This is a genomic window from Paenibacillus turicensis, assembly GCF_017873435.1.
GTDB lineage: Bacteria > Bacillota > Bacilli > Paenibacillales > Paenibacillaceae > Fontibacillus > Fontibacillus turicensis.
Map to the genome: position 1 here is coordinate 1 of NZ_JAGGKG010000010.1, position 175,645 is coordinate 175,645.

Annotated in this window: 176 protein-coding genes and 1 riboswitch; of the genes, 42 read left to right on the forward strand and 134 right to left on the reverse strand. The window is 38.6% G+C overall.

Annotation, left to right across the window (positions count from 1 at the left end; all coding sequences use genetic code 11):
• Positions 1-158 precede the first annotated feature (158 nt).
• The 7 genes from J2Z32_RS11450 to J2Z32_RS11480 form a co-directional block, all read right to left on the reverse strand.
• Complete coding sequence (locus J2Z32_RS11450; protein WP_210089300.1) at positions 159-443, reverse strand: hypothetical protein; 285 nt, start codon at positions 441-443, stop codon at positions 159-161.
• Between the two features lie 342 nt (positions 444-785).
• A complete protein-coding gene (locus tag J2Z32_RS11455; RefSeq protein WP_210089301.1) occupies positions 786-944 on the reverse strand; it encodes a hypothetical protein in 159 nt (52 codons plus the stop codon).
• Positions 883-2,034 (reverse strand): DNA (cytosine-5-)-methyltransferase, encoded by a 1,152-nt coding sequence (dcm, locus tag J2Z32_RS11460; RefSeq protein ID WP_210089302.1) that lies wholly within the window; start codon positions 2,032-2,034, stop codon positions 883-885. Before dcm ends, J2Z32_RS11455 begins: the two co-directional genes overlap by 62 nt.
• A gap of 34 nt (positions 2,035-2,068) precedes the next feature.
• On the reverse strand, positions 2,069-2,326 hold the full coding sequence (locus J2Z32_RS11465) for a DUF7667 family protein (RefSeq protein WP_210089303.1): 258 nt from the start codon (positions 2,324-2,326) through the stop codon (positions 2,069-2,071).
• Between the two features lie 13 nt (positions 2,327-2,339).
• Positions 2,340-2,615 carry a hypothetical protein gene (locus tag J2Z32_RS11470; protein ID WP_210089304.1) on the reverse strand — a complete coding sequence of 92 codons (276 nt, stop codon included), beginning with the start codon at positions 2,613-2,615 and terminating at the stop codon, positions 2,340-2,342.
• A gap of 16 nt (positions 2,616-2,631) precedes the next feature.
• Entirely contained in the window at positions 2,632-2,850 is a 219-nt protein-coding gene (locus J2Z32_RS11475; RefSeq protein ID WP_210089305.1) for a hypothetical protein, read from the reverse strand.
• A gap of 2 nt (positions 2,851-2,852) precedes the next feature.
• On the reverse strand, positions 2,853-3,512 hold the full coding sequence (locus J2Z32_RS11480) for a Rha family transcriptional regulator (protein ID WP_210089306.1): 660 nt from the start codon (positions 3,510-3,512) through the stop codon (positions 2,853-2,855).
• Between the two features lie 56 nt (positions 3,513-3,568).
• Here J2Z32_RS11480 and J2Z32_RS11485 point away from each other — a divergent pair, with 56 nt between their 5' ends.
• Positions 3,569-3,928, forward strand: a complete 360-nt coding sequence (locus J2Z32_RS11485; protein WP_210089307.1) for a hypothetical protein — start codon at positions 3,569-3,571, stop codon at positions 3,926-3,928.
• Here the strand turns inward: J2Z32_RS11485 and J2Z32_RS11490 are convergent.
• Genes J2Z32_RS11490 through J2Z32_RS11505 form a run of 4 tightly spaced genes read right to left on the reverse strand, consistent with a single transcriptional unit; the run spans position 3,907 to position 5,490 of the window.
• Complete coding sequence (locus tag J2Z32_RS11490; protein ID WP_210089308.1) at positions 3,907-4,167, reverse strand: hypothetical protein; 261 nt, start codon at positions 4,165-4,167, stop codon at positions 3,907-3,909. The two genes, J2Z32_RS11485 and J2Z32_RS11490, sit on opposite strands and share 22 nt — an antisense overlap.
• Before the next feature lie 26 nt (positions 4,168-4,193).
• Entirely contained in the window at positions 4,194-4,937 is a 744-nt protein-coding gene (locus J2Z32_RS11495; RefSeq protein WP_210089309.1) for a phage antirepressor KilAC domain-containing protein, read from the reverse strand.
• Between the two features lie 13 nt (positions 4,938-4,950).
• Positions 4,951-5,220 carry a group-specific protein gene (locus J2Z32_RS11500; protein ID WP_210089310.1) on the reverse strand — a complete coding sequence of 90 codons (270 nt, stop codon included), beginning with the start codon at positions 5,218-5,220 and terminating at the stop codon, positions 4,951-4,953.
• Between the two features lie 18 nt (positions 5,221-5,238).
• Positions 5,239-5,490, reverse strand: coding sequence for a helix-turn-helix domain-containing protein (locus tag J2Z32_RS11505; RefSeq protein WP_210089311.1), 252 nt, complete (start codon positions 5,488-5,490; stop codon positions 5,239-5,241).
• A gap of 169 nt (positions 5,491-5,659) precedes the next feature.
• Here J2Z32_RS11505 and J2Z32_RS11510 point away from each other — a divergent pair, with 169 nt between their 5' ends.
• Complete coding sequence (locus J2Z32_RS11510; protein WP_210089312.1) at positions 5,660-6,061, forward strand: helix-turn-helix domain-containing protein; 402 nt, start codon at positions 5,660-5,662, stop codon at positions 6,059-6,061.
• An 82-nt stretch (positions 6,062-6,143) separates the two neighbouring features.
• Positions 6,144-7,283, forward strand: coding sequence for a site-specific integrase (locus J2Z32_RS11515; RefSeq protein ID WP_245251400.1), 1,140 nt, complete (start codon positions 6,144-6,146; stop codon positions 7,281-7,283).
• A gap of 104 nt (positions 7,284-7,387) precedes the next feature.
• Here J2Z32_RS11515 and glnA read toward each other — a convergent pair whose 3' ends face one another.
• The 14 genes from glnA to cotE all read right to left on the reverse strand — a co-directional run bounded on the left by glnA (position 7,388) and on the right by cotE (position 25,293).
• Entirely contained in the window at positions 7,388-8,716 is a 1,329-nt protein-coding gene (gene glnA / locus J2Z32_RS11520) for a type I glutamate--ammonia ligase (RefSeq protein ID WP_210089314.1), read from the reverse strand.
• Positions 8,717-8,742: 26 nt separating this feature from the next.
• Positions 8,743-9,153, reverse strand: coding sequence for a MerR family transcriptional regulator (locus J2Z32_RS11525; RefSeq protein ID WP_210089315.1), 411 nt, complete (start codon positions 9,151-9,153; stop codon positions 8,743-8,745).
• Positions 9,154-9,234: 81 nt separating this feature from the next.
• Complete coding sequence (locus J2Z32_RS11530; protein WP_210089316.1) at positions 9,235-10,488, reverse strand: methionine gamma-lyase family protein; 1,254 nt, start codon at positions 10,486-10,488, stop codon at positions 9,235-9,237.
• A gap of 145 nt (positions 10,489-10,633) precedes the next feature.
• Complete coding sequence (locus J2Z32_RS11535) at positions 10,634-11,632, reverse strand: AAA family ATPase (RefSeq protein ID WP_210089317.1); 999 nt, start codon at positions 11,630-11,632, stop codon at positions 10,634-10,636.
• A 116-nt stretch (positions 11,633-11,748) separates the two neighbouring features.
• Positions 11,749-12,402 carry a YdcF family protein gene (locus J2Z32_RS11540; RefSeq protein ID WP_245251402.1) on the reverse strand — a complete coding sequence of 218 codons (654 nt, stop codon included), beginning with the start codon at positions 12,400-12,402 and terminating at the stop codon, positions 11,749-11,751.
• Between the two features lie 5 nt (positions 12,403-12,407).
• On the reverse strand, positions 12,408-12,968 hold the full coding sequence (locus tag J2Z32_RS11545; protein WP_210089319.1) for a ribonuclease FAU-1 family protein: 561 nt from the start codon (positions 12,966-12,968) through the stop codon (positions 12,408-12,410).
• A gap of 123 nt (positions 12,969-13,091) precedes the next feature.
• Positions 13,092-15,716, reverse strand: coding sequence for a transglycosylase domain-containing protein (locus J2Z32_RS11550; protein ID WP_210089320.1), 2,625 nt, complete (start codon positions 15,714-15,716; stop codon positions 13,092-13,094).
• Positions 15,717-15,880: 164 nt separating this feature from the next.
• Positions 15,881-16,120 carry an RNA chaperone Hfq gene (gene hfq / locus J2Z32_RS11555; protein ID WP_210089321.1) on the reverse strand — a complete coding sequence of 80 codons (240 nt, stop codon included), beginning with the start codon at positions 16,118-16,120 and terminating at the stop codon, positions 15,881-15,883.
• Positions 16,121-16,146: 26 nt separating this feature from the next.
• Positions 16,147-17,121, reverse strand: coding sequence for a tRNA (adenosine(37)-N6)-dimethylallyltransferase MiaA (gene miaA, locus J2Z32_RS11560; protein WP_210089322.1), 975 nt, complete (start codon positions 17,119-17,121; stop codon positions 16,147-16,149).
• Positions 17,111-17,890: a class I SAM-dependent methyltransferase gene (locus tag J2Z32_RS11565; RefSeq protein ID WP_210089323.1), complete on the reverse strand. Its 780-nt coding sequence runs from the start codon at positions 17,888-17,890 to the stop codon at positions 17,111-17,113. The genes miaA and J2Z32_RS11565 overlap by 11 nt, the downstream gene beginning before the upstream one ends.
• Before the next feature lie 72 nt (positions 17,891-17,962).
• On the reverse strand, positions 17,963-19,975 hold the full coding sequence (gene mutL, locus J2Z32_RS11570; RefSeq protein ID WP_210089324.1) for a DNA mismatch repair endonuclease MutL: 2,013 nt from the start codon (positions 19,973-19,975) through the stop codon (positions 17,963-17,965).
• A gap of 257 nt (positions 19,976-20,232) precedes the next feature.
• A complete protein-coding gene (gene mutS / locus J2Z32_RS11575) occupies positions 20,233-23,037 on the reverse strand; it encodes a DNA mismatch repair protein MutS (RefSeq protein WP_210089325.1) in 2,805 nt (934 codons plus the stop codon).
• Between the two features lie 78 nt (positions 23,038-23,115).
• Positions 23,116-24,555, reverse strand: a complete 1,440-nt coding sequence (locus tag J2Z32_RS11580) for a putative amidoligase domain-containing protein (protein ID WP_210089326.1) — start codon at positions 24,553-24,555, stop codon at positions 23,116-23,118.
• Between the two features lie 192 nt (positions 24,556-24,747).
• Positions 24,748-25,293 carry an outer spore coat protein CotE gene (gene cotE, locus J2Z32_RS11585; protein ID WP_210089327.1) on the reverse strand — a complete coding sequence of 182 codons (546 nt, stop codon included), beginning with the start codon at positions 25,291-25,293 and terminating at the stop codon, positions 24,748-24,750.
• 284 nt (positions 25,294-25,577) lie between these two features.
• Between cotE and J2Z32_RS11590 the strand changes: the two genes are divergently transcribed.
• Both J2Z32_RS11590 and J2Z32_RS11595 read left to right on the forward strand, forming a co-directional pair.
• Entirely contained in the window at positions 25,578-25,787 is a 210-nt protein-coding gene (locus J2Z32_RS11590; RefSeq protein ID WP_210089328.1) for a helix-turn-helix transcriptional regulator, read from the forward strand.
• Entirely contained in the window at positions 25,784-26,215 is a 432-nt protein-coding gene (locus J2Z32_RS11595) for a DUF6442 family protein (RefSeq protein WP_210089329.1), read from the forward strand. The genes J2Z32_RS11590 and J2Z32_RS11595 overlap by 4 nt, the downstream gene beginning before the upstream one ends.
• An 84-nt stretch (positions 26,216-26,299) precedes the next feature.
• On the opposite strand, the gene J2Z32_RS11600 is transcribed toward J2Z32_RS11595, so the two are convergent.
• Entirely contained in the window at positions 26,300-27,277 is a 978-nt protein-coding gene (locus J2Z32_RS11600) for an aromatic acid exporter family protein (RefSeq protein ID WP_210089330.1), read from the reverse strand.
• Between the two features lie 232 nt (positions 27,278-27,509).
• Between J2Z32_RS11600 and J2Z32_RS11605 the strand changes: the two genes are divergently transcribed.
• The gene (locus J2Z32_RS11605) at positions 27,510-28,103 is read left to right on the forward strand and encodes a DUF2441 domain-containing protein (protein ID WP_210089331.1); all 594 of its coding nucleotides are present in this window, start codon (positions 27,510-27,512) and stop codon (positions 28,101-28,103) included.
• Positions 28,104-28,123: 20 nt separating this feature from the next.
• On the opposite strand, the gene J2Z32_RS11610 is transcribed toward J2Z32_RS11605, so the two are convergent.
• The 4 genes from J2Z32_RS11610 to J2Z32_RS11625 form a co-directional block, all read right to left on the reverse strand.
• The gene (locus tag J2Z32_RS11610; protein WP_210089467.1) at positions 28,124-28,651 is read right to left on the reverse strand and encodes a GNAT family N-acetyltransferase; all 528 of its coding nucleotides are present in this window, start codon (positions 28,649-28,651) and stop codon (positions 28,124-28,126) included.
• Positions 28,651-28,827, reverse strand: a complete 177-nt coding sequence (locus tag J2Z32_RS11615; RefSeq protein ID WP_210089332.1) for a hypothetical protein — start codon at positions 28,825-28,827, stop codon at positions 28,651-28,653. Before J2Z32_RS11615 ends, J2Z32_RS11610 begins: the two co-directional genes overlap by 1 nt.
• A gap of 67 nt (positions 28,828-28,894) precedes the next feature.
• The gene (locus tag J2Z32_RS11620) at positions 28,895-29,461 is read right to left on the reverse strand and encodes a histidine phosphatase family protein (RefSeq protein WP_210089333.1); all 567 of its coding nucleotides are present in this window, start codon (positions 29,459-29,461) and stop codon (positions 28,895-28,897) included.
• 18 nt (positions 29,462-29,479) lie between these two features.
• Positions 29,480-30,028, reverse strand: a complete 549-nt coding sequence (locus J2Z32_RS11625; RefSeq protein ID WP_210089334.1) for a hypothetical protein — start codon at positions 30,026-30,028, stop codon at positions 29,480-29,482.
• A 221-nt stretch (positions 30,029-30,249) separates the two neighbouring features.
• On the opposite strand from J2Z32_RS11625, the gene J2Z32_RS11630 reads away from it, so the two are divergent.
• Positions 30,250-30,855 carry a DUF2239 family protein gene (locus tag J2Z32_RS11630; protein WP_210089335.1) on the forward strand — a complete coding sequence of 202 codons (606 nt, stop codon included), beginning with the start codon at positions 30,250-30,252 and terminating at the stop codon, positions 30,853-30,855.
• A gap of 50 nt (positions 30,856-30,905) precedes the next feature.
• Complete coding sequence (locus J2Z32_RS11635) at positions 30,906-31,793, forward strand: alpha/beta fold hydrolase (protein WP_210089336.1); 888 nt, start codon at positions 30,906-30,908, stop codon at positions 31,791-31,793.
• Positions 31,794-31,958: 165 nt separating this feature from the next.
• On the opposite strand, the gene J2Z32_RS11640 is transcribed toward J2Z32_RS11635, so the two are convergent.
• Together J2Z32_RS11640 and J2Z32_RS11645 are read right to left on the reverse strand one after the other, a co-directional pair.
• Entirely contained in the window at positions 31,959-32,414 is a 456-nt protein-coding gene (locus tag J2Z32_RS11640; RefSeq protein ID WP_210089337.1) for an NUDIX domain-containing protein, read from the reverse strand.
• 82 nt (positions 32,415-32,496) lie between these two features.
• Positions 32,497-33,468 (reverse strand): phosphotransferase family protein, encoded by a 972-nt coding sequence (locus tag J2Z32_RS11645; RefSeq protein WP_210089338.1) that lies wholly within the window; start codon positions 33,466-33,468, stop codon positions 32,497-32,499.
• A 205-nt stretch (positions 33,469-33,673) separates the two neighbouring features.
• Here J2Z32_RS11645 and J2Z32_RS11650 point away from each other — a divergent pair, with 205 nt between their 5' ends.
• Together J2Z32_RS11650 and J2Z32_RS11655 are read left to right on the forward strand one after the other, a co-directional pair.
• Positions 33,674-34,459 carry a CPBP family intramembrane glutamic endopeptidase gene (locus J2Z32_RS11650; protein WP_210089339.1) on the forward strand — a complete coding sequence of 262 codons (786 nt, stop codon included), beginning with the start codon at positions 33,674-33,676 and terminating at the stop codon, positions 34,457-34,459.
• Positions 34,456-35,814: an alpha/beta hydrolase family protein gene (locus J2Z32_RS11655; protein WP_210089340.1), complete on the forward strand. Its 1,359-nt coding sequence runs from the start codon at positions 34,456-34,458 to the stop codon at positions 35,812-35,814. Before J2Z32_RS11650 ends, J2Z32_RS11655 begins: the two co-directional genes overlap by 4 nt.
• Positions 35,815-35,949: 135 nt before the next feature.
• On the opposite strand, the gene J2Z32_RS11660 is transcribed toward J2Z32_RS11655, so the two are convergent.
• The 7 genes from J2Z32_RS11660 to J2Z32_RS11690 all read right to left on the reverse strand — a co-directional run bounded on the left by J2Z32_RS11660 (position 35,950) and on the right by J2Z32_RS11690 (position 43,507).
• Positions 35,950-36,675, reverse strand: coding sequence for a hypothetical protein (locus J2Z32_RS11660; RefSeq protein ID WP_210089341.1), 726 nt, complete (start codon positions 36,673-36,675; stop codon positions 35,950-35,952).
• Positions 36,676-36,978: 303 nt separating this feature from the next.
• Entirely contained in the window at positions 36,979-37,455 is a 477-nt protein-coding gene (locus J2Z32_RS11665; protein ID WP_210089342.1) for a hypothetical protein, read from the reverse strand.
• A 188-nt stretch (positions 37,456-37,643) separates the two neighbouring features.
• The gene (locus J2Z32_RS11670) at positions 37,644-38,720 is read right to left on the reverse strand and encodes a DUF6414 family protein (RefSeq protein ID WP_210089343.1); all 1,077 of its coding nucleotides are present in this window, start codon (positions 38,718-38,720) and stop codon (positions 37,644-37,646) included.
• A gap of 378 nt (positions 38,721-39,098) precedes the next feature.
• Positions 39,099-39,863 (reverse strand): ABC transporter permease, encoded by a 765-nt coding sequence (locus J2Z32_RS11675; protein ID WP_425342998.1) that lies wholly within the window; start codon positions 39,861-39,863, stop codon positions 39,099-39,101.
• A 74-nt stretch (positions 39,864-39,937) separates the two neighbouring features.
• Positions 39,938-40,720 carry an ABC transporter ATP-binding protein gene (locus tag J2Z32_RS11680; RefSeq protein WP_210089345.1) on the reverse strand — a complete coding sequence of 261 codons (783 nt, stop codon included), beginning with the start codon at positions 40,718-40,720 and terminating at the stop codon, positions 39,938-39,940.
• Between the two features lie 25 nt (positions 40,721-40,745).
• Positions 40,746-41,747 (reverse strand): ABC transporter substrate-binding protein, encoded by a 1,002-nt coding sequence (locus tag J2Z32_RS11685; protein WP_210089346.1) that lies wholly within the window; start codon positions 41,745-41,747, stop codon positions 40,746-40,748.
• 242 nt (positions 41,748-41,989) lie between these two features.
• Positions 41,990-43,507 (reverse strand): carboxypeptidase M32, encoded by a 1,518-nt coding sequence (locus tag J2Z32_RS11690; protein WP_210089347.1) that lies wholly within the window; start codon positions 43,505-43,507, stop codon positions 41,990-41,992.
• 134 nt (positions 43,508-43,641) lie between these two features.
• Here J2Z32_RS11690 and J2Z32_RS11695 point away from each other — a divergent pair, with 134 nt between their 5' ends.
• Together J2Z32_RS11695 and J2Z32_RS11700 are read left to right on the forward strand one after the other, a co-directional pair.
• Positions 43,642-44,205, forward strand: a complete 564-nt coding sequence (locus J2Z32_RS11695) for a beta-class carbonic anhydrase (protein WP_210089348.1) — start codon at positions 43,642-43,644, stop codon at positions 44,203-44,205.
• 265 nt (positions 44,206-44,470) lie between these two features.
• Positions 44,471-45,508: a serine hydrolase domain-containing protein gene (locus tag J2Z32_RS11700; protein ID WP_245251404.1), complete on the forward strand. Its 1,038-nt coding sequence runs from the start codon at positions 44,471-44,473 to the stop codon at positions 45,506-45,508.
• Here the strand turns inward: J2Z32_RS11700 and J2Z32_RS11705 are convergent.
• The gene (locus J2Z32_RS11705) at positions 45,498-46,430 is read right to left on the reverse strand and encodes an ADP-ribosylglycohydrolase family protein (RefSeq protein ID WP_210089349.1); all 933 of its coding nucleotides are present in this window, start codon (positions 46,428-46,430) and stop codon (positions 45,498-45,500) included. The genes J2Z32_RS11700 and J2Z32_RS11705 overlap by 11 nt on opposite strands.
• A gap of 163 nt (positions 46,431-46,593) precedes the next feature.
• On the opposite strand from J2Z32_RS11705, the gene J2Z32_RS11710 reads away from it, so the two are divergent.
• The 3 genes from J2Z32_RS11710 (at position 46,594) to J2Z32_RS11720 (ending at position 49,546) form a co-directional block, all read left to right on the forward strand.
• On the forward strand, positions 46,594-46,968 hold the full coding sequence (locus J2Z32_RS11710; protein WP_210089350.1) for a BlaI/MecI/CopY family transcriptional regulator: 375 nt from the start codon (positions 46,594-46,596) through the stop codon (positions 46,966-46,968).
• Complete coding sequence (locus J2Z32_RS22645) at positions 46,965-48,998, forward strand: M56 family metallopeptidase (protein ID WP_210089351.1); 2,034 nt, start codon at positions 46,965-46,967, stop codon at positions 48,996-48,998. The genes J2Z32_RS11710 and J2Z32_RS22645 overlap by 4 nt, the downstream gene beginning before the upstream one ends.
• Before the next feature lie 80 nt (positions 48,999-49,078).
• Complete coding sequence (locus J2Z32_RS11720; RefSeq protein WP_210089352.1) at positions 49,079-49,546, forward strand: DUF4362 domain-containing protein; 468 nt, start codon at positions 49,079-49,081, stop codon at positions 49,544-49,546.
• Positions 49,547-49,603: 57 nt separating this feature from the next.
• Here the strand turns inward: J2Z32_RS11720 and aguB are convergent, their stop codons facing one another.
• From aguB to J2Z32_RS11760, 8 genes are all read right to left on the reverse strand, one after another.
• Positions 49,604-50,479 carry an N-carbamoylputrescine amidase gene (gene aguB, locus J2Z32_RS11725; protein ID WP_210089353.1) on the reverse strand — a complete coding sequence of 292 codons (876 nt, stop codon included), beginning with the start codon at positions 50,477-50,479 and terminating at the stop codon, positions 49,604-49,606.
• 164 nt (positions 50,480-50,643) lie between these two features.
• Entirely contained in the window at positions 50,644-51,672 is a 1,029-nt protein-coding gene (locus tag J2Z32_RS11730) for an agmatine deiminase family protein (protein ID WP_210089354.1), read from the reverse strand.
• 240 nt (positions 51,673-51,912) lie between these two features.
• Positions 51,913-52,590: an NAD(P)H-dependent oxidoreductase gene (locus J2Z32_RS11735; protein ID WP_210089355.1), complete on the reverse strand. Its 678-nt coding sequence runs from the start codon at positions 52,588-52,590 to the stop codon at positions 51,913-51,915.
• Between the two features lie 24 nt (positions 52,591-52,614).
• On the reverse strand, positions 52,615-53,340 hold the full coding sequence (locus J2Z32_RS11740; protein ID WP_210089356.1) for an ABC transporter permease: 726 nt from the start codon (positions 53,338-53,340) through the stop codon (positions 52,615-52,617).
• The gene (locus J2Z32_RS11745) at positions 53,340-54,086 is read right to left on the reverse strand and encodes an ABC transporter ATP-binding protein (RefSeq protein ID WP_210089357.1); all 747 of its coding nucleotides are present in this window, start codon (positions 54,084-54,086) and stop codon (positions 53,340-53,342) included. Before J2Z32_RS11745 ends, J2Z32_RS11740 begins: the two co-directional genes overlap by 1 nt.
• Positions 54,087-54,323: an AbrB/MazE/SpoVT family DNA-binding domain-containing protein gene (locus J2Z32_RS11750; RefSeq protein WP_245251405.1), complete on the reverse strand. Its 237-nt coding sequence runs from the start codon at positions 54,321-54,323 to the stop codon at positions 54,087-54,089.
• A gap of 277 nt (positions 54,324-54,600) precedes the next feature.
• A complete protein-coding gene (splB, locus tag J2Z32_RS11755; protein WP_210089358.1) occupies positions 54,601-55,629 on the reverse strand; it encodes a spore photoproduct lyase in 1,029 nt (342 codons plus the stop codon).
• A complete protein-coding gene (locus J2Z32_RS11760; RefSeq protein WP_210089359.1) occupies positions 55,626-55,892 on the reverse strand; it encodes a transcriptional regulator SplA domain-containing protein in 267 nt (88 codons plus the stop codon). The genes splB and J2Z32_RS11760 overlap by 4 nt, the downstream gene beginning before the upstream one ends.
• A 221-nt stretch (positions 55,893-56,113) precedes the next feature.
• Here J2Z32_RS11760 and J2Z32_RS11765 point away from each other — a divergent pair, with 221 nt between their 5' ends.
• Positions 56,114-56,890, forward strand: a complete 777-nt coding sequence (locus J2Z32_RS11765) for a Cof-type HAD-IIB family hydrolase (RefSeq protein WP_210089360.1) — start codon at positions 56,114-56,116, stop codon at positions 56,888-56,890.
• Between the two features lie 327 nt (positions 56,891-57,217).
• Here J2Z32_RS11765 and J2Z32_RS11770 read toward each other — a convergent pair whose 3' ends face one another.
• The 6 genes from J2Z32_RS11770 to J2Z32_RS11795 all read right to left on the reverse strand — a co-directional run bounded on the left by J2Z32_RS11770 (position 57,218) and on the right by J2Z32_RS11795 (position 61,494).
• Positions 57,218-58,132: a DMT family transporter gene (locus J2Z32_RS11770; RefSeq protein ID WP_210089361.1), complete on the reverse strand. Its 915-nt coding sequence runs from the start codon at positions 58,130-58,132 to the stop codon at positions 57,218-57,220.
• A 50-nt stretch (positions 58,133-58,182) separates the two neighbouring features.
• The gene (locus J2Z32_RS11775) at positions 58,183-58,995 is read right to left on the reverse strand and encodes an AraC family ligand binding domain-containing protein (RefSeq protein ID WP_210089362.1); all 813 of its coding nucleotides are present in this window, start codon (positions 58,993-58,995) and stop codon (positions 58,183-58,185) included.
• Between the two features lie 110 nt (positions 58,996-59,105).
• The gene (locus tag J2Z32_RS11780; protein ID WP_210089363.1) at positions 59,106-59,579 is read right to left on the reverse strand and encodes a DMT family transporter; all 474 of its coding nucleotides are present in this window, start codon (positions 59,577-59,579) and stop codon (positions 59,106-59,108) included.
• 109 nt (positions 59,580-59,688) lie between these two features.
• The gene (locus tag J2Z32_RS11785; RefSeq protein ID WP_210089364.1) at positions 59,689-60,390 is read right to left on the reverse strand and encodes a Crp/Fnr family transcriptional regulator; all 702 of its coding nucleotides are present in this window, start codon (positions 60,388-60,390) and stop codon (positions 59,689-59,691) included.
• Positions 60,391-60,433: 43 nt separating this feature from the next.
• Complete coding sequence (locus J2Z32_RS11790; RefSeq protein ID WP_342453953.1) at positions 60,434-60,862, reverse strand: DMT family transporter; 429 nt, start codon at positions 60,860-60,862, stop codon at positions 60,434-60,436.
• A gap of 203 nt (positions 60,863-61,065) precedes the next feature.
• Complete coding sequence (locus tag J2Z32_RS11795) at positions 61,066-61,494, reverse strand: DUF3237 family protein (protein ID WP_210089366.1); 429 nt, start codon at positions 61,492-61,494, stop codon at positions 61,066-61,068.
• A gap of 134 nt (positions 61,495-61,628) precedes the next feature.
• Between J2Z32_RS11795 and J2Z32_RS11800 the strand changes: the two genes are divergently transcribed.
• Entirely contained in the window at positions 61,629-62,027 is a 399-nt protein-coding gene (locus tag J2Z32_RS11800) for a hypothetical protein (protein WP_210089367.1), read from the forward strand.
• A 124-nt stretch (positions 62,028-62,151) separates the two neighbouring features.
• Here the strand turns inward: J2Z32_RS11800 and J2Z32_RS11805 are convergent, their stop codons facing one another.
• From J2Z32_RS11805 to J2Z32_RS11845, 9 genes are all read right to left on the reverse strand, one after another.
• Positions 62,152-64,107: an AraC family transcriptional regulator gene (locus J2Z32_RS11805; RefSeq protein WP_210089368.1), complete on the reverse strand. Its 1,956-nt coding sequence runs from the start codon at positions 64,105-64,107 to the stop codon at positions 62,152-62,154.
• Between the two features lie 41 nt (positions 64,108-64,148).
• Complete coding sequence (locus J2Z32_RS11810; RefSeq protein ID WP_210089369.1) at positions 64,149-64,766, reverse strand: CPBP family intramembrane glutamic endopeptidase; 618 nt, start codon at positions 64,764-64,766, stop codon at positions 64,149-64,151.
• 138 nt (positions 64,767-64,904) lie between these two features.
• Positions 64,905-66,227: an ATP-binding protein gene (locus tag J2Z32_RS11815; RefSeq protein ID WP_210089370.1), complete on the reverse strand. Its 1,323-nt coding sequence runs from the start codon at positions 66,225-66,227 to the stop codon at positions 64,905-64,907.
• Positions 66,228-66,953: a LytR/AlgR family response regulator transcription factor gene (locus J2Z32_RS11820; RefSeq protein ID WP_210089371.1), complete on the reverse strand. Its 726-nt coding sequence runs from the start codon at positions 66,951-66,953 to the stop codon at positions 66,228-66,230.
• Positions 66,954-67,123: 170 nt separating this feature from the next.
• Positions 67,124-68,008, reverse strand: a complete 885-nt coding sequence (locus tag J2Z32_RS11825) for a carbohydrate ABC transporter permease (RefSeq protein WP_210089372.1) — start codon at positions 68,006-68,008, stop codon at positions 67,124-67,126.
• A 12-nt stretch (positions 68,009-68,020) separates the two neighbouring features.
• On the reverse strand, positions 68,021-68,902 hold the full coding sequence (locus J2Z32_RS11830) for a carbohydrate ABC transporter permease (RefSeq protein ID WP_210089373.1): 882 nt from the start codon (positions 68,900-68,902) through the stop codon (positions 68,021-68,023).
• 91 nt (positions 68,903-68,993) lie between these two features.
• Positions 68,994-70,316, reverse strand: a complete 1,323-nt coding sequence (locus J2Z32_RS11835) for an extracellular solute-binding protein (RefSeq protein WP_210089374.1) — start codon at positions 70,314-70,316, stop codon at positions 68,994-68,996.
• Between the two features lie 117 nt (positions 70,317-70,433).
• Positions 70,434-71,222: a response regulator transcription factor gene (locus J2Z32_RS11840; protein WP_210089375.1), complete on the reverse strand. Its 789-nt coding sequence runs from the start codon at positions 71,220-71,222 to the stop codon at positions 70,434-70,436.
• Positions 71,223-71,252: 30 nt separating this feature from the next.
• Positions 71,253-72,989, reverse strand: a complete 1,737-nt coding sequence (locus tag J2Z32_RS11845) for a sensor histidine kinase (protein ID WP_342453954.1) — start codon at positions 72,987-72,989, stop codon at positions 71,253-71,255.
• Positions 72,990-73,236: 247 nt separating this feature from the next.
• Here J2Z32_RS11845 and J2Z32_RS11850 point away from each other — a divergent pair, with 247 nt between their 5' ends.
• Positions 73,237-74,844 (forward strand): alpha/beta hydrolase family protein, encoded by a 1,608-nt coding sequence (locus tag J2Z32_RS11850; RefSeq protein ID WP_210089377.1) that lies wholly within the window; start codon positions 73,237-73,239, stop codon positions 74,842-74,844.
• A 48-nt stretch (positions 74,845-74,892) separates the two neighbouring features.
• Here J2Z32_RS11850 and J2Z32_RS11855 read toward each other — a convergent pair whose 3' ends face one another.
• From J2Z32_RS11855 to J2Z32_RS11865, 3 genes are all read right to left on the reverse strand, one after another.
• Positions 74,893-75,732 carry an aminoglycoside phosphotransferase family protein gene (locus J2Z32_RS11855; protein ID WP_210089378.1) on the reverse strand — a complete coding sequence of 280 codons (840 nt, stop codon included), beginning with the start codon at positions 75,730-75,732 and terminating at the stop codon, positions 74,893-74,895.
• A gap of 209 nt (positions 75,733-75,941) precedes the next feature.
• A complete protein-coding gene (locus tag J2Z32_RS11860; RefSeq protein ID WP_210089379.1) occupies positions 75,942-76,466 on the reverse strand; it encodes a hypothetical protein in 525 nt (174 codons plus the stop codon).
• A gap of 44 nt (positions 76,467-76,510) precedes the next feature.
• Complete coding sequence (locus J2Z32_RS11865) at positions 76,511-76,846, reverse strand: cysteine hydrolase family protein (RefSeq protein WP_245251406.1); 336 nt, start codon at positions 76,844-76,846, stop codon at positions 76,511-76,513.
• Between the two features lie 275 nt (positions 76,847-77,121).
• Here J2Z32_RS11865 and J2Z32_RS11870 point away from each other — a divergent pair, with 275 nt between their 5' ends.
• The 3 genes from J2Z32_RS11870 to J2Z32_RS11880 all read left to right on the forward strand — a co-directional run bounded on the left by J2Z32_RS11870 (position 77,122) and on the right by J2Z32_RS11880 (position 79,634).
• Positions 77,122-77,571, forward strand: a complete 450-nt coding sequence (locus J2Z32_RS11870) for a V4R domain-containing protein (RefSeq protein ID WP_210089380.1) — start codon at positions 77,122-77,124, stop codon at positions 77,569-77,571.
• A gap of 109 nt (positions 77,572-77,680) precedes the next feature.
• Positions 77,681-77,814, forward strand: a riboswitch (cyclic di-AMP (ydaO/yuaA leader).
• 7 nt (positions 77,815-77,821) lie between these two features.
• The gene (locus tag J2Z32_RS11875) at positions 77,822-78,526 is read left to right on the forward strand and encodes a CAP domain-containing protein (protein WP_210089381.1); all 705 of its coding nucleotides are present in this window, start codon (positions 77,822-77,824) and stop codon (positions 78,524-78,526) included.
• Positions 78,527-78,719: 193 nt separating this feature from the next.
• Positions 78,720-79,634: a carbohydrate deacetylase gene (locus J2Z32_RS11880; RefSeq protein ID WP_210089382.1), complete on the forward strand. Its 915-nt coding sequence runs from the start codon at positions 78,720-78,722 to the stop codon at positions 79,632-79,634.
• 58 nt (positions 79,635-79,692) lie between these two features.
• On the opposite strand, the gene J2Z32_RS11885 is transcribed toward J2Z32_RS11880, so the two are convergent.
• Positions 79,693-80,424, reverse strand: coding sequence for a protein-glutamine gamma-glutamyltransferase (locus J2Z32_RS11885; protein WP_210089383.1), 732 nt, complete (start codon positions 80,422-80,424; stop codon positions 79,693-79,695).
• 245 nt (positions 80,425-80,669) lie between these two features.
• Between J2Z32_RS11885 and J2Z32_RS11890 the strand changes: the two genes are divergently transcribed.
• Positions 80,670-83,354 carry a YhgE/Pip domain-containing protein gene (locus tag J2Z32_RS11890; RefSeq protein ID WP_210089384.1) on the forward strand — a complete coding sequence of 895 codons (2,685 nt, stop codon included), beginning with the start codon at positions 80,670-80,672 and terminating at the stop codon, positions 83,352-83,354.
• A 139-nt stretch (positions 83,355-83,493) separates the two neighbouring features.
• On the opposite strand, the gene J2Z32_RS11895 is transcribed toward J2Z32_RS11890, so the two are convergent.
• The 28 genes from J2Z32_RS11895 to J2Z32_RS12025 all read right to left on the reverse strand — a co-directional run bounded on the left by J2Z32_RS11895 (position 83,494) and on the right by J2Z32_RS12025 (position 114,562).
• The gene (locus tag J2Z32_RS11895) at positions 83,494-83,769 is read right to left on the reverse strand and encodes a DUF6809 family protein (RefSeq protein ID WP_210089385.1); all 276 of its coding nucleotides are present in this window, start codon (positions 83,767-83,769) and stop codon (positions 83,494-83,496) included.
• Positions 83,770-84,071: 302 nt separating this feature from the next.
• Positions 84,072-86,792, reverse strand: a complete 2,721-nt coding sequence (locus J2Z32_RS11900; RefSeq protein WP_210089386.1) for a DUF4116 domain-containing protein — start codon at positions 86,790-86,792, stop codon at positions 84,072-84,074.
• Positions 86,793-87,661: 869 nt separating this feature from the next.
• The gene (locus J2Z32_RS11905) at positions 87,662-87,859 is read right to left on the reverse strand and encodes a hypothetical protein (RefSeq protein ID WP_210089387.1); all 198 of its coding nucleotides are present in this window, start codon (positions 87,857-87,859) and stop codon (positions 87,662-87,664) included.
• 195 nt (positions 87,860-88,054) lie between these two features.
• Positions 88,055-88,180, reverse strand: a complete 126-nt coding sequence (locus J2Z32_RS22555) for a hypothetical protein (protein WP_280921138.1) — start codon at positions 88,178-88,180, stop codon at positions 88,055-88,057.
• 156 nt (positions 88,181-88,336) lie between these two features.
• On the reverse strand, positions 88,337-88,681 hold the full coding sequence (locus tag J2Z32_RS11910; protein WP_210089388.1) for a hypothetical protein: 345 nt from the start codon (positions 88,679-88,681) through the stop codon (positions 88,337-88,339).
• 670 nt (positions 88,682-89,351) lie between these two features.
• Positions 89,352-89,981: a YfbR-like 5'-deoxynucleotidase gene (locus tag J2Z32_RS11915; RefSeq protein ID WP_210089389.1), complete on the reverse strand. Its 630-nt coding sequence runs from the start codon at positions 89,979-89,981 to the stop codon at positions 89,352-89,354.
• A gap of 902 nt (positions 89,982-90,883) precedes the next feature.
• Entirely contained in the window at positions 90,884-91,492 is a 609-nt protein-coding gene (locus tag J2Z32_RS11920; RefSeq protein ID WP_245251407.1) for a hypothetical protein, read from the reverse strand.
• A 25-nt stretch (positions 91,493-91,517) separates the two neighbouring features.
• Positions 91,518-92,135, reverse strand: coding sequence for an HAD family hydrolase (locus tag J2Z32_RS11925; RefSeq protein WP_210089390.1), 618 nt, complete (start codon positions 92,133-92,135; stop codon positions 91,518-91,520).
• A 99-nt stretch (positions 92,136-92,234) separates the two neighbouring features.
• Complete coding sequence (locus J2Z32_RS11930; protein ID WP_210089391.1) at positions 92,235-93,176, reverse strand: phosphotransferase enzyme family protein; 942 nt, start codon at positions 93,174-93,176, stop codon at positions 92,235-92,237.
• Between the two features lie 665 nt (positions 93,177-93,841).
• A complete protein-coding gene (locus tag J2Z32_RS11935) occupies positions 93,842-94,099 on the reverse strand; it encodes a hypothetical protein (RefSeq protein ID WP_210089392.1) in 258 nt (85 codons plus the stop codon).
• 157 nt (positions 94,100-94,256) lie between these two features.
• A complete protein-coding gene (locus tag J2Z32_RS11940; RefSeq protein ID WP_210089393.1) occupies positions 94,257-95,216 on the reverse strand; it encodes a phosphotransferase enzyme family protein in 960 nt (319 codons plus the stop codon).
• Positions 95,217-95,415: 199 nt separating this feature from the next.
• Entirely contained in the window at positions 95,416-97,221 is a 1,806-nt protein-coding gene (locus tag J2Z32_RS11945) for an AraC family transcriptional regulator (protein WP_210089394.1), read from the reverse strand.
• An 84-nt stretch (positions 97,222-97,305) separates the two neighbouring features.
• A complete protein-coding gene (locus J2Z32_RS11950; protein WP_210089395.1) occupies positions 97,306-98,136 on the reverse strand; it encodes an IucA/IucC family C-terminal-domain containing protein in 831 nt (276 codons plus the stop codon).
• Position 98,137: 1 nt separating this feature from the next.
• Entirely contained in the window at positions 98,138-99,184 is a 1,047-nt protein-coding gene (locus tag J2Z32_RS11955; RefSeq protein WP_210089396.1) for an ABC transporter substrate-binding protein, read from the reverse strand.
• Positions 99,185-99,314: 130 nt separating this feature from the next.
• Positions 99,315-99,671, reverse strand: coding sequence for a hypothetical protein (locus tag J2Z32_RS11960; RefSeq protein ID WP_210089397.1), 357 nt, complete (start codon positions 99,669-99,671; stop codon positions 99,315-99,317).
• A 6-nt stretch (positions 99,672-99,677) separates the two neighbouring features.
• Positions 99,678-100,196, reverse strand: a complete 519-nt coding sequence (locus J2Z32_RS11965; protein WP_210089398.1) for a hypothetical protein — start codon at positions 100,194-100,196, stop codon at positions 99,678-99,680.
• Entirely contained in the window at positions 100,189-100,779 is a 591-nt protein-coding gene (locus J2Z32_RS11970; RefSeq protein WP_210089399.1) for a histidine phosphatase family protein, read from the reverse strand. The genes J2Z32_RS11965 and J2Z32_RS11970 overlap by 8 nt, the downstream gene beginning before the upstream one ends.
• 77 nt (positions 100,780-100,856) lie before the next feature.
• Entirely contained in the window at positions 100,857-101,804 is a 948-nt protein-coding gene (locus tag J2Z32_RS11975; protein ID WP_210089400.1) for an aminoglycoside phosphotransferase family protein, read from the reverse strand.
• A 291-nt stretch (positions 101,805-102,095) separates the two neighbouring features.
• Entirely contained in the window at positions 102,096-102,911 is an 816-nt protein-coding gene (locus J2Z32_RS11980; RefSeq protein WP_210089401.1) for a MerR family transcriptional regulator, read from the reverse strand.
• Between the two features lie 133 nt (positions 102,912-103,044).
• Entirely contained in the window at positions 103,045-103,728 is a 684-nt protein-coding gene (locus tag J2Z32_RS11985) for a DUF1266 domain-containing protein (protein WP_210089402.1), read from the reverse strand.
• Between the two features lie 2 nt (positions 103,729-103,730).
• Positions 103,731-106,364: a J domain-containing protein gene (locus J2Z32_RS22650; RefSeq protein ID WP_210089403.1), complete on the reverse strand. Its 2,634-nt coding sequence runs from the start codon at positions 106,362-106,364 to the stop codon at positions 103,731-103,733.
• 218 nt (positions 106,365-106,582) lie between these two features.
• The gene (locus J2Z32_RS11995) at positions 106,583-107,770 is read right to left on the reverse strand and encodes a MalY/PatB family protein (protein ID WP_210089404.1); all 1,188 of its coding nucleotides are present in this window, start codon (positions 107,768-107,770) and stop codon (positions 106,583-106,585) included.
• 167 nt (positions 107,771-107,937) lie between these two features.
• A complete protein-coding gene (locus J2Z32_RS12000; protein WP_210089405.1) occupies positions 107,938-109,308 on the reverse strand; it encodes a serine hydrolase domain-containing protein in 1,371 nt (456 codons plus the stop codon).
• Positions 109,309-109,336: 28 nt separating this feature from the next.
• The gene (locus J2Z32_RS12005) at positions 109,337-110,116 is read right to left on the reverse strand and encodes a MerR family transcriptional regulator (RefSeq protein WP_210089406.1); all 780 of its coding nucleotides are present in this window, start codon (positions 110,114-110,116) and stop codon (positions 109,337-109,339) included.
• Positions 110,117-110,245: 129 nt separating this feature from the next.
• Positions 110,246-111,349, reverse strand: coding sequence for a glycoside hydrolase family 11 protein (locus J2Z32_RS12010; RefSeq protein ID WP_210089407.1), 1,104 nt, complete (start codon positions 111,347-111,349; stop codon positions 110,246-110,248).
• A 661-nt stretch (positions 111,350-112,010) separates the two neighbouring features.
• The gene (locus J2Z32_RS12015) at positions 112,011-112,904 is read right to left on the reverse strand and encodes a hypothetical protein (RefSeq protein WP_210089408.1); all 894 of its coding nucleotides are present in this window, start codon (positions 112,902-112,904) and stop codon (positions 112,011-112,013) included.
• A gap of 175 nt (positions 112,905-113,079) precedes the next feature.
• Complete coding sequence (locus J2Z32_RS12020; protein ID WP_210089409.1) at positions 113,080-113,667, reverse strand: polymer-forming cytoskeletal protein; 588 nt, start codon at positions 113,665-113,667, stop codon at positions 113,080-113,082.
• Between the two features lie 106 nt (positions 113,668-113,773).
• The gene (locus tag J2Z32_RS12025; RefSeq protein WP_210089410.1) at positions 113,774-114,562 is read right to left on the reverse strand and encodes a hypothetical protein; all 789 of its coding nucleotides are present in this window, start codon (positions 114,560-114,562) and stop codon (positions 113,774-113,776) included.
• Between the two features lie 253 nt (positions 114,563-114,815).
• Here J2Z32_RS12025 and J2Z32_RS12030 point away from each other — a divergent pair, with 253 nt between their 5' ends.
• A complete protein-coding gene (locus tag J2Z32_RS12030) occupies positions 114,816-115,193 on the forward strand; it encodes a VOC family protein (RefSeq protein ID WP_210089411.1) in 378 nt (125 codons plus the stop codon).
• 97 nt (positions 115,194-115,290) lie between these two features.
• On the opposite strand, the gene cobA is transcribed toward J2Z32_RS12030, so the two are convergent.
• The 8 genes from cobA to J2Z32_RS12070 all read right to left on the reverse strand — a co-directional run bounded on the left by cobA (position 115,291) and on the right by J2Z32_RS12070 (position 122,719).
• Positions 115,291-116,376, reverse strand: coding sequence for a uroporphyrinogen-III C-methyltransferase (cobA, locus tag J2Z32_RS12035; RefSeq protein ID WP_210089412.1), 1,086 nt, complete (start codon positions 116,374-116,376; stop codon positions 115,291-115,293).
• Between the two features lie 2 nt (positions 116,377-116,378).
• Positions 116,379-116,690 carry a nitrite reductase small subunit NirD gene (gene nirD / locus J2Z32_RS12040; protein ID WP_210089413.1) on the reverse strand — a complete coding sequence of 104 codons (312 nt, stop codon included), beginning with the start codon at positions 116,688-116,690 and terminating at the stop codon, positions 116,379-116,381.
• 3 nt (positions 116,691-116,693) lie between these two features.
• A complete protein-coding gene (nirB, locus tag J2Z32_RS12045; RefSeq protein WP_210089414.1) occupies positions 116,694-119,096 on the reverse strand; it encodes a nitrite reductase large subunit NirB in 2,403 nt (800 codons plus the stop codon).
• Positions 119,097-119,244: 148 nt separating this feature from the next.
• Positions 119,245-119,730 carry a precorrin-2 dehydrogenase/sirohydrochlorin ferrochelatase family protein gene (locus J2Z32_RS12050; RefSeq protein WP_210089415.1) on the reverse strand — a complete coding sequence of 162 codons (486 nt, stop codon included), beginning with the start codon at positions 119,728-119,730 and terminating at the stop codon, positions 119,245-119,247.
• A 2-nt stretch (positions 119,731-119,732) separates the two neighbouring features.
• Positions 119,733-120,512 carry a sirohydrochlorin chelatase gene (locus J2Z32_RS12055; protein WP_210089416.1) on the reverse strand — a complete coding sequence of 260 codons (780 nt, stop codon included), beginning with the start codon at positions 120,510-120,512 and terminating at the stop codon, positions 119,733-119,735.
• 26 nt (positions 120,513-120,538) lie between these two features.
• Positions 120,539-121,186, reverse strand: coding sequence for a response regulator transcription factor (locus tag J2Z32_RS12060; protein ID WP_210089417.1), 648 nt, complete (start codon positions 121,184-121,186; stop codon positions 120,539-120,541).
• The gene (locus tag J2Z32_RS12065) at positions 121,164-122,225 is read right to left on the reverse strand and encodes a sensor histidine kinase (RefSeq protein ID WP_425342999.1); all 1,062 of its coding nucleotides are present in this window, start codon (positions 122,223-122,225) and stop codon (positions 121,164-121,166) included. Before J2Z32_RS12065 ends, J2Z32_RS12060 begins: the two co-directional genes overlap by 23 nt.
• A gap of 35 nt (positions 122,226-122,260) precedes the next feature.
• Positions 122,261-122,719: a GAF domain-containing protein gene (locus J2Z32_RS12070; protein WP_210089419.1), complete on the reverse strand. Its 459-nt coding sequence runs from the start codon at positions 122,717-122,719 to the stop codon at positions 122,261-122,263.
• Positions 122,720-122,971: 252 nt separating this feature from the next.
• Here J2Z32_RS12070 and J2Z32_RS12075 point away from each other — a divergent pair, with 252 nt between their 5' ends.
• On the forward strand, positions 122,972-123,634 hold the full coding sequence (locus tag J2Z32_RS12075) for an adenylyltransferase (RefSeq protein ID WP_210089420.1): 663 nt from the start codon (positions 122,972-122,974) through the stop codon (positions 123,632-123,634).
• A gap of 100 nt (positions 123,635-123,734) precedes the next feature.
• On the opposite strand, the gene J2Z32_RS12080 is transcribed toward J2Z32_RS12075, so the two are convergent.
• Positions 123,735-124,169 (reverse strand): hypothetical protein, encoded by a 435-nt coding sequence (locus J2Z32_RS12080; protein WP_210089421.1) that lies wholly within the window; start codon positions 124,167-124,169, stop codon positions 123,735-123,737.
• A 141-nt stretch (positions 124,170-124,310) separates the two neighbouring features.
• On the opposite strand from J2Z32_RS12080, the gene J2Z32_RS12085 reads away from it, so the two are divergent.
• Positions 124,311-124,814 carry an SMI1/KNR4 family protein gene (locus tag J2Z32_RS12085; protein ID WP_210089422.1) on the forward strand — a complete coding sequence of 168 codons (504 nt, stop codon included), beginning with the start codon at positions 124,311-124,313 and terminating at the stop codon, positions 124,812-124,814.
• Here the strand turns inward: J2Z32_RS12085 and J2Z32_RS12090 are convergent.
• The 5 genes from J2Z32_RS12090 to J2Z32_RS12110 form a co-directional block, all read right to left on the reverse strand.
• On the reverse strand, positions 124,807-125,163 hold the full coding sequence (locus J2Z32_RS12090) for a hypothetical protein (RefSeq protein WP_210089423.1): 357 nt from the start codon (positions 125,161-125,163) through the stop codon (positions 124,807-124,809). The two genes, J2Z32_RS12085 and J2Z32_RS12090, sit on opposite strands and share 8 nt — an antisense overlap.
• A 64-nt stretch (positions 125,164-125,227) precedes the next feature.
• Positions 125,228-125,695: a GNAT family N-acetyltransferase gene (locus J2Z32_RS12095; protein ID WP_245251409.1), complete on the reverse strand. Its 468-nt coding sequence runs from the start codon at positions 125,693-125,695 to the stop codon at positions 125,228-125,230.
• An 83-nt stretch (positions 125,696-125,778) separates the two neighbouring features.
• Positions 125,779-127,149: an MATE family efflux transporter gene (locus J2Z32_RS12100; protein WP_210089425.1), complete on the reverse strand. Its 1,371-nt coding sequence runs from the start codon at positions 127,147-127,149 to the stop codon at positions 125,779-125,781.
• 98 nt (positions 127,150-127,247) lie between these two features.
• Positions 127,248-127,673 carry a MarR family winged helix-turn-helix transcriptional regulator gene (locus tag J2Z32_RS12105; RefSeq protein ID WP_210089426.1) on the reverse strand — a complete coding sequence of 142 codons (426 nt, stop codon included), beginning with the start codon at positions 127,671-127,673 and terminating at the stop codon, positions 127,248-127,250.
• Positions 127,674-127,753: 80 nt separating this feature from the next.
• Positions 127,754-128,308: a GNAT family N-acetyltransferase gene (locus J2Z32_RS12110; RefSeq protein WP_210089427.1), complete on the reverse strand. Its 555-nt coding sequence runs from the start codon at positions 128,306-128,308 to the stop codon at positions 127,754-127,756.
• Between the two features lie 123 nt (positions 128,309-128,431).
• On the opposite strand from J2Z32_RS12110, the gene J2Z32_RS12115 reads away from it, so the two are divergent.
• A complete protein-coding gene (locus J2Z32_RS12115; protein WP_210089428.1) occupies positions 128,432-128,962 on the forward strand; it encodes a hypothetical protein in 531 nt (176 codons plus the stop codon).
• A gap of 81 nt (positions 128,963-129,043) precedes the next feature.
• Here J2Z32_RS12115 and J2Z32_RS12120 read toward each other — a convergent pair whose 3' ends face one another.
• Positions 129,044-129,391, reverse strand: coding sequence for a hypothetical protein (locus J2Z32_RS12120; RefSeq protein WP_210089429.1), 348 nt, complete (start codon positions 129,389-129,391; stop codon positions 129,044-129,046).
• A gap of 251 nt (positions 129,392-129,642) precedes the next feature.
• Here J2Z32_RS12120 and J2Z32_RS12125 point away from each other — a divergent pair, with 251 nt between their 5' ends.
• Positions 129,643-130,362 (forward strand): TetR/AcrR family transcriptional regulator, encoded by a 720-nt coding sequence (locus tag J2Z32_RS12125; RefSeq protein ID WP_210089430.1) that lies wholly within the window; start codon positions 129,643-129,645, stop codon positions 130,360-130,362.
• A complete protein-coding gene (locus tag J2Z32_RS12130) occupies positions 130,349-131,275 on the forward strand; it encodes an alpha/beta fold hydrolase (RefSeq protein WP_210089431.1) in 927 nt (308 codons plus the stop codon). The genes J2Z32_RS12125 and J2Z32_RS12130 overlap by 14 nt, the downstream gene beginning before the upstream one ends.
• Here J2Z32_RS12130 and J2Z32_RS12135 read toward each other — a convergent pair.
• The 10 genes from J2Z32_RS12135 to J2Z32_RS12180 all read right to left on the reverse strand — a co-directional run bounded on the left by J2Z32_RS12135 (position 131,227) and on the right by J2Z32_RS12180 (position 144,309).
• Positions 131,227-133,284 carry a GTP-binding protein gene (locus J2Z32_RS12135; RefSeq protein WP_210089432.1) on the reverse strand — a complete coding sequence of 686 codons (2,058 nt, stop codon included), beginning with the start codon at positions 133,282-133,284 and terminating at the stop codon, positions 131,227-131,229. The genes J2Z32_RS12130 and J2Z32_RS12135 overlap by 49 nt on opposite strands.
• A gap of 81 nt (positions 133,285-133,365) precedes the next feature.
• The gene (locus J2Z32_RS12140) at positions 133,366-134,052 is read right to left on the reverse strand and encodes an ABC transporter ATP-binding protein (protein WP_210089433.1); all 687 of its coding nucleotides are present in this window, start codon (positions 134,050-134,052) and stop codon (positions 133,366-133,368) included.
• 78 nt (positions 134,053-134,130) lie between these two features.
• Entirely contained in the window at positions 134,131-136,590 is a 2,460-nt protein-coding gene (locus tag J2Z32_RS12145) for an ABC transporter permease (protein WP_210089434.1), read from the reverse strand.
• 238 nt (positions 136,591-136,828) lie between these two features.
• On the reverse strand, positions 136,829-138,250 hold the full coding sequence (locus J2Z32_RS12150) for a sensor histidine kinase (RefSeq protein WP_210089435.1): 1,422 nt from the start codon (positions 138,248-138,250) through the stop codon (positions 136,829-136,831).
• A gap of 1 nt (position 138,251) precedes the next feature.
• Positions 138,252-138,956 carry a response regulator transcription factor gene (locus J2Z32_RS12155; protein WP_210089436.1) on the reverse strand — a complete coding sequence of 235 codons (705 nt, stop codon included), beginning with the start codon at positions 138,954-138,956 and terminating at the stop codon, positions 138,252-138,254.
• A gap of 216 nt (positions 138,957-139,172) precedes the next feature.
• The gene (locus J2Z32_RS12160; RefSeq protein WP_210089437.1) at positions 139,173-140,684 is read right to left on the reverse strand and encodes an RtcB family protein; all 1,512 of its coding nucleotides are present in this window, start codon (positions 140,682-140,684) and stop codon (positions 139,173-139,175) included.
• 111 nt (positions 140,685-140,795) lie between these two features.
• Positions 140,796-141,647 carry a hypothetical protein gene (locus tag J2Z32_RS12165; RefSeq protein ID WP_210089438.1) on the reverse strand — a complete coding sequence of 284 codons (852 nt, stop codon included), beginning with the start codon at positions 141,645-141,647 and terminating at the stop codon, positions 140,796-140,798.
• Between the two features lie 21 nt (positions 141,648-141,668).
• Positions 141,669-142,115, reverse strand: coding sequence for a hypothetical protein (locus tag J2Z32_RS12170; protein WP_210089439.1), 447 nt, complete (start codon positions 142,113-142,115; stop codon positions 141,669-141,671).
• A gap of 140 nt (positions 142,116-142,255) precedes the next feature.
• Positions 142,256-142,873 (reverse strand): hypothetical protein, encoded by a 618-nt coding sequence (locus tag J2Z32_RS12175; protein WP_210089440.1) that lies wholly within the window; start codon positions 142,871-142,873, stop codon positions 142,256-142,258.
• A gap of 44 nt (positions 142,874-142,917) precedes the next feature.
• Positions 142,918-144,309: an MATE family efflux transporter gene (locus tag J2Z32_RS12180; RefSeq protein WP_210089471.1), complete on the reverse strand. Its 1,392-nt coding sequence runs from the start codon at positions 144,307-144,309 to the stop codon at positions 142,918-142,920.
• Positions 144,310-144,559: 250 nt separating this feature from the next.
• On the opposite strand from J2Z32_RS12180, the gene J2Z32_RS12185 reads away from it, so the two are divergent.
• Positions 144,560-145,216 carry a hypothetical protein gene (locus tag J2Z32_RS12185; protein WP_210089441.1) on the forward strand — a complete coding sequence of 219 codons (657 nt, stop codon included), beginning with the start codon at positions 144,560-144,562 and terminating at the stop codon, positions 145,214-145,216.
• A gap of 124 nt (positions 145,217-145,340) precedes the next feature.
• Here J2Z32_RS12185 and gpmA read toward each other — a convergent pair whose 3' ends face one another.
• On the reverse strand, positions 145,341-146,090 hold the full coding sequence (gene gpmA, locus J2Z32_RS12190) for a 2,3-diphosphoglycerate-dependent phosphoglycerate mutase (protein ID WP_210089442.1): 750 nt from the start codon (positions 146,088-146,090) through the stop codon (positions 145,341-145,343).
• A gap of 162 nt (positions 146,091-146,252) precedes the next feature.
• Here gpmA and J2Z32_RS12195 point away from each other — a divergent pair, with 162 nt between their 5' ends.
• Positions 146,253-146,927 carry a tetratricopeptide repeat protein gene (locus tag J2Z32_RS12195; RefSeq protein ID WP_210089443.1) on the forward strand — a complete coding sequence of 225 codons (675 nt, stop codon included), beginning with the start codon at positions 146,253-146,255 and terminating at the stop codon, positions 146,925-146,927.
• A gap of 107 nt (positions 146,928-147,034) precedes the next feature.
• Here the strand turns inward: J2Z32_RS12195 and J2Z32_RS12200 are convergent, their stop codons facing one another.
• Positions 147,035-147,460, reverse strand: coding sequence for a GNAT family N-acetyltransferase (locus J2Z32_RS12200; RefSeq protein ID WP_210089444.1), 426 nt, complete (start codon positions 147,458-147,460; stop codon positions 147,035-147,037).
• Positions 147,461-147,846: 386 nt separating this feature from the next.
• On the opposite strand from J2Z32_RS12200, the gene J2Z32_RS12205 reads away from it, so the two are divergent.
• From J2Z32_RS12205 to J2Z32_RS12215, 3 genes are all read left to right on the forward strand, one after another.
• A complete protein-coding gene (locus tag J2Z32_RS12205; protein ID WP_245251410.1) occupies positions 147,847-149,499 on the forward strand; it encodes an alkaline phosphatase in 1,653 nt (550 codons plus the stop codon).
• Between the two features lie 172 nt (positions 149,500-149,671).
• Positions 149,672-150,067 carry a hypothetical protein gene (locus J2Z32_RS12210; protein WP_210089445.1) on the forward strand — a complete coding sequence of 132 codons (396 nt, stop codon included), beginning with the start codon at positions 149,672-149,674 and terminating at the stop codon, positions 150,065-150,067.
• 80 nt (positions 150,068-150,147) lie between these two features.
• Entirely contained in the window at positions 150,148-150,543 is a 396-nt protein-coding gene (locus tag J2Z32_RS12215) for a GNAT family N-acetyltransferase (protein WP_210089446.1), read from the forward strand.
• A 7-nt stretch (positions 150,544-150,550) separates the two neighbouring features.
• Here J2Z32_RS12215 and J2Z32_RS12220 read toward each other — a convergent pair whose 3' ends face one another.
• Positions 150,551-151,840 carry a glycoside hydrolase family 27 protein gene (locus J2Z32_RS12220; RefSeq protein ID WP_210089447.1) on the reverse strand — a complete coding sequence of 430 codons (1,290 nt, stop codon included), beginning with the start codon at positions 151,838-151,840 and terminating at the stop codon, positions 150,551-150,553.
• 151 nt (positions 151,841-151,991) lie between these two features.
• Here J2Z32_RS12220 and J2Z32_RS12225 point away from each other — a divergent pair, with 151 nt between their 5' ends.
• Positions 151,992-152,900 (forward strand): ArsR/SmtB family transcription factor, encoded by a 909-nt coding sequence (locus J2Z32_RS12225; RefSeq protein WP_210089448.1) that lies wholly within the window; start codon positions 151,992-151,994, stop codon positions 152,898-152,900.
• Positions 152,901-152,956: 56 nt separating this feature from the next.
• On the opposite strand, the gene J2Z32_RS12230 is transcribed toward J2Z32_RS12225, so the two are convergent.
• Both J2Z32_RS12230 and J2Z32_RS12235 read right to left on the reverse strand, forming a co-directional pair.
• Positions 152,957-153,232, reverse strand: a complete 276-nt coding sequence (locus J2Z32_RS12230) for a hypothetical protein (protein WP_210089449.1) — start codon at positions 153,230-153,232, stop codon at positions 152,957-152,959.
• Positions 153,233-153,258: 26 nt separating this feature from the next.
• Positions 153,259-154,788 (reverse strand): alpha-N-arabinofuranosidase, encoded by a 1,530-nt coding sequence (locus J2Z32_RS12235; RefSeq protein WP_210089473.1) that lies wholly within the window; start codon positions 154,786-154,788, stop codon positions 153,259-153,261.
• A gap of 115 nt (positions 154,789-154,903) precedes the next feature.
• On the opposite strand from J2Z32_RS12235, the gene J2Z32_RS12240 reads away from it, so the two are divergent.
• Complete coding sequence (locus J2Z32_RS12240) at positions 154,904-155,887, forward strand: quinone oxidoreductase family protein (protein WP_210089450.1); 984 nt, start codon at positions 154,904-154,906, stop codon at positions 155,885-155,887.
• 55 nt (positions 155,888-155,942) lie between these two features.
• Here the strand turns inward: J2Z32_RS12240 and J2Z32_RS12245 are convergent, their stop codons facing one another.
• The 6 genes from J2Z32_RS12245 to J2Z32_RS12270 form a co-directional block, all read right to left on the reverse strand.
• Complete coding sequence (locus J2Z32_RS12245; protein ID WP_210089451.1) at positions 155,943-157,046, reverse strand: methyl-accepting chemotaxis protein; 1,104 nt, start codon at positions 157,044-157,046, stop codon at positions 155,943-155,945.
• A gap of 454 nt (positions 157,047-157,500) precedes the next feature.
• Positions 157,501-158,175: a ribose-5-phosphate isomerase RpiA gene (rpiA, locus tag J2Z32_RS12250; RefSeq protein WP_210089452.1), complete on the reverse strand. Its 675-nt coding sequence runs from the start codon at positions 158,173-158,175 to the stop codon at positions 157,501-157,503.
• An 89-nt stretch (positions 158,176-158,264) separates the two neighbouring features.
• Positions 158,265-158,777, reverse strand: a complete 513-nt coding sequence (locus tag J2Z32_RS12255) for a DUF4865 family protein (RefSeq protein ID WP_210089453.1) — start codon at positions 158,775-158,777, stop codon at positions 158,265-158,267.
• 146 nt (positions 158,778-158,923) lie between these two features.
• On the reverse strand, positions 158,924-160,210 hold the full coding sequence (bcbE, locus tag J2Z32_RS12260) for a bacillibactin exporter BcbE (RefSeq protein ID WP_210089454.1): 1,287 nt from the start codon (positions 160,208-160,210) through the stop codon (positions 158,924-158,926).
• 211 nt (positions 160,211-160,421) lie between these two features.
• Positions 160,422-162,779: an RNA polymerase recycling motor HelD gene (gene helD, locus J2Z32_RS12265; RefSeq protein WP_210089455.1), complete on the reverse strand. Its 2,358-nt coding sequence runs from the start codon at positions 162,777-162,779 to the stop codon at positions 160,422-160,424.
• A 276-nt stretch (positions 162,780-163,055) separates the two neighbouring features.
• The gene (locus tag J2Z32_RS12270; RefSeq protein WP_210089456.1) at positions 163,056-164,072 is read right to left on the reverse strand and encodes an FUSC family protein; all 1,017 of its coding nucleotides are present in this window, start codon (positions 164,070-164,072) and stop codon (positions 163,056-163,058) included.
• A gap of 123 nt (positions 164,073-164,195) precedes the next feature.
• On the opposite strand from J2Z32_RS12270, the gene J2Z32_RS12275 reads away from it, so the two are divergent.
• Positions 164,196-164,657 carry a hypothetical protein gene (locus J2Z32_RS12275; RefSeq protein ID WP_210089457.1) on the forward strand — a complete coding sequence of 154 codons (462 nt, stop codon included), beginning with the start codon at positions 164,196-164,198 and terminating at the stop codon, positions 164,655-164,657.
• Between the two features lie 92 nt (positions 164,658-164,749).
• Here J2Z32_RS12275 and J2Z32_RS12280 read toward each other — a convergent pair whose 3' ends face one another.
• Together J2Z32_RS12280 and J2Z32_RS12285 are read right to left on the reverse strand one after the other, a co-directional pair.
• Entirely contained in the window at positions 164,750-165,832 is a 1,083-nt protein-coding gene (locus J2Z32_RS12280) for an AI-2E family transporter (RefSeq protein ID WP_210089458.1), read from the reverse strand.
• Between the two features lie 304 nt (positions 165,833-166,136).
• Complete coding sequence (locus J2Z32_RS12285; protein ID WP_210089459.1) at positions 166,137-167,207, reverse strand: lactonase family protein; 1,071 nt, start codon at positions 167,205-167,207, stop codon at positions 166,137-166,139.
• A 167-nt stretch (positions 167,208-167,374) separates the two neighbouring features.
• On the opposite strand from J2Z32_RS12285, the gene J2Z32_RS12290 reads away from it, so the two are divergent.
• A complete protein-coding gene (locus J2Z32_RS12290) occupies positions 167,375-167,701 on the forward strand; it encodes a LytTR family transcriptional regulator DNA-binding domain-containing protein (RefSeq protein ID WP_210089460.1) in 327 nt (108 codons plus the stop codon).
• Positions 167,702-167,806: 105 nt separating this feature from the next.
• Here the strand turns inward: J2Z32_RS12290 and J2Z32_RS12295 are convergent, their stop codons facing one another.
• Positions 167,807-168,799, reverse strand: a complete 993-nt coding sequence (locus J2Z32_RS12295; protein WP_210089461.1) for an aldose 1-epimerase — start codon at positions 168,797-168,799, stop codon at positions 167,807-167,809.
• A gap of 203 nt (positions 168,800-169,002) precedes the next feature.
• On the opposite strand from J2Z32_RS12295, the gene J2Z32_RS12300 reads away from it, so the two are divergent.
• The 5 genes from J2Z32_RS12300 (at position 169,003) to J2Z32_RS12320 (ending at position 175,405) form a co-directional block, all read left to right on the forward strand.
• Entirely contained in the window at positions 169,003-169,908 is a 906-nt protein-coding gene (locus J2Z32_RS12300) for a C40 family peptidase (RefSeq protein ID WP_210089462.1), read from the forward strand.
• Between the two features lie 430 nt (positions 169,909-170,338).
• The gene (locus J2Z32_RS12305) at positions 170,339-171,241 is read left to right on the forward strand and encodes a molecular chaperone DnaJ (protein WP_210089463.1); all 903 of its coding nucleotides are present in this window, start codon (positions 170,339-170,341) and stop codon (positions 171,239-171,241) included.
• Between the two features lie 12 nt (positions 171,242-171,253).
• Complete coding sequence (locus J2Z32_RS12310; RefSeq protein WP_210089464.1) at positions 171,254-171,688, forward strand: hypothetical protein; 435 nt, start codon at positions 171,254-171,256, stop codon at positions 171,686-171,688.
• A gap of 132 nt (positions 171,689-171,820) precedes the next feature.
• On the forward strand, positions 171,821-172,894 hold the full coding sequence (locus J2Z32_RS12315; protein WP_342453955.1) for a LacI family DNA-binding transcriptional regulator: 1,074 nt from the start codon (positions 171,821-171,823) through the stop codon (positions 172,892-172,894).
• Positions 172,895-172,969: 75 nt separating this feature from the next.
• Positions 172,970-175,405: a glycoside hydrolase family 94 protein gene (locus tag J2Z32_RS12320; protein WP_210089466.1), complete on the forward strand. Its 2,436-nt coding sequence runs from the start codon at positions 172,970-172,972 to the stop codon at positions 175,403-175,405.
• Positions 175,406-175,645 lie beyond the last annotated feature (240 nt).

The following is a 175,645-nucleotide window of genomic DNA, read 5'->3' on the forward strand; positions in this document are numbered from 1 at the left end:
TGTTCAATTTCATCAAGCTCATTTTGGTATAAAGGATTAATCATATTTGACAACCTCCTAATATCTGTTATATAGTGTCGTTAATAATTTTGTTTAAGTTTTGATCTCCGCTGTTGGCGCAGCGGTTTTCTTCTATTTGTCGCAAAGTAAGCAAGTTATCATATAGTAAATCTACTTTTTCCGTAAACTTTGTTATAACTGTAAGGCGTTGCGTGTCCGAACCTGTTTGCCCTATCAATGGACTTACTATATCTAGGCATTCCGCTATATATTTTTTCATTCTCTCGCTTCAACTCCCTTCTTTGGCGGTCATATTCATCACTCGTAACCGAACTGGTGAACAAGAAATACTTTCCATCCTTTGATATATCCGCACCTAATTTCTTGGCTAGAAGTATGTCAGCGAATTCTTTACTTATTTTTCTCCTAATGGTTTGGTACATGTCATACCTCCATCCTCAAAGTAATCTATCTTTTTAGCTAAAATTTGCACACTGCATTCCAATGCTTCTTTAAAGCAACTTTCGCAATGTGGTTCTTTGTGTTCGTAGACTTCATACTCTGCTTCCCGTCCACATCCGCATTTCTTCATGGATTCGTCCTAACAAACACATCCAGCGGATAAGCATCAATCAATAAATCTCGTAATCCCACAATGTCAACCAAACTAGTAATTTGTAATTTGGGATAATGACCAACATCGGGAAATACTTGCATTCTGCATTTCTGCTTATCGAGTATGATTGTTTCGCCTTTCTCAGTCTGGATTACAAATGTGCTTAAGCTCATGTTCTCACCGTCCTTAATTCAGTTAGCACCCAATCACGTTCATTTTCTAAGTCCGTTGCGTCTTTACCGTCATATCTGCATACATCAATCATGTTAGTTAGTCGGTTGTACCAATCGTGTAGTTTCTTGCGTTCGGCAAGCCGTTGTAAGGTCATTGTTTAAACTCCCTCCTGGTAAGTGTGATAAGATGTGTGCTATTACATCTACTGTCCAACCGTTGCCTAAACACTTATAGCGTTGTGCGTTGCTGATACCTTGAGTGTAGTCGTCTGGTAATGTTTGCAACCTCTCACACTCAATCGGTGTAAGTTTGCGTATATATCCCTCTATCAAAACACCACGATTATTTTGAGTTGTAAGTGTATAAAACTTGTTGCCATCATTAAATCTTTGGCCGTTTTGTTTTATATCAACTCTATCTAGTGCAATGCATCCAAATAGATACTGGCCCATCTTAGCGGCTCCACCGCCTGCGTCTCCACATAGAGTTACTGCTTTGTCATGGATGTAATAGACTCTATTAGCTTGACTATCTTGTCTAAAATAGCCCACTTTGCCACGCTGCACTTCCTTGTCTAAGATTTGTAAAGTCTGGTCAAATGGGACCATGTATTCGTTGAGCGGAACATGTACTAACTGTCGTCTGCTTTTCTCATAATATTGTTTAGCGTTACCGCCTTTATGATAGTTAGCATCAATGCAGTAGCTTTTTTCTCTATCAACCTCAGAATGCTCATGCACAATGTCTTTTAGCATTATCCCTTTGTCTTCTGGTTGAGATATGTTGGGAATATTAGTCCAGTAAAGACGTTTTCGTCTCTGCGCTGATACCAAGGATGAATTGATTTCAATCGGTAGCACCCCTAAATACTCACTGATAACGTCTTGACACCACTGTTTCATGCTTACATTTTCAAGCAAGAAATATGTCGTTTTTACCTCTTTTAAAATCCTCACATACTCGAAAAATAATTTACTTCTAGGGTCGTCAAAGTTTAATCCCTTCCCTGCTTTTGAAAATCCCTGGCAAGGACTACCGCCTATTAACAAATCTATCTTTGGCAAATCGTCACCTTTTACTTGTTGGACGTCCCCGATCTGTATAGTGTTAGGAAAGTTTTTTTGTGTTACTTGTATTGCGTATTTATCAATTTCACTGGCGTAGTAGTTATCAACTTGTATCCCTGCACGTTGCAAAGCTAGTTGACCACAACTAATTCCATCAAATAGGCTTAATACGTTCAATCTATCACCACCTAATTTTATGTGAATACTTGGTTTAGACCTCAAACAAATCACGTTCTAATGCTTCGATCCTGCTACATATATCATGCTGCCAATCAAAATCATTCAATGTATAGGCTATATAAGATAAGGATTTAAGTTCATCTAGCCGCTGAATCATTTTCAAATTCTGCTTTAATAGTGGTTGCAACATCTGGAGTGCAATGTTATCTATGTTTATTTGTCCGTCTTGATCCATCGACATGTACGCAATCACCGCCATCTTACGGTGTATGGGATGTATGCCGATCAAGGGGATCACTCCTTTAAATGTGTTTTGTTACTTCTTTCCAGAACGCTGTGTCTTTGTAAAAATGAGCTGATGCCAACTTTTTAAGCTCATCCCTTGTGTATTCGATAGCTTCCCACTCAGTTTCATCAAAATCGTAACAACTGCAATGCCAACCTTCTAAAACAATGAATGTGTCATATCCATATTGAAGTAACATTTCCCTTTGCATTTCATAGTCAGGTTCGGAAGTATGGGCAACGACAATGTTATGAGGTTTAATGTCTAGTGACTTCCAATCTATTTTTTTCACTTGTTTTAATCTCCTTTCAATCTTGATCTAATATAGATGCTTCTTTTTTGTAGGCTTCGCTGGCGTTAGTAATCAAAACAGATAGCGTTAGGATGTTGTTAACCTTACGTTCATCCTCTAACCGTCTTGCTCTCGTCATAGCGCTATCTATAGCAAAGGTAGCATCTATTACTTCGTAAAAAGTTAACGTCCGTAAATGCTCAATTAACGCTTGTTCATCTGGTGTTAGGTTCATGGTTATGCTCCTTTCTTAACTGGCTTCCAAGCCGCAATGTAATTTAATACTTCCTGCAATTCTGTTTTTAAGACATCCTTGTAAGACGATACTTGCCAACGATCCTTAATCTCACGATGGATTTGTCTAAATAACTCTCCACGCTCATCTTTATTTGGCTCAATGCTACACACCTTAACTTTAATCGCCTTTTGCAATCTATATTGGCGTCCGCTATCTAAGGTGATTTGTGTATCTACCTTTGTTTCCACTTCTGCAATCTTGCTTTCTAGCTTCTGCACCTTGTTATCAACAATAAAGATGGATTTTAATTCTGGACTTAGGTTGTTAAATGGATTGAGTTGCTGTTCCATTTCTTCAAACTTGGTCACGTATGCGGCGGTAAATAATACGCCTTTTTCACCAGTCATCTTGTTTGCCACCATGTCGCAACCTTTACGAGTAAGCAAGAAACTGTCATACACTTTGTTATTACCATCTACTTTATAAGTGCTAGGGATGAAGAAATCCTGAGAACTCAATTTTGAGTTTTCTAAAATCGCTACGTAACCAGTAATACTTCTGATTAAATTTGAGTGCCTTACCTCAATCATTGTTGCTACCTCTCTGCTATCTGCTAATAACTGTCCGTTGTGATTGATAATTTGTAGTTGTTGGTTCATTTGCTAACCTCCTAATAGGGTTTTTGTCCCTTTTGTCGAATATTTCCTTAAAGGGGGTGATTAAGATAGATAAAAACAAAACAACTATATTACTTAGCTATGTGAATGAGTTATTTGAAAAAACGAATATCTTGTGTAGTGACACTTTAAAATCTCCTGACAAACAAGAATCACTTGTCTCTGTTCAACTCTCAGAAATTTTTGCTTTGTGCGAAAAAGCAAAATTGTATGTTGATTTAAACGAAGAGATAGCTCATCATGAAATAAATTCTCTTTTTACACTCTTTGATAGTGCATACTTTCAATTAAAAAAAGTTATTGAGAAGGATGACAGAAATACTTCTTGGTTATCCTCGACATTTAAAAATTACAAAACTCAACATGAAAATGTTATTCAAATGCTCAAGGGAAGCTGAGTTGTTTTTTTAATAATCTCCCTTGCTTTCTTTGCAAATTGTTCATACGTCAACTGGTGCAGCATCTTTTCGATGTCTGTGCCTTCTTTTTTTGGTTTTCCTAGTTCCCACATTGCAGATTGTAAATCTCCAACTCGTTTTGCCGACTGCATTACAGATTGAAATAACTTTTCTGCTTCTGTTTCAACATAAGAATTTATGACTTGGATAATTTCATCTTGTGTTTGTAGTTGGTTCATTTATTTACTCCTTTCATATGGTTTTGTTATGCAATATCTTCACGTTCAATAGTTGGATATATTCCATGTTGCTTTAATAAATCGTATAAGAACAGTCTGCCTTTTTGTGTCCACTTCGTTGTGATGTTTGATTTATCTGCATCAATAACATGAGTAGATGTTTGTGTATATCCTTTGTCTTGGTACTTAGCGTATAAGAGCCAGATGCTACCCTGTTTATATTGGACCCCTAATTCATTTAGCTTGCGGTTTAGTGATACTGCACTCATTCCGTAGTCCTTTGCAATCTTTGATACAGATAGTAAGGATTTGTTTTGCAGGACCATGTCATAATAAGTGGCTTTGGGTTGTAGCTCATTGTTTTGTTGTAGCAACACCAGATTTTCAGTCGTTAGAGATTCAACTTTCCTCTGTAAAAACTCATGCGCCCTTTTGATTACCATTTCTGGACTGTTCCACTTTTGTTCTAATTCAAGGAAGTACATTCTAGCTTGCCGACCTTTTTCATTACGTTGGATCATACAAAGTTCTTTTGCCATTTCAATTTTGATGTGGTGGTCCGTAATATCGGTAAATGGATTTTTAGGATTATTGGTTGGTCTTTTTTGACTAACCAATATAAAATCCACATTTTCAATAAATCCGTATTCAACCATTCTTTCAAACCATTTTGTATACTGTGTTCCAACTTCCAAAAACTCATGAAGCTCTCTACCACTTACTAATAAATTTCCGTTGTCATTTGAATGAGTCGGTATTAGTTGGTTCATTTATTTACTCCTTTCATCCATTCGTTTGTTCTGATAACCATAGTTCTAAAAATTCTCTTGTTTCTTTAGCTGGAAATAGCCATTTAGTTCCAACTTTGAATTTTTTAAATCGCTTGTCATAAAAGAATGATTTCAATATAAAAGGCCAACTCATGCACGTTTTCTTTTCTAACTCTTTTCTGTCCCAAAAAACAAATTCTCCCTCAACCTCTTTTATTAATTTTGTTATCCTCTCTTTACAAAGATTTCTTACTTCGTCCTCATTAATTTGAATTGATAGCACTTCATCCCCTCCTATCAGTTAAGCTGTAATTTGTTTCGTATTCGAAACTTGAGGACGTAAAAAATACTCATCTGCACTTATTTTATAATGTAAGCAAATCTTTCTTACCTCAGATAGCGAAAAATCTCCACCTGTACCATTGAGATTTTGATTTAATGCTGGCTTTGACTTACCAAGCAAAAGAGCAACGTCACTTTGTTTAACACCGTTCTCGCTCAAAAATGCTTTGAACTTTGTATAAGGGGTGTGTCGTCTGTTTATAACCTTCATCTTATCACCTCCCTTCGTATCGTTTTCGAAACTTCTTGGATTCAGTATATCCTCGCAATGTTTCGAAGTCAATAACTTTTTTCATGTTTTTTTTAGTTTTTATTGCGGTTTCGAAACTGATATAGTATTATGTGCTTAGACGCATCTAAATTGTAAGGGAGAAATGAATGTGTATTCTTTTGGTGAAAAGTTAAAAAATCTAAGAATGAGCAAGGGATTGTCGCAAGGTCAACTTGCTGACAAATTAAATGAAGAATATGGGACATCCATAAATAAAGGTATGATCTCTAAGTGGGAAAATGATAAAGAAGAGCCGAGAATGGAAGCTGTTAGAAATTTAGTATTATTCTTTGGTATTACCTTAGATCATTTAATAGGTGTAACTAACAACGATGAAAACACTAATAACATAGATATAGCAACAGACATGAAAGCACTCTTAAATACACTGGAAGATAAAAGCCAAGTTGTTAAATTTAACGGTATAACCTTGAATGATGATGTTAAATCAACTTTAAAAATTTCGATTGAAAATTTAGTATTACTAACTGAACAACTTTCTAAAAAATAATACATTACATATTGCCTTGAATAACTCCAGTCATTTGACTGTTTATATAGATAATTACACAAATTATATGGAGGAGATAATCTTGGCTACATTCAAAAAGCATAACACAGGATGGGAATATAGATTCGTCTATAAAGACCCATTTACACAGAAAAGGAAAGAAAAGTCACAAAGAGGATTTAGGACTAAAACAGATGCAGCAAACGCTCTGGATGAGTTTAAAAGGCAATTAAAGATCGGACTAGAGGTTGATGATAGTCCTTTAAAGGACTATTTGCAATCATGGTTAATAGAGTATAAAAAAGGGACAATTAGAAAAAACACATTTATATCTCATGAACACAATATAAATTTTCACATCATTCCTTATTTTGGGGATATTATGCTTAAAGAAATAAAACCTATTATGTATCAAAAATTTATAAATTCATTAAGTGGGTACAAAAAAAGCACAGTTGAGATAATCCACAGAACTATGCATTCTGCTTTAGAGAAAGCTGTGATTATAGGGAAAATAGAAAAAAACCCTACTACTGGTGTTACTATTAAGGGAGGGGAAAAGAACTCTAGTAAGTTAATGTTTATTGACTCTAGTGACATACCTTTATTTCTTAAAACATCATATGAATACGGCTATATCTATTGGATTTTCTTTAAGTTGCTAATCGAAACTGGAATGAGGAAAGGTGAAGCAGCAGGACTACAATGGACGGATATAGATTTTAAAAATGGAACTATTCACATAAATAAAACGTTAGATTTTCAAGCAAAAGAAGGAGAACAACTTCTTGGGGATACAAAAACTTATAACTCAATACGAACCATAAAAATAAGTCAGTCTTTATTAAATGATTTAAAGGAACATGCTAAATATCAAAACAGAAACAAACTTAATTTAAATGATCAATATCGTCATGATCTCAATTTGGTATTATGTAGAGATAATGGTGATTTCATGCCAAAATCCACTCTATTCAATGCATTATCCCGCATCCTTAAACGCGCAGGATTACCACAAGTGCCAATTCACGCACTTAGACACACACACGCTGTCTTAATGATGGAGTCTGGTGTTGATTTAAAGTATATACAATCGAGGTTGGGACACGGGAGTATTCGCATTACAGCCGATGTGTATTCTCATGTATCCAATAAAATAGAAGCGATGAACATGGAAAAATATGAAGACAAAATAGAAGCAATACTATCGCAAAAACAATAAAAGTTGGGCATTTGTTGGGAATACTAAATTATTAAGCCTGTTATCATTCGTTTCCCAAAAAAACAAAAACCCCCTACGCCTTACAGCGCAAGGGATTTCGTGTTTTAGTACAATGTCATGTATTGATCTCTTTCCCAAGGGTGAACTTGAGTTCTAAAGATATCCCATTCGATCTCTTTCAGCTCGAAGAAGTGAGTTAAAGCATGGTCACCTAAAGCTTCAGTAATGATTTCATTGCGAAGCAATTCATTTAAGGCTTCTTTTAAGTCAGAAGGCAAGCTCGGAATTCCTTCTTCTACACGCTCTTCTTCAGACATTACGTAGATATTGCGGTCCACAGGATCAACAAGTGGCAATTCCTTCTTAATTCCATCTAGACCTGCCGCAAGCATAACTGCAAGTGCAAGATAAGGGTTAGCCGCAGGGTCTGGGTTACGTACTTCAACACGTGTACTAAGACCACGAGACGCAGGGATACGAATCATTGGGCTACGGTTACTTGAAGACCATGCTACATAACAAGGTGCTTCATAACCAGGCACAAGACGTTTATATGAGTTCACAATTGGATTCGTAATTGCAGCAAAGGAACGTGCGTGCTTAATAATACCTGCCATATAATGACGAGCTTCTTTACTTAAGCCAAGTGAATCACTTTCATCATAAAAAATATTTTCATTGCCTTTAAATAGAGATTGGTTACAGTGCATACCAGAACCATTTACACCAAACAATGGTTTCGGCATAAATGTAGCATGCAAGCCATGATGACGAGCAATCGTCTTAACAACAAGCTTAAACGTTTGAATTTGATCTGCTGCATGAATGGCATCAGCATATTGGAAATCAATTTCATGTTGACCTGGAGCAACCTCATGGTGAGAAGCTTCGATTTTGAAGCCCATTTCTTCCAAGGTTAATACGATTTCACGTCGGCAATTTTCACCTAGATCAGTTGGAGCTAAGTCAAAATAACCGCCTTGGTCATTTAGTTCTGTTGTTGGGTTGCCTTTTTCATCCGTTTTGAACAAGAAAAATTCAGGTTCAGGACCTACCATCATCGAAGTATAGCCCATCGCTTCAGCATCCTTTAATGCACGCTTAAGAATGTAACGCGGGTCACCCTCAAATGGAGTACCATCTGGCATATAAACATCACAAATGAGACGAGCAACACGATCTTCGGTTACCCAAGGGAAAATAACCCACGTATCAAGATCAGGACACAAGTACATATCAGATTCTTCAATACGAACATAACCTTCAATTGAAGAGCCATCAAACATCATTTTGTTATCCAGTGCCTTTGGTAATTGGCTAAGCGGGATTTCAACGTTTTTAATGGTTCCTAATAAGTCTGTAAACTGAAGGCGGATAAAACGAACATTTTCCTCTTTTGCAATACGCAAAATATCTTCTTTTGTATAGCCCACTTAAATCTCTCCCTAGGTAGAATTTTTTATATTTTGAAAAAGCGAGAAAGTTCCCCTTGAATTAAAGAAACTTGACCCGGTCTTTTTCCTGTAACTAGCTGCTGCTTCAACATTCGATACAGTTGAGAATCACTCATTTCCTTACGCTTCTCCTCGGTGTCCTTAGAAATCACTGTTGCTTCTTCCGATTCTCGGTTCATCGGATTCATAACCTGCTTGATGCCCGCGATATTAACGCCTTTATCAATCAAGCCCTTAATCTCTAATAAACGTTCCACATCATTAAACGAAAACAACCTTTGATTGCCTGACGTACGTGCCGGAACAATCAATTCATGCTGTTCATAATAACGAATTTGACGTGCCGTTAAATCCGTAAGCTTCATTACGATACCGATCGGAAACAATGCCATATTTCTGCGAATTTCGTCAGTCATCGCTCTCAACCTTCCACTTATTTTTCATGTTTTTATTCTATGTCAACTATCCTGACATGTCAATAGTTATGTTAGCAAAACTTACAACAGATGGCGATCGACCATGTTCTGTAGTGCTGTTAACAGGCCAAACTTCACATGGGAGTAGGTTAATCCTCCTTGCATGTAAGCAATATACGGTTCTCTAACAGGGGCATCCGCGGATAACTCAAGGCTACCGCCCTGCATAAATGTCCCTGCTGCCATAATGACAGGGTGCTCATACCCCGGCATATCCCAAGGCTCAGGCACAACATGACCATCCACTGCCGCTGCACGCTGAATTCCTTGCACAAAAGCAACGAGCTGCTCTGCATTATCAAAGGAAATCGCTTGAATTAAATCATAACGAGGCTGATCCCATGTGGGCGTGCTTGTAAAGCCTGCACGTTCAAACACTGCTGATGCTAATATACTTCCCTTTACAGCTTGTCCTACTGTCACTGGCGCTAAAAATAACCCCTGATAAATACTACGCGTTGTGCCTAACATCGCACCTACTTCGCCACCAATACCTGGGGCGGTTAGTCGATAAGAGGCTAACTCCACAAGCTCGGCACGTCCACAAATGTAACCCCCTGTTTCCGCAAGTCCTCCACCTGGGTTTTTAATTAGTGAACCTGCCATTAAATCTGCACCAACCTGTGTAGGCTCCATAACCTCTGTAAATTCACCATAGCAATTATCTACAAAAACAAGACAATCTGGCTTTAGCTGCTTTACCTTGGCAACCATTTCACCAATTTGTGCGACACTAAATGAAGAACGCCAATCATAACCACGAGAACGTTGAATGCCAATTACCTTTGTTTTATCCGTGAGCTTCGAGGCTACTCCATCCCAATCCACACTACCATCTTCTGTTAGCTTCACTTCATCATATGTAATGCCAAAATCCTGCAATGAGCCTGTCCCATCGTTTGGCTTACCGATCACTTTATGTAAAGTGTCATACGGCGTACCAGTAATGTATAATAAGCCGTCCCCTGGACGTAGCATTCCAAATAAAGCCGTTGCAATCGTATGCGTGCCAGAAGCAAAATGAGGACGTACCAATGCAGATTCAGCGCCAAATACTTCAGCGTATACTAAATCAAGCACCTCACGTCCACGATCATTGTAGCCATACCCTGTTGAGCCTGCAAAATGAAAATCGCTCACCTGAAACTTCTGGAAGGCCTCAATGACCTTCCATTGATTCAGATCAGCTATACGATCTACTGCACGAAATTGCGATTCTACCTGCACTTCTGCTTTTTCAATCCACTCTACAATTTTTGTATCAAATACAGCCATCTTCCTTCTCTGTCTCCCTTATCTGTATCAAAACAGCATCATTTTATAAATTTCAATTCTATACATTACTGTAATTTCCCAGATCCGACCACTATATTTTTATATCGAAGCTGCGTTTATAGCGAAGTAATCTTTTATCTAGCGATCACGTTTCTAATCTAACGTCCTCTTGCCGAATCGTCATAAGCTCTTGCTTGCCTGGTGATTGATTGCCATAACTAGATAATAACCGAACAGCTTGCTGCCGAATGGAACGTTCGATGACATTTCTAACGTATCTTGCATTACTAAACAAACGTTCATTTTGATTTTTCTCACGCATTAAAAATTGCTTAAGCTTCAAAATTGCTTGTGGCATCAATATATAATCGCGATCCTTTGCCATGCTTTCCGCAATTTGAATTAATTGATCAATGCTATAGTCTGGGAAGTCAAGCTGCAAAGGAAATCTAGAAGGTAATCCTGGGTTACATTGCAGGAAAAAATCCATTTCCTCGGAGTATCCAGCCAAAATTAAAATAAAGTTATTTTTATGATCCTCCATTGCTTTCACCAAGGTATCAATGGCTTCCTTGCCAAAATCCTTTTCGCCACCACGAGACAAGCTATACGCCTCATCAATAAATAAAATACCACCCATCGCTTTTTTAATTAAATCTCGCGTTTTTTGGGCTGTATGACCAATATACTCTCCAACCAAATCCGCTCGTTCTGCTTCAATGAGATGTCCTTTGCTTAATACGCCCATCTTTTGAAACATTTTTGCAACGATACGAGCCACCGTTGTTTTACCTGTGCCTGGATTCCCCTTAAAAACCATATGGTACACCTGCGAGTCTGCAAGTAACCCAATTTGTGAGCGCATGATGGCAACCTGTAGAAGCGCATAAATTTCGTAGGTTAATTCTTTAACATGCTCCAGACCAACAAGCTCATCAAGCTCCTTTTGAATCTCATTAAAAATGCCTTGGGAAGGCTGTTCCTTAAGCGCCGAGGCTGAGGTGGCACGTTCTGCTTCTACGGTAGCTCCAGATACAACAGGAGTCTCAGCTTGACGCAACACAACATTAATTTGTCTAGAGGGTCTATGATCTACTGGTTTATGATCCACAGAACCGTTTTTAGCTACAACACGCCCTGTCATTGTATGAATCACCTTCTTTATTAAGGGTAGAGAGAGACTACTCTTTGAAACCTTCTCTTCCAAGTGTATTCTCTCTCGTCCTTACTTATTAGAAGAATTCATAAACAATAAACAAACTAAATAATTCCGATAAATAATCCTACCTGCTGTAGCTTCCATTTCGTATAGGACAAAATTTCACGAGACGTATGATACCAAGAATTTAACACCTCGGATTTTACAATCGACAAGCTAGGAGAAGTATAATTTAAGCTTTTAGCCATCTCATACGCTCGATTCCCATGATAGTCATGCGTAATAATGAGGGAGGATTGTAAATTCTTCTCCTTCATCAAAGCTTGGCTAAACTTTAAATTTTCATAAGTGCTTGTCGCTTTATTTTCTAAGATAATAAACTCCTTTGATACCCCTTGCTTCTCCAAATAATTTGCCATGCCTTCAGCTTCTGTATACTTGGACTCTGGCGTATCATATCCACCAGTGACTAAAAAGTAAGTGAATTTCCCTGCCTTATAATCTGCTAGTGCCTGATCCAATCTTTCTTTTAAACCAGGGCTAGGCTCATCTTTCCATAGTGAGGCACCCAATACAATTCCAACATCCTTTTTCCCTGTGTTAGAAAATTGCTTCGACCCGTCTCCCATTACACTACCGATTTGAGACAAGGCGTATAACACCCACAAAACACCAATAACAAGTAGAATGATTAACGCACTTAAAATACGCTTGCGTTTGGGACGTTTTTTGACTCCAAATTCAATTGCCCTCATCATCATTAACCTCCTGACTGGAAGGGACCTTCATTCATAAAACCGTTACTGTAATGCTCTAAAGATAAGTCTAAATATGGAAATTTCTTAGCTTTAATCAGGTTAAGTACATGCTTGGCGGTTTCCGTCGCCATGTCATAATCTTTCACTGTAATCATGCCCTTGGTTAAAGCTTCATCCAATTCATCCTCATCCAGCAGAAATACGCTACGATTATTTAACACTATGATATCTAAGTACAAATCATCAAACCAAGGAACGCCTTGATCCGTTACCCCTTGATGCTTACACACATCAATGTACCACTCTACAATTTCTCCTTGGTCGTCAAACATTGAGGTAACAACATAATGCTCCCCCTTAGGATAATATTGTAGCCACGTATAGCCTTTATCAGCGATACGGAAGGTGTGCTCCCCATACGTTTTCCATAATGGATCACGTAGAGAAATAATATGGTAATACGTCACATACCCTGTAAACACATCATTATCAACATACTTAGATCTAAATTGACGCTTCGTTACTCGTCGCCAGTTCGCACGATCTCCAAATTTTCGCTTCATATTTTTAAACCCTTTCAACACAATGTATAACAAGCTTACCATATTTAAAAGCAACTCACAAAATGGAAATTAAAAAAGCATCGGCACCTCCTTATCTCGTAAGGAAATACCGATGCTTCACTTTTAATTACCTGTATTTGTTGTGCCGTCCGTTCCACCCGTAGGTGGATCAGAGTTAGGGTTGTCACCACTCTGTCCAGATTCATTTGGATTATTTCCACGATCCGGAATTGCTGTTCCGTCTGAATTTCCCCCATCAGACTGTCCACCATTTCCATTCCCGTTTCCATTGCCATTCCCTTGTTCTGGCGGTGTTGTACCCCCATTTTGACCATTACCAGGGTTATTTCCATTTCCTTGGTTAGGCGTCCCAGGTGTGGTTGGCGTTCCAGAATTATCAGATCCATTATTTGGGTTACCGTTGTTTGTGTTTGAATCTGGATCTACAGGTGGCTCAGGAACATCAATATCTACTGATATTGTATTCGAAGGCGCACTTTCCGTGTTGGTCACAGGATCATACAAAGTCACATAATACTGATAACTATTGCCTTCTACAATATTTATATCCTCCGCTGCTGGCGTCTTAGACTCTAAATAATTTGTAAATTCTGTTTCACCCGTTGCTTTTCTGAAAATATGGTAGATCACTTCCCCTTCCCCTGCTGGTGTCCATGACAACGCAACAGTAGAAGTATCCGGATTATAGGTTGCAGTCAGATTAGTTGGTGAAGTGTTTTTGGGCTCTTCTTTTGGAGGATCTGGCTCCATATTTTTAGGCACAGGGAATTCCTTCCTTGGCACGCCATCTAACGCTTCCTTCATTACCTTCCCAAATAATGCAGCGGCCTGACCACTACTTCCGTTAAGTAAATGATTTTTGTCAGGCTTATCGTAGCCCATCCAAATGGCTGCAGTCCATTCAGGGGTATACCCAACAAACCAGACATCACGGTTTTTACTGCTACTCAATCCTTTAATACCATGTTGTGTAGTTCCTGTCTTACCAGCAACAGGACGGTCTAGTTTCGCTTTTTTACCTGTACCGTCATTAACTACGTTTTGTAGCATTTTAGTCATTTCATAAGCTGTTTTTTCCTTCAGCACCTGCTTAGGATCGGACTTATGCTTAAATACCTCTTTACCGCTATGATCTACAATAGATTTGACAGAATAAGGCTCATTATATTTCCCCAGATTCGCCATTGTACTAAAGGCGCCTGCCATTTCAAGCGTATTTGTTCCTTTTGTTAACCCACCTAACGCAATTGCCAAGTTGTTATCATTTTTATCAAGATTAATGCCCATTTCTTTTGCATATTTGACACCTGTTTTAACTCCGATTTCATTGAGTAGCCATACCGCAGGAATATTTTCCGATTTCGTAATCGCGGTGGTCATATCAATTGTCTTCGAGTATCCATGTAAATTTCGTGGACAATAGTTACCGAAGCATTGCTTTTCATTGCTAAGCATCGAGCTAGATTGAAATGCTCCAGTGTCCAGTGCTGGTGCATAAGAAACGATTGGCTTAAAGGCTGATCCCGGCTGCCGCTGACTATTAAGGCGGCTAAAGCCCTTACGCTGGTAGTCACGTCCACCTAACAAAGCGACTAAGCTTCCATTTTCGTGATTAATGATCGTAATTGCAGCCTGTACCTGCTGATCATCTTTACTTTTCTCAAAGTTACTGTCCTGATTAAACGCCTTTTCTACCGCTGCCTGCGCTTTAGCATCCATTGTTGTATAAATTTTATAACCGCCACGATTCAGCTCATCCTCTGTTAATCCATATTTTTCTTCGACTTCCTGCACAACATAATCTTTAAATGCAAGATATTTTTCATTTTTAACCGGAGGCACATAGTCATAAACGACAGTCTTAGCCTCATCACGTTGTGCAGCTGTGATATAACCCTCTTGCTGCATCAAATCCAAGACCACGCCTCTACGTTGCTGAGATAGCTCTGGATTTCGAACTGGGTTATATTTCGATGGTCCCTTAGGCATAGCGGCAAGTGTCGCTATTTGCCATAGGTCTAAATCTTTTAGATCAGATTTTCCGAAATATCGAATAGAAGCTGCTTTAATCCCGTAAATAGAACCACCAAAATTAATGCGATTTAAATATAAGGTCAATATTTCATCCTTGGATTTTTGTCGCTCTAGTGCCATCGCAATGGACATCTCTGTCGCCTTACGGAAAAACGTTTTGTCTGAGGTTAAAAAGATATTTTTGGCGAGCTGCTGTGTAATTGTGCTTCCACCCTCAACCATAGCCCGTGCCATAACATCCTTCACCGCTGCCCGCCCTATCGACCATAGGTCTACACCGTTATGCTCATAAAAACGGCGATCCTCTGTGGCAACAAATGCTTTCTTAAGTAAATCAGGAATTTCATCCTCTTTGACGGGTTCACTTTTTTCAACCGATAACTCACCCATCAATGTACCACCACGGTCATAAACCTTAGACGTCTCATATACAAATAACTTGCCTTCATTTTCTTGCAGGTATTTCTCCCCGCTTACCGTAATATACAAATATCCAGCAACTGCACAAAAAATAGCAAAAGCAACAGTAAAAAACATCGTCCATAACACTTTAGCGGTCGTAATCTTCTTCTTTTTCTTTCCAGACTTTCCGCCGCCATTACCGCCACCAGAATTGCCACCTTGTTGTGAGCCACTTCTTTTTTTGTCTGAATGACTATTTCTCTCCACTCTGGAAGGTCTATTTGTAGTCATCGTATCTAACCCCCTTATCGCTTGGACTATCCAAGCAGTACAATACCAGAAAGAAAAGAACAACCACTGCTTCAGGGTTGCTCCTCCTCTTGTATTATACAATTAAACGTGTTACACATCAAAAAAGTTTCAAAATTCTAGCTTATGCCTAGCTCAGTCCAAGCTTAGCCCTCTTGCTGAGAATCCTGCATCAAAGAAACGTTACGTTGTGGCTGGAATGTAGAGATTGCATGCTTGTACACCATTTGTTGACGTCCTTCACTATCAATCACGATCGTAAAGTTATCAAATGCTTTAATGAAACCTCTGATCTGGAAGCCGTTTGTTAAAAAAACGGTAACCGGGATATTTTCTTTACGCAATTGGTTTAAAAACGTATCTTGGATATTAATAGATTTGTTCATTTCGCCGTACCCCCAATAAAAATCAATTAGTGTTTAGAATTATATTCAATATCATTTAGAAACTTTCCTGCTATTATAGCACGAGCAGCATCATAATTCTGTGAGAATTTTTCATGAACGCCCATATCGATCCATGAAATATCCTTCATATGCCTAAACCAAGATAGCTGTCGCTTCGCATAACGGCGTGTATCTCGCTTCAGTTTCTCGACCGCTATATCCAAAGGAACACCGTCCACAAGATGCTCAATGATCTCCTTATAACCTAAGCCTTGCATGGACACTAGACGTCGATCATAGCCTTGTTCAAGTAAAGATTTCACTTCCTTCACTAAACCTTGCTCCATCATTAAGTCAACACGCTGTTCAATACGGTTATATAGCATTTGACGGTCCATTGTCAAACCGATAAAGCATAAGTCATAGGGAGACTCCTTACTTTGCGTGCTTAATTTAGAAGATAAGGTCTCTCCAGTCAAATGAAAAATCTCTAATGCTCGTATGACTCGACGCACATCATTAGGATGTAGCCGCTCTGCGGAAACAGGGTCTACCTGCTGAAGCTTCTCATGCAGGGCAAGCGTTCCGTGTTCATCCGCAAAAGCCTGCTGTGCCTGGCGGAATTCCTCATCTGCGTCTGCCTCGGTGAACTGATATTTATAACATACAGATTCAATATACAGCCCTGTTCCACCAACGATCATCGGCAAATGTCCACGTTCATCAATCGCAGGAATTAACTGCTGACACCAGGATTGGAAGGTAGCAACTGAAAATTCCTCATCAGGATCTAGCACATCAATTAAATGATGAGGAACCCCCTGCATTTCCTCTGGCGTTATTTTGGCTGTTCCGATATCCATCTTGCGATAAACCTGCATCGAGTCCCCAGAAATAATTTCGCAGGACAAGGCCGACGCAAGCTCAATGCTTAATTTTGTTTTACCTACCGCCGTAGGGCCTACTAACACTAGCAACCTAGGCTTATTTCTATTGGTCAACTGCAATCACTCCGTAAACAATATTGGAATGTGGACGAATCTGGACGGCGAAGCCAAGTCGATCAAACTCTCCACATCCCTTTTTCTCCTTTAATACAACCCTTCGTCTAGCAACCCGGCAGGCTTCCGCTACCGCCTCTTCAGACAATGCAGTATGGTTTGCCAAGCTACGCAGAGGAGACAATGAGGAGGACTCCATCACAGGGTGACGGAACATTGGATCAAAATAAACGACGTCCACACTTCGATCAGGCATCTTTTTTAACAAGCTAAGATGATCTTGATGGTGCACTTCAATTCGTGCAAGAGCCTCATCAAACGCAGGTACAGAGGAGGTATATGTAATTAACCCCGTATAGAGCAATGCTGCTAGCTCCTGAGAAGCCTCCACTGCGGTCACCTTTCCTTGCTCCCCAACACCGACGGCAAACATCATACTATCTGCACCAAGACCTGCAGTACAATCTAAAACATGATCACCCGCTTGAATTCCTGCCACTTCGAGCATAACGTCTGGAACTCCTTTGAAATAACGTTTTGCTCTAACAAACGCCATACTGGGATGGAAAAACATCATTTCAGTGTCGGGCTGATATAGACGAATATCCTGCTGTAGCACGACTAATACACTACAACCTCCAGCCTGCTTGGAAACTCCTGCTACAGAGTAGCTTCCTCGTTCTACATACGTAACACCAAGCTTAGCGGCATACTCTCTTGCACGCTGCTGCGTTTCAGGAAGCGGATCACTTCCCGTTGTAATGACCAACTGCTCGTACCCCTTTCCACATTTACAATAATGCCCAATTAAGATTTGTTACATCGCTAATACTTCACTACACTACATAACTCTCTTAAACAGCTTCTCCAAATCGTAGCTAGAAAAGGAAACAACAATGGGTCTACCATGAGGACAAGTATAAGGCTGCTTACATGCCGCAAGGCGCTGAATTAATGTCGTAGCCTCCTCCGTCGTTAGCTTCTGATTTGCTTTAATCGAAGCTTTGCAGGACACCAGCGTTGATGATTTCTCTCTTAATTTGGCCAAATCAATTGCGCGCTCATTAAGCACCCATTCCGCCATTTCCTCAATAATAGAGGCTTCCTCTCCTTGTGGGAACCAATATGGGCAACTAACTACGCGGAAAGTTCCGCCACCAAAATGCTCTAAAATAACGCCCGCTTTTTGGAACCAGGCTAAGCGATCCTTTAGCTTCTCACTTTCTGCACTCGTGAACTCCATCGTAATCGGGATGAGCAATTCTTGCGACGCATCCTCAGGTGCACCAAATTTTTCATAATAATATTCATAGTTTACACGTTCATGCGCCGCGTGCTGATCGATTAAGTATAAACCATCTTCATTTTGAGCAATTAAGTAAGTGCCATGGTGTTGACCAATAAGCGATAGCTCTGGGAAAACAGGCATCTGTGCTTGTTCTTCTGGTGGCATATACAGCATTTCGGACGTTCTAGGATCAATGCTAGCCTCCTGATTCTGAGCTAGAGACTGTGAAAACTGAGTAGATTTACCTACTTGACCTGATTGGCTAGATTGACTTGACGGAGTATACCCAACTGATGAACCTTTATTGCCTTGTGAATTCACAGGATTCACATTGTAGCTTGTAGCTTGATCTCGGACAAAACCTCGATCGGAGTTTGAACTATTTTGTTGTTGCAGAGGTGATTGTCCTGGGCTAGATGCAGTATGTGCAGAATGCTCTGGTGCGTGTGCACTTTGTTTTGTTTCCACATTTGGCATCGTATTTTCTGTAACGTGATTTGCACTAGGAAAATGAAGCTGTTCCTGAATGACAGATGTGCTACGTCCAATTTTTTGATTGACCACCTGTGGAATGAGCACCTGCTTAGATAATACCGCACGCAAGCTTTCTTCAACAAAAAGATTAAGCTCCGCTTCCTTGCTAAATCTTACTTCTAATTTTGCAGGGTGCACATTCACATCTACTAACGTTGGATGCATATTTAAATTAATAACAGCTAGTGGATAACGATGAATAGGCAATAACGTATGATACGCCCTTAGCATCGCGGCATGTACACCTTGATTCCGAATATAACGACCATTAACAATTAAAGAGATGGAGGAACGATTAGAGCGAGTAAGCTCAGGACGTCCAATATATCCTGTTAACGTATAATCCAAATTTTCAGCCTCGACCTTTAACATCCCTTTAGACGCATTCATGCCATAAATTGCAGCGATCACCTGTAATAAATCACCGTTACCAGGGCTATGAAGTAAAGTATTTCCATTATGACGAAAAATAAATGAAATATTTGGATGTGCTAAAGCTTGTCGATACATGACATCTGAAATATGACCTAACTCCGTTTGGATCGTTTTCATATATTTAAGTCTAGCAGGTGTATTGTAAAATAATTCTTTTACCGTAATATCCGTGCCTTGAGGGGCGGCAATATCTTCATTTTGCTTAAGATTGCCACCTTCGACCACAATAATATGTCCTAACCCTGTATCATTACTAGAGGATATAAGCTGTACCTTGGCTACAGATGCTATACTTGGCAAGGCTTCACCACGAAAGCCTAAACTACGAATTTGGAACAAATCCCGTTCATGCGCCATTTTGCTAGTTGCATGTCGTAAAAAGGCTAGCTCACAATCCTCCGGCTCGATGCCAGAGCCGTTATCAACAACACGAATCAGAGTAAGGCCGCCCTCTTCTGTCGTCACTTCGATTTTCGTTGCACCAGCATCTACCGCATTTTCTACAAGCTCCTTGACGACAGAGGCAGGACGCTCAACCACTTCTCCAGCCGCAATTTGATTGGCAATATGTTCATCTAGCACTGCAATTCTAGCCATATATATCCTCCTTACCTACGTTAATCAAATTTACTGAGAATATTCAGGCTCAATCTTGAAATTAGTGCTTGACCGCTAACCCAAACTAGCGAAGAGACAGAGAGATTCTGAAGATTGTCTCTTAAAATTAAATTCCACCCAAAAAAACTTCAATAAAAGGAATATGATTTTAACAACAATCGCAAGAACTCTCTGGATCGTAGCCACCAGTCTCCAGTCGAGTCAAGTACTAATTTCTAATTAGAACCTATATTCAATTAGAAGCTTAAGTGCTGTACCTTTTGCTTCAACTCATTAACAAGCTGCATCGCTTGCAGTGGTGTCATGTTCATGAGGTCTGCATTTTTGACCATCTGTACGAGCTTTTTGTACTCAGCTTCATGCGGATTTGGCTTGTTCTTTTTCGGTGACTCTATTTCATCAAAAATAGAGAGCTGAACCACCTCTTCGCGGGTTTCAGACGTTGCTGTTACTGTTGATCTTTCTTCTGTTAATGTTACTTCTGTTGTAGCTACTGCATCATACTCAAGTTGAGATTCCTTCGCCAAGGATGGCAATTCCCCTCTATCTGCGTTCAGGGCTGTAGCTTCAAGTAGTGTTGGCTCTTTTCCATCTACGACAGCTTCCTTGTTACCTGTAGTCTGTTCTTTAGCCGCTGCCACCTCACTAGTGGCCTGCTCTAAGCTCTGTAACAGGTTATACGCTCGATCAATAATATTTTCAGGCAAGCCCGCAAGTCTTGCACAATAAATACCATAGCTCGTATCTGCCGCGCCAGGGATTAACTTCCGCAAGAAATGCACCTTATCTCCACTTTCCTGAACTGCCATACAAAAGTTGCTAAGCCCTTTTAGACTACTCTCCAAATGCGCAAGCTCATGGAAATGGGTAGAGACTAATGATTTACATCCAATATGGTCATGTACATATTCAATCACAGCTTGGGCAATCGCCATCCCCTCGCTGCTTGAGGTGCCTCTGCCTAGCTCATCTATAATAATCAAGCTACGTTTTGTCGCTTTTTCGGTCATGACTTGAATATCTGCCATTTCCACCATAAACGTACTTTGACCACCGATCAAATCGTCCGCCGCCCCAATACGTGTAAAAATGCGGTCTATCATCGGAATGGTCGCTTGAGTAGCTGGTACAAAGCTACCAATCTGCGCCATAATCGTAATAAGTGCAACCTGACGCATATAGGTGCTTTTCCCCGCCATATTTGGACCTGTAATGAGCAAAATGTTGCCTTCCTCTTGGTTTAAACGGCTGTGGTTCGCAATAAACGCAGCATCCTTCATCACAGCTTCAACAACAGGATGGCGCCCTTGCTCAATGACAAGCTCGTAACCATCAGTCAGCTTAGGCTTCACATAACCATTTGTTGCCGCTACGACCGCAAGGGATCGATAAACATCAATTTCAGCGATTTGCTCTGCCACTTGCTTTAAGCGTGTAATATTACCTGCAATCCATTCTCTAAGCTCTGTGAATAAGGTAAGCTCAAGGTCTACCATTTTTTCTTCTGCTTCTAGGATTAACGTTTCCTTCTCTTTCAGTTCAGGTGTAACAAAACGTTCTGCATTCGCTAAGGTCTGTTTACGCTCGTATCTACCTTCTGGCAACGCTGATAGATTAGATTTAGTTACCTCAATATAATAGCCAAACACTTTGTTATAGCCAATTTTCAGAGACTTAATCCCTGTTGCCGCGCGCTCCCTCGCCTCTAGCTCTGCAATCCAGCGTTTGCCACTTTGACCTGCTTCTCGATATTCATCAAGGCGTGCATGATAACCGTCCTTTATAATCCCACCATCTCGAATAGAGACAGGCGGTTCCTCCATGATTGCCGACTCAATTTTGCCTGCAATGTCCTCACACTCATCCATTACGGAGGCGATAGATTTAAGCGTTGTAGAGGATGAATCTAGTAAAAGCGCACGAATTGCAGGAATTTGTCGTAGTGACAGCTTAAGTGCAACTAGATCACGTCCATTTGCATTACCAAAAGCAATCCGACCAACAAGTCGCTCCAAATCATAAATTTCCTGCAAAGCTAGCTTGAGCTCCTCACGTAGCATAAATGCGTCATAGAGGTGAGCAACCGCCTCCTGCCGTTCTTCGATCAGACTACGCCCCATTAATGGTTTATCGATAAAGCGGCGCAACATACGCGAGCCCATTGACGTTTCTGTATGATCGAGCAGCCAGAGCAAGGTTCCCTTTTTAGCACGTTCACGCACCGTTTCCACTAACTCCAGATTACGACGTGTAAACGGGTCCAAAATCATAAACTGCTCCGGCTCATAGGCAGAAATTTGAGTTAATTGTCCAAGAGAACGCTTTTGCGTTTCGTTCAGATAACCTACAAGCAAGGCAATACAGCCTTTACGTTCCTCTTCAAGTCGAGTCCAAGCCGCTTCACCAAACTGCTGGCGAGCCTGCTCCTCCTTAGGCTTGTCCCATGCTGTGTACACGATCGTTTTGCCTAAAGCGAATTGTTGCTCCTGTAGCCAACCGATAAGCTGTGCATCCCCAATGATTTCAGCAGGATCATATAAACCTACCTCATCCCTTAACCATTCGAGACGGGCAAACGAAGAGGTCACATACAGCTCTCCAGTAGATAAATCACAAGCGGTTAACGCCATCGTCTCCCCTGTCTGCGATACACAAAGGATATAGTTGTTGGCACGCTCACCGACAATTTTGCCTTCCATCACGGTTCCAGGTGTGACCACACGAATAATTTCTCGGCGCACAATCCCTTTTGCCGCAGCAGGGTCCTCCACTTGTTCACAAATGGCAACCTTATAGCCCTTTTCAATCAATCGCTGAATATAGTTTTCAGCAGAATGGTAAGGAACCCCACACATCGGGATTTTCTCAGCAGTGCCACCTTCTCGTCCTGTTAACGTAATATCTAATTCCTTTGCGGCAAGGATCGCATCATCAAAAAACATTTCATAAAAATCACCTAATCGAAAAAAAAGAAAGGCATCTTGTGCCTGTGCCTTTACGCTTAAATATTGTTGAATCATTGGAGTATATGTATTCCCCATCTTATAACCCTCCAAGCTAAAAATCAGAACTTAAATGATACCATAGATCTCTATTATATCAGAAAGATGGGGCTTCTTTTACAAAATAATTTCTAATTTCCAGCTCTGGCGTATATCGGCTTGCTCATCCCACGTTTTCTCAGAGGAAATTGCCTTAAATAATGGGTCAATATATTTCTCATATTGAGAGTAAGAGGATAGAAATTTTATTTGTTTTATAAGCGGGGGGATGACTTTTCTTATTACGGCTTGATCCCCTTGATAAAAAGCATCATACACCACTTCATCTGCTAGTGGACGAAGGTTAAGCTCTTTGTGATGAATCATAATTAATTTTACTAATGCCAACACACCTTTTGTAACAAGTGGAGAAATAAGGAAGCTAGGCAACGTCCGATACTCAAAGCCACCGTAATCCTTAATCCGAAAATCACCTAAAAAACCATAACGGGGTCTTCGTTTCAGACTGCTCCCATCCTCAAGCACAAATACAAGTAATGCTAAGTAGTTATCAAGTACATGAAGTAGCTCGGGGGTAAGTGTCACACCACTAAAATGCAAATGTCCACCAAGGCAAAAGCCCCGTCGTGGCATCCCCCCTGCCTGCCATATCAGCGAACGATCGCTAATCATGTTGTAGGCAGTACGGAAGCTACCTAGGAGATGCTTCATCAATTGTCTAGGCTCCTGCGCTGGCTCAGGTCTTAGCTCTGCCAGTGGAAAACGCAATCTACCTTCAATCCGCACCGAATCACAGCCTGCATTTCCAATCCGATTCAAAAATTTTGCCGCAGGCACCACCTTCCCACGCTTAGGATCAAATAAAATAAACTCGGGATCCATCCCAATTTGCAGGGCAGGCTTGACGCACTCATTATTTTCATTTTCAATGTGACTTAAAACTTTTGATATCGCATTTAAAAATGTAATTGCTGTACTTTCTTCGGTTAAATCAGGATAAGGGATAACATGGTGCACGATACAAGGCTGGTCTTCGGCAATTGAAATCGTCACCTCACCCGTATCCAAACCCAAGGCGTAACAGGCACGTATCGCCGCCATTTCTAGCTTGCTCCAACGTTTGGAATCACGATCGGGTTGATCTAGATTTGTCCAGATTGGTTGTGTTTGTATCTGTTCTCCTTCTTGCTCCTGACCTTGTAATTTTGCTTGTGCAGGGGATAATTTAATGATTTGAATCGCCTTTAATCTAAACAAGCTCACCTTGTAATACTGACAGTAATCGTTGGAATCCCGCACTTCTCCCCAATTGACCGCGACACCACTCTTAGACAATCGGTTTGTAATCTCCGTTTTCCCAACTGAGGCATTAATCCATGCACCACGATTAGTTTCCATCGAGACACCATAGACACCCTTAACCAATTTCTCTAAATTTAAATGCTTAAATGAAAACTGCAATTTGCTTTTGGTAAGCGAGTACACACGTAACTGCGGTGTATGTTGCTGACACAGATGTTGCAGCCTGCTGGCCTCTTGGACAGTTTTTACGTTCAAAATTATTGCAGGTATTTCCACCGACATTGTAATCCCTCACTTTTATGTATTAAGCCATCATCCAAACTTTATTTTCAAAATAAATATACATTTTTCCAAAAAAAGAGGGCGACCGCCCTCGACGACGCCGCCCCTGCCGCATATATTAGACTATAATCACTTAAGCTACACCGCTAAGGGCGGCTGTTACACTTACAACTCATCGTCGAGCAAATCAGGATCTAAGTCCTCATAGTCTCCATCCTCAGAAGCAAAATCAAAGTCCTTATCTTCAAAGTCGCCCCCCGGCACGACGAGGACATTGAGTTTTGTTTCAGCCACCAACTCAACTGCAAACTCTCTTTCAACACGAATGGCTACACGACCATCGCCAGAAATACTAGCTTCTACAGTGCTTGGTTCTTGTGTAGCCTCGGCAGAGACCTCAACCGATGATGAACGGTGTCTGGCGTCCAAGAAATGGAGCGGCACATTTTCTACATACGAAACCGTTTCCTTCGCTACTTCTGTCTGTGAGTTTTTGTCATAAGAGTACCAGATGTTGATATCGTAAGTACCAATAACCTCAATTCCGTCACCTGCCGCAACTGCTTCATATTGGTGATTGATGATCCATGCACCTAATATGCTCGCAGGCTTGTTGGGTGGTGTAACGGTATGTGTTACGGTAGAGAACTTACGACCTCTTCCACAGATCGCTTTCGTAATAATCTCTCTACTTTGATATTTCAATGACATGTTTAGAACCTCCTCCATACGTCTTTCACTTAAGTGTATGCAGGACATGGGCAAATGTTGATTATCTTTACAATAAAATTAAATGTTCTTATTTTTGAGCAGTAATATAACTGCTGGACAAGCTTATTTTTAAGATTGAATCGGCTTTTGAACAGATCCTTCCTATTTATATTATTGAAGAAAATAAAAATAAATGAATTCATGGAAAGTTAGCTTTACATTCGTTTCATTTAAGAGTATGATTTGAGTATGGAAAGCAAACTTTCCATTTAAGGAGGTGTATCGTGAAAAACCGGTTAGAAGAAATACGAAAGCAAAGAGGAATTAAACAGGAGGAGCTTGCAGCTACACTTGAGGTTTCTCGCCAAACGATCGGTTCATTAGAAAATGGTCGTTATAACCCTTCCATTACACTCGCGTTTAAAATTGCTCGATATTTTGGAATGTCAATTGAAGAGATATTTATTTACGAGGAAGAGGAGGATGGAAAATGAGAAAAAGTATAAAAGATTATTTTTTCACAGTATTAGGTCTTGTTATATTAGGCGTTAGTCTGTATTTGATAAAATCAGTTCCAGATCCACAAGGGATTATGCTTAGACTACCTTCTGTTTTAATTGGAATCGGTAGTGGTCTTTTTGGTGTTGGAATAGGTAATGTCATTTCACACAACGTAATGAAAAAAAATCCAAAGCTACAGAAACAGCATACAATTAACCAAAACGATGAACGTAACGTTACTATAAACAATCTTGCGAAAGCTAAAGCATTTGATCTCATGACCTTTATGTTAGGTGCTTTAATGTTGTCCTTTGCTATTATGGGAACAGAGATGACGTCTACCTTACTCTTAGTTGGTGCCTATCTATTTATACATGGCTATAAAATTTACTATATGTACGCATATAACAAACAAATGTAGGGATAACGCAAAAAAACGGAGTAAAGCGTAAGGGACTCCTCCCTATGGCTCTACTCCGCTTTTGTTGTTAACAGCACTTATCCATCAATCATTTAAGGATTGATCCAATTTCAATACCTTTGCAGGCTTTTTATGCTTTTTTGCAATCTGCAAGTACGTATCAAGTTCTCTACATAGTTGTAATAAGGTAGAACGAAGCTCAAATTCCTCTCTCGATGATGGCAGCTCCATTTTCTTAAAATATTGTTCTAGCTCATGTAGCATTTCTTCCGTTTGTCCCGTGTATACCTCATTTAGCACATCTTCACTTAACTGGTCAAATAACATCGCATTGACTTCACCTTGAGGCATCCGCTGATAAACACGAGACAACAATTCCAGCATATACTCTACACGTTCCAACTGTTGGCTACGCATGTAAAAATAAATACTCCACGTCTCATCTGGGTTCATCATCTGGTTTTCCAGTACGCGATGGGCAGTTAATCTTCCTTCCTCCACTCGCTTACTTGCCTCAATTAACTCTTTGCCATCCCACACATGATACGGATCACGTAAAGATGCAGCCATTTGTTTAAAAATGACCGCAAATAACGACTCGATTTCACTGCGTAGCTGTCTGAGCTTACTTTCACTTTTAGGCATATAAATAAAATTAACTAACGTCGCATACCCCAAGCCAATAATTAACAGCTCCACTTGAGTTAGCAAAATATGAAAACTGAGCGCTTCTCCCCCAAACACCCGAAAGACAACAACAGAGCTAGTCACAATGCCATCTTTAAAATGAGCTCTCGATAAAATAGGAAAGGCAATTAATATGTATACCGCTAATACCCAGAAATGAAAGCCAAGAAAATAGAACAAAACAAATGCCATTAGCAGCCCTAATAATGAAGCAAAAAAGCGGGACGACACCGTCATTAAGCTTCGTTTGCGCGTAACATCCACCCCTAAAATCGCCAGCAAGCCAGCGGATAAAGGCGCTTCAATGCCAAGTGCATCTGCTGTAAAAATAGCTAATAAGGTTGCAACAGCTGTTTTTATGACTCTAAACCCCATCTAAACCATCCTTTGATTAATGCTAATTATGGTGTAATGAATATTAACATGGTACTAAATTTAGTGGGGTTAAACAATGGGTTGTTCAAGGAATCTAGAAATACAACGTCGAATAGGAAGTATAGTTACTTCTGTTTCCGTTAACGGGTGCCTTTAAACGTAGGGTTCATTGTTTCTAGTAAGGAATAATTCAAAATTTTTTATAAAATTTTATTGAAATGAGGGAGAAATGTTGGAGGAAAATGAGTTATATGCTTATCACCTAGTTACTAAAAAGAAAATGTCGCTTGGACAGATAATATCCTTTGATGACAATCAAAAAAACACCTTATATCATTTCTTTTTTGAGAAAGAACGACGCAATGCCCAAGGTGAAGATTTTATCCAGATTCTATACGGTCATTATACAGATGAGGGCTTGAAGATGAGCAAAGAAGATGCAGATGTAGCGGTAAGTTATGTCGGACAAACGATTAGGGCGATTAGAGAAGTTATTGTTGAAATGGTTAGGCTGCAAGAATATCCTCAGTACCCTTCTAGATTATCATGCTTATACGCTACCAGAAGTTATGAAGATGCTTTGGAATGGAAAAAGATTTTTGACTCATACCATCGAAAAGTCTTACAGCTTGTTAAATTGCGAGTGATAGGAAGTTATTTTGAAGGAGACGGAGAACTTTTACCTAAGGAAGACGGAGCTTCCTTCTCTGTAAAGATCGAGCAAGCCAGAGAATACTGGAGGGGAAATGTAAAAAATGAGCTTCCTGAGCTATTAATAAACGGTAGAATTGAAGTCATCGAGATTGTTGAAGATTTTACTGACTAGCCAGTAGCCCAATCCCCTCATTATTTGTTATATTCATGCTCTAATAAGGAAAATAAGTAGGAATCATGAAACTTTCCTTTAGCCCATATATGTTCTCTTAAATGACCTTCTTTTTTCATTCCTATTTTACTTAAAACCTGTGCGGATCCAACATTAGCAGGACGACACGTTGCATATACTCTGTGTACTTTAAATTGTTCAAACGCTAACCTTAACAATGCTCTTGATGCTTCACTTGCATAGCCGTTGCCCCAGTATTCTGGATTAAAGCAATAACCGATCTCAGCATTTAAATCTTTCATATAAATTCCACATCCACCTATGAATTGGTTGGTTTCTTTTAATATGACTGCCAATTCAAAATCAGTTCTCTTTGTAGATTGCTGCTTTTTAAGTTGTTGATTCACATACGATTTAGTATCATCTTCATTGTTTGGTCCCCAAAGCATGTACTCTGTTACTTTAGGATTAGATGCATATACATGCACATCTACCCAATCATTTATGATAAGATCACGAATGATTAATCTTGAGGTTTCAATATGTATCATGAGTTCTCCTCTTTTCCTTTTTCAATTGCCTGAATATCTTGATCTGTCAAATAATCGCTCTCATCATCTAATTGGTTTTCAAGTAACCAAGATAAGAAGCTCTTAGCCACAACTTTATTTTTGTCATTAAGATGATTCAAAATTTTTTGAAGTTCGTCATTTGGGATGCTCATTATAGAACCCTCCTCATTATCTAATCAAACTTATTATACTTCAGAGTAATTATTCGTTCCAAAAATTCTATTCCTTCCACAGTCTTGTTACCTCTTTTAGTTCCAAATCCTCAAATTCCATCTTATATATGTCTGGTTTGCTTAATTGATTCAAAAAATCAAAGTCATAATCTTGATCAAAATAATTCATCATTAAAGTCATGACCAGCCCATGGGTCCCAACTGCTATTTTCTTTCCTTTATGCTCATTTAAAATAGATTCCAAAATTGCAATAGCTCTTTTTTGACACTTTGCATTTGACTCTGCACCCGGCAAAAAATAATCAGGGTTTTTAAAGCCCTCTCTTATACTAGCCATTAACTCTTCAAACTCAATCATTTCTGCCCCAAAGTCAAATTCACGAAGATCTTCAAATGTTTCCACCTGTAAGTTTAAATGCATCGCCAATCCCTCAACGCTCAGTATTGCTCTAGCATAGGGACTGGATATAATCTTGTCTATTTTTTCATTTATAAGTAGCCCTGTTACTTTTTCAATATCGGCCTTGCCTTTAGGCGTAAGTCCTCTTGTTCTCTCCGTTCCTTCATCGTACGGTGATTCAGCATGCCTAACCATATAGATGTTTGTTTTCATAAAGCGCCTCCTTTGAGGTCATATGTAATATTTCTCTTCAACTCTTTCAGTTTTATCTCTGAAATCAGTATATTTTTTCTGACCAAGTATAGTTATCCTTCCATCATTAATATAACTAAGCAGTCTCTTTCCTTCCTTTAATATCTCCTGTTTTTCTTGCTTTAAAAAGACTTCTCTGTTCCTCAAATCCTCTAACTGTTCATCGAAATCATAAATAATATATTTAAGAGCTATAATTCTAAAAAAAGAATAACCTTCACTATATTTATCATATATTTGCGAACATGAATGAATAAATTCGTCCTCTTCTGAATATATCAGCGTCGTTAATAGATCCTTAATTCTAAATTCCTCATAGGATTGAAATTCAAGAATTCTGATAAGACAATTTTCCAACTCATCTGTTACAAATTTTGATTTATAGTTGAGGTTTATTAGTGTAAAGTAATCCTCTTTCCCTAAAACATATTCAAGTTCATCTTCGTTGTCATACAGCCATTGCTCAAAGTCTAATATTGATATTTCGTTTCTCAATACCGAAAGTAAGCATTCCCTGATTAGTTTCATAAACATCACCTACACTTCTTCAATTTCCAAAACCTCCTAGCTTCATCCTACTATTATAGGAAATCTATCACCTTTTTCTGTAAAAGTCCATGCCACTTCATATGTAATCATGATCCTTTAAATTTTATCTTATAAGCACAAAATTAGTTTTACACGGGTTTTATTGACTTTATATTTTTACCCCGGTATAATTAATGAAAGATTTATAGGAGGACTGTAGGATGAATAATGACAATACCAGCTTTAACTTTACGGCATTTATGGGAACATCTATGGTTGCAACAGGTTCATTACAGCAAGTTATATCAAGTGTAAAGGATACATTGGAAGAACGTGATTTAATGCAGGTGCTTATTTTTAACGATACAACTGGAAAACAAATTGATGTTGATTTTCGGGGAGACACTGATGCTGTATTAGAAGGATTAAAAGAACATCTTGGTATTTTTCCAGATGCAGTACTAAACGATAATACTCCTCGCCGCCCTGGTCGTCCTAAGCTTGGTGTTGTTTCCGGTGAGGTTACGTTGCTGCCACGTCATTGGGAATGGCTTAAAAGTCAACCAGGTGGTGCTTCGGTAACCATAAGAAAGCTAATTAATGAAGCACAACGAACTGGAGGCACACAAGGAAAAGTAAGAGCAGCGCAAGAAGCAACCCATCACTTCATGACAGCCATGGCTGGAAACTTCCCGCAATATGAAGAAGCTCTTCGCTTTCTCTATGCAGGCGATTCTGATCGTTTTCACCAAAGCATCAAAGCGTGGGCACCAGATATCAGAAACCATATTCATAAAATGGCTGTTGATGCGTTTCCTGAGCAATAAATTTGAATAAAAACAGATAGGGTACCAGAAAAATTGGAGGAATATAGAAGATGAACATCTTAAGAGTGAATAATGTAGAATTGGCCTATGACAGCTTTGGAAACGAAAATAATGAGGCAGTGATTTTAATTGCTGGTCTTGGAACACAGATGATTCGCTGGACTTCTACCTTTTGCTATAGTTTGGCAGAGAAGGGGTTTCGAGTGATTCGATTTGACAATCGTGACGTTGGATACTCAACACATTATAATCAAAAAATAGATTTTGAAGCCTTGGCAGCTACACTCATGTCTGGGCAACAGCCGGAAATTCCTTATACTCTCGATGATATGGCTAGAGACTGTATTGGTCTGCTTGATGCCCTTTCCATTGGTCAGGCGCATGTCGTAGGCAGGTCAATGGGCGGGATGATCGCTCAAATCGTCGCAAGTCAATACCCTAAGCGAGTTTTATCGCTTACCTCAATCATGTCTAGTTCTGGTAATCCAACTCTTCCCCAAGCTTCTGCAGATGTCATGGGGTTGATGACGAAACCAGCACCAAACCCATTTGAGGATGAAGCAGGATTTCTAACACACAGCCTTTCTTTTGCAAAACGAATTTCAGGTACTGGTTATCCATTTGAGGAGGAGCAATACAAAGAACTCATTTTAGAGGAGGTTAAGCGAGCATATGATCCTGGGAGCGTTGGGCGGCAAATTGCTGCGATTGCTGTCTCGGGTGATCGTCGTTCACGGCTGGCTAATGTAAAAGTACCCGCACTGGTCATTCACGGAACCGAAGATCCCTTATTTGTGCCCGCATGTGGGGAGGACACGGCATCCGCTATTCCAGACGCTGAATATATGCAGATTGAAGGAATGGGACACGATCTACCACATCAACTTTACGATGTCGTGATTGAGGCAATTATACGAACGGCTCGTAAGAAACGGTAGGTAAGTTTTGAACATTCAAATCGTAGTTTAAATCCATTTATGAGATAACAATTGGAATGAGAATTAATTCAAGTAATTCAAAAAAGAATTTTTAGAAGACGTTGTTTGCGCAGCGTCTTTTTACTCTCTCCTTGAAATTGAAGATGGTAACAAATATTCTACGCATCAAGTTCTTAATATTGTTTTTATACCATTTTTCAAATCTTCAAATATAGGTTTTTGCACTATATTTATTTCCTCAATATTAATATCTTCTAGGAATTTAAATTCAAGCCTTAAAGATTCATCATTGTCATCATTATAAATAAGTCTGTTACCCTCAAGAACTTGCCCATTTAAATCGGCTTTAGCATTAAATAAAAACATGACAAAAACAACTTCATTCCCATCTGGGTACCTATACTTCATACGAGGACCACTGTATACGGTATATAAATTGTATTCTTTTATTTTTAATCCTGTTTCTTCATATACTTCACGGATCATTGTCTCTTCAATAGATTCACCAGCACCCATTCCTCCACCAGGAAGTCCCCAATCACCATAATCGGATCTTCTTTGAAGCAATATCCTATTTTGTTCGTCTAGTATAATTGCTCCACCCGTTACTATAATTTTCACCTTTTAGTCTCCTAACTGTGCTATAGATAAACATAATTAGTTTGGAACCCTTGTTTACTCAATTGAATCTTATTGTAAAATTTTATTGTATCGTCCCAATAATAAGCCTTCTTACATCTGAGATTTTGTTAGGCATATCTGGAATACAATGATTTAATATATCTAACAAAGCAATGATATCCTCTAGTTTAGAGATCAGTCTCCAATTTTCATTTAAATACCCACCTGAACCCATGTAAGATTGAATAAAATGACGTTCAAACAAGGAGTTACTATTTTCATAACGAAGCATATTTCCAATATCGACATAACGTCTTCCTGCAAATGCAAATTCCCAATCCAATACGGCCGACACTTCAACCCGATTCGAATGATCCAGCATCAATATATTAAGTCCATTAAAGTCAGAATGAACTAGAACTGAAGGCTCATCAACTTCAGACAATAATGAACTATGCTGAAAACAAAATGCTCGAACCTTTTCTGTCACTTCTGTTCCTAACCAACGGCCAGCTGCTCCTTCATCAAGACTTTCTGAAATAAAAGAATTAAACTCATCTGTATCCATAGTAAAAGGATCAACGATTGAAAGATCTCCTGCCAAAGAGCCTGAACATTGAAATGTATGAGCATGTATGCGAGCTAACACACTCCCAACAGCATCTGCAGCTTGCACAATTTGGCGTTCATCCCCTTTTTGCAAAATATCTCGTAACAGCACCCCCTCCTTCCACTCTAGTAAAGACCAATCATAATCTACTATATTTCGTGTTGTATCAAAGTAAACGTAGTCAGCTACAGGTACAATTCCGCTCAATCTATCAGCTATTGCTTTTTCTTTTGATGCAACTTCTACATCACCATTTGAAATTCTTAAAATGAAAGGTGAAGCTATCCCCTCGACTTGCACTTTATAAATACCGCTGCTTAGGCCAGTTTCTGTTCTTTCAATCTTGACGAGTTGTCTATTTTTAAACACCTGATTAATCATAGTTCTGATGCTCTCATCATTAATATTTAGCTTTTTGCTTGATCGTTCCCAAGAATCCTTCATGATGTTTATCTCCTAACTATTTATAATGGGTAATTTATGGTGGTGAATTTTGTTTCTATTAAAGGAAATCTAGCATCTTAATCTTGAAAAGTCCATCTAATGATATCTGATTTAAATATTTGCAAAATAATAAATTTTAAGACTTGCACCTACAGTTACTGGAGGTTTTATAATTTAATTATATTTCAAGAAAGGAAGTGATGTTATGTATTCTTCTTTAGTGGTTGCTTTAATATTATTTGTGCTTTGTCTTCCTGGCATATGGCTAATGAGTAAAAACTCAGTTGCAGACTTTATTGCGCAATCAAAAGGCAGCATTTCTGAAAGGAATTTTTTTATTTTAAACTTTTTGGTCATGACAATTTTTATAAATCTATCCATATCAGCAGGGATTTATTTTGGAAGTAAAATCGGACTTAAAGATTTATTTTTAGAAGGTATCGGTAATGGGAACATCATCCTAATCAATTTGTTACAACAGGTGGGGGTTGGTACTGTCGGTGGGATAATATGTGGATTGGTATGGGTTGTGAGCTATTATAAATTCATTCGAAACCGAATGGATAAGACTTCTGTTCAAGCCTCAGAGCAACTAAGACAACAACTTGGTCTTACGGTACAGATCACTTCAGGTGGGATCGTAGAAGAGATAATATTCCGTTGGGGGTTACTAAGTTTAACCATGTGGGCCGTGCTAAAACTAATTCCCTCTGAAGCTATAGCGTTTTGGGCTTCTATTCTTATCACTGGAATCATATTTGGTTTAGCCCATTTACCTGGATACGTCGAAAAAGGCTTCGTTATATCACCATTTTTAATTTTTGTAATGCTATATGGAAATTTATGGGTTTCCATTGTGTGTGGATACCTTTTCTGGAAATTCGGCATTATTGCCGCTATCCTTGTTCACATGCTATTTCATGTGGTCTGGTATCTATGCGAGCTTAAAAACAAAGGCAAAAATGAAAGGGAGACAATAAATTACTCATGAAGTTAATAGAATATATTTTACTTTGTACTACCATTTTAGGTTGGATCCTCGTGCTTTGGTCAGGTTCTCAGTTACGTCCACTTAGAGCACGTATAATTGTTGCTATTTTACTTGTAACACTGCTTTTACATATATTTATTGAAAACTGGCGTTTGGCTATGATCCCAGTATATCTCTTTTCAATCTCACTCATGATATATAGCTTATTTAAGAAATCTAAATTAACTTCATGTCCTCCAAAACGAATTAAAACAATTTTACTCAGCTTCCTGTCTTTACTTGCTGGAATGCTATGCTGGGGAATAGCGAGTGCACTGCCTCTATTTCAATTCACTAAACCAAGTGGGCCTTATTCTGTAGGTGTTATGGACTACACCTTGACTGACCCTGATCGTAAATTTGCAAATGGGGCCCATCGCCAATTAAATGTACGCATCTGGTATCCTGCTAGTGATGAAGGTACAATTTCTGCTACCTATATTCCACAAGCCGACTTATGGGCGAAGGTAATTAGGCAAGAATATGGAGTATTTTGGTCGCTATTACTCAACAGCTACCGACATCTGGAACTGCCTGCGCAATACGCTGCTCCTTTCTATAAAAAAAGTGGTAGCCTTGATAAGCTTCCTGTCGTTTTCTACTTGCATGGCAATCAACTTGGTGCCGGCTTTACTAGTACTTTCCAAGCACTTGAATTGGCAAGCCAAGGTTATATAGTGATTGCGCTTGAGCATCCTGGTACAGCATTTTTAAGTGTATTTGATGAAAAAAGCTACATTACATTTACGCAAGCATTTAAAGGATTGCCTGATAACTTTAATGCCCATAATACAGCTTCCCTTTCAATCATTAGAGAGATGCAAGCTGATGTTCAATTTGTACTAGATTATTTACAGCATATTGAAGACAATGAGCCAAATTCACCCTTCTCGCGTGTAATGGATTTTAATCGAATTGCATTGATTGGTCATTCCTTCGGAGGGGCAGCGGCAGCACACATACTTACGAATACATCATTTGCAAAAGTCGCTATCAATCTAGATGGCTATCTTTATGGGGAATATCCTGATAAAGCTCTGGAAGAGACTCAACTAAAGCCACTGCTGATTTTAAATGGTGGACTTGAAATTAAAGGTTTAGAAGAAACAATGACAGGCTTGGAGAAAGAGCGGATTATACGCCATCGTCTATTAGGGAAGGAGGGACTTGAGGTTACCCTCCCAGAAGCTGGACATCTAAGCTTCACTGATATTCCCCTCTACTCACCGCTATTAAAGCCACTCGCCCCAGATATTAGAGAGCAACACCGCTTAATTAACGAGCATACGTTAAAATTTCTGGAACAGCATTTATAGCACTGTAGCAATGATAAGAGTAAGTGACTGAACAATGTTTGACAAAAAAGAAGAGCAGGAAAATTCAAAATTGTTTTTCCCTCTCTTCTCTATTAAACTGTTTCCCCCTAAGAAGCCTTTTATGATCCTCGAACTTCAATCCTGGAGACTCGTTATATCCATTTCCTCCATCGCTTGATTGCGATCAAAATCCACATAAATCTTATTAATCTTTTCACTACTTTTTTCTACAATAAAGCGCATCTCATAGTTCTCTATCTTCAAGTTGTAGCTGTCTTCTGCTTCACCATTATAGGTTTGTTCCATATTATCTCCATAGACCTTTTTTAGTTTGTCTAAATGATCTCCAACAGCGATGCCTCTTTTAGTTGGAATATTTTTTAATTCTACAGAGACTATGCGACCAGTTTTAAGTGTTTCATTGTATAAATAATCGAATAGGAAATCTGCTTTATTTTTGTTTGGATAGGAGACTTGTAACCAAATAAAACTGGTATTATTACTTTTGCCTGATATAATATGCTTACTATTTTCAGTTTCTTTCCCAATTGGAATAGAAAGCTTAGCAGACAGTACTTTTAGAGGAGTACGATCATTTAATATGAAACCATTGTAATTTATATCTAGGTCTTCTAGTGAAAATGGGGCTATTTTAGAGTTATCAGTTGGGATGTTTTCAGTTGGATTTTGCTTTGACTCTAATTCTTGTTTAGCTTGTTGATTCACTCCGCTGTTACTGATTGTTTTAGTGTTTGACCTACTTGGATCATTTTTGATTGAATTACTGTTGCAGCCTGACAGTATTATGAGAGTACAAAGAATTAGAACTTTGAAGGATAAAAAAAATCTTTTATTTATCATAGATATATTTCTCCTTCTAATGGTTTTACTGAACAACCTTCATTCATGAAGCTAAACTTAATTAAACCATTAACCACAATGATCTCAAAACTATAGATGTCTTCCTCGCCCTTCCTTAGTATAGATAAATCAATGACTTCCCATTTTATGTCTTTCATTCTATTTTCCTATGTGTACTTTTCTTCTGCTATATAATTAAATTTTAAAGATGTTAACCCGATATCCAATAGTATCTCTTCCTTGATTAATCAATGCATTTTACATAAATATTTTTATATATACCAACTAGATACTCCTTTTATTCTATTCTCTCTTCCATACTACATCTTCATATGAAAGTACTTCACCGGAAATTCCATCTATTGCTAGCATGTTACCTTTAAGTTCTTCTCCACCACGTACTAGCTTAAGCAAGTACGTCCCTAAACTTGTAATGCTCCTAATTGATGACCTGTAAGTCAATATAATATTATTATCAATAATCTCACCAGTGAAGTTCAGCCTTCTTGTTCTAATGTCTTCTGCCTTTAAAGTATTAGTGTATCTTGCGATTATCTCTCCTGAAAGCTTATGTCCCTTTTGTGAAACAAGAATGCTTAACTCACATTTGAAATTTTCTGGTGTCAACTGAACAGTAGATTTCCAACTACCTGCAATGAGGACTCCTTTATATACAATAGATTCAAACCAAGGAGCTATTACATATAAAAACATCTTAACTATTATCCATAATATAAATGATGTCAGAATTCCACTTACAATTCCAATTACAATTTCCACTTTGATATACCTCCAAAGTATTCAATATTTGCATTTGATTTCTGCAAAAGTTCCTTTATTGCTGACGTTCAATTTAGTTAAATGTATGTGATAGGGCGACGATATATTTCGAAGTGTTCCTCTGAACAAGCTTTTGCAGACTGAGGGCTAAATGGTCCGATGCGTGAATGCTATGTTTGCAAAGTAAATTATAACCTATATAGAGCAATTACATTTATTGAAACGTTAGGAAAGACTACCGTAGAGTGAACACCAATTTGACTACTTAGCTGAGTAAACATATCTGTCATACCTTGAACCATCTGGTCTATTTTACCTTCAGCAACCTGCGGAAAACTAACAGAATCTTTTCTTTCTTCTTTTGGAATTTTACAAACCTGTGCCAGTAGTCTCCAATCTTGGTCAGGAGAAAACCCATATTTAAATAATAAATCTTGTTTAGTGTCAATTAAAAACGACTCATTGATTGGCCCAACAAACTTAACATCTTTCTCAGAGGCACACTTAGAACGAGCCATTATATGAAGTGGAATATTGGTCAAACCTCCTCCGACCATCTCTTTCATAAGACTTATTATTGCGTTAATCTCTAATGGATTTGAATCTGCACCAAAAAGTCCTTTCATTGAATCAAGCCCAAACTGGATAGGTGTCTCAGTAATTAATTGTAAAGCTTCATCTGCTGTATGTCCTTCTTTAATAAGAACTCTTACCATTTCAGCAGCTTGAACCTGATTCATCATTTCAATGAACTTTTCCAAAGCGGAAGCCACACTACCCAAGTAAGAAACATCTTCAATTTTTGTTCTACAAGTTAATTCTATAAAATCTCCTGGTTTAAGTGATTCATATAATTTGCCCCTTGGCTTCCAGTCATGTGATTTATAAATATCGAGGTCTTTCAACAACTTATTCTCTTTTAAAGCATCAATAAGAAGTGAAAATTGGTAATGACTTAGTATTTTAGTTTCAGAATTCTCTATATTATTTGAATTAATGCTAAGAAAGTTTGGTGAGGCTTCTCCAGAAAGATTTAACTTTGTCTTGAGAACATTAGCTATCAATGTTTGTATCAATCCGGATGTCTCATCACCGATTGATATTTCCCCGGTTACACCTCCTTTTAAGTTCAAAGCATTTTGATTTGTTTTAGCACTCACTTCTTTCTCAATAATACTGTCAGTAATCCCCCCCATTAACTGAGAACCAATTGACAAAACCCTAGACTGATCAAGATAAATAAAATCTCTCACATCGTTTTTCATTTTATAACCTCTATTCATATAATTGATATTGCCTATTTCCTATTTACGAAGTTTTACATACATCCCATTCAAGTTAAATCTAATATATAATTTCTGTTTATTATCTAAACACTCACTCAGATTAGTACAAATTGTAGTTCACTCGCATCACATCTACCCACTTATGTATAACTCAAATTCTCTATATTTCCTCCACTTTAAAAAAACTATTATACAGCATCCCCCACCCCAGTATACCTGTTTTTCAAATTACAGGAAATAAAAATCCATAAAAAAAGAGCCCTAAGACGGATATCCCATCTTAAAACCCATTTCTTCGCTTTATATTAATTTTTTGTTCACTATCCTCCTTCACAATCTCACTCATCCCCACAACCCCTACGACTGCCTAACCAACTTCTTTTCCACATACACCACCAGCTGGTACATCCCCGTTGCTACGATCGCAATAATGACCAAGCTTGCCATGACAAGCGTAAAATTAAACACCTGAAACCCATAAACGATCAAATAACCAAGTCCGATTTTAGCGACTAAAAATTCCCCAACAATGACGCCTACCCAAGCCATACCGACATTTACTTTAAGCGTAGAGACGATGGTGGGAAATGAGGCTGGCAAGATAACCTTTCTAAATTCCTGCTTGCGTGTTGCGCCAAAGCTACGAACGACCTTTACCAGATTGACATCAACCTCGTTAAAGCTGTTGTAAACCACCAATGTCGTGACAATGACCGTTATCGATAAGGTGGTGATAACAATCGCCGTAAAGCCTGCGCCAAACAACACGATGAAAATCGGACCTAGCGCCACCTTCGGCATACTGTTAAACACAACCATATACGGATCTAACACTTTACATAAAAATGGTGACCACCATATCATCACTGCCAAAATTGTACCTAGCAACGTCCCGAATATAAAGCCAACGGCAACCTCACCTACCGTCATAAATAAATGCGGCCAAAGCTCCCCACTCACAACATCCTTCACAATTTGTCCGCCGATTTTAGAGGGATAACTAAAAATAAGGACATCAATCCATTTTAGCTGACCCGCAATTTCCCATAAGGCAGTAGCAATAAATAATATGGCAAATTGAACCGACCATACGGCATGACGTGTACGTCTTTTTTTCCTCATGTGGGCGTTATATTGCTCATCTAGCCATGCCTGACGCCCATCCGTATCCCGATTTATATCATGATTACCGTCCATCATATGCCCTCCCTCTCATGATCGGCTTCAAGCTCCGCCCATATTTCATGAAATAGCTCATTAAAGCCCTTTTCTTTACGTGCATAAAACGGGGCAATTTGAGCGATATGAGAAGGGATTTTAAAGGATTTTCGGATTTTCCCTGGCTTTGCGCCTAACACAATGACACGATCACTCATCGCAATCGCTTCAGATAAATCATGCGTCACTAAAATGCCGGTTTTTCTTCTTTTTTGCAAAATGTCTACAACAAGATCCTCCAGCTGTAGCTTCGTCTGATAATCTAACGCCGAAAATGGTTCATCCAGCAGTAATAAATCAGGATTGGTTGCTAATGTCCGTACTAAAGCTACTCGCTGACGCATTCCCCCTGACAGTTGATGAGGGTGAAAGGAAGCCGTACCTCCCAGCCCCATTCCATCAAGCAACTCCTGCGTAAAAGCGATGTTCTCAGGTGTTAATCTCCCTGTTAATTCTAGCCCAAGCACGCAATTATCTAAAATCGTTCTCCACGGAAATAAATAATCTTGCTGTAGCATGTATCCAACCTCTGCACAAGGGCCTACTACCTTTCTGCCATGGACCAATACGTCTCCACTGGAAGGAGATATTAATCCGGCAATGAGCGATAACAATGTCGTTTTACCACTGCCGCTAGGCCCAACCAGACTGACAAATTCACCTGGCTCTACCGCTAAATTAATATTTTCCAGCGCCAGAACTGCTTCACGCTGACTGACATATACAAGATCCACATGTCTCATTTCAACAACAGAATTCATCCTGACGTGCTCCTTCCATGACATATTATGGGTGCCTATTTACCGCATTTTTAGCAAAATCATTATTAACGAGCTTTTCCATCGGCACTCGTTCCTTTAGCTCCCCTGCGTTTTCCATAACATCGAGCAAATTGTTCCATGCCTTTTCAGATAACATTGGGGTAGCAGCATAGGATTGCTGTGTTAAATACCGTTTAATTGCACTTGCCAATACAACAGGATCGCTATCCTTAAAGTGTGGGGCAATCACCTTTGCTGTCTCCTCAGGAGAATGAAGTACAATCCATTTCTGAGCTTTTTGAATCGCATTTGTAAATTTCTGAATACTTTCTTTATTTTTATCAATAAAGCTTGCTTTCGCCATATAGACGGTATAAGGCAACTGTCCACTTTCAGTACCAAAGGAGGCAACGACATGTCCTTTTCCTTCTAATTCGAAAATCGAAGCCTGTGGTTCAAACAACTGGACAAAGGCCCCGGTGCCTGATGCAAACGCAGCCGCAATGTTAGCAAAATCGATATTTTGGATGAGCTTCAAATCCTGCTGAGGGTTGATTCCATGCTTCTTTAACGTAAATTCACTCGTCATTTGTGGCATGCCACCCTTGCGTTGCCCTAGGAAATCCTTATTTTTAAGATCCTCCCATGCAAAGTTCGGCATATCTTCTCTAGACACTAAAAATGTACCGTCCGTTTGAGTTAGCTGTGCAAAATTAATGACAGGGTCCTCGGCTCCTTGTTGATATACGTAAATCGATGTCTCTGAACCAACCAGCGCAACATCAATGGCTCCTGACAGCAAAGCAGTCATCGTTTTATCTCCACCCGCTGTCGTTTGCAGCTTTACCTCCAAGCCTTCCTCAGCAAAAAAGCCTTGTTCAAGCGCTACATATTGTGGTGCATAAAATACGGACCTTGTTACCTCCCCTAACCGAATTACGGTTTTACCATTATCTCCCGAACAACCCGCAATTAGCGTAGCAAGCATCGTTATTGCAATCACAATTCCAAACACACCTTTTTTCATTACAATCACCTCCTGTAATCTAGAGTAATCATGATGTATTTCCAATTTAATGCTCCATCATATGCCACGAATCTTAAAAGCGTTATAAGGACAAATACCACGATTTTAAGGACAATATACAGAAAGAGCAAAAACACAAACAAATCCTATGTACAAAAAAAGGATGTACTCCATCCTAGAGATGAAAGCACATCCTTATTTTTAAATTTTAAAAATTAAAATCCACTTAAAGCCCATAAATCTTAAAGCCCATAAATCCCTTTATACTTTTGCTCTAAATAGTCTGCTAAATAAGTAGGGTTTAGGGGTTCACCTGTCACGCCTTCAATGAGTTCGGATGGTGTACGGCTCTTGCCATATTTATAAATTTTATCAATCAACCATTCACGAATAGGTGCGAAGTTGCCCTCTCCTACCCACTTCTCAAACTCAGGTAATTCCTTCATCATCGTATTCGCAAATTGAGCGGAATACATATTCCCTAACGCATAAGAAGGGAAGTATCCAAATAGCCCTGCTGACCAGTGCACATCCTGCAATACGCCAACACCATCGTTTGGCGGCGTTATGCCAAGATAAGCTTGATATTTTTCATTCCACACGCGTGGTAACTCACTTACTGGCAACCCTTCGTTGAAAATCATTTTTTCGATTTCATAACGAATGATGATGTGTAGGTTGTACGTTAATTCATCGGATTGAATCCGGATCAAGGAGTTTTTGACTGCATTAATCGCCTTGAAAAATTGATCCAATGGTACTTCGTTTAATTGCTCAGGGAAGTGCTTCTGCAAATCGCCATAGTACCGTTCCCAGAACGGACGGCTACGTCCAATCATATTTTCCCAGAAGCGAGATTGAGATTCATGAATGCCCATTGAGGTTCCTTGACCAAGTGGTGTACGCGCTAACTCATCACTTACATTTTGCTCATAAAGTGCATGTCCACCTTCATGTAAGGAGCTGAACAACGCATCCACAACATCATCTTCAATGTAATGCGTCGTAATTCTAGCATCCCCTTGATTTAGAGTGGTTTGGAATGGATGCATACTTTCGTCTACACGTCCCGCTTCAAAGTCATAACCGATTTGCTCCAAAAGGAACAAACTAACTTTTTCTTGCTGCTCCTTCGGGAAAATGTTGTGTAAAAACTCTGTATCTGGCTTATGTCCATGCTCACTAATCGCAGTTACAACAGGCACGAGACGGTCACGTAATTGACCAAATACTTGATCGACCTTTTCTACCGTAAGACCAGGCTCATACATATTAAGCAACGTATCATAGCGGGTATCCTTAACACCCCAGTAATCAATAAACTCCTGAAGCTTCGCTACGATCTTGGTCAAATATGGCTCAAAGCCCACAAAATCGCCACTTTCCTTGAAGTCCTCCCACAATGTTTCTGAATTTGCGGTTAGTTCTACATATTCCTTGTACTTCTCTTCAGGAATTTTTACGCTACGATCGTATTCTTCCTTTGCATCCTTCACAATGCGCTGCTGTGTATCACTTAATTGCTTAAATGCATCGTCTTCTAACAACTGGGACAAATACCCACCCATCTCCGCTGACGTTTGCAATTTAAATGCTTCTGTAGATAATAAGCCAATTGTTTCGGAGCGTGGCGCTGCTCCTTTTCTTGGCGCACCTGTTCTTAAATCCCATGCCATTAAAGCAACAGCTTCTTGATAACTACTAATTTTTGACAATAAAGCCGCAAAAGAATCCCATACTGCTATAACATTTATAGCCATATCACGTTTCACTCCTCAAAAAAATTTATGTACCCTACTTGATGATACTGATTACAAACCGTATAATCAAATTTTGAAATGAGTTTTATCACATTTTACTATTTTACTACATCTATTTAGGAGGGGATAGTCCCATGAGCAACCTTAATGAAATCCTGGAATACAATCAGCAGTTTGTACAAAACAAGGAATATGAAAGTTATATGACAGACAAATTTCCGGGTAAAAAGATGGCGATTGTCACCTGTATGGATACCCGCCTAGTAGAACTATTGCCACGGGCAATGAATTTGCGTAATGGTGATGCTAAAATTATTAAAAACGCTGGTGCTGTTATTTCCCAGCCTTTTGGTAGTGTTATGCGAAGTGTTCTTGTTGCAATTTACGAGCTTAAAGCAGAGGAAGTATTTATTGTAGGTCATACAGGCTGTGGTATGGCTGCGCTTGATTCTAACCGAGTGATCTCCTCTATGCGCGAGCGAGGCATCTCTGAGGATACGCTAAGCACATTAGAGAACTCAGGGATTAAGCTACAAAAATGGCTTCATGGCTTTTCTAATGAAAAAGAAGGAATTATTGGCACGGTTAATATTGTGAAAAAACATCCACTTCTACCTGCTGGTATTCCTGTTCACGGGTTGTTAATTGATTCTGCAACTGGTGCGCTTGAGCTTGTTATTGATGGGTATGAGCAATAAGCTAGCCATTTTTAAGATGCCGATTTCGTAAAGCGTATTAGTATGAGAGTAACATAATTTATAACAATAAATCTAAAGTAATTAAAGCTGGAGTAACATAGCAAGCCGTATTGACCTCATCAAACGTATGGGTGTCTTGCGGCTTGCTTTTTATATATAAAATTGGCTAAGCTATAGTTTAACGAATAAAAGTAGTACGGATATGAACATAGATTCTACTATGGCTATACATACAACATAGATTGGAAATGGAGTTGAGCATGAAATGAATTCGAATATGGAGATTACAGCCAAGCTTGAAACAGTAATGAACAGCTTAGTACTTGACCTTACTGAGTTAAAGGTTAGAAGCTGCCTTATTGCATATCAAAACACTTTGCTTATGGAGCATTACAGAGAATCGCAGTTGAAGCAGGAAATTGCTAAAATTAATTCATGTACGAAAAGTATTGTGTCTGCATTAGTTTGCATCGCGATGGATAAAGACTTGCTGCCACCACCTGAAACACCGATCTCCTCCTTCTTCCCACAGCTCCAACATGATCCAGATCCACTAAAAAGGGAGATCACTATCAAACACCTACTCACAATGAGTGCTGGCTTTAGATGGCAGGAATTTAAAGGGATTAACTCCTTTCCTAACATGATCAAAACCGCAAATTGGTTAGATTATACCTTATCACAGCCATTAGCTCACGCACCAGGTACATATATGGAATACAATTCAGGTTGCTCCCAGCTGCTTTCAAGTCTAATTTCACAAGCTGCGGGCTGTACAACAGCAGAGTTTGCAGAACAATATTTATTTGGACCTCTAGGTATCGACAATTACGAATGGGAATATGATCCCCAAGGGCTTCACACAGGTGGTTTTGGCTTAAAGCTAAAGCCAGAGGATATGTTGAAATTTGGACAGTTATTTCTAAATTTAGGGGAGTGGCAAGGCAAGCAGCTCATTAGCGCAGATAAGGTCAAGCGTGCTACCACCCCATTTATAGATACCAATGCCCCAAGAAGAGGACAATATGGGTGGCATTGGTGGGTGGACAGCTATGTACCAGAGGCAGATAAGGTAGTTGATAGGGTCAATAATACGGGGGGCAATTCAGTTCACAGTGGTGAAAATCAACGCACTACCAGTATGACTTTAGATTATTATTATGCTTTAGGCTTTGGTGGACAAAATATTTTTGTGATCCCCTCCCTTGATCTAGTCGTCGTCATTACGCGTGATCAGACAAAACGGGGCAAGCCACCTGTGGATATTTTCCGCCAGTATATTGCCCCAAGGATTAGTATTTGATTACAAACTGATCACATAATGTAGTGAGCTTCTCCCTTTGAGCTAATTTTTGTAACCAAACCTCTGGAATCGCGTTTAGCCCATATTTTAGCCCTGCCATCGTTCCAGCAATAGCGGCAATCGTATCGGTGTCTTCGCCAAGATTGACAGCCTCCAATACGGTCCCTTTATAGCTGTCATGCTTGAAAAAACACCATAACGCCGCTTCAAGCGAATGAACAACATAACCATCTGATTTCACTTGCCCTTCTTCCCAAGTTAAGAAGCTTTGATTAAAGATGGCTTCATAATGATGAAATTCTTTCCCATATTGAGATTCTGTACGTAAATGAGTGTTGCAGAACGAAATTGCCTTCTCTAACGCGTTAATTGGAAGATCATCACGAATTAATCCCATTAGAAACGTGATGTAAAAAATACAGCCAAGATGAGATCGAGCATGACGATGAGTCACCTCACACCACTTCTCAACCATTTGTTTAATTTTAACGGATGAGTCCTCAGCTTGAAGCACGAAAGCTAGCGGTGCAATTCGCATTAATGCACCATTTCCATTGTCACTCTCATGTGATCCCCCACACCGATGAGCAGGTGCACCGTGAGTATATCGAAAGATGGCGTCATCCGTTGCTCTGCCAATATCAAACATTTCACCATAAGGGGTCCAGTAGCCCTGTTCCTTGTAAGCAACAAATTTTTGCATCAACTCATCTTGCCCTTGGTTATGAATTAAATTTTCAATTAAGCACATCGTTAAAGAGGTATCGTCCGACCATGTCCCTGGAGGTTGATTGTATGTACCGTAACCAATCATGTCGTCAACATAGTAGGTTGATCTTGCCCTGAACTCCATAGGCACTCCTAACGCATCTCCGACTATTCCCCCAAATATTGCCGATTTAAATTTAGACTCAAATGACATTTCTATCCCTCCTGAAAGTAATTACCCTAAAAGTGGAATCGAGAATCTTCGCTTTTCAGGTTGACAAATAAGAGTTTACTTTTGTAAACTAACATCAGACTACAGTTGTAAACCGGAATCATTATTAACACAATTAATTATTTTAAGATAGGATGGGGTATTTATGCTTGCGGACAAAATTGCCAATGCGGAACTCGAGGTTATGCGTATATTATGGAAACAGCAAGAACCAGTCTCCTCGTTACATATTCGCAAAGAGCTAGACCAAACAAAGGGCTGGGGTAAATCAACCGTGCTAACACTGCTACGACGCCTCACAGATAAAGAGGTCATTACAGCGCATAAGCGTGAAGTATTATACTATAGCGCAAACATTACAGAGGAAGAATACACTACCTTCCATATGGAAGAAATGGTAGATAAGCTCTATCAAGGCAGCGCTAAAAGTCTTGTTGCTGCTTTAGTGGAGCATGGTAAGCTTAGCGATGAGGACATTAATGAGCTAAGTCAATACTTCAAGATGGAGGGTCCTAAGTGAACAACTTCAGCGATTTATTTATCGTCTGTTTATCGTTATCCCTTGCCGCTACCGTTATTGCGGGATTGATTTATGTCGTGCAAAAAGTAGCTAATAAAAGACTTACCCAAACTTGGAAATATTACATTTGGCTCATTGTACTGTTACGGCTCGTCATTCCAGTTGCACCAGAAGGAAGCATAATTGGGACGTTATTTAGCCCATTGCAAGAGCAAAATTTAGCTTCTGATTCCTTAGTGCCTGTTTTAAATGAAACTAGACAACTACAAGAGGATAAGCACACTTCGGCTTTGGAAATTACAACACCAACACCTGCTACTTCAGGTTCCGCTAGTTCTGTTGGTTCTGTTACTTCTGCTAGTCCAACTAGCTCTGTTACTTCCCCTGCTTCATCCACAACAGGTGTATCCTCCCTCTCATCTACATTATGGATGACACTATCAATAATGTGGCTTGTAGGTGCTGGGTTGTTGTTTAGCTGGAAGATCGTCGGTTATTTACGTTTTAAACGAAAACTAAATACCCAGCAGGTTGCTGTAAAAAATGAGTTCATATTATCCGCCTTAGCGATAGCAAAACAAAAGAAAGGGATTTATCTAGATGTCCCTGTATTTCAAAATCCACTCATCACTTCACCTATGCTGGTTGGATTACAGAAACCGTGCATTGTTTTGCCACAACGTGAATTTACCGAGCAACAGCTAGATTACATTTTTTTACACGAGCTTACCCATCTAAAGCGTGGTGATTTATGGCTCAAATGGATGGCACAGCTTACATTATGCTTACATTGGTTTAATCCAATCATTTATAAGCTAGTAAAGCAGTTTAATCAAGCGTGTGAATTATCTTGTGACGAAGCCGTCATTAAAGGAATGAATGTGCAGCAAAAGCAAGGTTATGGTGAGACACTGATTGCATTAGCGGCTTCTAAGCAAGCTTCTGGCGCTTTTGTAGGCACGATGAGCACCGAAAAAAATAATTTAAAGGATCGATTAACTTCCATTATGCAATCGGAGAATAGTCGTAAACCACGTCTCATTAGCATGTTAGCAATAAGTCTCGTGCTCATTGTTAGTACAATTTTTGTGGGCTCAGCTACACCAAGTATTAAAGCATCCCAAGTGGATTATGATTTTTCCAGACTAAAAATTAATGATATTTCACTGGGGCAAAATGAACAGGACATTCATACAGAGCTGTATACACCTGTATCAAGCAATGCATCATTGAAGTATCAGCATCAATTTGAGGAGTTAAGCTATCAAACAGATTCAGAAGGTCGAATTGTTGCCTTTATGAATACAGTTTATTCAAAGGGAGCTTATATTCCTTATGTTAAAGTTGAGCAAGAAGAACGCTTCTCACCTTTTATCCTGAAGTCGCTTACCGATTTGGAGAGTCTGCTTGGGAAGCAAAAAAGCACATGGTATGATCGAGAGCAGAAGCTTAAAAGTGTCACCTATCAGGACACTATGAATCAGATTCAATTAAGGGCAATATACAGTGATCAAAGTAAGGAGCTTGTATGGTTGCAGGTGGAATATACAACAGAGCATCCAACGAAGCTATACTCAGATTACAATTTAGAATTATTAAGTCAAGCTAAAACACCTTATATTGGGGATGCATCAAAGGTAACTAAAATTGCAGGCTCACTGAACACGCCTTACCCCACTTACATTCAAAATTTTATTGCATTACAAACGACGAAGGAGCCTTATGGTGTAACGGTATTTTATGAACCACGTTCAAATGCAGAGCTTAGCACCTTACCTTCATTTTCGGATGATCGCTTTGAGCAACAGCTACGTAAAAATGCATTAGTATTGCTTAGTATGATTGATAATGCGGGGGAAGTTACCTTTGCGTTTCGTGCTACCCCATCTCCAGAAGGCGTATTGAAAACTGAGGATTATAGTAAAAAAATCACGTTTGAGCGACAAACACTTGAGGCAGAGTTTGGTGCCTTGAAGGAGTTAGGGAACGATCTGGATAAGCTAGATAAACTATTGTTAAACTGGAAATAAAATATATTGCATACCCTTATCGCCGACTAACAAGCAACATTGTTACACTGTAATGCGTCAGATAGACGGAGGTGTTAATAATGATAAAAAAAATGAGATATGTATTCATTATTTTATCGCTTGCTCTAATTACTTCCTGCAATAGCAGCCCACAAGATGACAACTCTCCATTTCCCAAAATCAAAGTGCCCTATAGTGCCGAAAAAGCGGTGCAAAATGGCGATGTTGTTAATTTGTTTGATAATCTTAAAAATATTGAAAAGTGGGATCAGTTTATGAAAAATGTAAAAGATAAGGCTCGTGATCAGGTGCGAATTACGCAATATACGATTGAAGGCGATCCTATTTTTTATGAGCTAATCTACGATGGTAATAACATTACATTTACGTATGACAACTCCTTAGATACTTACGGTCATGATCTAAAAAGACCAAGCTCCTCATGTAAAAAAATTGGAGCAAAACAAAATGAAGATGGTCAAGAATACTATAGCTTAAGTGGCTGTGATAACGAAAATGGAGAGTTTTTTTGGTTTCCGAAGAAATAAAATAAAGACAAAAAAGCTGATCAGAAAACTTTACGTTCTCTGGCCAGCTTTATTTTATTAAAACGTCAAATCACCATCATACGAAGCAATCAAGCGATATAATTCTGGACGGCGGTCGCGGAAAATCCCCCACTCGATACGCTGCGATTCCAACGCATCAAGATCAAATTCACTCACTAATACCGTTTCTTCTTCGCGGTTAGCTTCCGCAATTTTGTTCCCTTGTGGTCCTGCAATAAAGGATGAACCATAGAAGTTGATGCTGGAGTCCTCGTCCTCCTCTTTCCCAATGCGGTTAGACGCAACAACTGGGATCAAGTTAGAGGCAGCATGTCCACGCATACACATTTGCCAATGATCCTTTGAATCGATCGAACCATCTTGTGGCTCAGAACCAATCGCCGTTGGGTAAAACAATAACTCAGCACCCATCAAGGTCATTACGCGAGCTGCTTCAGGATACCATTGATCCCAACAGATACCTACGCCAATCTTCGCATATTTCGTTTGCCACACCTTAAAGCCAGTGTCACCTGGGTTAAAATAAAACTTCTCTTCATAGCCTGGGCCATCTGGAATATGGCTCTTACGGTACTTGCCAAGTACTTCTCCATCCGCATCAATGATGGCAACACTGTTATAACGTGCATAGTTTTTCTTCTCATAAAAACTAATTGGCAATACAACCGCAAGCTCCTTGGCAATGCCTTTAAAGTGATTAATCGCTTGATTTTCCTCAAGCTCTGTTGCATATGGATAATAATCCGCTTTTTCCTTTTGGCAGAAGTACGGGGTTTCAAATAGCTCTTGGAGCAAAATAATTTGTGCGCCTTGTGCAGCCGCTTCACGAACGAGCTTTTCTGCTTTCGCAATGTTAGCACTTATATCATTAGAGCAGCTCATTTGAGTCGCTGCTACTTTTACATTTCTCATGATTTTTCTGTCACCTTCTTTAAAATAGTATTGAGGAAAGGGTAGAGGGTGTTACGACCGCTGTTAAAGTATGATTGTAAGCAAATTTAGTTTGTATAAGGTAACAATCAGACTTTAAATGCGGATGCTTCGCTTCTTCACAATCCCTCTGCCCTCCGTTAGTATTATCTACTAGCAGGCATTTGTTGTGTCGTACAGTGGACGTTTCCGCCCTCTTTAATAACTCCCATTCCGTTCACAGTACGAATACGGCGATCTGGGAATATGGACGCTAATGTGTCCATTGCCATCTGATCTGTTTCTGCAGCAGTTCCCCCAAATACAGGTAAAATAATGCCACCATTTACAAAATAAAAGTTTAAATAGCTAAGCGTCAAGCGGCTACCTTCATAATCTACACGAGGTGGCTGCTGTAGCTTCACGATCTCTAGCTTACGTCCTTTTGCATCCCTCGCTTGCTCCAAAATAGCAAGGTTAGTCTGAGTGATTGCGTAGTTCTCATCCTGAGCATCATCACACACTTGGATAATGACCTTTCCTGGCGCTACAAAACAAGCAATGTTATCAACGTGGCCATCAGTCTCGTCCCCACTTAAACCACGCTCTAGCCAAATGATGACGTCACTGCCTGTAAACTCCTTAACATAAGCTTCGATCTGTTCACGGCTAAGCTCAGGGTTCCGATTTGTATTTAACAAACATTCTTCCGTCGTTAAAATCGTGCCTTCTCCATCGGTATGAATGGAGCCGCCCTCCATCACAAGTGGTGCATCAAACTGCGTAATACCTGCTTGCTTCAAAATTTGTGGAGCCACGGCATCATCTAAGTCCCAAGGTGAATATTTGCCACCCCATGCGTTAAATTTCCAGTTGATCCCTGCAAGCTTACCTTCTGCGTTTTGGATAAAGGTTGGGCCATTATCACGTAGCCACGCGTCATTATGCTGAATCGGCAATAAAGTTACATTCTCTTGCTTCACAAAAGAACGCACAAGCTCCTCATCATCTGGGTTAATTATCACAGTAACAGGCTCAAATTCCGCAATCGCTGTAATAATCTCAGCATAGCTGGCACAAACTACTTCATATTGCTCTGGATAAACCATCGAGGCTTGGATCGGCCAAGAAATAAATGTACGCTCATGCTGAGTCCACTCAGCAGGCATTGTATAGTTTAAAGCTTTTGGATTCATCGTTTAAGTTACCCTTTCACATCCCAAATATAAACTTTAGCGCTTACCCCCAAAGTTCCTCACTCATCATACAATATTTTAAGAAGTCTATCAATTTGAACATGTATCCTTTTCTAGCTATTCTTCATTAAGAATGGATGAGCGTTAACTCATCCCTCTCTATCTACTATTAATTACAATTTGATTTCGTGATATTTATCCCATTCTATTTTCTATTGCCTTAAACGTCAGTCGTGCTCCTCATTCGATCCATGTAACCACTTGCTCGGTGGTTTGTCTTGTTTTTGCATGAGGCTCATTCGCGCGATAACCAAAAGCAGCCATCACAGACACACCATAATGCTCGGGGTCGAGCACCCCTTCTTTAATAAGCAACTCATTGACGGCCTTACGGTTAAAGCCCTCGATTGGACAGGAATCAATCCCAATCAATGCCGCCGCAGTTAACATATTGCTAAGTGCAATATACGTCTGACGACAAGCCCACTCAAACATCACTCTCGGATCGTCCTCAATCGCAAAATTAGTTTTTAAAAATGCATCATAGGTAGCTTCCTTCATCGTTATGATCTCAGGGGTTAATTGCTGAACCTCTTTCATCATGTACTGAATATACTCAGCATTTGCCTTCATATCATGAGGTGATCTTGCCAAAATAACGACAAAATGACTTGCTGTTGGCAGTTGTCTTCTTGCTCCTGTCGCAACCTCTGCTAATTTTGTACGAAGCTCCTTGTTTTGTACCACAACAAATTTCCATGGCTCAAATCCATAAGAGCTTGGTGATAAACGACCTGTTTCTAAAATAAACTTAAAGTCTTCATCACTTATTTTTTTATTAGGATCAAAATCCTTTGTTGCATGTCTAAATTGATAGGCCGCTAAAATAGCTTCTTTGGTAAGTTCAGAATGGTTCAATGTAAGGCACTCCTTTATTTTAACTTATACTTCCTTCATCCGACGCTTAAACACGATAACAGCAGCAACAAAGATAACAAGTGTATACACAAGCACCCACAGCATATGTGGCAAGATTGCACTTAGATTGCCCGCCATTGTCGCACGTGCAACTTCTACTGCGTGAGCAAACGGAAGGGCATTACTAATCGCTTGTACTGCGCCACCAAATAGATTTAAATCAAACCACATGCCACTAGATAAAGCCACAACCTGCACTAATACTGCAAAAATTCCGCCTACTTGCTTGTCTGTAAACAACGCTCCAAATAGTAAGCCAATTCCGATAAACAATAATGAAATGGGAATCAGCATCACAACTGTAAGCATTAGATTACTAGTCACAGGAAGTCCCATAAATACGGCCGCGGTCAAGCAAATGATACTTTGTAAAAATGCCACAAACAGCAGCGGCAATGAATAGCTTAAAATATATTCCTTAGAGGATAATGGGGAAGCAAACAAACGTGTTAAAAAGGAGCTGCTTCGATCCTTTGCCAATAACATGCCTGAAAATAATGAAATAAATGAAAAACTGAATATTGCAATGGATGGTGCAAAGTTCTCCAATTTAAAAACATCCACAGGTACACTTTTTTGTAAAATAGATACAAAATATAATAAAAATATAGGGAGTGCTAAACCAAATACAATGCTTAACGGGTCTCGAAGTAGTTCTTTTTGATTACGGGTCGCAAGTGCTGATAACATTACGCTGGCACCTCACTTTCTTCTTCTGTCAACATGAGGAAGGCATCCTCAAAGCTACTTTGTTTCGTTAGTTGTAGTAATTCGTCCACCGTGCCTAACGCCTGTAGCTTCCCGCCATGCATAATTCCGATGCGATCAGACAAGCTTTCTGCTTCCTCTAAGTAATGTGTTGTCAAAATAATTGTAACCTTCCCTTTAAGACTAGAAATCACCTTCCATAAATCCCGTCTTGCTCTGACATCAAGTCCAAGTGTTGGCTCATCAAGGAAAATGATTTGCGGATTAGTGATAATCGCCATCGCAATACTCAATCTACGCTGCAAGCCTCCAGACAATGTCTTAGCCCGATCCTTCGCTCGCTCTGATAGACCTAACATTGCCATCGCTTCAACTGCCTTCACTTTTGCTTGCTTCTTATCACTTCCATATAAGCGGGCAATCAATTCAAGGTTCTCTTTTACAGATAAATTAGGTGCTACGGCTGTTTCCTGTGGGGATACATTTAGCTTCTTCTTCACTTCGGTTGCATGACGAGTGATACTATCGCCTAGTAAAAAGGCATCTCCACTTGTAGGGGTAAGCAAACAGCTTAGCATTTTAATTGTCGTTGTTTTTCCTGCTCCATTTTGACCCAATAAAGAGAAAAATTCTCCTTGCTTGATTTCTAAATTCAAATCATTTACGGCAACGCGGTGCTTATAGGTTTTTGTTAAATTCACAATTTCAATCCCGTTCACGGCTTTCATTTATTCAGCCTCCTCTGGATTCTCCTGTGCTTGAATAATTTCATTCGCAAATTGCTTAAATAAGTCATTTTTGACGATCGCAATCCCTTGCTTAATATCAGCGAGCAGAAGCAACGTATCTCCCGGCTTAATGTCAAACAAATCACGCGCACCCTTTGGAATGACTATTTGACCTTTTTCTCCTACCTTTACTGTGCTCATAAACTTTCCGTCTTGTGATGTGTTATTTTTAACCATCTACCGATATGCCTCCTTAGTTTTTGATTCATCCATAATATAAAATTCCAATTTAAAGATATAAGTTATACTTTTATCACGAGTCCTACTTTTACAACAAGTTATATTTTTCATACTTTTCGTACTTTTCATACTTATTATACTTCTCAGGAAATAAATTAGCAATAAAAATACTTAATAAAATGAAATACAAAAAAACAGGAGCCAGATTGAACTGCACTCCTGCTTTTATAATTTGAACTATCATTTACTACTCATTTACTACGATCACGTAATTTTAAGTAAAATACTCCAGCTTCGCTTGTGGGAAAAACTTCTTCATACAGCCATGCAGATGTTCCTTCAGTTCCTCTTCTTCTTCCTTCTGATAAATATATTTGCCAATGCCATATTTGCCCCATTTGTATCTACGTTTTTCCTCATCTAGCTCCAGCTTAGTCATCGGATAATTTTTTTCAATCACTCGTTTAGCAGGCTTCGTGAAGCGATGCTGTATAAATTCAAACGTAATGTCATCACGTGCATCTTTGTCTAGCTCATCATCGAGTCGTTCAAACATATGGTAATATCCATCTTTCCAGCCCTCATGTAGATAAATTGGCGCTACAATAAAGCCTAACGGATATCCTGCACGAGCAACCTTACCTGCCGCCTCAATACGTTGTGCTAATGGTGAAGTACCCGGCTCAAAATTTTTAATGACATAATCCGCATTTACACTAAACCGAAATCTTGTTTTTCCATTGTGATTGGCATCTAGCAAATGATCCACATGATGAAACTTGGTCACAAACCGTAGCTTTCCATATTCTGATTGTCCAAAATGTTCAATCGCTCTTTTTAATGTATGCGTCAGGTGGTCAATGCCAACAATATCAGACGTACAGGACGCTTCAAACCTTGTGAATTCTGGTGCCCGCTCCTTCATATAGCTATCTGCTTGCGCTAGAATTTCCTCCACATTAACATAAGTACGAATGTAGGGCTTACTCCCCATCGTCGTCTGCAAATAGCAATAATGACAATGCCCCATACACCCTGTAGCAAAAGGAATGGCAAATTCGGCAGAAGGCTTGGACGTATCAAATTTTAACGTTTTACGCACACCAACCACAAGCGTTGATTTGGCAACCCGGTAGCGCTGTAGATCACTTTCACCAGGCAAATTCCGTACCTGATTATGCGAAGTCGTATACCGAATTTCTGCGTTCAGCTTTTTAAATTTATCATGTAGCTCTACACCAAGCGGGTAATCCAGTGCGTCTGGCTCAAAATAAATGAGTCGTGGCATAAATGGCGCAATCATTGAAAGCTCCCTTCCACGGCACCACCAAAGTAATAGCTATATGCCTCATTTGCTTCAGATTCAGTTGCATACACCGCCATTTCTGCTGTGAGTGGATAATAGGTCTCATATAAAAATACGGCGAGCTCCCCCGGTTTTTCAGGGTGATTAATGACAGCTGCCTGCTGTACATTAGCTACGTCCTGTGTATGCGGATTACGATAAATTACATAAACGACATCGCCTGGGTTGTAGTTTGCATTGGAGTTATTATAAGCTTGCATAAACGGGTCACCTTCTTTTTTTGTCTTTGTAGGGCAAATAAAACATCCATTTGTAATTACCTTTAAATATCCCCAACATATACAAAAATTATATTTACTAAATATGGAAACACATAAAGTAACAGATGAAATTTCATTCCGATAATAGCCGTAATCAGCATGATATCTTCTTCCATGGTAAACTAATATAAACAACTAAAGATTGGAGTTTAACTTAAACTATGAGCTATAAAATTGTCTTTTTTGATATTGATGGCACATTAATTAATGAGCATATGGAAATTCCGCAAGATACAATAGATGCAATTCAACAATTAAAAGCAAATGGCATTGAACCTGTCATTGCTACTGGACGTACACCCTTTAATTTTGAGCCACTACTTCAGAAATTAGATATTCATTCCTTTATTAGTCTAAATGGCACCTATGTCGTTTATAAAGGGAAACCACTGTTCAAGCAAATGTTACCCAAAGAGCATATCAAGAAGCTAATTGAGTATGCGGAACGTAACCAGCATGCGCTTGTTTTTGTGGGAAGTGACGATTACTTTTCCAATTCAAAAGAGCACCCCTTTGTCCTGGAATCACTTAGCTCCCTTCATTTAAAGGAAGCAAGCTTTGACCCGAACTTTTGGCAAAAAACTGATATTTATCAGGTATTTCTTCATTGTAAAGCGGAAGACGAGCCGTTGTATAAGGAGATGGCTGAGGATTTGCGGATGATTCGTTGGCATGAAAAAGCAGTGGATGTCACCATTCAGGGCAGTTCAAAAGCCGAGGGAATTAAAGCGATGTTAGACAAGCTTAACCTCACTACTGCGGATGCTGTTGCTTTTGGTGATGGTTTAAACGATAAAGAAATGTTAGATGAGGTTGGGCTTGGCATTGCGATGGGGAATGCACATCCGGACTTACTACCTTTAGCAGACTATGTCACGGCTTCTGTTGATGAGGGTGGAATTTCACAGGGCTTGCGTTATGCAGGGCTGATAAAATAGGTAATTAAATAGGTTAGAAATTAGTACTTGCCAACGATAAGTGTCTGGCAGCCACGATCCAGACCGTTCTTGCGATTATTGAGCCAAAAATTCATTTAAAAAAACTTGCGGACAAAGGAAGAGCTTAAAAAGCTGCCTATGACTGCAAGTTTTTAATTTTACGTTAGATCTTAATAATGCTGAGTATTATCAATTATAAATTTAAACTTAGAAGATGAAGCTGATCAAGCTTCGTTAGGTCTTTTCATAACAACAACGAAAATCACAAGGTACAAGCGAACAAAGGAGAATTATAGAGCAACTTATTTACAAAGCACATAGCTTTTATTAATTTTGCTTTGCAATAATTGTGTTCGTCATTTTCCCTCTACGCTCTGATACAAATAGTCCAACAAGCGTAAGCAATGTACCTGCAATAGCCATACCTGTCATTTTTTCATGTAAAACAATGATCGAGGTTGCTACCGTGATAACGGGTACTAAGTATATATACAGACTCGTATTAATCGCCCCTACTATTTTTACTGCTAAATTCCACGTCACAAAACAGAGCGCTGATGCGCCTAAGCCTAAAAATAACATATTAAATAAATAGACCGGCTCCAACAGGACTTCAAAGCTTGGCTTAAATTCAAATATAAATAAAGCAGGGATCATACATAGTAGACCATATAAAAAGATTTTGCGAGTACTTTGTATCATATTATAACCAAAGCTACTAATTTTTTTGGTAAATACAGAATATGCGGCCCATACAATTGAAGCTAATATCGCCAAAATATCACCTAGAGGGTTTAACTGTAGCTGAGTACTTCCATTAAAACTAATTAAAAACACGCCAATAGCCGCAATCATAAAACCTCCAAAAAATGAAAAGCTTAATTTCTCCCCCTCTAAAAATAGATGCGCAAATATAGCAGTAAAAAATGGAGCAATACAAATAATAACCCCTACGTTCGAGGCAAAGGTGTAGGTTAACGCAATATTTTCTAGCAAATAATATAAGGTTACACCACATAATCCCGCCGCTACAAAATATAGCTCCTGCTTCTTTTCCTTCACCTTTAGCCTACGGGGATAAATGAGAAATAGAATAACAAAACCAATCACAAACCTCAAAAACAAAATTTCAATTGGAGAAATGACACGTAATAAAACTTTTGTAGAAATAAATGTCGTTCCCCATATCAAGATTGTAATCAGGGCTAGTAAATGTCCTATGGGCTCTTTTTCCTTTTGCATCTCTACTCCTTTCAGTCAAAAAATCTTTATAGGTCTAATCGCTTGAATAGCTACTTAAAAATATTCATATATTGTCTTGGCGTTAATCCAATAAACTTTTTGAAAAAATTTGTGAAATGACTTTGATCCGTAAATCCGGTTTGAAAAGCGACCTCAATTGGCAAAACGCCTTGCTCTAATAGCTTTTTAGCTTTGCTAATCCGTATCGTCTGTAAATAACTGTATGGGGAAATCCCCATTTGCTTCGTAAAAGAACGCATTAAGTAATATTTACTTAATCCTGTTAGCTTACATAAATCATCCAATGTAACTGCTGTTCGATAATTATTTTCTATAAAATCACAAATGGCTTGAATCTGAAGACTGGGCTCGGTATTTCCAGCTCCAATCTGTTGATCTGTATATTCCAAAAGTAATTGCTCAATTAGAAAAAAAAAGCTTTCCTCCTTGTGTAGCTCGTTATCCTCCTGCATGATCATGATATGCAGTTCTCGGAGTAAGCTAACTAATTCAGAGCGAAAGACTACCTGTGTAGTAAACTGTGGTAGTTGATCTTGGCCTGTAATTTCAAATACCGCTTTTCGCATAATGTCAATAGAAATATTAAGACAACGATAATCAAGTGCTTGTTCATCAGTTTGTTCGCAGGCATGATTATCAAAGGGATTAAATAGCAGTAAATCCCCAGGATGGATGGTATACTCTTTATTTTTATACGTTAAATAACGAGTCCCTTTTTCAATAAAACCAATGACATAATAATCATGAAAATGATTGGGGAATTTTTGCATAATACCTTCAAAATGATAGGCTTCTAGCTGTAAATCGCTATCGTATTTCACTGTTCTTTTCTCTTGCTTCATTCTTACCTCCTTAACTGTAATAGCGCTGTAATTTACTTTAGCACGGTTAGGCAGGCCTATTCTTGTATGATGTTGCCCTAACTGACATTGCCCTTCGTGATACGTTAAGGTTAAGCACTTGGTGCTTGATTTTTAATATGATCACGTCTAAAATCACCTAGCTTAAACACCACAATTCCAAGTACAATTATCATCACACCAAGTAGCTTATTCCAGCTAAAGGGGATCTTTTCAAGTCCTAATACGCCAAGTGAATCCCACAACAATGCGGTGCCAAGCTGAGCGGTTACCACGATGGAGATCGCAAAGGTTGGATCAAGATTTTTCATCGCATGAACTAAACAAAAGACGACGCCAACTCCAATTAAACCGCTGAAAATATACCATAGCTTTAATCCCTCTAGATTGAACATGCTACTTCCTTGGGTAATGAAACCAAGCAGAAAGGAGGCTAGAAAACCCATGCCAAGCACAAGCGTAGTTGTAGACCACGAGTTATTGTACACGTTCACTTTACTATTGAACACAGTTTGTACACTGACTAATAATCCCGCTAAGCTTGCTAGTAATATTCCAGTAATCATTTTTAATTTCTCTCCTTAATTTTTAATCTTTCTCCTGTAGTAATGCTTATTAGTCATAAGCAAAGTGTTATATTTGTAGCAAAGTTTTATATCATAGCAAGGTGTTAAATTATGGTGTTGTCTTGCCATCTACCATCGCCTGTAAGCCTTCTAAATCCCGAATATAAATCGTCCCTCTTGCCCCTCGTGACACTAAACCTTTTTCACAAAATTTGCCGACAATCCGATTGAGATGACGATAGCTTGTTCCAATTAAATTTGCCGTATCTGCAAGACCGATGACTTCATGTCCAAAAGATCCATTCATAGCAGCTTCCTCTGAAACGTGTGACAGCAAATAGCTAGCTAACCTAATCTCTACAGGGTGCATAAGATTAAAGCTAAGAAAATCTGATTTTATATAAAATTTGCGTGTGATGATATCCAACAAAAAACGCAAGAAAGGGGGGTGCTCATTGCCAAGCTTTCTTAACCAAGCATAAGGAATTCCGATTAAATACACCTCTGTCACCGCTTCGACTGTATTGATAATTTCGATTTGCCTTATGTATTCAATTTCACCTACAATCTCTAATGGTGATTTAAAGGAAACAATTAGTGACTGCCCCTCTTGGGAGTTGGAGTATATTTTAATACGTCCCTGTACAAGCACATAGAGGTGCTCCAATTGTTGACCCTGATAGCATATAACATCCCCCGAACTAAGCTTGTATAACGTAATGTGACTACGTAATGGTGCATGAAATACCTCTTCTAGCTGAAACTGCTCTAAGTAACCATTAAGCTGTTCTTGATCGTGGACTTCCTTCATAACGAAAACACCTCCCTTTTCCCCAGCCTCTGTGCTTCTCCGACTATAGTTTTAAAACAATAACACCTAAAATCATTAGAGCAATACCCGCAAAATGCAATACACCCATCTTTCGTTTAATCACGTCAAACCATCCGTTTGTATCAATAAGAAAGGTCATCGTTAATTGGGCTATAAGCAATGCAGAGATTGTAAACGTTACTCCAATCTGTCCAATTGCCGTCACTTCACTAAAAATAATGATCGCCGCTAGTGCACCACCCATTAAATATAATGGCTTGACCTTACGAATTCCCTTCCAAGACCCCCCACGAGCTACCAATAAGATCAATGCTGCTGCAATAAAACCCGTAAACTGAGTTAGTGCCGCCGCCTGCCATGTTCCAATATGTGCCCCAATTGATGCATTAGCTACCCCTTGCAATGTAATAAATGCACCAGCAAGAATCGCATATATAATTCCCTTTAGCACTTTCCCCACTCCTATAACGTGTCTTGTAATCTGTAACTATTAAATGATACTTTTAAGTGGATTAAAAGGACATATGTCCTAAACTAAATATAAAAAAACCCTAGACATCTGCAACTCAAAGCATTTAACCATTATCTTATTGGATGTCGTCTATTCAGGGTTCTGTTTTTTTGTTATCTGTCTTGTTATCTATTTTTTTGTCATTAAGCTGTTATTATTCTAAAAATTTTAATATCTACACCATTCTCCGCTCCATAACCTTCCCCTATCAAAACATCACTGTTCAAAAAGGATAAAGACTTACTATTAGTAATTACTTTAGGCGTAGTTCTGAACAATAATCCATCAGATAGGTTTTTATTAAAATTCCCATTGTTTTCGATATAGATCTCACACTTTTGTCCAGTGTTATCACTACCTTGGAGCATATACCTTGCAGATAAGCTATGACGGTCACCGTGTTTTCCAATAATCTGCGTATCAACTCCGCCATCGAGGACTACACCATTAAAATATTTACCCGTAGCTTCTCCTGTGAAGGTTATCATAACTACGGTATCACCATCACTATTTTGTAATTGGATTGCTTTTAATATTTTCACATGCACTGTAAGTACTTCTTCTAATCGCAAAACATCATCTCCATTTATAATCTTTATTTCTATTATTACATTTATCATGGTAAGCAAGAACAATAATTTGTAAATTAAAAAGTAAATAATTGGATGATCTTTATATATACCTTGAATCGATAGGAGGAATAGAAATGAAAAAAGAAAAATACTTATTTTATTATTTATTTTTATTTTTGCTAATGTCAGTAGGTGCGTTTATATGGCAGGTCTTTTTTACAGATATTGCTCAAAATTACTCGGTATGGGGACTCAGCATTGGCTGGCAAACTGAAATTGCATTGTGGAATGTGGGTATTGATGTAGGTATTATTATCACGCTTTTCAAACGCAATGTAGAATACGCAAAAATATTGTCAATTATTTCGTTCTTCCTATGCATTATGTTAGGAGGTCACCACCTTATTTACGCGCTTACAGCCACTAACGGCAACACGAGTCTACATTGGATGGGGGCAATAGAGGTTCTTTTGATAGGCGGTGGAGCTGGAGTATGGGCGATACTTAAAGCAGGTTGCTTTAACAAGCAATAAACCCAGAGTAAAAGCGGGCTATGGTCCGTGTCAGCTACAATTCAATGCTCTTAGATCAGTAGGTAAAAAGATAGCGACTCCTTCATATTGGAAGAGCGCCGCTATCGCTAACTTAAAATACTATTTATTTCTTAGAGTCTAGTAGTAAATCTACAATCGTCTCTAGCTGTAGATCAAGAGAATAAGGATCCTCCATCACAAACTCGTCGCCTTTATCTCCCATTGAACCGTACTGATACACTTTTCCTTTTTTCACAGGCTCTAAATTTTTCCACACCTTGCTATCTAATACTTCAGATGCATCCTGATCTTTAGCACCATATATAAAAATATGATCTCCGACATACTGCGGTAAAGCTTCAAGGGATATGCTAGCAAAGCCATCCTCTATCTGCTTGGCTTGCTCTGTTGGAGGTAACCCCAGCATCTTGTAAATCGTAGGACTGCCATAGTTTCCACCTTCAGCGGCTTGCACATACAACACTTTATTTGCAATTTGAATGATGGATACGGTCTCTCCATCCTTTATAATGCCTTTAATTTTTGCTCGTGCTTCTGAAGCACGCTTCTCATAATCTTTAATCCATTCATCTGCTTCCTTTTCCTTACCAAATACTTCACTAATTCTATGGAACTTCTCTAACGGCCCCGCAGTCGATTCCCCTTCCCAATAAGGAATAAATACGGTTGTTGCTATTTTTTCATAGCTCTCTATATTTTTATCAATGGAGCCGATGATGAGGTCTGGCTCAAGTTCGGTTAGCATTTCTAAATCCATCGGAAACCCACCAAGATCCTGAATTCCCTTTACAACCTCAGTTAAGCCTGCTTGTTCAATCCAAGCTTCGGTTAGCATAAAGCTACGTACACCAACCGGAACGATCCCTAACTTCAGAAGTTGTCCCATATATTGATCTGCCGCAACACGCTGTGGATGTGCTGGAACTTCAACGTTCCCTTTTAAGGTAGATACAATTCGTGTTTCACCTGTGCTTTTATTGCTTTCGTGAGCCTCATTAGCTACCGTATTGCTATTCGTAGAAGGCCGGTCGCTATTTTGGGTGTTTTGTGTCCCAGTGGAACAGGCTCCTAACAATAAGGATAAGCTCATCATCATGAGCAATGCTGTAATTTTTACCTTGCCGTACATGTGTTGATCCCCTCTCACACTCACTTGATATTGATTATCAATATCAGTATAAGCTGAAAGAGAAGTAGATTGAAGTGCAGATGTTGTCTTAAGTATGGGCATATCCTGACCTGTTACATGTAACTCATTTTTAAAATGTAATGGAGATAACCCTTTATACTTTTTAAAGCTACGACTAAGGGAATGCGCATCCAAATATCCGACCTGCTCCGCAATTTCTTGTAATGTTGCATCTGTCTGCATTAACAATTGTTGTACTTTTGATGCACGGATGAAACCAAGATAATGGATAGGACTCGTATCGGTTTTTGCTTTAAACGCTCTTGATAAATATCCGGTGCTACATTGCAATTCGTCTGCTAACTGCTCTAAGGTGATAGGACGATAATAATTATGCTCCAAATATTTTATCGCTTGGCTTACGATGTCTGGTTTTATTAGCTTACCTGAGTCGGTCTGCAACTGTACCAGCAGTTCATAAACGAAGGCTTGAAATATAACATTTCCATGTAGCCTATGAATCGGAGTAGCCAACTGCCATTGCTCATGAAGCAACGTCAGCTTGTCATGTAAAATTAAAGGATGATTTGGTAGAAAGGCACACTCCATTTGTAACCTTAGCGATCCTTCGTTTTGAATCGATTTATCCTCAAATTTAACACTATAAAAAATGATATAATATTGTACTGTGCTCTCCGCAATAATACGTATCGGAATTCCTTTCATACCACTAAACACTTGAAATCTTTCTAGTTCATATGTATTTTCGCCAATTTCAATATGCCCCTTACCACGAACAATAAAAATAAAAGCATATGCTGGAAGAAAGTAAGGACTCATACGCTCCCCTTGCTCTACTCCCCTCCAGCGAGCATCCAAAATTTTAACTTTTGCTTCATTCCATAACCGGATATGATGATTCCAATCCATACTTTTCCTCCAACTTGCTATCCTAAGAACATTGTAAGTGATTAAATCCAAGCATACAACAGCATGACGGATGAAATAAAATTTGTAGCTCCATGTAATACCCAACCTGGAATAATCGAACCTCCAGCTAAGCGCTCATTCATCATTCCCATACTAAAACCAACCCCACCCGTAATCAAGACTACGATCAGAGCAGAAAAAAAACCAGCCTGATTAACCAGCATCACCCCATGAAGTCCACCAAATAGAATAGCTTGTACGGTGTTCCCGATGTTGAATCCCCATTTAGCTGCAAACACTCGTGTTAGGAAGCCCCGAAACAAAATTTCCTCTGATAAGCTTGTCTGAACAAAGGAATAGATGAAAACAGCAAGCAGTCCAGCGTGACCTAAACCATAAAATTGTGAATTCGCTAAATCTTTAGGATGTAACAAGTAAATAGATATGGCTAAACCAACGATACAGTAAGTGACTAAAATCGTAATAAAGCAAATAAAAAGCCGCCTTTTAGAGACAAAGTTAGGTCGATACAAACCTATCCATTTATGAAAAGGGACTACGGGAACTGCTTTGCGTTTTGTAATGCTCCAATATAGCAATGGAATGACTGTAAATAAAATAAGCTGGATCATACTGCTCATAACTAAAGAGACTAACATCGTCTTCCTCCCTTTCGTGTTGAAGGTACACCAATGATTTGAAGATCATCAATATAGCATAACCTTCTCACAATTAGGGGAAACCGTCGTAATTTACATATTATATGGCGTAAATGGTTTTGTTACCTTGTTAGCCTACTAGCATGGCAGCGTGACGATCATATGAAAATGTCCATCCATATATTTAAAGCTCACATTACCTTTTAGTTTTTCAACCGAATAACAAATACTTTTAATTCCAATTCCGCTTTCCTTATACTTTCGTTTACTAGATAAAAAGGAGGTATTCTCTTGCCGTTGTCCATTTGGCTTAACATCTATGGCTGGATTTTTTGTAGCAATAATCAATATTCCCTCTCTAAAGATCACTTCTAAATCTATGTATCTATTACTGGGATTGGGTAATCTTAGCACGCCTTCGATTGCATTATCTAGCGCATTTCCTAGGATTACAGCCAACTCTATTTCTTTACCACTAAATGATAAATCTTGTGGCACTTGAAAGTGGGTAAGGACTTCAATTTTATGACCTTTTGCTACACTCAGCTTCTCATTTATGATGGCATCAATCACGATATTACCGCTTGCAATGAAATTGTCTTGTCTTAAATGCTGAGCTTTATATTGCAAAATAAACTGCTGTGCCTGCTGCACTTGTCCATTTTCCAGCCATGAAGAGAGTATAGCGAACATATGATTCACGTCATGACGCATGGTGGATAACGCCTGATGCTCTTGCCATTTTTGCTTATATTCCTTCACCTGTTGTTGTAATAATACATGATTGAACTCACTTTTCACCCGTTTGATTAAAGTATGGTATACAAGCATGACGGCAATGTTAATGAGTAACAAGCCTAACAATGTCATTAAAAATCGCCAAGATAACAAATGTGCAAAAACGATGTTATGTTGATTTAAAACGGGGACGTCATGTAAGCTCACTATAATCATCACTAAGGAGATTACAGGGATGAGCATTAGAATCCCCCACTCCTTATCTGAAAGCTCACCCCAATTCGGGGCATCACGGAACATACGGACCATTAGTAAGCAAAGTCCATTGCTCAAGATGACCACGGTTATAAAACCAACGATGTGAGAAGCTCCAGTAGCTCCTGAAACGCCATCTATACTAAGTCCAAACCACACCATAAGTTCAATTATGACCGTAAATACCGTGTAAAAAGCACTTAGAAATATTTTTTGCAGCCAGCGACCATGAAAATAAAACACTGTAATCAGACTATATACGATAAAGTGAACAATTACCGATTCCAGTGGCGTCAGGCTTGCTCCAATTAAAGACTTCGTAACATAAAATAACACTAAGCCACCTGCAAAAAACAACCTACTCCTCTTTAAAATTAAAAATTTTTGTAAAAAGAGATATAAGGTAATTCCCTGCGGCAAATAAAACAAAATTAACACGGCGATCACCAACAGCAGAAACGGCCACATTTATTTTAGCATCCTCTTTTCTATGAAATGATGATAGGACTTTAGCGCATGACTACTTTTAGTACGACTTAGTGGAAGCGCAATACCGTTTGCCAGCAAAACCTGATTTTTACCCAATGCACGTACAAACTCCCAATTCACAACATAACCACTATGTATGCGACAAAAATGATAAGGCTCAAGCTGTAAAGCAAGCTCCCCTAGTTTTCCATAATAGGAATAGGACTCATTTGCTGTAACAATGATTATCCTTTTGCCACGTTCTACGGTGATGTACATCATTTCACTTATTCTTATATGATAGATCTGCTGATTCATTGCAAAGGTGAATACGTCATTTTGCTGCTTGCACAGTTCAATTGCCTTGTTCGTCGCAATGTGTAACTCTATTTCCTCAATTGGCTTTAACAAAAACCAAAACGGCTGTACCTGAAAGCTTCGATACATATAAGAGGAATGACTCGTCACAAAAATAATTAACATGCTTAACTTCATCTCGCGAAGCTGCTCTGCAACAAAAATCCCATCCTCCCCTGGCATTTCCATATCTAAATAAACAAGATGGTAGGCTGCCTGCCTCATTGCTCTAAGTAAAGCTTCCCCTGATTCATATATATCAATATGAAAATGAATGCCGTCCATCGTTGAGGCTAGCTTAGTCAACATCTCTTCTAATTTAGAAGCATATTGTCTGTCATCATCACAAATCGCAATGTGAAGCTTCATATCTATATCTCGCTCCTCATTTATCACAGATTATATGTATTGATATTTAATAAAATACAAAAGCTAGAAAGGAGTAGCAGTTATATTACTCACTGCATACTATCTTTCTAGCCTAAATCATACTACATTTAATCCATCGCTGTCCCCCGACTAGCTCTGGTGGTTCACTTTTAGCCTTTCACCGAACCCGCTGTGATTCCTTCCATAATACGATTGCTAAGGAATAAGAACATAATAAGTATTGGCAAAATACTAATCATTAGCGTTGCCCCAATCGAACCCCAATCGGTCGTATATTGTCCAATAAAGTTCTGTACCCCAACGGTTAATGTTTTTAACGAATCTGAGCTAATAAACGTATTCACGAAAATAAACTCATTCCAGTTATAGATCATATTAATGATCGCTGTCGTTGCAATAACTGAGCTCGTCATCGGCAAAATAATTTGAAAGAATAAACGATTAATAGAGCAACCGTCCATTACCGCTGCCTCTTCAACTTCCCTCGGCAAAGCATAATAAAAACCAAGCATAATCATAATCGTAATTGGCATGTTAAACGCGACATAAGTCAAAATTAATTCTAATGGATTATCCTTGAGCCCAATTCGGTTAAACATACTGAATAATGGAATTAATGTGGAGTGAACCGGTATCATCATCGCAACCATAAATAAGCCTAGCGCCAATGAACTCCCCTTCCACTTCATCCGAGTGATCGCAAAGGTAGCTAGTCCACCTAACATAATGGTGAAGCTTGTTGCTACAACGGTGATCCATACACTATTAAAGAAATACACACTAATGTTGCCTGCTTCCCACACCTTTTGATAGTTTTCCCATCGAAAATGTGTTGGTAACGCTAAAGGCGGTAAATTAAAAACCTCCTGATTATTTTTTAATGAGAAAAAGAATAACCAGACTAACGGTAACAGCTGTAAGCCTGCAACAACAATTAAAATAACATACAACACACTATATTTCATTTTGCTTCCGAAATTTGAACTTGATATCAGCTTTGGCTCCGCAGGCGGTAGTGCAGCCTCAGGTCTCATGAAGCTCCCCCCTTATGAATATTCGATTGGATCTTTTGTAGCTGTATATTTACGAATAACCCATGTCACAACTAGACAAATGACCAATAGAAAAAATCCGATTGCACTACCATATCCAAAGTCATACGCTCTAAATGCGGTACGGTACATATAAGATGCCATCACTTCACTTGATCCATTAGGTCCTCCATCTGTCATGACATAAATGAGATCAAAATATTTCAGTGATCCAACTACAGCAAGCACAATCGTCACTTTAATGACTTCCATCGTGAGTGGAAGCTTAATTCTCCATGCAATCTGAAGCGTGCTAGCTCCATCGATTTTGGCGGCTTCCTCTATGGAAGTTGGGATATTTTTAAGAGCAGCATAATAGATCAAAATGTAAAAACCTGCGTATTGCCACAAAATCGGAATAAACAATGCAAATAACACAAGCTGTGGCTCGGACAGCCATGCAGGTGGATCTGCAAAGCCTAACGACTCCAAAATGCTATTCACAATCCCATTTGACGGATGATACATCCGTAGCCATAGCTGAGCAATCGCAACAGAAGATAACAGCATCGGGATTAAATAAATTTTGCGGAACAGGTTAGCCCCTTTAATTTTTGTCGCTAATACCATCGCAACCGCAAGATAAATCAACAAGCTTAATGTAGAGAAAATAGCTAGGAGTAGGGAGTGCCAAGCACTCCCCCAAAACTTTCCGTCCCCAAGCAACTCAATATAATTTTCCATACCTAAAAATTTAGGTTTACCAATCCCGTTCCATTCCGTTAAACCATAATAACCCGTTAAAACAATAGGAATATACACGATCACCATAATGAGCAACAATGCAGGCAAAATGTATAACGCAATCATCTTTTTGTTGGACATTACTTTGTCCATATTCTCCGACTCCTCTCGTTAGTCAGCATGCATAGGCGCTAAGTTAAACTAAGCAAGTACACTCATGTCTCGAGCTACAATTCATGTCGCTTTACTTAGAATCGCCAACTGCCTTACTATGCTCTTCCGAGAATTTCTCAGGTGTGATCGCTTTACCAAATAACGCTTGAATCATGTTTAAGTGGGTTTCTGCCGCACTTGCTGTCATTTGCACATCTGCAAACAACGTAATACTACTTGCTTTATTCATTTCACTAAATAAATCGTTATAAAGCTGTGGTAACTGAAGACTTGCAGTATCTACCTTAGTAGCTGGGATTACCCCTGCGCCAGTCACAGATTGCTCGCCCCATTTGCTTACAAAGTATTCAACAAAAGCCTTCGCTTCTTTTTGCACAGCGGAGTTTTGGGATACGAATAAGCCTACCCCTGGTCCACCTACCCAGCTATTGATATCTCCTTTACCACCAGCAACCGTTGGGAATTTAAAGAAACCTACGTTATCACGGAATTCCTTAGGAATATCTTCATTGGTGGTGTAGTTAGGCAACTCCCATGTTCCCATAAGGTACATCGCTGCTTTTCCATTTAAAAACTCTGCTTTACCTTCTTCATTTGAAAGTCCATTAAAGCCTTTAATAAATGCATTACTATCTACAAGCGCTTGCACTTCACTTGCTGCCTTAAGCAAACCTTCGTCTTGGAAAGAGCCTTTGCCACTAATCGCATCTGCCAACGTTTGTTGACCCGCAATACGATCAGCTAAATACATATACCATAATGATCCTGTCCAACGGTCTTTATTACCAAGCGCGATAGGTGCAATCCCGTTGTCGGATAACGTTTTGATCACCGCTTTAAATTCATCATACGTTTGTGGAATTTCAATATTGTACTTTTGGAAAATTTCTTTGTTGTAGTAAATCGGAGCAATATTAAACTCTAGCGGAAGTGCATAGGTTTTGCCGTCAATTGCATAGGCTTCTGTTGTGCCTGCAACGAACTTATCTTTTAACTGTCCATCAAGTAAATCATCAATTGGTGCAAATAGATTGCCCTCTACATAGGGCTTCAAAAAGCCTGCTGCCCAAGTGACCCCAACATCTGGCAATTCATTAGAGGACGATAATACCTTTAATTTATTTTTATATTGTTCATTGTCTAATACTTCTTGCTTAATAATGATGTTAGAATGTTCAGTCTGATAGTCATTAATAATTTGATTTACAATTTTGTTTTGTCCTGCGGACACACCCTCAGGCCATAGGTGCATAAATTTAATCGTGACCTTACTATCCGATGCACCTTCTTTGCCTTTCGTATTGCTACCCTCGCTATTTCCTTTCCCACAGCCTGCCACAATCATTGCAAAACACAACGTTAAAAGTAATATACTCCAGCTTTTTCTTGACATCAGGTTATACATCCCCTTTTTCAAATTGTGGAATAACGGATTTGAAACCGCTTACCCAAATTTTAGCAATGTATGGTCTCTACGATAAGGTTATAGTGATTGGGGATAATACCACTTTTATTGGATTTTTTGTTCATCCTCTAACCATTGCTGACGATATTGGCTTGGACTTACCTGCTCTAGCATCCGAAATACTTTTACAAAATACTTCGCCGTTTGATAACCTACACGCTCTGCTACCTCAGAGATCGACAAATGAGTTGTCGTTAATAGTCTTTTTGCTTTTTGAATGCGATGTCTTGTCACATAATCACTAAATGTAATTCCGGTTTGTTCCTTAAATAAAACACTAAAATAGCTAGCATTCATATGTAAATGATCTGCAATTTGTTTCATTGAAATTTGCTCCTGCAAATGCTTATCGATATAATCCAGAGCCTTTTGAACGTGAGAATTGTAAGTTTTGTCCTGATGAATCACTTCAAGCAATTTAGGATCAACCAGTCTTTTCATCCGATCGACCTGCTCATTCCATTCTTCCTTTTTTAATGCCCCCTCGACCGCTTGCACTAGCTTTCCTTTATCGATCGGCTTCAGTAAGTAATCTACCACCCCATTTTTTAAGGCACGACGTGCATACTCAAAATCAGAATAACCTGACAAAATAATGACAACCGGCGTATAGGAAAGCCGTTTTAACTGTTCAACGAGATCAAGCCCACTCATTTCAGGCATTTTAATGTCTGTAATTAACAGTTGTGCTTCATGCTCCTTCAGCCATGCCATGGCTTCCATACCACTTGCAGCGGTGACGATCTCATATCGTCCTGAAGCCCACATCTTTAGCGTTTTCGCAATCCCTTCCCGTGTTCTAGGCTCATCATCCACAATCAAAATTTGTTTCATGGTTCGATCCCCTTTCGGCATAAGGTGACATCATGTCATCGGTATTTCAAATGAAATCGTAGTTCCTTGTTCTTCCTCACTATGAATAATTAAGCCTTCTGTTTTGTCCCCGTAATAAAGTCGCAACCTACGCTCTACATTAACGATGCCAACCCCATTTCCTTTAGGTGAGCTGACATAACCTTCTCGTAGTGCAAATCGAATAGAATCTAGCATTGCTGAGGACATCCCTGGTCCATTATCTGAAATCGTGATTAGAATATAGCCTTGACGCAAAGAGGGCTGGACACCCACCTGAACCATCCCTTGCTCATATCGCTGCTCCACTCCATATAAAATCGCATTTTCAACTAACGGCTGCACAAGCAGCTTAGGAAGTGGAACATGTCGGTACTCCTCATCCATATTAATGGTCCACGATAACCGATCTAGCATTCGCATTTTCATAATTTTCAAATATCTTGCAGCATGGTCAAGCTCCTCACCAATCGTAACCCAGACGTCATCCTCTGTTTTATTGATGACATAACGAAATAAATCAGACATGGCAATGACGATTTGCGCTAATTCCTCTTCTCCCTTTTCGTCTAATGCCCAATAAAACGCTTCCAGTGTATTAAACAAAAAATGAGGGTTTATCTGAGCCTGTAGCGCCTTTAGCTCTGTCCGACTTTGAATAATTTCCTTCTGATATACGACCTCGATTAACTCATTCAAATGGTCAACTAGCTGATTGTACGTATAATTTAGTTCCTGTAACTCGACGGTTGTAGGTGAGCTATCATTGTATTTTAAATTGCCAAATCTAGCGCCACGCATCGCCTTAATCAAATTCAGGATGGGTCTAGTAATCATCGTGGATAAAGCAAAGCTCAAAACAAGAAATAAGATTCCACCTGCTAACCCTGATACAATAATTCCGGTTCGCAACACAGAAATCCCTTCTGTTGTATAGCTTACAGGCGTTAAAATAACGAGTGGCCACCCTGTCTCTACTGATTGCCTTTTTATTAAAATAAATTGCTCCCCAGCAATCTCGATGTTATCTCCATTGTGCTGGAACATTTGATCAGACTTCATACCGTGATCAAGTGTAGAAAATATCGTACCTCCAGCCTTATCAAACAATCCCATTTTTTCCTGCGTATTCATTCCAGAAGTCGTGGTGCGATCCGATAATGCAAAGTAACTTTTCTCTATTCTTATAAAGACGTAACCCCCATGGGTAAATGAATCATCCATGAGCCTGACCTGTCGCATCGCAATGACTGTATTGGAATCCAGTGGATCAAGACCAAGCCACACCAGCTTGCCTTGCGCTTGATTGGCTTCCTGTATCCATTTGTCAAATACCCGGTTCGTTAAATCAATGTCTAATAACGGCACTAGACTTCGATGGTCTGTTGTATATAATTCCATCGAACGTATACCTGTCGCATATGCCTCATACTTGCGAACCTCCTGTTGGAGCTTCTGTCGCATATTAAAGCTAATTCTCTCTCCCTTCACTTCCTTTGCAAGTAAAGACTGAATCGCCGCATCTGTGGCAACTTGGCTCGTGAGCATGTCGATTTGCTTAAGCAAAGCACTTAACTGCCCTGAAGCCTGCACGGCAGTCTGCTGAATATGCTTTTCAACATTATTTTGTAGTAGAATCGAAACACGATCGAACATAAAGATGCCTACAAGTATAAGAATGATACACATGACGAGCACAAAACCTAAAAAGATTTGATTCCTCAGCGTATTCCATTTTCCAAGTTGCACCAATTGCTATTGCCTCCTCAAATTCCCAACATGGATTGTCCATAGGTTCTCCATAGCTAATCATAACAAGAGAGGATGATTTTTGGCTATATGTAAATTTTTATAATAAAAAGTGTGGTATATCCATGTAATTTGTTGAAATTAGCTCTCGTATGACGAAGATGATAGAATAAAATAATAGCTTTAATGACATAAAAGCTTCAATAATCTAACTTAATAGATTAATAAATTGACTTTAGGAGGTTTCATGAGAAATTTAGAATTAATTGCTTGGATACTTAACAGTGTCATGTTAATTGTAGGTCTGTTAGGCATGTTACGAAAAAATGTACTCGTACAAATCATTGCTTTTGGTATCACCCTCTTAATGAATGGGATCCAAATTTACGTGGAAGGTTATCGGTGGCAGCTCATCCCTATATATGGAATGACCCTATTGGTAGGTGTGTTCACGCTATATTCCTACTATAAACAGAAAACAACAACCACTAAGCCACGAGCTAGAAAAGCGATAATTAAATATAGCTTTAGTTCGTTATTTTTTATTTTGTACATAAGTATTTCAGGCGCATTGCCTTCGGTGCTTCCGGTATTTTCATTTCAGACACCAACAGGCTCTTATGAGGTTGGAACAGCTTCCTTTATGCTTGAGGATCGGGATAGAGTGGATACGAATAGATCAAATGCAACGGATACAGCAGATGCAACGAATGCAACGGATTTGAAAGATTCAACGAATCTAACTCATTCAACTGACTATCGTAAACTGATGATTCAGATCTGGTATCCTGCTGAGATAGATTCAAACGCACAACGCGCGCCATATGTGGAGCATATCTCTCCATTACTAGAAGGCGTCGGAGATGCGATTTCTATTCCTCCATTTTTATTGTCACACTTACAATATGTACAAAGCAACGCTTACAAGGATGCTAAGATAGCTAAAGCTCAAGCCAAATACCCTGTTCTCCTTTTTTCACATGGCTTAACAGGGTTCCGCAATCAAAATACTTTTCAGGTTGAAGAGCTTGCTAGTCATGGTTATATCGTAGTGAGCATTGACCATCCCTATGATGCGGCAGCAGTCGTTTATCCTGACCAATCAGTCATTTCCCTAAAGCTAGAAAGCTTATCTGGGTTTGATAGTTATGTGGACAAAAGCAAGGTTTGGTTGGAGGACAGTCAATTTGTGTTAGATTCGCTTACGGCTTTATCTGAAACATCTAATTCACCTAATTTATCTGATCAATCTAAGAATGCTGGTTCAGATCAAGCAGTTAATGGTACTGAATCAAATGAACTTAAACAGCTTACAGCACACATGGATCTAAGCCAAATTGGCGCATTGGGTCATTCTTTTGGAGGGGCAACCGCCGTACAACTGCTGATGACAGAACCTCGAATCAAGGCAGCGGTGAACATGGATGGTGTTTTATATGGTCAACCTGTACCTGAGCAAGGGCTTTCTAAACCTTATCTGCAAATGAATGCAGAGCAAAGCATCGATGATGAGTGGTTTACACAATCCTTAGATCAAGCCGTTAAAACGACAGGGCGCTCAAAAGAAAGCTATGAGCAGTTTTGGGCAGAATCCAAAGACAGACGGAAAAAGGCAACATCAGGTGCAGATGCCTATTCCATCATGATCAATCATGCTAATCATATGAGCTTTACAGATTTCTATTTATATTCACCACTTCTTCATCCTAAGGAAGCACCACCAAAACCTGTGCATCAGAGCATCAATCAACTGTCACTTGCCTTCTTTGATCGTTATCTAAAAGGGGACACCAGCATCGATATTACTACGGTTGCCAAGAAGTTAAGTCCTGTGACATTGCAAAGTGCTAAATAATGAGTTTTGAATAAGCTTTATTAACTAGGGTGGTAATTACATTAGTAATTACTGCCCTAGTCCTTTTTTTATAAGTAATACTAACGTTTCTTTTTCTGAGTCAGGTATCCCTTCTACTAATCGTCCCGCCGCAACAGGAACTAACCAGCGTTCGATCTCTGTCTTTGTACGTCCAGATAATCTTATATACTCTTTCTCGTAAGCTTGTCTTAGCTTTCTACCAGCAAACGACGATACTATCGCAACGAATTTAGATTTTTGAGTTGGCGTTGTCCCATATTGTAACATCAGTATAGTGCGTGCAACATCCGCAAGGGGTGAACCTACGCCACATGTAGTCCAGTCAATTATATAAGGCTTCTCCTCTTGACCTATTAATATATTGTCAGGATGAAAATCTAAATGACACAATGACGTCTCCGCTGGCAACTTGTTAAGCTGCTGTAAAACCTGTTCTTTTTCTGCTTCCTCCAGCAGGTCTGTGTGATTAATTCTTGAAGTTAATGCTTCCTTAACTCCACTTATGTATGAAGGAATTTCAGAAACAGCTGTCGCATGTAGCTTATATTGAAGTTGTGCCATCCATTTAGCATATTTACTTAGTCGCCAAGGCTGTGCCCCAATCAGCTTAACCAGTGTCACACCAGGTAGAACCTGCTCATATACAATCCCTAATCTTCCATTATGATTAATAATTTCATATGGCTTAGCAGTTTGAACACCACTATCATATATCAACGAGCTAATGTTAAACTCATGCTGAACCACATCTTCTTGAACCCAATCATAAAATAACTTAACTACCTTTCCCTCTCCATACGTAAATACCTCTGCGGTTCGTCCAACGCCAACCTTTTGCTGAGACTCTAAGCCGATGGCCATATCCATGTATTCACACCTCTTCGTATGTGTTCGCCAAAAAAGAATTAAATAATATTGCATTAAATGACTTTGTTGATTCTTATAAAAAATATCGAGACTAAATATAACTTGCGCTGTAGTGACAGTTACTACTACTCTATTACATAGATTGTATTCCTAAATGACGACCTGAGTCTATACGGCTAGGGACTGAGAATATAATTAAATTAATTAGCTTAATTGGAGTCTACAAACAAAATTAATTCATCATTCATTTTTTCATAAGCCTTAATATCATAATCAAACTTTAAACTATGCTCAATGTGAACATTATGTAAGTCCTCAAGTAAACTAAGAAGTTGCTGAGTTGCTTTAGTGATGACTTCCCATGTGAAATTAAACTTAGTAGGTTGTTCCTGGTGTTGAAGCTCCTTAAATGGAGTCCTTTCCGTTTTCCATGTAATCCCCTCTGAGGTATGAGCAACATTTACGAAATATCCCCCACATCCAAAAATTCCACATGTACAGGTAAACATCGGAAAATCTCCAACATGTAACAATGACTCAAAAAACTGGTCTATCACAAAAACTTCATCTTCATCACACTTCTCATCATTAACAATCACAATAAAAATCCAATCAATGATTGGAACAATTTCACCATGATGTCTAGTTATATTTTTATATCGATGAGAAATATTAATCTTTAGATCAAAACTTAATATGTCAGATGGTGCTAGCTGATTATCTAAAGGTATCATGTTAACTCCCTTCCCCAAACTATTTTCAAACCATACTTTTAAATCTACAACGACTCAAACTCCGTTCCACCCGCATGATTAGCCTGATCAATTGACAAATATAAATTACACAAATACTCCACCGCAGGATACGAAATTAAATTCCGATCTCGATACGTCGCAGTAATGACATCTGGATATTGACTTAAAACTCCGTTTTGTAATAACACTGTATTAAACCCACGCTCGATTGCACCGTTATATGTAAACAGTACACAATCCTCTGCCGCAAAGCCAGCAACGATAACAAGCTCCACCTGATGATCTAGCAATGTTTGCTCTAGCTCTGTTTGCCAAAACGCATTGGAGTGTTTTTTGCTAATTAAAATGTCCTTAGACAACGAGGTGCTCTCTAGCACGCAATAACGCAGACACATGATTGATATACTGACAAGCTTGCTCTACTATTTTCCGCTACCTGCAAGGTCATTTGCTTTGAGCTTATCCAATTAGGGAGATACTGTCAATTAATTGTATTTTGCTATAAAACTTAAAATTTAAAATAAATAATGAACTTCACTCTGATTTTGATCTCTATCACAATTTTCGGTAGTACCCTACTCTATAATTTAGATCAGGATAGGTTATGAAATAGACATAATTGGAGGAAAACAACATGAAAAATTTTGAATATGAAGATATGAAATCGATCGATCGTTCCATTTTAGGAGATTCTGTTCCACTTGAGCTATTCCGAGCTGTACGCTTAATTGGTATGTACCAAGGGCTACCTATGGGTGGGAGAGGCACAACATTAACCGTTGGACGTAAAATTGGTGAAAGCTTACCTGTGAAAACAGTAGATGAGTTACTTAACCTGTTCAAGGACTTAAAAATAGGCATCCCATCCATTACCCAATCCAACGAACGAGGCATGACGATAGTCGTAGACGATTGCTTCTGTAAAGGGCTACCTGTTGACGATGAAAAGATGGTATGTGACCTAGAGGGCGCAATTATGGAGGGGGCACTCCGCAAAATTTTAAATCGTAATGTGGCTGTTCGTGAAGTGAAATGTAATGTGCATGGTGACGACAATTGTGAATATGAAATTAGACTGAAATGATTGTACAATGGAAAACTTTATGCAGTGACTCGAAATATGAGCCATGTTATCATGAAAAAACCTCAGGAAAGACGGCACACCATTTGATGTATGCTGCCTCTTTTCATGTGGTTAAATAAGGCCGAAGTTTCCATGAAACACGGGGAACCCAATGTTTTCGGGGTGAAGTCATAAATATGACCGGGTGATTGCTCTTTGACCCGAACCCGTCAGCTAACCTCGCAGGCCAAAATAAGGAGAGGATCATTTTATGCGTTTTAAGAAATCTGTATTAACTGGAGTCATTGCACTTAGTGTCATGGCAGGAGCAGGATCAGCTTATGCTGCACCTAGTACTGTGGAAGGTAATAATACAACGTTGACAGTATTCCAAAATTTCGGAATTTCCATGAATGATTTGTTCAAGAGCATTCAAGGTATGGAAACGACAAACATGTCCTTTAATATTCCGAATACGAGTATCGACTACACAAATGGAGATAAATCGGATTCTAGTAGTGATCAAGGAACCAAGACACCGGTCACAAACTCTGGGGGAAACACCGGTTCTTCAGACAATAGCCAAAATGCCAACAGCTCCTCAACGTCTACCTATGCTAGCCAAGTCGTGACGCTCGTTAACCAAGAACGCACAAAGGCTGGACTTTCGGCGCTTACGAGTGACCCAGCGCTTGCGAGTATGGCTCTTGATAAAGCTAAAGATATGTACAACAACAATTACTTCGACCATAACTCCCCGACATACGGTTCTCCGTTTGACATGATGAAAGCTTACGGCATTCGCTACACGTATGCAGGCGAAAATATTGCTAAAGGGCAACGAAATCCGCAGGAAGTGATGAAGGCCTGGATGAACAGCACAGGACACCGTCAAAATATTTTGAGCCCCAACTTTACAAAAATCGGAGTTGCTTACTACAACGGCGAATGGGTTCAAGAATTTATTGCAAACTAAAAATAATGACAAAAAGAACCGGAGGCGGCAGCCTTCGGTTTTTTGCATGTGCTGCACCACTCATTACAATAATCCACCACCACGCTATGCTCCAAATCCATCATTGAATCGTGTTTTTACATCTACTTAGAACTTGAGGGAATGGTCCAGCATAAAATGCAATATCTTTACCCTCGAAGGGAAGTGTTTTTAATTGGTAAAATACCTCATCATTAATGGAGATGATTTTGGTTTATCAGAGTCAGCAAATCGGGGCATCGTAAGTGCTCACCAATACGGCTCATTATCTAGCACGTCTATGATGGTCAATATGCCATACTTTGAACAAGCCGTTACTTTAGCTCATCAAATGCCTACATTAGGCGTAGGGCTCCATTTCAATCTTACCGAAGGAGCACCCATCACTACTTTTCCACAAGTGAATTCCCTCATTAATGATAAAGGCTTGTTCTCCGCCCAACAAAACCATTGGACTGAAGCGGACATCAAACAGGAATTGCTAAGTCAATATAATAAGCTGCTATCTACTGGTATAGCTCCCACCCATATAGACACTCATCATCATATTCATATGATTAGTCCTATGGTTCATCAAATTGTAACCTCATTCTGCCGAAATTTACACTTACCCTATCGCAAAAATCCGAATATCCTTGAACCCCTCGATCAACAAAGTGGGTTATGTACCAACCATCTAATTTTGGATACTTATGACTCACCTGAAAGAGCAACACGCCTAATCACGCATCTAAATGGGTTACCCGATGGTTGTACTGAAATTATGTGTCATCCCAGACACCCTCAAATGATGATCAGGAATCTGACACATACTCCAAAAGAGCATTATGCTGGGTTCAATGAGCTGCGGGCGGTCACGGATCAACGTATCCCGTATATATTAAGTCAACAGCAAATTCAATTAATTCATTATGGACAGTTGGCTCCTTTACATGATCCCACACAACCCATACAGTCTGAGGAAGCACCACAACCTCAATCTGTGACACCCAAAGCCCGAAATTTATCAACAAAAAGAAATAAAAAGCTTTTAAAAATGAAACTCAACCACGGTTATAAAAATAAAAGAAAACGCCATGTGAGGTCTTAAATGATCTCGAGTAGCTTGGTCACATATTTTCAGCGTACCACCATCTCTAGAAAGCTGCTCAACGGAGACTACGTAAATATTCAAAATCAGGATGAACCACATCGTTCATTAAATAAGCCGCCGTAGTACTCCCTGGTCGTCTATGCGAATTGAGCGCACTGATAATTTGCTGAGAGGTAGCAATCCCAATTCCATGTCCAAAATATTGATCAGGACCAAGCAAAATAGTATTTTCCCCCTGCCACTCAGGTGTTTTTGGATCAACATCGGGGTTTTTGAAATATAACACATCACCAGGAAAAGCCTGTTCAATTTGATCTGATGATATAAGCTTCAAATCCTGATCATAATTCCAATCGTACAACTCTAATTGAGCAAAATTTCTGTTAAATATGTCAGCTCCTACAGTGTCCAATACCCCCTTGTACAAAATAATCACCGTTGCTGTTGCACATTCAAATGCATATAACGAGCCCTGATTAAAAATATCCTGAATGGCATCTGAGGGAGACACACCTGGGCGTAGTTGCAACGCTCCCTTTTCAGTACGGGTCCAATATTGCGGGTTCCCTTTGGTATTTGCAAACGTTGCAAACTTAGCTCCACTGCTGTTTAGTGCCCTTGCAGCTGCTACAATATTAGCTCTGGTCTTCATCTCGAATGCAACAGCCTGTGGTGAGTTATAATTGTAAACGACTGAACTATTTTTTTTGTCATTTAATATTGACTGCTCTTCCTCGGTTAAATTCAATGGCTCCTGTAGCGTCCCTCCGTTTATCGTCACAATCATCGCAAAATCCCTCCCATCCCAATATGGTACAGGGGCAAATGTCTCACCCCATTTCTACATGGTATGCAAAGAAGCCCATAATTGGAGATAGTCCACACTAAATAATTCACTATTCACCCCTTTCAAAAACCTTCCTAAAAGTAACCATTATTTCTAAATCCCGTGCATGAAAAGATGGATCTAGTATGACAATAAGAAAACCATATTTATGTAATATCACCGAATACTACTTGCAGGAGGTCGCGATGCGCAACATTTGGCACATTTATAAAACAGATTGGCTTCACATTTTAAAGGTGCCCACAGGGATCTTTCTGATTTTAGCCGTTACGATTCTTCCAAGTATTTATGATTGGGTAAATATAAAATCGGTCTGGGACCCCTATCGCAACACTCAAGGGATTAAAATCGCGGTCACCTCAGAGGATAAAGGTGCGTCTGTCATTGGTAAGCACATTAATATCGGCGAAGAGCTTGTGGGTAGCCTGATGAAAAACCATAAGCTTGGTTGGTCATTTACTAATCGAGAGGAAGCCACAAGAGGTGTAGAAAAGGGAGATTATTACGCGAGCCTCCTTATCCCCGCAGACTTTTCTTCCAAAATCATAAGTATCGTGGATGGCAAAATCCAAAAACCAGAGGTCATCTACACCGTTAACGAAAAAATTAATGCGATTGCGCCAAAAATAACGGGTTCTGGTGTCTCTTCTCTGACTACGCAAATTAACGAAAATTTCACTAAAACCGTTAGCGAAACTGTATTAGCTAAATTGAAAGAAGCTGGCGTAGAGCTAAATGAACAGCTTCCTACTTTGCGGAAAATGGAGCAAGGTCTCTTTACCTTGGAAAAAAATCTGCCTCAGATTACTTTGGTTGGGCAAAAGATTATTGAAGTGGACAAAGCAATGCCAGACATTATGCAAAAAGCTAATAAAATTGTAGCGCTGAGAAAAAAGCTACCTGAAATCAATCAAGCGGCACAATACGTACTCAAAATACAACAGCATTTCCCACAAATTGAATCTGCTGCCGCGGATATAGTAGCAATTCAACAGCAAATTCCGATCATTCAGCGAGCCGTTGGTTATGTAAAGGACGTGGATCAGAACTTCGGGAAAGTGACAGATGCCATTCAAATTGCATTAGAACAGTCCGATAAGGCACTTAACATCGTAAACTTGGCAGAGCAAAACCTTGGTACGATGAGTCAAATTACGCAACAAGGCACAGCAATGACAAGCGATGCAGAACAATTTCTAACCTCCACGGATGAGTTATGGAGCTCTATTGCACCCGTTATGAAAATGAACCTAAACCTTGCTCAACAAATTTTAGATACTACAGGAGATATGCTTGCTCGCTTACAGGGCACAGATCCAAGCAAAAGACCAACACAACAGCAATTAAGCCAATTAACGACTTCATTACAAAGGGGTGTGAGTATAGTTGACCATGTCGGTGAATTATTGGGTAGGATAAACGACTTCCTCCCTTCTCACCCCTTACAAGATCAGCTTGCTAATTTAAGCAGCCAATCTCGTAGCCTAAACCTGTTAGCACAAGGAATAGGTTCCCTAAGCAAAAATGCTGATAACCTCTCTTCTAATTCGGATTTAGTGGCTAATCAAATCACACAACTAAACAATCTGCTCATGAAAACGAATAACAACATGCTGAACACTTTAGATGCATTCGATACGACAATTGCACCTGCTTTTGCTGAGGGCAGAAATCAGTTAAAGTCCCTGTTAGCCACATCCTCCTCTACGCTAGAAGATAACCAAGGTGCTGTGCCCAATATTGCACAAATTATAGCTAACGCTAAAGAAGGCATTCTCTTAAATCAAGATAATCTGAATCGATTGCAACAGGATTTGCCCCGGCTTCAAACCAAGGTACATGAAGTCGCACAAAACTTAGAGGATAAAGGGAACGCCTTCATTTACATGCTTAATCTCGTAGGATCAGTGTTTCAGAACGACCTTACTGTGATGAAAACAAAGCTAGATGAAGCTGCAGCTTTTGTTCAAAATGATCTACCCAACGTCAATCAGCAGATTATTAAAGCCGCAGATTTCGTGGAACACCATCTGTCTGATGTCCAGACAGGCGTCAAGCGTGTTGCTGATCTCGTTCGGAGCGACTTGCCTCAGCTTGAACGTGCCATTGTGAAGGCAGCAAATAAACTACGAGAAGTGGAGAAGGATAACCATTTTGGGGAGTTAGCCAAGCTACTGCGTGGAGATATTGAAGCAGAAAGTGCTTTTTTGTCTAGTCCTGTTCACATTAAGCAAAATGAGCTCTATCCGATTCCGAACTATGGCTCTGCGATGTCGCCTTTTTATGGCGTATTGTCGCTATGGGTTGGATCAACTCTGCTCATCTCACTATTACGTGCAGAAGCAGAAAATCCAGGTGGAGCCTTTCGTGGACACGAATTATTTCTCGGACGTCTTGCCACCTTTCTCACGATTGGCATGCTTCAAGCACTTTGTCTCACACTCGGAGACTTTTGGATTTTAGGAACCTTTGTAGCAAATAAAATATGGTTTGTTCTTTTTGCTCTGCTTGTGAGCATCGTCTTTGTAACGATCACCTATACCCTGCTGTCTGTTTTTGGCAATATCGGCAAAGGCATTGCGATCATCTTCATGGTGTTGCAGTTTTCAAGCTCAGGCGGCACATTCCCAGTGAGTATGACCTCACACTTTTTCCAAGCACTTAACCCATTTATGCCCTTCACCTATGCCATTAGCTTACTTCGTGAAGCCGTAGGGGGAATTTTGTGGGAGACCGCACTTAAAGATATATTTTGGCTGCTGGTGTTTATTGCGATTAGTTTGATTATTGCATTAGCCTTGAAGCGTCCGCTTAGTGCCTTGACGAAACGCTCTGCGGAAAATGCGAGGAAGACGAAGATTATTGCTTGAGGATTGGACAAGAGATTTATAGATACCAAACATAAAGAAATACCCGTACCTCCTTGGATAAGGAAGTATGGGTATTAGTTTGTTAAAGAAGCTTATTTTTAACATTCTCACTTTTAATCAAAGCACTCACTCTATTACTCTAAACCGTCTTGTCTTGGAAAACTTCAACCATCATTTTTGCGCCTGTCTTAAATCCTTGAACAAATACGGAAGTAGCTTGTGCTGAATGTAACTCCCCAATCGTGTCTAACATTTCTTGAAGCACTTTGAAATCATCTGGTTTCAAGTTTGATTGAAAATAATTCATGTATGTAGACATATGCTGGCTATGCGTATGATATGCTTCGCCTTCGGGGCGATACATATCCAGTGGTTGTAGGTTGCCTGTGTATAGGTTTTCTATAAAGGTGGGCATGGGGTGTCTCCTTTGGTTTTGGAAACAGTATAGCATCTGACTTCATGATAAATTAAATTATAGCGAAACTTTCGCTATATTTCAGTCCTTATACAAGAGAATGTGATGTCAAAGCATCATTAATAGTAGAACTATACTTAGATAATGTGAAGGATATTACTTATTCATAAAGGTTACTAAAGTAATGGTATTTCTATTTCCTTCATTTGTTACCTAAAATCCCTCACCAATAAGTTAGATATCTATCAGAAGTTTCTATGATAGTCCCACCTTTTGATACGGCGCTGACTTACAATACTTTCTTAATCACGAATGTAACCAATGAGGTGTGATTCTTCGTTATTAAAAATAAGTGTATGCTCCTCAAAATTAGTAGATAGAATACTATCCTTCCAAACACGGATTACATTCTGGTCAAAGATGTACTGAATAGACCTCATAATACGTGAGGGTTCATACATACTTGTGTCCAGCACTATTTCCGGAACAGTGGCTAGCGTGATGTTTGAATTTTTTGACTGAGAGGCTAATATTGGTGTTTGTCCATTTGAATATGCTAATTTGTATTGCTCCAATAATGGAGAACCTGTTGAGTTTTTTGGGCGAACAGGAGATGTTTTCAACATAGTTTCCATATCTTTGAATATTATTTTATTAGTCATATCCTCTGCAAAATACGGTACAATTTTCCCATCATAGGGGTTCAGGTAAATATGGTTGTAAAAGTCTATATCAACAATGCAGCCATGGATCAAACCACTCCCCCCGAATACCTGTAATTCGTTAGAAATGATTTGTAGAATTGAACGATAAGGAGCAAAGCTGGCTTTAACTTGCTCATAGTAAAATGTCATATTGTTGTAATAATAGTTAATATCATGCTCAAGAATACGAATGTGACCACCGGCTAACAAATAAAGACGTTGATCCTGCAGTACAAACATATACATCCCTGCACGTTTCAAAACAAAGATGTTGCCTTTTTGCTTAAAACCTTTCATATTTATTCCATGACCTTGATTGAAATCAGCATATTCTTGTCGAGTTATCGAATAAACCCCATCGACCCAATCTTCAAATGGGTCATAACGCCCTCTAACAGTAAATCCTTTGAGCTGCCATCGCTTTCGGATATAACCAATTTGATTATCCGAAAGAACCGTTGTTCCGTCATCAAGACGAACCAAAGAGTTCTGATGGGTGTGTCCACTAACATAAATCCAATTTGGATTATATTTATCATTAGACCAGTCTTGCATTGGCGTGTGTGTCAGTATAATTACATGTTGTGAATCGGCGCAAGCTAATACTTTATTGTATACTTCTCGAAAACGTTTTGAACGTTCAATATCCTCTTCTATCGAAACAGTAGAACGATAAAGCCCCATCGATGCATTATAACATGGATTTAGTCCTGAGAAGGCAATACCAGCTAGAATGATAAGTGAGGATTCTTTGCACAGTTCCGCTAGTTCCTCTGCATCTGCTTCTATCAAGGTCTTTTCATCTATTCTCACAGTTTGTTGTCTTTTATAAACAATTAATAGCTCATTTTCCAACATAACTGTGTTATTACTGTCTTGAATTGTCTGACGGTAATCGTCAATTATTTCGTCGATAGCACGATTTTCTTTGGTTCCTATGGGATTATCATCCCACAACTCATGGTTTCCCAGTATGGAAATAATTTGACCGTGCCATAAATCACGAAGAGATTCATAAAAAATACGCTCAAGTTTTACACTGTCCGCCACATCCCCCGCAATCAGAAGGATGCCTTGATCATTACTGGGTACAGAAGACACGAGCTGAGACACTTTTCTACGAACACTATTCTTCACCTTATCTACTTCTTTTCCATATAGTTTCAATTGATGTTCCAAATGAATATCTGACACATAATAAATAGTCTTAAGTAACGTGTTTTCTTCTAGAGCCGAATGATGAACAATAACTTTGTTGTTATCCATAACGGAAATTGATTTTTCATTAGGAAGTTTAGGTGTACTGAGCTTAACAGGAACTTCGCTGACGATAATGGATGAACTATCATTCACTCCTATGGATGCTTCATACTCAACATGTATTTCATTTGGAAACCAAGAAATTAAGACATTTGGATCTCTTTTGATTGCGTCCAGACACCGAGCTTTAGTACGTTTTTCGTTAGGAACATATTTTAGCGCAAGAGGAGAATCGGATAATGCTGCATCAATGATGGCCTCACTCTGTTTATACTCTAGTGGAACATACTTTAGATAAAGCCCATTTAAATTGACCATATTTATACATAATTCTTCCGATACATACTTCAAGGGCACGCATAGCAGACTTGCGGGGAACATCTTAACAGAAATGTTAACAAGTTTTTGTGACAAAAATTTTCGCGGAATATGTCCCACAGGCCAATCAGAAGCATCTCTTTCTATAACGATATCGCCAAAAAGATACTTATATCCTTTTGTAATCGAATTGATGATGGCACTATGTGCCATTTCATTAGTTATGAAATTCTCTGGCACATGTAAAATGGCTAGCCCGTTTGAATTGACCGCAGTTTCACAAAGTCTACGTCCATTTTCACCCTTTAACAAGCCAATGGGAACATACTGTAATGCACACTGTGATGCATTAACACTTAAATCGTTACGAACAGCACTTTCACATACCTCATAATCTTTGACTTCGTCAGGGAAATCTTTCAGCATAAAACTACAGCTACTTACAGCGGCTATATACATAGATTGATCGCACCATTCTTTTGGCACATATTGAATGTCACTACCGTTCTTTTTGAGTGCAAGCAAACATAATTCCGGAGTTAAAATTTTTTTTGAAATATTTTTCAAAATTGGTTTACTATCATTTTCAATAGCCCTGCGAACCATTTCTGGTGTTTGCATTCGTTTGCCGATACGAGATAGTATACTAGTGCTTGGATTTTTTTCAAATGCAGCAAATGGATCTTCATTTTGTTTAATTCCAAGTCCCTCTTTAAGACGATTTCTATCAATATTATTCACCTCTATCTATCCTTTCACGTAACGTTTACTTCATTTACTTGTTTAAAAAGTCTTTAAAAATATACCACTTCCCTAATTGATGGTAATGGAAAAATTGTTCTTTATATACGGTTTCTCTCCATTTCATATAACGATATATTCACGAAGTTTCATCAATCTACAGAATACCAATAAATAAACGAACTACCGAGAATCAGTTTATACCTATTTTCTATTTTCTATGCTCTATTATATAATGAAATGTTGAATAGAACTGATCGTAAGGAGGCTTATCCGAGGCTGAAATAATTAAAAAGAGCTAATTCTATTATTGGTTAAATTAGCACTTTAGCATTAAATTAGCTATGTTTTAAAGGTATAACCTACGTCTTCCTAAAGTTTTAAATACTTCCACGTTCTAATTCTTCAGATATTAGAAATTTTTTCCTCCTCAATTCTATTATCAATCATTTTCAAAATACTTTTATTTCTGTCGATGGCATAAACCTTACCTTCTTCTTGAACAACATTGGAGCTGGAAAAGTGTAATGTCCAAAACCACACCCAAAGTCGATCATATAGGCTCCTTTAGTTATCCCAATAGTTTTCATGATTTGAATACAATCATTGTCTTCCAATGTTTAATTTTTTCATGGACATCCATTGCTCATCCACCATTCTTCTTTATATTTTTGTACATGTCATTTTCTATTGTTCATAAGCTAGGCTTTTCTTAATAGTTAGTATAATGTAATTTACATAATATAACATATGGCATTTGTACATTGGGGGAAGAAGATAATTCAAACATGAAAGCTCTTGATATACCATTAATAATGAGGAAAACACCGACAATTCTTAATACAATTCTTGAGGTTTTATCATCCTTTCTAAAAATCACCTCGCCAAGCATACCTGTAACCACAAAAAATCGTAATGCAAGTTAGAGCAAATAAATAAGCAGCAAATAAGATGATAATGGCAAACAAATTATCAGCTAGACTAATTTTAAGCAAATACTTTCCTGCTAATAAAATGACAACTACGTGCACCGCAGCAAACAAATAGGTCGCAGTCATCTTAGCCAATACGTATTTTTTATAGTCAACAGGAGCGCTTAATAATCTTGTTAGCGTATTATTTTCTCATTCATCAATAAATGTTCGCAAGCCTTGCACAACCGCAAATCAAAGGAACATGACTAAGAAACCAATTAACCTAGAAGTAGATTGATCACGGTGATTTTGTACCTGTGTTAAAGACTGAGCATCAATTTTGATTATTTATTCCTTTAAATGCACTAGTTGTAATAGTGGAACGTTCTCCTCCCCCAGTCCAGCAGCCATCAGATGGGAGTCATTTAGTACTTTCTGGATTGTACTTACTTCACCTGTGATGATTTCTTCCAAAATTGTTCCTTCTCCATTTCAACATTTTGCACAAAGTGTATAGGGAGAGATGGAACTAATGAACCTAATGAATCTGATGAACTAGAATATCCTGCTAACAAATATGTAAAAAGATCAAAACACTATAAGCCAAATCAAACCTCTTGAAGTCTATTATTAGTACTCTCCATTGTATTCAATATAACTGGTTTGTTTACAGCGTGTAATATGATATGGGGTATAAGTATTCTTTGAATTTGGACTTAAAATTTCAATAAAACTAATTGTTGCATCTATAAGGTCATCTGATGAGAAAACATCTTCATCTAGGAATCCACTTAAGAGTGCTGCATCTCCTTTATATTTCAAACAAAGATAGCCATACCCAGGGTCAACTATAACTAAATTTATTATGTCATCTTCTTCTTGTTCTTTTGATTTATCGAAAAATCTAACTATTATGTCCTTATCTTTGTAGTAAATCTCGGTGTCACAGGAAAAATTTTTATAGCTAAACTTCATTGCACTACTTCCCCCTCTTTTGGATTTTTATTTGCTTTAAAATTAATTTTCCAGCCTTTCACATAATGTAATATTCACGAAGTTCATAAATATAAGAAATACACTTAATTGAACGAACACATCGTATCTAAATAGCCTTTTGAAACATATTTATATTATACTATGATATGGAAAAATATGACGATCGCTAATTCCATAATTTCAATCAAAAAAAATCCTGCCAAAACATCAGCAAACACTTTGAATAATTGATTTACTGGATCATCCCATCAATGATAGATACGTGCGGGTCAATATCTAGCTATGCCCAATAGATAAAAGAGTAGACTTATTATTGGATTTGGCGAATTCAAAAGCCTCTTCAGATATGGGAACTAAGTTACCTAGTTATTAATATATTGCAGCAGGCTCAATCTTTTGAAAGTTCCCCATTTGTAATATAAGTCAAGCTTTGTTTCAGCCAATTATTAAAAAAAGCCCAAGCCTGGCACTTGAGCTTCTTATGTATCTGCTGTTGGTATCGTCTTCGCTTCAAATCCTTAAGCTGTATCGCTTAAAATCCCAACACTTATGTACACCAAAAAGACATGCAAGGAATGAATACTCAGTTCCAGCATATCAGTTATAAAATACAAGAATATATAAGCCTAGATCGATTTCTGTTCCCTCTTTACTTCCCTAATGCTTCATTCGTAATACGCTTGATGTCGATCGAAGATATCGTTTCCTCATTGACCATATCAGTTAAAATTTCATTTAAGAAATAATCAACACAATGAAGTTTAATATTTTTAATTTTCACCAGTGCATCGTGGTACATTTTAACGAATTCCTTCTCCGTATTCCCTCGCTGTAACTCAGCAAATGCTTCATAAACTTGGTCTAGCTTATCAGCCACCTCCAGAATTAATCCTTCGGTCGAATCGTCTTTACCTTCACGCAATTGATTACGGAAAATACTTTTGAATTCCTCTGGGATATGCTCCTCTATAAAATTGTGAACCATCCCTTCCTCAACCTGTTGAATCAGCTTGCGCAGCTCGATTGAAGAATGCTTAACAGGCGTCTTAATATCACCGATAAAAATCTCTCCATAATCATGGCTACTCGTGATCTCATAAAGTTTTTTCCAATCGACGTTCACACCATACCGTTCTTCAATATCTGCCAATGTTTTGGCATACTGCACCACCTTCCAGGAATGCGCCGCAACGCTATGCTCCTCAAATTTAAATTTCCCTGGACAGCGATAAATTCGCTCTAATTCGTTCAGCGATCTAAAGTAAGTATGAATCCCCATCTTATCACTATCCTTTTAATTTTGTTAACTTACTTTTAATTATAAAACGTCTTTGTTAAATATAGATAAAACCTATAATTTTCCTGAATATAAAAACGGTTTAGTTATTTTACATATAGTAGGCCTTCATACTACAAATCCATTTTCTGAAATCTTCTTTTTCCAAAGAAGTTAAATAGAATTACGCAAGGCACAGTCAACAAAACAAACGTGAATGAAGCTAAAGCAAGGCTCTTTGCAAGATGACATTTCTTATGTAAAAATGAAGACGCACAGGCTAAATGTAATAACGATAAACTTGATCTGTTTTGTTTTCATCCTCTCTCCTTCTTATTCTGCCTGCAATAACGAATATCCCATACCAAGCCCAAAATAAACAAAAGTGGCACTAGCACAATGGGAATCATTATTGTAAATACCATTAACCATAGCACAGTCCCACCTGAACGAATCAGGCACAAAAAAATCCCAAAATACAGATTAATTATAATTAATGGATAAAAGATACTTCTAAGAAAAGTTATCTTTCTTTCAGCGAGTATAATATAGATCAAATAAAGAAGCATAACTGGGAAACTCAGCAGACCATATATAAACCCCTCGTTATCATCAGGAGTAAGATTTCCATTTAGAAAACCATGGGATCTTGCATAAGGAACCAAAAACAAAATAAAATATAGCAAAATTAACATAGACACACCTAGTGGTATTAAGTTCACTTTATGATTTCGCATTAATACTCTAATCTGTTTCACGTTATCTCTCATTTCTATGTAAAATTCCGCTTCTACCAATACTTGGTACAATTATATTCCTTCTTAAAAAAGCCAGCGTCATTTAAATCTCACGCTAGCCCTTTTTCTACGATATAGTATAGTATTTTATTTAATTTGCACTCAAACTCAAGGCGCAAAAACCTCCGGATTATCACTCCTCCACGCCCCAATACAACCAACTAAACATGCCGTATAGCATCTCATTATTCTATTATTGTCTATATCCTCATATTCAATTGCGATATTAATACCCGACTTACGCCATGCCAAAATCTGCCCAGAAAATCCTGGCCACTCACATTCTTCATCTAATGCTGGTGTGCCATAAGCTTTAATTGCGTCGTCAGGTGTGGATTCCATAGTTATTCCATTAGGTAGATTACCTGAAAATGGAGACTTTATTCTATCATCTGCTCCAGGCGCCATAAAATGAATCGCACCAATGACCCATCCATCTTCATTCGTATAACTTAGACCTGTCAGGTCGTTAATTTTAGGCACACGATATACATCGATACGTATGGATGATTTCACAGACCAAATGATATCATCGTTGAAGTAACTATCTGGTTTTGGCATACGCTTAACCCCAAATGGCTTTAGCAAGTCTTGGACGGTCATAGAATCATATCTTTGACCAAGCATTTCAATGAGCTGTTCGGCTGGTTCTTTTATGTTATTACTGTTATTCAGGTTCGAGTCGACACCGAGGTTCATCCAGTTCATTCCCTTCATTCAAATTATAAAAAGAACCACTTTATTAAAACAACTCCAACAGTCCACTAAAACTATTAATTTCATAGTCAAAATCACTAACTTCTCCAAATCCATAACTGGCAAATACGAAGGGTACTCCAGCAAACTTTGCAGCCTTCTGATCTCCCTCAGTATCTCCCACGTAAACTGGGTTAGTTAAGTTATTTCTTGCTATGACTAGTTTAATGTTTTCTCCCTTGGACAGCCCTGTTCTTCCTGGATTCTCAAAGTCTACAAAATATCTCTGTAATTTGTGAAAATTATAAAACGATTCCATATATGCCGATTGACAATTACTTACGATGAGTAGCTTGTATTTTTTTGATAAAATTTCAAGTGTCTCCTCCAGCTTTTCGTACAACCTTCCACCTTGTTCAGTAAGATACTGACTCTCAATTTCACAACATTCTTTTAATATTTTTTGCTGCATATCCTCTTTTAAATGAGGGAAAAATCTCATCCCAATCTCTTTAATTTGAAGACCCATTACGCCTTTGAAATCTTCCTTTGTTAATGTTTTATTAATTTCTTTATATTTTTTAAGCACATCATTCCACGCTTTTACTACTACATCTCTCGAATCCCATAACGTTCCATCCAAATCAAAAATAATGCTATCCATATAGTCCTCCAACTTTCAGTTAATCTTTCTTAATGATTATAATAACATCAATTTCTTTTACATTAATTGCTTCTATAGTAATGATGCTATAACTTCCTGTTATACTAACGAAATCCCTAAGTAAGTATTTTGTTTAATTATGCTTTGCTCCATTTCTTCTAAGTACCTAAGCTGTGGTTCGCTCAACTGATTTTTTTGCAAGAACTGGTTGTGATAAATAAACGAATATAGATGTCTATAGTTTATAAAGAAATCTACATGTTGAAGTATTTGGGTCACAGAATTCTCCATTGAGTATCCGTCCATAAATGATTTGAAAAATTGAGACGCAAAATGATCACGTTTACCTCGATCTTTAACGGATTGCGATGCATGATAGATAGCAACAGCAATATCATACGCAAACCAATTAAATTCACTGTCTCCAAAATCGATAAACGTAATCTCACCTTTATTACACAGAAAATTATGATGAGTCATGTCACCGTGTATAATCCCATATACTTCTTCGGAATGGCTCATTGATTCAATATTTTTTAAATAGTTCTCCCATTTCTCTTTAATTCTAGAATCTATTGAATTCAGATTCATCTGGAAAATCTGGTGTTCATTCCATTCTGGCCGTTTCTTCTTACCTTTGTACATCTTAGAACAGGAATGCATTTTCCCCATCCCTTTTCCCCATTGATTAAATAACTTCTCGTTCCATTCTTCACTACTAGGATCAATGTGAATTCCCACAACTTTTTGATAGGCAACAAAAAATAAAGTATCAGTCAAGTGATTAATATAAGAATTTTTATTTACTGCTATAGGAATCGTTACATTCACATTATTTTCATTAAGAAATTGAGTCCATTCGATTTCAGACAAAATGAGTTCCTCAGTATCAAACTCTCGATTGTAAACTTTAACAATGATTGGTACTTCTGAGGGAATTTCGTAAACGTTATTGTAATATCCGCCCAGTAAATGAATATTTGCTTTGTGGTAACCTAATAAAGAAAGAATTTGATTAATCTCAGACTTTTCAATTTCCACTGAGTCTCCTCCTTTATTCGTTCCATATGATTTCAACTACGATGCTCTCATCACAACCTCAGTAAATTCAAAGATGTCTACTTCTTAATTACCTTTACTATATTGAGATATTCAGATTCATATTGTTTTGATGCTTCTTTGGCTAAAACGTTTGTGACTGTATTCATTCCTAAAATTCATATGTATTATGAAGATAACAATCATTCCTGTGATATCCAAACTGTCTTAGGCTATTGCTGCTTAACTTTATTTCTCTATAATACCGAACATCTGATATCAATCCGAATATGAAGAAAAGAGGTACTAATACAATAGGAATAAGTATTGTAAATACCATTAACCACAGCGCTGCCCCACCTGCACAAATCAGGCATAAGAAAATTCCCGAATATAAGATAATTTTGAGAAATATTACCTTTCTTTTAGGGAGTATAATATATATCAAATATATTAGCATAAATTCCGCTTAAATCACCAAATCTCCTCATAGCAAATTGATCAGAACTATCTAAGACAAGACCCATCCTCAGATAGCCTTATCTTAGTATCTTAGGTTGGGTCTTGTGTTTTTTAAATACTTATATATGCAATATTCACCTAATTAACAGAGGGCTAATGCTCCATTGCACAGATTGTTCATATACGTAATTAACTGTCCGTCATAGTTAATTTTCATTACTTTTACGTCTCACTCTCATTAAGGGATCTTGGCGAAGATGAATTACAAAGTCTTGATTTGATGTATGGTACACTATATTCCCTGGTTTAGCCTCAAAAAACTCTTTATTAGCATTTTCTGCTGATATAGTACGAATTGGTGCAACTTCATCTATTATTTTTTTGTTATCTTCCTCATGATAATTAAGAATGGAAACCAGAACAAATTGATCAGGGAACAGTTCTCTTACTTCTTGCCATTTCATTTATTCTACCCCCTTTAAATTCTTCCTAAATCTTCTTTCTTAATTTTATCATAGTTTTAGTAGAACGTTCTCACTGTTTTTACTTATTATCTAATTACTGGAAACAATATTTATTATTCACATTCTGTTCTCGTCTCTTCTGGTGTTGAGTCCGTGGTTATTTAAGCTGCTTCTCTACACTCTCAGGTACACTTAATTCCACTTCACTTTGTTTTTTCCATTTTAGTAACCAGTTAAGCTGATTATCTATAAACTTTTCATCTACACAATCAAGTCCATAAATCTCAATGATGGTAGCTTGGAGTTGATAATGTAAAATAGAAACTAAATGATTAAATGCAAACCATTCACTTTTAGAAAGGGTATGATGCTGTAAATAACCAAATAAAAACCTATCGAAAATCTTCCTAGTTTCTTTGAATCCGTTTTCGTCATAATTAAAATAGTCTGTACAATTACATACCATCATGATGTCATACATTGGAAAGGCTCTGCACGAAGTATCAAAATCTAAAAGATACAGATCCCCTTCTGACGTTTGATGAAGGTTGCCACGATTCAGATCACCATGACAATAACCATAGGGAAGATCCTTTACTTTCTCCCATAAAAAATCCCCATACTCTATATAGGTTTTCAATTTTTCATTAGGATAATTTTTTCTCCTTAATATCTCTATATATCTATCTATAAAGTAAGGTTTGTTGCGAGTGACTAATTCTCCAGTGTAATTCTGCATCGTACGATGAAATTTCCCTATTAAGCAACCAATCTTTTCTGCATCATTATTTATATCTGGTTCATGACCTTCAACATATTCATATAAAATGTAAAGATGTTTACCATGCTCATACTCCATACTAATATACGGTTTATCGTCTTTAGTAAAAATGATTTTGGGTACTGGAATCTCATTTTGGTATAGATACAATTGAATATCTACAGACTGCAATGCGGTATCCAAAAATTCAGGACGTATTATTTTTAGAAAGAAACGTTGCCCATTTGAATACACAATATAGGATAAACTACCTCCATCACGGGTAAACACGATGTTATCAAATTTAGTTAAATGGTTGTTGTTTAATTCACTAAGTATCTCCTCATCATTAATCATAACGCCCTCCCCTTCTTGTACAATATAATAACCTAAATAATTCCATATACGAACAATAATTTTATAAGCAAAAGGCCGAAGTACTATGGATTAAAGTATGAAAGCATAAATAAAGATTAAATACTCGCATTTCTTATAAAAAATAAAAAACGGAAGGCTTTTCCTCATTCTATTAAAGAAATAGGAAGCCCTTCCGAACTCAAGCCAGCAACACCCTCGCCACCTGATCCACAATGCTATTAATGCCTGTTGGGCCATAACAGCCAATCCATGTTGCCGCATCCACTTGATAGATACGCTGTTGCTTATCGGTATCAAGCATTCCAAGCACACTTTGCTCTGTTTCCGATCTTCCGTTCAGCATCATTTCATTACTTAGCAAAAAGTAGTGATTGGCATGGACAGCAGGTAATCGATCCACCGAAATATGATAAGCGGTATCGGACGTATCTGCCACAAAGAGAGGTGCAGGTAAACCAAGATCACGGTACAACACAGCGCCTGTCCGATGAGCGGCTGTATGTACACGCACCAAGGATTCACGCGGACGAATTAAAGCCACACTTTTTCCTGCCATCACCTCAGCAAGCTCTTCGGACAGCAATGCTGTTTTGCGATGATAAGCCGTAATGATATGCTCAGCTTCTGCTTGCTTGCCAATTAATTCACCAAACAAACTCAAAATTGTCTGCCAGCTCTCATTGCGCTTAAACATCAGCGTGGGCGCCATTTGGCTTAGAGCCCCATAATGAGCATCATGCATTTCTGTACATATGATCAAATCCGTTTTCAGTCTTGCCACAGCTTGCAGATCTGGCGCTTCATAGGTGCCAAGGTATTCCGTATCATTTAGCTTTTCTCTAATATATTGAGGGAATTTTAGAACTTCTCCTAACTCTCCCGTCCCCAAAACCGTATTAGTTCCTAGTTTTAAACCCACATTTCCCAAGCCTACTGTCCCTAATCCGACACTACCAGCAGGAGGCATTCCAAGCGCAAGTAAATGGTCAGCATATTGAACATCCATAACCGCGATCCGTAGCGGAGTAGTAGTCACACGATATTCCCCTCGCATATGACGAATAACTGTTCCTTGTGCTGAAGGATATGAAGAAGCAAGGTGACTTTGGTTACGGTTATGGTAATGGTTATGGCTCTCTTGGTTCTGTAGCAAGCCATATCCTACATTACTTCTATACACCTGCGGAGGTACGCCATAATATTTTTTAAATGCCCTACTAAAATAATACGCATCCCGATAGCCTGCTTTTTCAGCCACTTCACTGATGGGAGCATCTGTATATTGGAGTAATCGCGCTGCGCTTTCCATCCTTAACTGAATAACGTATTCCATCGGGGCAAGCTGTTTTTGTTGTTTGAACCGTCGTTGCAACTGTCTAACGCTACATCCAGCAAGAGCGGCTAGCTCTTTAAGCTCCATCTCCTTACGATAATGTCCTGCGATATAAGTAGCCACAATATCCACCATGTCTGGTGCGGGACTCCCCTGACTACGTTCATGCTGAAGGACAAGCTCATACAACAGGCCTTGTAGCATTGCATTTATATGGAAACGTTCAAGCCCGTCACCATGGCTCCATTTGGAAACTATAGTCTCTGCTGACTGATATAGCTCCGTCCTAAGGACAGGGTGCTGAAGGAAAGATTTACTCAGCGGCTGGTTACGCTGCTGCAAATTCAACATCGAGCTGTCTTCCACCATCAAAAATACCTTATAAAAAATCATAATATAATGAATGTTTTCTGCTCTAGTAGTCAAAGTAAAGGACGTCCCTTTAACCAGATGACAAGCAAAAGAAGCTTGGACATGGTTAACCTTACCATTTATCACAAGCTCTCCTTCACCGCCACTAGCAAGCAGCAACACATTTTCAGTTAATTCAGTTTCACGCCAAACACCGTCAGAAGGTAAAGTACTGCTATATACATCAAGTGTTTTAATCGCTAAATTACTCCAAAAACTTTCCTGTTCCTGCGGTGGCATGTCTCTCATCTCCTGACAATAACATCAAAATTGCATCTGTTGTCATTTTAATTGAGAGTTATTCTCATTGTCAATCTAGATATGTTACTTCTTCGGGCACTTTACGCAATACTCCCCTGACATCCGATAATAATAGCAGCACGTAATCCGATTGCTTTTTGCCACTGGAGTATCCTCTCTGAGATCTGTAAAACGAGTAAAAGGATTACGTCTTTCTCCAAATAAATCTCCCGATGCCGTTTGCGTTAAAAATGCAAAATCTGCTTGCACGCGTTCCTTATCCTGATCAGCCACCTCAACTCTTCCAGAATACAGCGGGGCGATACGCACCATAATATTTTCCCAGAGTACTGCCTTCGAGACGGGACCAATCTTAGCAAGTGTGTGTAGCACAGGTGCAAGCTGAACCGCAAACATCTCTTCGATAACCTCTTTCCTCCACATCTCTCTATCCACCAGATCACTAGAAATAGCTGCTGCGTTGGCATTAGTGTTAGCACTAGTCTTAGTATTGGTATTGACGTTAGCAGGATCCTTAGCATTAACATCTATCTGTAGCCCGCCCATCGCTAGAAAAGGAAATCGCGTACCTCCATCATCAACAATTGAGGATGAGTGATACAGAAAACTCTGATTTAAATCTAAAGAAAGTTTTACATTATGAAAGGTCATCGCAGTTATAAACGGTGCTGTCCACAGATAACCTAATCGTTTTATCAGCATCGAAGCAGCAACCTGTAAGTCAGGTGCACCAATATATTCTTTAAGCCAGCTTACATACTCATGGCACGTTGCGTCATCTTTTAATTGACTAAGAGCAACTGTACGTACACTATCCTCAGGTGGCTTACTAAGCAAAATGTCATAGTCTTCTACTAATTCCTTCCACAAAACAGTAGATAGATAATGATCCATTTTAATTCGATCCTAGCAACGCTTCAGCAGCTTGATCTACGATCATGTTGACCGCAATTGGACCATAATAAGCAATCCAGAGTTGCGTATCTACATTGTATACACGATTATTTTTAACTGCGTCGATGGATTGCCATATTGGACTACTTGTCAGTTGTTCTGTTTCTGTAGCAAACATGGCATCTGAAAGTAGGAAATAGCGATCCGCTCCAATATCCGGAACCTTTTCCATTGTAACTTCAACAGAAGTATCTTCTTTTATATCCGTTACAAATTTGGGCGCTTTTAAGCCTAAATCCTTATAGAGAATACCTCCTGTACGATGATCAGGACCATGTACACGAATGCCTTCTTTTCTTGGACGAATTAAAGAAACCGTGTCATCTCCTAGCTCAGCAGACAATTTTGAACGTAACCCCACAATTTTATCCTCATAATTTTTAACCAAAGCTTCTGCTTCAGTTGTTTTACCTGTGATTTTACCCATTGTCACTGCTGTATCTCGCCAATCCTCATAAAAATCAAGTACAATTGTATCTGCAATTTTACTTACACTATCGTAGATCTTCTCTTGAAAATCCGTCATAATAATAAGATCAGGATTTAAAGCCACAATTGCCTCAAGGTTAGGCTCATCACGACTACCTAGTACCTTTACATCCACTAGCTTGTCCTTCAAGTATTCAGGGAAAGTTTCATCCTTTGTTCCTGATACTACACTACCTGCTGGCTGCTCACCAAGTGCGACTAATTGATCGACAAATTTCACATCAAGTACAGCAATCACCTTTGGCTTCTCAGTTAGCGTATATTCACCCTTCATATGTTTGATGGTAACTGGAAAAGCTGAATCCGTCTGCGTCGTTGAATTTGTTTTGCTTGGATCTGCTTCAGGCTGTTGTGTTCCCTTGTTAGCATTTGTTCCCGCTCCAGCACCACAAGCCGTTAGGACAAGTACTAATGCCAACATCCAACCCATTAATAAACGTGATTTGTGAGCAGTGTAACCCTTACCTTCGGCCCCCTGCTTCTTTATCATTTTTTGCATTCTGACTACTCCCCTTTTGTAGATGATAATGATTTTCATTATCGAATTCATAAAGTGAGTATAATGTATCTACACACTTTATTTCCATGTACTTTTGCGACATTGGAACAGGATTAATGCGACATCTCTCCTAAACCAAAAAACCATCCAAATCTCGATACCCCATATCAATCAACAATTTGTTGCCATTTAACTGGTGCACTTTTTTCGCTATCGTATCTAAATTCAGATTAATTATATACTGCAAAACCTCAGCCACATACTTAGGTTGGTTAAAGTTAACTAGATATTGCTTCTCATCCTTCATCATCCTTAAACCTTCATTTAAAGGGCTACCCGAAATTGGCGTATCCGTTGTAACAAACTGAACTATGAACCTTGCATCCTTTTTTTCAGTAATGAACGTCAGCTTGGATTTACAGTAAAAATCTCTAACGGTGGAATAACTCCACAAATAGGTTGCTCCATCAACTACTATCTTCCTCATTGGTTTTTAACCCTCGTTCTCATCATCTTCGTATCTTCCTCCAAAAATTACGCCCTGCATCTTAGCATAAGATTTTTCATGTACCAATGCTTCTTGATGGTATTTCTGATTCGTATATTTTTGAAAATAATAATCTTTAATTAGTAAAAGATCGTTCCGGTATTTTTCAACATCCATTGCACATACTCGGCTCCATAACAGGCGATCAATTGAGATTACCAACATATTTTCCTCTTCAATCGCATCCTTTATAAAGAAATCATAATCGAGATGGGCTATGCTTCGCCATATTTCAAATTTATCTATAACCAAACCTAAATCACCATACAGATCTTTGGTCTTTTCGGGATACTGCTGTGCTAAACTTTTATAATCACAATCCGTAATAATTAAATCAATGTCCGCGCCTGACTTACGCAGTCCATAGTACTCCATAGCCAAGCCCCCCACTAAAAGCGGCTTAGTTGAAAAATTCAGATTACTTTGGACTATGCTTTCATTAAAAATCCGAATTACGTTATTCATCATTTAATCCCCCATCTAAATGTTTTGTGCAATTAAACAGCTCACATTCCCATCTGTGCTCCCCTTTTTTTAGAATGGTCACCGATGTATTATCCAAATGCTCTCCAATATCCTCATGAGGGATAAGCCTTTTTAATGTATACCCCAATAATCCGATATGGCTCACTACAAGTACTCTCTGATCGGGATGCCGCTCTACAATATCATTGATAAAGGCTATCCCTCTTGCCATGACATCCTGCTGTGATTCCATGCCTAAATCTAATTTTGACCAGCCATACCCCCACTTTTTTACGCGTTCTGCTTCAGTCGTCCCTTCGATAAGCCCACAATGTACTTCTCTTAAACGCTTATCCATAATGACATCAATGCCTTTTATTTCTCCGATCAATTGAGCTGTTTCTAAAGCCCTTCCTAAATCACTACAATAAATATAGTCCCATGACTCCCCCTTCATGCGTTGGGACAGTAACTGTGCCTGCATACGCCCTTCCTCATTTAAAGGGATATCACTATGCCCTTGCACTTTCCCTTCTAAATTCCAATCCGTAATTCCATGTCGAACAAGTCCAATTATTGTCACGTTTTATCCCCTTTTCTTACATCAATTGCCTTCATTTGTCCCCCTTATAGTCTCCCACATCTGTCAGGACTCCATAGTCATTTCTGGTCGATGGACTGCTCCTGAGAATCCATAATTTGCTCTGTAAGTTCAATCTTTTCCATTAACCTCGCTAGCTCCATAGGGTCTGAGCCACTCTCTGCACACCAGCATACAGCCATCGTCATCTCTACATAAAGGCATTGCTTTAAAATATGACTTGGAATATGTAGTCGCTTGGCTAATGTCGTAATAATATAACTTACTTTGGACTGTAAGGTAGGCGTAACTTCATCGTTTTCGTTAAATTCATTCAAAATAAAACGTGGAGTATCAAATACAGGATCACCGATTACGCCTTTGGGATCAATAATGGTATAACCGCCATTACGATTTTGCAAAATATTATCATGGTGGAAATCGCCATGAAGTAATAATTTTTTATTGTAGTCTAACGAGATAGAATCAAAGATTGCCTTTGCTTTTTTCATTTTCATATAAAGTTCAGTACAGTCTTGACGTATGCTCATATAGTCTGTTATTCGGTAAACCCACTGCTTGTAGGTTGGATAAGCTTCTGCTTTGTTAGATGAAATATGTAAGTCTTGATACAACTCACTAAAAACGGAGAGTCTAGCATCTAGCGATGGCTCAGCTCGCAAAGCAATCCCTGGCACAATATGTTGCTCCAGAAAAATACCAGCTTCTATATCCACTTTGTATACTTTACAAAACTTACCCCCATCGTATTCTTTTAACGCATTTACCTCAGTCACTATCTCTGGACTATCTGGATACCCGATCTTTAACACCGTATCGCCAAATTGATCTGAATGACAGGTGAAAATTAAGTTTGCTGATAAATTTGATTTTAATTGGATGTTTGTTAGATTCCACTTCGCCTCGTATTTCTCAAGATTACCTATTACTTTGTCATAATGGGCTTGTCCAAATTGCTTAACAATTTCGCCAACTTCAAGCTCACTCATACCATAAAAATGCTTCATAGAAATGAGGTTCCTCCCATTTATAATATTAAGTTTCCATACTTTATTTTGTCATCAATTACTTAACCTGTATATAACAGAAACTCAATGGCTATAGTATCTCTATCTGACCTCCCTGTTCCTCAACCTCCTGACATGCCATACCTATAATGAGCAAAGCTCTGGTATGATCAAGTTTCTTAAATTTATCTTTTTGAGATAACAGGTATTTAAAGCGAAAAAACCCATTCAAATCAACAATCAATGATTTGAATGGGATCTTCATATTTATAAGCTTGTACAGATTTTTTGTTAGTTTCTAAAGCCTTGTGGATGTGTGCTCACATTGCTTGAAGTTTCAGTCCCCATCTGCTTATTCATGACATATTCAATCGCTTCCTGAAGCCACTGCTCTTCTTCTAACATAAACGGCGATGTCCCTGCTGTCATTTCCTCAAGCTGTGTAATGTCCAACTCATTTACATCTCCTAAAGCTTCTATCGCTTCCGGTCCCACAAGCTCCATTTGGGCATTCATATATTGACTAATAAGCTGCTGCACCTCAGGTGTATCTACAGGCTCACCACATTTTTGTTTAATTCGTTCAACAAAGTCTAAATATAAAGTATCCATCGCCTGAACCGTCTCTGGCTCATGTTTTTTAAAAATTGCAGCTACAGCCTCCTTGCCCCTGACCTCCTCTAGCCACGCTTGCTGACGATGACTAGACTGTATACCATGCACAAAGGTTAATAAGGTTGTCAGCTGCTCTGATCCTGCTAAATCGGATAGGCTTTGAATGCGATGAATTGCCTGTAGTGCAAGCTCTAATCCCTCTTTTTGAGCAACCACCTGCTTCTCTAATTCCACAAGCATGTCCGCCCACTGCTGATCAGATAAGTTTGCCTTTAGAATGTTACGAATTTCTTTAATTGAAAAACCTAAAAATTTCAAGGCCACGATTTTCTGCAATTGTGTTACTTGTTCAAAATCATACATGCGATGCTCGCCTTCACCATGTCTAATCGGGCTTAGCAAGCCTTGCTCTTCATAGTAATGTAATGTCCGATAGGTGACACCTGCTTGCTCCGCAATTTGTGCAATGGTAAGAAGTGTGTCTCTGTTCATTTTTTGCGTTCCTCCTTTGAAAATCAGGCTAATAACTTACGTTTTTATTTTATCTGCTAACGTAACGTGAGGCGCAAGCTTGAATTTTTAAAGGGAACATAAGGGCTCATTTGTAAATATTGTACCTAACTACCTAGACATCCAGTGGCGTATACCAATCCAACTTGTTCCAGAGACTATCTGGGTGGTGGATTAAATATTTTAAATTATCCCATGTCTCCTTGGTTTTATTTTCACTAAAATAGCCTTGTCTATATTGAAAGCCTACGATATACCCTAAGCCAAACTCTAACCAGCTCGAAAATTTGTTTTGCATCTTTTTCCCCACTCGAACTGCATACTGAAAAGCTTCTTCTTCTGTAATAAAGTTTAAATAAGCTGCTGCCCTACATAGGTGTAAAAAGAAGGCATACTCTCTAGCTATTGTTGCCCCTCTGGGTATACGATCCATGTTATCTAGTACACATTTCCATTTTGCATGCTCATATTGATTTTGTTCATGTGATTGCACAAACTTTTTACGATCTAGCATAGATAATGTGGATAAAAAATTGGCTCTTTCATCAAATTCGCTTGGGTCATCCCAATCCTGTCTATTTAAAGCACTAATCATATCTTCTTTAGTATGAATGTTTAAATCCCTACGTAAGGAATTCATTCGTATAAAACGGCCTTCCTCTGTTTCAGGAATTAAATAATTTTTTTCATGACTATGCCCATAATAGTTATAGTCCCCTACTCCTATAGCAAAACACCACAACCATGCCTTGTATATAGGATCTTCTTGAAAAGGGTCAGGATTACTAAATTTCAACATCGCTACCTCCATAAGGTTGTAAAAAATTTTTCGATTTCACTAGGTTCTTCAGGTTGAATTAAAACTAGGTTAAATAGTTCAGGTAATGAGATTACAGATCTAGATAACAGTTTTTTCATCATACCTTGATTAGCTTGCTTTGCAGCTTCATAAACTTGCTGATACTCAGTGTTATCTGTAACCAGTTGAATTGCTTCCTCAGCATACATTAGTGCTTCCTTATTTTTCTTCAATTGTAGACACGCCATGCTACTATAGATCAAAGAGAAAGGTTCTCGGTCTTTACTTAGTGCATATTGCAACCAAAAATAAGCCTCATCTGCATTCCCTCTATGATAATACGCTACACCAGTGTAGAAGCTTGCCCATTCCTTGGCGGTGTCGTCTTCTTCTAATTCATAATAAAAATTACTCGCAAGTATCGTTGCTTCCTTCCACGACTTAAAATTAAGCAAAATACGGATCATATTTACCGTCATCCAGCGATCCCAAGGATACTCTTTTAAAATATTCTCCATCCATCCAAGTACCTTTTCTTCTTTCCTTGGAAAAATATAATTCATATAGGTGTAAACTGCCCGTTGTACAATAATATAGGATGTAGGCTTCTGTTCAACACCTAAACAATAGGTCATCCAAGCCTGTTCATAATCTCCTGTTGCTCGGTAAATATCCCCCTTTAAGATGTATCCCTCAATATCGTCATAATGCTTCATGTATTCGTCTAAAGCCAGCAAAGCTTCTGAATAATGGTCTAATTTAACATAAGCAACAGCCAAATTAAAATATGTATAATTATCATGGAGATAATCAATACATTTTTGAAAAGCAACTAGCGACTCCTCATATTGCTGTAAGTTCATATGACAATGCCCCTTCATAAGCCAAGCATATGAATAAAATCTGAATTCACTTAACATGAAATTCACATCCTCTAGTGTCTCCTCCCAACGTTGCAATCTAAAAAGAGACAGTGCACGATACACATAAAACCGCCAATTCTCGGGATTCTGTACAATTGCCTTTGCACTATAGTATATGGCAGTTTCGAACTGTTCCTGTTCATAATATAATTTACCAAGTAGATAATTAACGTGAGGGTTCAAAGGATTCATTTCAAACGCTACAGTTAATTGCAGCTGTGCTTGTTCATATAGATTAAGGTCCAATAATACTTCCCCAAGTGCAACCTTAATGTCATAGCCATTCGTTCCTTCTTCTTCTGCCAACTGTTTAGCTATATAAAGTAATTCTTTGCTTCGTTCATATTGCTCTAAGCTGAGTTTTGCTTGTCCCCACAACAAATAAATTGCAGAGTTAGCTCCACCATGAGCTGTGATTTGTTCCAACAGATTGCAACAAATTTCAAATTGATCAGTCTCAAAGTAAAGCTGTGCTAATTCAAACTTAAGCTTGTTCAAATCAGTTGCAAATGCTAGTTTTCCTCGTATTTCACTGATCATTTTCATATTTAAATCAGCCAACATCACTTGTGCAATTACTTCTGACGGATTTTCTTCCTTTATTAATTCTAAAATATCCTTCGCCTCTTGTAGTTGACCATAGTGCTGATAACATTTTGCAATCCCAGTCATGGCTTGTAAGGAATTACTGTCCTTCGCCAATATGTCCTGATAAAGTCGCATTGCTTCTTTAATTCGCTTCTCAGCAACTAAAAAAGTACCGTACTGGAGCATAACTGACTCTTCATAAGGGAACTCTCTAATCAATCGCTCATAAATTAAATTAGCTTCCTTTTGTCTATCTGTTCGTACTAAATACTCCCCATACAACCGTAAAAGATCAAAATCATTAGCATACACCGTTTGCGCTTCATTTAAAAAATGCTCTGCCTGCTCTAGATCGTTTGTGGATAAGGCTTGTCTTGCTTTTTCTCGATAAAATATAAACGCATCTGGATTGATATCCTCAGATAACTCTAGCAATTCTGGGAACTCAAAAGACCATGGCCTGGTCACTAGATAATAGTAATAGTCATAAAAATCGTGATCTTCAGCATCACTGCTATGCACAGAATCCTTTTGCGCTAACCAATTAAATTGTTCTTCTAGCAGTCTCAATATAGGCTGTGGTAGCTGATTAAATTGCTTTAAGTATTCCCATAACGACCTACTAATGATGGAATAATACTCAAAATCACGCACCTCTTCAAAGGACAACATATATTGCCAATTTTCCAGCTTGATTCTAGCATTATAATCATGGTACAAAGTATGGATTTGATGCATAAACCATTCAGGAAAAGTTACCTTCTGAGTGTCATCTTCCTCTTCTTCTGCATTCTCAGCGTTCTCTGGATGGTGAACGTTTTTAGCTTCCTCAAGTGTAACTGCAACTTCGTCACCCCCGACGTGACTTTCAGATTGAACACAATGGACAGTATCCCCATCCCCACTAGCTTCATCTACATTATTATCCTGATTAACTACATCCTCTGCTGCGATAGAAGACAAATATTTAGCTTCCTGTAACGCCGCTTTATATGCCTCTTGTAGGTTTTGAAACGCCTCAATCTCATCCTCAGGATGTGCATCTCTTAGTTTCCTTGCATATGCTCGCTTAATGACCTTAACATCCATCGTTGGACTAATCTCAAGAAATTCCCAAGCATTCACTCTCGTATCATCCCTTTATGTATAAAATATGTGGTATTACATAGTTAGGTATTTTATCCCATTATTATATAGTTTTAAGTCTATAATACTATCTTTTTAAGCCTATGTGTTACTATAAGTTGGAATAGGAATACATTCAAAGTTAAAATTCCATAACAAAAAAAAGCTACAGTCATCCCCGATTAGAGGAAAACTGTAGCCCTTGTCCCTGCACTATTTTAACCGATTACCTTCGCAATACGCTCCAACGCAGTTTGCACAATGGATCTTGGGCAAGCTAGATTAATGCGCATGTAGCCTTGTCCAGCTTCACCAAACCACACGCCTGGGTTAAGAAGAACCTTAGCTTCTTCCTTTAGCTTCTTGTCTAGCTCTTCGTTTGACAACCCTAGAGCAGAGAAGTCTAGCCATGACAAATAAGTTCCTTCTTGCTTGTGCAGCTTGACCTTTGGCATATTAGCCTTAATGAACTCGTCCATAAATGTAAGGGTTTCATTGATGTAATCCAGCATCGCATCTAGCCATGCAGCCCCTTGTGGTGAATAAGCAGCTGACGTCGCAATGATGCCAAATAAATTTGGTTCGGCAATCGAGGACTTTTCGAGCTCTTTATCTATTTTCTTCTTAATTTCAGCATTAGGAATAATTAAACTTGAGCACTGCATCCCTGCTAAATTAAAGGTTTTCGTTGGTGCTGTACATATAACAGAAGAGTTGGCAAAAGACTCCCCTAACGTAGCATAAACGGTATGGCTATACCCAGGCAAAACAAGGTCATGATGAATTTCATCAGACACTACAATAACACCATGGCGCTGACAAATTTCGCCCATCTGTCTTAGCTCTTCTGGATGCCACACTCTACCGACTGGATTATGAGGACTACACAAAATAAGCAGCTTTGTAGAAGGTTGTTTTGCCTTTTCCTCTAAATCCTCAAAATCCATTTCATAATAGCCATCTGTAACCTTTAACTGATTATTAATAACCTTACGATCATTTACCTCAACAGTTTTGCGGAATGGACCGTATACAGGCTCCTGAATAATAACACCATCGCCAGCTTCCGTTAAAGCACGGATTATAAAATTAAGTGCAGGTACAATGCCAGGTGTTGTAGAAACCCATTCATGAGAAATATCCCAATGATGTCGCTCCTTCATCCACCAGATGAGTGCAGCATGACTATCTTTTTTTAACGTCGGATAACCAAATATTCCATGCTCTAAGCTTGTTTGTAGTGCGTCAATAATATGAGGAGCGGCTTTGAAATCCATATCTGCCACCCAGAGTGGCAAGTAATCACTATCTTTTTCTAATTTAAATCTTTTACCTAGTCCTTCTATATCCCATTTGAGCGCATTACTGCTCGATCGATCAATAACAACATCAAAATCATATGACATCTCCGATTCCCTCCAAGTCTGTTATCTAGATATTGTACCATTATAGTATGTAATCTCTAAATAGAAAAACAGAAGAATGTGGTATTCGCAATAAAAAATATTACGTATACGTATTCATTCTTCTGTATGATCATGAAAATAAATATTAAAATTGATTGTATACCTGTTTAAATTATGCGTTTAGCAATATTTTGCGTTTCATCCTCATACCAGATCAACTGAGTAGTTTGACCACAATGAAGCTCCCCAAATTCTAACTCTGTTGCCGTCTGTAGCTCAAAATAACGGGTAGGGCTAAGCGGAAGCAGTCTTAACACCATTTCATTAGAAAGCTTCATATATAGTTGTTCTTGTTCGACATAAATAATAGCATTCAAGGTCTTTCCTTCAGCATTAAACTGATATGTCCCAAGCTGAGATTCATAATTTTCTGCTAATAGCGGAATAAATATACGCTCTTTTATCGGCGCAGGTGCTTCAAAAGGGAGTCCCATCAAAATTTGCTCTATACCGTTTATAAGCTCATGCGTATATCTATATTCACGTTCTCCATTTTGGAGCATAATGAGTGTAAAATCCTGATCGACATAACGTTTAAACATCGCAGAGTACCCTGGCCAACCTCCACTATGATATACAATTTTGCCTAACTGCTCGTGGTTTTCAATCAACCACCCAAAGCCATAATCAAAGGATTCACCACCATTAAGCTTAACTGGAGCAAACATAAGATCACGTAGCTTTTGATCAACAAAATCATCTTGATATAACGCTCGATCCAATTTGAGCAAATCCCCAATTGTGCTATTTACCATCCCATCGCCTTGTAGTCCGTCCAAATAATATACATAATCTAATTCTGTAACCTCATCTGGAAGTACATAATGACCAACATCCTCTCGGTAAACGTATCCAAAAGCAAAATCTTCTGGGACAGGTGACTTAGAGGCACGACGATTGTACACCTCAGTACGTGTCATTCCAAGCGGGGAAAAAATATGCTGTGCAAGAAACTCTCCATAGGACAACCCACTAATTCTATCTATGAGAAGTGCTAATATAATGTAGCCCGTATTGCTGTACATCCATTCCTCATTAGGAGCAAATAAAGGCTCAGGACGATGCTTAATCAACATTTGCAATACATCTTCATTTGTTGCAATTTTAGTATGATCCCATTCCTTAGCAAATAACTCTATATAATCGGGTAATCCCGAAGTATGGCATAACAAATGACGGATTGTAATATCGGAATAAGGTAACTCTGGTAGCCATTTAGATACTAAATCATCCCACTCTAGCTTCCCTGCTTGGTGTAGTTTAATAATGCCAAGTGCTGTAATGGGCTTAGAAACGGATGCAATTTCAAACATAGATTGTTGCGTTAGAGGTCGGCTATTCTCAGGACTAAATTCTGCAATCCCCATGACTTCATTTAGTAAAATCTCCCCACGCTCTGCGACTAAAATTCCGCCATTAAACGTTGCTTGCTCTTTAAGCTGATCCATTAATAGGTTGAGTTGTTTTGTTTTACTCATCTCTGCACCTCCGAGTCTATAGGGTGTATCAATACTTCCAAATCAACTTATTATCTACAATTTGACCGTATTTACTTGTGAAATGTAACAAAGCTGCATCTAACCATATCAATTCTTCCTCACTAAATGGCATATCTACCAGTTGATCCAACTGATCAAATTGTTCTTCATTTATATCATGAAACCTAGCAATGGCATCGGAGTCCAAAAACTCAAGCGCATATTTAACATATTCTCCAATCATTTTCTCAACCTTTGGGGAATCTACTGGATGCGCCTTCAAAGCCTTTACGTCTCTAACAAAACGAACCGTGTCCAAATCCATTTTTGTTGCTAGCTCTGTAGGTAAATCAAACAACGATGCTGCTGTATGCTCAGAAAAATGGGCTTCAACCCATTTTCGCTGCTGGTCCTCACCATACATATTGCGGATTAAACTAAATAATAGTTCATGCTCTAACGTTTCTTCCTGCTGAACAACAGTAATCATTCGAGCAATTATTTCAAGTGACTTCTCGATTTGTGAGCGATTCGCTTCTAAAGCTTGCTGTTGCATTTTAAGTGTTTCTATAAAGGTTAGATCATACTTAGGCTGATTTAATACTTCCTTAATACTTTCTAGTGCAAAGCCCATCGACTTTAAGCTTAAAATTTTTTGAAGTCTCATCATATCTTCTGTTCCATAAATTCGATGTCCACTTGCTTGTCTGTTAGGTTGCAGTAGACCTTTCTCATCATAATAATGGAGGGTTCTTACTGGAATGCCCGTCATTTTTGCAAAAACACCTATTGTATACTCCGGTTTCAAAGCTCACTCTCCTTTCTCATCTTAGTATAATGCCTACAGTAACTGTAGGGGCAATAGCAAAAATAAGGGGTAGCCCAGAAATCGTTATGATTTCTTAGACAACCCCATTAACCACTTTAAAATTCTGTATTAATGAATTTCTAAATAATCAATAAATGCATCCCAAGTTCCATCGTCCGCAGTTACAACTAGCTCTACAACCTTATTGCCAGTACCTGTACTTACGTTATCCAACGTATATACAGCAGGGTAACTACCTCCATAATAGAACGTTCCTTTATAAACGCCATCAACCTTTAAATCTACACGCGCCATATTCGAGTTATTGGATGCACCACGAAGAGAGAAATTGTTCGTCCCACTTGTAAAGTTGTGGTTAAATTTCACTGAATCGTTATTGGCATACAATGCAACCCCATTAAATGGTGAAGTAATATTGCTAGTGTATTGACCACCTTTGGTCATATTTTCAGCTTCAACTCTGACTACATTGCCACCTGGATTACCTGGGTTGCCAGGGTTACCTGGATTACTAGGTCCACCAACTGTCAAAACATTTTGATACACATTTGCTGATCCGCTACTTTGGTATCCTTCTACTGTTAAAGCAACTTCATACATTTTGCCCATTTTCATACCACGGGCTTCCCATGCCTTGAAATGCTCACTAACAGAAATCGTACCACTTGTACGTTTATCTCTGCGAACACTCCAATATTGCTGGAACGTAGTATTTCCTTTAATGGAAGGCTGATTTACACGTGTTGTTTCATAAATATCATACACTCCACCATCGATGGTTACTGAACCTTTAGAGCCAGAGCCTGGTGGACGCCAGCTTCCCCAGCTATCAACAATATAATATTCTACTAATGGATCTACTGCCCAACCGTATACAGTTAAATAGGAGTTACCATTAGGGCTATATGTTGCTGCATAGTTAATGGAAATGTTACCAAGCTGTTGGTGTGTACGAGTTTCATCAAATTTTTTACCTTTACGGAACAAAATGTTGTTGATGTTGCTCCATTGAGCACTAAATGCACCACCCGCATTTAAGGTCATACTTCCATTTCCACTGTCTTTCCAAAATTCAAAATCATATCCATCATGAGTCCCAATTTGATTACCGTAAATCGTTTCAGGTGTTGCTGCATACGTAGATGCCTCAGCAAAAACTAACATAAAACAAAGTGATGCCATAATTAATAGCCTTAATCTTCTTAGCTTCATTACGCTTCCTCCTAATAATTTAATTAAAATTCCTAATTTAAAAACTTGTTTTAGAACAGTGTTAAAATCAAAGTGAGATTGCACTATCACGAGAGAGGACTAGCTTAGATGATCTAACACTGTTTTCTATGTTAGCATTTACAACATAGAAGTATGGATGCACCTTTCAAAAAACTGTTTTTCTAGCTTGTCCCTACTTTAGCAATCCTTTCATAGGGACGATCACTTGGATTAAAAGATAACTAACCGGCTTCCAGCATAGTTGATGCTTTCCAACCACCTTTCTGCTCCTAAGTGAATACAAGGATGACTACTCAATGCTGTAAAATAAATCCTTTTGTAAAACTATGTTTGAGGTATAATGTAAAAAGAAAGCGTTTTCCAATTTCCTCCTTCCTTTTAAATCCATAATTTAACTTCATTATCATTTTAATACATAATTACAAAAAAGTCATCATTTAATTTACAAATTTATCATTTATTTTACAAATGTATTCAATAGAACAAAAATTCCGGAGAATTTAGACCTTAGTCATTATTAAAAGTTTAAAATAAAACATAAAAAAAGATGTCTTTAGTCATCTTTTTAAGACAACCAAGACATCAATATATTCATAATTATTATAAATACAGTTACTTTAAACTTTTTAGATTGTTTAGACTAAATCGGCATCATATAGCGGCCATAACCAACATTATTAAGTTCGGTTAGTTTCGCTTTCTTTGCCTTCTTCCCTTTGATCGTCTTTGTAAATTCTAAAAATGAAGTGCTTTCTCCCTCGGCTCCCATCCATTGTACGCCGATGACAACCCCCTGCGATGTACGAGCTGCAAACGTAAAAGTGAACATATCTGGAGTAATCTCCCCACTATCATCAATACGCCAAGCAGAATTATCCTTAAACTTAGCAGGGTAATCCTTAAACACCCATCCATCTGTTGTTTTTAAAGCAAAACTAGCAAGCATATTGTTACCTTTGGCCTTAAATTCAACTAAATACAATTTTCCAACACCATTTATATTCTCTAAAGGCCACAGATTTTTGACCGCACGCTTTTTTAGCTTTCCAATCTCGGACTTCAGCTTAGTAGTAATCTTTTCTTTGTTGATTGACTTTAATTCCACTAACATACGATCTGTAAGGGCAGAATCCTTCACGATAAAATATGTTTCATTAGGTTCAGCCTTGCCTTCAACTACCTCATAAATTAAACCCCGAAGGTTATCAAAGTTATAGGCTGTTTGTCTACCGTTATTTCTCTTACCTTCCTTTTGTTTCCCTATATATTTTAACTTAAGTCGTTGTCCTTTGTGACCCACAGCGATGTTTAATTGTGACCATTTTAGTTCCTGCTCCTGTGGATAATCTACCAAAAGTTTTGTCCCATCTAAATTAGCAAAACCAAACGTTCCCTGCTTAAATGAAGCTTTGTTAAATAGTGTTGAGGTCTTTTGCACAGGTTCAACAGCATTAGCTCCTTGTAAAAAAGTCGTTAATAGCAAAAATGCAACAATGCATACAGAGATGTATTTAATTGGACGTTGTTGTTTCATTTTTCTCCTCCAATTCATAAATATATTCATTAATTAAAACGAATTTGGAAGGTGAAAAGTTGTCACTAATTACAGCGAGCTTCTAATATACCGTAACATATAAAAAAATCCTGCAATGTAGTCGCTAAGTAGTACTACTCTACAGGATTTTATATTCACTAATTTTAATTCTCTTCTATTTTTTAACCTCTGTTGCTCCAGTTACTTTACCCTCAATCTTGGCCGCATTTTTTACCTCATCATTGGCAAAATAAAGATTTCCTTCAATGGTTGATGTTTCGTGTAAATTAAAACCTTTTGCTTCCACATATACATCCCCCTTAACCGTACCACCTTGAATTCTTAAATTTTCGCTTTGCACATTCAGCTTAGGAACAGTTAGCACATAGCTAGCTGTAATGTTGTGATTGGCATCTTGGGCATATAAAGCAATTTTACGGTAAACCTCACGATCAGCTTGGCCTTTATCATGAAATTCTCCTGCTACAGTCACTTCCTCGTTGATGGTCAGATCATTTAAAATCGCAATAATCCAAGTTCCATCCTTACTCACCGCTTTTTTGAAAGCAGCAGCTTCATTTACGATAGAAGCAGAGGTTTGTACATCTGTTTGTCCTTTATTAGGCTGGTTGGCAGTTTGATTGTTTTCTGCTGGTTTATTCCCTGCTGTCTTATTATCAGTTGGTTTATTAGCCCCACCACCACATCCAGACAATAATCCTACAACGATCCCTACGGTTAAAAGTATTTTTGCGAACTTCATCTTGTTGTCCCCCTTGTTATCACTTGTTGGTAATAAAGGTATTCGTAAATTCCTTTAGCATCTTACTTATGCCCTAATTCTTCCTAAATTACTCATGTTATCAGTTCTAAAATATAATTAATGTCTTGCTTTTTGTTCTATATAACATAATGGACAATACAATTTGTACAACCATTGTTATAACCGAAAGTCTTATATCCCACAAAATAAGTAATGGGGCGGATATTGCCCCGATCATCATTAGTTTTCGAGTCCCTTTTACCATTCTGTTGAATTGATGCCTTCCAATAAGAATAAAAAACATCATAATCATACTACCACTTAGAACAAATGTAAAAAAAGTAATATATACACTTAACGCGTTAAACAAATTAACTTGAAGGTACGCTAGAGAACATACATATAAAGCTGCAAAAAACAAAAAAAGTGCTAAGAGCATAGGGGCTATTGGATACATAAGCTTAATAATTTTGTCCATAAAATTAGATGAATTGTCCCCTTCTTCCCATTTCACTTTTTTCTTATACAACTCTGCTGATTCTGCCTTCAAATAACTTAACAATATCATTAAAATGCTATGATCTCCCTGCTTATAAAAATCTCTAATAACCTCACGTAAATTTTCAGAAAAATAAGAGCTAGCTTCCCCCAATTTGATGTACAAATTATGTATTGCATTTGAATCACCCGGTCTATGTATAACCTGTGCAATCGATGCCTCAGTAGATGAATATAAATCTAATTGCCTCTGAACAAAAGCTACTTTCCTTTGATGATCCTTTTCCAGCATTGATTTAAACTCTTTGTACAACCAAGCAACTACATAAAATAAAATTGTAACAACCAATATTAATGAAGAACTCGCATTAAACTGTTTAAAAATTTCCTCTAGCACAATACTTCTCCCCTCTATAGTCTTTTTAATTCTTAATATTTATTTATCAAATTTACAATTAGTAACACTACATTATTCGCCATTTAGTATTATTTCCCTCTAAAAGAATCTATTTCAAGGATCAAAGTATAATTATTCATTTGTAAGGTACATAAGGGAAATAAGTACTAGATTTTTACAACATATTCATATACAATAACACCATAAAACGAAACTATGTTTCATTAAGTGAAACAAACAAAGGAGAGAGGATATGAATTATTCTTTTAATGGTCTTGATCATGTTCAATTAGCAGCACCTGAAGGTTGCGAAGCAAAGGCTCGTCTTTTTTATAATAAGCTATTAGGTTGGACAGAACTTGAAAAACCTGAACCTTTGAAACAACGTGGTGGAGCTTGGTTTCAGTGTGGGACTCATGAAGTCCATGTCGGAGTTCAAAGCGATTTTGTTGCTGCAAAAAAAGCCCATCCCGCATTTCACGTTCAAGGCTTAGGCCAGTTACGCAGCTATTTACTTGAAAATGATGTCCCCGTTATCGATGATGAAGCAAGAGCAGAAGAAGGAATTACACGCTTTTATATCCATGATCCTTTTGGTAATCGCCTTGAATTTTTGGAACGTTCTCATTAATAAACAGCAGCTATCAAAGCATAGAAAAAAAGCTTCCTGGACTACCTCCAAGAAGCCTTTATATTAAACAATCTGGTCATTTTCGCTAAAAAATCAATTATCCTGTCACCACATGACATAACTCAATTTGTTGTTTATTTCTAAATGGAGTCAAGCATTGATATTCAATCGGAAGTGGGTGTTCATGCATCCAGGACTGATAAGCTTTCTTTAACATCTCATTCGTAGCATTAATATCTTTTGTATCACCCTTATAAATCACACTAGTGAAGCTTTGTTCAGTCAAGTAGCGATGCGCCACTTCATCGAAACGTGGATCTCGATTAATTCCAACCTGCAGATTCCAGACGTCTGCACCTTGTGAAGTGTAATCAATTAGCTCATGCCACTCTAATTTAGTAGAGGAAATGATCAAGAGACGCTCGCCAAACAACGGTAATTCTTCAAACCAACTACTTTTTTTCCGTTGCTGTACAACTTCCCCCACAACGATCATAGCAGGGTTTTGAATTTTTGAATGCTTATTTTGTTCTACAATTGTCTCCAAGGTGCCAGTCAATACCTTTTGTCTGCCTAACGTTCCCCATTCAATTAGTGCGATGGGCATTGTCCAAGAAACACCGTAGCTTTGGAGCTTGTCACAAATTAACGTCAAGTTTTCAACACCCATGTAAAAGCATAATGTTCCACCTTGAACTAGTGGAGCAAAGTGACTCCCATCCATCTCATTGAGTTGTTTATGCGCGGTTGCTAACGTTACACGTCCACTAAAATCACGGTGTGTGAGCGAAAATCCAGCATAACTGCTCGCTGCCGAGGCGGCTGTAATCCCAGGAACAAGCTCATAGCTTAACTGGTTGCGTTCTAGCTGTTCGATTTCTTCTCCAACTCTACCAAAAATTGAAGGATCGCCACCCTTTAAGCGAACTACAATTTTGCCTTCCTTGGCATGTTGAATAATTTTACGGTTAATATCCGCTTGCTTCATCGCATGAGCATAAGGTACTTTTCCACAATATAAAAACTCTGCATGAGGGCTAGCTAAGTGTAGTAAAATTGGATTTACTAACCGATCATAAATAATGACATCCGCTTGCTCTAACAGGCGTTTCCCTTTTAACGTTAATAGCTCTGGATCACCAGACCCTGCACCAACTAAATATACTTTCCCTGTCCTTTTCATAATTACACCACTACGTAGACACTGCCATTTTCAACAAACGTTTCATACGTAGCCACACTGCCCTCATCAGGCTCTTGAATCTGACCATCAATTAACGAAATTTTATAATCTCGTAATGGACAAAATACGTATTCGCCGGATACCATTCCTTCTGCTAGTGGGGCTTGAGTATATGGACATAGATTTTCGATTGCTTTTACTCGATCATCACTCAGACGAAATAACGCAATGTTTTTTCCTTCAATAATGATTTCTCGACCAATTCGAGGCAATAACTCCTCTAGTTTAGCAACAAATACTTTCTCTTTGACCATGATTTACACTCTCCCCACTGTATAAAGTTCTTGTTGGGCTTCTTTGCTATCCACAATTTTTTTCCATGGATTTTCGCGCTTACCTTCTGTAGCTTCATCTAATCTTGCATTTAATACTTTACGTTGTTCAGGATCAAGCAATACTTTCTGAACTTGCTCAAAACCCATTCTTTCAAGCCAAGGTGCTGTACGTTCAGCGTAAATACCAGTCTCACGGTAATATTGAATGAAGGCACCACACATATCGATAACTTCGTCTTCTGTAGTTACGGTTGTTAGGAATGTCGCTTCCTTAACGTCCGTTCCGCCATTACCACCAATGAACAGTTGGAAACCATTCTCTACTCCAATCACACCGAAATCCTTCACACCACTTTCAACACAAGAACGTGGACAACCCGATACGCCCATCTTAAATTTATGAGGTGTATCAATAAACTCAAAGCGTTCCTCAAGCTTAATGCCAAGTCCCATCGTGTCTTGTGTACCAAAACGACAGAAGCTAGCACCTACACAAGTTTTAATCGAACGAACCGCTTTGGCATATGCGGAAGCGGATGTCATATCTAGTTCTTCCCAAATTTTAGGGAGATCCTCTTTATTCACGCCATACAAGCCAATACGTTGACTCCCCGTCACCTTCAAGAGCGGAATATTATATTTCTCTGCAACTTCTGCAATTTTCTTCAATTGCCCTGCATTGGTTTGACCTCCACGCATTCTTGGAATAACACCAAATGTACCATCATGGTTAATATTCGCATGCATCCGTTCGTTAACAAAACGAGAAGCGGGCTCGTCAATATGATCATTTGGAAATGCAACATTCAAATAGAAGTTAATAGCAGGACGACATTTTGGACAACCTTCTGGATTGCGGAACGCTAACTGCTCGTATACTTCCTGTGAGGTCATTAAGCCTCTTTCATGAATTTGCAATACAATCTCATCTCTTGAAAGGTCTGTACAGCCACAAATCCCTGTTGGTCCACTAGAAACCTTATCGCCTAACTCATGTACGAGTAGATCATTGATTAAGCCTTTACATTTACCACAAGAACCTCCAGCCTTTGTACATTTCGTCACTTCAGCCACCGAAGTAAGGTTTTTCTCACGTACAGCAGAAAGGATTGTTCCTTTTGTAACCCCATTACAGCCACACACCGTTTCATCGTCTGCCCATGCGGTTACATCATCGCTAACGGAATTATCCCCAGAGGATAACAATGATACGGAAGTGAATTCAGAAATATCTAGTTTTTGCTTCAGCATTTTCAAATAACGATTTTCTTCTGCTGTATCCCCATATAACACGACACCTACCACTTGCTTGTTCTTAACAAATACCTTTTTATAGCTATTAGCTAAGCCGTCGTATGCTTCAATTCCTTTGATCTCATCAGTTTCCTTTATTTCGCCTGCGGAGAATAAATCACATCCAGAGATTTTAAGCGCTGTGTACATCGTGCTACCTTCATAAGGTGCTGTTTCCTTATCGGTTAATACATCAGCAAGAACTTTACCTTGTTCAAACAAAGGAGCAACCAAGCCATATACTGTTTTACGGTGTTCAGCGCATTCCCCTACTGCATATACATCTGGTGCGCTAGTGTGCATAAAATCATCTACGACAATACCACGATTTACTTCTAGCCCTGCGCTTCTAGCTACTGTTGTTTCAGGACGAATCCCTACGGACATCACAACCATATCTGCTTCAAGGCTTGAGCCATCAGCAAATTCTAGTCCTGTCACTCTTGTATCCCCTGTAATGCGCGCGGTCTTTGTCTCCATGAGAAATTTCAAGCCTTGCTTCTCCAAATCAGCCTTGAGCAGATTTCCTGCTTGCTCATTAAGCTGAACCTCCATCAACCATTTTTCCAAATGAATAACGGTTACGTCCATCCCTTGATCAACAAGTCCTTTAGCCGCTTCTAGGCCCAGCAATCCACCACCAATTACCGCTGCCTTCTTGTAGTTTTGAGCAATCTTTAACATCTCTTCGGTATCGTCAATTGTACGGAAGCCCATTACACCATTAAGCTGCGCGCCTTCAATTGGTAAAATAAATGATCTAGAGCCGGTTGCCATAATACATTTGTCATAAGCAACTTTTTTACCACTAGCAGTTACAACGTATTTTTTTGCCGTATTTAGCTCCACTGCGGGATCATGGTTAATTAACTGAATATCATTTTCTTGATACCATGACTCGCTATTTGTAATGATCTCATCCACTGTCATTTTTTTCTGTAACACATTAGACAACATAATCCGGTTATAGTTTGTATATTTTTCTTCACCAATGATGGTGATATCATATTTGTTTGCGTCTCGGTCTAATATTTCTTCTATCGTTCTAACACCAGCCATCCCATTACCTATGAGGACTAATTTTTGTTTCATTGTGCTTCCCTCCGATTGTGATATTATTCACTTAGTTTATTTAAAGGTATCACATCAGAATCTATAATCCTATTAGGGAAAGTCCTAATATTGTGTTTTTTTTCACTTGCTATAAAAATTAAAAAAACATCTAAAGCGGCTATTGGCGCTACTTTAAATGTTTTTCATTGTTGTTTCCTCTGTTTAAATTTTGACTATTTTGTAGCTTAATTAAAAATTCAAGCAGCTCGTTCTTCAACCTCTTAGCAATGCTTGGCTGCTTGCCAATTGTAGAAATGCTGATCACGATATCGTCCTTTACAACTGTAGCCATATTGAAAAAGTCGCTATTTTGCTGCTGGCTACAATCATTGACCCATTGCCACTTTGTCGCATCATTAACAACCTGCTGATTGACCACTTTATTATCTGTACAAGCAAAAATAAGCTGGGCGTCAGCAATATATTTTTTATTATAATAGTCCTGAATGATTTTCACAGCAGGATCATTTGTGATGACCTCCGCAAAATTAGGCGCAACCACCGTAATATAGCAGCCTGTCTCCCTTAATTTTTCAATTTTTCGCGCTGCGATATTGCCACCACCAATAATCACTACTTGCTTTTCTTTTAAGTTTAACATCACAGGATACATGACTAGTTCCTACTTTCCACAATAACAGAAGCGATGTCTTGCATCATGCGTGGGTCAAAATCGAGGGTATCTGTAATCGTAAGTCCATTAAAATTGCTTTCTAACGCCGCTCTCTGTAGCTTTTGTGTAATTTCATCCACCAAATGTCCCTCAAACATAAAAAAGGGTACAACAATAAGGTGATCATAGGACTTCATTGCTTCTACAGCTAGAGGGAGAAAAGGCTCGTGTCCCCGTATGTTAGCGGGTAAAACCTTGATCTTTACTTGCGCCTCTAAGCTTGTACAAATTTGCTCTAATTGCAGCTGTGGCGTAGGATAACGTTTCGTACCATGAGAAACAACAAGACAAATAGTATTTGCAGCAGTAAGAGGCTCTTGACCAACCTGCACATGGTTTAAATTCTTTCTCCACGCTTGTAGCGCTGTTTCAATCCGCTCTTTTAATATCTCACTAGTTCCTGCCCGATGACCAAACGTGTCTGCAAAATAAAACGCAACTTCAGGATGATTTTGTCTCACCGCTTCGATTTCATTTGGAATATCCTTTAGTGCATGTGTAGCTGCAAACAACAATAGTGGCACTGTAATTAGATGATCCACACCTTGTGCTATTAAAGTCTTTGCTTCATTTTCAATATTTTCAGCTGTATGCTCCAAAAAAGCAGTTCGATAAGGGATTTGACTCCCAACCTGCTCATGTAATTCTGCTACAAACTTTCGTAATGCTTCGTTTTTTTCACCTTTTTGGCTACCATGGGCAATATACAAAATCCCTTCCATTTCATGGCCTCCCTCATCTATATCCCTTAAAAATCAAGCAGCTTTTTCTTTAATGCGTACTCCACAAGCTCGGGACGACTTCGTAAATTTAGCTTTTCCATAATTTTTGCCTTATGCGCTTCTACCGTTTTTACAGATATAAATAACATCTCTGCAATATCTTTATTTCCGTACCCCTTCGCAATCAAAGGCAAAATTTCAAGCTCACGCATAGATAGCTTCTCAAATAATTCATCCCCATGAGGTTGATTTTCATCGTTAATGAGCTCCATAGCAAAGGAGTTCGCTAGCTTAGGATGGATATATCTTTCTCCTTCATAAATCATTCGAATGGCACGCAGCAATTCCTCATCTGGCGCTGTTTTTAATATATATCCTGAAGCACCACTTTTTAAAACGTGAAATAAGTATTCCTCGTCATCATGCATCGTTAAAATAATTATTTTTGTATCAGGAAAATCACTTTTTATTTTGCCAGTCGCAATCAATCCACTTTCACCTGGTGGCATACTTAAGTCCATAATAAGAATATCAGGTTTATATTTTTCAACAACTTCATAGGCTTCGACGCCATCTGCCGCTGTACCGATGACTTCCATATCATCTTGAAAATTCAATATCATTGAAAAACCACTTCGTACCACAGCGTGGTCATCCGCGATGACTATTTTCATAAAGAAGATCATTCCTTCCTTTCCCATCTCCAATTGGAACCTGTAAGTGAACGGTTGTCCCTTTGCCTAGGATAGGAATTACTTTAAACACACCACCTACTAACTCCGTACGTTCCTGCATCCCATACAAGCCAAGCCCTGTACCTCGGGGTGTATCGCCTAACTCAAATCCGATTCCCTCATCCTTTACAATAAGCTGAAGCTTATGATCACGTTCAAATAAAGTTACCTGCACCGTATCCACTTGAGCATATTTGATCGCATTAAATACCGCCTCTTGACAAACACGATAAATAACCGTTTCTATCTCACTTTCATACCGCCTATGCAACAAGTCAGAGTTAAAATGAATCGTTAAGCCATAACTCTGCTCGATGCGTTTAAACTGTGAACGAAAAGCAGCCACAAGTCCAAAATCATCCAAAGTGGCAGGACGTAATTCTACTGCCAGTCGTCTAATATCATCTAGTAGCCTTGTCATGGCTGCTTCGGTATGCAGCATTTTTGTGAGCAAGCTTTCATCCTGAGTCATATATTTGAGCACGCGCAAATCAACGACCGCACTCATCAATTCTTGTGCAATACTATCATGTAATTCTCTAGATATTCGTTTACGTTCATTTTCTTGTGCCTCAATGACATGCTTCATCATTTTGTTTTGAAACAGCTTTTCCTGCGTCTGGTATTGGGCCGTTAAATTTTTTAGCATAAGAACACGAATTCCGCTCTCATCATCCAGCTTGTGAAAAGAAGCGGTGAAGGGTTCGATCCTACCATTTTGAGTTTGCAAAAAAACTTGAAAAGAACTCATATCTGCTGTATCTGGACGACTCATATAACAATCGGTACAGGTCCGTATTTCCTGCTCACTTGTATAGCCTCTGCACGTGCCACAAATCGCCTGCTCTTCCCCCATAGATACACGTTCTAGTACATCCTCATCTACAATTTGCTCAGCAGCAGGATTCATCGCGATCACTTTTCCCTCACGATCAAAGAAAAAGATAGCTTCCATCGTATTTTCATATAGCTTACTCATCATGACATTAAACTGATCTTTCCCTATGTGTGAAATCAACTTGTAGTTAACTCCTTTCCATTCAACTCACCGATTCCACTCCGAGCTAAATCCAGCAGGTCCTGTAAATGTTGTTTGGTTGCTTGCTGCTCACCTCGAAACCCACCAAGCAAGACGCCTGCGACACGTTGGTCATTCCATAGCGGAACAGCAACAAGGCTTGTTAATTTCTCAAAATTAATAATTGGATAATTAAATAGGCTATCTGCTTCAATGCATTCCGCCACAGAGGGAATAAACATCGGTTTTCCCGTTTTAAATACAATACCGGGTACACCCTTGCCAGAACGCAACACTACCTGCTTATACCGATCATTTAAGTTGCCAGATACGTATTTCCATTTAATTAAATAATCAAACTCTGCTGGCTCAACTAACGCAATCGCCATAAACTCATATTGGAAATTAGCGCGTATCTGGTCTAACTCATCTTGTAAATCCACTTTTTTTTGCATCATTTATTCTCCTAAAACATAGAAAAGAAGACTGTCTAAATATCTTTGATCGTCTTTTCTTGTTCAATTTATCTATTATACAGATTATGACATGGCATCATTGTGATTTGACGCATTTTTTGAATTTTTTCAAAATTTATTGATTTGAATTTATTGATTTGTTAGTTTAGTTCATTTTGTATACTTCATTCTAGAATATAACTTCTATGTACATTATTCAACGCAAGTCATAAGATAGGTATAGTTCACATCATGGCACAAGTATGTGATGAGCTTCTCATCTTTTGGAGTGAAAGCTTTAATGATGCACATTTCAAAAATTTTTGTAGTATTTTAACTATAGAGAATAGTTTACATCAGTTTGATTTCTTTATGATAAATGAAGCTTATCCAGAAGATTGGATGTGTAGACAACACCTGAAGAGCTGTTCTCCCCAACATATTATTTTTGATAAAACAGGTGATGTAGCTACACTGCTCCAAAAGGGATACTCTACAGACAATCATATTCCTGATCCAATCAACTCGATAGATACTTATTGGTTCCATACGGTTATGCTCGTGAAATATTTTGTTCGTAAAGACCTGTTTAAGCTTATCAAAAATATAGATATTTTATTTCATGCACATGTTGACCTTTTATTAAGCAAATATGACACATTAGATTGGGGATCATGGGAAAGTAAAGTAAAGCATTGTGTTCCCTCAAATAAACAAGAGCATCTTAAAGCCTACTTTACAAAAGCTACTGAAGCTGATTTATATCAAGCGATTAAACAAAGCATAATTTTATTTCAGCAAGATGCAGAAGAAATTTGTCTGGCAAAAGGAATTCATTATTCTCAGCATATCTCTCAGCAAGCTATAGCCTACTTTAATTTACATACTAGCAATATAGATTTTTCACTGGGCTGATTTATGGTTAAGGACCTGACTCGTAATTCATATTAAGAATAAAAAAAAGCCTTGTCAAAAATACTCTCGTACTCCTGACAGGGCTATCTCTTATTATTTTCTATTGGCTATCAAATTTAATTTTAAACGCAGTCTGGCTGCTTCCTTGTACATTTTGTAATTTAACTACTAGTGATGCATTTTGATTCAAGTAATTAAATATACCGCCTGTAAGCTTAGTGCCATTAATGTCTCCTAACTTGAAGCTTGTTCCATTGGCATAAACAAGGTAATACTCCCCTTTTAGCTTACCTGCAACTTGCGAGGTAGAATTATCATTAAAACCTGCATTAGTTATTCGAAAAACAGCCGTTTGCGTTGTTGCGCTTAAATTCGTGTACTTAAATTCAACGGTATCATTATTGCTCAAAGAATACTGGACAAAATAGTTAAGCTGGGGAATGGTTACGGTAGACGAAGCTGCAAAAATAGTAGGAATGCTAGTGAGCATCAAAACAATTGCAACAATCATTGTAAACAAGTTCTTCCGTTTCATAATATTCCTCCTCTTATATAACAACTATTTATTTCTAATTATACTATATATTAGTTTTGTTTCTTTTGTAAATTTGTATTTTATATATTGCAATAATATATTTATATAAGCATTTAGCAATAGTTAGGAGAGTGGCCTATCATGTCTATTCAATCAATAATTCAAAATATTTCCTGTCATAATGACTGTATTATTCATCCCCCTATCCAAAGTCAAATCTTACTAGAGGATGGCGATCTACTCCCTGAAGATGTGAAGGAGTTTTATAAAATATGTAACGGGATAGATTTATTTAATGATTCACATTGTGCAGTGCGGATTGTATCACAACAACAATTTTTACTTGCAAACCCGATTCTCGTTGGAGAAAAATGCGAATATGATATTTCATCTCATTGGTATATTATTGCAGATATTTATGATGGTAATTTTTTAACGGTAGACCTGCACCCAGACAGGTTAGGCAGATGTTACGATAGCCACTGGGATACACATGCGTTAGTAGGGAGTAGTACAGTGATTGCCCCCTCTTTTACAGCATTACTTACACAGTTATGGAACGCTCAAGGAGCAGATGAGTGGTATTGGGAGCAATCTAGCTTTCAATCACTTGGTGATGCTTATGATGGAATTATATTTAATTAGATTTGCTATATGCTTTAAAAGTCAAAAAGATACCAATTATCCCCAAAATTATAATAATAATATACGTCGAGACATTTTCAGTGAGCTGTTGTGCTTCTGGAAAAAACATTCTGTACAGACCTCCAACAATGGCAAACCATCCTGTAAGAGTTACCACAATAGGCCAATTTCTTTGCCAGTCATTGTGAGCACGGACAATAGCAAGGCCTGCGATAAACAATAAAATGCCATTAAGGTATGTTACAGTTGGCATGTTAATTGCCCAAATATGAAGGTTCATTAATTCTGATGCAGTAATCGCAATAATTGAGGGTCCAATCAATCCTGCAAGTTTTTTTGAATTTGTCATGTGCTTTCCTCCCACTCTAAATTAGCTTTCTCGCTCGTTTACCGTCTCCTTTAAGACCTGTTTCTTATTTTTCACACTCCCTTTCCATCAGGAAAAATACTTCTTTATTATGTTTATTTATTAAATTCCCTGTGATTACAAATCCTACGTTTTCATATAACGAAATTGCTCTTTTATTAAACGCCGCTACACTAAGTCTGAGCTTCTGGAAAGTATATTGATTTTGAGCAAAATAAATACCTGCCAATAAGAACTCCTTCCCTTTTCCTTGCCCTGTCAGATCGGGTCTTAGCCCTAAGCCGATGTCTAAAGCTGTTTGATCACAATACACCACTTTTTTATTGATAGCATTTATTTGAGCATTTAATCCAAAACAAAAAAAGCCAATCAACTCGTCTTCGAGATTCTTGGCTGAGAAATAAGTACCATCCATCAGTTCTTGAATATCCTCCTCCTCATCTGACATATCATACCGTGAATAAGGAGAGTCGTAACGCCATTTGACTATCTCTTGCGCCTCCTCTAATTTCATTATATTGATGTTATACAAGCTGGATGTATAAGTCATGTAAAATATTCCTTTCCAGTTATTCACTCTAATATATCATGGTTTGCTCATATCGCCGAGGCTTGTATTTTAGCTCTACTTTTTAGCTTATAGTAATGAATAACAAATAACACAACTCCAACTCCAGATGCAATCACTTCAGTAATGGTTGTAGACCAGATCAACCCACTTAATCCCCACCATTTGTGCATCAAAATAATAACAGGTATAAATAATCCGCCTTGGCAAACCGCCATAATATTAGCAGGTATCGCCTCTCCCGCAGCTTTGAAAATGCCACCAAACCATCCTGCAAAGCCATTAAATATAGCAGAGACAAGCATAGCTATCAAAATTGAAGTCCCAACCTGCTGTACATTGGGATCATTAGTAAACCACCCAATTACTGTATCCTTGAACAAGTAGACTAACAATGTGAAGCCACCTGCTATAATTCCAATTAACCATGCTGAGTAACGATATACCTCTTTAAGCCGGTTTAGATTAACGCTAGATACATTGTATGCAATTAGCGGAATCAATCCTAAATAGATTCCCATCGTCACGAATTCAGGAATTTGTGAGAGACGTAAAGCAATGCCAAAGGAGGCAACTACATGTTCGCCATACCCCATAGAAAAATTGTTCAGTAACAGCGCTGTAACGATAAGAAATGAGGCTTGCAACAATTCAGCTACACCGATTTTATAAATTTCAAGCTGATCCTTGATGGAAATAGTATGAGGTAGAAGAAAACCTCGCATCGATTCACTTTTAAAATGTAAAAAATAAACGTAATATAAGGTTGAAGCTAGGTTAGCAAGGATCATCGCTAATGCCGCACCAAATACATGCCAATTGAGTACAACAATAAAAAGCACATCCAAAATTAGACTAACGACAATACTAATAAACATGCCATACATCGATTCCTTTGATGCCCCTTCTGCTCGCACTAATTGTTCTAGGGCAAAATTCCATATTACCGTAATTCCACCTACAAGAAGCATGAGCATATAGGTTTTCGTATAATCAAACGTCAGCGCATCTGCTCCCAAAAGCTCAACCAGTGGTGTTGTGAATAGAAGTGCCAAGATGGCAATAATAGCGAAAATTCCAATGCAACTATAAAAGATATATCCTGCAATTCGTGCAGAACCCTTCACATCCCCTTTAGCAAGCAATCGAGTAATAAAAGTCCCACCCCCAACTCCTAACATGTTTCCTATCGCCATTAATACAGTGAAAATAGGTAAACCTAATGTGATTGCACTAAACATTGCAGTATCATTCACAAGTCCAATAAAAAACGCATTCATGATGTTATAAAAAGTACCTACTGACATCCCGATAATCATCGGTACAGATAAATGGACAATCGCTTTACGAATCGGTGCATCCTTTAAATAAGATAAATTAGAAACTTCTGTTTTTTCCATATTAACTCCCTCATTTCGTACTTTAATAGTTAGATTGATAACAATTAGAATTCTAACTAAATGAGTAACAATAGCGATATGCTATTGCGTTTACATGATTACAGGTTTTGATTCACCTTGATAAGCAAGCTTAACAACGTTTCTCGTTCCTGTGCTGTTAGTGCTTGAGTGAGCTCTTCTTCCACCTTACCAAAGCTAATATAAAATTGCTCAATCAATTCCTCACCTTTAGGTAAGACGTAAAGCATCTTTTGTCGTTCATTATCCGATTGAATTTTCCGTTCAATATAGCCGTTTTTTTCAAGCCCCTGCAGCATACTTGTAATCGTAGCACCCCGACGATCAAAGTGTTCCGCTACCTCCTTTTGGATCAAACCCTTCTCCTGGTGCTCATGAATATAACCAATCATTTTAGCCTGCTGTGCATTTAATCCTAAATGTGAAGTCTGCTCATCCGCTTTACGCTTGACTTTAATTGCAATTGATTGAAATAAACTCGAATAAGGTGTGTTCTTACGAATCATGATATTCCTCCTTACAGCAAATCAAATAGTTAGATTTCTAATTGTTAGTGGTTTAACTATATGCTTAAGCTATGGAAATGTCAATCGTTCATTTTTTGAACCTCACATAACCAAATCATGAATACGCTATCAGGTCCCCATATTTTTTCAACAACTTTATATGGCTCACCAAATTTGTGCAGCCATCTTTTTTGTGCTCTTTTATATCCACTATCTAAACAGAATTTCTCTATCCCTTTATTATGTAAAAAACGAATCATGGCTTTGATCAGTGCTGAGCCAATTCCTTTATTTTGATAATCGGGAAGAACATACAGTCCCCCTATTTCGCCTATTCCTGCAAGCGCTCCATCCGTAAATCTGTGAATAAGTGGATTAGATGGCCCATAGGAGATAGTGCCTACAATTTTGTCTTCGATTTTAGCAATGAGTACATGTACATTAGAGTTTGACTGATCCAATTGAATCGCTTGTGCTACCATTTGTTTCTTTAAATCAATTTCTTGCAGTAGCTCTGATTCCGTATACACAAAACCGTCCTGGTCAAATGCATCCCTAATTGTAATTTCAAAAAGTTTATTTGTTACGGCTTGGTGTGCTAGGGTAATTGGTTCGATTATGACGGAATCTATCATCTAGTAAAGTTCCTCCTCTGAAACTATTGATTTCATTGTGCAAATTATTTATTATTTTAACAAAATATATACCTTTGATATAGTTTTATCGCATAAATCCCTATAGAAATGGAGACCCATGACATGACCCCCACATTAGGTAGTATTCCTTGGCAGCGATTAACCACCGCCTATGGTAGAGGAACTGAAATTCCACAGCTTATTGCGGATATGAAATATCGAAAAATCAGTGAACTTATTGAGCATCAGGGCACCTTATGGCAGGTGACGCCATGGGTGTTGCTAGTTTTACTCCAAGAGCTTAGAGAGAAGCAACCTGAACAAATTACCGCAGATGAAATTAACTTGTATCTCGTCGTTGCTGAGGTTATTCCTATTGAAGAACTGGATTTAGATTCCAGCACAGCGGTGAAGACGATGGACATGCTCCTTGATGAAAAATATTTGTGGCCTGTGGATGAAGAGGAAGATGAGCTTGAATGGGAAGAAGAAGAAGCTATAGGTTATGACACACAAGCTTTTCGTAGCTACTACTATTTTAGTTATGTGTTATTGCAGGAGGCGTTACCTGTGTTCAAGCGGATTCTAGCTGAGCATGGGAATGATGATATTCGGAGCGATATAGAGGAATTGATAGGTTTGCTAACGTCTTGATTAAATATTAAAAAATTGGCTTGCCCCCATGAACAGATAGATTAAATTTGAGATGGTAGGTTCATGGGGGACCACCTTACATTAAACCTTCTCCACCTGCAATACCGTTACCTGCTTCACCGTCAGCGCAGGCGCTACTTGTTCCTCAGACAATACCTTTAGCTTGAACAAGCTTTTCAGCTTTTGGTTATCTACCTTAGATAATAACCGCCACAATTCAGGATCAGGTAATACGTCTAGCAGCTTCTGATCATCATATTCATGTCGTTGCTGAACAACTGTCTTCACTTTGTATTCCCCAATCTGGGTTTCATATGTACCTTGCTCCACAAGGTAATTCACAATGTCATCCCTTAATACAGCTAGCTTCGCTTCGATTTCCTTTTGCTGCTGCTTTAATTCAAAGTAATTTGCAACCTTCAATTCCATTTAAAGCTCCCTCCCTTTGTTCCATAGTTATGCTTTAATAGGTATGCTTTAAAAGTAAGTTTAAGACACATCTTCCCAATCTTTATGGAGCCGAGCAGGTTTTTCCTACGTTTAGCTCTATTTAATTTTCTTATTGACTTTCTTATGATTTTAATAATTTTTATATGTGATTTTCTACTTGTGGAAATATATTCAAACGTCTATAATTTATATTGACTTGAAATTAAGTCAATATAAATCGAGGTGAACTCATGGCACGAAACGCTGAAAAAAATGAACAAGTTCGAGAAGCAAGACGTCAGCAAATCCTTGATGCTGCCTTAACAACTTACATTCGTTTTGGTTTCCATGGTACAGATATGGACATGGTAGCGAAGGAGGCTGGTTTAGCTAAAGGCTTACTCTATTATTATTACAAGACGAAAAAGGAGTTATTTAGGGAGCTGTTCACCGTCATGTTTGAGAAGAGCTATGCCCTCTCCAATGACATTGTTACACAATCAAAAGATCTTAACCCTGTGGAACGCTTAGTCTACTATTGCTATCATATGTTTCTGCTCAATGAAGAGAATCCCCGTGTTTTGCAGTTTAATATACGGGTTCCGTTTGATGCCTATGCTGTGTTTGGGGCAGAGGGATGGGATGAGGGTGTGCTAAAATCCAAGCTACATAAGGAGACATTAGCAAGTATTATTACCGAAGGAATAACACAGAGACTTATCCCCGACACCAATCCAGATCAAGCTGCAAATAGCTTCTGGTCTGTCTTTGTCGCTAATGCTTTCGAATACGCAAAACTCATGGAGGGAAAACAAAACCTAGTAGAAGATAGAGTCCGAAGTGTGAGGAATGTTGTTCAATTTTGCTTTCAAGGATTAGGGATTAACTATGAACGATGGAACGATTACCTAGAACAGTTGGTTGCCAACAACATTAATCCACAAGGAGCGGAAAATCATGAAGGTTTATAAAAATAGTAAAGCTCAACAAAATGTGTTGTCTTCTTACGATAAGCTACTTAAGTTATGGAATGTAGATTTAGAAGAACGAGACTTAACTACCTCCTATGGGATGACACATGTGATACTGTGCGGCAAAGAGCACCTTCCCCCGCTTGTGCTGTTCCATGGTGTCGGCGATAATTCAGCACTGATGTGGGTGTATAATGCCAAGGCACTGTCGGAACACTTTCGAGTAATTGCGGTGGATACGATAGGTGGACCAGGTAAAAGTCGTCCGAACGAAAATTACAATGCCTCATTTGACGTTGTACAGTGGATAGATGAGATTCTTTCACTTCTTTCACTGCAAAATGTGTATCTTGCTGGGGTGTCCAATGGCACCTATCTTGCACAAAAATACGCTACATCTCGTCCTAATCAAGTCATAAAACTGGTTTGCATGGCTGGCTCTCTTCCAATTGGTAATTTTGGTAGTATGAAAGTTATGATGAAGGTCTTCCTTCCAGAAGCCCTATTTCCGACTAAAAATAATATAACTCGACTTTTACGAAAATTAACGGGTGCAAATCACCGAATATTCACGGATGATCCCACCCTATTTGAACATTACTGCTATATTCTTAAAGGCTTTAACAATATGGCTATGCGCTATCATAAAATTGTACATTTTAATGAAGAGCAAATCAAAACAACCCGTGACAAAACCTTGTATTTGGTTGGAGAAGATGACCCCTTTGCACAGCTAGGAGGCAAAGAGGCTTTATTACAATATAAGATGAACGCACAATTTTTCCCACAGGTAGGTCATGGGATTAACCATGAGATTGCGGATAAAGTGAATGAGATTATAATCGGCTATTTGCTAGGAAAAAACTACAATCCATGCATTAGCTCCTCTGCTTCTTCCCAAGGAACAGAATAGCCTTGACCTTTTGCACAAAAAATCGAACTGGATGTATACTCTGGGTCTGCATCCTTTCGATATGCTATACGCTTAATAACCTCATCTTGCTCGTGACATGGAAAATAACCTGCTAGCTTCAAGCTCATGGTAGCCCTTCCCTGAGTATATGAAGCAAGCTTCACTCCATAATCTAGCCAAGCGGAAACGGGTACAATTCCAGTTATTATGACATGAGTGTCAGTTAGATCCGGTGGATCAAATTTTCCATGGGCTTGACTTATATCCTGCATAATTTTACCAGCTCGATCCAGCTCAGCTTTGATCTTTACGTGATAATAAGGTTCAAGTAAGATAGATTCTACTTTTTCTAAGCCTTGACGTAATGCTCGATAAGTAGCCTCCCTAAAATCCCCTCCACTTGTATGCTTCACATGTGCACGCCCATTGATTAATGTAATGACAACATCTGTTAAGGCAGAGCCAGTTAGCAAGCCATGATGCTCCCTTTCTTGTACATGCTGTAGCACTAAATTTTGATACCCGACCGCTAAATCATCAGGATGACAATCGTTTTTCACCACTATTCCCGAACCAACTTCTCCTGGCTCTAGCTTTAAATGCACTTCTGCATAATGTCCTAACGGCTCGAAATGCCCATAACCAAATACAGAACTCGCTATCGTTTCTTTATAAATAATTTCTGGATGATCAAAAGCGATCGCAACACCAAACCGCTCTAACACAACCCGTATTAACACCTCAAGTTGAATCAAGCCCATCACCGCGATATGAATTTCCCCAGTTTTTTCATACCAGCTTGCCTGTAAAGCGGGATCTTCATCATTTAACCTGCAAAAATAAGTCCAAACCATACGCGAATGCTCTCCTGATAAAATAATGACACGCGCACGAAGGGCGGGCTCTATTTCGAACACAGCATTCTTTTGTTCACATTCACAACCAACTATAGTCCCCGCAGGTAAAGCTGTTAATCCACATACTGCAAATAACTCCCCCGCCTCAACAGATTGAACAGACCTGTGCTCTTCCCCATGCACAAGCACAATTTTTGTTATTTTTTCATGAAAGCTCTCTGCGCCAATATGATAACTTATTGTGTCCCTCACCTTTAAGGAACCAGCAAGCCCCTTCATGTACGTATAACGAACACCTTGCTTATCATAACGAATTTTATAGACTTTACCCACAAAAGGAGCTGTTGTAGCTGGCTCATGGTCAGCTTCAATCTGATAAGACTGATCATACTGATTATACATAGCAGAAGCTCCATGTACTTGTTCAGGTCTAGATTGCGTCACAGCATTTAGCATGTTTAAAAACATTTCAACACCTGTCCCAGCCAAAGCTGATCCAGATAAGCACGGAAATAACTGTCCTGCCTGAAATTTGGCAATCCAGCGTTGGCGGAAGTAAGCTGTGTCCTTGTGTAGATCATAATTACCTTCTATGTATTTCTCCATCATTTCATCATCTTGCTCTGCCAATAAGGCCAACTGTTCTTCTGTCCAAGTCTCTAAAAAGCTTCCAGCAGTAAGAGGATGACTAAAATCACTGATCCTTGTTGTCAATTGCCGCTGAATCCCTCTTAGCACTTTATTTATATCTGCTCCTTCTCTATCTACCTTATTAATAAAAAATAGAGTTGGAATATGGCGTTTAGAAAGAAGCTCCCACACCGTTTCCGTATGTGCCTCCACACCTTCTACAGCACTAATCAGCACTACCGCATAATCCATAACAGATAAGGCTCGCTCCATTTCAGATGAAAAATCCACATGACCTGGTGTATCAATCAAATCATATGTTTTTCCTTTCCAGCATAATAGCGCCTGATCTGCAAAAACCGTAATCCCTCTTTCCTTCTCAATCACATGACGATCCATAAAAGCATTCTGATGATCTACGCGACCCGCTTGCCCTATGCTACTAGATATATATAATAATTGCTCCGCAAAAGTTGTTTTGCCAGCATCCACATGTGCAAATAAGCCTACCGTTTGCTTCAAGTTCCATTCCCCCACTTCTTCTCAATATTATATCAAATATTAAGCAAGAAAAAGTAGGGGATGTCCTTGTGCTAGGTATAGCTAAGCAATGATTCCATCACACACGGTAATGACTCGGCTACTACTTTTTGCAGCTTCTGGTGAATGAGTGACCATAATGATCGTTTGTCCACTTTCTCTGTTAATCTCAGTTAGCAGATCCATGATTTCTGCACCAGTTTTGGTATCCAAATTTCCAGTAGGTTCATCTGCAAACAAAATTTCAGGTCTTCCAATCAATGCTCGGGCAATAGCCACACGCTGCTGTTGCCCTCCAGATAATTCACGGGGAGTATGTTTACGTCTGTCCGATAAGCCTACAATCTCTAAACTATGATTTAGCGGTTTTCTGTAATCTCTCATTTTCTTGCCATCTAAAAGTAAAGGTAACATAATATTTTCTTCCACATTTAAATTAGGAATAAGATTATAAAATTGAAAGACAAATCCTATATTTTGTCGCCGTATTTTGCTCATTTTTTCATCGTTAAAGCGGGAAATATCTGTACCATTTAGAAGGACAGAACCGTCTGTTGGGGTATCCAATCCACCAAGAATGTAAAGCAACGTGCTTTTCCCAGATCCTGAAGGTCCCATGATAGATACAAATTCCCCCTTCATCACCTGCAACGTAACACCCTTTAATACCTTTGTTGTGGTATGACCAAGTCCAAAGTCTTTCACCAGCTTCTTTCCTTCAATACAAACATCTCCAAATATTGATTTCATCTAAAAAACCTCCAATCTCTTTTTATCACAAATGGTTAAGCCCTTAAATTGTTATTTCTCTGTTATTTACTTTGTTATTTACTCAAATTTAATTTCTTCGACTAGCTTCATCTGACGGCTTTTGAAAATAGGAACGATGGAACCAAGCAAAGTGATCAGTATCCCCATTCCCCCAGCCATGAGAAATATTGTGGCATCAAGTTTGGGTTCCATAGATATTTTTGGACCAGCAACAAGAAAAATCGTCTGTATTTCTAGATAAGAAACCAAGATCGCAATCACCGTACCAATCAGACCAGAAGAGAACCCCTCTATCAACGTCATTCTCATATTTTGTCGATCACTTAATCCAACAGATTTATACATTGCGATGGCACGCCGTTTTTGCATATAGTTAATGAGCAGATTATTAATAATTCCAACCGCCGCCAATAGTAAAATGAAATAAGTCATGCTATGCATCGGCTGCAAAAAAGCGCCAACAGTAGAAAGTGCATCTGTGTTAAATTCCTCTATGGTTCTACTCCAATTTGTGGTATCTCCAAATAAATTGCGAATTTGTATCATAATGGCGTCAGGATCAGCTGCAGTATAGGCTAACAATCCATATTTTTTCTTCCCAAAATCAGAGACAGCATAACTTGAAGGGATTACCGCTTCTGTATCTGTTGCTCTTGACTTAAAGCTCCCTACAACAACATAAGATTTTGTTATGTCTCCCTTTGACAGTGTGAGCGTATCTCCTACAGAAATACCTCGCTTGTCCATACTAGCCTCGCTTAATAGAATTGAACGCTGCGTAGCAAAGTTAGCGATCTCTTTTTCCTGCATACTCCCTGCTGAATAATGGATAGCAAACATAGAAGTATAGGATGCTAAACTGTCGGTGGCTTCAAGACGTGAAAAAGAAATGTCGTCCCCCTTCACTTCATTATTTAAAACAAAAAGCGGAAGTACCTTATTAATGCCCTCCATCTTTTCTACTTGCTCCACAAATTGCTGCTCCATTTGTCCGTCAGCAAAACCTTGTAACTCTGCCCCATTAAATACATCGCTAATATAAGTAGTGACAAAGCTCCCTACAACACTAATGGCAATAACCGCGGAGATACTAATAAAAAGTAATGTAATATTTTGTGAAATACTTTTGTTATCCCGCATATTCCTTGCCGCAAGCCTGCCCTCATTTCTGAAAATAATGCCATATAACCGTTCAAGTCCCCTCGCAACTAAGTTAGTAACGGGAGGGATGATCAGTATTGTTCCAGCGATAAATCCTAACAAGGAAAAACCACCAGCCACATATAACATATTTTTGGGTGCAAGCCTTGGTAGTAATATAGACAAGACGAACAAAACGAAGCCGATACCATAAATAAAACGTCGGGAAATTGTTGTTTCCTGTATTGTTCCAAGAACAACCTCCTTAATTGGAAGGCGACTTGCCCGTCGTACTGGAATCCATGCACTTAGCAGTGAAACAATTATAGCTACCGCAAACGAAATCAGAATACTATAGGGTGAAATAACAACAGGGATCTCAATGCCCTGTGAAAGCGAATGCCCCATACCCTGCAAAATCAATTTCAGCATAAACACACCTAACGGAATGCCGATTAGTCCCCCCATCACCCCATAAAGCAAGCTTTCCAAAAGAAGAATACGCGTCACTACTTTTTGAGTCGCACCAATGCTACGGAATGTCCCAATAACCGGCAATCGGTCTAGAGTAATAACTTTATAGCTACTGTAAATGATAAAAACACTGATGGTCAAAGAGAAAAAGCTAATCAGAAAAAATGGTATAGACTTTTGTCTTGCATCAGACATGATCTTTGCTTCATTAACAATCTTGGATACAGAATAGTTTTTATCCGAGAGCGACAACTTTAGCTCGTTTACTAAATCATTCGTTGTGATATCCTGGGCTGGCTTAATTAAAATTTTGCTATTCCCACCCCTTTGACCTAAAAGATTAGACAGTGTTGAAACAGGTACAAGCCCCGTTGCTCCTCTTGTATGCCGTAGAAAAACAGTATCGTAAGCCGCAATTTGTGCAACTTCAAATTGGACACCACTTCGCCCAATTTGCAATGTAATGGAATCCCCTTGTTTAATTCCATATTTTGAAGTAAATCGATCCGGAAGAACAATTTTGTTCCCAGTGAAATTATCAATTTCCCCACCATCCAACAAACGTGGCTTATTAATCTGATTCAGTTCTGAGAGTTCAGCCGCAATTAGGTCAACTGTCTCGTAATACCCCTTTTCATGATACAAAGAGCTACTCTCTAGTATCTGAACTTTTGCCCCAATCGAGGGTAAATAAGGAATCTCTTTTGTATCAAGATTGCTGTTCCTATCCTTTGGAGCAGTGACAGAAATTGTCGCACTTCCCGCCATACCTTGTGCCATTTTGCGTTGTGCACTTTCGTAGGAGGTGCTAATGGAAAAAGACACAAATAGCAATGTAGTCGAAAGAAGGATTGATAACAGCATCACCGCGGTTCTCGTTTTACGTTCTTTTACGTTCGTCAAAATATATTTCAATATTATTTTCAAGCCAACACCTACTTTCTATGGAAATATTCCTTTCATTTTTTCAATCCATTCCTTGGTTACATTCCTTAATTTCATTTTTAGTTTATTTTTTCATGGCATTTCTTGTCCTCCTCATAAAAAAAAGATTAGTAGCTATCATCGTTAAATGATAAGCTACTAACCTTAATCTATTTTTTAGGTAACCTTAAGCAATCTTAACCGACCTTAAGTAACCTTAATTCATTAAAAATTGGATTTGAAAGGTAGTTCCAACACCTACTATGCTAGATACGGAAATCGAGCCCTCCTGCTGCTCAACAATGCTTTTAGCAATGGCGAGTCCTAATCCTGTTCCCTCCGGCTTATGCTCCGTATTTGTGCCTCGATAATAACGTTGGAAGAGCATATCTACCTCCTCCGCCGTCATTCCCTTTCCATTATCAGATACAATAATTTGCAGGATCGAATCAGAAAGAAAAACTTGCAGGGAGACTTCTGTATTTTCATCCCCATGCACAAATGCATTAATAATTAAATTTTCAATTCCCCTTTTCATCAACGTTTGGTCAAACGAAAATAAGATTGTATCCTTTGTAGTATCAAAATGAATTGTACGATGTTCATACTCAGGGTGGTTTAAAATATCAATGACGAGTTCCTTTAAAAAGCGCACGATATTTTGCTCCTGCCTTTTCAAGGGCAACATTCCATTTTCTAATTGGTAGGTTAATTTTAAATCGTCAATTAGGGTTTCCATATAAGTTGCATTTTTTAACATAACGCCAGCATATTGATCACATTGTTGCTTTGTTGTAGTCCCATTTTGCTGCAACATTTCTGCATAACCTTTTATAGGGGATAACGGTGTTTTTAAATCATGGGTAATGTTTGCAATCCATTCCTCACGCATTTTTTCTGTCTGTGCTTGAAGCCGATCGCTTGCTTTAATCTCTGTATCCATCTTATTTAAGCTGTCGTATATGCTCTGAAAAGCCCCTCCAGCCTGAATTGGCACATAACTACGTGATGAAATCTCCTTGATTGAAGTCGTGAGCTTATTCATCATTTTGCTTGTCCAAAATCCATATATAATCCCAGAAGCTAAAACAACTATAAATAATATACCCACCACAAAAATGAAAATATTTTTACCGCCTGTAAATTTATCACCATTTAGATACATTGTAATTTTCGAGACGTTCATCGGAAAATAAAGCACATATGCATAGTGTTTTCCACCGTCATTTACCGTTCCAACAAAAGTAGTGATGTCACTATTTTTTAGTTGACCCGCTTGGTTTGTTTGACTTAAATGCAAAAGCTCGATGCTAGAATAAGAATCATTTGCTTGTTTCGGTTTTTGATAACTAAATATCTCCTGTCCTGACTGATCTAACACCTGTAGACCAATCTCATTTTCCTGCAATCGTTCTATTCCACTTTGTTTAACTTGTGCTTTATGATTAGTAAAAATAAACTGATCCTTGAAGTTCTCTGTAAAGACTTTAGGCCAATCGCTTTTTACAGCCTCTCCCCCCGTGGTTTGAATCGTAATCAGCGAATAGAAAAGCATAATTCCTGCAATTATCGTCCCAAGCAATATTAAGGAAAAAATAAGGAAAATATGAAAACTGCTGCGGTAGCCAGACTTTTTCATGCTAATCGGTCCTTTTCTTTAACTTGTATCCTAAGCCTTTAATGGTAATGAGCTGTTTAGGGCTGGAGGGCGTATCCTCAATTTTCTCACGAATGTGCCTAATGTGAACCATGATCGTATTATCACAAATGCTGCTGTATTCACCCCAAACCTGTTCATATAGGCGTTCTTTGCTAATGATCTTATCACCGTTTTCCATCAAATAAGACAATAACAGAAATTCGCGACCCGTCAGGTTAATTTCCTGTCCTGACTTATAAACCCGACAGCTATCCTTATCAAGAGAAAGAGAACCCATAGTCAGTACATTACTACTGCTTAAGGTTGGCATAACCTGATACTGTTGCCGGCGTAACTGCGATTTTATGCGAAATACAACTTCTCTTGGGCTAAATGGCTTTGTAATATAATCATCGCCCCCACTGGAAAGACCTAGGATTTTATCAATATCATCATTTTTGGAGGAAAGAAACAGGATGGAGCAATATGAAAATTGTCGTATTTGTTTGCATACCTCTAATCCGTCAAGATCAGGGAGCATAACATCCAATACAACAACATCTGGATGAAACACCTGACAAAGCTGTATCGCCTCTTGGCCTGTATAGGCTTTCTCAATCATTTGAAAACCATCTTGCTGCAATACCTCTTGCATGAGGTCAACAATATCCTTTTCGTCATCTACCAACAAGATTTTTTTATTCATAGCTATTCCCTGCTTTCTATTATCGCCTTTAAGCTTTTAAAAAAAGCAATTCATATCATTTAAACATGAATAGATCATAACAATAAAAACTTGTGTAGGTCTATAAACAAAAACACCCCCTTATTCCTGAACTGCCACCAAAAGCTAGATTATGTCTAACTTTATGGGGGCACTTCATTTCATCAGGTGGTGTTCTCAATAATCCTTATTTAACTCCTATCCCTTAATTGTAAAAATAGGCTCCATCTCAGCTACAATATCCGCCATCCCATAGTCTACATGAGACTGAATGACAGACGTAATATCCTTATAAGCATAAGGCGCTTCCTTCTTTAGTTCATCTTCCCACTTTTGCAAAATATCTCTGCGGTTTCGGAGATCAGGGCGCTTAGGATCTATCGGATTAATAATCGTGAAATTCTCTATGAATTGTCTGAACAAGGCATCATCCACTTGAAGTGAGCTTCCTCGCGATCGTTGTCGTCCCGCACCATGGCTGGCACTACACAGACTAGCACGATTTCCTTTGCCTGCTAATAAAAAGCTATGCGCCCCCATGGAGCCAGGAATCATAACAGGTTCACCCGTAGCATAAAAAGGGGTGGCACTCATCTGCTCTGCTGACTTCGCTGTACATGAGCCTTTACGATGTAAGTAACCCTCTACTCCCTCCACCGTTTCCTCCCAAACATAGTTATGCGGAGCATCATACAACAATTCATACTGGAAGTCTCTAATTTCTTCAGACAGTGACTTACATAACATCAAACCAAGAAAAAGACGATTCGCAAACGCAAAATTAGCAGCATTATGCAGCAGGCTCCAAAACGCTTGCCACTCCTGCTCAAAACGTTCTGATTTAGGTAAGATATAGATATCGTTTTCTGGATGGGTTAGGTTAGACGGATAAATTTTCTTCATCATTTCCTTAATATACAGTGCACTTTGATGACCAACACTAACTGAACCAGTATGAATCATAAACACAATTTGCTCCTCATGAATGTTCCATTCATTTGCAATGGCATAGTCATGTATTTTCTTCACCTTTTGCACTTCTACAAAATGATTGCCCCCACCAATTGAGCCAATCTGCGCATCCCGACTTAGGCTCGTAGTACCAATAAATTGTTCAAAGCCAAACGCTTCATTGGTGATAAAGGAACCCATCTTGTTCACATTCGACAAATCACGTTCCTGCTGTTTCGCATCATAATACTTCCATATTCCTTCATTTTTAAGCGGCGCATGTGATTCTAGTATTCCAATTAACCCTCTCTTTAAAATTGCCTCACGTTGCACAGAAGTCATCGGAATATCACGTCCGCCCTCAAAAAAGACGTGTCTAATCTTCCCTTCAAGACGTGGCAAATGCGCCCTGACCTCTTCCTCCTTCAAATCCGTTGTATAAAATCGCATCCCACAATTAATATCTTTTCCAACCGCTTGTGGAATGACAAACCCTTCCGTAAACATCGTTGTGCCAATCGGTATACCTGCACCCTTATGAAAGTCTGGTGTAATGGCAACCTCTCTAAGCTTTGCATTACGATCTAAAAAATGAGGATCAGCTTGCTTCAGCCGTTCGATATGCTGTTCTATCGTAAGAAGCCGTTCAAGCTCCTCTAACGCATTTTTTTCTATTTTTACATCATTGTGAATGAAAAAAGAGACGGGGGTTTCGCTTTTTGTTTTACTGTTCCATTGTTTTTGAATAATATTTTCCATAGTTCCATATTAGAACAAAAACAAAAGAGCAGTAAGGTAAAGAAAAGTTATAATAATTTTTTACTAATTTACTAATATGAATAAAAGCGATCATAACTTATCTTGATTAACCTATATATTAATATATTTTTCATCCTTAAGTTTTCTTAAAAATTGAATATATTCTTTCATTTCAAATCGTTGTAGTTCGTAATTCATTTTATTAAATCCATTTTCAATTAGAGCTTTTGAATCAATTGAATCCTCTTCTCGATCTTCTATTTCTTTTAGTGATTTATTATATTCTATGGATCGATTAAGATTTTGAGGTATATCTTTTGGTGAAACAATATGAATATCATCAAACTTATAGGAATTGTACACCGAGTTATCTTTATTCCGTTCCCAATTCTTTTCTAAGTCATCACTAAGTAAAAGTGAAAATGATATATACCATATTTGAGTATTATTACAAAAGTCAGTAATTTCAATATAAAAGTGATATCTATTTATTCTTATCCTATGATTAGATTCATTATTGTTTATTTTCCCACTAGCAGTAAAATACGGATAAATAGGAGACGAAGAAAAATATGTGATTGTTCTATGAGCATATTTTTTTGATAAACGGTTTTTTATTTTACTTGATGCTATTTGAATACCCGTTTTACTAATTCCCAAACTGCGTTCCTCGTCAAAAGTTGAGAATATTTGAGCTCTACTGATACCTCCTACTAAAGGAACAATACTAAGTTTATATTCGAATGGAATAGTGTCCGAGCTTACTGAATTATAAATTTTCACATTAAAAGGATATTTTTTTAATAGATAAGAACGTATACCCGGTTCCATGAGAATGACACTAAAACACCCTTTTTGATTATAACTATTTAACTTTGAGTTTCTTACGCTATATAAATAAACTAAAATCGAAATAAATAATGAAAGTATTGAAATAATATTTTTTTGAAAGAATTCTGTCATAAAATCCGCCAATCTATTTGTTTATTTTTTTGTAATCTTAAACGTAAACTCCCATTTCGCCTCATTTCCTGAGTATCTGCCCCGATTTTCAGTCACAATCACCTTGAGCTTTTTATTCATCGTTTTTTTAATAGAAGATACTTTAATGGATGTCTCTTCTTCATTGTAATCAGGGATTTTATCCTGTTCCTCTGCATATGCCGTTAACTTGATACTATCGCTTGGCTTTAAATTCAGCTTTACGGATTTTCCTTCTGCAATCACCTTCCCGTTCACTGTAGCCTCGGTCGCCCATTCGTTTCCCACATGGTCATTTTCTACTAGCTTAGCACTGACAAAAGTAACCGTAACATTAACCGTCTTGTCCGCTTTCGCCTTTTTATTTGCCGCATCCACATGAACGGGTTGCGCAAACATCACAGTAATTAACAGCATGATCGATAACGCTGAATAGAACATTTTTTTCATTTTAATACTCCCTCTCTAACAAAAAATATTCCTACTATAAAAACTATTAATTATTATAGTAGCCTTTGCAAAAATAGGTCTTTTGAGGTAGAAAAATGCACTTTTGTAAAATAAAAAAAGCAAAAACAAGACTTTAAGTCCTATTTTTGCTCACTAAGTTTAGTTAACAGCTTGATAATTCCCGCTCTATTTTTAGCTAACTTCATATATTTGGGTAAACGATACGAAGCTGTGCGGTGTATAAAACGAGAAGGCTTCTCTCTTAAATCTGCTGAGATATATTGAATCAAATAGTTCAAATGCTCCAAATTAAGTGCCCATACCGCTTTCCCTTGGTAGTTGTCCTTATAGTAATATTCCAGATTAAATATAGGATCATGCCCCTGCTTGATATCACTTTTGTAGTAGCATGACACCTGTGTTTTTTGTAAGACAGTCTGATTTAGCTCATGACAATAGGGACAGTTGATATGAATATGCTTATGCCCCCATTGCTTTTGATTATTAATCTCCAAGTTATACCAACGTTCACAGGTGTCGCATATTCCACTAGCCCGATAACGATATTGAGCTTGCTCTCGTTGAACATACATGCATTGTGTACAGTGCACTTGAATAAAGGAACTAGAATCTCTTTTCACTTTTATAATTTGGGCTAGACCTTTACACTTCGGACATCGCACTGCAACAGGAGCGCCTTCAGATAAAATGGAATAGAAAGAAAACGGCTCTCCTAACTGTTCTGCAAACCTTTTCATCCTTCCACCCCGCTAACACTCTCTTTTACATCATTCTCTTTTGTTTAATCAATTAATTTATGCTGATACCACAACTCACCTTTATATCTACGCAGGAACAACAATCCCCTGACGCCCCACTCCAAATTCATCGCAACCCATACGCCCATAATTCCATATCCTAATGTAATACCTAATATATAACCAAGCACAACCCGGAATAACCACATGCTTAACATCGAAACCATCGATGTATATTTAGCATCTCCTGCGGCGCGAAGTGCTGCTGGCGTCATAAAGCTAATCGACCATAACGAAATTTGCCCAATCAATGTAATGATCAAAATCCAAAATATATCACTGACAATCTCTTGTGGTGGTTGAAAAAATGAAATGAGCGTATTGAAAAATGGCATACAGAGCAGCCCCATTAGCAACAATAAGCCTGAGGATAACCATAAAAATGACCTAATAAACTTTCTTGCGTCCTCTATATTTTTCTGTCCCACACATTGACCTACGACAGTAATTAGGGTTAACATCAGTGCGTTAGAAGGGATTTGAAATAACATCGATAATGAAGCCGCTATCGCATTGGTTGCAATGGCATTTGTACCAAGACTAACGATAAAAATTTGAGTTAAAATTTTTCCACCATTAAAAAACATCTGCTCTGCCGCAAACGGTAAACCGATAAACATAATTTTTTTAAGCATCGTTAAATTAACATGAATCAGTTCTTTTAGCTTCAAATGCAAGCTATGATCGACACGAATCAAATAATAAATCGCGCACCCAGCGGCAAGATATCTCGCCAAATTTACAGAGATGGTCATTCCATATACTCCCATATGTAGACCATGAATAAATACCATATTTAATCCCACGTATACCAGGTTCATAATGAGCGACAACACAAGGGAAGCACGCATTTTACCAATCCCTCTAAGCGCACTACAGACCGCCTCAACAATCCCGATGCCAACATAAGAAATGCCGCTGCCTATTAAATAAATTCTAGCGTTCTCAAAAACTAAAGGGTCTGCTTGACCAAATAAAAGATTTAATAAAGGGTTATGTAATAAGATAATAAATAAGCCGATTCCAAAGGACAGCAAAGCCACAGACGATACAGTTCCTGCTGCTGATTTAGATACCATAACATCATTGCGGCTCCCTTTATATTGGGCTACCACTACCGTCCCACCTGTTGCTACAGCAATAATGACGCTAAGTAAAAATAAATTGATAGAATCTACCATATTGACTGCACTTACTGCTTCTACGCCTGAGGAGCTAATCATAGATGTGTTTAAAATATTTAGACCAACAATAAAGGCCTGATCAATCAACAACGGGATAAACAAACTAATAATTTGGCGATAATCCATCGAGCTACCTGACAAGTATTTCGTTAATACACCTTGGGTTTTCCTCTTTACGATTGCGGTCTCCATAGTATCACTTTCTCTTTTGTCGTATTTTTTTGCATTCCCTGTTTCTAACTTAATTGTAAGCTTTAATACCAACACCCGCTACATGATACTCCTATAACAAAAATCTGTCAATATAATAAAATAGTTTTATTAATATGATTAAAATAGCATAATTTAATAATGAGCATAGTGATAAATTTGGCATAGTCATATTACAAAAAACTAGATACAATAAGACAACTCATGTGTAAAGTAATGGAGGTTGCTTGTCATGGTGGAAAAGAAAATTACTGGTTTTGATTATTTATATCTAGCTTTATATGCATTTGCAGGAATTGGGTTAGAGCTTGTTTTAGTCAACGTAATTGAACCTCTTTTTGGAATGCAGATGAACACATTTACTGTAACGCAACATATCATTCATTGGATCATCACTAGTATTTTGTGGTTAGCTGTCGGGATATTACTCATTCAGTTAGCAAAAAACAAATATGAATTTGATTTATGGGGATATACAAGTAAGTTTAAGAAATGGCAATACATAGGTGTATTACTGTGTATGGTCGTGTCCCTCACTGCACATTACATCGATTGGGGTGGCTTTAAGCCATGGATAGAATTTCAAAGATTAGGTGTCTTAAAATTTAGCTTTCAATATATTTATTATGTCCTTGAGGCTTTTTTGATTTCTCTCATTGTTATTTTTGGTCAACGTGCATGTGAAAAATGGTTTAATAATGAGAAGCTACCTTATGGTGGAATTGTACTTGCTTTATCGTGGGGACTTATGCATATCGTTTCAAAAGGGAGCATCCAAGCAGGTTTATTTACTGCCTTTTATGGATTTCTGTTTGGCTCTGCTTACTTGGTTGCTGGTAAAGACTATAAAAAAGCGCTACCACTAATGTGCTTTATGTTTATCATTTAATCTGCTTTACTTTAGCAAAGGGTTTAAAAAAGGAACCTTTTTCCCACAGCATTCGTGGCAGCGAAGGTTCCTTTTCATTTTGAATTTTACTATCACGTTTACTACACATTTGCTATCACTGTAACTACTCCATGATATTATCTGGATGGGCAACCTCTTTAATTTTTTGTGCAACGTGCTGCTCAGAACCAAGATAATATTTTTCAATCGGATGTAAATGCTCGTCTAATGTATACACTAAAGGAGTTCCTGTAGGCACATTAAGATCGATGACCTCATCCGCAGTTAAATTTTCCAAAAATTTAATTAAGGCACGTAAGCTATTACCATGTGCGGCAATAATAACCTTTTTGCCCTCCTTGATCTGTGGGGCGATTTCCTTTTCCCAATATTCCTCTACGCGGACTACGGTCTCCTTCAGACTTTCTGCTGTGGGTACAGCCTCATCTGGCAGGTCTTTATATTTCACATCATGACGAGGATAACGCTCATCGTCTGCCGTAAGTGCAGGTGGAAGCACATCATAGCTTCTGCGCCATAACATGACTTGCTCTTCCCCATACTTTTGTGCTGTAGTTTCTTTACTTAACCCTTGGAGCGCACCATAATGACGTTCATTCAGCTGCCATGTCTTATGTACTGGAATCCATAGCAAGTCCATTTCCTCTAGTACATAATCTAACGTTTTAATCGCTCTTTTTAAATAAGAGGTATAAGCGATATCAAAGACAAACTGCTCTTCCTTGAGCCATTTGCCTGCTTGCTGTGCTTCTTGTACGCCTTTTGGGGATAAATCCACATCCGTCCAGCCTGTAAAAAGATTAGCTTGATTCCATTTACTTTCGCCATGTCTAATTAATACGAGCTTATGCATGGGCCCACATCCCTTCCACACCATCTATATTACACTTTCAATATACACCACTTTTTTTGTGAATGCATCTTCACGATGGGGATTTATGTAAATCACAATATTGTGATATAATCCCATAAGTGTCTAGAGCAAATGTATTAAATTATATGAGGTGATTACAGCTTGAGCAAACTTGGTATCTTTTTCTTATTATCTTGGTTAACCGGCAATCCGATCCTAGCGATCCTTGTAGTTCTTTTTATTATTTATATTTTAGATCGTAGCTTTGTTGGTATTTTCCCTAGTTTAAGTAAACCATTTAAGCGGCTATCGCAAATTTCTAAGCTACGTCAGCAGGTTGCGATGAGTCCTCATGACGTTTCTGCAAGACGAGAGCTGGCTAGACTTCTGATGGAGCGCAAGAAATATCAGGAAGCTTACGACATCTTCCTTGGTGTCGAGCAAGCACTCGCTAATTCGGCAGATTATTGGAGTGATCGGGGAATTAGCGCTTTAAAGCTAGGGTTAGTTACAGAGGGGAGGCAGGATATTAGTCAAGCCCTCTCTATAAATGATCGTGTTAAATACGGTGAACCTTATTTGCAATTAGCACTAACACTTGCAACAAGTGAACCTGAGCTTGCGCTACAATATGCGGCCAAATATAGTGAAATTAATTCCTCTTCCATCGAGGCGTATTACTTACTAGGCAAATTATACAAAGACATGGGTCATAACGAGAAAGCAAAACAAGCATGGTCAGAAGGTGCAGGCATTTACCGAGCATTGCCAAAATATCAAAAGCGTAAAGAACGCAAATGGGCACTTCGTTGTAATTTTGCTAAAATGGCAGGATGATTTAACCCTATGACATATACTCTAATTTTGTAGTCAAAAAAGGTAGGCTCCCTCACGGAACCTACCTTTATTAATTTACTTCTTCATCTATCAATTTTCCTCAGTGATCAATCTTCTTCATTTTCAGCATCATAGATGCATTTATAATATTCTCTCCCAGACTCATCAATGAAATCAATAATTTGAAAACCAAGATTGCGGAAAAAATCCACAGTGGTATCATCTGTTATTGCCTCTAGTACTGCTGGCTTTTCTTCTAACAGCAATTCCACAATAATGCCTCGTCCATACCCTTTCATCCGTTCGTCAGGACGTACAACAAGGTGCTTTAATTCCATGATGCCGTCTTTAGCGGATGTCACACCAATTAATGCTACGTACTCCTCCTGATCTTCTAATGCGTATAAAATACAGTCATCTTCAGCATATTGCTTCATCACCTTCTGTAAAGCATCTGGATCAGCAAATACTGCATATTCTAGGAGCTCCTTTATTGAAGCCTCTTCTACCTTTGAAGAAACATTAACTAACATGCCTTTCACCTCTTATCCAACTATCTCGCATGAAACTGTATCATAAAAATACCAAATAGTAAAATTTACATTCCATTAACTCACCGCTGATGCTCCCCAATCACTGTTACTTTAAAATATTTTTGAATATGTGACTCAACTTTTTAAAATTAGGGGTTATTAAAGTAAGCAAAATAAGCGTAGGTGCAGAGAGATGGTGTAGAAGCGGTAGCGTCCGCCTTTAAAGACTGTTTTTTGTCCTAACCAATATATAATTCAAAAAAATCAGGATTTAACAGCGGTTGAAACCACTCTCTGCGTCGTAGCTTCTTACTTCTAATCAACACCTAATTTTAGCCTTTTGAGTCAAATATGCAAAAATACAAACCATTTAGGAGGCTGTATTCATGTTAAACCGTTTTTATGCCCGTACGGCAAAAATAATGCTTGGGGTAACTACCTTAATCGCGGTAAGCACCTCAGGCAATAGCTCTGTCTGGGCGGAGACAAACACGACAACCCCCTTAGCTTCTTCACCGATCAAAAATGTCATTATACTTATTCCAGATGGAATGGCCCATGAAGCCACTACACTAGCAAGATGGTATAAAGGTTCGTCGTTAACCCTTGATTCCATGGCAAGTGGGCTCGTCCGCACATACTCAGCAGATGCAGCGATTGCTGATTCTGCTCCTGCAGGAACCGCTTTTGCTACAGGCTACAAATCACACACAGGCTATGTGGGTGTGCTACCAGATCAAGTAACGATGCCTGGACTGCAAAAACAAGCAGCTGGAGATGCGAAAAAACCGGTAGCTTCCATACTTGAAGCCTCTAAGCTAGCGGGCAAAGCAACAGGCATTATCGCGACATCTGAAATCATGCATGCCACACCTGCAGATTTCTCTGCACATTATCCAGACCGCAAAAATTACGACGCATTAAGTAAACAACAGGTATACAACGGAATTGATGTTGTGCTTGGAGGTGGAAGCAAATATCTTGAGCCTGCTGGGCGTAAAGATGGCGAGAACTTAGTTCATGCGATTAAGTCTTTAGGTTATGAGTACGTTACAACACCAGAAGCCTTGAAGAGTTCAAACAGCAACAAGCTATGGGGAATGTTTTCTCCAGCAGGTATGGCTTATGAAATGGATCGAGATGCTACGAAAGAGCCAAGTCTTGCGGACATGACGGCAAAAGCGATTGAAGTTTTGTCCAAGGATAAGGATGGATTTTTCTTAATGGTTGAAGGTAGTAAAGTAGATTGGGCCTCTCACGCAAATGATCCTATTGGCGTAATTAGTGATGTGCTCTCCTTCGACGATGCAGTTAAAGTGGCTCTAGATTATGCAAAATCCAATTCTGAAACAGCGGTCATCGCTGTAACCGATCATGCCAATGGCGGGTTAACGATTGGAAATACGAAAACAACTAGCACCTATGACGAAGAGCCGCTTTCTACCTTTATTGATCCACTTAAAAAAGCTAAACGTACAGGTGAAGGTGTTGAAAAGCAACTTACCGCAGACCGTTCTAATGTACAAGCTGTTATGAAGGATTTTTATGGAATTACAGATCTAACTGTTGAAGAGATCACGGCCATTAAAAAAGCAAAGGCAGGAAGTCTCAACTATGTAATCGGTCTGATGATTAGTAAACGTGCAGGCATTGGCTGGACAACAGGTGGACATACAGGCGGGGATGTTGTTTTGTACACCTATGCGCCTAACAATGACCGTCCATTTGGTGTCATTGAAAATACGGATGTTGCTAAATATATGGCACGTGTGCTTGACCTAAACCTAGATACAACAAGTAAGAAGCTCTTTGTTCCTGCTAAGCAAGCCTTTACTGCCAAAGGCGCAACGTACAAACTGCACCTTGACGACGCTAAAAACCCTAAAATTATCGTTACCAAAGGGAATTCCAAGCTTGAGCTACACATATACAAAAACGTTGCGATTTTAAACGGTAAAACGATTTCCCTACAAGGCGTTATCGTTTATAACGGTGTTGAAGCCTTTGTTCCACAAGAAGCGATTGATTTAATTGATTAAATGTCAATTGTCATATAATAAGCGATAGCTACCATAAAAAGTTCAAGTAAATACAAGCAGGATGAAGTAGAGAGCTCTCCTACTTAATCCTGCTTTTTAGTTTAACACTTGCAATTCAGATAATTCCTAGTATAATACTCGGTAAATATAAATTAAGATTGGAGTTGGCATCATGTCTAAAGCCGTTTATAGTATGTATGAGACAGTTAATGATTACCTTGATTTACTCAATTATGCAAAGCAGCTTCATGATGTAGAATGGCAACAAGCTATTATTCAACAATTGAAACAACTGCATAATACTAATTTCACTTTAAATGAAACCATCGAAGAAATTAAGCACATTCAAGATACTGAGGACACTCAGGGCCTCCAAGATGTTGAAAGTGACACGACCTCCACAAAGCTATGGGATCGACTCGATGAAATTAATACGAATATGATCAGCTTGTTCCTTGCAATCAGTCAAACAAAGGACGAGGAAGAAAAAAACGTATTATTACATGCACTCCATGAGCTAAAGCAAGAGCAAATTATAGTTTCTGAAAAGTTAAAAGCCCAGTCTTAAAATGACAAAAATACAGAGAATATGCATCATCATATCTTATATATAATAATGTTTACTAAATGAAGGAGGAATGCCTAACTATGATTACATATAAGCTAGGACAAGAAATTACTGCACCCCAGTTGATTGAGTTGTTCCGTTCATCTGGCATTAAACGCCCCCTTGATCAGCCAGAGCGTATTAACAACATGATTAAGCATTGTGATATTTTGTATACGGCTTGGGATAACGATACGCTAGTTGGTGTGGCTAGAGCGATCAGTGATTTCAGCTATTGCTGTTATCTATCTGATCTTGCAGTCGCTAAGTCACACCAACAGCAAGGGATTGGTGAAGCCCTCATTCAACATGTACGTGACCAACTTGGCGATGAGGTTTCACTGCTTTTGTTATCTGCGCCCTCTGCAATGGACTATTATCCTAAAGTAGGTTTTGAGCTTGCAAATAACGCCTTTTTAATTAAACGAAAGCGATAGTGATTGGTCATGTAAGTTTAAAAAATCCTGCTCCATGCGCTGCTAGCTCTACCTGTAACCCTTCTGATTTCGTGCCTACATCTTCTCTTAGCCATAAATCGCGAACAGCATAGTTCGTATGCTCAGCTAATCCTAACTCAGAGAAGCTCACTTTTACTTGCTCTTTTTGCTCACTAAGGTTAAACATCGCTACATAAATACTGCCATCTTCATCCATTGCAGTCCATACCGCCTGCGAATCAGTACGATACACTTGCTTATTTTTCTGGGAATGTGTCGTTACTCTGATGACTTCAGGATTCGTAATTAACTGTAGTGTCCATTCGTCATTGTTACGTAGCTCCCCGCCAAAAAATAAAGGCGAACGGAAAATACTCCATAACGTCATCATCGTCACTTGCTCATCTTGTGTAAATTGACTCCATTTAGGTTCATGATCAGAATGAGTACGAACCCGAATATTACCTAAAGGTAACATATCACAGTCAGGCCAATTCCCTTCCCCGCTGATCCCTTCCCATTTTTCACAACGTTCAAACATATCTGCGAGCAATCGCCATGAATCCCAGAAATCATCCGTCATTCTCCACATATTTGCATTTTCTGTTAACAGCTCAGCTTCTTCTCTTGGTGCAGGCCCAGGGGACAAGCTTAACACCATTGGTCTCCCACAATGATCTATCGCTTTACGAATCATTTGGATTTCTTGATCGTGAATGCCGTATAACCTTGAAGCGGCGATATCATCTACCTTTACAAAATCAACACCCCACTGCGCATACAGCTCAAATAATGAATTGTAATATTGCTGTGCGCCTTCTTTTGTACAATCAACCCCATACATGTCAGTATTCCATGGACAAATTGAATTCGGATGGGCGATCTGTCGTGTAGTAACCGTTGTTCCTAAAATCGGAGTATTTCTATGAACTGCCTGGCGAGGAATACCACGCATAATATGAATACCAAACTTTAAACCAAGATCATGCACATAGTCACTAAGCGGTTTAAAGCCCTTGCCATCCTGCGCAGACGGAAAACGATTCACCGCAGGCATAAGCCTAGAATATTCATCCATTTCAAGCTCAGTAAATGAACGATATTCATGAGAGTACGCGCCAGGCTCATACCACTGGATATCCACAACGACATACTCCCAGCCATATTGCTTAAGATGGGTAGCCATATACTCTGCATTGCCGCGAATTTCTTCTTCGTTTACACTAGCTCCATAGCAGTCCCAGCTATTCCAGCCCATAGGTGGTGTTACAGCAACTTTAGTCATTTGTGTTCCCATTTTTTATACCATCCTTATCATATAAATTTGGATTCATATTTGAGGCTCTATTTAGAAAATAGTCCTTGACACTTGCATATTTTTATTAACGCTTGGATTAATATATTCATTAATGATATAATTCAATTATTAATTCATGGAGGAATGATACATGATTCAAGCTTCAACCGATTTAAAATGGCTGCCCTTATATGAAGCGCTCGCTAGTGATGTTAGACTCAAAATGATTGAATTGCTAGCTAAACAGCCTATGAATAACAAAGACCTCGCTGCCAATTTACATATAAGTAGCGCAATTGTGACCTCACATGTTCGCAAGCTTCAAGAAGCAGGCATTGTCGAATCTAAGCTTGAGCGTATTAATGGTGGTACGCATAAAATTAATCGCCTTTGTGTAGAAGGAGTTCAGCTTTTATTTCCTACTCAAAATACAACGATGCGTCATTTCCATGAAGTGTCTATTCCTGTTGGGCATTACATGAAGTTTGCAGTAGAGCCTACCTGTGGCTTGGCTACAACAGAAAAAGTTATCGGTCAATTTGATGAGCCCCGTTATTTTTACGATCCAGAGCGGGTAGATGCGAACATTTTGTGGTTCGGAACAGGTTTCGTAGAATATCACATTCCAAACTATGTGTTGTCCTCGCAACGGTTAACCGAAATTGAAATTTCGATGGAAATTAGCTCTGAAGCACCTGGCATTGCTGAAAATTGGCCTTCCGATATTTCTTTCTACTTAAATGATATTCCACTTGGCTTCTGGACTAGTCCTGGTGACTCTGGAAACGGTCGTGGCACGTATACACCTAAATGGTGGTCCGACAATACGAATCAATACGGCTTACTGAAAATTATACGAATTAGCGATGAAGGTACGTTTATCGATGGTCAACAAATTTCACAAACGAGCCTTCAAGATTTAAAGCAAACCCGTAACAGCTGGAATTTACGTTTTGCTGTTGAACATGATGCTAAAAATGTCGGTGGCTTTACTTTGTACGGTAAAGGCTTTGGCAACTACAATCAGGATATTACTTTTAAAACGTATTATGAAGAATAAACGTTATTAAACCAAAGAGCCTATCCACTACAAATGGTAGGCTCTTTAATTATGATTTAACTGGTTAGCTCACTTTCCCATCGGTTATCTCCTGGCATGGGACAGCTACGATCCTTCCATTTCGCAACAACTGGAATTAGACAACCACATAGCAAGCATGTGATGCCATCCTGTAGCTTAGGGCAATCTGCGCATTTAGCCAAACGCGCTTGATATTGTTCATCTGATACACAACGTTCAGGCGGAAATAAGGAGGCTTGATCAAGAATACGCCGAATACGTTCATCTGTAACTTGAAACTCTGGACTGCACCCTTTGCATCCTTGAGTCATGGCACTCCCCTCCTGTCTGCTTTGCATTAAGCCTTTAGTTCAAGCATAGTGACAGACATGGCTGGCAACTCAATGCTTAAGCTTCCTGCTTCTAGTTTAAACGCTGTAAATGCTTTAGGTGCAACACGATCAGTTTGGTCAAATGTATTATGCGCGTCCATAGTATCACCTGTCAGCGTAGTTCCTGTAATCTTAGCGTTATCCGTTGCTACACCACGTAGCTGTAGTGAAACGTTAGATGCAGTATTTGGATTCAAGTTACACAAGCTAATATGAATCGTTCCTTCTGCATTGATCGATGCCGACACAGACACCTCTGGAATTTCCTTATCTCCATACTTATAAGTGCTAGTAGCAGTTAGGGATAAATCAAGTCGTTCTGCATCTTGATGCACCTTAAACATATCAAGCACATGATAAGTTGGTGTTTTCAGCATTTTATCGCCTTCGGTTAAAATAACTGCCTGTAATACGTTAACAAGCTGCGCCAAATTCGCCATGCGTACGCGATCGTTATGATTATGGAAAATGTGCAACGTAGCACCGGCTACAAGCGCATCCCGAATACTATTTTGTTGATATAAAAATCCCGGGTTAGTTCCTGGCTCAACTTCATACCAAGTTCCCCACTCATCTACAATCAAGCCTACACGTTTGTTAGGATCATATTTATCCATAATCGTTTTATGACGTGTAATTAATTCATCCATATGCAATGCCTTGTCTAGCGTCTCAAACCACTCATCCTCAGCAAAACCAGTCGCAAATCTCTTTTCCTCCCAACGTGGGCCAGGAACAGTATAATAATGCAACGTAATGGAATCCATATAAGGTGTAGCTTCGCGCATAAGTACTTCCATCCAGTTGTAATCGTCTACGTTAGGTCCGCAGGCAATACGATGAATTTTGTTGTCCCCATAATTACGAACGTAGGTCTGGTAACGACGATACAAATCAGCATAATATTGCGGACGCATATTGCCGCCACAACCCCAGTTTTCATTACCAACACCAAAATATTTAATCTTCCAAGGCTCTTGACGTCCATTTTCAGCACGTAATTTAGCCATAGGAGAAATACCTTCAAATGTAAGATACTCTACCCACTCCGCCATCTCTTGCACTGTACCGCTACCTACATTCCCGTTAATATACGGCTCACAGCCAAGCATGTCACACAGCATCATAAATTCATGTGTACCAAAGTGATTATTTTCTACAACGCCACCCCAATGTGTGTTTACCATCGTTTTACGATTTTCAGGTGCACCAATACCATCTTTCCAATGGTATTCATCCGCAAAGCAACCACCTGGCCAACGAAGCACAGGAATAGATAAATTTTTAAGCGCTTCCAAAACATCGTTACGAATTCCCTTTGTATTCGGGATTTTAGAATCTTCCCCTACCCACATACCTTCATAAATACAACGTCCTAGATGCTCAGAGAAATGACCATAAATATTTTTATCAATAACGCCCTTACGTACATCTCCATTAAGGATACCTTGTGAAGTCAAATTAAAAAGCCACCTTCCATTGATTAATATAAACATTAATTGATTAATGAATTTATTAATATTATAAAACGTTACTATTGTATCGTCAATCTCAATCAAGTAAATTAAAATCATAGATTGCATACTTCCAGCAAATAAGGAGAGTTATCCAATGAAAGCAATTCAGATCACCGAGTTTGGCTCCACAGAGCATATGAAATACGTAGATGTTAATGTCCCTAAGCTGACTTCAAAGCAGGTCTTAATCGCTGTCAAATCAACAAGTGTGAATTTCGGAGATATTAAAGCAAGGTATGGAAACAAAGGACAAAAAACGCCCCCCTTTATTCCAGGATTAGAGGCTGCAGGCATCATTGAACGTATAGGAGACGAGGTCACCTCACTTTCTATTGGTCAAAGGGTACTAGCCTTTCCACATGAGGGCTCATATGCAGAATATGTTGTTGCCGATGAAAATCTAACGTTTGGGCTGCCTGATTTCGTTGAATTTGATGTGGCTGGCGCATGTGGAATAACTTCCTTCTTATCCTACAAATTACTTGCAGACATCGCTAAAATAAAGGCTGGAGAAAACGTCTTGATTCATTCTGCTTCAGGTGGTGTTGGCACAACTGCAATACAGATTGCGAGGGCATTGGGTGCAAATATGATCATTGGGGCTGTTGGTCATGAAAATAAATATCCAGTTGCCCTCGAAGCTGGTGCTGATCACGTTGTATGCTATTCAGATGAATCATTTTCAGACAAAGTGATGGAGATTACCAATGGCAAAGGTGTTCATATCGTACTCGATTCTGTGGGTGGAACGATTACAGCACAAAGCATGCAATGCTTATGTAATTATGGACGTCTAGTCGTTTTTGGTAATTCTAGTGGAACATATGCCCAGCTCACTACAGACCAACTGCATTCAAGCTGTCGTTCCGTACTTGGTTTTAGTTTTGCGACAACACGCAAAGAACAACCAGAGTCTCTACAGGGCATCGCTAGAGAAGTTTTTAGACTACTAGAAAGTGGACAACTTCATATTAAAATTAGCAAAAAAATGCCTCTAGCAGATGCCGCAGCTGCACACCAGCTTATAGAAAGCAGGCAAAGTACAGGTAAAATTGTGCTTTATACAATGGGGATTTAGAATAACTAGAGCAAGCCAGAATAGTAAGATTAAGCTAGATTGAGCTAGAACAAGCTTAAAGAAGCATTTGCTCCAGCTCGTCTGCGATCATAACCGCATTTTGAGCTGCCTCCTTAGCAGAGCAAGACATCTCATTGGTTTTAGCTTCGATCTGTGCGGCAGCTTGTAGTAACTGCGTAAAGGCCTCGCTTCCAGCGGAAATATATTTTGCACTATCACTAATTTGCTGCATGCTTTGATCTGACAATGTAACAGTATCGTTAAGTTTATCCCCAATTTCTACAAGCAAACCTGTAATTTGAGTTGAAAATTGTTTGGTTTGTTCAGACATGTCCTTAACAGCATGGGATACCACCTGAAAGCCCCGTCCATGTTCCCCCGCTCGCGCTGCCTCGATAGAGGCATTAAGGGCAAGCAATCCACTCTGATCTGCGAGCAAACGGATTGAAGTTGCCATCTGTTCAATATTTTCTAACGCTTGCATCAGCGCGTTGATCTGTTCTTGCTGTCGTTTCATCTTTTGCTCCACCGCACGATATGAAAGCAATACATCCTCCAAGGCGACCTTGCCTTGCCCTGACCATTCATTCATAACATGGGTTAAACTTATACTTTCCATTGCTTCCTGTACGGCTAATTGTACTGTATGCTTGATCTGGTGAATTCCTTCATAGCTTTGCTTTACTACATCAGTTCGATGCTTATCCGCTTTCTTTTGCAGCTGCTGCATTACGGCTAAAATATCACGAATAGTAAGTACGCCAAGGATGTGCTCTCCCTCTTTCACAAGCAAACAGTCATAAAAACGTTCGTCCTCCCGCAGCATCGCTTGATTAATAATGTCTACGACAGGCATTTCTAGATCAATCACTAACGTATGTAGGTCTGCAAAGATGGATACAGGTTTATCATAAAATAAGGCAGCCGCAAATCTGCCAGTAAAGTGCCGACTATAATTATCTCTCATAATTATTCCTAATGGTTGCTCATTATCAACTACAATTACACAAGGGATATCTGCCTCTTTTTTCAAAAGAGCTAATAGCTCCTTGCAGCACATTTCCTTTTCTATGATTGGCACCTTTCTGTAAGGCACATAATGGGTAATGAGCTTTCTATCATTTGTTTTGATCGATAATGGGTGTTCTGCTGATATCATACTTTAGCCCCCCTTTTACTAGGGCGTGTCTGAAAACTCACTCAAGGTCATCTATTACCGCCTTTTCGCCTCCTACTGCGTTACTTTTCCTTGACTTACCCCGGTAAGCCTGCGAAAAAGTGCCTTGTATGAAGCAAAAATTCGCCAATATATACTCCCTGCTGACTTTTTAGACACGCCCTAGTTCTAGCGATGGGAACATCATAGCGATTTATTGTTAATTCCAACAACCATTTATATTTTCCTTATGTAAAAACACAAAAAAGTCAAAAAAAAGAAGAAAAAATTTCTTTTCTTCTCCCCTGTATAAATTCCCCTTCTATATATTGGCTCTTTATTTAAATTAGTGGTTGAGAACACCTCAAACAAGCGAAGGGGCAAAGAGATGTTGGAAAAGCGATAGCGGCCGCCTTTAAGGTCACATAGTCAACCACTAATTTTTATTTAGAGCCTATTATTTTTTGTTAACAATCTCTGTGCTACCATCGTCATAACCTACAATCACAAGCTCAGCAATATCCACAAACAAGCCATGATCCACGACCCCCACCATTGCCTTTAGTTCTTCACTTAGAGTGGAAGGTGATTCGATTTTTTCAAAGGAAGCATCTACGATGTAGTTACCATTATCCGTTACATATAACTCATCGTTGTTCATCCGCATTTCAAAAGGCACATCATATTTTTTACGTAATTGATTTAAGGTCCATTCATACGTAAAAGGAATAATTTCAATCGGCAACTTGAACTTACCTAAATGCTCAACCCGTTTATCTGCACCAGCAATAACGATAAAGCGTTTACTGTTAATCGCAACTAGCTTTTCACGTAACAATGCACCGCCGCCACCTTTTATTAAGGCTAAGCTTGGATCAAATTCATCTGCACCATCAATCGCTAAATCAAGCTCCGTCACATCCGCAGCTTCGATTAAAGGAATATTATTTTTACGTGCTAATTCCTCGGAAGCCTTAGATGTAGCAATTGCAGACACCTTTAACCCCTCTGCTACACGTTGTCCAATTTTCTCTATAACATAAAACGCAGTAGAGCCTGTTCCAAGTCCAATCACCATGCCATCTTCAACGAATTCTGCCGCACGATATCCTGCTGCTTGCTTTGCATTCATAATCTAATAACCTCCCTGATATATGTAAACTTGACCTAAACCAAACAGTTCACGAAATATAATAGCAGAAATCGCAGTACAGTTAAACACTATTGTGAAATATGCAAAATTTCAAAGATTTCTCCAGAATGATCACTCGGACGTTGAATATAGAAATCCACAACCTCATATTCCCATTTTTCAGGATTATACAGCACTAATTGACAAACGCTATTATTTTGCAATCCAGAGTCAAAACGGAAAGAGGCAAGTGATGTTGTTTTATCGATATTTTTTTTGGAAATGGTAGCATACTTGCATTTAGCTAGGTCGTGATGAATGTTTACCTTTGCAGGTACAGTGGTTTTAATTTTTTGCCAACCAAAAGATTTTAATATGTTGTCATAATAACCTTCAAATATAAATTTATTCATTCCATCTTGATTATTCCACAGGTACAGTGGTGCATATGTCTTTTGAGTTGGCTCATCCTGAATCAAATAAGCTTTAAATATTAAGCTTTGAAAGCCATCTGTTTTAGCCCCATTATCTGCTACCCTTTTACGAATCACGTTCATATCATAGTCATTAGGCAATGTAATTTCATATTGCATACCAATCATTCATATTCACTTCCCTTCGCCTTCCATTATACAAAATTAAATCCAGCATACCAATAAAAAAACTCCAGCCCATGCACTTTAAAGCATAAGCTAGAGTTAGAGTTAGATCACTAATTCATGAACGAAATGATAAAGCAGATCCGACGTTACTGAAGCCGAGGCTTTGACGTCGCCACACTTCGCTTTTGAGTTCCTTTGGCATTTCCTTTTGTGTTTCCTCTAGATTTCTTCTCCCCCTTGTCGTCTGGTTCCGGCTTCACCATAAACAACAGCAACAACACACCGATGAGAGAAACAGCACCAATCACACTAAACATAATCGCATGACTTGTCTGCATTAAAAGTGAAATCACAGGAGGACCGAGAGCAACCCCAATAAAACGCATACTGCTATATATTGAAGTAATTGTTCCCCGGAGCTTTTTCTCAATCCCCTCGGTAATTAAAGCATCAGAGCTAGGAAGCACCATCCCGATCCCAAGCCCACAGACAACAAGGCAAGCAATTACAAAATAAATTTGACTAAAGAGGCTCACACCAAACAAGGCCGCCGTAGCTAACACTAATCCAATTACACCAAGCCATTTCATCAGCGGCTTATTCTCGCCAATCCATCTACCTGTAAAATATGAAGCAAGACATAATACTGCAAGTGGAATGGCAAGCACTAGTCCCTTTACGACACCCTGTAGGTTAAAGCTTGTCTCCAGCTTCTCAGATAAATAAAACAGCACACCAAACAATAAAAACATACAAATGCCGCCGATAGCAAAAATCGCATACAGCCAGCGCCCCTTATCCTTAAATACAGCCTTAACAGACCCTAAAAATTGCTTTAACTGTGGTGGTTCCTTATGCTCTGGCTCCTTCACCATGAAAATAACAAGAATTAATGAAATAATACACAAGACAGGAATCGCAAGAAAAGGTACATACCAGATCCAAGCCCCAAGTAAAGCGCCTAGAATTGGACTTAACACTTTACCAAATGTGTTTGACGTTTCAATAATACCTAAGCCATGACTTACCTGCTCTTCACTTTCAAACATGTCGCCAACTAAAGGGATGACAATGGGGAAAGCACCAGCCGCACCAATGCCTTGTAAAAACCGCCCCCCTAAAATTATCCAATATACAGCCATTCCATTTGCAAACCAATCTGCAACCCCACAAATCGCACCACCTACGCCAGCAATGATAAGACTAGGGATAATGACCACTTTGCGTCCAAAGCGATCTGATAAATAACCTGCAATAGGAATTAACAGGATTGCAACGATGCCATAAACGGTAATCAGCATGCTTACTTGAAAAGAGGAAATTCCTATTTCTTTTGCTATTAAAGGCAACACAGGGATTAACATGGAATTGCCCAAGGTCATAATGAGCGGAATGGAGGCAAGTGCAAATAAATCCCCTTTTTTGTTATCCATAACCAAGCGCCAACCTTTCTATGTACCCAGCATGTTGCCAATTATAGTCAATGTAAATATTAACTGCAATATTAATTACATTGTAATGACAACGCTGTGTACAATCATTCAGTCGATAATCAACTTATTAAAGGTTAGTGTGGTTTATTAATACGAAATTATTCCTAATGCATTGCATAATGCGTAGTACATCGTATTTATCTATCATTCATCAATTTATAATGCTATAATGCGCAGGTGAAGCCTCCAGCATAAACCGACTTGGTTCCCCAACATAATAAATATGAAGCAAATGCATCGCACGAGTACAAGCGGTATAAAACAATTTTCTTTCGCTTTCTCGTGTATAGCTTTCATTCGAGCCGTTATAAATAAGCACGGCATCAAACTCCACGCCTTTTGCTAAATAAGCAGGAATGATATGGATCCCTTTTTCAAAGGAAAGCGTCGTTTTTTTAATTAATTTCGCTTCATGCTGTGCAGAAAGCTGATCATGCACCGCCTTAGCCTCAGCAGCCGTTTTACAAATTACTGCCATGCTTTCAAAGCCCTGCTGTTGCAATTGGGTCAGCTTTTTGCTAATGGAATTCAGCATTTCAGTTGCTCCTTGCATTGGGTAGAGCTCTGGCTTCTCCCCGCCACGATTAAAGGGCTTAATATGCTCACCATACTCAACCATCTTGGATGTAAATTCAACTATCTCCTTTGTGGAGCGATAGCTTTGAGTAAGAGTGATGAGTTCTGTCTCATCTTCTCCATAAATATCACCAATAAGCTCAGACTGCCCTAGCACAGACGAATGGGCATAAATCGCTTGATTAAAGTCACCTAATGCAGTCACTCTAGCCCGCGGAAATAATCTCTTCATAAAGTAAAGCTGGAACGGTGAATAATCCTGCGCTTCATCAATAATGACATGGCGAATAGAATTGTTAGAACGAAAGCCTAACACGAGCTCACGTAGGTATAAATACGGAGTTGCATCCTCATAAAACAACTCTTTTTTGCTCATCTTCTCTAATGTTGCTTCACTAATCTCCGTCCAGTCCAGTGGAATAGCTCCTTGACTACCCTTACTTAAGGTTTTAATTAGCTCAGTTTTTTTAAAGATTTGCTTGTATAAATTCACAATATCAACAAAACGCATCCCTTTAATCCATTTTCGAAGTGGCTTCATATGCCTACTAATAACCATTTTAGCTAAAATATCACGTTCGCTCTCATAATCTTCAAATCCAATATCAGTGCCGTGCTGCTTACGACGCATACGTGAATAGGCTCGTTGGTAATCCTCATTACTTAAATACTGAATATACTCATCCACCCATGCTTCCTTGGCTTCTTCCTTCGTAAATTGAGCCAACTCCTTCAAAATCCACTCCTTAAGCAATTCACAACGATTTGCCAACGTAATCGCAGGGTCAAATTCATAAAAACGCTTCGTCATCTCCTCACTACTCACAATCACCTTCCCTTGAAAACGAACAGGGCGGAATATCATGCCTGAAGACTCCAAATGTGATTTATATTTCGTAATGGCATGAAGATAATCCACTGACGATTTATAACGAATGCCACTCATTCTATGCAGGTACTCAGCTTCATTAGCATCATTCGCTAATACGTATTCTATTTGCTCGAACGGATCCTCTAGTTGGAATTCCCTGCTAAGACGTCGCTCCAAATACTCTTGAAACGTAGATTGTTGCATATTTTCTTCCCCAAGCTCAGGTAATACAGACGAAACATAGCTATTAAACATCGGGTTTGGTGAAAATAAAATAACTTGATCCGCTGTAAGATTTCCCCGATGCTTATACAATAAATAAGCAACACGTTGTAATGCCGCAGAGGTTTTACCACTTCCAGCCGCCCCTTGCACAACAAGCAGACGACTACGATCATTACGTATAATTAAATTTTGCTCCTTTTGAATCGTGGCTACAATGCTACGCATTTGTGCGTCAGAGCTTTGCCCAAGCACCTCCTGTAGCAGCTCATCTCCAATCGTAACTCCAGTATCAAACATCACCTTAATTTTCCGATTATGAATGACGAACTGACGTTTTAGTGTCATTTCCCCTGAAATTGTACCTGAAGGTGTTTCATAGGACGTTTGCCCTGGCACACTGTCATAATATAAATTTGAAATTGGCGCACGCCAATCATAAATTAAAAACTGTTCATCATCATCCTCAAGCAAGGAAGCAATACCCAGATAAATACTTTCTGCTGGTTCCCCCTCCTCCTCAAAATCAATTCTTGCAAAGTAAGGGGACTGCTGTAGACGTTTCATTTTGTCCAATGCGGCAAAAGTATGCTGGTGACTTTTTTCGCGTTGCGATAATACTTGTGATTGCTGACGCAAGCTTGTAGAGGTTTCCCCTAAATCATCTGCCTCACTAAAGTTGACGGTAACCTCATCCCAAAAATCCTTTCTCATCGAGACGACGTCATCCCTCATCGTACTAGCTTCTTGCTCCAACGTCTTTATTTTGGAAACAATCAAATCTTGTACATAATTAACACGTTGCTGCTCCTCTTGCCAAGCTTGATCATTTTTATCCATACTGTTTACACCTCAATTGTTATTTTCAAAACCCATTCTTGACACAATAAAATAAGCATGTTATACTATTAACAATAGTAATGTATGATTAGTTTTTAATTGTGCAGTCCATTTATTATCTTACCAATTTTCCTTATAAATAACAACCTTAATTTCGATGTTAAGCATCGTTTTTTTTATGTCAAAAAACCGTTTTTCTTAAAATGAGTTAATGTGGGCCTAACCCCATCACCATTTTAGGAAGAACGGTTTTTTCATCTGTTTTTTTATCTATTGTTACGACTCTGTAGCTGAGTGCCTTGCCAAGCGATCAAGTCTTTCCAGTTGATGACCATATTCGTAAATTTCAGCAGAAACAATCGATAACCGTAAAACGCCATGTCTTGTTTCGGCATACTTATCTAACATTTTGCGTAGAAACTCATCATTTTCGTGTTCAATCCATGCTTCCTCATGATCGTTAGGCTTTAGCTTATCATCAAATTTCCATAAAATATGCTCGTGGTACTTAATTAGCTTTTCTAAATGTAAATCAAAGGCTTGATTTAGCTCTGGTGTACGAACGGCTTGAAAGTAATGCTGCTCAATCGAATCTAATACATCAAAGCCTTTACGGAGCGTATTTAACATCTGCTTGTACACCACAAGCTGTCTTGCATGTGTGAAAACAGACCGTTTGAGCTTTTTTTGCTCCTCTTCCATCAGCTTATATTTATCTACAAGTAATATAATTGCATTTTCCAGTTCCCTTTTTTCATTTCGGAATACCGTTTCTTTAATCTCATCTGAAATTGCTGTACGAAGCAGTAACGATAAACGATCAAAGGTTTGTTTAATAAGTGCATTAAATTGCACTTTTGGTTTCGGTGGAGCTATCGTAACGTTAATAATAAATGCAGCTAAAATTCCAATTAAGCTCAAAGAAAAACGAGTCAAAGCAAATTCCCATTGTCCTGATGCCTCCATCACAGCAATGACGGTGACAAGTGTAGTTCCAATTGTATCTCCCATTTTAAGTCTCAGACAGATCATTATTACAACAATACATACTAAACCAACAGCAATTGGATCATTGGATAAGACCATACCCCCAAACACGGCTAAAATTGCACCTAAAGTATTCGTCTGTAATTGGTCTATTAAATATCGCCAAGATCGATAGATAGAAGGCTGCATCGCAAAAATGGCAGCAACTCCAGCCAATACGGGAGAAGATAAGCCAAATAAGCTTACAGCGTATAGTGCAAGCGTTACTGCAAGTCCAGTTTTAACCATTCTTGCGCCAAATGTCACTTTTCACTCCCCCTTTTCTTATTCTTATATATTACTTCACTATGCGGCTTCCTTATCTTTCACCTATTACGTATAATTTCATACCACCTTGTACAAGGTATGTATAAAAGGAGTGACTCATCCATGAAGAAAACAAAATTTATGTTGCTCATTGCATTCATGCTTATGAGTATGATAAGCCTATCAAGTTTGGTGTTTCCAGCGTATGCAAATCCACAGCACCCGATCCATCCTAAGCATCATTCTCATCACAAGTTACATGGTGGTGGATTTATTGTGAAAGATACTGCGGCTATGATTGGGATACAACCTCAAGCATTGATTGCTGAGCTAAAGCAGGGCAAAACCTTGCTACAGATCGTTCAGTCCAAGGGCATTACTGAACAACAATATATACACAGATTAACTACACTTGCACACGAGCATTTGAACCAAGCTGTTCTAAATAAATCAATGACACATGAGCAAGCAGAGCAATTAAAAGCGAAATTACCTAATGTTTTAAGTCGAGCTATCCATCACAAGTGGCAACATGCTGTACCGAAGCCTCAATTTTCAAACAATCAACCTAACAATTCAATTTAGGTTGCCACTAAAAAGCGCCAAACAAAGAGCAGAAGAAGACAAGTCCATTGCCTCTTCTGCTCTATTTTACGTGCTCTATTATATACCTACCCTTATTCTACTTCATTATTTTTTATGACCAACTCCGAGTTAGGCTTAGGAATTGGAGGATGAAGACCTGTTGGCACATCCAAAATATCAAGTAAAAACATAAAGATCGGTACGCCTAAGATTAGTCCCCACACCCCTAAGAAATGCTCCGACACAAGCAAAATTAAAAAAGTGTAGAAAATAGGTAAATGTGTTTTGTTGGACATAAATTTAGGATTTAAGAAATACGTTTCAAGTGCATGAACAACCGCAATCATGACCAGTACATAAACGATTTTTATTAAGCCTCCAATTTTAAATGCAATCGCACATAGAGGAATTAACGAAATAACAACACCCATAACAGGAATGAGTCCTAGCAAGAAAATCATAATCCCAAGTGCAATCAAATTAGGGAATCCGAAAATCCATAAAAACAGTACAGACAAAATTGCATTTACAAAGGCAATCAGAAATTGAACTTCAATGATTTTACCAAAAGATAACACAAACTTTTTACCAAAGTACTCTAGATCTGCAAAAAGAATCGAGGCACGACTTTCTCTAAACTTTTGTGTAAAAGAAGTGACCTTCTCTTTTTCTAATAAGAAAAATAAACTTAACACAACAGCAACAAACAGGTTAATACTCCATTTCCCAATGTCCGTTACGGTTTTCATTAGAAAATCAAATCCACTACCTAAGTAGGCAGATAAATCAATTTCTTTAAGAGAATCCACTAAAAAGTTAATGACAATATTGTCAGGCAAATCGGCAGGTGGTTTTTCGTAAAAGCTAATGACCATTCTTATTAAATCATTTAGTTCTTCAATAATAACAGGCATGTAGCTATAAACTGTTACACTTAATAAGGTCACGATAATGGTATAAATCAGCGCCACCATAACTTTTCGATTCACCTTAAAAAATTTATCTAATCTACGACAAATAAAATTATTCAGTCGATTAATTAAATACGTAAGAATGAAGGTAATTAAAAACATGTTTAGCATGCTACGTGAATAATACAACACCACAATTACGAACAGCAATGCTAAAAACCGACGAAATCCAGACATCTGAAAAAGCTCTCTAAAAAAGGACATATATACTGTTCTGCTCCCTTACTCACTATAATTATGTAAATAAACATATAAATGACACATTAATGACATATTAAGAAAAGACAATTATCGACTTTTTCCGCACTGTTTATTCTTATACTGTTCATCTTAATTCAATTTATCCCTCTAACGCAAGTCATTCATCTCATCTTATGAAATATTAAGAATTTCTTTATGATTAATTAAGTCCCCATAATTTATGTTATTGAAAAATGAATTGAAAAATACATTAAAATGACCTGTATTTTCTAACCAAGTAGAAAACACAGGCCCCTTCTTAAACAAATTATAACACGATAGGCTGAACACAAACCGGTTTGGACACAGTTACAGAATGCCCAGTATAACTTGGCTTACCCTGATCATCAATCGTGAATAAAGTTAAATTATTTGAATCCCGATTGGCAACGATTAAGTGCTTTCCTGCTGGAGTCACAGCAAAATGTCGTGGATGTCCACCTTCTGTAGAAACATGACCGATAAGACTCAATTCCCCCGTCGTAGTATCAATTTTAAAGTGGACGATGCTATCATGACCACGATTTGAACCGTATAGATTAAGTCCATCTGGTGTGATTGCAATTTCAGCCGTCAAATTTTCACCTGTAAAGCCTGCTGGTAACGTAGACACTGTTTCCAATGCAGTCAGTTGACCCTTGCTTTCATCATAAGCAAATGCTGTAATTGTAGAGTTCACTTCATTAATCGAATAAACAAATTTTCCATTCGGATGAAAGGCCATATGACGAGGACCTGCCCCTGGTGGTGTTGCTGCTTCACTATGGAAGATTAGCTTATTGTTTTCTTGATCTAATGCATATACCTTCACTAAATCAAGTCCAAGATCCGCAACTAAAATATATTTATTGTCTGGTGTTGCAAGTGTGGAATGTGGATGTGGGCGATCTTGTCTAGAAGGTTCTGCACCATGGCCCTGATGAATTTGCTCATCGACTAGCTTACCCGCTTCCCCTTGTCCTTCTATTGTAAGTAACCCTACATTTCCACCATGATATCCTGAGAAAATTAAATATTTGCTATTGCTATCTCTTTGAACATGTGATGCAGTAGGTTGAATGGTTGTTGCTCTAGACAACTCTGTTAGCTGCCCTTCATTTGCAATATCAAACGTTACAACTTCGCCTGTCCGATCTCCAGACCCCGTGGTCGTTTCAGCAATAGCATATAGCTTGCGCTTTGCTGCATCGACATTTACAAAGGTTGGGTTTTTCATGCCTGCTGCTTGATCAACTGCGGTAAATGTACCCTCTTTGCAGTTAAGACTATAAACATGAACACCTGCTTCTTCTTTTTCTGCATAAGATCCAACGAATAATAAAATATTTTGTTCTGACATGGTGTGCCTCCTAATAGGTTTTAAGTAACACTACTTCTGATCACTAATAATTAGTATACCATCTTCTATTTTTTTGCAAAACAATATAAAAGTCTGACTACACAAATTTTAAAAAATATGTTATAATGCAAACGCTTACATCCATCATCTAAAGGGGGAAATTTGGAATGATGCATGCTGAATTAAAGGAACAAACGGTTTATGAGGCTCTTGAGCCTTATGACACTTATTTCTTTAAGTTAGGTTCGCAAGGTATGGTTTGTTTTCATGGTAAAAACTACAGTTTAAAAAAGACGTTATCACCTGAGCAAATTACAGCCCTGTTAGCCGATCCTGCTTTTTGTCGCGTGAGCAATCAATACTATGCTAATGTAGCCAAGGTACACTCCATTCAAGGCACTACATTACTATTCCGCGATGAATTTCATGGGATTAAGACACTTCCTGCATCAAGAAGAGCTGTAGAAGAAATTCGGCGGCGTAAATCCATGTAGCTCCAAAATATAAAAAAAGCGTAACGCGACAAGTTTACGGAAAACTTGATGGTGTTTACGCTTTTTTTATTTAAACTTATTTAACTTAAAGAGGTCAGTATTGTATTATTTCACATAAAGCCTAGCTGTTTCTTCCCATACTTCACCTGGCTGCAAGCTAAACAAACCAATTTCTTCAGCTGATAACGATGATTTAGGCGCATTCACTAAATTAATTTGTGGTTCTGGGCAGAAAAATCCTTCTTTTGCTCCGTTGTTCCAGATCATCCATTGCTTATAGGAAGTGCCAACATCATACACAAGTGTAACTCCTAATTTCGTATCAGTAAGCTCCATTACATTTCGACCGTTTTGAGGTTTTGCTGTGTAATGATTGTCAAGAGACGTGAAAAATGGATACACGCCTTCTCCTTGCATTTGCTTTTCTTCCTTTGATAAAGGCTGATATTGACCTGTAGGTAACATCCGATCACTCATTTGCCAGCGTTCGCCAATCGTTGCTTTTACCTTGTAATCACTAGCAACAGAGCCTGTAGCAAACGGAGCATTGATCGCTGTATGGAACGCAAACAAGCAAGGCATCTCATTTTGACCTTCATTTATAACAAATAAGTGTTGTGCCAAACCATATTCGCTTAATGTGTATTTTAATTTAACTGTAAATTTAAAAGGAAGATATTGGTACATTTCATGGTACTCATCCACTTTTACAGTGACAGTAACATAGCTCTCAGATGCAGTAGTCCCAAATTGCTCAACAGTCCATTTAGATGTATGTAAAAATCCATGTAAATGGTTGCCTGTTGCTGCCTCATTCACCGGTAAATGATAAACCTGTCCACGCCATGGAAATTCCCCATCTTCATAACGATTAGGCGGGTACAACACAGGAATACCATAAATACCTGGTTGAGCTTTAAAATCATCCATTTGTCCTTCTAGTGGTTCACGCAAAAATTTGTAATCGCTTTCGACATCACGAAATGAAATTAAATTACCACCTAATTCAGGCAAAATAACAGCTTCGTATTTCCCTGCTCTTAAACCGATAGCCTTTTCATTTTGGAACAATTGCTCTTTAGCTTCGTATTTCGACATACCTTTCTACTCCTCCTATAATAACCCATGATTAGTTTCAAAAAATTAGCCACTCCACTATATATTAAGTTAGACGCCTCAGCTTTTAAACCCTTTTTCTAAAGCATTTTACGTAAAAATATTTAAATCTTGTGAATGACGTATAAAAATTTTGATCTTCTGCATACTTCAAATACAGTCTAAATGAAGGAGTGCAGCTCAAAATGACTAATGCTAACAAGATACGCACTAAAAAAACACTAATTTCCACAATTATTTTAACGATGATTCTTGCTTCATGTGGTCGTCCAGAGGGATCAAGTGTTATTTTGAATAAAAATGTTGCTGCTGGAACCACAATTAATACAAACTTGCATACTGATAATAAAAATCAGGTTTGGATTCCGTTAGATGATGCAGTAAAGGGCTTAAATTTACGGATGAAAATGGACAAACAAGATGCACTAATTGGTTACTCTGATGTTATGTATTCGGTGAAGCCTAATTCTAAATTTGCCATGTCATTAGGACGTTCAATTCAGCTTGACCAGGCTCCAACTTATTTAAACAAAAAAATATACATGACCCCTAACGCTTTAGCAAAGCTGCTTCAGACAGATATCGTTGCAGATACACAACAGCAGGCAATTCAAGTAAAGGCATGGGATAAAGCTAAGTTAAATAACGGAAATGTTAGTCCAAAGCAAGGAAACGGAAATTTTAAAGTGTTAGATATTGGTCAAAATCAAGATGAGCTAATAAGCTATGCAAAAAAATTCCTTGGTGTTCCTTATGAATTTGGCGCCCCTCCATATGAGCAATCTAAAACCTTTGACTGCTCTTCCTATACTCGGCATATATTAAGTCACTTTGGCAGTGATTTGCCACGGTTAGCTCGAGAGCAAGCAAATGTAGGTACCCCCGTATCTCGTGACCAGCTCAAGGTGGGTGACCTGATATTTTTCACAGTTCCTGGGCGATTTGCGAATGACAAAGTTCCTGGACATGTCGGTATTTATATTGGCAGCGGTAATTTCATTCACACTTGGGGAGAACCGGGTGTAACGATTAACACTGTTGATAGTGGCTATTGGCATGATATGTTACTGTTTATGCGTAGAGTATTGTAAATCTGCTTCAATAAAAATTAGTGTTGATAATTATGAAGATGGAGCTACAGGACAGAGGGTTCTTCCGATCGTTGTTAAAACCAGATTCCTCATTTTGAAAGAAATTGATAGTTAGAATCTGGTTTTAAATACGAACATTTCATTTCTCCAGAATCCCTTGCCCTTTCGCTGCGTTAGGTTGATTATCAACACTAAATTTACTTGATCAAACCATAAATAAAACAATCCTCTACGTTTTATTTATTTTTATTGTTAAACTTTCCCCTCTCGTAGTTTCCTTTACTCCTCATTACACAGTATAATAATGCTTATACGCATTCTGAATAAATTCTTGCTACTCTTAACCTCACGTAAATGACCACAACGAAATTAGTAGAGTAGATTGCGTGGTATTGTTTAACTTTAATATATATACATGAGGAGAATAGGTATGGAGAACTTAAAGCAGGCTTATGAAACATTAGGTCTTTCCGAGAACGCTTCCAGAGAAGAAATTGAAAAAACGTTTGAAATGTTATTACGACGCTCTAAGGGCAAGTCTGGAGAAGAGGCAACAATTTTTGAGCAGCAACTAAAGGCATATAAATTTATTATTAACTACAAAGAACAAGCTGAAATTGAAAAAATGAGTGCAGAACGCTATAGAAAGTATGGTAAGTTTGCTAACAAGGCTGAAAAAACAAGTGATTTTTTTAGACTACATAAGACAAAAGTTTTCGTTAGTATCATTAGTGTTGTAGTCGTTATTGTTGCCCTTACTACCTACCTCAATCATAGAGAGGAACAAAAAAGACTAGCCGCACTTCCTCCTGTTGATTTATCGTTATTATATATTGGTAATTTTATGGAACACGAGCAAAATAGCGGAACAGAAGCTTTGGAAAAAGCACTATTACAGCAATTTCCTAACTATAAACGATTTCAGTTAGATGTTAACTATATGCCTCCTGCTAATAAAGACGGGTTAACAGGAGATGCGTTAGCTTATCAGCAAAAAGCTTTTACAGTAATAGCAACTGAACGCCCTGATATTTATGTTACAGATCAAACTACATTTGAGTGGGTTGGCAAAATGGGTGCTTTTAAAAGCTTAGATGAAGAGGTTGAAGGCAGATGGAAGTCACTTGTCAATGAAAAAACAGCGCTCAAGCTAATGAATGAAGAGGACCAAAAGGAACATATTTATGGAATTGATGTTTCTGATAACCCGCTCTTCAATGAGCTTCCTTTATATAAAGACAAAGCCATTTTAACGATTCGTGATGGGAGCACCAATATAGAAAAATCGGTACAATTCATTGAACATTTTCTACAAAACAATAAACAAAATTAAGAGGTATTTATCATGACGAAGGAACTGGTTCCCAAATTAATTCAGCTTGTTAAAGAGGATCGTTTGTTATCTGAGCATGCACTCGGTACTATTCATGTCGATGATTTACTAGATAATCGGGATGAACCTCAGTTTAGTGATGAATGGATGAAAGTGTATGATGACATTTCTAATAAAAAGCTAACTAGTTTTATAGATGAAATCACGAACCAGCAAATTGATTTACTTCGCGAACTTGTGTACAAAAAGGTGTATCGTTATACCAGTTCAAGTGATCTAGCAGGATATATTTCTGATGATTTTGGACTGATTGGGGATGCATTACATGTGAATTATAATAATGATTGGCTCTCTGCTCTCCTAAAATGTTATATAGAACATACAATACCACTTGGCGCGTTATCTAAAAATAATTACACCTTATTTGAATTATTATCATCAATATAACCTCAATATCATAGATTTATATTATCAACTAAGGACAGCTCTTAAGCTGTTCTTTTCTTTTTGATCCCCACAAAAAGTTATTGTTGCATTATATAGAAATCTTATCTACAATAACTTTATAAACGCGCGTTTATAGAAAGAGGGATCACCATGCGCAGCGAAGATATTGCTAAATTAGCCGGGGTGTCCCGTAGTACGGTATCCCGTGTCATTAACAATTATCCAAATGTACCCGAGGCTACACGTCAGAAGGTGCTAGAGGTCATTCAACAGCATCAATATGAGCCAAATGCTTTTGCGCGTGCATTAGCAGGCAAAGGTACAGATACAATTGGGCTGTTTGCCATCAGTATGAGTGAACAGGAGCATGCAAGCCGGATTTATCAAAATAGCTATTTTGCACCAATTGTTGATCTTGTTGTTGATACGGCGAATGCCCAAGGCTTTTATGTTTTAATTCATACGATCTATTCTCCTGATGACTTTCATAAGGTCAAGCAGGCATTTTCTCAAAAAAGAATAGATGGAGGTATTTTAGTAGGGATTCAGAATGATATCAATCTGGTGTCAGAGATGGTGCAGCAAGATGCCCCCCTCGTACTTATTGATTATAATATTTCTGAAATTATGTCTGAACACCTTGATAAAAACCACCTCGCTATTATTAATTCAAAAGATTATGAAGGTACTGTCGAAGCGATGGAATATTTGATTGGTCTAGGTCATCAGGATATTGGGATAATTTGTGGAAGGATGGATACTTTCTCTGGCCGTGAGCGTCATATGGCTTACAAGGATACGATGCAAAAGCATGAGCTTCCCATTCAAGATAAGTTTGTGCTAGAGGGTAACTTCCTTAAGGAAACCGCTTACAGCTCTGTAGAACAGCTAATTGCTGGAGGTGAGCTACCTACAGCCCTTTTTTGCGCTAATGATGCTATGGCGATTGCCGCCATTGAAGCGCTAAATGCATCAGGTCTACAGGTACCCACCGATGTATCCATTGTTGGCTTTGATGATGCTACCCTTGCCTCCCATATTAATCCTAAGCTAACGACTGTACGTTTACCTATTGCTGAGATGGCAAAAGCGGCAGTAGACAAGGTCATAAGTTTATGTCAGGATGAATCCACTAGTTTTAGCACCATGAGCTTTCCTACCAAATTGATTATTCGAGAATCGTGTTCACAGCTTCATGATTGTTAACCAATATGATACATATTGGTTTCAATTTTCATTAAAATAAACGCGCGTTCACAAACGAAGGGAGAGTTTATATTTATGAAATACGGAACTTTTGATGATACTCGTAAGGAATATGTCATTAACACCCCTGAGACCCCTTATCCTTGGATTAACTATTTAGGCAATGAGCAATTTTTTGGACTCATTTCAAATACGGCTGGAGGCTACACCTTTTATCGTGATGCACGTTTACGTCGCTTAACTCGCTATCGTTATAACAATATTCCACTAGATTCTAATGGTCGTTATTATTATTTGTATGACGGTGGTGATTTTTGGACACCAGGCTGGATGCCTGTAAAGCGTGAGCTTGATTTCTACGAGTGCCGTCATGGTTTAGGTTATACCTCAATCACTGGAGAGCGTAATGGAATTTCAGTCAATCAACTTGCCTTTATCCCATTAGGGCATAATGCAGAGGTACATCGTCTTGTTGTCAAAAATACTGGTAATACCGAAAAGTCTGTAAAGCTATTTTCCTTCGCTGAGTTTTGCTTATGGAATGCGCAAGATGATATGACGAACTTCCAACGTAACTTAAGTACAGGTGAGGTTGAAGTTCAGAATTCCGTAATCTATCACAAAACTGAATATCGTGAACGCCGAAACCATTATGCATTTTATTCTGTCAATTCTAAAATCGATGGCTTCGATACCGATCGCGAATCGTTTGTGGGACTTTACAACGGTCTTGAGCATCCACAGGTTGTTGCCGCAGGTCAAGCTTCTAACTCTGTCGCTAGCGGCTGGTCTCCGATTGGCTCCCATGCGCTAAACATCACCCTTGCTCCAGGAGAAGAGCAAAGCTTTATTTTCATTCTTGGTTATATTGAAAATCCCGAGGAAGAAAAATGGGAAGCGCCTAACGTGATTAACAAAAAACCAGCACTTAAGATAATTGAGCAATTTGCAACCGATGCACAGGTGGATGCTGCCCTTGCTGATCTTGCTGCTTATTGGAATAACCTTTTATCCAAATACCAAATTGAAAGTAACGATGATAAGCTTAACCGGATGGTCAACATTTGGAATCCGTATCAATGTATGGTTACGTTTAACATGTCTCGTTCTGCCTCCTATTTCGAATCAGGGATTGGACGTGGTATGGGCTTCCGTGATTCTAACCAGGACTTGCTTGGCTTCGTACATCAAATCCCAGAGCGTGCAAGAGAACGTATTCTTGATATAGCGGCAACTCAATTCGAGGATGGAAGTGCTTATCACCAATATCAACCACTTACGAAAAAAGGAAATAACGAAGTCGGTAGCGGCTTTAACGATGATCCATTATGGCTTGTGCTTGGGACTGCCGCTTATATTAAGGAGACAGGCGATGTAAGCATCTTAGATGAGCAAGTGCCTTTTGATAGCAATCCGAACAACACTGCTACATTATTTGAACATTTAAAACGTTCCTTTGAGCATGTCACCAATAACTTGGGACCTCATGGTTTACCATTAATCGGTCGTGCGGATTGGAATGACTGCTTGAACTTGAATTGCTTCTCGAAGGAACCAGGTGAATCGTTCCAAACGACAGCAAACATTGAAGGCCGTATCGCTGAGTCTGTATTTATCGCTGGTTTGTTTGTATTTGTTGGTCCTGATTATGCAGAAATTTGCCGTATGCGTGGTCTTGAGGATGAAGCTGTGAAGGCGGAAAATGCAATCGCTAAAATGTCCGACATTACGTTAGAGCATGGCTTTGACGGGGATTGGTTCCTTCGCGCTTATGATCACTATGGTGATAAGGTTGGTAGTCAGGAAAATGAAGAAGGTAAGATCTTTATTGAGCCACAAGGGATTTGTGTCATGGCTGGTATTGGTGTAGAGGGTGGTCAGGCGGCAAAAGCACTACAATCTGTAGAAAAACATCTTGATACGAAATATGGTATCGTGTTGCAGCAGCCTCCTTATTCTAAATATTATTTAAATCTAGGTGAAATTTCCACCTACCCACCAGGTTATAAAGAAAATGCGGGTATTTTCTGTCACAATAACCCTTGGATTATGATCGCAGAAACAGTGCTGGGTCACGGAGATCGTGCCTTTGATATTTATGCTAAAATTGCACCAGCTTACCTTGAGGACATTAGTGATATTCACCGTACAGAGCCATATGTATACTCTCAAATGATTGCGGGCAAAGATGCGGTTCGCCATGGTGAAGCGAAAAACTCTTGGTTAACAGGAACTGCGGCTTGGAACTATGTAGCGATTACCCAATCTATTTTAGGGATTCAAGCTGACTTCAAAGGCTTAAAGGTTGATCCTTGTATCCCTGCAGCTTGGGAGGAATTCCAGATTACACGCGTATTCCGTGGTGACACATACGTAATCAAAATTAGTAATCCTAATCACGTAAGCAAAGGGGTTAAAAGCTTGACGTTGAACGGTCAAGACGTTGCAGGAAATATTATTACGCCTGTTGGTGATGGAGGCACACACCACGTTCATGTCGTTTTAGGTTAATGATAGAAGGAAGCTCAGCACAATATTTATCTTAATAGCATTAGCCATTTAGACTAGCTAATAAGCAAAATAGGTTACGCTTTTAGTCCAACAGAACAGTCTCTCTCCTTGCTTTATAAGTAAAGAGCTGCGCTGTTAAAAGAACTGAACTGCACCCTGTCAAGTAGACAGTCTAAAAAACAAAAAAACGTTATGATTGTATCCCCTCTGTTTCTAAACTCTGAGGGGATAATTTTTTAT

Coding starts and splice junctions, on each gene's coding strand:
- J2Z32_RS11935 (WP_210089392.1), bottom strand. CDS start 94,099: ATGAAATGGCAAGAAGTAAGAGAACTGTTCCCTGATCAATTTGTTCTG.
- J2Z32_RS11810 (WP_210089369.1), bottom strand. CDS start 64,766: ATGTTAGTCTCTTTAGTTATGAGCAGTATGATCCAGCTTATTTTATTT.
- J2Z32_RS11595 (WP_210089329.1), top strand. CDS start 25,784: ATGAGAAAAAGTATAAAAGATTATTTTTTCACAGTATTAGGTCTTGTT.
- J2Z32_RS11765 (WP_210089360.1), top strand. CDS start 56,114: ATGAGCTATAAAATTGTCTTTTTTGATATTGATGGCACATTAATTAAT.
- J2Z32_RS12130 (WP_210089431.1), top strand. CDS start 130,349: ATGAAGGTTTATAAAAATAGTAAAGCTCAACAAAATGTGTTGTCTTCT.
- J2Z32_RS12220 (WP_210089447.1), bottom strand. CDS start 151,840: ATGGGAACACAAATGACTAAAGTTGCTGTAACACCACCTATGGGCTGG.
- J2Z32_RS12125 (WP_210089430.1), top strand. CDS start 129,643: ATGGCACGAAACGCTGAAAAAAATGAACAAGTTCGAGAAGCAAGACGT.
- J2Z32_RS11890 (WP_210089384.1), top strand. CDS start 80,670: ATGCGCAACATTTGGCACATTTATAAAACAGATTGGCTTCACATTTTA.
- J2Z32_RS11495 (WP_210089309.1), bottom strand. CDS start 4,937: ATGAACCAACTAATACCGACTCATTCAAATGACAACGGAAATTTATTA.
- J2Z32_RS11680 (WP_210089345.1), bottom strand. CDS start 40,720: ATGAATTCTGTTGTTGAAATGAGACATGTGGATCTTGTATATGTCAGT.
- J2Z32_RS12020 (WP_210089409.1), bottom strand. CDS start 113,667: ATGAAGTTCGCAAAAATACTTTTAACCGTAGGGATCGTTGTAGGATTA.
- J2Z32_RS11710 (WP_210089350.1), top strand. CDS start 46,594: ATGCTTGCGGACAAAATTGCCAATGCGGAACTCGAGGTTATGCGTATA.
- J2Z32_RS12170 (WP_210089439.1), bottom strand. CDS start 142,115: ATGAAAAAAATGTTCTATTCAGCGTTATCGATCATGCTGTTAATTACT.
- J2Z32_RS11540 (WP_245251402.1), bottom strand. CDS start 12,402: ATGAGGGCAATTGAATTTGGAGTCAAAAAACGTCCCAAACGCAAGCGT.
- J2Z32_RS12160 (WP_210089437.1), bottom strand. CDS start 140,684: ATGGAAAATATTATTCAAAAACAATGGAACAGTAAAACAAAAAGCGAA.
- J2Z32_RS11490 (WP_210089308.1), bottom strand. CDS start 4,167: ATGAACCAACTACAAACACAAGATGAAATTATCCAAGTCATAAATTCT.
- J2Z32_RS11925 (WP_210089390.1), bottom strand. CDS start 92,135: ATGGATAGCATTATTTTTGATTTGGATGGAACGTTATGGGATTCGAGA.
- J2Z32_RS11700 (WP_245251404.1), top strand. CDS start 44,471: ATGAATTCGAATATGGAGATTACAGCCAAGCTTGAAACAGTAATGAAC.
- J2Z32_RS11625 (WP_210089334.1), bottom strand. CDS start 30,028: ATGAAACTAATCAGGGAATGCTTACTTTCGGTATTGAGAAACGAAATA.
- J2Z32_RS11455 (WP_210089301.1), bottom strand. CDS start 944: ATGACCTTACAACGGCTTGCCGAACGCAAGAAACTACACGATTGGTAC.
- J2Z32_RS11615 (WP_210089332.1), bottom strand. CDS start 28,827: ATGAGCATCCCAAATGACGAACTTCAAAAAATTTTGAATCATCTTAAT.
- J2Z32_RS11770 (WP_210089361.1), bottom strand. CDS start 58,132: ATGCAAAAGGAAAAAGAGCCCATAGGACATTTACTAGCCCTGATTACA.
- J2Z32_RS11950 (WP_210089395.1), bottom strand. CDS start 98,136: ATGGATCATTATCTATCTACTGTTTTGTGGAAGGAATTAGTAGAAGAC.
- J2Z32_RS11545 (WP_210089319.1), bottom strand. CDS start 12,968: ATGAAGCGAAAATTTGGAGATCGTGCGAACTGGCGACGAGTAACGAAG.
- J2Z32_RS11850 (WP_210089377.1), top strand. CDS start 73,237: ATGAGAAATTTAGAATTAATTGCTTGGATACTTAACAGTGTCATGTTA.
- J2Z32_RS11915 (WP_210089389.1), bottom strand. CDS start 89,981: ATGGGGATTCATACTTACTTTAGATCGCTGAACGAATTAGAGCGAATT.
- J2Z32_RS11730 (WP_210089354.1), bottom strand. CDS start 51,672: ATGAATCCAAAAGCTTTAAACTATACAATGCCTGCTGAGTGGACTCAG.
- J2Z32_RS12290 (WP_210089460.1), top strand. CDS start 167,375: ATGATGCATGCTGAATTAAAGGAACAAACGGTTTATGAGGCTCTTGAG.
- J2Z32_RS11920 (WP_245251407.1), bottom strand. CDS start 91,492: ATGAAGGGAATGAACTGGATGAACCTCGGTGTCGACTCGAACCTGAAT.
- J2Z32_RS12185 (WP_210089441.1), top strand. CDS start 144,560: ATGGTGGAAAAGAAAATTACTGGTTTTGATTATTTATATCTAGCTTTA.
- J2Z32_RS11675 (WP_425342998.1), bottom strand. CDS start 39,863: ATGAGGAAAAAAAGACGTACACGTCATGCCGTATGGTCGGTTCAATTT.
- J2Z32_RS11480 (WP_210089306.1), bottom strand. CDS start 3,512: ATGAACCAACAACTACAAATTATCAATCACAACGGACAGTTATTAGCA.
- J2Z32_RS12210 (WP_210089445.1), top strand. CDS start 149,672: ATGTCTAAAGCCGTTTATAGTATGTATGAGACAGTTAATGATTACCTT.
- J2Z32_RS11530 (WP_210089316.1), bottom strand. CDS start 10,488: ATGGCTGTATTTGATACAAAAATTGTAGAGTGGATTGAAAAAGCAGAA.
- J2Z32_RS11745 (WP_210089357.1), bottom strand. CDS start 54,086: ATGAAAGCCGTGAACGGGATTGAAATTGTGAATTTAACAAAAACCTAT.
- J2Z32_RS11815 (WP_210089370.1), bottom strand. CDS start 66,227: ATGTGGCCGTTTCTGCTGTTGGTGATCGCCGTGTTAATTTTGTTTTAT.
- J2Z32_RS11835 (WP_210089374.1), bottom strand. CDS start 70,316: ATGTCAAGAAAAAGCTGGAGTATATTACTTTTAACGTTGTGTTTTGCA.
- splB (WP_210089358.1), bottom strand. CDS start 55,629: ATGATTGCGCCATTTATGCCACGACTCATTTATTTTGAGCCAGACGCA.
- J2Z32_RS12155 (WP_210089436.1), bottom strand. CDS start 138,956: ATGAATAAAAAAATCTTGTTGGTAGATGACGAAAAGGATATTGTTGAC.
- J2Z32_RS12080 (WP_210089421.1), bottom strand. CDS start 124,169: ATGAAACGGAAGAACTTGTTTACAATGATTGTTGCAATTGTTTTGATG.
- J2Z32_RS12075 (WP_210089420.1), top strand. CDS start 122,972: ATGGCACAAGTATGTGATGAGCTTCTCATCTTTTGGAGTGAAAGCTTT.
- J2Z32_RS11650 (WP_210089339.1), top strand. CDS start 33,674: ATGTATTCTTCTTTAGTGGTTGCTTTAATATTATTTGTGCTTTGTCTT.
- J2Z32_RS11800 (WP_210089367.1), top strand. CDS start 61,629: ATGAAAAAAGAAAAATACTTATTTTATTATTTATTTTTATTTTTGCTA.
- J2Z32_RS11690 (WP_210089347.1), bottom strand. CDS start 43,507: ATGGCTATAAATGTTATAGCAGTATGGGATTCTTTTGCGGCTTTATTG.
- J2Z32_RS12175 (WP_210089440.1), bottom strand. CDS start 142,873: ATGAAAAGGTTTGCAGAACAGTTAGGAGAGCCGTTTTCTTTCTATTCC.
- J2Z32_RS11695 (WP_210089348.1), top strand. CDS start 43,642: ATGAGCAACCTTAATGAAATCCTGGAATACAATCAGCAGTTTGTACAA.
- J2Z32_RS12285 (WP_210089459.1), bottom strand. CDS start 167,207: ATGTCAGAACAAAATATTTTATTATTCGTTGGATCTTATGCAGAAAAA.
- J2Z32_RS11705 (WP_210089349.1), bottom strand. CDS start 46,430: ATGTCATTTGAGTCTAAATTTAAATCGGCAATATTTGGGGGAATAGTC.
- J2Z32_RS12115 (WP_210089428.1), top strand. CDS start 128,432: ATGACCCCCACATTAGGTAGTATTCCTTGGCAGCGATTAACCACCGCC.
- bcbE (WP_210089454.1), bottom strand. CDS start 160,210: ATGGATAACAAAAAAGGGGATTTATTTGCACTTGCCTCCATTCCGCTC.
- J2Z32_RS11985 (WP_210089402.1), bottom strand. CDS start 103,728: ATGTTGAAATTTAGTAATCCTGACCCTTTTCAAGAAGATCCTATATAC.
- cobA (WP_210089412.1), bottom strand. CDS start 116,376: ATGAAAAGGACAGGGAAAGTATATTTAGTTGGTGCAGGGTCTGGTGAT.
- J2Z32_RS12110 (WP_210089427.1), bottom strand. CDS start 128,308: ATGATAGATTCCGTCATAATCGAACCAATTACCCTAGCACACCAAGCC.
- J2Z32_RS12235 (WP_210089473.1), bottom strand. CDS start 154,788: ATGTTTATATTAATCAATGGAAGGTGGCTTTTTAATTTGACTTCACAA.
- J2Z32_RS12050 (WP_210089415.1), bottom strand. CDS start 119,730: ATGTATCCTGTGATGTTAAACTTAAAAGAAAAGCAAGTAGTGATTATT.
- J2Z32_RS11870 (WP_210089380.1), top strand. CDS start 77,122: ATGAAAAATTTTGAATATGAAGATATGAAATCGATCGATCGTTCCATT.
- J2Z32_RS11450 (WP_210089300.1), bottom strand. CDS start 443: ATGTACCAAACCATTAGGAGAAAAATAAGTAAAGAATTCGCTGACATA.
- J2Z32_RS12275 (WP_210089457.1), top strand. CDS start 164,196: ATGAAGAAAACAAAATTTATGTTGCTCATTGCATTCATGCTTATGAGT.
- J2Z32_RS11505 (WP_210089311.1), bottom strand. CDS start 5,490: ATGAAGGTTATAAACAGACGACACACCCCTTATACAAAGTTCAAAGCA.
- J2Z32_RS11830 (WP_210089373.1), bottom strand. CDS start 68,902: ATGGACAAAGTAATGTCCAACAAAAAGATGATTGCGTTATACATTTTG.
- mutS (WP_210089325.1), bottom strand. CDS start 23,037: ATGGGGAATACATATACTCCAATGATTCAACAATATTTAAGCGTAAAG.
- J2Z32_RS12085 (WP_210089422.1), top strand. CDS start 124,311: ATGTCTATTCAATCAATAATTCAAAATATTTCCTGTCATAATGACTGT.
- J2Z32_RS11975 (WP_210089400.1), bottom strand. CDS start 101,804: ATGAAGCATTTTTATGGTATGAGTGAGCTTGAAGTTGGCGAAATTGTT.
- J2Z32_RS11525 (WP_210089315.1), bottom strand. CDS start 9,153: ATGACTGACGAAATTCGCAGAAATATGGCATTGTTTCCGATCGGTATC.
- J2Z32_RS12030 (WP_210089411.1), top strand. CDS start 114,816: ATGAATTATTCTTTTAATGGTCTTGATCATGTTCAATTAGCAGCACCT.
- hfq (WP_210089321.1), bottom strand. CDS start 16,120: ATGAACAAATCTATTAATATCCAAGATACGTTTTTAAACCAATTGCGT.
- J2Z32_RS11895 (WP_210089385.1), bottom strand. CDS start 83,769: ATGCCCACCTTTATAGAAAACCTATACACAGGCAACCTACAACCACTG.
- J2Z32_RS11775 (WP_210089362.1), bottom strand. CDS start 58,995: ATGAAGCAAGAGAAAAGAACAGTGAAATACGATAGCGATTTACAGCTA.
- J2Z32_RS12055 (WP_210089416.1), bottom strand. CDS start 120,512: ATGGAAGGGATTTTGTATATTGCCCATGGTAGCCAAAAAGGTGAAAAA.
- J2Z32_RS11805 (WP_210089368.1), bottom strand. CDS start 64,107: ATGGATTGGAATCATCATATCCGGTTATGGAATGAAGCAAAAGTTAAA.
- J2Z32_RS12120 (WP_210089429.1), bottom strand. CDS start 129,391: ATGGAATTGAAGGTTGCAAATTACTTTGAATTAAAGCAGCAGCAAAAG.
- J2Z32_RS12205 (WP_245251410.1), top strand. CDS start 147,847: ATGTTAAACCGTTTTTATGCCCGTACGGCAAAAATAATGCTTGGGGTA.
- J2Z32_RS11780 (WP_210089363.1), bottom strand. CDS start 59,579: ATGATTACTGGAATATTACTAGCAAGCTTAGCGGGATTATTAGTCAGT.
- J2Z32_RS11965 (WP_210089398.1), bottom strand. CDS start 100,196: ATGAATAACGTAATTCGGATTTTTAATGAAAGCATAGTCCAAAGTAAT.
- J2Z32_RS11740 (WP_210089356.1), bottom strand. CDS start 53,340: ATGTTATCAGCACTTGCGACCCGTAATCAAAAAGAACTACTTCGAGAC.
- J2Z32_RS11645 (WP_210089338.1), bottom strand. CDS start 33,468: ATGAAGGATTCTTGGGAACGATCAAGCAAAAAGCTAAATATTAATGAT.
- J2Z32_RS12225 (WP_210089448.1), top strand. CDS start 151,992: ATGATTCAAGCTTCAACCGATTTAAAATGGCTGCCCTTATATGAAGCG.
- J2Z32_RS12310 (WP_210089464.1), top strand. CDS start 171,254: ATGACGAAGGAACTGGTTCCCAAATTAATTCAGCTTGTTAAAGAGGAT.
- J2Z32_RS12245 (WP_210089451.1), bottom strand. CDS start 157,046: ATGATATCAGCAGAACACCCATTATCGATCAAAACAAATGATAGAAAG.
- J2Z32_RS11635 (WP_210089336.1), top strand. CDS start 30,906: ATGAACATCTTAAGAGTGAATAATGTAGAATTGGCCTATGACAGCTTT.
- J2Z32_RS11825 (WP_210089372.1), bottom strand. CDS start 68,008: ATGAGACCTGAGGCTGCACTACCGCCTGCGGAGCCAAAGCTGATATCA.
- J2Z32_RS11655 (WP_210089340.1), top strand. CDS start 34,456: ATGAAGTTAATAGAATATATTTTACTTTGTACTACCATTTTAGGTTGG.
- J2Z32_RS11980 (WP_210089401.1), bottom strand. CDS start 102,911: ATGAACAGAGACACACTTCTTACCATTGCACAAATTGCGGAGCAAGCA.
- J2Z32_RS11960 (WP_210089397.1), bottom strand. CDS start 99,671: ATGAGGAAGATAGTAGTTGATGGAGCAACCTATTTGTGGAGTTATTCC.
- J2Z32_RS12165 (WP_210089438.1), bottom strand. CDS start 141,647: ATGACAGAATTCTTTCAAAAAAATATTATTTCAATACTTTCATTATTT.
- J2Z32_RS12100 (WP_210089425.1), bottom strand. CDS start 127,149: ATGGAAAAAACAGAAGTTTCTAATTTATCTTATTTAAAGGATGCACCG.
- J2Z32_RS12320 (WP_210089466.1), top strand. CDS start 172,970: ATGAAATACGGAACTTTTGATGATACTCGTAAGGAATATGTCATTAAC.
- J2Z32_RS12300 (WP_210089462.1), top strand. CDS start 169,003: ATGACTAATGCTAACAAGATACGCACTAAAAAAACACTAATTTCCACA.
- J2Z32_RS11475 (WP_210089305.1), bottom strand. CDS start 2,850: ATGAACCTAACACCAGATGAACAAGCGTTAATTGAGCATTTACGGACG.
- J2Z32_RS11940 (WP_210089393.1), bottom strand. CDS start 95,216: ATGATTAATGATGAGGAGATACTTAGTGAATTAAACAACAACCATTTA.
- J2Z32_RS12200 (WP_210089444.1), bottom strand. CDS start 147,460: ATGTTAGTTAATGTTTCTTCAAAGGTAGAAGAGGCTTCAATAAAGGAG.
- J2Z32_RS12230 (WP_210089449.1), bottom strand. CDS start 153,232: ATGACTCAAGGATGCAAAGGGTGCAGTCCAGAGTTTCAAGTTACAGAT.
- J2Z32_RS12095 (WP_245251409.1), bottom strand. CDS start 125,695: ATGAAATTAGAGGAGGCGCAAGAGATAGTCAAATGGCGTTACGACTCT.
- J2Z32_RS12090 (WP_210089423.1), bottom strand. CDS start 125,163: ATGACAAATTCAAAAAAACTTGCAGGATTGATTGGACCCTCAATTATT.
- J2Z32_RS12010 (WP_210089407.1), bottom strand. CDS start 111,349: ATGAAGCTAAGAAGATTAAGGCTATTAATTATGGCATCACTTTGTTTT.
- rpiA (WP_210089452.1), bottom strand. CDS start 158,175: ATGAATGCAAAGCAAGCAGCAGGATATCGTGCGGCAGAATTCGTTGAA.
- J2Z32_RS12060 (WP_210089417.1), bottom strand. CDS start 121,186: ATGAAAATAGTCATCGCGGATGACCACGCTGTGGTACGAAGTGGTTTT.
- J2Z32_RS11600 (WP_210089330.1), bottom strand. CDS start 27,277: ATGGGGTTTAGAGTCATAAAAACAGCTGTTGCAACCTTATTAGCTATT.
- J2Z32_RS11660 (WP_210089341.1), bottom strand. CDS start 36,675: ATGATAAATAAAAGATTTTTTTTATCCTTCAAAGTTCTAATTCTTTGT.
- J2Z32_RS11685 (WP_210089346.1), bottom strand. CDS start 41,747: ATGAAAAAAGGTGTGTTTGGAATTGTGATTGCAATAACGATGCTTGCT.
- J2Z32_RS12240 (WP_210089450.1), top strand. CDS start 154,904: ATGAAAGCAATTCAGATCACCGAGTTTGGCTCCACAGAGCATATGAAA.
- J2Z32_RS11820 (WP_210089371.1), bottom strand. CDS start 66,953: ATGAAGCTTCACATTGCGATTTGTGATGATGACAGACAATATGCTTCT.
- J2Z32_RS11535 (WP_210089317.1), bottom strand. CDS start 11,632: ATGACAGGGCGTGTTGTAGCTAAAAACGGTTCTGTGGATCATAAACCA.
- J2Z32_RS12180 (WP_210089471.1), bottom strand. CDS start 144,309: ATGGAGACCGCAATCGTAAAGAGGAAAACCCAAGGTGTATTAACGAAA.
- J2Z32_RS12015 (WP_210089408.1), bottom strand. CDS start 112,904: ATGAAACAACAACGTCCAATTAAATACATCTCTGTATGCATTGTTGCA.
- J2Z32_RS11860 (WP_210089379.1), bottom strand. CDS start 76,466: ATGATACCTTTAGATAATCAGCTAGCACCATCTGACATATTAAGTTTT.
- helD (WP_210089455.1), bottom strand. CDS start 162,779: ATGGATAAAAATGATCAAGCTTGGCAAGAGGAGCAGCAACGTGTTAAT.
- J2Z32_RS12065 (WP_425342999.1), bottom strand. CDS start 122,225: ATGAGTAAGCTATATGAAAATACGATGGAAGCTATCTTTTTCTTTGAT.
- J2Z32_RS12280 (WP_210089458.1), bottom strand. CDS start 165,832: ATGTCCTTTTTTAGAGAGCTTTTTCAGATGTCTGGATTTCGTCGGTTT.
- cotE (WP_210089327.1), bottom strand. CDS start 25,293: ATGTCATTGAAATATCAAAGTAGAGAGATTATTACGAAAGCGATCTGT.
- J2Z32_RS11840 (WP_210089375.1), bottom strand. CDS start 71,222: ATGAAACAAATTTTGATTGTGGATGATGAGCCTAGAACACGGGAAGGG.
- J2Z32_RS11875 (WP_210089381.1), top strand. CDS start 77,822: ATGCGTTTTAAGAAATCTGTATTAACTGGAGTCATTGCACTTAGTGTC.
- J2Z32_RS12140 (WP_210089433.1), bottom strand. CDS start 134,052: ATGAAATCAATATTTGGAGATGTTTGTATTGAAGGAAAGAAGCTGGTG.
- J2Z32_RS11720 (WP_210089352.1), top strand. CDS start 49,079: ATGATAAAAAAAATGAGATATGTATTCATTATTTTATCGCTTGCTCTA.
- J2Z32_RS12000 (WP_210089405.1), bottom strand. CDS start 109,308: ATGAGTAAAACAAAACAACTCAACCTATTAATGGATCAGCTTAAAGAG.
- J2Z32_RS11955 (WP_210089396.1), bottom strand. CDS start 99,184: ATGCAAAAAATGATAAAGAAGCAGGGGGCCGAAGGTAAGGGTTACACT.
- J2Z32_RS12105 (WP_210089426.1), bottom strand. CDS start 127,673: ATGATTCGTAAGAACACACCTTATTCGAGTTTATTTCAATCAATTGCA.
- J2Z32_RS11945 (WP_210089394.1), bottom strand. CDS start 97,221: ATGCCACCGCAGGAACAGGAAAGTTTTTGGAGTAATTTAGCGATTAAA.
- J2Z32_RS12215 (WP_210089446.1), top strand. CDS start 150,148: ATGATTACATATAAGCTAGGACAAGAAATTACTGCACCCCAGTTGATT.
- J2Z32_RS12255 (WP_210089453.1), bottom strand. CDS start 158,777: ATGATTGGTATGCAATATGAAATTACATTGCCTAATGACTATGATATG.
- J2Z32_RS11630 (WP_210089335.1), top strand. CDS start 30,250: ATGAATAATGACAATACCAGCTTTAACTTTACGGCATTTATGGGAACA.
- J2Z32_RS12305 (WP_210089463.1), top strand. CDS start 170,339: ATGGAGAACTTAAAGCAGGCTTATGAAACATTAGGTCTTTCCGAGAAC.
- J2Z32_RS12295 (WP_210089461.1), bottom strand. CDS start 168,799: ATGTCGAAATACGAAGCTAAAGAGCAATTGTTCCAAAATGAAAAGGCT.
- J2Z32_RS11995 (WP_210089404.1), bottom strand. CDS start 107,770: ATGTCATATGATTTTGATGTTGTTATTGATCGATCGAGCAGTAATGCG.
- mutL (WP_210089324.1), bottom strand. CDS start 19,975: ATGGCTAGAATTGCAGTGCTAGATGAACATATTGCCAATCAAATTGCG.
- J2Z32_RS11910 (WP_210089388.1), bottom strand. CDS start 88,681: ATGAAGTTTAGCTATAAAAATTTTTCCTGTGACACCGAGATTTACTAC.
- aguB (WP_210089353.1), bottom strand. CDS start 50,479: ATGAGAAATGTAAAAGTAGCAGCGACTCAAATGAGCTGCTCTAATGAT.
- nirB (WP_210089414.1), bottom strand. CDS start 119,096: ATGAAACAAAAATTAGTCCTCATAGGTAATGGGATGGCTGGTGTTAGA.
- J2Z32_RS12070 (WP_210089419.1), bottom strand. CDS start 122,719: ATGCAAAAAAAAGTGGATTTACAAGATGAGTTAGACCAGATACGCGCT.
- J2Z32_RS11750 (WP_245251405.1), bottom strand. CDS start 54,323: ATGGTTAAAAATAACACATCACAAGACGGAAAGTTTATGAGCACAGTA.
- J2Z32_RS11620 (WP_210089333.1), bottom strand. CDS start 29,461: ATGAAAACAAACATCTATATGGTTAGGCATGCTGAATCACCGTACGAT.
- nirD (WP_210089413.1), bottom strand. CDS start 116,690: ATGGTCAAAGAGAAAGTATTTGTTGCTAAACTAGAGGAGTTATTGCCT.
- gpmA (WP_210089442.1), bottom strand. CDS start 146,090: ATGCATAAGCTCGTATTAATTAGACATGGCGAAAGTAAATGGAATCAA.
- J2Z32_RS11785 (WP_210089364.1), bottom strand. CDS start 60,390: ATGAAGGAAGTCCACGATCAAGAACAGCTTAATGGTTACTTAGAGCAG.
- J2Z32_RS11885 (WP_210089383.1), bottom strand. CDS start 80,424: ATGATTGTGACGATAAACGGAGGGACGCTACAGGAGCCATTGAATTTA.
- J2Z32_RS11670 (WP_210089343.1), bottom strand. CDS start 38,720: ATGAAAAACGATGTGAGAGATTTTATTTATCTTGATCAGTCTAGGGTT.
- J2Z32_RS11855 (WP_210089378.1), bottom strand. CDS start 75,732: ATGGATATGGCCATCGGCTTAGAGTCTCAGCAAAAGGTTGGCGTTGGA.
- J2Z32_RS12150 (WP_210089435.1), bottom strand. CDS start 138,250: ATGAAAAAGTCTGGCTACCGCAGCAGTTTTCATATTTTCCTTATTTTT.
- J2Z32_RS11760 (WP_210089359.1), bottom strand. CDS start 55,892: ATGCAAGCTTATAATAACTCCAATGCAAACTACAACCCAGGCGATGTC.
- J2Z32_RS11550 (WP_210089320.1), bottom strand. CDS start 15,716: ATGACTACAAATAGACCTTCCAGAGTGGAGAGAAATAGTCATTCAGAC.